The organism is Pedobacter steynii, from assembly GCF_900103665.1.
GTDB lineage: Bacteria > Bacteroidota > Bacteroidia > Sphingobacteriales > Sphingobacteriaceae > Pedobacter > Pedobacter steynii.
Map to the genome: position 1 here is coordinate 576,160 of NZ_FNGY01000002.1, position 230,686 is coordinate 806,845.

General features: G+C 41.8%; 164 protein-coding genes, 4 tRNA genes and 1 pseudogene (2 of these 169 running past the window's edge). 129 read left to right on the plus strand and 40 right to left on the minus strand.

All coding sequences use genetic code 11. The features are described 5' to 3' along the window. Positions 1 to 506, plus strand: partial view of an inositol monophosphatase family protein gene (locus BLQ87_RS06655; protein WP_074605351.1) — the 3' portion only. 289 nt of this gene lie to the left of the window's left edge; the window shows 506 of its 795 coding nt (coding positions 290–795); its start codon lies beyond the left edge, outside the window; the stop codon is at positions 504 to 506. An 87-nt stretch (positions 507 to 593) separates the two neighbouring features. On the opposite strand, the gene BLQ87_RS06660 is transcribed toward BLQ87_RS06655, so the two are convergent. The 4 genes from BLQ87_RS06660 to BLQ87_RS06675 all read right to left on the minus strand — a co-directional run bounded on the left by BLQ87_RS06660 (position 594) and on the right by BLQ87_RS06675 (position 3,738). Continuing rightward, entirely contained in the window at positions 594 to 1,145 is a 552-nt protein-coding gene (locus BLQ87_RS06660) for a NifU family protein (protein WP_074605352.1), read from the minus strand. A 77-nt stretch (positions 1,146 to 1,222) separates the two neighbouring features. Next, complete coding sequence (gene purB, locus BLQ87_RS06665) at positions 1,223 to 2,569, minus strand: adenylosuccinate lyase (RefSeq protein WP_074605353.1); 1,347 nt, start codon at positions 2,567 to 2,569, stop codon at positions 1,223 to 1,225. Positions 2,570 to 2,709: 140 nt separating this feature from the next. Beyond that, complete coding sequence (locus BLQ87_RS06670; protein WP_074605354.1) at positions 2,710 to 2,934, minus strand: hypothetical protein; 225 nt, start codon at positions 2,932 to 2,934, stop codon at positions 2,710 to 2,712. Positions 2,935 to 3,525: 591 nt separating this feature from the next. After that, positions 3,526 to 3,738 carry a hypothetical protein gene (locus tag BLQ87_RS06675; protein ID WP_069380494.1) on the minus strand — a complete coding sequence of 71 codons (213 nt, stop codon included), beginning with the start codon at positions 3,736 to 3,738 and terminating at the stop codon, positions 3,526 to 3,528. A gap of 212 nt (positions 3,739 to 3,950) precedes the next feature. Between BLQ87_RS06675 and BLQ87_RS06680 the strand changes: the two genes are divergently transcribed. Next, positions 3,951 to 4,517 carry an RNA polymerase sigma factor gene (locus BLQ87_RS06680; protein ID WP_074605355.1) on the plus strand — a complete coding sequence of 189 codons (567 nt, stop codon included), beginning with the start codon at positions 3,951 to 3,953 and terminating at the stop codon, positions 4,515 to 4,517. 7 nt (positions 4,518 to 4,524) lie between these two features. Then, entirely contained in the window at positions 4,525 to 5,622 is a 1,098-nt protein-coding gene (locus tag BLQ87_RS06685) for a S1C family serine protease (protein ID WP_074605356.1), read from the plus strand. Positions 5,623 to 5,732: 110 nt separating this feature from the next. Here BLQ87_RS06685 and BLQ87_RS06690 read toward each other — a convergent pair whose 3' ends face one another. Then, the gene (locus BLQ87_RS06690) at positions 5,733 to 7,013 is read right to left on the minus strand and encodes a hypothetical protein (RefSeq protein ID WP_074605357.1); all 1,281 of its coding nucleotides are present in this window, start codon (positions 7,011 to 7,013) and stop codon (positions 5,733 to 5,735) included. A gap of 185 nt (positions 7,014 to 7,198) precedes the next feature. Here BLQ87_RS06690 and BLQ87_RS06695 point away from each other — a divergent pair, with 185 nt between their 5' ends. From BLQ87_RS06695 to BLQ87_RS06775, 16 genes are all read left to right on the plus strand, one after another. Continuing rightward, the gene (locus BLQ87_RS06695; protein WP_083361728.1) at positions 7,199 to 9,514 is read left to right on the plus strand and encodes a GH92 family glycosyl hydrolase; all 2,316 of its coding nucleotides are present in this window, start codon (positions 7,199 to 7,201) and stop codon (positions 9,512 to 9,514) included. Positions 9,515 to 9,539: 25 nt separating this feature from the next. After that, positions 9,540 to 13,232 carry a glycoside hydrolase family 3 C-terminal domain-containing protein gene (locus BLQ87_RS33170; protein WP_083361729.1) on the plus strand — a complete coding sequence of 1,231 codons (3,693 nt, stop codon included), beginning with the start codon at positions 9,540 to 9,542 and terminating at the stop codon, positions 13,230 to 13,232. Positions 13,233 to 13,330: 98 nt separating this feature from the next. Beyond that, the gene (locus tag BLQ87_RS06710; RefSeq protein WP_074605358.1) at positions 13,331 to 16,372 is read left to right on the plus strand and encodes a SusC/RagA family TonB-linked outer membrane protein; all 3,042 of its coding nucleotides are present in this window, start codon (positions 13,331 to 13,333) and stop codon (positions 16,370 to 16,372) included. Between the two features lie 10 nt (positions 16,373 to 16,382). Further along, positions 16,383 to 17,822: a RagB/SusD family nutrient uptake outer membrane protein gene (locus tag BLQ87_RS06715; RefSeq protein ID WP_143010360.1), complete on the plus strand. Its 1,440-nt coding sequence runs from the start codon at positions 16,383 to 16,385 to the stop codon at positions 17,820 to 17,822. Positions 17,823 to 17,859: 37 nt separating this feature from the next. Then, a complete protein-coding gene (locus BLQ87_RS06720; RefSeq protein WP_074605360.1) occupies positions 17,860 to 19,863 on the plus strand; it encodes a glycosyl hydrolase family 28-related protein in 2,004 nt (667 codons plus the stop codon). A 264-nt stretch (positions 19,864 to 20,127) separates the two neighbouring features. Next, positions 20,128 to 21,075, plus strand: coding sequence for a DUF72 domain-containing protein (locus tag BLQ87_RS06725; protein ID WP_074605361.1), 948 nt, complete (start codon positions 20,128 to 20,130; stop codon positions 21,073 to 21,075). A 52-nt stretch (positions 21,076 to 21,127) separates the two neighbouring features. Next, a complete protein-coding gene (locus BLQ87_RS06730; protein WP_074605362.1) occupies positions 21,128 to 21,763 on the plus strand; it encodes a peroxiredoxin in 636 nt (211 codons plus the stop codon). A gap of 70 nt (positions 21,764 to 21,833) precedes the next feature. After that, complete coding sequence (locus BLQ87_RS06735) at positions 21,834 to 22,343, plus strand: MepB family protein (protein ID WP_074605363.1); 510 nt, start codon at positions 21,834 to 21,836, stop codon at positions 22,341 to 22,343. A gap of 171 nt (positions 22,344 to 22,514) precedes the next feature. Then, complete coding sequence (locus BLQ87_RS06740; RefSeq protein WP_074605364.1) at positions 22,515 to 23,084, plus strand: RNA polymerase sigma factor; 570 nt, start codon at positions 22,515 to 22,517, stop codon at positions 23,082 to 23,084. Positions 23,085 to 23,185: 101 nt separating this feature from the next. Then, positions 23,186 to 24,334: a FecR family protein gene (locus tag BLQ87_RS06745; protein ID WP_074605365.1), complete on the plus strand. Its 1,149-nt coding sequence runs from the start codon at positions 23,186 to 23,188 to the stop codon at positions 24,332 to 24,334. Between the two features lie 163 nt (positions 24,335 to 24,497). After that, the gene (locus BLQ87_RS06750; RefSeq protein WP_074605366.1) at positions 24,498 to 28,004 is read left to right on the plus strand and encodes a TonB-dependent receptor; all 3,507 of its coding nucleotides are present in this window, start codon (positions 24,498 to 24,500) and stop codon (positions 28,002 to 28,004) included. 10 nt (positions 28,005 to 28,014) lie between these two features. Continuing rightward, positions 28,015 to 29,739 carry a RagB/SusD family nutrient uptake outer membrane protein gene (locus BLQ87_RS06755; RefSeq protein ID WP_074605367.1) on the plus strand — a complete coding sequence of 575 codons (1,725 nt, stop codon included), beginning with the start codon at positions 28,015 to 28,017 and terminating at the stop codon, positions 29,737 to 29,739. Positions 29,740 to 29,864: 125 nt separating this feature from the next. Then, positions 29,865 to 32,414, plus strand: a complete 2,550-nt coding sequence (locus tag BLQ87_RS06760; RefSeq protein ID WP_074605368.1) for an alpha-amylase family protein — start codon at positions 29,865 to 29,867, stop codon at positions 32,412 to 32,414. Between the two features lie 10 nt (positions 32,415 to 32,424). Further along, entirely contained in the window at positions 32,425 to 34,689 is a 2,265-nt protein-coding gene (locus BLQ87_RS06765; RefSeq protein WP_083361730.1) for an alpha-N-acetylglucosaminidase, read from the plus strand. 294 nt (positions 34,690 to 34,983) lie between these two features. Next, on the plus strand, positions 34,984 to 38,247 hold the full coding sequence (locus BLQ87_RS06770) for a SusC/RagA family TonB-linked outer membrane protein (RefSeq protein ID WP_083361731.1): 3,264 nt from the start codon (positions 34,984 to 34,986) through the stop codon (positions 38,245 to 38,247). A gap of 12 nt (positions 38,248 to 38,259) precedes the next feature. Next, the gene (locus BLQ87_RS06775; RefSeq protein ID WP_074605369.1) at positions 38,260 to 40,014 is read left to right on the plus strand and encodes a RagB/SusD family nutrient uptake outer membrane protein; all 1,755 of its coding nucleotides are present in this window, start codon (positions 38,260 to 38,262) and stop codon (positions 40,012 to 40,014) included. 105 nt (positions 40,015 to 40,119) lie between these two features. Here the strand turns inward: BLQ87_RS06775 and BLQ87_RS06780 are convergent, their stop codons facing one another. The 6 genes from BLQ87_RS06780 to BLQ87_RS06805 form a co-directional block, all read right to left on the minus strand. Further along, on the minus strand, positions 40,120 to 43,125 hold the full coding sequence (locus tag BLQ87_RS06780) for a glycosyltransferase family 117 protein (protein WP_074605370.1): 3,006 nt from the start codon (positions 43,123 to 43,125) through the stop codon (positions 40,120 to 40,122). 111 nt (positions 43,126 to 43,236) lie between these two features. Beyond that, entirely contained in the window at positions 43,237 to 44,418 is a 1,182-nt protein-coding gene (locus tag BLQ87_RS06785) for a THUMP-like domain-containing protein (RefSeq protein WP_074605661.1), read from the minus strand. Positions 44,419 to 44,429: 11 nt separating this feature from the next. Then, positions 44,430 to 45,707 (minus strand): aspartate kinase, encoded by a 1,278-nt coding sequence (locus BLQ87_RS06790; RefSeq protein ID WP_074605371.1) that lies wholly within the window; start codon positions 45,705 to 45,707, stop codon positions 44,430 to 44,432. Positions 45,708 to 45,709: 2 nt separating this feature from the next. Further along, complete coding sequence (locus BLQ87_RS06795; protein WP_083361732.1) at positions 45,710 to 46,525, minus strand: DUF3298 and DUF4163 domain-containing protein; 816 nt, start codon at positions 46,523 to 46,525, stop codon at positions 45,710 to 45,712. Between the two features lie 58 nt (positions 46,526 to 46,583). Further along, positions 46,584 to 47,051: a GNAT family N-acetyltransferase gene (locus tag BLQ87_RS06800; protein ID WP_074605373.1), complete on the minus strand. Its 468-nt coding sequence runs from the start codon at positions 47,049 to 47,051 to the stop codon at positions 46,584 to 46,586. Beyond that, positions 47,051 to 47,743 carry a YggS family pyridoxal phosphate-dependent enzyme gene (locus tag BLQ87_RS06805; RefSeq protein ID WP_074605374.1) on the minus strand — a complete coding sequence of 231 codons (693 nt, stop codon included), beginning with the start codon at positions 47,741 to 47,743 and terminating at the stop codon, positions 47,051 to 47,053. The genes BLQ87_RS06800 and BLQ87_RS06805 overlap by 1 nt, the downstream gene beginning before the upstream one ends. Positions 47,744 to 47,814: 71 nt before the next feature. Here BLQ87_RS06805 and BLQ87_RS06810 point away from each other — a divergent pair, with 71 nt between their 5' ends. From BLQ87_RS06810 to BLQ87_RS06830, 5 genes are read left to right on the plus strand one after another with little or no spacing between them, the layout of a single operon-like run. Further along, complete coding sequence (locus BLQ87_RS06810) at positions 47,815 to 48,318, plus strand: DUF4296 domain-containing protein (protein ID WP_074605375.1); 504 nt, start codon at positions 47,815 to 47,817, stop codon at positions 48,316 to 48,318. Positions 48,319 to 48,326: 8 nt separating this feature from the next. After that, positions 48,327 to 50,699, plus strand: coding sequence for an endonuclease MutS2 (locus BLQ87_RS06815; RefSeq protein ID WP_074605376.1), 2,373 nt, complete (start codon positions 48,327 to 48,329; stop codon positions 50,697 to 50,699). A 49-nt stretch (positions 50,700 to 50,748) separates the two neighbouring features. Continuing rightward, a complete protein-coding gene (locus BLQ87_RS06820) occupies positions 50,749 to 51,846 on the plus strand; it encodes a PQQ-dependent sugar dehydrogenase (RefSeq protein WP_074605377.1) in 1,098 nt (365 codons plus the stop codon). A 48-nt stretch (positions 51,847 to 51,894) separates the two neighbouring features. Continuing rightward, the gene (locus tag BLQ87_RS06825) at positions 51,895 to 52,596 is read left to right on the plus strand and encodes a CoA transferase subunit A (protein WP_074605378.1); all 702 of its coding nucleotides are present in this window, start codon (positions 51,895 to 51,897) and stop codon (positions 52,594 to 52,596) included. A gap of 17 nt (positions 52,597 to 52,613) precedes the next feature. Next, positions 52,614 to 53,273, plus strand: coding sequence for a 3-oxoacid CoA-transferase subunit B (locus tag BLQ87_RS06830; RefSeq protein WP_074605379.1), 660 nt, complete (start codon positions 52,614 to 52,616; stop codon positions 53,271 to 53,273). Between the two features lie 68 nt (positions 53,274 to 53,341). Here BLQ87_RS06830 and BLQ87_RS06835 read toward each other — a convergent pair whose 3' ends face one another. After that, complete coding sequence (locus BLQ87_RS06835; protein ID WP_074605380.1) at positions 53,342 to 53,992, minus strand: uridine kinase family protein; 651 nt, start codon at positions 53,990 to 53,992, stop codon at positions 53,342 to 53,344. After that, positions 53,982 to 55,256 (minus strand): LysM peptidoglycan-binding domain-containing protein, encoded by a 1,275-nt coding sequence (locus BLQ87_RS06840; protein WP_074605381.1) that lies wholly within the window; start codon positions 55,254 to 55,256, stop codon positions 53,982 to 53,984. Before BLQ87_RS06840 ends, BLQ87_RS06835 begins: the two co-directional genes overlap by 11 nt. A gap of 183 nt (positions 55,257 to 55,439) precedes the next feature. Here BLQ87_RS06840 and BLQ87_RS06845 point away from each other — a divergent pair, with 183 nt between their 5' ends. Both BLQ87_RS06845 and BLQ87_RS06850 read left to right on the plus strand, forming a co-directional pair. Then, positions 55,440 to 55,919, plus strand: coding sequence for a Dps family protein (locus BLQ87_RS06845; protein WP_074605382.1), 480 nt, complete (start codon positions 55,440 to 55,442; stop codon positions 55,917 to 55,919). Positions 55,920 to 56,020: 101 nt separating this feature from the next. Then, the gene (locus BLQ87_RS06850; protein ID WP_074605383.1) at positions 56,021 to 57,835 is read left to right on the plus strand and encodes a UbiD family decarboxylase; all 1,815 of its coding nucleotides are present in this window, start codon (positions 56,021 to 56,023) and stop codon (positions 57,833 to 57,835) included. Between the two features lie 69 nt (positions 57,836 to 57,904). Here BLQ87_RS06850 and BLQ87_RS06855 read toward each other — a convergent pair whose 3' ends face one another. Both BLQ87_RS06855 and BLQ87_RS33705 read right to left on the minus strand, forming a co-directional pair. Then, positions 57,905 to 59,392, minus strand: coding sequence for an OmpP1/FadL family transporter (locus BLQ87_RS06855; protein WP_143010361.1), 1,488 nt, complete (start codon positions 59,390 to 59,392; stop codon positions 57,905 to 57,907). Positions 59,393 to 59,502: 110 nt separating this feature from the next. After that, positions 59,503 to 60,480, minus strand: a complete 978-nt coding sequence (locus BLQ87_RS33705) for a hypothetical protein (protein ID WP_176832991.1) — start codon at positions 60,478 to 60,480, stop codon at positions 59,503 to 59,505. Positions 60,481 to 60,584: 104 nt separating this feature from the next. On the opposite strand from BLQ87_RS33705, the gene proS reads away from it, so the two are divergent. The 5 genes from proS (at position 60,585) to BLQ87_RS06885 (ending at position 65,520) form a co-directional block, all read left to right on the plus strand. Continuing rightward, positions 60,585 to 62,057 carry a proline--tRNA ligase gene (proS, locus tag BLQ87_RS06865; protein WP_074605386.1) on the plus strand — a complete coding sequence of 491 codons (1,473 nt, stop codon included), beginning with the start codon at positions 60,585 to 60,587 and terminating at the stop codon, positions 62,055 to 62,057. Positions 62,058 to 62,100: 43 nt separating this feature from the next. Then, entirely contained in the window at positions 62,101 to 62,796 is a 696-nt protein-coding gene (locus tag BLQ87_RS06870; protein WP_074605387.1) for a hypothetical protein, read from the plus strand. After that, complete coding sequence (locus BLQ87_RS06875; RefSeq protein ID WP_074605388.1) at positions 62,793 to 63,932, plus strand: cystathionine gamma-synthase; 1,140 nt, start codon at positions 62,793 to 62,795, stop codon at positions 63,930 to 63,932. Before BLQ87_RS06870 ends, BLQ87_RS06875 begins: the two co-directional genes overlap by 4 nt. 6 nt (positions 63,933 to 63,938) lie before the next feature. Continuing rightward, on the plus strand, positions 63,939 to 64,796 hold the full coding sequence (locus BLQ87_RS06880; protein WP_074605389.1) for a TIGR02757 family protein: 858 nt from the start codon (positions 63,939 to 63,941) through the stop codon (positions 64,794 to 64,796). Between the two features lie 208 nt (positions 64,797 to 65,004). Continuing rightward, a complete protein-coding gene (locus BLQ87_RS06885; RefSeq protein WP_074605390.1) occupies positions 65,005 to 65,520 on the plus strand; it encodes a YdeI/OmpD-associated family protein in 516 nt (171 codons plus the stop codon). Between the two features lie 21 nt (positions 65,521 to 65,541). On the opposite strand, the gene BLQ87_RS06890 is transcribed toward BLQ87_RS06885, so the two are convergent. The 7 genes from BLQ87_RS06890 to BLQ87_RS06920 all read right to left on the minus strand — a co-directional run bounded on the left by BLQ87_RS06890 (position 65,542) and on the right by BLQ87_RS06920 (position 73,181). Further along, positions 65,542 to 66,270: a polyprenol monophosphomannose synthase gene (locus tag BLQ87_RS06890; protein ID WP_074605391.1), complete on the minus strand. Its 729-nt coding sequence runs from the start codon at positions 66,268 to 66,270 to the stop codon at positions 65,542 to 65,544. A 102-nt stretch (positions 66,271 to 66,372) separates the two neighbouring features. Continuing rightward, positions 66,373 to 67,926 carry a peptide MFS transporter gene (locus BLQ87_RS06895; RefSeq protein ID WP_074605392.1) on the minus strand — a complete coding sequence of 518 codons (1,554 nt, stop codon included), beginning with the start codon at positions 67,924 to 67,926 and terminating at the stop codon, positions 66,373 to 66,375. A 65-nt stretch (positions 67,927 to 67,991) separates the two neighbouring features. After that, on the minus strand, positions 67,992 to 69,761 hold the full coding sequence (locus BLQ87_RS06900) for a peptide MFS transporter (protein WP_074605393.1): 1,770 nt from the start codon (positions 69,759 to 69,761) through the stop codon (positions 67,992 to 67,994). A 182-nt stretch (positions 69,762 to 69,943) separates the two neighbouring features. Next, the gene (locus BLQ87_RS06905; protein ID WP_074605394.1) at positions 69,944 to 70,861 is read right to left on the minus strand and encodes a hypothetical protein; all 918 of its coding nucleotides are present in this window, start codon (positions 70,859 to 70,861) and stop codon (positions 69,944 to 69,946) included. Then, on the minus strand, positions 70,862 to 72,040 hold the full coding sequence (locus tag BLQ87_RS06910; RefSeq protein WP_074605395.1) for an acetyl-CoA C-acyltransferase: 1,179 nt from the start codon (positions 72,038 to 72,040) through the stop codon (positions 70,862 to 70,864). It abuts the gene before it with no gap. Positions 72,041 to 72,118: 78 nt separating this feature from the next. Next, entirely contained in the window at positions 72,119 to 72,298 is a 180-nt protein-coding gene (locus BLQ87_RS06915) for a type II toxin-antitoxin system antitoxin (RefSeq protein ID WP_074605396.1), read from the minus strand. Positions 72,299 to 72,323: 25 nt separating this feature from the next. Next, the gene (locus BLQ87_RS06920) at positions 72,324 to 73,181 is read right to left on the minus strand and encodes an SPFH domain-containing protein (protein ID WP_074605397.1); all 858 of its coding nucleotides are present in this window, start codon (positions 73,179 to 73,181) and stop codon (positions 72,324 to 72,326) included. Positions 73,182 to 73,326: 145 nt separating this feature from the next. Here BLQ87_RS06920 and BLQ87_RS06925 point away from each other — a divergent pair, with 145 nt between their 5' ends. The 25 genes from BLQ87_RS06925 to BLQ87_RS07045 all read left to right on the plus strand — a co-directional run bounded on the left by BLQ87_RS06925 (position 73,327) and on the right by BLQ87_RS07045 (position 103,500). Then, entirely contained in the window at positions 73,327 to 75,405 is a 2,079-nt protein-coding gene (locus BLQ87_RS06925) for an HD family phosphohydrolase (RefSeq protein WP_074605398.1), read from the plus strand. Between the two features lie 80 nt (positions 75,406 to 75,485). After that, positions 75,486 to 75,572: transfer RNA gene (locus BLQ87_RS06930), tRNA-Ser, on the plus strand. A gap of 87 nt (positions 75,573 to 75,659) precedes the next feature. Continuing rightward, positions 75,660 to 75,733: transfer RNA gene (locus BLQ87_RS06935), tRNA-Pro, on the plus strand. 59 nt (positions 75,734 to 75,792) lie between these two features. Next, a tRNA-Pro gene (locus BLQ87_RS06940) sits at positions 75,793 to 75,869 on the plus strand. A gap of 53 nt (positions 75,870 to 75,922) precedes the next feature. After that, positions 75,923 to 75,996: transfer RNA gene (locus tag BLQ87_RS06945), tRNA-Pro, on the plus strand. A 282-nt stretch (positions 75,997 to 76,278) separates the two neighbouring features. Beyond that, positions 76,279 to 77,520 (plus strand): site-specific integrase, encoded by a 1,242-nt coding sequence (locus tag BLQ87_RS06950; RefSeq protein ID WP_074605399.1) that lies wholly within the window; start codon positions 76,279 to 76,281, stop codon positions 77,518 to 77,520. Between the two features lie 56 nt (positions 77,521 to 77,576). Next, entirely contained in the window at positions 77,577 to 79,289 is a 1,713-nt protein-coding gene (locus BLQ87_RS06955) for a hypothetical protein (protein WP_074605400.1), read from the plus strand. 436 nt (positions 79,290 to 79,725) lie between these two features. Further along, on the plus strand, positions 79,726 to 80,775 hold the full coding sequence (istA, locus tag BLQ87_RS06965) for an IS21 family transposase (protein ID WP_245723805.1): 1,050 nt from the start codon (positions 79,726 to 79,728) through the stop codon (positions 80,773 to 80,775). A gap of 42 nt (positions 80,776 to 80,817) precedes the next feature. Beyond that, positions 80,818 to 81,249, plus strand: a complete 432-nt coding sequence (locus tag BLQ87_RS34035) for a hypothetical protein (protein ID WP_245723806.1) — start codon at positions 80,818 to 80,820, stop codon at positions 81,247 to 81,249. Between the two features lie 20 nt (positions 81,250 to 81,269). Continuing rightward, positions 81,270 to 82,016: an IS21-like element helper ATPase IstB gene (gene istB / locus BLQ87_RS06970; protein WP_074605402.1), complete on the plus strand. Its 747-nt coding sequence runs from the start codon at positions 81,270 to 81,272 to the stop codon at positions 82,014 to 82,016. Between the two features lie 99 nt (positions 82,017 to 82,115). After that, the gene (locus BLQ87_RS06975; RefSeq protein ID WP_074605403.1) at positions 82,116 to 82,739 is read left to right on the plus strand and encodes a TraM recognition domain-containing protein; all 624 of its coding nucleotides are present in this window, start codon (positions 82,116 to 82,118) and stop codon (positions 82,737 to 82,739) included. Between the two features lie 184 nt (positions 82,740 to 82,923). Next, entirely contained in the window at positions 82,924 to 83,514 is a 591-nt protein-coding gene (locus BLQ87_RS06980) for an RNA polymerase sigma factor (protein ID WP_074605404.1), read from the plus strand. A gap of 93 nt (positions 83,515 to 83,607) precedes the next feature. Beyond that, positions 83,608 to 84,768: a FecR family protein gene (locus tag BLQ87_RS06985; RefSeq protein WP_074605405.1), complete on the plus strand. Its 1,161-nt coding sequence runs from the start codon at positions 83,608 to 83,610 to the stop codon at positions 84,766 to 84,768. A 292-nt stretch (positions 84,769 to 85,060) separates the two neighbouring features. After that, positions 85,061 to 88,582: a SusC/RagA family TonB-linked outer membrane protein gene (locus BLQ87_RS06990; RefSeq protein WP_172664830.1), complete on the plus strand. Its 3,522-nt coding sequence runs from the start codon at positions 85,061 to 85,063 to the stop codon at positions 88,580 to 88,582. 21 nt (positions 88,583 to 88,603) lie between these two features. Beyond that, a complete protein-coding gene (locus BLQ87_RS06995) occupies positions 88,604 to 90,115 on the plus strand; it encodes a RagB/SusD family nutrient uptake outer membrane protein (RefSeq protein ID WP_074605407.1) in 1,512 nt (503 codons plus the stop codon). 73 nt (positions 90,116 to 90,188) lie between these two features. After that, entirely contained in the window at positions 90,189 to 91,118 is a 930-nt protein-coding gene (locus tag BLQ87_RS07000; RefSeq protein ID WP_074605408.1) for an ABC transporter ATP-binding protein, read from the plus strand. 6 nt (positions 91,119 to 91,124) lie between these two features. Beyond that, positions 91,125 to 93,425: a Gldg family protein gene (locus BLQ87_RS07005; RefSeq protein ID WP_074605409.1), complete on the plus strand. Its 2,301-nt coding sequence runs from the start codon at positions 91,125 to 91,127 to the stop codon at positions 93,423 to 93,425. 30 nt (positions 93,426 to 93,455) lie between these two features. Then, positions 93,456 to 94,802 carry a MutS-related protein gene (locus BLQ87_RS07010; protein WP_074605410.1) on the plus strand — a complete coding sequence of 449 codons (1,347 nt, stop codon included), beginning with the start codon at positions 93,456 to 93,458 and terminating at the stop codon, positions 94,800 to 94,802. Next, positions 94,799 to 96,154 (plus strand): MutS-related protein, encoded by a 1,356-nt coding sequence (locus BLQ87_RS07015; RefSeq protein ID WP_074605411.1) that lies wholly within the window; start codon positions 94,799 to 94,801, stop codon positions 96,152 to 96,154. The genes BLQ87_RS07010 and BLQ87_RS07015 overlap by 4 nt, the downstream gene beginning before the upstream one ends. 43 nt (positions 96,155 to 96,197) lie before the next feature. Further along, positions 96,198 to 97,331 (plus strand): TlpA disulfide reductase family protein, encoded by a 1,134-nt coding sequence (locus BLQ87_RS07020; RefSeq protein WP_074605412.1) that lies wholly within the window; start codon positions 96,198 to 96,200, stop codon positions 97,329 to 97,331. Between the two features lie 20 nt (positions 97,332 to 97,351). Further along, the gene (locus BLQ87_RS07025) at positions 97,352 to 100,135 is read left to right on the plus strand and encodes a M16 family metallopeptidase (RefSeq protein ID WP_074605413.1); all 2,784 of its coding nucleotides are present in this window, start codon (positions 97,352 to 97,354) and stop codon (positions 100,133 to 100,135) included. 269 nt (positions 100,136 to 100,404) lie between these two features. Beyond that, complete coding sequence (locus BLQ87_RS07030; protein ID WP_074605414.1) at positions 100,405 to 100,977, plus strand: GNAT family N-acetyltransferase; 573 nt, start codon at positions 100,405 to 100,407, stop codon at positions 100,975 to 100,977. 25 nt (positions 100,978 to 101,002) lie between these two features. Further along, positions 101,003 to 101,938 carry a helix-turn-helix domain-containing protein gene (locus BLQ87_RS07035; RefSeq protein WP_074605415.1) on the plus strand — a complete coding sequence of 312 codons (936 nt, stop codon included), beginning with the start codon at positions 101,003 to 101,005 and terminating at the stop codon, positions 101,936 to 101,938. Positions 101,939 to 101,956: 18 nt separating this feature from the next. Then, positions 101,957 to 102,568, plus strand: a complete 612-nt coding sequence (locus tag BLQ87_RS07040) for a Crp/Fnr family transcriptional regulator (protein ID WP_074605416.1) — start codon at positions 101,957 to 101,959, stop codon at positions 102,566 to 102,568. A gap of 284 nt (positions 102,569 to 102,852) precedes the next feature. Beyond that, on the plus strand, positions 102,853 to 103,500 hold the full coding sequence (locus BLQ87_RS07045; RefSeq protein WP_143010362.1) for a hypothetical protein: 648 nt from the start codon (positions 102,853 to 102,855) through the stop codon (positions 103,498 to 103,500). Positions 103,501 to 103,693: 193 nt separating this feature from the next. Here BLQ87_RS07045 and BLQ87_RS07050 read toward each other — a convergent pair whose 3' ends face one another. Then, complete coding sequence (locus BLQ87_RS07050; protein ID WP_143010363.1) at positions 103,694 to 104,134, minus strand: alpha/beta fold hydrolase; 441 nt, start codon at positions 104,132 to 104,134, stop codon at positions 103,694 to 103,696. A 294-nt stretch (positions 104,135 to 104,428) separates the two neighbouring features. Between BLQ87_RS07050 and BLQ87_RS34240 the strand changes: the two are divergent. The 10 genes and pseudogenes from BLQ87_RS34240 to BLQ87_RS07095 form a co-directional block, all read left to right on the plus strand. Beyond that, positions 104,429 to 104,608 (plus strand): annotated as a pseudogene (locus tag BLQ87_RS34240) (winged helix-turn-helix transcriptional regulator); the annotation flags it as partial. A 312-nt stretch (positions 104,609 to 104,920) separates the two neighbouring features. Further along, positions 104,921 to 105,265, plus strand: coding sequence for a DUF5763 domain-containing protein (locus BLQ87_RS07060; protein ID WP_394331824.1), 345 nt, complete (start codon positions 104,921 to 104,923; stop codon positions 105,263 to 105,265). Positions 105,266 to 105,362: 97 nt separating this feature from the next. After that, positions 105,363 to 105,506 carry a hypothetical protein gene (locus tag BLQ87_RS33710; RefSeq protein ID WP_172664829.1) on the plus strand — a complete coding sequence of 48 codons (144 nt, stop codon included), beginning with the start codon at positions 105,363 to 105,365 and terminating at the stop codon, positions 105,504 to 105,506. 659 nt (positions 105,507 to 106,165) lie between these two features. After that, entirely contained in the window at positions 106,166 to 106,795 is a 630-nt protein-coding gene (locus BLQ87_RS07065) for a DUF6266 family protein (RefSeq protein WP_074605420.1), read from the plus strand. A 37-nt stretch (positions 106,796 to 106,832) separates the two neighbouring features. Further along, positions 106,833 to 107,102 carry a helix-turn-helix domain-containing protein gene (locus BLQ87_RS07070; RefSeq protein WP_074605421.1) on the plus strand — a complete coding sequence of 90 codons (270 nt, stop codon included), beginning with the start codon at positions 106,833 to 106,835 and terminating at the stop codon, positions 107,100 to 107,102. A 188-nt stretch (positions 107,103 to 107,290) separates the two neighbouring features. Further along, a complete protein-coding gene (locus BLQ87_RS07075; protein ID WP_074605422.1) occupies positions 107,291 to 107,944 on the plus strand; it encodes a DUF6266 family protein in 654 nt (217 codons plus the stop codon). Between the two features lie 74 nt (positions 107,945 to 108,018). After that, positions 108,019 to 108,417: a hypothetical protein gene (locus BLQ87_RS07080; RefSeq protein WP_074605423.1), complete on the plus strand. Its 399-nt coding sequence runs from the start codon at positions 108,019 to 108,021 to the stop codon at positions 108,415 to 108,417. Beyond that, positions 108,336 to 108,908: a C40 family peptidase gene (locus BLQ87_RS07085; protein WP_216857780.1), complete on the plus strand. Its 573-nt coding sequence runs from the start codon at positions 108,336 to 108,338 to the stop codon at positions 108,906 to 108,908. Before BLQ87_RS07080 ends, BLQ87_RS07085 begins: the two co-directional genes overlap by 82 nt. A gap of 5 nt (positions 108,909 to 108,913) precedes the next feature. Next, positions 108,914 to 109,405 (plus strand): hypothetical protein, encoded by a 492-nt coding sequence (locus tag BLQ87_RS07090; RefSeq protein ID WP_143010364.1) that lies wholly within the window; start codon positions 108,914 to 108,916, stop codon positions 109,403 to 109,405. A gap of 38 nt (positions 109,406 to 109,443) precedes the next feature. After that, on the plus strand, positions 109,444 to 109,629 hold the full coding sequence (locus BLQ87_RS07095; RefSeq protein WP_074605425.1) for a hypothetical protein: 186 nt from the start codon (positions 109,444 to 109,446) through the stop codon (positions 109,627 to 109,629). 173 nt (positions 109,630 to 109,802) lie between these two features. On the opposite strand, the gene BLQ87_RS07100 is transcribed toward BLQ87_RS07095, so the two are convergent. The 4 genes from BLQ87_RS07100 to BLQ87_RS07115 form a co-directional block, all read right to left on the minus strand. Then, positions 109,803 to 110,594 (minus strand): class I SAM-dependent methyltransferase, encoded by a 792-nt coding sequence (locus BLQ87_RS07100; RefSeq protein ID WP_074605426.1) that lies wholly within the window; start codon positions 110,592 to 110,594, stop codon positions 109,803 to 109,805. Between the two features lie 101 nt (positions 110,595 to 110,695). Beyond that, positions 110,696 to 111,886 carry a hypothetical protein gene (locus BLQ87_RS07105; protein ID WP_074605427.1) on the minus strand — a complete coding sequence of 397 codons (1,191 nt, stop codon included), beginning with the start codon at positions 111,884 to 111,886 and terminating at the stop codon, positions 110,696 to 110,698. Beyond that, a complete protein-coding gene (locus BLQ87_RS07110) occupies positions 111,883 to 112,503 on the minus strand; it encodes an RNA polymerase sigma factor (RefSeq protein WP_245723807.1) in 621 nt (206 codons plus the stop codon). The genes BLQ87_RS07105 and BLQ87_RS07110 overlap by 4 nt, the downstream gene beginning before the upstream one ends. A gap of 286 nt (positions 112,504 to 112,789) precedes the next feature. Continuing rightward, a complete protein-coding gene (locus BLQ87_RS07115; protein WP_143010365.1) occupies positions 112,790 to 113,389 on the minus strand; it encodes a hypothetical protein in 600 nt (199 codons plus the stop codon). Between the two features lie 770 nt (positions 113,390 to 114,159). Here BLQ87_RS07115 and BLQ87_RS07125 point away from each other — a divergent pair. From BLQ87_RS07125 to BLQ87_RS33445, 6 genes are all read left to right on the plus strand, one after another. Continuing rightward, positions 114,160 to 114,399 (plus strand): hypothetical protein, encoded by a 240-nt coding sequence (locus BLQ87_RS07125; RefSeq protein ID WP_074605430.1) that lies wholly within the window; start codon positions 114,160 to 114,162, stop codon positions 114,397 to 114,399. Positions 114,400 to 114,505: 106 nt separating this feature from the next. Further along, positions 114,506 to 114,745, plus strand: a complete 240-nt coding sequence (locus tag BLQ87_RS07130) for a helix-turn-helix domain-containing protein (protein ID WP_074605431.1) — start codon at positions 114,506 to 114,508, stop codon at positions 114,743 to 114,745. Between the two features lie 178 nt (positions 114,746 to 114,923). Next, positions 114,924 to 115,349, plus strand: a complete 426-nt coding sequence (locus BLQ87_RS07135; RefSeq protein ID WP_074605432.1) for a DUF2846 domain-containing protein — start codon at positions 114,924 to 114,926, stop codon at positions 115,347 to 115,349. A gap of 336 nt (positions 115,350 to 115,685) precedes the next feature. Then, entirely contained in the window at positions 115,686 to 116,189 is a 504-nt protein-coding gene (locus BLQ87_RS07140; RefSeq protein ID WP_074605433.1) for a DinB family protein, read from the plus strand. Between the two features lie 328 nt (positions 116,190 to 116,517). Next, on the plus strand, positions 116,518 to 118,914 hold the full coding sequence (locus tag BLQ87_RS07145; protein ID WP_074605434.1) for a TonB-dependent receptor: 2,397 nt from the start codon (positions 116,518 to 116,520) through the stop codon (positions 118,912 to 118,914). A 544-nt stretch (positions 118,915 to 119,458) separates the two neighbouring features. After that, positions 119,459 to 119,863 carry a hypothetical protein gene (locus BLQ87_RS33445; protein ID WP_143010366.1) on the plus strand — a complete coding sequence of 135 codons (405 nt, stop codon included), beginning with the start codon at positions 119,459 to 119,461 and terminating at the stop codon, positions 119,861 to 119,863. Here the strand turns inward: BLQ87_RS33445 and BLQ87_RS07155 are convergent, their stop codons facing one another. After that, positions 119,864 to 120,760: a magnesium transporter CorA family protein gene (locus BLQ87_RS07155; RefSeq protein WP_074605436.1), complete on the minus strand. Its 897-nt coding sequence runs from the start codon at positions 120,758 to 120,760 to the stop codon at positions 119,864 to 119,866. Positions 120,761 to 120,933: 173 nt separating this feature from the next. Further along, on the minus strand, positions 120,934 to 121,287 hold the full coding sequence (locus BLQ87_RS07160; RefSeq protein WP_074605437.1) for a winged helix-turn-helix transcriptional regulator: 354 nt from the start codon (positions 121,285 to 121,287) through the stop codon (positions 120,934 to 120,936). Between the two features lie 94 nt (positions 121,288 to 121,381). Here BLQ87_RS07160 and BLQ87_RS07165 point away from each other — a divergent pair, with 94 nt between their 5' ends. Beyond that, entirely contained in the window at positions 121,382 to 122,005 is a 624-nt protein-coding gene (locus BLQ87_RS07165) for an SDR family oxidoreductase (protein WP_216857779.1), read from the plus strand. Between the two features lie 199 nt (positions 122,006 to 122,204). Here BLQ87_RS07165 and BLQ87_RS07170 read toward each other — a convergent pair whose 3' ends face one another. Continuing rightward, entirely contained in the window at positions 122,205 to 123,554 is a 1,350-nt protein-coding gene (locus BLQ87_RS07170) for an ATP-binding protein (protein ID WP_172664826.1), read from the minus strand. Positions 123,555 to 123,989: 435 nt separating this feature from the next. Between BLQ87_RS07170 and BLQ87_RS07175 the strand changes: the two genes are divergently transcribed. The 4 genes from BLQ87_RS07175 (at position 123,990) to BLQ87_RS07190 (ending at position 129,207) form a co-directional block, all read left to right on the plus strand. Beyond that, positions 123,990 to 125,552: a discoidin domain-containing protein gene (locus tag BLQ87_RS07175; protein ID WP_083361735.1), complete on the plus strand. Its 1,563-nt coding sequence runs from the start codon at positions 123,990 to 123,992 to the stop codon at positions 125,550 to 125,552. A gap of 28 nt (positions 125,553 to 125,580) precedes the next feature. Beyond that, positions 125,581 to 126,948 (plus strand): 3-keto-disaccharide hydrolase, encoded by a 1,368-nt coding sequence (locus BLQ87_RS07180; RefSeq protein ID WP_074605440.1) that lies wholly within the window; start codon positions 125,581 to 125,583, stop codon positions 126,946 to 126,948. A 44-nt stretch (positions 126,949 to 126,992) separates the two neighbouring features. After that, positions 126,993 to 128,423 carry a Gfo/Idh/MocA family protein gene (locus BLQ87_RS07185; RefSeq protein ID WP_074605441.1) on the plus strand — a complete coding sequence of 477 codons (1,431 nt, stop codon included), beginning with the start codon at positions 126,993 to 126,995 and terminating at the stop codon, positions 128,421 to 128,423. 241 nt (positions 128,424 to 128,664) lie between these two features. After that, a complete protein-coding gene (locus BLQ87_RS07190) occupies positions 128,665 to 129,207 on the plus strand; it encodes a DUF2867 domain-containing protein (RefSeq protein ID WP_074605442.1) in 543 nt (180 codons plus the stop codon). A gap of 26 nt (positions 129,208 to 129,233) precedes the next feature. On the opposite strand, the gene BLQ87_RS07195 is transcribed toward BLQ87_RS07190, so the two are convergent. From BLQ87_RS07195 to BLQ87_RS07205, 3 genes are all read right to left on the minus strand, one after another. Next, positions 129,234 to 130,358: a type 1 glutamine amidotransferase domain-containing protein gene (locus BLQ87_RS07195; protein ID WP_172664825.1), complete on the minus strand. Its 1,125-nt coding sequence runs from the start codon at positions 130,356 to 130,358 to the stop codon at positions 129,234 to 129,236. Positions 130,359 to 130,434: 76 nt separating this feature from the next. Next, positions 130,435 to 130,830 carry a hypothetical protein gene (locus BLQ87_RS07200; protein ID WP_074605444.1) on the minus strand — a complete coding sequence of 132 codons (396 nt, stop codon included), beginning with the start codon at positions 130,828 to 130,830 and terminating at the stop codon, positions 130,435 to 130,437. A gap of 543 nt (positions 130,831 to 131,373) precedes the next feature. Then, a complete protein-coding gene (locus BLQ87_RS07205; protein ID WP_074605445.1) occupies positions 131,374 to 131,790 on the minus strand; it encodes a winged helix-turn-helix transcriptional regulator in 417 nt (138 codons plus the stop codon). A 160-nt stretch (positions 131,791 to 131,950) separates the two neighbouring features. On the opposite strand from BLQ87_RS07205, the gene BLQ87_RS07210 reads away from it, so the two are divergent. After that, positions 131,951 to 132,718: an SDR family oxidoreductase gene (locus BLQ87_RS07210; RefSeq protein ID WP_074605446.1), complete on the plus strand. Its 768-nt coding sequence runs from the start codon at positions 131,951 to 131,953 to the stop codon at positions 132,716 to 132,718. A 28-nt stretch (positions 132,719 to 132,746) separates the two neighbouring features. After that, complete coding sequence (locus BLQ87_RS07215) at positions 132,747 to 133,748, plus strand: NADP-dependent oxidoreductase (RefSeq protein WP_074605447.1); 1,002 nt, start codon at positions 132,747 to 132,749, stop codon at positions 133,746 to 133,748. A 157-nt stretch (positions 133,749 to 133,905) separates the two neighbouring features. Here BLQ87_RS07215 and BLQ87_RS07220 read toward each other — a convergent pair whose 3' ends face one another. Beyond that, the gene (locus tag BLQ87_RS07220; protein WP_074605448.1) at positions 133,906 to 134,292 is read right to left on the minus strand and encodes a winged helix-turn-helix transcriptional regulator; all 387 of its coding nucleotides are present in this window, start codon (positions 134,290 to 134,292) and stop codon (positions 133,906 to 133,908) included. Between the two features lie 184 nt (positions 134,293 to 134,476). On the opposite strand from BLQ87_RS07220, the gene BLQ87_RS07225 reads away from it, so the two are divergent. Continuing rightward, positions 134,477 to 135,082 carry an FMN-dependent NADH-azoreductase gene (locus BLQ87_RS07225; RefSeq protein WP_245723808.1) on the plus strand — a complete coding sequence of 202 codons (606 nt, stop codon included), beginning with the start codon at positions 134,477 to 134,479 and terminating at the stop codon, positions 135,080 to 135,082. Positions 135,083 to 135,145: 63 nt separating this feature from the next. Here the strand turns inward: BLQ87_RS07225 and BLQ87_RS34245 are convergent, their stop codons facing one another. After that, positions 135,146 to 135,388 carry a putative phage abortive infection protein gene (locus BLQ87_RS34245; RefSeq protein ID WP_394331825.1) on the minus strand — a complete coding sequence of 81 codons (243 nt, stop codon included), beginning with the start codon at positions 135,386 to 135,388 and terminating at the stop codon, positions 135,146 to 135,148. Between the two features lie 86 nt (positions 135,389 to 135,474). Here BLQ87_RS34245 and BLQ87_RS07235 point away from each other — a divergent pair, with 86 nt between their 5' ends. From BLQ87_RS07235 to BLQ87_RS07285, 11 genes are all read left to right on the plus strand, one after another. After that, positions 135,475 to 136,074, plus strand: a complete 600-nt coding sequence (locus BLQ87_RS07235; RefSeq protein ID WP_074605450.1) for an RNA polymerase sigma factor — start codon at positions 135,475 to 135,477, stop codon at positions 136,072 to 136,074. Between the two features lie 97 nt (positions 136,075 to 136,171). Further along, positions 136,172 to 137,359 carry a FecR family protein gene (locus BLQ87_RS07240; RefSeq protein WP_083361736.1) on the plus strand — a complete coding sequence of 396 codons (1,188 nt, stop codon included), beginning with the start codon at positions 136,172 to 136,174 and terminating at the stop codon, positions 137,357 to 137,359. 275 nt (positions 137,360 to 137,634) lie between these two features. After that, entirely contained in the window at positions 137,635 to 141,225 is a 3,591-nt protein-coding gene (locus tag BLQ87_RS07245; protein ID WP_074605451.1) for a SusC/RagA family TonB-linked outer membrane protein, read from the plus strand. A gap of 18 nt (positions 141,226 to 141,243) precedes the next feature. Then, positions 141,244 to 142,737 (plus strand): RagB/SusD family nutrient uptake outer membrane protein, encoded by a 1,494-nt coding sequence (locus BLQ87_RS07250; RefSeq protein WP_074605452.1) that lies wholly within the window; start codon positions 141,244 to 141,246, stop codon positions 142,735 to 142,737. A gap of 104 nt (positions 142,738 to 142,841) precedes the next feature. Continuing rightward, the gene (locus tag BLQ87_RS07255) at positions 142,842 to 143,777 is read left to right on the plus strand and encodes an ABC transporter ATP-binding protein (RefSeq protein WP_074605453.1); all 936 of its coding nucleotides are present in this window, start codon (positions 142,842 to 142,844) and stop codon (positions 143,775 to 143,777) included. Further along, positions 143,777 to 146,602 carry a Gldg family protein gene (locus tag BLQ87_RS07260; RefSeq protein ID WP_074605454.1) on the plus strand — a complete coding sequence of 942 codons (2,826 nt, stop codon included), beginning with the start codon at positions 143,777 to 143,779 and terminating at the stop codon, positions 146,600 to 146,602. The genes BLQ87_RS07255 and BLQ87_RS07260 overlap by 1 nt, the downstream gene beginning before the upstream one ends. 11 nt (positions 146,603 to 146,613) lie before the next feature. Continuing rightward, a complete protein-coding gene (locus tag BLQ87_RS07265) occupies positions 146,614 to 147,945 on the plus strand; it encodes a MutS-related protein (RefSeq protein ID WP_074605455.1) in 1,332 nt (443 codons plus the stop codon). Further along, positions 147,942 to 149,261, plus strand: a complete 1,320-nt coding sequence (locus tag BLQ87_RS07270) for a MutS-related protein (protein WP_074605456.1) — start codon at positions 147,942 to 147,944, stop codon at positions 149,259 to 149,261. The genes BLQ87_RS07265 and BLQ87_RS07270 overlap by 4 nt, the downstream gene beginning before the upstream one ends. Positions 149,262 to 149,320: 59 nt before the next feature. After that, positions 149,321 to 150,457 (plus strand): TlpA disulfide reductase family protein, encoded by a 1,137-nt coding sequence (locus BLQ87_RS07275; RefSeq protein WP_074605457.1) that lies wholly within the window; start codon positions 149,321 to 149,323, stop codon positions 150,455 to 150,457. A gap of 19 nt (positions 150,458 to 150,476) precedes the next feature. Beyond that, positions 150,477 to 153,260 carry a M16 family metallopeptidase gene (locus tag BLQ87_RS07280; RefSeq protein WP_074605458.1) on the plus strand — a complete coding sequence of 928 codons (2,784 nt, stop codon included), beginning with the start codon at positions 150,477 to 150,479 and terminating at the stop codon, positions 153,258 to 153,260. Between the two features lie 322 nt (positions 153,261 to 153,582). Next, entirely contained in the window at positions 153,583 to 154,164 is a 582-nt protein-coding gene (locus tag BLQ87_RS07285) for an RNA polymerase sigma factor (RefSeq protein ID WP_074605459.1), read from the plus strand. 112 nt (positions 154,165 to 154,276) lie between these two features. On the opposite strand, the gene BLQ87_RS07290 is transcribed toward BLQ87_RS07285, so the two are convergent. The 4 genes from BLQ87_RS07290 to BLQ87_RS07305 all read right to left on the minus strand — a co-directional run bounded on the left by BLQ87_RS07290 (position 154,277) and on the right by BLQ87_RS07305 (position 162,924). Then, positions 154,277 to 156,787, minus strand: a complete 2,511-nt coding sequence (locus BLQ87_RS07290; RefSeq protein WP_074605460.1) for a zinc-dependent metalloprotease — start codon at positions 156,785 to 156,787, stop codon at positions 154,277 to 154,279. A gap of 73 nt (positions 156,788 to 156,860) precedes the next feature. Further along, positions 156,861 to 158,303 (minus strand): RagB/SusD family nutrient uptake outer membrane protein, encoded by a 1,443-nt coding sequence (locus BLQ87_RS07295; protein WP_074605461.1) that lies wholly within the window; start codon positions 158,301 to 158,303, stop codon positions 156,861 to 156,863. A gap of 10 nt (positions 158,304 to 158,313) precedes the next feature. Beyond that, a complete protein-coding gene (locus tag BLQ87_RS07300; RefSeq protein ID WP_074605462.1) occupies positions 158,314 to 161,658 on the minus strand; it encodes a SusC/RagA family TonB-linked outer membrane protein in 3,345 nt (1,114 codons plus the stop codon). A gap of 153 nt (positions 161,659 to 161,811) precedes the next feature. Continuing rightward, the gene (locus BLQ87_RS07305) at positions 161,812 to 162,924 is read right to left on the minus strand and encodes a FecR family protein (protein WP_074605463.1); all 1,113 of its coding nucleotides are present in this window, start codon (positions 162,922 to 162,924) and stop codon (positions 161,812 to 161,814) included. 289 nt (positions 162,925 to 163,213) lie between these two features. On the opposite strand from BLQ87_RS07305, the gene BLQ87_RS07310 reads away from it, so the two are divergent. The 35 genes from BLQ87_RS07310 to BLQ87_RS07475 all read left to right on the plus strand — a co-directional run bounded on the left by BLQ87_RS07310 (position 163,214) and on the right by BLQ87_RS07475 (position 212,318). Continuing rightward, positions 163,214 to 164,257: a TlpA disulfide reductase family protein gene (locus tag BLQ87_RS07310; protein WP_074605464.1), complete on the plus strand. Its 1,044-nt coding sequence runs from the start codon at positions 163,214 to 163,216 to the stop codon at positions 164,255 to 164,257. A 214-nt stretch (positions 164,258 to 164,471) separates the two neighbouring features. Next, positions 164,472 to 165,041 carry an RNA polymerase sigma factor gene (locus BLQ87_RS07315; RefSeq protein WP_074605465.1) on the plus strand — a complete coding sequence of 190 codons (570 nt, stop codon included), beginning with the start codon at positions 164,472 to 164,474 and terminating at the stop codon, positions 165,039 to 165,041. A gap of 120 nt (positions 165,042 to 165,161) precedes the next feature. Continuing rightward, positions 165,162 to 166,277 (plus strand): FecR family protein, encoded by a 1,116-nt coding sequence (locus BLQ87_RS07320; protein WP_074605466.1) that lies wholly within the window; start codon positions 165,162 to 165,164, stop codon positions 166,275 to 166,277. Positions 166,278 to 166,474: 197 nt separating this feature from the next. Then, entirely contained in the window at positions 166,475 to 169,768 is a 3,294-nt protein-coding gene (locus BLQ87_RS07325) for a SusC/RagA family TonB-linked outer membrane protein (protein WP_172664824.1), read from the plus strand. Positions 169,769 to 169,785: 17 nt separating this feature from the next. Further along, positions 169,786 to 171,603, plus strand: a complete 1,818-nt coding sequence (locus BLQ87_RS07330; RefSeq protein WP_074605468.1) for a RagB/SusD family nutrient uptake outer membrane protein — start codon at positions 169,786 to 169,788, stop codon at positions 171,601 to 171,603. Between the two features lie 22 nt (positions 171,604 to 171,625). Beyond that, positions 171,626 to 172,759, plus strand: coding sequence for a SusE domain-containing protein (locus tag BLQ87_RS07335; RefSeq protein ID WP_074605469.1), 1,134 nt, complete (start codon positions 171,626 to 171,628; stop codon positions 172,757 to 172,759). Between the two features lie 7 nt (positions 172,760 to 172,766). Next, entirely contained in the window at positions 172,767 to 173,918 is a 1,152-nt protein-coding gene (locus tag BLQ87_RS07340; RefSeq protein ID WP_074605470.1) for a glycoside hydrolase family 76 protein, read from the plus strand. Between the two features lie 5 nt (positions 173,919 to 173,923). Further along, positions 173,924 to 175,522 carry a glycoside hydrolase family 28 protein gene (locus tag BLQ87_RS07345; RefSeq protein WP_083361741.1) on the plus strand — a complete coding sequence of 533 codons (1,599 nt, stop codon included), beginning with the start codon at positions 173,924 to 173,926 and terminating at the stop codon, positions 175,520 to 175,522. Positions 175,523 to 175,530: 8 nt separating this feature from the next. After that, the gene (locus BLQ87_RS07350; protein WP_074605472.1) at positions 175,531 to 177,471 is read left to right on the plus strand and encodes a glycoside hydrolase family 97 protein; all 1,941 of its coding nucleotides are present in this window, start codon (positions 175,531 to 175,533) and stop codon (positions 177,469 to 177,471) included. 10 nt (positions 177,472 to 177,481) lie between these two features. Further along, on the plus strand, positions 177,482 to 178,591 hold the full coding sequence (locus tag BLQ87_RS07355) for a glycoside hydrolase family 88/105 protein (RefSeq protein ID WP_074605473.1): 1,110 nt from the start codon (positions 177,482 to 177,484) through the stop codon (positions 178,589 to 178,591). A 158-nt stretch (positions 178,592 to 178,749) separates the two neighbouring features. Next, positions 178,750 to 179,337 (plus strand): RNA polymerase sigma factor, encoded by a 588-nt coding sequence (locus BLQ87_RS07360; RefSeq protein ID WP_074605474.1) that lies wholly within the window; start codon positions 178,750 to 178,752, stop codon positions 179,335 to 179,337. Between the two features lie 76 nt (positions 179,338 to 179,413). Continuing rightward, positions 179,414 to 180,529 (plus strand): FecR family protein, encoded by a 1,116-nt coding sequence (locus BLQ87_RS07365; protein WP_074605475.1) that lies wholly within the window; start codon positions 179,414 to 179,416, stop codon positions 180,527 to 180,529. Positions 180,530 to 180,711: 182 nt separating this feature from the next. After that, positions 180,712 to 184,029 (plus strand): SusC/RagA family TonB-linked outer membrane protein, encoded by a 3,318-nt coding sequence (locus BLQ87_RS07370; protein WP_172664823.1) that lies wholly within the window; start codon positions 180,712 to 180,714, stop codon positions 184,027 to 184,029. Positions 184,030 to 184,039: 10 nt separating this feature from the next. Then, positions 184,040 to 185,512, plus strand: a complete 1,473-nt coding sequence (locus BLQ87_RS07375; protein ID WP_074605476.1) for a RagB/SusD family nutrient uptake outer membrane protein — start codon at positions 184,040 to 184,042, stop codon at positions 185,510 to 185,512. 35 nt (positions 185,513 to 185,547) lie between these two features. After that, the gene (locus BLQ87_RS07380; RefSeq protein WP_074605477.1) at positions 185,548 to 186,666 is read left to right on the plus strand and encodes a TlpA disulfide reductase family protein; all 1,119 of its coding nucleotides are present in this window, start codon (positions 185,548 to 185,550) and stop codon (positions 186,664 to 186,666) included. Positions 186,667 to 186,728: 62 nt separating this feature from the next. Then, on the plus strand, positions 186,729 to 188,042 hold the full coding sequence (locus BLQ87_RS07385) for a M16 family metallopeptidase (RefSeq protein ID WP_074605666.1): 1,314 nt from the start codon (positions 186,729 to 186,731) through the stop codon (positions 188,040 to 188,042). Between the two features lie 2 nt (positions 188,043 to 188,044). Continuing rightward, complete coding sequence (locus BLQ87_RS07390; RefSeq protein WP_074605478.1) at positions 188,045 to 189,460, plus strand: M16 family metallopeptidase; 1,416 nt, start codon at positions 188,045 to 188,047, stop codon at positions 189,458 to 189,460. A gap of 109 nt (positions 189,461 to 189,569) precedes the next feature. Next, positions 189,570 to 193,688: a hybrid sensor histidine kinase/response regulator transcription factor gene (locus tag BLQ87_RS07395; RefSeq protein WP_083361743.1), complete on the plus strand. Its 4,119-nt coding sequence runs from the start codon at positions 189,570 to 189,572 to the stop codon at positions 193,686 to 193,688. A gap of 116 nt (positions 193,689 to 193,804) precedes the next feature. After that, entirely contained in the window at positions 193,805 to 196,945 is a 3,141-nt protein-coding gene (locus BLQ87_RS07400) for a SusC/RagA family TonB-linked outer membrane protein (RefSeq protein ID WP_074605479.1), read from the plus strand. A 24-nt stretch (positions 196,946 to 196,969) separates the two neighbouring features. Beyond that, on the plus strand, positions 196,970 to 198,520 hold the full coding sequence (locus BLQ87_RS07405; RefSeq protein WP_074605480.1) for a RagB/SusD family nutrient uptake outer membrane protein: 1,551 nt from the start codon (positions 196,970 to 196,972) through the stop codon (positions 198,518 to 198,520). 99 nt (positions 198,521 to 198,619) lie between these two features. Beyond that, positions 198,620 to 199,849 carry an endo-1,4-beta-xylanase gene (locus tag BLQ87_RS07410; protein ID WP_074605481.1) on the plus strand — a complete coding sequence of 410 codons (1,230 nt, stop codon included), beginning with the start codon at positions 198,620 to 198,622 and terminating at the stop codon, positions 199,847 to 199,849. 21 nt (positions 199,850 to 199,870) lie between these two features. Next, complete coding sequence (locus BLQ87_RS07415) at positions 199,871 to 202,108, plus strand: glycoside hydrolase family 3 N-terminal domain-containing protein (RefSeq protein ID WP_074605482.1); 2,238 nt, start codon at positions 199,871 to 199,873, stop codon at positions 202,106 to 202,108. Between the two features lie 2 nt (positions 202,109 to 202,110). After that, the gene (locus BLQ87_RS07420) at positions 202,111 to 204,510 is read left to right on the plus strand and encodes a glycoside hydrolase family 3 N-terminal domain-containing protein (RefSeq protein ID WP_074605483.1); all 2,400 of its coding nucleotides are present in this window, start codon (positions 202,111 to 202,113) and stop codon (positions 204,508 to 204,510) included. Positions 204,511 to 204,547: 37 nt separating this feature from the next. Then, positions 204,548 to 204,940 carry a hypothetical protein gene (locus BLQ87_RS07425; RefSeq protein ID WP_074605484.1) on the plus strand — a complete coding sequence of 131 codons (393 nt, stop codon included), beginning with the start codon at positions 204,548 to 204,550 and terminating at the stop codon, positions 204,938 to 204,940. Positions 204,941 to 205,076: 136 nt separating this feature from the next. Further along, positions 205,077 to 205,250: a hypothetical protein gene (locus BLQ87_RS33715; RefSeq protein ID WP_172664822.1), complete on the plus strand. Its 174-nt coding sequence runs from the start codon at positions 205,077 to 205,079 to the stop codon at positions 205,248 to 205,250. A gap of 366 nt (positions 205,251 to 205,616) precedes the next feature. Beyond that, the gene (locus tag BLQ87_RS07430) at positions 205,617 to 206,654 is read left to right on the plus strand and encodes a glycosyltransferase family 87 protein (protein WP_216857778.1); all 1,038 of its coding nucleotides are present in this window, start codon (positions 205,617 to 205,619) and stop codon (positions 206,652 to 206,654) included. Between the two features lies 1 nt (position 206,655). Then, positions 206,656 to 207,387, plus strand: a complete 732-nt coding sequence (locus BLQ87_RS07435) for a glycosyltransferase family 2 protein (RefSeq protein ID WP_074605485.1) — start codon at positions 206,656 to 206,658, stop codon at positions 207,385 to 207,387. Then, the gene (locus tag BLQ87_RS07440; RefSeq protein WP_074605486.1) at positions 207,384 to 208,163 is read left to right on the plus strand and encodes a polysaccharide deacetylase family protein; all 780 of its coding nucleotides are present in this window, start codon (positions 207,384 to 207,386) and stop codon (positions 208,161 to 208,163) included. The genes BLQ87_RS07435 and BLQ87_RS07440 overlap by 4 nt, the downstream gene beginning before the upstream one ends. Continuing rightward, positions 208,156 to 208,605 carry a GtrA family protein gene (locus BLQ87_RS07445; protein ID WP_074605487.1) on the plus strand — a complete coding sequence of 150 codons (450 nt, stop codon included), beginning with the start codon at positions 208,156 to 208,158 and terminating at the stop codon, positions 208,603 to 208,605. Before BLQ87_RS07440 ends, BLQ87_RS07445 begins: the two co-directional genes overlap by 8 nt. Positions 208,606 to 208,686: 81 nt before the next feature. Beyond that, positions 208,687 to 209,271 carry a Crp/Fnr family transcriptional regulator gene (locus BLQ87_RS07450; protein WP_245723809.1) on the plus strand — a complete coding sequence of 195 codons (585 nt, stop codon included), beginning with the start codon at positions 208,687 to 208,689 and terminating at the stop codon, positions 209,269 to 209,271. A 71-nt stretch (positions 209,272 to 209,342) separates the two neighbouring features. Further along, the gene (locus BLQ87_RS07455) at positions 209,343 to 209,861 is read left to right on the plus strand and encodes a YceI family protein (RefSeq protein WP_074605488.1); all 519 of its coding nucleotides are present in this window, start codon (positions 209,343 to 209,345) and stop codon (positions 209,859 to 209,861) included. Positions 209,862 to 209,889: 28 nt separating this feature from the next. Beyond that, positions 209,890 to 210,108 (plus strand): tautomerase family protein, encoded by a 219-nt coding sequence (locus tag BLQ87_RS07460; RefSeq protein ID WP_074605489.1) that lies wholly within the window; start codon positions 209,890 to 209,892, stop codon positions 210,106 to 210,108. A gap of 11 nt (positions 210,109 to 210,119) precedes the next feature. After that, positions 210,120 to 210,854 (plus strand): SDR family NAD(P)-dependent oxidoreductase, encoded by a 735-nt coding sequence (locus BLQ87_RS07465; protein WP_074605490.1) that lies wholly within the window; start codon positions 210,120 to 210,122, stop codon positions 210,852 to 210,854. Positions 210,855 to 210,856: 2 nt separating this feature from the next. Next, positions 210,857 to 211,228 carry a nuclear transport factor 2 family protein gene (locus BLQ87_RS07470; protein WP_074605491.1) on the plus strand — a complete coding sequence of 124 codons (372 nt, stop codon included), beginning with the start codon at positions 210,857 to 210,859 and terminating at the stop codon, positions 211,226 to 211,228. 4 nt (positions 211,229 to 211,232) lie between these two features. Continuing rightward, a complete protein-coding gene (locus tag BLQ87_RS07475) occupies positions 211,233 to 212,318 on the plus strand; it encodes an NAD(P)H-dependent flavin oxidoreductase (RefSeq protein ID WP_074605492.1) in 1,086 nt (361 codons plus the stop codon). Here the strand turns inward: BLQ87_RS07475 and BLQ87_RS07480 are convergent. Further along, positions 212,272 to 215,274 (minus strand): ligand-binding sensor domain-containing protein, encoded by a 3,003-nt coding sequence (locus BLQ87_RS07480; RefSeq protein ID WP_074605493.1) that lies wholly within the window; start codon positions 215,272 to 215,274, stop codon positions 212,272 to 212,274. The two genes, BLQ87_RS07475 and BLQ87_RS07480, sit on opposite strands and share 47 nt — an antisense overlap. A 263-nt stretch (positions 215,275 to 215,537) precedes the next feature. Here BLQ87_RS07480 and BLQ87_RS07485 point away from each other — a divergent pair, with 263 nt between their 5' ends. The 3 genes in view from BLQ87_RS07485 to BLQ87_RS07495 are tightly spaced (at most 41 nt apart) and all read left to right on the plus strand, a layout consistent with a single transcriptional unit that may run on beyond the window. Next, complete coding sequence (locus tag BLQ87_RS07485; RefSeq protein WP_172664821.1) at positions 215,538 to 227,801, plus strand: Ig-like domain-containing protein; 12,264 nt, start codon at positions 215,538 to 215,540, stop codon at positions 227,799 to 227,801. Positions 227,802 to 227,806: 5 nt separating this feature from the next. Then, entirely contained in the window at positions 227,807 to 228,820 is a 1,014-nt protein-coding gene (locus BLQ87_RS07490; protein ID WP_083361761.1) for a PorP/SprF family type IX secretion system membrane protein, read from the plus strand. Positions 228,821 to 228,861: 41 nt separating this feature from the next. Next, on the plus strand, positions 228,862 to 230,686 hold the 5' portion of the coding sequence (locus BLQ87_RS07495; protein WP_074605671.1) for an OmpA family protein. The gene runs 125 nt beyond the window's last position; 1,825 of the gene's 1,950 nt are visible here — the first part of the coding sequence; it begins with the start codon at positions 228,862 to 228,864; the stop codon falls past the right edge of the window.

Consider the following 230,686-nt stretch of genomic DNA (forward strand, 5'->3'; position numbering starts at 1 on the left):
TTCCAACGTATGCCATCAGTATTGCCCTGTATGAGGACGATCAACCGGTTATAGGCGTGGTGTATGAGATCAACAGGGGAGAGATGTTCTTTACCTATAAAGGAGGGGCAGCCTATCTGAATAATAAAGAAATCCGTGTTTCTACGAGGACATCACTGGCGGATAGTTTACTGGCTACAGGTTTTCCTTATTACCAGTTTGACAAGCAGGCGCAGTACATGCAGCTGTTCTCCGAGATGATGCAAAAGTGCCATGGACTGAGAAGGATTGGTTCGGCAGCAACCGACCTTGCTTATGTGGCCTGTGGCAGGTTCGATGCCTTTTTTGAATACAACCTGAATGCATGGGATGTGGCGGCAGGCGCTTACCTGGTGCAACAGGCAGGAGGAAATGTGATGAACTTTTCAGGTGGGGCAGAGTTCCTGGAGAAAAGAGAAATACTGGCGAGCAATGGATTGATCCATGAGGACATTCTTGCGACGATGAATACGCATTTTAATAGTTAGTTTCACAATGATGAGGCTGATGAAAGCCAAAAATAAGAAAGGCCCATGATTTTGTCATGGGCCTTTCTATTTACCGTTGATCCTGTTTTACAAGGCTTCAGATACCACTTCTTTTACTTCAGGAACCATACGTTGTAATAAGTTCTGGATGCCTGATTTTAAGGTAATGGTAGAAGATGGACATCCACTGCATGAACCTCTAAGCTCTACCGTAACGACACCTTCTTCAAATGATTTATAGCTGATGGCACCGCCATCCTGTTCTACTGCCGGACGCACGTAATCGTGAAGGATCTGCTGAATTTTGATTTCCAGGTCTGTTCCTTCAAAAGCAGTAGGCGCTTCGCTGGTTTCTTCTTTGATCTTATATTCTGACTCTACCGCACCTTTTACGAATTCTTTCAAAATAGGCTCAATATCCGGCCATTCTGCATCTTCAGTTTTAGTGATGGTCACAAAGTTACTTGCAAAAAAAACGCCGTTCACAAAGTTGAACTTGAACAGTTCCTTCGCAAAAGGAGAAAGTTCAGCACTCTCTTTAGTCGCAAAATCTTCACTGCCGTTGATCAATAACTTATTGACCATAAACTTCATGGTGGCAGGATTAGGGGTTTGTTCTGTATATACGTTGATCGTCATTGTCTTTTTTTCTTACAAAAATAAATAATTCAAAGATGCAATTTAAGCTATCGATGTCTGTTTTAGGTCATTATATCTTAAAATACTCCGGTATAGTTAAATGGAGTGATGTGCTTTAATTCTGCTTTTATGACCTCATTCACGTTTAAGCCGTCAATAAAGGTCGCCATCGTCTCTGCGGTGATCTTCTGATTGGTACGTGTCAGGTCTTTTAGCGCTTCATAAGGGTTTGGATAAGCTTCTCTTCTCAATACCGTTTGAATGGCTTCTGCTACTACTGCCCAGTTGTTTTCCAGGTCTGCCGCAATTGCTTCGTTATTTAATAATAACTTGTTTAAGCCTCTTAAGGTTGATGCAATGGCAATCACCGTATGCGCCATAGGAACACCTACATTTCTCAATACGGTAGAATCGGTGAGGTCTCTCTGTAAACGGGAGATCGGTAATTTAGCCGCGAAGAATTCAAATAAAGCATTGGCTACTCCGGCATTTCCTTCCGCATTTTCAAAATCGATAGGATTTACTTTATGTGGCATAGCCGAAGAACCTACTTCTCCTTCTTTGATCTTTTGTTTGAAGTAATTTTTAGAGATGTATGCCCAGATGTCGCGGTCAAGATCGATGATGATGTTGTTGATTCGTTTTAAGGCATCACATTGTGCGGCAAACTGATCGTAATGTTCAATTTGTGTGGTGTGTTGCGCGCGACTTAATCCCAATACTTCGTTGACGAAGTTGTTGGAGAAATCCACCCAGTTAATGGAAGGGTAAGCAATATGGTGTGCGTTGAAGTTTCCTGTGGCACCACCAAACTTAGCACTGTTCGGGATGTTTTTAAGGTTGTTCAACTGAATTTCTAAACGTTCTGCAAAAACCAGGAACTCTTTTCCCAGTTTAGTAGGAGAGGCTGGCTGTCCGTGAGTGTGCGCCAGTAACGGAATATCTTTCCAGTCTGTGGCCAGTTCTTTAATTCTGCTGATCAGTCCGCTGATGTTCGGATAATAAACTTCATTCAGGGCGAGCTTAAAAGTATAAGGGATCGCGGTGTTGTTGATGTCCTGAGAAGTTAATCCAAAATGGATAAATTCTTTGTATTCCTGGAAACCCAATTCATCAAATTGTTTCTTGATGAAATATTCTACTGCTTTAACATCGTGATTGGTAATTTTCTCCGTGTCTTTGATCTCCTGTGCATGATCATCATTGAATTGCTCATGAATCAGGCGTAGTTTTCCATAGTTGGCTTTATCAAATTGCGCTAATCCTGGTAATCCGGTTTCACATAGTGAAATGAAATACTCTACTTCTACATATACCCTGTATTTGATGAGGGCAGATTCAGAAAAGTAGTTAGATAGGCTTTGAGTGGTGTTTCTATAACGGCCATCTATTGGAGAAATAGCTTGAAGTGGAGATAAATTCATGAATATTATGGTTGTTTACAGGCGCGAAGTTACGCATTATTAGCCGTTTTTGGGAAGGGAAGGAGGGCTAAAATAAATGTAGGGTATAAAAAAAAGGCTTCAGATATATCTGAAGCCTTTTTTTTATGGGTTAATTTAAACTAGTGAGCAGCTGGTTTAGCAGCTTCTTTAGTTGCTTCTGTAGTAGTTTTAACAGTTGTATCTTTTACAGTAGAGTCTTTTACAGTAGTATCAACAGTTGTAACAACTGAACCTGAATCAGTTGCAGTAGTGTCAGTTGCAGTACCAGTTTTTTCTGAAGTACAAGCTGCTACTGATAAAGTGATTGCTAAAGCTGCAAAGCCAAATTTAAATGCGTTTTTCATTCTATTTTTGTTTTAAGGTAATTAACTAATTTTATTGATTAATACGCTAATGATAGAAAGGTAACCCGGGTATTTTAAAATAATTTAAAAATATTTTTTAGGGCAGCGATAGGGAAAGAATCTGATCAGGATCGGACAACAGGTAAAGCGCCATCAGGAATAACACAAAATCAGGACTTTTTTTTTGTAAAGCTATATCCGTAATAAGCAATTCGGAACTGCCTTGAAACAGTGAAATACCTGCTTTGTCCCAAGCTAGGTCTGACCTAGGTCTATACTCGGTCTATACTCGGTGCTAACTCGGTCAGAGGCGTGTTAAAGGCGGGTAAGCAACTTGTATAAAACGAGCTCGAAATGCGTATTCCTGCAAGCTGTTTCTTTCCTGATTTAAATGAGTTGATCAACGGAATTGAAGTGTATAGGAATTTGGGTTGCTGATGGGTTGAAGCCGGGGTGACACTGCAAGGCAATTAGAATTAAGCTGTTGCTTTCCGGAATAAGATGCTGTGATATAGAAATTAAAAAATACTGTATAACAGAAAAGGCGCTGGAAATTTCCAGCGCCTTTTCTGTTATTGAGTTTTATTCAGCTTATTTTTTTACTGTGTCAACAGCAACTGTAGTAGTTTTAACAGTAGTATCTTTTACAGTTGAATCAACAACGTTAGTATCAACAGTAGTAACAACTGCACCTGAATCAGTTAAAGTAGTATCAGTTGATTCACCTTTTTTTTCTGATGAACAAGCTGCTACTGATAAAGAGATTGCTAAAGCTACAAAGCCAAATTTAAATGCGTTTTTCATTCTAATTCTATTTTAAATAATTAATTAATTTTGCTGATTAATACGGTAAACATTAAAAGGTAACCCATCAATTTGAAAAAAAAATAAAAATATTTTTATTTGATGTTTTGGGTTACTGTTAGCGTTAATACTGTATTAAGTGGTGGATGAGAAAAAAGTAATTTTTTTTTGGCTATCATTGGGTTACCATTCACGTATAAATGTATTAATTGGTGAGTAATAAGTTAAGCAGTTCAGTTCCAACAGATAGAGAGGTAGTTTTAGGGATACTAAATGACTCAGAAGATGCGCTAAATAAGTTGTACACGGGGTATTTCCCGATGATTTTACAATTTATTTTGAATAATAACGGTGATGAAGACGATGCAAAAGACGTGTATCAGGAAGGAATCATCGTTTTATACAATAAAATAAAAGGCGGAAATTTTGAATTGAGCAGTAAACTTAAGACCTATATATACTCAGTTTGCAGAAGAATCTGGTTGAAAAAGCTTTCACAGCAAAGCAAGAAGACCAGCAACATTTCAGACTTTGAGGATGTCATGGCAGTAGAGGTAGATTTGGAACAGCACGAAGAAAAGGACAAGCAGTTTGATAAAATGCAAGATGCGCTCCTTCATTTAGGTGAACCCTGCAAAACGATTATTCAGGATTTTTACATCAACAACCTCTCGATGCAGGACATTTGTGAGAAATTTGGCTACACCAATACGGATAATGCCAAAACTCAAAAATATAAATGCTTACAGCGGTTGAAGAAGTTGTTTTTTCAAGTTTAAAGGTGATATGAGAAACGAGATTGAGTTAGAGGGTATAATTGAGGATTATTTAAATGGTAAACTTTCCGAAGCAGAAAGAACAGCATTTGAGCAGCTTCGCAAAAATGATCCAATTGTGGATCATAAAGTGGTAGCGCACAAGGTTTTTCTGGAATCTTTTGGAGAATATGCAAATGTATTGGATTTAAAGGCCAAGATGGACCGTGCACATGCACAGATCGATGTAGAGACTTTAAGCGAAGAGCTAAGACCGCATCCTTCTTATATCATTAACATCTGGCGTAAAAATAAAGCAGCAATCGCTGTGGCCGCTTCGTTTATCTTGTTGACGATTGTAACTGTTTATTCCATTCAACAGAATACCAAACAAATTGGCAGTGTGGAACTGATGAGCAGAGAAATGGCGAAAATCAAAAATTCTCAAAGCAGCCTGATCAGAATCATCAATTCTAAGCAGGTACCAAATGCGCCTAAGCATACAAAACCTGCTAATTTTGGCGGTACAGGATTCGCTTTGACTGCAAATGGTTATTTATTGACTAATCTGCATGTGGTAGACGGTGCTGATTCTGTATATGTTCAGGACAATAAAGGAGATTCCTATAAGGCTAAAGTCGTGAGAACAGATTCTCAATACGACCTGGCCATCTTAAAAATAATTGATAAATCATTCAGCCCGCTGTCTAACCTGCCTTACCGATTGAAACAAAGCGGAATTGGAATGGGAGAAATCGTATATACTCTAGGTTTTCCTAAGGATGATGCCGTTTTCGGTGAAGGTTACGTGAGCTCAAGAAGCGGTTATAATGGAGATACCACACAATATCAGGTATCTATCCCGGTTAACCCGGGAAATAGCGGTGGCCCTTTATTAGACCATCAGGGAAATATCATCGGAGTGATCTCTGCGAAAGAAAAACAGGTTGATGGTGCTACGTTTGCCATTAAATCGAAATACATTCAGGAAGCTTTAAATTCGATCCCTAATGATTCTCTGGGTAAAAAGGTCGCCTTTAACAAAAGGAATTCTTTACAAGGCCTGAGCAGAAACAAACAGGTAGAGAAAATCCAGGATTATGTATTTATGATCAAGGTTTATAAATAGAACACCAAAAAGAAATTGAAAACCCCGAAATGCAGGATTGCGTTTCGGGGTTTTTTGTGCCGCGCCAGGTATGTGAGCGTAAACGCGGAAAGCTGGTATGGTGGAAACTGTTATTTCCGGCTTGCAGTTTTATCCTCAAATGATGCGCCGTAGATCACTTTCCTTTCCAGATTCATGATCCTGAAATTGTCGATTGTCCCGGCACCTTTGAATTTACATTTAATCCCTTTAACCTTACCTATAGGTTCTTCATAGCTATTTTTATAGATCAATATGCCATCTGTAAAGACATGAACCTGTTTTTTGATGACTTCAATGCGTACGCTTCTCCACTGAGACAGGTCTATACCCAAATGTTTAAGGTCATGGAAATTTCCGTTGTAGTGGACTTCGCCAAAATCGAAGGAGGCGAATTGGGTACAACCAGGTTTCACAAATTTAACACGTCCCGTTTTAAATTCACCAAGATATTCCACGCTGCTGTCAAAACAATCCATGCCACCACCCTGTAGATTGTTCCTGATATCAAGTTCAATGATCAGGTTGTCTCCATCTATATTGAAATCTTTAATATTTCTATAATCAGTCCAATAGACTTCAAAAGGATCTAAGCCAATACTTCGTATTTTGTCGGAACGGAAAGACAAAGCCTGGTTGCGGAAGAATAAACTACTGTCGCTGATCAGTACCTCTTTCTGACCTTGCTGGACGACACATTTCCAACCGTTTGAAACGATATGGATGTTCCGGGAAGCAAGTGTTATTCCGTCTGTCAGAAGTTTTAAGCGATAGTGATCAGGCAGTTTAAAGAAATAGGTGAATTCTCCTTTTGGTGTGACCAGCGGCCGGAAAAAGCCGTAATCCAGGTCGATGGTTGCATTGTTGTACCTCGTTGTTTTTAAATCATATTTTAAGGCAATATTGTTGCCGGTCATTTTTTTTATGGTCAGTTCCGGCGCTGCCGAAGTCCGTAGCGAGTTCCATACAGGATAAGCAGTGATGCAGAGGGGGACAATGAGAATCAGGAGCATCCGCTTCAGGTGATTTGTTCTTTTTTTAGGCCTTGCGGAAGAAGCTGCCGGCTGAACCGGAACTACGCGCTGATCTGTTTCTATCGCTTCATTGCGTTTGAAATCAGCCCAGCTATGGAAGCCAAGGTAAACCGCCAGGGCATTTTTTGTCGCCATTTGTGGTTCATAGTAACCTTCAGCATCCGGAACCTGTCGGATAATTCTCTTTAATGTTCTGACGCTGATCGATACTTTAGTGCTTTCGAATATCTGATCACTAAGGTTTTTGAAGTGATAATCTACCCAGTCATGAGTTTCCCCCCAGTCTGCTTTTTGCGCGATAAGCGCGATACATTTTAAAATGTAAAGTCTGTTATCCAATTTTTATGTATTTAATTACCTGATAAAGAGTTGTTTGCTGTTCTGCGCGTCTATGCCTCATTTTGCCCGGTATCCGCAATATTCCTGTTGTGTAAATTTAAAGAATCAAAATGAAAAATAACAACAAAGTGGTTTCGTTGAAATTAGTTTGTTGCTGTTAATCAAAAACCAAATTATAAATCTGAATGTATAAACGAGGACTTTTTAAGTTCGGGCATCGCGTAAAAGCCGGTTTTCTATGCTGGTTTGTGCTCGGCTTTCAGCTACAGCTTTTAAAAGCTCAGGACTTCACAAAGTATGTCAATCCACTGATCGGTACGGCGATCAGTACCACCGAAAGTGCAATTCGGCATAGTCAGGATGGGTCTGAACTGAGGGGACAGACTTTCCCTGCCGTGGGTGTCCCTCATGGAATGACCAGCTGGACGGCACAGACCCGTGCTTCAGAACGCAAATGTGTGGCGCCTTATTATTACGAAGATAAGAAGATACAAGGCTTTAGGGGCAGCCATTGGCTGAGTGGTTCCTGTACTCAGGATTACGGTAGTTTTACGATGATGCCCATTGCCGGTAAACTCGAAACCGATGCTGAGAAAAGGGCTTCCAGCTATACACATTCCTCGGAACAGGCCAGGCCCTATAGCTATCGCGTAACGCTGGAGGATGACAACATCCAGACGGCAATGACCGGACTCAGCCATTCTGCGATGTTCAGTTTCAGATTTGCCAAAGAGGAAGATGCCTGGATCTGTATTGAGCCAAATAGCGACCAGGGGGAAGGCTTCATACAGATCGACGCATCAAAAAATGAGATCTCAGGATATAACCCCGTGCATCGGATTTACCAGGGACAAGGGAAGTCTGCAGGATTCAGCGGCTACTTTGTGCTGGCATTTGACCGGAGTTTTGAGTCTTATGGTACCTGGAATGGCGCGGACTTAAAACATCAGTCTGTAAATGAAAAAGGTAGCGGTCGTCCTGTTGGTGCGTTTGTAAAGTTGCCATTGAACAAAGAGAAATTGCTGCGGGTAAAGGTTGGCTGTTCTTTCAGTAGTATGGAACAGGCGAGGAAGAACCTGGCTGCAGAAATAGAAGGCTGGGACTTTCAGGCACTGGAGCAAAAAGTAGCTGCACAGTGGAATGCGGAATTGGCTAAAATAAAGGTCGAAGGTGCTGAAAAGGACAAAGTAAATTTTTATACGGCACTGTACCACACGAAACTGCTGCCAAGGGAAGTGAGTGATGTGGATGGCAGCTATAATGCATTTGCTGCCGGGGGGAAGCTGCTGCAGGCTAAAGGCTTCAAATATTACGACGATTATTCCTTATGGGATACCTACAGGGCCTTGCATCCGCTCCAGTTGCTGATGGAACCTTCCAGATCGGAAGATATGGTGACTTCCCTATTGAAAAAAGCAGAACAGGGAGGCTGGCTGCCTGTTTTTCCCTGCTGGAATAGCTATACATCGGCGATGATCGGTGATCATGCGATTGCAATGATTGCTGATGCGATGGTAAAAGGAATCGTCAGGAAGGACCGGGAGAAGTTATATCAGGTGATGCGCAAAAATGCCTTCCAGGTAAATGATGACTCCCTGAGCTATAAAGACGGCAGGGGACGCCGGGCCTTAAGTTCTTACCTCAAATACGGTTTTATCCCCCTGGAAGATGGAGTTGCAGATGCTTTTCACACCAACGAGCAGGTGTCAAGGACTTTAGAATATGCTTACGACGATTATGTATTGGCCCGGGTAGCAAAGCTGTTGGGTAAAACCAGGGATTACCACTTGTTAATCAGGAGGTCCCAAAATTACAGACATGTTTTTGATACGGCTACAGGTTACGTCAGAGGACGTTATCTGGACGGAAAATGGATTACACCTTTTGAGCCCTTTGCCATCCGTTCCGGTTTTATTACCGAGGGTTCCGCTTTCCAGTACTCCTGGTATGTACCTCATGATGTGCCCGGCTTAATCGAGCTGATGGGAGGGAGCAGGCGATTTGTGAAGCAGCTGGATCTGTTATTTGATCAAAGACATTACTGGCATGGCAATGAACCCGGACATCACAGTGCTTATCTGTATGCTTTTGCCGGTATGCCCTGGAAAACACAGCTTCGTGTTAGAAATATCATTAGAGAAGAATACCATACCGGGCCGGGAGGCTTGAGCGGAAATGAGGACGCAGGTCAGATGTCGGCCTGGCTGGCCTTCGGGATGATGGGATTTTATCCGGTATGTCCGGGTACGCCGGATTACATGATTGGTACCCCTTCATTTCGTAAAGTTACCCTTTCCCTGGGCAGGGGTAAAACATTTACAATAACTGCGCCCGGGCTCTCGGCATCTGATTTTTACATTCAAAAGGCGATGCTGAACGGGCGTACGATGAACCGGTCCCAATTGTCTCATCAGGAAATTCAAGGCGGAGGAAGGCTTGTCCTGTTCATGGGTAAGGTACCTAATCCGGAATGGGGGAATCAGGTGTTGCCAAAGAAATAAGTACTAACCAAATAAAAACTATATAATGAGAACTCAAAATTTGTTATGGAAAGCCTGTGTTCTGCTGCTTTTTACCCTTCCATCGCCGATATCCGGGAAATGGAAGAAAATTCAGAAGAAGGAAAGTGTTTACAATATCCTGGCTTACGGTGCCAGGGCTGATGGCATACGGGTCAATACTAAAAGTATCCAGCAGGCCATAGATGAATGTACAAAAAACGGCGGTGGCAGGGTGATCGTTCCGGCTGGAAAATTCATTACCGGAACACTTTACCTGAAAAGTAAGGTGGATCTTTATCTGGAATCCGGAGCCATCTTATCCGGAAGTACCAGTTTAGATGATTATCCGGGAAACCGTTCTGCCTTCTCCGAAGGTTCGAACCTCAGCCTTATTTTCGCTGAAAATGCAAATGACATTTCGGTTTCCGGGAAAGGCTTAATCGATGGAAACGGGCATCATCCGGTCTTTGGACGCCTTGATAACCATCCAAAGCGGCCAAAGATCATTTTCTTTATTGGCTGTAAAAATGTGTCGGTAAGAGACCTCAGTCTGAAAAATTCTGCTTTTTGGGTGCAGCATTACCTGGCCTGCGATCAGGTAGAGATTAAGGGAATAAATGTCTATAGCCACAGTAATTTTAATAATGACGGGATCGACATTGACAGTAAAAATGTAACGATATCCGATTGTATCATCAATACTGATGATGATGCACTTTGCTTTAAAAGTGAGACGAGGTTCCCCTGTGAAAATGTTAAGGTGAGCAATTGTGTGCTTTCCAGCAATTGCAATGCGATAAAAATGGGTACTGCCTCCATCGGCGGATTTAAAAACATCAGCATCAGCAATTGCGAGATCCGGCTGCCATTGGAAGACAGGTTCAGAAACTGGAGTACCAGGATTACCGGTGTGACTTCTGGTATCTCTACACTTGCAGGGATTGCACTTGAGGTGGTAGATGGGGGCTTTATGGATGGGATTCACATTTCATCCGTAAAAATGACCGGTGTGCAGACCCCGGTATTTATAAAACTCGGCAACAGAAGACCGGGAAAGGATCAGGATGGAAATGACCGTCCGGGGAGTTTGAAAAATGTGTTTATCGGGAACGTTCAGGCGAAAAGCAACAGCCTGATGAGCAGTTCGATAACTGGTTTGCCAGGGGCTGATGTGGAGAACGTCAAACTCGAGAATTTTACTTTGGAGATTCCCGGTGGAGGAACAAAAAATGATGCAGACAGGACCATACCTGAAAATGAAAGTGACTATCCTGAAAACAGGATGTTTGGATTTAGTCTGCCGGGAAGTGGCTTGTATCTGCGCCATGTTAAAAATGTAGCGCTTAAGCACATCAGATTCTCGTCGGCGAAAAAGGATGAGCGCTCATTGTTGTTTTTTGAAGATGTTAAAAATGTAAATATTGATGCGCTCGAAGCGACTGAACTGGCTGCTGAATCGCTTGGAAAGTTTGTGAAGAGCAGGGACATCAAGCTGTCGGGACTAGGGCCGGGGGCTAAGACCATCAGGGTGTCGACCAGGGAAAATGCCTTCAAAATACTTGATAAAGGATTAAACATCCGGGAAGGAAAGATCGAGGAAGCCGCGAACTGGACAGATTTAAACGGCAATCAGAAAAAGGAGGTGTATGAAGATCCCAATGAGTCTGTCAACAGCCGGGTAAAATCTTTAATGAGCTTAATGAGCCTTGAAGAAAAGGTGGTGACGATTCATGGCAGTTCTACTTTTACGTCGGGTGGGGTTCCAAGATTAGGCATTCCGCCGGTATCGATGTCGGATGGTCCTCATGGGGTCCGTTTGCGTCCGCTGCCGGGGAAAAAAGAGATCGAAGGTACCGTTACTTATCTTCCGGGCGGGAATGCATTGGCTGCGACATGGAATCCTGAGCTGGGATATCAGTATGGGAAGGTTTTAGGCCTTGAAGCGAAATACTGGGCTAAGGATGTGCTGCTGGGGCCGGGAATCAACATCATCAGGACACCACTTAACGGCAGAAATTTTGAGTACCTGTCTGAGGACCCTTATCTGATCTCAAAAATTGCGGTAGGTTACATCAAGGGGATTCAGGACCAGGGGATTTCAGGCTGCGTAAAACATTTTGCTACAAACAATCAGGAGTTTAAACGGAACAATGTCGATGTCCATATGTCTGAACGTGCGTTGCGGGAAATCTATCTGCCTGCTTTCCGGGCGGTGGTGGATGAAGCTGGGGTAAATGCGGTCATGGGTGCCTATAATAAATTCAGGGGCCAGTATTGTACACATCATGAATACCTGATCAATACCATTTTAAAAGGGGAATGGGGATTTAAGGGAGTCCTGATTAGCGACTGGGCTGCGGTACACAATACCATGGAGGCGTTGAAATACGGAACAGACATCGAGATGGGGACACCTAAAAAATACTTTATGGGTGATACGGTTGTCAAACTGCTGAAATCCGGTCAGGTCCCTGTAAGCCTGGTTGACGATAAAGTAGAACGCATCCTGACGCTGATGTTTAAAACCAATTTATTCGGGAAGCGGGATAAAGGCAGTATTGATGTCGTTCAGCATCAAAATATCGCTTTAAAAGTCGCAGAAGAAGGGATCGTGCTGCTTAAAAACAAGAACAGACTATTGCCTTTCAAAGCAGATAAAATACGTTCGGTAGCGGTAATCGGTGCCCTGGCCGATTATCGGCACCATGGTGGTGGTGGCAGTTCAAGAGTCCCTGCCAGGTATGAGGTTAGCCCTCTGGAGGGATTGAGAAATTTAGCTGGTAAAACGCTGAACCTGCAGTATGAGCCGGGATATCTGATCGCGAAAGACAGTAAAGCAGATCCTGAAAAAATTGCCGCGGCTGTAAAAGCAGCTCAACAGGCAGATGCAGTGGTGATTGTGGGCGGATGGGTTCATGGCTATGGGGAAGGTATGGAACAGGAAAAAAGTCCGGCATACGATGCGGAAGGAAAGGATAAAACAGATATCAATCTCCCGTTTGGACAGGATGAATTGATTGAAGCGGTTTTAAAGGCAAATCCGAATGCGGCAATTGTGATGATGGGCGGAGGGGTTATGGATATGCGCAGATGGGAACCACAGGCGGCTGCGATCATTGAGGCCTGGTACCCCGGTATGGAAGGAGGAAACGCCATTGCCAACGTTCTTTTTGGTAAGACCAATCCATCAGGGAAACTCCCGGTAACTTTTCCAAAGAAACTTCAGGATGTTCCTGCACATGCTTTAGGAGATTATCCCGGAGACCCAAAAACGTTTAAAGAGGTGTATAAAGATGACCTGTTTGTTGGCTATCGTTATTATGATACCTACCATGTCGCTCCTTTATTTTCTTTCGGACATGGCTTGTCTTATACCGACTTTGTTTACAGTAAGTTGCGTGTAGAAAAGCAAAATGAGGAACTGCTCCTGAAGTTTAGCATTACCAATACCGGACAGGTTGCGGGTGCTGAAGTAGCGCAGGTTTATACCGGCTATGCAAAATCGTCGGTTCTCCGGCCGGAAAAGGAACTGAAAGCTTTTCGTAAAATAAGCCTGAATCCCAATGAATCCCGGGAAGTGGAGTTGCGTATCAAACTGAGCGACCTCAATTATTATCAGGAAATCAGGAAAGGTTGGGAATTGGAGAAGGGGAGCCTGAACCTGATGGTCGGTAGTTCTTCCGCAGATATAAGACTCGTTCAAAAAGTAGTGCTTTAATGCTAAACCAAATAAAATCGTGTGATACGATCATAAGCATACTACTTACAAACTATGGTAAACATGCTTATGATCGCTAAAAATCAAATTATATTCTGATGACATATAAAAATTACTTAATCGTCTTTCTCCTCATTTTGCCCGGTGTTAAGGGCTACGCCCAGCTTCCGGCAGGGCAACTAAAAATCACGGGGAATGTGAAAGATAAAACCGGCACAGTGATGCCAGGTGTGAGCGTTTTTGTCCAGGGAACCCGACAAGGGGGCCCTACTGATGCGAACGGTAAGTATAGCATCCAGGTGGCAGGTGAAAAGTCTGTTCTGGTATTTGCTTATACCGGATTTGTGAGCCGGCAACGGACGGTGGGAAAAGACAGGGTGATCGATATGGTCCTTTCAGAAGATCAGAAAGGATTAAATGAGGTGGTCATCATCGGCTATGGTACGAGTAAGAGAGGCGATGTGATCTCTGCAATTACTTCGGTGAAAGGGAGTGACTTACAGCAGATCCCCGTTACGAACCTGGATGCGGTGATGCAGGGGAAGGCTGCAGGTGTTCAGGTGATACAAAATTCGGGAGCCCCTGGTGATGAAGCTTATTTGCGGATTCGGGGAAGCGGATCTTTGTTTGGAGAGAACCGGCCCTTGTATGTGATCGATGGCGTACCGATGAACAACATCTCCGCCGGCAGCGGACCTCAAAGTACAGACGGACAAAGGGTCTCTGCGCAAAATGACATCAATCCAAATGACATTGAATCTGTAGAAATATTAAAAGATGCAGCTGCGGCAGCGATCTATGGTTCGCGTGGGGGAAATGGTGTCATTCTAATTACCACTAAAAAAGGAGCCTTAGGCAAAGCAAAATTTAATTTTAACATGTATACCGGCGTTGCAGAGGTACGCAAAAGGTTGTCACTGCTCAATGGGGCAGAATACGCGCAACTCATTAAAGAAGAAAGGGCAAATGGCGGACAGCCGGTGGAGAATGACATCATCAATACCGGTGTCAATACCAACTGGCAGGACCAGGTTTTTCGCCCTGCGCCCATCTCAAATTATGCTTTATCTGTATCCGGTGGAACAGATAAGGCGAGTTATTATGCGTCCGGGAGCTATTTTGATCAGAAGGGTACGATCATCGGCCAGAAATTTAAAAGGTTAAACGGGCGGATAAACTTTGATGCAAAAGCAACTGACGAGTTGAAAATCGGAGCGAATGTGACCGGTAGTCATTCCATGAATCACCGCAGGGATGGCAGCTTTTCCAACCAGTCTGTTCTGACACTTGCTTTGGTTCAAAATCCAAATAATCCGGTGTATAATCCGGATGGCAGTTACTATATGGATGCTAAAGGGCGACTGAATCCGGTCATGATGGGGAATGAGCTTCGGTTTATTGCCGAAACTGACCGTTATGTTGGAAATGTCTATGGAAACTATACGCTTGCCAAAGGATTACAATTCAAATCCAGTATTGGCTTTGACCATTTGAGCATTACGGACGACCGGTATCTTTCCAGGCTCGTCAATAATGGCAGTAATGCAAGCGGTTCTTTAAGTGTTTATTCGGTAATGCTTTGGGTAAATGAGAATACCCTATCCTATAATAAAACGTTGAATAAGCACCATAAACTGACTGCTTTGCTTGGCCAGAGTTATCAGGAATCTGCGACGCGCAGAATTGCTGCGGCAGGGAATACAAATTCAACGGATATCATTGAATCTATCACTGGTTTTACCAACAGAACCGAAGCTTCGGATTATCGTTCCAAATGGGCCATCGTCTCTTATTTTGGCCGGGCGGGATATACGTATAAAGATCGTTTCTTGTTTGAAAGTGCTTTGAGGATTGATGGTTCTTCCAGATTTGGTAAGCATAAACGATTTGGTTATTTCCCTTCCGTATCCGGAGGCTGGAAGATCAGTAATGAAGCTTTCATGAAAAAACAAGAGGTGATCAGTAACCTGAAGTTACGTGCAAGTATAGGTGTAACGGGTAACAATGAAGGTTTAGGTACGGATTTCCCTTCATTAGCCACCTATAACGCAGGGACTAACTATGGCACACTGCCCGGGGTCGCCGCAGGTAGTTTGTCCAATGCTGACCTGAGTTGGGAATCTACCACGCAAACCAACCTCGGACTGGATTTCGGACTTTTTAAAGATCGCATTAACGTTGTCGTCGATGCTTATAGAAAAGTAACCAACGACCTTATTTTTAAACTGGAATTGCCTTATAGTTCCGGCTTTAGCCGGACCTTTGGAGCCAATATAGGTCAGATGAGGAATGATGGACTGGAATTCCAGGTCAACAGTCGTAATTTGCTGGGTAAATTCAGCTGGACTACTGATTTTAATATCTCCTTTAACCGCAATAAAATCACCCATCTCCCTTTAACGGTAGCAGGTGACCCCAGGAGTGCTGACTTTACAGAAGGACTTCCCAATAGCTTTAATACCACTAATCCTACCAGTATTTTCAGAATAGGCGAACCGGTGGGGTCTTTCTTTGGTTACCGTAATCTTGGTGTTGACCCGCTAACCGGTGATTTTATTTATGAGGACATTACAGGTGATGGCGCAGTCACCACCGCCGACAGGCAAATTGTTGGAAATGCTTTACCACTTCATACCGGTGGGATCACGAATACTTTTGGCTATAAAGGCTTTGACCTGAGTGTCTTCTTTTACTGGTCTTATGGCAATGATGTTTATAACCAGACGAGAAATGTACTCGAAAGAATGAGCAGTTTAAACAATGGAAATAAGCATGTACTGCGCAGATGGACGCCGGGAAATACCCTCACTAATGTGCCTAAAGCGATCTGGGGTGACCCTGCGGGTACTGATGGTCTGACCAATGCGGAGGTATCCCAGCGCTTTATTGAAGACGGATCATTCCTGAGGTTAAAAAATATCACCTTAGGGTATGCACTGCCTTCGGCTTTTCAAAAGCGGATGAAACTGAGTAATGCCCGGTTCTACGTCAGTGCTCAAAACCTTTTTACTGTGACAAATTACTCCGGCTATGATCCGGAAGTGCAAAATCAGCAGTTTAAGAATTCGCAACTGGGGATCGACTGGGCTTCACAACCTCAACCCCGGACATTGATGTTTGGTTTTAGTCTTGGATTTTAATAATAAGCATATGATAACTTCATCATCGTTAAAAATAGTAAGGTATATCGTCCTTTTTGCTGCAGTCAGCTTCAGCTATGGATGCAGTGTGGACGGACTGCGTCCGGAGGACCGCATTGTGGATGGGAATTTCTGGAAGAGTGCTGCAGATGCGGAAGCAGCAGTAATTGGCATTTATGATAAGGTACAGTCGCTGGCAAAGCAGGACCCGGTTGCTTTCGATGTCGGTTCAGATGCGATAGACGTTTTACAGGTAACAGACGATTACCTGCCTATCGATCAGCACAACATTACGGTAGATAATCCAAGGGTAAAGGACTACTGGGAAAACAACTATGCAGGGATCCACCGTGCAAATGATGTCATTAAACATATTCCGGGAATTAATGATGGGTCTTTTTCCACTTTGCAACGCGATTGTCTTTTAGGAGAAGCCTATTTTTTAAGGGCATATTTCTATTTCAACCTTTTGAGGGCTTATGGTGGTGTGCCATTGATCACTGTACCTTATGAGTCGTTTAATGCTGATTTTACCGTCCCCCGTGCCGGGGTAGCGGAGGTTTATGCCTTGATCATCAGTGACCTGCAGACCGCTGAATCCAAATTGCTGCTGAAGTTCGGGGATGAGATGCAAACCAGAGGAAGAGCAACGAAAGGTGCTGCCAATGCCTTGCTTGCCAAAGTGTTTCTCCATAAAAAGGATTATCCAAATGCCGTAATTCAGGCGACTAAAGTCATCGAAAACCCAAATTATGGACTTACAACCGGCCGGACGAATTATATCAATATGTTTACGCCGAATGGCCGTAATAGCCGGGAGTCAATTTTTGAAATTCAGTTTGTCAGTTCGGCAATAGAAGGGCATGGACTCCACAGGTATTACATGCCGGTTGCCAATGCCGGCCAGATCGGGGGAGAGTATATCCTGGCGCCAACGGCAAAAATGATCAACGCTTATGAAGCCGGTGATTTCAGAAAGGATGCTTCAATCGCTTTGAGTACAAACCCACCTTTCAGGAATACCGGACAACCGTATATCAGCAAATATGTCAGAACCTCTGCAAATCTTGATGGCAATGTTATCGTTATCCGCCTGGCCGATGTGATGCTGATGAAAGCCGAAGCCCTGATGTTATCGGGGCATCCTGCGGAGGCAATAACGCTATTGAATACGATCAGAAGAAGGGCCTATGGCCTGGATCTGAATGCAATTTCTATGCGGGACTATCCAACGGCATCGGATCTGGCCAGGGGCTATACGCTGGAACTGGCGATAGAAAATGAACGCTTTCTGGAACTGGCATTTGAAGGGCATCGCTGGCATGACCTTTTGAGGACAGGCCGGGCAAGTGTTGTACTTGGCATTGCGGCGGAGAAATGTCTGTGGCCGATACCTCAGCGTGAACGTGACAGAAATCCGAAGCTGATTCAGAATCCGGGTTATAATTAGTGAGTAATGTATTTGTGAATTTAATAAGATTTGAGCTATGATGAAGTTTAATCGCATGGTAATCGTGTGCAGCTTATTGCTGATCAGCGTTGTTTTACATGCCCAGGATAGGAATATCGGGGTCAATGAAGTTTACCCACCTGCAATGTTTAAGGAAAATGGCGGGCGTTTTATCAATGTCAAAAAGCTGGTGGAAAGCGGTATTTATACCGAAAATGCAGTGGGAAACGGGTTTAATGACGACAGTGATGCGATCATTGCGGCAATGGACTGGGTCATGAACCGTTTGAGAGCTGCGGGCCAGCCTTGTGGCTGGACGGAAAGCTGGTACATCTATTTTCCAAATGGCACTTATCAAGTCTCTAAGCCATTGGTTTACTCCGGTGATCCGGTTCCGGATTGTGTACCTGGACAGGTTTCAGCGAACCGTGAAGGTACTGCAGGTTTAAAGCTGGTAGGGCAAAGCCGGGAGGGGGTAGTGATCAGGCTGAAGGACAATGCTGCCGGTTTTGAGGCGGGAATGAAGAAACCGGTAGTTTCTTTTTCCAAATTTGACAAGGGGACGATTTTTAACAATGCGCCGGCAGGTTTTCAATTCAGGAACATCAGCATTCATACCGGTAATGGCAATCCGGGCGCTATCGGACTTGATTTTTATGGCGCCAATACCGCGAGACTGGACAATGTGAAAATAACGGGCGGAGGAGAAATCGGTCTGCATGTCAGGATTGGTTCAGCGCATGGTTATTACAGTAACCTGATTATCGATGGTTTTAAGTATGGGATATACCTGGATGGAAATACAGAATCACACCCTGCAATTGAGTATGTGAGCCTTAATCATCTTAGTGAAAGCGGAATTCTGCTTTCAGGTATTTCTACCTCTCTGCGTAAAATCTATTGCAGCGATGCAGGGAGCGGACTGATCCTGCAGAAGAAAGGGCTCTGTCTTCCACATGCAGTTATTGTCGACAGCAAATTTGAAAACGGTACCGCCTTAAATACGGGGATTCGCATTAATGATGGATTTCTTTTCGCAAGGAATGTGGAATTATCGGGTTATGGCACCGGGATTAAAATGGCTGAAGCTGTTGTTGCTGCGGCCGGTATTATTGAGGAATATTCCAGTGGTTCTTTTAAAGCCTTTTCAGCATCGAGGGTAAGGAGCGGAAATGTGAAATCAATGAATTTGGCTGTGGAGGATTATCCTTTGATTCCCTGGGAGGGAAATTTTAGCGAATGGGCCAATGTGGATGATTACGGCGCTATTGGCGATGGCCTGACGGACGACATGGCAGCGATTCAACTCGCCTTGAATGCGGGTAAAAAAGTGGTTTTTCTTCCTAAAAATAAGTATCGAATCAGCGGTACACTGAGTATTCCTGCTGCGGTAAAACAGGTGCTTGGAGCGGGGGCCCGGATTGAAACAGGAGGAGTCAAATTTGAGGTGAATGCGGTATCGGCAGAGACTTTACTGCTGAGGGATATTGAGCTGACATCAGGCTCTGTTAAACATTCCGGCAACCGGCAATTGTTTTTAGAAAGCACTTCCTCCGCAGGCAATGTTTATACCAGCTTTCTGACCAGTCCCGGAACAAAAGTATTCGCCAATAACATCCATGGTTTTGCCCGGCTGGATGGAACGATTAAATATGTGGATGCCTATGTGCGGTTTGTAAATAATGAAAAAGCGGATCATTTTCAGCTAAATGCCGGTACAAACAGCAAGCTCTGGATATTTGGGTTTAAGACAGAAAAGACCTTTTCGGTCATGAAAGCCAGGGATGCTGCGAAAATGGAAGTCTTGGGAGGGGTGTTAAACCGCTATAGTAAAGATGTTGAGCCGGATCCGGTTGGTATACTGAATGACAATTCGGATATTTCTGTAATCGCTGCGACCAGCGGGCCTGATCGGAACTGGAATCCTATGATTCTGGATATTCAGGGAAGTGTTACTAAATCCTGGTTAATGAATGAGTTCTCTTTTCGTGGATGGGGGACGAATATTGTGATCCCGCTCTATGTAAGTTACGGATTTTAAGGTAAAATCTTTTCGGAAATTGGAGGTAGATTGCAGAAGACGGGCTGTTTTTAAGGATATGCTTCAGTTTTAAAGACCTGTCTTATGCGGAGATCTTAAACCTGTCGTACAACTGCTGTCTGCCAGCTAGGAGGAAGCCCCTGGCGATAGCAATGCCTGTCATCAGGCCAATGCGGATAAAAGCACTGAAAATAATTAAACAATTCCTGAAATTTCATAGTTTTACAGATAGCAGTTCACTGGCTTTATTTAAATAAAAACAATATGGATTTTGGAAAGGTTTCCGACGAGGAGCTTAAAACAGTAGATTTCAGCTTGCCCGAAGATGGGGAACAGACGGGCAAAACCCTGAAAGGTAAAGCGCGGGCAAAGCAGCCTGAATTCTATGTTGGCTGTGCGAAATGGGGGAGGAAGGAATGGGTAAATATGATCTATCCGCCGAAAACCAAGGAAGCCAATTTTCTGGATGAGTACGTGAAGCACTTCAATTCCATTGAACTGAATGCCGTTTTTTATAGCATTCCTAACCAGGAGCTGATCCGTAAATGGAAGGAAAAAGCAGATGCAAATTCCAATAATGACTTTCTGTTTTGTCCTAAGTTTTCCAGAACGATCAGCCATATCAAAAGGCTAAAAGGGGCAGAAGAGCCGACAGATCTCTTCCTTGCCAATATCTCTGAATTTGGAAAATACCTCGGGCCATGTTTTCTGCAAATGGGTGATAATTTTGGCCCAAAAAATATAGAGGTCCTGGAAGCATTTTTGAAATACCTGCCTGTGGATCTTTCTGTGTTTGTAGAACTGAGGCATGCGGAATGGTTTTCCGTGGAGGAAAACCGAACCAGGCTTTTTGAAATGCTGGCAAAACTGAATAAAGGAGCGGTGATTACCGATGCCAGCGGCAGAAGGGATTGTGTACATATGGAACTGAGTACGCCAGAGATCTTTATCCGCTTTGTGGGTAATGGACAGGAGCACAAGGCATCAGATGAAGCGAGAATTGATGAATGGGTGGCGAGGATCAAAACATGGATGGGGCAGGGTCTGGAAAAGGTTTATTTCTTCCTCCATCAGCATGATGAGAAAGATACCCCGATTCTGGCCAATTATACGATAAAAGCCTTTAATCAGCATTTGGGAAGTAAGATCGCCGAAATTTCTTTTCTTGGCGATAAGGACGAAGATATTACAAAACAGACACAATTATTCTAAAAAGTATACTAGATTTGTAGATATTATATTTATACCCTAAAACCACAAAATTATGAGTTTAAGAATAGGGGACGCAGCTCCCAACTTTAAAGCACAAACCTCTATTGGTGATATTGATTTTTATGAATTCTTAGGAGATAGCTGGGGTGTTTTATTCTCTCACCCTGCGGATTACACACCGGTATGTACTACTGAACTGGGCCGTACAGCAGCGTTGAAAGGTGAATTTGAAAAAAGAAATGTGAAAGTCCTGGCCTTGAGCGTAGATTCAGCAGAATCGCATAAAGGATGGATCAGTGATATCAATGAGACACAAAATACAAATGTGGAATTCCCGATCATTGCTGATGAAGATAAAAAAGTAGCAGACCTGTATGATATGATTCACCCAAATGCCTCAGAAACATTAACAGTGCGTTCTTTATTCATCATTTCTCCGGATAAAAAGGTGAAACTGATGTTGACGTATCCTGCTTCTACCGGAAGAAATTTCAACGAAGTATTGAGGGTAATTGATTCTCTTCAGTTAACCGCAAATTATAGCGTGGCTACACCGGCCGACTGGGTAGACGGAGATGATGTTGTGGTGATGAACAGCATCAAAACAGAAGATATTCCTGCTAAATTCCCTAAAGGACATAAGGTGATCAAGCCTTACCTGAGAACTACACCTCAGCCTAACAAATAAGATTTAACCATTTCACCTCATAACCCTGCATCAATCTGATAGGTTGATGCAGGGTTAATTATTTTATGCCATGACGCTACCTCCCGATTTGCTTATTGTTAAAGAACTGGTGTTTGACCGTTTGGGTTTTGAATCCGGCCCGGTAACTATGGAAGCAGAAAGTGCGGAATATGGAGCTTGTTCATTTAAGCTCAATGGTTTAGCAGTGCGCTTTCGTGTAGGCAAAACTACCCCAACCAAAACCGGTCAGTTTGTAACCCTCTGGAAGAGAAATGGGACAGGCCCGATTGAGCCTTATCAGGCATCTGATGAAATTGACCTGTTCCTGGTCAGCACCAGAAAAGGGCATCGCTTTGGGCAATTTGTATTTCCTAAACCGGCGCTGATTAAACATGGGATCCTCAGCAATAACGGAAAAGAAGGTAAACGGGCCATCCGTATTTATCCCCCATGGGAAGAGGTAACAAGCAAACAAGCCATGAAAACCCAGCAATGGCAACTGGAATACTTTCTGGAAATCCCATTGGAAGAGACTGCAGACCCGGCACTGGCGAAGCAGCTTTATGCCGGAGAAGACTAAGTTGTCTTATGAATACATGTAAAATTCGCTGAATGTTTTGCTGAAATTCTTCATAAATGGCCTTTTGCAATTTATAATTTTGGTATATTGTATACTGACTTTTTAAAGTAAAAACGCTGGCAAAACAATGAAAGGAAAAATTTAATCAGTTTCTTCGGGGGGAGCAATGATATGAAAACATATTCTAATCTGGCAGACGTTACATTAATTTCGTTGATGAGTAAGGGGGATAACTTTGCTTTCACCGAACTCTACAACCGGTATTGGGAACAGGTGCTTTTTTATGCTGCCCAAAAAACGGAAGACATGATGGAGGCGGAGAATATTGTTCAGGATGTTTTTGTCTCGCTCTGGAGAAGAAGGGCCGAACTGGAGATCAACTCGGAATTTAAACACTACCTGATTGTTTCGGTCAAATATGGCGTCATCAAATTTCTAAACCGACAGAGAACAAAAAGACAAGCCGAAGAGAATAGCACCTCAAACTATGATGTGCTCGATGATTCTACACAACAATACCTTGATTTTGAAGAATTACGTGACAAGCTGGAGGAGATGATCGCCAGGCTGCCGGAAAAAACCGCATTAATTTACAGGATGAATAAAGAAGAGGGGATGAGCCATAGAGCGATTGCTCAGACACTGGGGATGTCTGAAAAGGCGATAAACTCACATCTGGTAAGAACCAAAAAGGTCCTGCGCGCAGGTTTGGATACTTTTCTCTCCACCATTCTGCTTTGAAACCTTTGAAATCTTTGAAACAGAGTAGCTTAAAATTATTTATTTTTTTTTGAATCATTTGATAAGCCCAATGCACTTATTAATAAATACGAATATGGAAGATGGCCAAATCAGCAGATAAGATCAGACTTGAGGACCTTGCTCATAGATATCTCATGGGAACACTGAGCAAGGAGGAGCAGCAGGAATTTGACCATTGGTTCAATACCACTAATGAGGAACCCATAGCAGTGCCTGAGGCATTGGCTGAAGATAAGGAAGCACACCGGCTGGCGATTCTGAAAAAGATTAGAAAAGAGCTGGATGCGGAGGCTCCCCGAAAAATAACCTTATGGAGGAATATCGCAGCAGCTGCTGCTGTTGTTTTCGTTGTAGGCCTGACTGCGCTGTTCTATTTAAAGTACCAGCAGCGTCCGGAACCTGGCAGTACTGACTTGCTTGCTTCGGATATTGCCCCTGGCAAGAATGCAGCTACACTCACCCTTGCCGATGGAAAAAAAATCGTCCTTTCTGCACTGAAAGATGGTAAATTGCTAACGCAGGCTGGTGTGGAAATTGAGAAAAGGGCAGATGGACAGCTGATCTATAAACAAAAGCATCCCGGGACTACCGTTAAACCGGAATACAATACATTGACCACTTCGAGAGGGGAACAATATCAGGTTTTCCTGCCCGATGGTTCAAAAGTCTGGTTAAACGCAGCTTCCTCGGTTAAATTTCCGCTGAGTTTCGGCGCTTTAAAGGAAAGAAGGGTGTACCTCACAGGAGAAGCCTATTTTGAAGTCTCCAAAGACAAATTAAGACCCTTTCGCGTAGTTTCTGAGCAGCAGGTCGTAACCGTGTATGGCACACATTTTAACATTAACAGTTATGGGGATGAAGCAGCAGTAAAAACGACACTGCTGGAGGGTAGCGTTGATGTAAATGGCACTTTGTTAAAGCCAAACCAGCAGGCGGTACTTGCAGGCGGTAAAATAAATGTCATTCCTGTTCGCGTTGAGAATGTAGTGGCCTGGAAAAACGGATACTTCCGCTTTAGTTCGGAATCTCTTGAAAGTATCATGAGAAAGGTTTCCAGGTGGTACGATGTTGAAGTTGAATTTCAGAATCCCTCACTTAAGAACGTAGAATTCGGAGGGGTGGTGACCCGGTATACGACCATCTCCAAGGTGCTGGAAATGCTGGAACTTACAGAAGAAGCCTCCTTTGAGCTTAAGGGCAAAACGATCATCGTCAAAAACAAAAAGTAATGCAGTCCTCATCATAAACCAACCCAATCCGTTCACCTAACCAAATAAAAACATGCAGCAAGAACAACCTGGAACCACAATCCTGCTAACCCATACAGGTTCATCGGAATGAATGATGCTTAAGCGCTGAAAAGCGAAGTTTTTAGCTAAACCAAACCAATGAATGTATAACAATAAAGGTTTTTGTATGCTGAGCGGCTGCAACCTTAAATTTCCTGTGATCATGAAACTGCCGGTTATTTTTTTAATTGCAGGTATCCTGCTTGTTAATGCTGTTGCTGTTGCTCAGCAGGTCACTTATGTTAAAAAAAAGGTACAGTTAAGGGACCTTTTTGATGAAATTAACAAGCAAACAGGGTACGACATCATCTGGTCGGAAAAGAAATTAAACAATCTACGTCCTATAGATGTGGATTTTCACAATACTCCTTTGGAGAAAGTACTGGACATCAGCTTAAAAGGCCAATCCTTAAAATACACCATAAAAGACAAGCGGATCATTATTCAGGAGCAGGTACCCGGCACAAATGGCAGCCCTGGTGTGAGCAAAGTGATCGATGTTAAGGGAATGGTGGTTGATGAGGAGCGGAAACCACTGTCAGGAGCAACGATAAAAGTAAAAGACAATAACAAAGGTACGGTTACAGATGTGGATGGCGTATTCCTGCTAAAAGATATAGATGAAAAAAGCCAGCTGATGATCTCCTTCCTCGGATACGTTTCCCAAACCATTGCTGTTTCTCCGGAAAATATGACGATTAAGCTCGTAGCAAAAGGAAATGAACTGGAGAACGTTGTCATCTCAGTTGGGTATGGAACGCAGAAGAAAACCAGCATTACGGGAGCTGTTTCTTCCGTCAGCGGGAAAGATATCGCAGCTACTCCAACCACCAACCTTTCCAGGTTGTTGGCCGGCCGCCTCCCGGGAGCGCAGATTGTCAGCAATTCGGGACTGGTAGGCGCAGGTGCTGATATATTGGTTAGGGGGCCGGGATCAGGTACAGGGGGTACTTTCCCTTTGGTAGTGATCGATAATGTGGTGTCTTCAAGGGCCGATTTTGATGTGCTGGATCCAAATGAAGTAGAGGTGCTGACCTTGTTAAAAGATGCAGGAACGGCGGGGGTTTATGGTTCCAGGGCTTCCAATGGCGTGTTATTGGTCAGCACGAGATCCGGTTCCTACAATCAGAAACCGGTTTTTACCTTTAAAAGTTATTTTTCTACTGACCGTACAACGGAGCCTATTCAGGGATATAGCGCTACAGATCAGCTGATCTTTAAAAATAATCAATATAAAAACTCCATGCTGCTGGCGGGCAATCCGGTAGGCCCGCTGCCTTACGGAGCGGATGCATTTGCGTATTATAAAGACAGGTCTTATGACCTGCTGGATTATATATGGCAAAATCCCGCTGCTCAGCAGTACAACCTCAGCGTTTCGGGAGGAGGAGAAAACCTGACTTATTTCTTAATGGGGGGAGTTAATCAATCCAATTCTTCTTTTAAAGATACAGACTATAACCGCTATAATTTCAGAAGTAAGCTGGAATCGCAAATTACCGGGAACCTGAAAGTTGGGCTGAACATTAGTGGGTACAGGCGTAATGCGGACCGTTTTTACTGGCCTTATGATACGGAAGAAAGCAATACCATTCCTGATTTCTATAGAAGCACTTTCAACTGGAGCAGGCTCAATCCTTTTTATACCAGGGCCGATGGTACACCCGCTGACCGGACTGATCCGCTGGCTTATCCGGTTTCGGTGGCGAGTTGGAACCCGGTAGAACTGATCTATAACGGGGGCTACCGTAAAATAGTGTACAACAATTTTAATGGAATCTTTAACCTCGATCTGAAAATCCCTTTTATCAAAGGATTAAGCACTGGGATGCTCGCCAATTATAATTACAATACCCGCAACGGGAAAGCACTTGTAAAATTTAACAAATATTACAAGCTGCAATTTGAGCCGGCAGCAGGGAATTCTCCGGGTTATATCCCTGCACCAATAAATTTTGAACTTAAAGGCGAACATAATTTAAGGAACGATTCAGAACGGATTATTGAAAATGTCGATTTCTCAAATTCTTATCAATTGAACTGGTTCCTGAACTATGCCCGGAAATTCGGCCGGCATGATTTATCTGCAGATGTGATCTACGAGCAGTCCAACATAACCACCAAAAGCCTTTCAGGAATTGCCGGTAAATTAGTGTCAGGGGAATCTGATCAGATATTAGCGGCATCAAAAGACGTTGCCAACAGGTACTTTGATGGTGTGGAGGGGGCTTCTGCAAGGATGGGATGGGTAGGGAGGTTACACTACGAATATGAGGATCGTTATATTGCCGAATTTGCCTTCCGGGAAGACGGATCTTATGTATTTGGACCAGAGAAACGCTTTGGCTTCTTTCCTTCCGCATCCGCTGCATGGAGAATCTCTAAAGAAAAATTCTTTAGTGTATCTTTTATTAATGAGTTGAAAATAAGAGGGTCCATAGGGACTACAGGTAATGACGGGACTGTCGACAATAGTATTGCGCCTTATCAATGGCAAAACAATTACAATGTGGGTAGTTCTTACGTCTTTGGTACGGATTATCAGATTGGGATAGCGCCCGGGCTGCTTCCAAATCCTGACATCACCTGGGAAAAAACAACTTCTTATAACGGCGGACTTGATTTTGGAATGTTCGACGGAAAGCTAAATGGAGCTGTCGACTATTTTGAGCGCAGGATCAGCAATATATTTGGCAACAGGATTGCCTCCCTGCCCGGGATATTGGGCGCCACGCTGCCAGCAGTAAATTACGCAAAAAAAGAGGTGAGTGGTTTTGAAGTCGCCTTGCAATATCGTCAGGTGTCTGGTGCGTTTAAGTATGCGGTTGGGGCCAATCTGGGCTATGCCAAAGATAAATGGGTTCTGCGCGATGAAAACCCGGCGATGACAGGCACCTGGAGAAGTGCCATAGGGCAGGCTGGTGATCGCATCTACGGTTATGTTTCTGAAGGTATTATCCGGGATCAGGGCATCATCGATGAGCTTAAATCAAGAGGCTTCAAACAATTTGGAAGAGCGCCGATGTTGGGGGGGCTGTTATTTAAAGACATCAGGGGGGCTAATTTCGCAGAAGGCCCCGACGGGAGAATCGATGAGAATGATGCGACCTACCTTTCTTCCAACGCGATACCCCGGATCAATTATGGGGTTAACCTTTCCGGAGAATGGAAAAATTTCAAACTGGATATATTGTTGCAGGGGGTAGGTGCCTATGATAAGATTATCTCCACACTGAATACCCAAAAAGGAGGAGTGTTTCAGGTGGCCGACCGCCCTTATTTTGGCCTTTGGACAGATGCCTGGTCAACAGAAAATCCCAACGGAAAATATCCCAAAGTTATCGACTGGGGATATGAAGAACTGGGCTTTGGTGCTTCTTCCTTCTGGATTCGGAATGGGTCATACCTCAGGGTTAGAAGTGTCAATCTTTCTTATGCCATTTCCGGGAACTGGCTGACTAAACTCGGGCTGAAAAATATGGAAATCTTCTTTACAGGAACAAATCTGCTAACGCTGACTGCCTTCAAGGCGTATGATCCGGAACAGCTCTCCCTGGATTCTTATCCCGTAATGAAGACCTATACCGCTGGTCTTAATATTAATTTTTAATGCTGCTGAAATGAACAGGTTAACCTACATACTATACTTTATTTGCATCAGCCTGTCTTTGTCGGGCTGCAAGAAAAGTCTTGATTTAAAAAATGCGGGTGCATTTGATCCGGCTTCAGTCTGGAATGATCCGCAACTGGCCAATGCGTATTTAACTAATTTATATGCCACTACTTTACCTACCGGATGGCCTGTAAATAGTGGCGGTAATGCAGATGAACTGAGCGGGAATTTACCCGAAGATGCGGTCACCACCAATAACACCTTGTTCAAGAGCTGGCCTTATGACCTCATTAGAAATATCAATATCCTGCTGACTGAAATTGAAAAGGGGAGTCTGCCGGCTGGTACTAAAGAGAAAATGAAGGGGCAGGCATACTTTCTACGTGCCTGGGTTTATTTTAATGTGGTAAAGCTTTATGGAGGCGTACCGATCCTGGAGCAGCCATTGGGAGTTAAGGACGACCTTAGTGCGGGCCGGAATTCGACAAAGGCCTGTTTCGACTTTATTGAGGCAGATCTGAATAAAGCGATTAATGCATTACCAGACCAATATATAGGGGGAGATCGTGGCCGTATTGATAAAGCGGCAAGTCTGGCTTTTCTGGGTAGAGTGATGTTGTATAAAGCCAGTCCGCAGTTTCATCCTTCAAACCCCTACAACAATACCGATTGGCCAAAGGCTTATGAGGTGAACAAAATGGCAAAAGAGCAGCTTGCCGGAATGGGTTTTGGTTTAAATCCGGATTATGTGGGGATATGGGCCAAAAATAATAAAGGCAATAAAGAGGCCGTCATGAGTGTGTTGTTTATGGCACCAAACCGGATGAATGGGAGATCGGAAAATCAGTGCAGGCCGCTTAGTGAGTCAATTGATGCCAGTGGTGGCGATCAGCCTGTCTGGGAAATGGTCGCTGCATATCCAATGAAAGATGGGCTGCAGCCTGGTATTTCCCTTAAATATCCTTATGAGCTGCAAACCTTCTGGAAAGATCGTGATCCCAGATTTTATGCTTCGGTGGTGTACAACGGTTCCCTATATGAACTGAGCAGAATAGCCGGCAGACGGCAATATACGGCAAATGGTGTCGCTTCTATTGATGATGTATTTGGAGGAGGGGAACAGGGCGATTTTCACAGAACAGGCTTCTTCCCAAGAAAAGGGATGGATCCTACATTATTGAAATCAGAGGTGACAAAGAATGAAACGGATTGGATAGAAATCAGGTATGCAGAGGTGTTATTGAACTTTGCAGAGGCTGCCAATGAAACCGGGAAATCCAATGAAGCACTGGAGGTCCTGATTCAGATCCGTAAGCGTGCAGGTATTGAAGCCGGGGCGGATCAGCTTTATGGATTAAGCGGCAGCACAGGCACCGCACAAATACGTAACGCGATCTATTTTGAACGAAGAATCGAATTCATTTATGAAGGACAACGGTTTAATGAGCTGAGGCGGACCAGGAGGCTGAACGAAATAGACGGGATGCGTAAAAATGGATTGCTGGCCACTTTAAAGTCGGACAAAGTGGCCGAAGACGGAAAAACCTTTAAACTCTTACCGGAGGATTTTACCTATAAAATTCAGCCTCTTTTCTCCAATGGAACCAACCTGATGTCGACACCGGAGCGCTATTACTTCTTTCCGATCCCAAGGGTCGAGATTGAAAAGAATCCTAAATTATTACAGAATAAAGGATGGGATGGAGGAACATTTGACCCTACCCTGGAATAAAACAAGCATGAATCAGAGAAGGATAATAAATCATATAGACAACCACAATACATCATATAGAGAACGATCATAAATCATATAGAGAACAACAATACATCATATTTTAAACCTTCAAAAAAAATCCGATGCTCAATTATCATCAGTTAAAAAGACCTTTAATCGCCACAGTTTTTCTGTTGCTCGGTTATTCCGCAAAATCCCAGCAGATTACCCTAAAAAATGACCTCATACAACGTACCTTTTCTTATCAGGGAAAAGTTTGGCGGACCATAAAGTTTTCAAATGGGGATGGAAGCCGTGTACTGAATGTAACTAGTGAGGAGTTCAACATCTTGCCCCTGGATGGAAATAAAACGCTTTCCGTGGCTGATTTTACCTCCCTGGGGAAACCAAGGTTTTACAAACATGGGGATACTACCTTTCTGGAAATCAAATACAAGCCACTGTCGGCTGCACGGGCAAACAGCGCATGTCCTGAATTGCTGGTTGTAAATCATTTTGTCGCCAAAGGAGACCGTGTAATCCGTAAAAAAATCAGGATGTTATTCTCTGAACAAGCTACTGTTGACCGGCTTGAGGTGGAGCGTTTTGTGGCAAAAGGAGATCAGCAGGGAGGAGGCCGTGGTGAACCTGTGTTTGTGGACCATTCCTGGTTTTTTGGATTGGAATATCCGGGAGGATACAGCCGTTGCAGGAATGGCAATTTTCCGGCTTCCTTTAGCCGCTATTATGACAAGGTTGGAAATTATAGTTTCATTGACCTGGAAGGCAGGGATATTGAACCGGACAGCCTGAATGGATTGATCCGTCTGATGCATTTTCCCGGCTATGCGCTTCCGCATCAACAGCAATTTGAGCTGAATAGTAAAGTGAGCGTGGTTGGCGTTTCTTCCCCACAGCAGGATGTCAGACAGGCTTTTATGCAATACCTCAGTACCATTTGGAAAGCCCCCCGTTCCTTCCTGAATTATAACAACTGGTTTGACCAAAAGGCTAAAAACCTGAAAGGAGATAACTTTGTGGAGGTCTATAAACAATATAAAAACATACTCGATCCTTATGGGATTAAAATCGATGCGATGGTGCCCGATGATGGATGGCAGGATAGAAAAGGCATCTGGAATCCTTCACCGGCTTTTTTCCCTCAGGGAGATACTGACCTGGAGCTGCTGAGCCAGAAGTTAAAAAAGGAAGGTACCGGCTTTGGCTTGTGGTTATCTTTAAACAGCTACAATAACAATATAGACTGGGGCTTAAAGAATGGCTACCGGGAAGCAGGCAGGAATGCTTATTTTAAACAATATGGGCGTTATTATAGCTTGTCGGCCACCAAATACAGAGATGAAATATTAAAGCGGATTCCTGAACTGGCAAAGAAGGCCAACCTGGTTTACTTTAAGCATGACTTTAATGAGCTGTGTGATTTGTCGGAGGGAAACAATCATCCTGCAACCGACAGGCATGGCCATGAGGCAAATCTGGATGTGGCCTTACAGGTGCTTGTCGCCACCAAAAAGGTGAAACCGGAAATCTTTCAAAACCTCACCAACTGGATCTGGTTCTCTCCATGGTGGTTACAGTATGCCGATTACCTGTGGATGCTGGCCGGCGACGATGGTATCAATGGCAATACGCCTGAGATCTCCACCAAGGCCATGTTTTCAACCGACAGGGATACCTATATCTGGCGCTTATATGGTAATCCCGCAGACCAGCCCCTTGTGCCAATTTCACGTTTGATGACCCATGGTATTCTTCAAACTTCTCCCGCCGATAAAGAGATTCCTTTACAGGATTGGATGGATTATGTATTGATGCATTACGGCAGGGGAACGTTACTTAAAGAATGGTACATCTCCTTAGATGCTATGACAACCGAACAATGGAAAACCCTGAGTTCCGTACACAGCTGGGCGAAACAGCATGAAGCAGCCTTAAATAATGTCCGCTTTGTGGGAGGCCGGCCGGATGAAGGAAATGCTTATGGTTACATCGGATGGGAAAAGAATAAAGGCGTTTTTGTAGCCCGCAATACCGGGCCTGCAGCGCAGAAGCTGGTGATTCCATTTAATGAGGCGATGGGTTTTTATGGCGCTAAAGGAACTTACAAAGCGAATGTGGTTTATCCATATCAGGACCTTTACCCTGCCACTTTTAAATCAGGCGAAAATATAGAAATTGAAATCCCGGGTTATTCGACGATGGCCTTTGAATTTGAACAGGGAACATCATCAGCAGACAAAACACCAGAGCGCAACATAGATTTTAGCACGACAAAAGTATCCGCGCAGACGCTAAAGACGGTATTGACCATACCTGCCAATGTAAAGCGCCGCTGCGATTTATTACTGATCGGTTATCCGCAAATACCTGACATCAGCATCAATGGTAAAACGCTTCCTTTTAGCCGGCAAACCAAAGCATTACTGAACAATTTTGCAAGCTATGCAATTTCAGGAATGCCAAGTACCAAAGCGGCAGACTGGAAAATGGCAGCGATCGATTTATCGGCATATGCCGGACAAACGGTCGAAATTGTCTACAGCCAAAAAGGAAAATTTGAAAGCCATCTTTTATATGAAAAAAATGTCGAGCAGAAAAGCTCCTGGCTCCTAAAAACGGAGTTGTTGCCACTTACAAATGATACCAGACGAGGTGTAATTCAACTGTACTAAAAAAAACAATATGATAAAGAAAATTGCCTGTGTTATTTTATGGAGTATCTGTGGTCATCCTCTTTTTTCTCAAACGCTTGCTAAGGAAGTTTCGACTCCCAATATAAAAGCGACGAAAGCTTTATTGCAAAGGGTATTGCCAAAACACCATGATCAGCTGTCTGTTGAATTTATCGCGGCGGACAATGGAAAGGATGTCTTTGAATTGGAAAGTAAGGCTGGAAAGGTGGTGTTGAGGGGAAACAATACCGTATCCATAGGTTCTGCACTGAACTGGTACCTGAAATATTATTGTCGGGCACAGCAAAGCTGGTGCGGCGACAATATGGACCTGCCTGAAACATTGCCCCTGATTCGGGAGAAGCTGAGGATTTCATCGCCTTACAGAGACCGGGCATACCTCAACTACTGTACTTTTAATTATTCTATGGCCTGGTGGGATTGGGAACGCTGGGAAAAAGAGATCGACTGGATGGCTTTGCATGGCATCAATATGCCGCTTGCAATTACCGGGCAGGAGGCAGTCTGGCAGAACACCTTATTGCAATACGGAATGAGCAACGACGAAATCCGTTCTTTCCTGGTAGGGCCGGCATTTCAGGCCTGGCAATGGATGACCAATATAGAGGGGATTTATGGACCCCTCCCACAAAAATGGATAACGCGCAGCGTTGAACTGGGCAGGAAGATCCTGCAGCGCGAAAGGGAGCTGGGGATGAAGCCCATCCTTCAGGGCTTTACAGGATATGTACCCATCAAGTTAAAAGAGAAACATCCGGCAGCAAAAATCTTAAAGAAACCCATTTGGTTCTATGTTGGAGAAGGTACGGCACAGTTAGATCCGCTGGATCCTTTGTTCGCCAGGATGACAAAAACATTTCTGAAAGAACAACAAAAACTTTTTGGAACAGATCATATTTATGCTGCGGATCCCTTTCACGAAGGAACACCTCCGGTGGAAGGTGATGATTACCTGGCTTCGGTGGGAAAAGCAATTTATAAGGCGACCACTGCGGTAGATCCAAAAGCGGTCATTGCCATGCAAACCTGGGATATGCGTAAACCAATTGTACAGGCGATTCCGGAAGATAGAATCCTGATGCTGGACCTGAATACGGCGAGATGGAAAAAGAGTGAAGCTTTTTGGGGCAGGCCATGGCTTGCAGGGATCATCCATAATTTTGGGGGCAATACGGCCATGGGTGGTGACCTTGATGCGGTCCTGGGACGTTACCCCGCGCTGTTAAACGAACCTGCTCAAACTAAGGCATTAAAGGGGATCGGGATGTTTCCTGAGGCCATTGAGCACAACCCTGTGATTTATGAGGCTGCCAGTGAGATGGCCTGGCACCGGGAAAAACCGGATACCAAAACCTGGTTACAGGATTACCTGAAGGCGAGATATGTTTCCCTGGATCAACATACGACCATCGCCTGGGACACTTTGCTGCGTACTGCTTATGGCAAGCATGGTGTGGAAACCTTTATGGAATCAACCATCTGCGCAAGACCTGCACTTCAGGTGAATGGGGCTTCGCCAAATGGGGCACTGAATCAGGAAAAGAACTACCGCTTTGCAAGTTTATGGGAAGCGCTGCTGGCGTTAAAACAAGCCTCAGCGGAAATCCGGCAAAAAGATACTTACAAATATGATCTAGTTGATTTAATGCGCCAGTGTATGGCCGATCTTGCCATCCCTGTACAGAAAAGAATGGCCGGATCTTATGAGCAAGGGAAGGCAGCAGACTTCCAGTCGTACAGTAAACAGTTTTTGGATCTTATGGAAGATTTTGACCGCTTATTGGGTACAAGAAAGGAGTTTTTACTGGATAAATGGGTAGCTGATGCCAGGGCAATCGGAACTAATGATGCAGAGAAAGCACTTTATGAAAAAAATGCCAGGGGTCTGGTGACGATCTGGGGTCCATACGATCCCAATGCCATTCAATACGATTATTCCGCCCGGCAATGGAACGGCCTGGTGAGTAGTTTTTATCAGCCCAGATGGCAGATGTTCATTGATTTCTTAACAGCAGAGCTGAAAAAAGAGCCCGCAATAAGGTATCAGGAAATTAAGATCAATCACCGTTTTAACCGCCCTGCAAACGAAGCAAATGCATTTTATAAGATGATCTCCAGATGGGAAGCCGATTGGGTGAATAAACCAGGGAAGTTAAAGACCATCAAAGCCCTGGGAGCTGAAAATGCGACAGTTGATCTGCTTTACCGTAAATGGCTGCCCGTTGCAGAAGAGCTGTATTTGCAGAAAAAATAAGAGAAGTGCAGTAGTTGATTTGGCCGTTTTTCCTATCGAAAAACGGCTTTTTTTATGTTGAAAAATGGCTTTTTTCATATAATAGGTATAGATGTTTAATCCTTTTGCAATCGCGGATGCGATATCAATAATCCCCCCGCATAAGTTTTTTTAATTTTTTTTGAATCATTTGGTTCGCGAAAAGTACTTGTTAATATAGAGCTCCTGATCAGGGGCTCCATGATCCGGGTCTTCCTTAGCAATAAGATCCTTTTTCAATCAACTAAGTATTAACCAAACCAAACAACTAAATGTATGAAACTTAAAAATTTACTTTTTTGTAGGGCATCAGTTTTTGTACTGGCACTATTAGGGGGGAGTTTAGCCGCAGACGGGCATGAACAAAACCACCTGATGTTTTCAGGAACCAACGATTTAACGATCCCGGATGCTAAAATTGGGCGTTCTATTACTTTTGCCATCATCAAGGGCAAGGTGGCAGATCAAAAAGGAGAGGGCTTACCAGGGATTAGCGTTAAGGTGAACCGAACCGGGGCTTCCGCGCAGACAGACGGAAATGGTCATTTTCAAATTAGCGCAAATGTGGGGGATGTCCTCTCCTTTACTGCGATTGGTTATCTTCCCAAAAAGGTGACGGTAGTAAATGAGAATGCGGTATTGAACGTGACACTTGAGGAGGAGGATAAAAAATTAGAGGAGGTCGTAGTGGTCGGCTATGGTTCGCAAAAAAAGGTCAGTTTAACCGGAGCCATCAGTACCATTAAAACCGCCGATATTGCCAGTATCCCGGTCAGCAATTTATCCAATGCATTAGCAGGAAGATTACCTGGGGCCACCATTGTAGGTTCCTCCGGTTTAGCTGGTGCGGCGTCCAGTATCCGCATCCGTGGAAGTTTTGTCGAACCGCTTTATGTAATTAACGGGATCATCAAAACAAAAGCTGATTTCGACGCTTTGAATGCCAATGAGGTAGAGAGCATCAGTATTTTAAAAGATGCCGCAACTGCTTCGGTTTATGGCTCAAAAGCAGGAGATGGGGTAGTTTTGGTGACCACAAAAAAAGGGGTCATTCAAAAGCCAACTTTTGATTATTCCAACTCTTTTTCATTTTCGAATACCACACAGCCACAACAGGATTTTACCGCAACTGAAGAGTTAAGGTATAACAATAATGTAGCAAGAGGAAAGGGGCTGGCCGAACCTAACGGGCCGGTACTTTTTGATTATTTCAAAGACAAAAGCTATAGTATCAACGATTACATCTGGCGGAATCCCAGCGTACAGGAGCATAATGTTGGTTTACGCGGCGGATCGGAAATCATACAATATAACATGAACCTGGCCTACCATACCGAAAAGGGTTCCTATAATAACCTGGATTTTAACCGTTATAATTTTCGTTCAGACATCACGGCCAATGTATCGAAAAAAATAAAAATCAACTTAAACCTTAGCGGTAACCAACGTAATTTTAACAGGTGGTACTGGCCGTATGATGATCCCGCAAGTACAACGGTGGGTGATTTTTACCGGGCCACTTTTAACTGGACCCGTTTGTACCCGTTTTATGTAGATGCTGCCGGAAATCCTTCCTACAACAGCGGCGATTCGCCGGTAATTGCCGGTTCCTGGAGCCCGGTCTGGGCGGTTAACAATAGCCCGGCTTACATCCACAATAAACTGCGCACTCTTGATGGGATTTTGCGGTTTGACGCCGATTTAAGTGATTATGTACCTGGCCTGTCCACCGCTGTTCAGGCTCAGTACAATGCCAATGACAATAATATCAAATCATTTGTTGTTTTTAATGAGGTTTACAAATTTCAATCGAATCCAAACAGCCTGAATAATAAATATGTTCCCGGGCCAATAGATCCGACGCAAATTAATATTCATACCATGAGTAATAACTATCCAAATATCCGGGAAGGATTTGGATTGGGAGATAGCTATACGCTGAATTGGTTTTTAAACTACAATAAAATTTTTGGTAAGCACAACATCAGTGCGATGACAGCTTATGAACAGGCGAGAACAAATAGTAAAAGTTTGACCGGGATGCGCCAAAAACTGCTGGTCAACACGATCGATCAGCTTTTTAATGCTTCAGATGATGCGGTTAACAGCACTTTCTCCGGTGGCGAAAGTATAGAAACACGCTCTTCTGTTATCGGTCGTCTGAATTACAGTTATGCAGATAAATATATCGCAGAATTTTCCTTCCGTGAAGATGGTAATTTCAGGTTTGCACCGGGTAAACGTTGGGGCTTTTTCCCCTCCGGTTCTGCGGCCTGGCGCATCAGTCAGGAAAATTTCATGAAGGATATCAAATGGTTGTCTGAATTAAAGTTAAGGGGATCCTTTGGTACCTCTGGTAATGATTTAGCCGGCACTTCATCAAATGCGATTGCTCCTTTTCAGTGGAGCCAGAATTTCATTAAATCTATCGGCACTGTATTTGGCTCCGGCTTGGTTGATGGAATTGCCCCAGGTACTTTACCTAATCCTGATATCACCTGGTCTACGACTAAAATGTTTAACGTTGGTCTGGATTTTGGCTTTTTTGATCATCGGTTAACTGGTTCCGCGGAATATTTTACGAAAAAAACTTCTGATATTTTAGGTACAAGATTCGCTTCTACTCCCAGTACTTTAGGTGCAGCTTTGCCTGCCGTTAATTACGCCGCAAGATCATGGAAGGGTTTTGAATTCTCGACCGCCTGGAGTGATACCAAAGGGGAAATCAATTATTCCGTTTTTGCAAATATGGGGTATTCCAGAGATCGGTGGGATGTGTTAGATCAGGCACCTGCTTTAACTGATGGCACCTATCTGAACAACTGGAGAAGCGCTCTTGGCCACCCGGGCAACCGGATATATGGCCTTCAGTCTTTCGGGATCATTCGTACCCAGGCAGAACTGGACGCCTTGCCAGCCACCTATACACAATTCGGTCTTAAGCCTAAATTGGGTTATATTTTATACAAAGATATCAGGGGCGCAAATTTCTCTGAAGGAGCCGACGGTAAAATTGACGACAACGATATGACTTACTTATCTGACAACGCAATTCCGCGTATTAATTTTGGTTTTGGCTTTCGGGTAGCCTGGAAAGGCATTTCATTGGCTACTCTTTTTCAGGGGGTAAGTGCATTTGATAAAATCGTGAATACCGGAAATACCTCATCAGGAGGGGTGTTTCAAACGGGAGACAGGCCATATTTTGCATTATGGGCTAAAGATTACTGGACTCCTGAAACACCTAACGCGAAATATCCAATGGCTTCTGATATGTTTGGCGATCAGAATGTTGGCGGTGGTCCTTCGACTTTCTGGATTCGTAACGGGGCTTATATCCGTTTAAAGAATATTGATCTGGGCTATGAACTACCCGGTAAATGGATTAAACGTGTTGGCCTGCAAAAAGTAAGGGTTTTTGCCAATGGAACAAACCTGTTTGTCATCACAGGCTTCAAAGAACACGATCCTGAGCAGGAACGTTTGGATTCTTATCCGCTAATGAAGACCTATACGGCAGGTTTAAATGTTACATTTTAATCTTTATAAATCATGAGAAAATTAAAATATAGTTTATATACATTGCTATGTACATTAATGATAGCAGTAGTTTTTAATAGTTGTAAAAAGGTTTTAGATCAGTCAGAAAATTTAAGTCAGTATCCACCTGGAAATGTGTTTAATGACCTGTCTCTGTCTAATGCCTATCTGGCCAATTTATATGGTACCGCATTGCCTGTAGGATGGCCTGTCAATGATGGTAATTCTGCAGATGAAAGTGGCGGTATTACCGGACTTGATGCCATTACACCAAGTAGCGGAAGATCCTTTTGGCCATATGACACCATTAGAAAACTTAATATTTTTATAAGTTCCATTCCTACCGGCACCTTGCCCGATGCGACCAAAAGTAATTTAATTGCACAGGCTAAATTTTTAAGGGCGTTTTTATACTTTAAAGCGGTAGTCTTTCATGGAGGTGTACCGATTATTAAGGTAGCTCAGGGATTAACTGATGATTTAAAAGTACCGAGAAATTCTACAGCCGAGTGTTTTACCTTTATTGAAGCCGATTTGAATGAGGCAGAAACAGCCTTACCACCAAAATATTCCGGAAATGACCGTGGAAGAATAGATCAGGCAATCGTTAAGGCATTTAGAGGAAGGGTGTTGTTGTATAAAGCATCACCTCAGTTTAATTCCGGTAATCCTTACGACAACCAATATTGGGCTGCAGCTTATAAAGCCAATAGCGAAGCAAAGACCTTTTTGGATGCAAATGGCTATGGCCTGTTGGAGAATTACAGTAATATTTTTACGGTAAAGGGCAATAAAGAATGTATTATGTCCATTATCGGGCTTAATCCGGGAAGGGTAAATTTGCGCGGTGATGATGCCGTTCGCCCGCTTTCAGAATCGAAAAATGCGACAGGTGGTGATCAGCCAATCTGGTCGCTGGTGCAAGCTTATCCGATGTTAGATGGTAAAAAAATAAGCGATCCTACTTCTGCTTATACTTACAATGAGCAGACTTTCTGGTTAAACAGAGATCCGCGTTTTGCCCAGACCATTGTTTATAATGGGGCCCCTTTTGCATTGAGCGGTAAGGCTGGCCGGCGACAATATACGATGAAGAACATCGCTTCTTCACTGGACGCCTTTGGTTTTGCCATCCAGGGAGAGAATAGTTATCGGACCGGCTTTTTTACCAGTAAAGGCTTAAACCTGGCTTTACCTGCCCCGCCAACTACGAGTGATTACGACTGGAATGAGATCAGGTATGCTGAAGTTTTGTTTAACCTGGCAGAAAGTGCAAACGAAACCGGACGTAGCAACGAATCTTTAGCGGTGTTGATGGCGATCAGAAAACGGGCCGGTATCCTTCCTGGAGCAGATGGCATGTATGGCCTGAAAGCAGGGATGAGCCGCACCGAGATGCGCAACGCTATTTTAGATGAAAAGTATCTGGAATTTGCTTTTGAAGGAAAACGGTATTGGGATTTACGTCGCCATCGCCTGTTTGCGACGAAATTAAATGGCATACATAAATATGGGATGATGGCTACTTTGGTGAATGGCCGTACCGCAGATCAGGTGAATCAAACGGATATCAGTAGTGCAGCTGCTTATTCCTTATTACCTGATAATTTTGGTTACACCGTTACGGAATTGATTACTTCGGGTGCTAAAGCAATGGTCGTGCCTGATACTTATTATTTCTTTCCAATTCCATTAACGTTCCTAAACCAAAATCCAAACCTTAAGCAGAATATTGCCTGGGGTGGTACATTCAATCCTGAATTATAAAGCTGATGCGCTCTTAATTAAGTAAGTGAAGGTGTCCAAATGGACTGTCCCGGAAAGCAACTGGCTTTTTGGGACAGTCCATTTTCAGACACCTTTTTTGTTTCATTATCCGAGTGATTTCGTAAAAATACTTTCAAAGGTTTTGAACTTCTCTTTAATCTCTCTATTTAGCGCTCCCTGTTTGTTTTTCTCTGTTTCCTGATCCAGCCCATTCAATACAGACATACCCCACTGTATATTTCTGAGATAACCACGCTGAATATCCGGGGACAAAGTGGCAATATAATTCAGCTCCTGATCCAGAAAAGAAACGGTTGCTTTGGCCATGATATTGGCCTGCTGTACATCATTCAAATGATAGAGAATGCTGATTGCATCAAATTTGTTTAAGGTATCCCTTATTTCATAATTCCTTAATGGAAGGTCTTTGATGCTTTTCATCATCAGCGCATGGGCAGCTTTGTTGTTACCTTCATTGATGAGGTTTGAGGCGAGGGTGTTGTTGGAAGACCAGGTTCCCTGAGCTATCCCGCGACTTTGTTCATCGAGGTAACTGGCCTTGTTGAATCCCGAAAAGTCCATTTTGTTCATCACATTCTCATACATCACCTCAGTATTGGTCACCTGAGATTTGTCTCTGGTATCTTTCGGGTCTCTTTTTAATGGCAACAGGCGATAGGCATAACCTTCCAGATAAAGGTATTTGTCCAGCCCCATATAGGTATCCTGAGTAGAAGAGTTTGCAAAATAGATCGGTCTTTTCCAGTTGTTATTGGCCAGGATATCGAATACTGCAAGGTCTGCTTTGCCGATAAACTTTTTATCAATTGTCCATTCCATGCTGGATGTTGCCTTTTCTCTATCCCCGGCTTTTATCGTTTTTGTCTTTACCAGTTGATCAGCATCTACATTTAGTTTCAGCTTTCTGCTGGGCAGGAAGTTCTCGAAAGAACCATCAGCCATTTCTAATTTATCTGCTTTATTGTCGGAAGTGAGGACGGCCATCAGGTCTTTCAGTTCTACACTGTCGGTAAATCCATAATCCACATAAGGAATATAGTCGCGGACTCCTTTTTGATATTTCTCGCTGGCCATCGTAACCGGAAGCGGAGCAGAATTGTTGACCTGCTTTTTCAATTGATTAATGTAATCATCATCGCTGAGAAATTGCATACAAATCACCCGGACATCTGTCCGGATGCCTTCCACCTCCTGCGCATACCATAAGGCAAAAGTATCATTGTCTGCATTGGTGAAAAGAATGGCATTCGCTGCACAGGAACTCAGGTAATTGCGGGCCCAGTCTCTGGCCGTTGTTTTTGCAGATCGGTTATGATCATCCCATCCCTGACTTGCCATGAGTACCGGAACGGCAAGTAAAGCAACAAGGGAAGCGGTAATCAGGCTTAATCTGCCCGGAGCAAAGCGTTGTAAAGTTTCTTTCAATCCCAACACACCAAAGCCGATAAAGATACAGAAGGCATAAAATGAGCCGACATAGGCATAGTCACGTTCTCTGGGCTGTAAGGGGTCCTGATTGAGGTATAGGATAATGGCCAGACCAGTGAAAAAGAAGAGCGTAGCGATCACTAAAGTCGCCTGTCTGTTCTTTCTATACAGGAACAGCAAACCTGCAATTCCGAGAATCAATGGCAATCCATAATACACGTTGTGCCCTTCGTTGGATTGAATAGAGGCGGGGAGGTTTGTCTGTGAACCCAGTCGGGCGCCATCCAATGGTTTAATCCCACTGAGCCAGTTGCCCGCATCATTGTTTCCATTTCCCTGGATGTCGTTCTGGCGGCCCACAAAGTTCCATAAGAAATACCGCATGTACATGAAGCCTACCTGATAAGAACTGAAGAAGCTCAGGTTTTGCGCAAAGGTTGGTGTTTCTCCTTCTCCCATTCCCAGCCATTGCCTGTAATAGGCCGCATGTCCGTCTTTGGAGCTATGCGTACGTGGAAAAAGGAGGTTCTTATCATAATTCACTTTAAATGATTTACCGGAAACTTCATATTTGTCTTTCCCTTTACGGTATTCCGTTCCGGTATCCTTATAGTCCGTTTGTTTGGCGTCGAAAGTCTTTCCGTATAAGAGTGGTGTTTCTCCATAATTGGTTCTTCCAAGGTAGCTGTACAAAGAAAAAGGATTGTCAGGATTAGACAGGTTGATGTTGGGTTTGGCATTCGCCCTGATCAGGGTAACAAAATAAGAGCTAAAGCCAAACAGGATAAATGCGAGGCAAAGCAGGCTCAGGTTCATGTTGTATTTTCTATGCTGAACCGAATAATAAATGCCATAACTAATGGCCGCAATGAGCAGCAGGATAAAAGCCATTGCCCCATAGCCAAAGCTGAAGCCAAGTGTGTTGACAAAGAACAGGTCGGACTTCGCCGCAAATAACACCAGATACTGTACGATTACAATCTGTACCGTACCGACAATCAGACAGGCCAATGCAAATGCTTTTAGGGTACCCAACCAGGTTACCTGCTTTGTTTTTTTGAAATAATAGACCAGTACAATCGCCGGAATGGTGAGTAAGCTCAGTAAATGGGCGCCGATGGATAAACCCACAAGAAAAGAAATGAAAACCAGCCAGCGGTTGTCCAGGTCACTTTCCCATTTCAGGATTGCCCAGAATACGATGGCGGTGAAGAGGGTGGATAAAGCATAAACCTCTGATTCCACTGCTGAAAACCAGAAGGTATCGGAAAAGGTATAGGCCAATGCGCCAACTACGCCCGCAGAGATGAGCCCGAGGGCTTCCAGTGTAGTTTTTTCTTTAGGATATAATTTGGAAGCCATTGCAGTAATGGTCCAGTAGAGAAACATGATCGTGGCCCCGCTAAATAAAACAGAGCTGAAGTTGATCCAGTACGCCACTTTGTTGGCATCGCCCATGGCGAGTGTAGAAAATAATTTACCGATCATCATGAACAAAGGTGCCCCGGGCTGATGCCCGACCTGTAATCTGTAACTTGCAGATATGAACTCCCCACAATCCCAGAAGCTGACGGTCGGTTCCATCGTCATCCAGTAGACAAAGCTGGCAATTCCAAAGAGGAGGAAACCAACCAGGTTATTGATTCGGCGGTAATTTTTCATGATTAAAGGTTTTGATTTTTGGTTAATCAAAAATAACTAAATCATTAAAGTGTAGCCTTTTGTAAATGTTAAAGTATGTTAAAGAATGTTAAATTTTTGAGATATAGTCCTTTAGTAATGCTGTTCGATGGTCGCATCAATAATCAGGTACCCCTCCTTTTTACTTTGAGTGAAAATCAGGAACCGGTGGTTATCCGGCTTAATCTTGTACTTCTTTACCAGGTTTTCTGCTTTGTCCTGGTAATTTCTGGCAATGACATTTCCCCTTAAGTCTTTTTCCTTTTTGAGTTCAGTGGCCGGAAGGAGGCGGTTGATACGGAACCTTCTGCCCGGAAATTCAGGAACGATATGGTCTGAAGTGTAAAGCTGTGTTTGTGAATGTAGTTTTTGAAGGCCATACCGGGAAGCAATCAGGTTGAAAGCCCCGCCTTTAAGTAAAGCAGTATCGGGCTCATACAGGTATTGCTGTAGTTCCACCGCGGTGATTTCTGCTGCAGTATCTTCTTCTCCTTTGAAAAAGCTAAAGCTTTTCTGTTGTTCATTGAGGGTCGTAGATACGATTTTTACCTGTTCCGGCGCAGTTTTCTGTAAGATCCAAAGCAGTTCTTTACATTCGTTTCTGACACTCACCACATGGACTTCTGCTACATTTTTCAATTCCTTTAAACCGGCGCTAATGTCCAGCAGCGGGGCTGTTTTAATGATGATCCTGTTGCTGTGGGACAGGAGCAGGTCCAGGTGTGTGACCACATCAGGCGTGCAATCCTTTAACATGAAGACCTTTCCAGCCTGACTTCTTCTTGCCGGATCGATGTAAATATTATCGAATTGTGTTTTGGTGTCTTCCAGGTAGGCCATGCCATCTCCCGCCAGAAACTGAATATTATCCTGGTTCAGTGCTGTTGCATTGTGCGCCGCGATTGCTGAAAGTTCTTCGTTGAGCTCACAATGGGTCACAGATTTCAGTCTCTTGGAAAAGTAAAGGCTGTCCACCCCAAAACCGCCGGTCAGGTCGATCAGTGTTTCTCCCTGTACAAGACTGGCTTTATAGGCCGCAGTGCTTTCAGAAGAACATTGTTCAATAGATAAGAGCAGGGGGTAATAGATGCGTTCCTGATGGTACCAGGTAGGCAATTTCTTTACCGATTTATTTTTAGCGGCAATCTGATTGGCCAGTTCTTTTGAACTGACCTCAGGAAAGGGACTTTTAGCCATAGCGATTTTATGTACATCGTCATTTAAATGATGATTGATGTATTGTTGTACTTCGCTATCTAAAATATGATCGTTCAAAAGCTGATGATTTAAGCGGCAGTAGTTTGGTCTTTCATCACAATCTGACAAGTATGTCTGCTTTTCACTTCCAGCAAAATGTTCTTGTTGACCGTTACACGATCAATCGTTTGCTGGTTGTAATACCTGATGGTGACCAGTTCCAGACCAGTATTGTATTTCACTTTGTAATGTACAGACAGCTCTTCAATCAGTTTTTGTAATTTTTCAGGATCTTCATCAATGCTCACCGAGAAACTGATCGCAGAGTTCAGCATGGTATTGATCTTCACTTTGTGATTATGGAAAAGGCTGAAAATATCGCTCAGGTTCTCCTCAATGATGAAAGAGAAATCTTTAGGAAAAATAGAGATCAGGACCTGCTGTACTTTAAAGATAAAAGAAGGCACAGGCAACTGGTTTTCCGATGCGGTAATGTCGGTTCCTTCGGCTTCCGGATGAAGGAAAGAACGCACGTACAAAGGAATGTTTTTATTCTGAATCGGCTTAATGGTTTTTGGGTGGATCACCGTTGCGCCATAATAGGCCAGTTCTATGGCATCATGGTAGGATAGCTGTGGAATCCGCTCTGTTTCATCAAACCATTTGGGATCTGCATTGAGTACGCCCGGAACATCTTTCCAGATCGTTAAGGATTGCGCATTCAGGCAGGAAGCAAAAATGGCCGCTGAGTAATCGGATCCTTCGCGACCTAAGGTGGTGGTGAAGTTTTCGCTTGTACCGCCAATAAAACCCTGGGTAACGCCAATCTGGTGTTCCAGGACAGGAGCGAGGTTGTGCTGGATTTCCTGTTCCGTCTTTTCCCAGTTTACGTTTCCCTCCCGGTAGTTGTTGTCCGTCTGGATGAAATTTCTGGCATCCAGCCATTTTGCATTGCTGCCATCCAGGCTTAAGTAGGCGGCCACAATTTTAGTAGACACGATTTCACCGATGGAAACGATCTGGTCATAGATATAATCAGGCGCATCATCAGGTGCTTCCTCAATCAGCCAGTCGACCTCCACAAAGCTGTTCGCAATGTCGTTATATACCGGGTGCTGGTGGTCTGGAAACAGTTTTTCCAGGATGCCAAAATGATAGGCTTTTACTTCTTCAAAAAGCTGATGCGTTTCTTCCTCTTCGCCATGCAAATACGCGCGGGTAAGTGCTTCGAGCTTATTGGTCATTTTTCCCATCGCAGAGACTACGATCAGGAGTTTTTCTTTGGGATAGCGTTTAACGATTTGCGCAAGATTGATCACGCCTTCTGCATCTTTCACAGAAGCGCCTCCAAATTTGAATACGAGCATAGTTATAGTGTCGGACTGAGTAAAGTATTAGGTTTGGCAACGGTTTTTAGTTCACTGAAAGGAATGAGCAATTCAGTGCTTCCATAAGCGTATGCCTTAATTTCGTATGGATTGTAAAGGAATTTTAATCCTTCTTTAGTAATGGTAAAATTGCGGTTTAAGCTAAAGGTATCTTTTTCGAAAAAATAACCGTCTTTCAGGCTTGCTGTAGGAGTAAGCTTCTCATTTTTTCTGAATATCTTCTCTGCAATAGCGGTCAGCTCAGGAAGGCCTCCTTCTTTGATCAGCGATTCCAGGGTGATTTCCTTTAAGGTTTTTGGATCCAGGTTCCAGTACACCATCGCACTGTTGGGATGGGCACCACCTGCATAGCTCACATTGCTGTGCTCCAGGCAAAGGTAATCCGGCTGGGTAACGAGCACTTTCGTTTGGTCGTCCAGGAACCAGGCAGACTGTGTTCCTCCGTTTTCTTTATTGAATTCATCAAACCCTTCCACAAAAGAAGTGGCCAGTTCTTTATAAGTCTTGTTCGTGTTTTGATCCGTTTGCTCTGCAGCCTTTACCGCCATTTGCTCAATCAGCTGGTTTAACTTTTGATCAGAAAATAACGGATAGACAATCTTTGCATAAGCGGTATCGGTATTGCCTTTTTCAGCCGGCTTGCTGAGTTTACTGAAAACCTGCAGGCTATCGTATTTGAAGGTTAAGCCGCTGCTGGCAGTAGTGCCGGCAATGCTGTCTGTCTGAGCAGTCGTTTTCTTTTCACTTTGACAAGCGATGACGCTTAAAGAAATCAATAGTATACCTAATCTTTTCATCTGATGTTTTATTTTATTTAAACCATTCTCTCTGCAAAGGTCATGCCTTTAAAGCGGATTATTTTGCAATCTGCTCTTTTGAAAAGGAAGCATTTAACCAGCCCGTCTCAATCTGAGCAGCATACTTATTGTAAAAATTGATCGCCGGTTCGTTCCAGTCGAGCACCTGCCAGGTCATCCCGTTGTAGTTCTTTTCCTGTGCTTCTTTCATCACCGTTTCAAAAAGGATTTTCCCTACGCCTTTACCTCTGTAGCTTTCGGTCACAAGAAAGTCTTCCAGGTATAGCCGACAGCCTTTCCAGGTCGAATATCTGGTGTAGTATAAAGCAAAACCGATGATCTGATGCTCATCTTCGGCAACAAAAGCTTTCCAGACCGGTGTTGCACCAAATCCGGCATCCTCAAATTCTGCCAGGGTAACCGTTACTTCTTCCGGCGCTTTTTCATATAGTGCAAGTTCATTGATCAGTTCTAAAAGTCTGGCGCAATCTTCTTGTTTTGCAACTCTGATGATGATGTTATCCATTAGGCTTCCTCTTTCCAGTGTTTAATTTTTCTTTTACCAAATATACTGCTGCCCACACGAACCATGGTGCTTCCTGCTTCGATGGCGAGCTTATAGTCTCCCGACATGCCCATAGAGACCTCTTTAAAGCTGTCTTCTTTTCTGAAAAAGCTCACTTTGATGCCGTCAAAAAGGACTTTCAGTTCCGTAAATTCGTCAAGAGTTTGTTTTTCCAGTGCATTATTGCTGGCAATTCCCATTAAGCCGACGATCCTGACATTTTTCAGGGCTGCAAACTCTTCTGAGCGCAGCAGTTCGACCGCTTCGTCAAATCCAAGACCAAACTTCGTGTCCTCGTCTGCAATATAAATCTGAAGCAGGCAATCGATCACTCTTTTATTTTTTGCGGCTTGTTTATCTATCTCCAGCAACAATTTTAAGCTGTCCACAGATTGGATCAGGCTGATGAAAGGGGCAATGTATTTGACCTTATTGGTCTGTAAATGACCGATCAGGTGCCATTCAATATCTTGTGGAAGTTGTGCTTGTTTTTCTACCAGTTCCTGTACGATGTTCTCACCAAACACCCTTTGTCCGGCGTCATAAGCTTCCTGTACCGCTGCCGCTTCCTGGTATTTAGATACGGCGATTAATTTCACCGCGATCTCATCCAATTCGTTTTTATATTTTAATAAGTTATCTGCTATACTCATTTATCAGTATTTTTGGTAAAATTAAGAACCTTAGCGAACTTTGTCTAAGAAATAATGATGTTTTAAGCATAATGAGAAACTTTCTATATATCGTCTTCCTTTTTTTACTGATTTCAGGCTGTAAACCCGGTATTCCCAAGCAGGTCATTCAACCCGATCAGATGTCAGGACTTTTGGCTGATATCCATATCGTTGACGGCTATGTATCCTCGATTCCAAGTTCTGATTCTGCGAAAAAAGTGGCTGCAGCTTATTATAAAGGGATCTATAAAAAGTATGGCGTAGATTCTGCGAAGTATGCAAAGAGTATGGCGTATTACAACAGTGAACCAAAGGTATTGGATGAGATTTATACCAAAGTAGTAGCCGACCTGAGCAGACAGAAAGCGATTGTTGTAAAGTCGGATTCCCTGTCGAATGCAAAAATCCAGAAAGCGTTATCCTTAAAAAACTCTGCTGATTCGCTGTTGAGAGCGGATCCGGAGTACAAAATCCGTTTCCTTCTGAAAGATACCACGAAGAAGAAAATTGATTTTATTCAACCAAAGATGGTTTATAAAGAACCCAAATTATAAATATAAGTATGTTATATCCGGAGAATTGTTTAGAGCGTTTGGGTTTTAGTGAGGTCAGACAACTTATTCATAAACACTGCTTAAGCCCAATGGGACAGCAGATGGTCGATAAAATGCAGGTCATGACGAAGTATGACCAGATCAATAAGTTTTTACGACAAACCAATGAATTTAAAAGTATCCTGGAAAACCAGGAACCCCTGCAAATCAGTACCTTTTTTGATATTAAAAGCCTTGCCGATAAGATTAAGGTAGAAGGAACGTACCTCGTAGAAGAGGAATTGCACCAAATGTATGCCTCCCTGCAGACCGTATTTTCGGTGCTCAGGTTTTTTGAAGAAAGAAAAGAAGTTTATCCCAACCTGGAAGCCTTATTGGAACACCTTCCTGTAGAGAAGAATATCCTGAAAAGAATTGAGACTGTTCTTGATCCTAAAGGAAAAATTAAGCCGAATGCATCTGCGACTTTGCAGACCATTATCGGCGACATTTCCAAAGCAGAACAGGACGTCCGCAAGCGGATGGATTCCATTTTTAAGCAGGCAGTAGGCAACAACTGGGTGGCAGATGGAAGTCTGACCATTCGTGATGGAAGGATGTGTATCCCGATCCTTGCCGAGAATAAAAGAAAACTGAAAGGTTTCATCCATGATGAGTCTGCCAGCGGGCAAACGGTGTATATGGAGCCGGAAGAGGTCTTTACGCTAAATAATAAGCTGAGAGATCTGGAGTTTGATAAACGCCGGGAGATCATTAAGATCCTGATTGCGCTGACCACCGATTTGAGGCCTTATACGCCTTTATTGTTGTCGTACCATGGATTCCTGACGAAACTGGATTTTGTTCGTGCAAAAGCCCTGTTTGCCATAGAGGTGGAAGCCGATATGCCGGTGCTGATCAAGGAAGCACAAACCAAACTGATCAATGCACGTCATCCTTTGTTGTACCTTTCTTTTAAGGCAGATAAAAAGACGGTTGTACCGCTGAATATTCACATCACTCCGGAGCTTAGGATTGTATTGGTTTCCGGACCAAATGCGGGAGGAAAGTCGGTCTGTATGAAAACCGTAGGGCTCTTGCAGCTCATGGTGCAATCGGGTTTACTGATTCCTGTTCATGAATCAAGTGAGGTGGGGATTTTTGAAAATATCTTCGCCGATATCGGTGATGATCAGTCTATAGAGAGTGATTTGAGTACCTATAGTGCCCACTTAACGAAAATGCGTTATTTCGTAGCACATGCTTCTCCGAAAACACTGGTGCTGATCGATGAGTTCGGAACAGGGACCGATCCTCAGTTTGGAGGGCCGATGGCGGAAGCGGTACTGGAAGTGTTAAACAACAGGAAAGTAAGGGGCGTGATTACCACTCACTATTCCAACCTGAAGCTTTTTGCCGGCAATACCCCGGGATTGGAAAATGCATCGATGTTGTTTGATAACGACAAGATGAAGCCGCTGTATGTATTGGAACTCGGGAAACCGGGAAGTTCTTATGCTTTTGAGATTGCACAGAATATCGGCCTTCAGAAAGAAGTGCTGGAACTGGCAAGAGCAAAAACAGGAACCAACCAGAACAGGATCGACAGCTTGCTGGTAGACCTGGAACGGGAAAAAAAGCAGATCTACGATACGAAACTGCATTTGTCTACGCAACAGAACAAGGTGAAAAACCTCGTTGCTGAAAATGAGAAACTGAAACTGTTTTTAGATGAAAACAAGAAAGTGCTCATCAAGGAAGCGAAGCTGGAAGCGCAGGCGATCATCAAAAACGCCAATAAGCTGGTCGAAAATACCATTGCCGAAATTAAAGAGAACCAGGCCGATAAGACCGTAACGAAGCAATTGCGCCAAAACCTGCAAAAGGTATTGGTTCAGAATCAGGTCAAAGAAGAAAAGAAACCTGAGGTTGCGGTTCCGTTAAATACGCCTATTGAGGTGGGCGACTGGGTGCAGCTGAATAACAGCGAAACCACGGGACAGGTCTTAGAGATCAACCGGGATAATTTGGTAGTGGCCTTAGGTGATCTGCGTTCTGTGTTAAAGAAAAACAGGGTCTACAAAATCAGCAATAAGCAAGCTAAAAAAGCCATTCAGAACAACTCTTATACCGGAAGTATTTCTGAGGCGATTGGCAATTTTACGGCAGAGCTGGACCTTAGGGGGATGCGTGGCGATAATGCGCTTCATGAGGTGGAGAAATATCTGGACAAATCGATCATGCTGGGCTTTCCTTTCATTAAGCTGATTCATGGAAAGGGAGATGGGATTCTAAGAAAGCTGATCCGTGAGTACCTGAAAAAATACAGTCAGGTGAACCGGGTAGAAGATGAACATGCGGATAGAGGAGGCGATGGCATCACTTACGTATATTTCAATTAAGTAAACATAATCAGGACATTGCTGTTATATTTATAAAAAGCAATGTCCTATGAAAATATTGATCATCAGTGCTTTTGCACTTCTGCTTAGCTTTTCTGCCTGCAAGAAAAGTAAATCCGGAGGAAATGGAAATCCGCTTCCAAATGTGGAATTAAAAACCCGTGTAGTCAGTTCCGGACTGGTTCATCCATGGGAGATGATTTATGGCCCTGATCAGCAGATCTGGATGACGGAAAGACCGGGAAGGATCAGCAGGGTAGACCCCCAAACAGGAAAAGTAACCTTATTACATACCATTTCTGAAGTAGTTTCTACTGGTGAAGGTGGCTTGCTGGGGATGGCTTTACATCCCAATTTTAGTACCAACCCCTGGGTTTATGTCGTGTACAACTACGGGACGGGCTCGAATTACAGAGAAAAAGTAGTCCGTTTTAATTATGCAAACGGCGCGCTCAGTGCTCCCCTCACCATCATAGATCAGATTCCTGCTTCCAGCATTCACAATGGCTCGAGGCTGCTGATTACTTCAGATCAGAAACTGATGATCAGTACCGGCGATGCCAGCAATTCTGCCAATGCACAAAATACCAATTCCCTTTCCGGAAAAATCCTGCGTTTAAATCTGGATGGAAGCATTCCTGGGGACAATCCGAATGCGGGGAGTCCGCTCTGGAGCTTCGGACATAGAAATCCTCAGGGATTAATCCAGGTAGGCGATAAGATCTATTCTTCTGAACATGGCGCGAATAGCGACGATGAGATCAACCTGATTGTAAAAGGAAGGAATTATGGCTGGCCCAATGTAGAGGGCTTTTGTAATACCTCGGCGGAGCAAGGTTTTTGTACCATTAATAACGTGGTGGAACCTTTGTTTGCCTGGACGCCTACCATCGCCACTGCGGGTATTTCTTATTACAACTCGGATTATATCCCCCAATGGAAAAATTCTTTGCTACTCGTGAGTTTGAAGGCCTCTAAGCTGACACAGCTTGTTTTGAACCCTGCGGGCGATAAAATCACAGAAGCGAAAGATTTTCTGGTCAATGATTTTGGCCGGCTAAGGGCCATTTGCCAGTCGCCGGACGGGAAGGTTTATATCGCAAGCAGTAACGGAAGCAATGATAAAATTATAGAAATAGCCAAATAAATTGTTGGAACACATTTTATACTATAATTTAGTAGCAAAACCTTATATATGATCAATAAAGTAGTTTCGGGTGCTGATGAAGCCATCAGCGATATCGAGAATGGGAATACCTTAATGCTCGGCGGTTTTGGACTGTGCGGTATTCCTGAAAATTGCATTACCGCTCTGGTAAAGAAAGGCGTTAAAGATTTAACATGTATATCCAACAATGCAGGCGTAGATGATTTCGGAATCGGACTGATGTTACAAAAGCGTCAGGTAAAGAAAATGATCTCTTCCTATGTAGGTGAAAATGCAGAATTTGAACGTCAGTTACTCAGCGGAGAGTTGGAAGTAGAGCTGATCCCGCAAGGAACATTGGCAACAAGGTGCATGGCTTCCGGATATGGAATGCCTGCAATTTTTACTCCGGCAGGGGTAGGTACAGAAGTGGCCGAAGGAAAGGAAGTGCGAAACTTTAATGGTAAAGACTACCTGATGGAATATGCTTTTGATGCTGATTTTGCAATTGTTAAAGCCTGGAAGGGAGATACTGCAGGAAACCTGATCTTCAGGTCAACGAGCAGGAACTTTAATCCGGTCATGGCGATGGCAGGAAAGATTACGATTGCTGAAGTAGAAGAGCTGGTGGAAGCAGGGGAGCTTGATCCTGATCACATTCATACGCCTGGTGTATTCGTTCACCGCATATTTCAAGGTGCCAATTACGAGAAGAGAATTGAGCAGCGCACAGTTAGAACAAAAAATTAATCCTATAAATTATTAGTATGTTGGATAAGGACGGAATTGCGAAGCGTATCGCAAGAGAAATCAAAGACGGATTTTATGTGAACCTGGGGATCGGTATTCCTACCTTGGTGGCCAATTATATTCCTGCAGGAATCAATGTGGAATTGCAATCAGAAAACGGACTGCTGGGAATGGGACCATTCCCTTTTGAAGGAGAAGAAGATGCAGATTTGATCAATGCGGGAAAACAAACGATTACTACCTTACCGGGATCTTCGATCTTTGACTCTGCATTGAGCTTTGGCATGATCAGAAGCCAGAAGATAGACCTTACTATATTAGGCGCAATGGAAGTGTCGGAGAACGGAGATATCGCGAACTGGAAGATCCCAGGGAAAATGGTGAAAGGAATGGGTGGCGCAATGGATCTTGTCGCTTCTGCAAAGAACATTATTGTAGCCATGCAGCATGTAAATAAGGCGGGAGAAAGTAAGCTTTTGCCGAAATGTACGTTGCCGCTTACAGGGGTGAATTGTATCAAGAAGATTGTAACTGAACTGGCAGTATTGGATGTACTTCCGGGTGGAGGTTTTAAACTGATCGAAAGGGCACCGGGAGTGAGTGTGGACTATATCAGACAAGCAACTACAGGTAAATTGTTTGCGGATGATGATGTTCCGGAAATGATTTTTGACTAAAGATAAAGAGGAGCAGGAGGAATGCTTCTTGTTTAAACGAAAAAGGGACGCTAATTGCGTCCCTTTTTTTATTCCTCTTGTTTGTGTTTACAGTATTTTACTTTTAAATCGGCAGAGATTTCATCTGTGATTTTAATAATGTCATCAGGAGTATCGAAATTGTTGACAATGATCTTGTCGCAACTTTCTCTGTAAGGCAATAAATATTCATGATACGCCGGAACCACATGATTTACCCATTTGTAAGTCACATCTTCTTCAGAATATCCACGTTCCATTCCATCACGTTTGATTCTTCTTGCCAGGGCAACTGCATTTTCCGCTTCTACAAAAATGCGGTGATCCAGCATGGCTGCGATCTCTTCAAAATGCAAAATAAAAAGTCCTTCTACAATAATAATAGGAGCAGGATTGATCTCCAGAATTTTAGTTACTGCCAAAGGATTATTGAAATTATATTCCTTTTTGTAAATCACTTCCCCCTTTACCAGTTTTTTAATATCGAACAAGAACTGTTCTTTATCAATGGTTGAAGGTAAATCAAAATTATAAAGTTTGTTTTCTTCCTGAGTCATTTCTCCCACAGGAATGTAATAGTCATCCTGAGATACCAGGGTAACCTCATCATTTTTAAAATGATGTAAGAAACAATTTAAAAAAAAGGTTTTACCGGAACCACTTCCCCCCGCAATACCAATGATAAATGGTTTATTGTTCATTGTCTTGTCCACCGTACGTTAAATTACAAAAAAATCTTTTGTCTAAGGCCCCTAATGCATCAGCAACAGCTTTAGTCATTACAATGATAACATCTTTTGTGGACTCATTCTCTGTAAATTTACCAACAACCTTTGCGAAGGTCGATCTGTTGCTCATTGGATTGGTGATTTTCATCACTGTTCCAATAGGTGCAGTGCGGTGTAATACCAGCATTTTTGAGGGGTCAAGATCCGGATCAGCGATCCAGATTCCTGTTCCTTTTTCGTCCATTTGGTTGAGGCCATATCTGCTGGCCGGCAACCTTAACGAAGGATTTTTTATAGAATTTAAAGTATCCGCAGGATTTTCCACCTCATTGTGTGCTGAAGGTAGCGGTTTTGGCGGATACTGACCTCTGATTAATAATTTCTGACCCACAGTTAGTGAGTTGTTGATGAGTCCGTTTTTTGCTTTTAGCTGATCCATTGTCATCTTATAGGTCGTGGCAATGGAATATATCGTTTCATTGGAGGCAACAGTATGGACCAGAAGTTCCTCAGAAGAAGCTTCGGTGTTGGTTGGTGTGGTTTGTGCCGGACTGGTTTGATTTGCTGTGTTTTGGGCAGGATTAACTGGTTGTTTTTTAGGGAAAATAGGAACCAGAACATCTTCTTTTTTCTTAGTTTCTATTGGAGGGTTCTGTTGAGCTACGACAGCCGGGGTATTCGGTTTCGTGGTGCTTAGGGTTTCTGCAGGTTGTTCTTCTACTGCATTTTTAGCAGGGATTTTTAATAATTGGCCGATTTGCAGGTTTATTGACCTCATGTTATTGACCCTTTTGATCTCATTTACCGTGGTGCCATACTTTTCAGCAAGCATATTCAGGTTTTCTTTCTTCTGGACCGTATGTTCGATCAGACCACCTTCTGCTGCCTCATTTACACTGCTGTTGGAGGTATTGCTTTGAACAGTAGGGCTTGTTTTACCGGAAGCCGTTGTTCTTCCCGGAGCTTGTTCCGAAACGAAAGGAACATTGGTAGGTACTTTAATGACCACACCAATCTGTAAGAACTTGTTGTCATTGAAAGTCATGATGTCTTTGGGAGTCACACTGTACCTTCTTCCGATAGAATAATAAGTGTCTTTGGCTATTACCTGATGGATGATTAGCTTTTTGCCGTTGCGGTTTTCTACGCCTATAGAATCCCTTGTGTTGGTATTCGCACTGGCAGCAGATAGGTTTAAAACCACTGCAAATAACGATACTATATAATATTTATACATTAATGTCCTGTTAAATTTAATGAGCAATTATACGAATAATAAAAGAAAGCGGGAATTTTGAATATTAAACGCTCATTCCAAAGTGGTATTGTACGTCAAAATAACAATTTTCAAAACCATTTATACCCCCTATTGTTATATATGCGATCCCTATGATCAGAACAAAATAAAAAAATATATACCATGGACGCAAAAGAAATCAGTTTAAATGAGAAGAAAGTAAAGCCGGTAGTAGATATGTTGAACGACTATCTGGCTAATTATCATATGCATTACCAGAAATTAAGAGGCTGTCACTGGAATGTCAAAGGTCAGAACTTTTTCACCCTGCACCTCAAATTCGAAGAGTTATATACCAATGCCCAGTTAACTATAGATGAAATTGCCGAGCGCGTACTGACCTTAGGAAAGGCACCGCACAGCCGTTTTTCAGATTACATCAAAGAATCAGTCATTAAAGAAGCAGATACAATCGGAATGAAGGATTTGGATATGGTGGATGCCGTTCTCGACGATATGTCTCAGCTGATACAAATAGAAAGAGAATTATTAGATGCAACCGATGCGGCCGGCGACGATGGTTCCAATGATATGGTGAACAGATTTATGCAGTTCAAGGAAAAAAACACCTGGATGTTGCGTTCGTTTGCCGGTAAAAAATAGAAGAACTTCCCTCCAATGATAAAGACCATGCATTTATGTGTGGTCTTTTCTATTTAATGGCTGTATGTCAAACAACAATTGTTTAATATCTTTGGCGCGTAATGGGATATAAAAGTTTAGCAGAATGTGTTGCCGATTTAGAGAAGCACGGCCATTTAATCAGGATTAAAGAAGAAGTAGATCCATATCTGGAGATGGCTGCCATTCATTTAAGGGTGTACGAACAACAGGGACCTGCCTTGTTGTTTGAAAAGGTTAAGGGAAGTCCTTTTCCGGCAGTGTCCAATTTGTTTGGCACCTTGGAGCGCGCTAAGTTTATGTTCAGGGATAGTCTGGATAAGGTAGAGCAGCTGGTCGGACTGAGGAATGACCCGATGAAGGTCCTGAAGAACCCTTTGAAGCTTCCGGGGATAGGTTTCACTGCATTAACTGCTTTGCCCTTAAAGCAAACCTTTAAATCTACGTTTAGCAAAACAACGATCAGTGCCTTGCCACAGATCGTGAACTGGCCTATGGATGGTGGCCCATTTATCACCATGCCACAGGTGTATACTGAAGATATTGATAAACCGGGAATCATGAATGCCAATCTGGGTATGTACCGCATCCAGCTTGCCGGCAATGATTATATAAAAGATAAAGAGATTGGATTGCATTACCAGATCCACAGAGGAATAGGCGTGCATCAGTCTAAGGCCAACGCTAAGGGGCAGCCTTTAAAGGTGAGCATCTTTGTGGGCGGGCCGCCATCTCATCCGCTGGCAGCAGTCATGCCATTGCCGGAAGGGTTGTCAGAAATGACTTTTGCCGGTGCCCTGGGGAACAGAAGGTTCCGGTATTTCTATGATGAAGAAGGCTTCTGTATTTCTGCAGATGCTGATTTTGTCATCACAGGGACTGTTTATCCTCAGGAAAACAAACCTGAAGGTCCTTTTGGAGACCACCTGGGCTATTATAGCCTGACGCATCCTTTTCCATTGATGAAGGTTCATAACGTGTACCACCGCAAGGATGCCATCTGGTCGTTTACCGTGGTTGGAAGACCTCCCCAGGAGGATACCAGTTTTGGTGCACTGATTCATGAAATTGCAGGATCGGCATTGCCGAAAGAAATTCACGGATTAAAAGAACTGAATGCAGTAGATGCGGCAGGGGTACACCCTTTACTATTTGCGATTGGAAGTGAGCGTTATACCCCATTTCTTAAAGAACGCAGACCCCAGGAAATCCTGACCATTGCGAATCATATCCTGGGTAAGAACCAACTGAGTCTGGCAAAATACCTTTTTATTGCCGCCAGGGAAGATGATGAAACTTTAGATACGCACGATATTTCTGCTTTTATGCAGCATGTGTTGAGCAGGATAGATTTCCGGACCGACCTGCATTTCCATACGAATACGACGATTGATACCTTAGATTATAGTGGTGATGGCTTAAACAGTGGTTCTAAAGTGGTGTTCGCTGCGGCGGGAGATCAACGCAGAACCTTATCTGCCCAGCTTCCATCCGGATTCAGTCTTCCTGAATCCTTTAAAGACGCACAGGTTGCGATTCCGGGGGTATTGACGATTCAGGGGCTTCCTTATGGAAGTCAGGATCAGGCGAACGGGGAAGTGGCATCTTTAAATCAACACTTAAAGGGGCAAAATCTGGAGGGAATTGCTTTAATCGTTTTATGTGATGACAGTATATTTGCTGCTGAGACGATAAACAACCTGGTCTGGATTACTTTTACCCGGAGTAACCCTGCTTCGGATATTCACGGAATTGGTGCTTTTACGGAACATAAACATTGGGGCTGCACTGGTCCTGTGATCATTGATGCACGTAAGAAGCCGCATCATGCACCGGAACTGATTAAAGATCCGGAAGTAGAAAAGAAGCTGGAGCGGTTTGCCGGATTGTTCAAATAACCAGATTGTTCAAATAAAAAATAAGGGCATAAAAAAAGGAAGTAAGCTACTTCCTTTTTTTATGTTTGATTAAAACCTCACGCCAAAAGTTAAGAAAACATTGTTTCTTGCTACTTTAATATTTGCAACAGGTTCCGATTCGTTATTTAAGTAATAACCGCTCAGGTCTACATTATTTTCAACACGTTGGTAAGCAAGGTCAAAGTAATAGTTATTGATGCGGTAACCTAAACCTCCGGTGTATATTTTGGTGGCGAAATAATTGTCCTTATCATTTTTTAGCGCGCTGCCATTGTTACCGTAACCTGCTCTAAGGCTAAAAGCGTTATCTACTTTATATTCCGCACCTATTCTATAGTTCACGGTCTCTTTGTAGTTTTCCTTTATCGTTTGATTTGCTCTGTTTATAGCGCCCTGGTTGTTGTCCTGATCTAAAGAGTAATGCATTGTGCTGTAATCGATATAGTCGATATCTGCTGAAATCAGGGCTTTGTTTGCAATCACATAGCTGGCACCAAATGAACCTTTTAAGGGCGTACGCAATTGATACGTAAGGCTTGAAGTTGCTGTTGGATTCGAATAAATTCCAGGCATTGTTCCCGCATATAGTTTCGAGTTTAAGTTGGTCGATTCCACATCGTCAAAGTACAACCAGGTCGGTGTTTGGAAAGTTACCCCTAAACGTAAGTTGGTTTCCGGTCTGTAAATTAAGCCCAGACGGCCATTGATACCAGAACCTTTAACCTCTGAACTCACATTATAGCTCAGGTCATATTTAGAAGAATAGGTATCGTTGAATCCTGATTCGCTTACATTACGGTCATTCAGGTAACGGACATTTACGAAAGCGATACTTGCGCCGATATAGAATTGATTAGAGATATTTAATGCACCTGCAACGTTCAGTTCTGAGGTAGATCCTGTTCTGATTTCCGATTGTTTCTGGTTGCTAATTGATTCCACATTTGAGAGGAACTTGTCTGTGGGTGCATTGTAATCGATCATTTTCTGTCCCAAAGCCATGCTTTCAATGGTGTTATCGTCCAGTGCTGATCCTGATTTGAACCGGTTTGCTTCTTCTGTAAAATAATCGGTTACTGAGTTTGGTACGTTTGAACTCTCATAAGTATGGTTAGCCGTGAAATCATTGTTGCGGTTATAACCTACGCCAAAGACTGCACTGATGACCCCTTTTGTAGGATCCTGACCTTTAGGTTTAAAAGTAGGGCTGTAGAATACAGCACCGATGTTATTGAGGTTTAACCTGTCTTTTGAAGCTGCTGTTGTCTGACCCAGAAAGCTGGCCTTTCCTTTCACCATGTTGAATTCCGGTGTCAGGCTAAACTCTGATTTTGTGAATAGACCTAAGCCTGCAGGATTACCTCCTAAAGAACTCATGTCTCCACCTACGCCGATTTGTGCGCCGCCCATGCTTTTGAATCTGGCTGAGCTTCCGTAATTTGTTTGAGAAAAACGAAGGGCATCAGGGGTATATTGGGCATATAATGATCCTGCAGTAGCTACTGTAGCTACTAAAGATAGTATCAGTTTTTTCATTGGAGAATATTTTTTTACGGTTATGAAGCGATGATCAGCATGCAACTTGCAAATAGCATGCTGATCATCGTTTCAATTTGTATGTCTGAATAATAAAATATTTGATTTGGTTAGCCTCTTCCTGCTCTCGATGATCTGCCACCGCCGCCGCTTTCACCTGAAGACCTGCCGCTACCTCCACCTTCATTACCTCCACGTGATGGTGGGGGAGTATAAGTTGGCCTGTTTTGTTGAGGTTCTGGTCTGTAGCTTTCTCCACGGCTGGATCTTTCCTGACGTGGTGGGTTGTAGCCCTGATTGTCCGTTCTTGAGCTTTCTCCACGTGATGATCTGACGTTTTCTCTGGCAACTCTGCCAGCGGCTCTGTTTGCTTCCCTGTTAGGTGCATAAGCTTCCGCTCTGCCTCCTCTGGAAATGACATTTCCGTTAAAGTCAGTCCTTACCGTTCCTCCTGATGATCCTCTGCCACCGTAAGATGATCTTGCTCCATCTCCATACGATCTTGTAGCTCTTGGGGCATTGGTTGTTCTGCCGGTATAGGTTCCGCCGCCAATGTATCCACCGCCGTAATAACCGCCTCCGTAGCCACCTCCATAGTATCCGCCACCATAATAACCACCTCCGTAGCCTCCGCCATAATAGCTATTCCATCCCCATGGGTTATAGCCAAAAGGAGAATAATAATTGCCCCATCCATAATATGGAGAATTCCATAATGAACCGAAGCTAAGGCCTAAAGAGAAGCCGTTATAGCCATATCCGTTGCCGTGGCCATAATATCCGTTGTCAAAATATGGATCGTAGTATGATCTCCATGGGCTGGAGTAAGAGAATCTGTTGATACGGGAAGAGTAATCCATGTCATAATACGGATCACTGGTGCCATAGTATTCGTCACTTTGATCGTAATCGTCCTGAGGTGCCTGTGTTCTTGGTCTTTCCTGCGGCGTATAGATCTGCGCCTTTGCAGTAGAGCCGTAAACATCATCCTCATGAGTGCTTTGCTGCGCGTACCTTGGCGCAGAGCAGGACGCAACAACAATTGTTGTCAGGGCCAGCATACTGGTGAATAAATGGTTAGGTTTCATAACTATATGTTTTCTTTGTGTGTGCACGTTTTTTGTAGGTATAAATTTATAAATTTGTAGCCTACATTACAAGCAAACTTACACAAAAAACGTTCCAAATAGTTATGAGCAAAGGTATTACAAGTAAAAACGAAGATTATTCCCAGTGGTATAACGACATTGTTATAAAGGCTGACCTTGCAGAGCATTCTTCTGTAAAGGGGTGTATGGTGATAAAACCCTATGGATACTCCATTTGGGAGAAGATACAGGCGGTTTTGGACCAAAAATTTAAAGATACAGGCCACAGTAACGCTTACTTTCCTTTATTCATTCCTAAGTCATATTTTTCTAAGGAAGCGTCCCATGTAGAAGGCTTTGCGACAGAATGTGCAGTTGTGACACATTATCGTCTTAAAAATGACGGAAACGGCAACATTATCGTAGATGAAACCGCAAAACTGGAAGAGGAACTGATCGTAAGACCAACTTCCGAAACCATCATCTGGAACACTTACAAAGGATGGATTCAATCTTACCGTGACCTTCCTTTACTGATTAACCAATGGGCTAACGTAGTACGTTGGGAAATGCGTACCCGTTTATTCCTGCGTACCACAGAATTCCTTTGGCAGGAAGGGCATACTGCCCATTCTACCGCTCAGGAAGCAGTCGAAGAAACGGAAAGAATGCTGGATGTCTATGCAGATTTCGCAGAAAACTGGATGGCTGTTCCGGTAGTTAAAGGGATCAAAACACCAAACGAGCGTTTCGCAGGTGCTTTAGAGACTTATTGCATTGAGGCTTTGATGCAGGATGGAAAAGCTTTACAGGCAGGAACATCACACTTCTTAGGTCAAAACTTTGCGAAAGCATTTGACGTGAAATTTACCAATAAAGAAGGTAAAATCGAACATGTATGGGCGACTTCATGGGGTGTTTCGACACGCTTAATGGGTGCTTTGATCATGGCACATAGTGATGATGCCGGTTTGGTATTGCCTCCGAAATTAGCACCTATCCAGGTGGTGATCGTTCCGATCTATAAAGGAGAAGAAGACCTTAAAAATATCTCTGCTTTTGTGGATGAACTCATGCCGAAATTGAAAAAGATGGGCATCTCTGTAAAATATGACGACCGTGACACACAACGTCCGGGATTCAAGTTTGCCGAATACGAATTGAAAGGCGTACCGATTCGTCTGGCAATTGGTGGCAGAGATATGGAAAATGGTACTGTTGAACTTGCCCGCAGGGATACAAGAGAGAAACAAACCGTAATCCAGGAAGGTCTTGACATTCATATCGCTCAGTTACTGGAAGAAATTCAGGCTAATATTTACAATAAAGCAGCTGCATTCAGAACCGATCATACCACAGACGCAAACTCTTATGATGAGTTTAAAGAATTGCTGGATGGCAAAGCCGGATTCATTTCTGCGCATTGGGATGGAACGCCTGAAACAGAGCAAAAGATTAAAGAAGAGACAAAAGCAACCATCAGGTGCATTCCTTTAAACAATAAGCTGGAAGATGGTGTTTGTATCTATTCTGGAAAACCATCTAAGCAAAGGGTTTTATTCGCCAGAGCTTATTAATATTGATTGGAGCATTAGTATGCTTTAAATAAAAAGACACGGAATGGATACGGAAAACTACGGTAAAATACTTAAAGAATTTGAGTGTAAGGCTTCTTTAAAACAAGCCATTTACAGGAATACAACAGAAATTTTTGAGCAGTTAAAAAAGCAATTGTCAAAGACTGCCGGGCGACTGAAACATGATTACGGTGCGAAGGACAGTTCTGTAGAAATTGATTACAAAGAGAACAATAAGTTTGAAGCACAGCTGAAGTTTTCCGGTGACATGCTCATGGTATCGATGCATAGCAATATCTTTAACTTTGAACCGACTCATTCTATATTTCAAACGAAATACATCAAGGATGATCCCTATTTGAGTTATTGCGGTATTATTTATATCCACAATTTCCTGGCGGATTCCATTAGGTACAACCGGCTGGCAGATCAGGGTTCTCTGATCGCGCGCATCCTGATCAATAAAGACAAACACTTTATGGTAGAAGGAGAGGGCGCATTGGATTTCCTTTATCAGGACATTGCCAATAACCTGGTTACAGAAGAAAAGCTGACCGACATCATAGAAAGGTCAATTTTGTTCTGTTTGGATTCCGATCTGCTAATCCCTCCATTTGCGCAAATAAAAGACGTAACTTTAAATCAAAAACAATCCATGTTGGCTGCAAGCGGATTCCCTACAGGCAAACGCCTTGGATATCAGTTTAAAGCAGAAATAGAGCAAAATAATAACATATGAAGTTCGCAACGAAAGCAATACATGCCGGTCAGGAACCTGACCCATCTACCGGAGCAGTAATGACTCCCATATATCAAACCTCTACCTATTGGCAGAAATCTCCTGGTGACCACCAGGGTTTCGAATATTCCAGAGGAACAAACCCTACCCGTAAAGCTTTAGAGGCTTGCCTTGCCGCTTTGGAAAATGCAAAACATGGTTTAGCTTTCTCCAGCGGGATGGGTGCTACAGACACTGTTTTGAGGTTGTTACAACCAGGAGATGAGGTTATCACCGGTAATGATCTTTACGGAGGTTCTTATCGCATCTTCACGAAAGTATACGCGAAATACGGCATTAAATTCCATTTCCTGGATTTGTCAAAACCAGAGAACATGTTGCCTTATATCAATGATAAAACAAAGTTGGTATGGATTGAAACCCCTACAAACCCAACGATGCAGATCATTGACATCGAAGGGATTGCTAAAATTACAAAAGAGCGTAAACTGATCCTTACTGTAGACAATACCTTTGCTTCTCCTTACCTGCAAAACCCTATTGACCTTGGTGCTGATATCGTAATGCATTCCGTAACCAAATACATCGGAGGTCACTCTGACGTCGTAATGGGTGCTTTATTGGTAAATGACGATCAGTTATACAAAGACCTTTGGTTTATCTATAATGCCTGTGGTGCTACTCCGGGACCTCAGGATGCCTTTTTGGTACTTAGAGGAATCAAAACCCTTCATTTACGCATGAAAGCCCATTGTGAAAATGGCGAGAAAGTTGCCCGTTTCCTTAAAACCCATCCAAAAGTAGATAAGATCTACTGGCCTGGTTTTGAAGATCATCCTAACCACGACATCGCTAAAAAGCAAATGCGTGGCTTCGGAGGTATGGTTTCCATCACTTTAAAAGATGCTGATCTTCAGGAAACTTTCAGGGTAGCTTCTTCCTTCAAAGTGTTTACACTTGCGGAATCTTTAGGTGGCGTAGAATCCCTGATCAATCACCCGGTAAGCATGACACATGGTTCTATCCCTAAAGAAGAACGTGAAAAGGTAGGCGTTACAGATAACCTTTTACGCCTAAGTGTAGGTGTTGAAGACATTGATGATTTAATCGCAGATTTAGAACAAGCTTTAAAATAACAAACATTGGAATTCCTGGAACTTAAAGATTTTTTGGACCACAAAGTTGAACAATACAACCGGCCCAACTTCATCACCAATGATCCGATTTGCATTCCACATCGTTTTTCTAAAAAACAAGACGTTGAAATTGCCGCATTCTTTGCGGCAATTTTAGCTTGGGGGCAACGCAAAACGATCATTAACAAATGTACAGAGCTCTTCCAGCGAATGGATAATGAGCCCTACGACTTCATGTTGAACCATAGCGATGACGACCTGAAGCGCCTGTTAAATTTCAAACACCGTACCTTCAACGACACCGATTTGTTGTACTTCGTGTCTTTCTTCAAGCACCATTACGAACAATCAGATAGTCTCGAAGCCGCCTTTTTAGCTCCCGAACCAATCTTCAGAGAAGAATACCTGACGGAAAAAACCTCAAGGGCCAAAAAAAAGTATGCTTCCTCCGCCTGTATGCTCGCTGAATTTGAGCAGATCCCCCCGGCAGAAAGGGCCCTAAATCATTTCAGGTCCTATTTCTTCAGTCTTCCTGATTTTCCAAGAAGAACCATTAAACATGTCTCTTCACCCTTACAAAAATCCACCTGCAAGCGTCTGAACATGTTTTTACGCTGGATGGTAAGAAAGGACAACAAAGGCGTAGATTTCGGCATCTGGAACACCATTAAACCTGCTGATCTCATCTGTCCCTGCGATGTCCACGTAGACCGCGTAGCACGTAAACTCGGATTAATCAGCAGAAAACAAACCGATTGGCAAACCGCCGTAGAGTTAAGCGCTCAGCTATCCAAATTCGATCCCATTGACCCCGTAAAATACGATTTCGCTTTATTCGGCCTCGGCGTTGAAGAAAAGTTCTAAGCATATCACATCCTGCTTAACAAACTCTGCTTAATAAATCCTGCTTAACACACCCTGCTTTAGCCCCCCTCTCCAGTGGAGCAGGATTATAAAAAAAGAGGTGTTTATGTGATGGCCTAGGAATTTTGCCCCTTCAGGCAAAGGTTCCAGCCAGAACAAAACACCTCTTTTTTTAAGAGATAGCGAACAATTTTTTACCTTTATTATTATGATTACTTTCAAAGCAGAAATAGAGCGTTTCGCAGAAATGGGTGAAAAAACAGGCTGGACCTATATCTTTATCCCTTCCGCTCTCGCCAATGAAATCAAGGAAAACTGTAAAAAGAGCTATAGGGTCAAAGGCACACTAGACCAGATCCCTTTTGAAGGACTTTCGCTTATCCCAATGGGAGAGGGCGATTTTATCATCTCCTTAAACGCCACTATACGCAAAAAGCTAAAAAAAGAAAAAGGTGCTGTGCTTGATGTTTCCCTCGAAGAGGATACCACCTTCAAAATAGAAATGCCAGAAGACCTTGAACTGTGTTTATCCGACGACGAGCCCGAGCTGTTAAAAAGGTTTTTAAAGCTCCCTAAATCCCATCAAAACTGGTACATCAACTGGCTAAACTCTGCAAAAACAGAACCTACAAGAACAAAAAGAATCGTGAAAATTGTCTCTGCAATGGCAAAGAACTGGGATTTCGGCACCATGATGCGGGACGGTAAGCCTCCAAAGCAGTAGTGCTTACCTGAGCAATAATGTTTACCTGTTATACTTCCTGAACCAGCTCCAGACCTTCATTTGAATTACGCCCACAAAAGCCTCTCTGAAGATCCTGGTGCTCATTTTAGAAGTTCCTTCAGTACGGTCCGTAAAGATAATTGGAACCTCTACTACTTTAAAGCCATATTTGATTGCCGTGAACTTCATTTCAATCTGAAACGCATAACCTACAAACTTGATTTTATCTAAAGGAATCGTTGCCAATACCTGTTTACGGTAACATTTAAAACCTGCTGTCGCATCCTGTATATCAATTCTGGTAATCATTCTCACATACATCGAGGCAAAGTACGACATCAGCACCCTGTTCATTGGCCAGTTGACTACATTTACGCCATTTACATAACGCGAACCGATCGCCAGATCTGCACCATTTACACAAGCTTCACGAAGTCTGACCAGGTCGTCCGGATTGTGGGAGAAATCGGCATCCATTTCAAAAATATACTCATATTTAGCATAAGACAATGCCCATCTGAAACCATGGATGTAAGCCGTGCCTAATCCTAGTTTTCCTGTTCGTTCTTCCAGGTGCAGCGCCGGATATTCCTGTTGTAATTTTTTAACAATGTCAGCTGTTCCATCAGGGGATCCATCATCAATGATTAATATTTCAAAGAAATAAGGTAAGGAAAAAACCTTCCTGATGATCTTTTCAATATTTTCTTTCTCGTTGTAAGTGGGGATTATAATTAGACTGTCTGACACGTAAAATAAATTAATTAGCGAAATTATGGATTCTAAACGAAAAAACCCTCAGTATATGCGATATACTGAGGGTTAAATTATGTTAAAAGCTATAAAAGCCTGTTATTTGACATCTTGCATTAGTTTTTTCACCAAAGGAGAGATGACAATCAGCAGGACTCCGGCAATTAGCGCATAAACAGCAAGCTGTTTATAACCATCTGTAAAGGTCGCCAGTTTTTGTATGGTCGTATCATTTTGACCACCTTTAGCCATATTTGCGCCAATAATACCGGCTACATACTGGCCATAGGCAGCTGCAAGAAACCACATTCCCATCATTACCCCCTGAAGTTTCACTGGAGATAACTTTGTCATGATCGATAAGCCGATAGGAGAGAGGCAAAGTTCACCGAAGGTAATCACCAGGTACGACAAAGTAAAGGCGTCTAAAGAAGTAATACCTTGCGCATTTGCAAAAAATCTCGTGCTGTACAAGATAAAGAACCCTCCCGCTAAGAATAAGAAGCCCATACCGAATTTCACTACCGTGTTTGGTTCGATCTTTTTCTTTGCCAGTCCAATCCATACCAGACTGAAAATGAAAGCGAAAATGATCACAAAGAAAGAGTTTGCAGAATTGTTAACTCCGTTTGGATCCAGTGTGAGTACACCAAGCAGTTTATTGTCCAGGTTTCTTGCCGCAAACAGAGACATCGAGCCTCCGCTTTGTTCATAGATTCCCCAGAAAATGATGGCGAACAAAATGAAAATAATGGCCGCAATCAGCTTTTTGTTTTCCGCCCAGGAATATTTAGTCATCTCATAGATGAGATAAATTAAGGTGGCCGGACCAATGGTATACATAAACCAGTCTGTATACTGTGTTTTAGCTACCATAATCATGATGACCGGGATGATTGCCAGTGAGCCTGCGTAAACCGCGTAGTCGTACCATTTCTTCCCCGTTGCTTTACTCTTGATGGTTACTGCTGCTGAAGGGCTTTTTGGGTCAAGGCCATCGGCAAAAGTCTCTTCTATCTCCTCATTTTTGAAAGGCGATAATCCGATAGGGCCAAGGCTGTTTTTAGTAAAGATGAACGTCAGTAAACTGATCGTCATTACGATTCCCGCCAGGCCGAATGCCAGGTGCCATGAATATTCTTTTCCGAGGTAGATACAAGCATATCCGCCTAACAGGCCTCCGATATTAATCCCTGCATAGAACAGGGAAAAGCCTGCGTCACGACGAACATCATTTCCTTTGTACAACGCACCTACCATTGTCGAGATATTCGGTTTAAAGAAACCTGTTCCGACTACCGTAAAGCTGATTCCAAGAAAGAAGAACTGATGTGGATCGTAGGCAAGGATAGCACTTCCGACAATCATTAAGATACCGCCCCAGAAAAGGGACTTTCTAAAACCAAGGATTTTATCTGCGAACAGACCACCTATAAAGGTAAATGCGTAAACGAAAGCTTGTGTTGCACCGTATTGTAAATTGGCATTTTCATCCGTCATGCTCAACTGACTGACCATGAAAAAGGTGAGCATTCCCCGCATTCCGTAGAAGCAGAAGCGTTCCCACATTTCGGAGAAGAACAGGTACCAAAGTTGCCGGGGGTACTTGCCTTTAAAATTCTGTATTTGTTCGAGCGTAAGATTTTCTGCCATATCTTAATTTATTTTATCTGTTGAGCAAAAAAAGCCTTTGGAGAGATCCAAAGGCTTCATTTCGTTTATTTTACACCGTGCATTAATTTTTTCAGAACAGGAGTCAGCATCATGATGAACAGCCCCAGTCCGATTGGAATGAACGTGAAGATCAGGAAGAAGGTCGTCATCGAGTATTTAGACGTGATCTCATCGATCATACCACCCATTGTACCAGCAATCTTATTACCGATTGCAATCGCAAGGTACCAGATTCCAAACATGATGGCGATCATTCTGCCCGGAACCAGTTTACTTACATAAGATAAACCTACCGGAGAGATGAACAATTCACCCATGGTATGGAAGAAATAAGCCAGTACCAGCCAGACCATACTTACAGAAGCTACAGCCGCTCCCTGAGGGATTGTGCTTGCGCCATAAGCCAATGCCGCAAAACCGATCCCTAATAAGATCATTCCGAAACCATTTTTAAACGTTGCGGATGGGTTGTATTTACTTTCCCAGATTTTGGATACCAGTGGTGCACAGCTGATGATGAATAAAGAGTTTAAGATTCCGAACCAGGTGGCAGGAACTTCAGATTTTACCTCACTATATTGGTTTTTAAGCATGTAAATTACGATCACCCAGATGATGAGGAATCCGCAAGCTAAAATGATGTTACCTATAGAATATTTACCGAAAGTTTTAGCGAACAGTTTCAGCAGAACGTAAGAGATGATGACTAATGGAACAACGGTGATCAGCGTATTCACAATATTGAAAATCACTTTGGAATCACCCGTTAATAAGCGTTGTGTATAATCCTTTGCAAAGATCGTCATCGATCCACCAGCCTGCTCAAAGGAAGCCCAGAAGAAAATGGTGATGAAGGCAAGAACGATTACGGCAATCATCTTATCGCGCAATACAGGTGTGTATTGAGAGATCCTTTTAACCAGGATAAAGAGGAAAAGCACTAAAGCAACCATGATCATGACATTGCTACCTTCCATATTGCCAATTTTGAAATTGAACAGGTTCATGCTCGTGATTTTGGAAACCGGATCATTGATGATCCAGGATAAGCCGATGACAGAGATCAGACCGATCAATAACAAGTCGAACTTAGAAAATGGATTTCTTGTAGATTCTTCCAGGTTATCAGAAACCTCTTCTTCTTTGTTTTGAACTGGTTTCAGACCGATATTACCGAAAATGTTTTGAGTGAAATAGAACTGAAGCATTCCTATAAACATAAAGATACCCGCTAATCCGAAGCCATACGCCCATCCCCAGTCTTTGCTTTCTCCGATGTATCCGCACAATAACATTCCTAAGAACGCACCTGAATTTACACCCATATAGAAAATCGTATAAGCACCATCCTTTTTCTCGGGGTGTTGTTTATACATCTGAGCGATGATCGAAGTCATGTTTGGTTTGAAGAAACCGTTACCAAGTACCAATAGACAAAGGCCTAAATACATGAAAACATGGTCAATTTCAATCGCCATGGATAAGTGACCCAGGGTCATGAGTAAGGCACCCACAACAACCGCCCAGCGGTAGCCAATGATTCTGTCGGCAATATAACCGCCTAAGATAGGGGTAAGGTAAGCCAGACCGGTATAAGAACCGTAGATTGCCAGTGCGTGAGCTCTTGGCCATCCCCATCCCGGATTGTCGCCGATGATAGAAGAGGTCAGGAAAAGCACGAGTAATGCCCGCATCCCATAGTAGGAAAATCTTTCCCACATCTCCGTAAAGAATAGAACAAACAGCCCCGCCGGATGTCCTAGTACTTTACTCTCAAAAAAGTTATTTGGAGAGTCCAAATTTTGTGCATTCATGTGTTGGTTTTTTTGTGTAATAATTTATAGAAAGGTTCAGTTAGTTCTTATTGATAAATATGGTGGTAAGGAGTGTTTCGGGAGGATTTTTGTGTGTTCTTGAAATAAACCATCGCGCAAGATAGGCACACGGACTCAAACTCACAAATTTTTAGCGTAGATTAAAACTCCATAATCGTTGTTTAAAGCTTCTTAATAGGTTGTATCTTTTTGTTTTTTGGGTCTATATAGAACTCGTCCTTATCATTGGGCGTATTCTTTAGTTCCACATTCTCAACGAGTTTTAGCCTTCCTCCTGTAAGTTTATACGCATCAAAGCTGAGATCGGATGCATAAAATTCAAAATTTCCTGTCATTTCCGGATTAAAAGGAGCAAGATGATCAAATACGATCATGTTCATGCTTTTTTCCATTGTCAGCGTCATTGAATTCAATTTATTGTATTCAAAGATGATTCTGTTTTTTCCCGGGTTTTGCTTTTGATCGAAAATCGCTTTTCCAAAGATGGGTTCTCCCTTTTCAAAAGAAAGTACTTCGATCAGTTTTTTTGACGTCTTGGTATTGTTGCCTTTCCATCCGATCAGGGCATAACAAGACGTTTTGCCATTGGCGGTGATTGGGACCATTTCATAATAGTTTGCACCATACCAGTTTTTATTGCCCGTCTGGGCATTCGTGTCCTTCAGGTTGTCTGTCCCGTCAATAAGCGGGTATAGTTTTAACTTACCATCCTTTGTGGCCATTTGTATCGCTCCAAAATAACGGTAAGAGCCATCATCTAAGGGCAGGTACCAGGAAAAGATGCGAAAGTTTTTATCCGGCGACTCAAGAATAGAAATTCTTTTTAAAGAATCGAAAGGGTAGCTGAAGGAGGATGGCGTTTTTAGAGAGTTCACCAGTGTCTTAATGAACTGGGCATTTAGCGCAAAGCGTGTGGCGTTGTCCGGGGCATTTTGAACCCCTTCACTGAAGTTGATCAGCGAATCCTGATACCTCGTCATTCCCGGGATATTGGTCAGCTTAAAACTATGCTGCGCATAGACCGTAGTCATTGCGCAGCATAAGATGATCAACAGGAAAGGTTTTGAAGCCTTTACCATTTAGTTTAATTTTTCGATAACGATTGCGCTGGCACCACCACCGCCATTACAGATTCCGGCTACGCCGATACTTCCGTTATTTTGAGCCAGTACAGCCAGCAAAGTAACGACGATTCTTGCACCTGAAGCACCCAGCGGATGACCAAGAGAAACAGCACCGCCATTTACATTCACTTTATTGCCATCCAGTTCCAATAATTTATTGTTCGCTAAAGAAACGACAGAGAAAGCTTCATTGATCTCAAAATAATCAACATCAGCAATGCTTTTGCCGGCATTTTTAAGCGCCAGTGGAATTGCTTTTGCAGGAGCGGTAGTAAACCATTCCGGTGCCTGTTGTGCATCTGCATAAGAAAGAATTTTTGCCAATGGCTTTAATCCAAGTTCTTTTGCTTTATCAGCGCTCATCAGGACCAATGCAGCAGCGCCATCATTTAAAGTAGAGGCATTTGCTGCGGTTACTGTTCCGTCTTTCTTGAAAACTGGTTTTAATCCAGGGATCTTATCAAACTTCACTGCAAAAGGTTCTTCATCTTTAGCGATCAGGGTCACATCGCCCTTGCGGTCTTTCACTTCTACTGCGATAATTTCTGAGTCGAATTTACCTTCAGTTTGTGCCGCCTGTGATTTTTTGTAAGAGCTGATCGCGAATTCATCCTGTTCTTCACGGGTAATTGCACAGTCAGCAGCACATAGCTCTGCAGCAGAACCCATGTGGTAATCATTGTATACATCCCAGAGACCGTCTTTTACCAATCCGTCGGTAATCTGACCATGGCCTAAACGATATCCGTTTCTTGCTTTATCTAAATAATAAGGGACATTGCTCATGCTTTCCATACCTCCGGCCACGATGATGTCGTTTTGACCAAGGGCAATACTTTGTGCGGCAAGCATGATGGCTTTCGTTCCTGAAGCACAAACTTTATTGATTGTTGTGGAAGGAACGTCCGGTAATCCGGCAAACTTTGCGGCCTGTGTAGCTGGGGCCTGACCAATATTAGCGGACAATACATTGCCCATATAAACTTCCTGAACGTCAGCAGGCTTGATACCTGCTTTTTCTACAGCCGCTTTAATCGCTAAACCACCCAGTTGGGTAGCTGAAAAACCCGCTAATGCACCACCAAAACTTCCTATTGGGGTTCTAACGGCTGATACTATAACTACTTCTCTCATTGATGTCTTTTAATTTTGGTTAAAAGCAAAGTTAAGTAATTACTGGCATCTGCTGGTTAAAGTCGGTTATTTTTAACGTTATGCCTCTGTATCATTTTTGTTTATCCGTCGTTTTCTTTTCGATTTCAATGCTTCATTTAACAGGTATTCTATCTGTCCGTTGGTGCTTCTAAACTCATCCCCGGCCCAATTCTCAATCTCTTTGAGCAGGGCGGGGTTGATTCTCAGCACAAAAGCCTTTTTATCTTTCTCAGACATATCTTTTTTGTACTCCTTGTGATCTTTAGTTATATAACGTTCCTGTATTGACTACCGGTTGTACATTGCGGTCGCCACAAAGGACCACCAGCAGGTTGCTCACCATTGCGGCTTTGCGTTCCTCATCCAGTTCCACGATGTTTTTCTCTGAAAGTCTTTCCAGCGCCATCTCTACCATACCTACGGCGCCTTCAACAATCAGCTTGCGGGCAGCGATTACTGCGGTTGCCTGCTGGCGTTGTAACATCGCACTGGCAATTTCCTGAGCATAGGCAAGGTGGGAGATCCGGGCCTCCACTACTTCTATTCCTGCTCTGGATAATCTTTCACTCAATTCTGCCTCCAGGAGGGAGCTTACTTTCTCGGCACCATCTTTTAGTGTAATTGTGGCTTCTTCATCCTCAAAATTGTCGTAAGGAAAGATATTGGCCAGGTGCCTTACTGCGGCTTCACTTTGTATGTTTACGTATTGGTGGTAATCTTCGACTGCAAACATTGCTTTTGCGGTTTCCTGAACCTGCCATACCACTACAGCGGCAATTTCGATTGGATTCCCCAATTTGTCATTTACTTTGATCTGATGGCCGTTCAGGTTTCTTGCTTTAAGGGAAACCTTCTTTTTAACGGTTAAGGGATTCACCCAGAAAAAGCCGTCAGTTTTTACGGTGCCTACATACTTCCCGAAAAGGGTGAGGACTTTGGATTCATTAGGGTTGTTGATGATCAGTCCCGGCAGTACCAGGATGAAATTCAAGGCAAGAGCGACTGCCCCAACAGCAAATTGTTCAACGGCCAATGCGAAAATTCCACCAGCTAATAAGGCTAGGAATAATACAAAGGTTAAATAGCCAGATGGCGGAGTGATGATTTTTTCCTGATACATAATGATATTGATTTGATATCATAAAGTAAAGTATAATTATGCAGATAAACAAGGTAAATCCCATCCTTTCGCATGATTACCTCTTCCAAAACAGGATTTGAAGAAAAATTGTATTATTTTTGAATGAAATCAATCTATATCTATCTTGGCTAAAATTAAAAAGAATTCCCATAGGGTGCTTTACCGTAAGTATTCATCAAACATCAAATACGTGATGATGGTGCTTTCCGTATTGATCATAACTGTGTTTTTACCCAAACAGCCCCGGTTCAGATATGAATTTGAAAAGGGAGAGATCTGGAAAAATAAGGATTTAGTTTCTCCTTTCAGCTTTGCTATTTTAAAAACCACCCCACAGGTAACGACGGATAAGAAGGATGCATTGAATAATGTGCTTCCAATCTATAAGATGAATAAAGATCAGATCAATTCAGTAGAGGAAGCCTATCTGAATGAGTTTGATGTGAAATGGAAAACGAATGCTTTTCCTGAAACTGAAAAGGCAGGTTACAAGAGTTCCTCCTTTAAATTACTCGAAGCGATTTATACCCGGGGCATCATCGCGATGAATGCCAAACATCAAAAAGGAAACAAGTATTATGATTTTGCATTGATGACCAATAACATCAGCAGGAATTTAAGTACCCAGGATGTGTTTACCGTTCAGTCTGCGCTGGAGTATTTTGATAAGAACTACAATTCGATCAATCTGAAAGTTAAAGAAATGATCCTTAATCTCGTAGAAGACCATTTGACCCCCAATATCACTTTTGATGAGAAATTAACCACCATTGTACAGAACAATACCGTGAGCAGCCTTTCTACTACCAGGGGGATGGTGCAGAAAGGGGAGCTGATCATTGCCAAGGATAATGTGGTGGATGATGAGATCTATCAGAAGCTGCTTTCCTTTAAAGAAGCATACGAAGCGCAAACCAAGACCATAGGGGATAGCAAGCTCGTTTATTTCGGACAAATACTACTCGTTGGTTTTATTGTGAGTTTACTCATGTTCTTTTTGAAGCTGTTCAGGAAAGACATCTTTGCAGACAACAGACAATTGTCTTTGTTGCTGCTCGTGATCACCACCATGTTGCTTTGTCTGACCTGGGCGATTAAATTAAACCTGCCAAGCATTTATTATATTCCGTTTTGTATCGTTCCGATCATCATCAGGATCTTATTTGATACCAGGCTGGCGCTTTACCTGCATTTGCTGGTGATCCTGATTGCCGGCTTCTTTGTGCCCAACAGTTTTGAATTTGTATTCTATCAGATTACTTCCGGAATGGTGGCAATTTATAGCATCAGGAACCTGATCAAAAGAGAACAACTGCTGTTGTCGGCTTTATTCATCTTATCCGCGTACTTCGTTTCCTTTGTGGGCATCGGGTTGTTAAGGGAAGGATCATTCGACCAGATCGAATGGATTAACTTTGTTCCTTTCCTCATCAGTGTGTTGTTGTCCCTGCTGGCTTATCCTTTGATCTATGCTTTTGAAAGGATGTTTGGGATCACTTCTGATGTGGCTTTGATTGAGCTCACCAATACGAATAACAAATTACTAAGGGAGCTTGCTTTTAAAGCTCCGGGTACTTTTCAGCATTCTTTACAGGTCGCCAACCTTGCTGAAGCTGCGATCTTTAAAATAGGAGGGAATTCGCTATTGGTAAGAGCAGGTGCCCTATATCATGACATCGGTAAGATTGAGAACCCTCAGTATTTTATAGAGAATCAAAATACAGCCCTTAGCCCGCATGATAAGCTGCCGTATGAACAAAGTGCCCAGATCATTATTAAACATGTGCACAAGGGTATCGAGATTACGCGCAGGCACCAATTGCCGGAAAGTGTGATCGATTTTATCAGAACACACCATGGAAATACCAGGGTCGATTATTTTTATCAGAGTTTTTTAAAGAATTCTCCGGAGAAATTTGTGGATGAAAACATCTTCCGATACCCTGGTCCGATCCCTTTTTCTAAGGAAACTGGTGTTTTAATGCTCGCAGATTCGGTGGAAGCGGCCTCAAGAAGCCTGAAAAATCCGGACGCTCAAAGCATAAATGACATCGTCGAACGGATCATTAACTATAAATTAGAACAAAATCAATTAGATAACTGCGATATTACTTTAAAAGATTTAGAAACTATAAAGCTGATCTTCAAGACGATGCTTATGAGCATCTATCATGTGCGTATAGATTACTTACAAAATGTGTAAATTTTTTTTGGATCAATGAATGAAGTTGCTATATTTGCAATCCCGAAAAACAGGAGCGTTTTTCGGAAAAGAATTGAAAAGGAGAGGTGCCTGAGTGGCCGAAAGGAACAGTTTGCTAAACTGTCGTACTGGCAACGGTACCGCGGGTTCGAATCCCGCCCTCTCCGCTGAAATAATGATTTGCAGAATAGGATATGTAGTTTTAATATCGTTCCTTTGCAGCCCTTCGAAAAAGGGAAAAGAAGATACCAGTTCGGGGTGTAGCGTAGCCCGGTATCGCGCCTGCTTTGGGAGCAGGAGGTCGTAGGTTCGAATCCTGCCACCCCGACACAAATTACTTGGAAGAGTAGTTTTATAATGACCAGTTAAAAAAAGAAGATACCAGTTCGGGGTGTAGCGTAGCCCGGTATCGCGCCTGCTTTGGGAGCAGGAGGTCGTAGGTTCGAATCCTGCCACCCCGACCAAATTATTCGGAAGAGTAATTTTATATTGACCAGTAAAAAAGAAGATACCAGTTCGGGGTGTAGCGTAGCCCGGTATCGCGCCTGCTTTGGGAGCAGGAGGTCGTAGGTTCGAATCCTGCCACCCCGACATTATAGAAATCAAATTCTATCAAAAACCCTCTAAATTTCACAGTTTAGAGGGTTTTTTCGTTTTTATCAAATCAAAGAAAAGTAAAGAATATCAAGGTTTTTATGCCCTATTCTACACCCTCTTTTTTTCTTGTATCATTGTCCTGATAGAAAATGTAAAAGTCACTGCTTGAATTTTTTATTTCACCACCTGTTTGGCCATCAAATTTTGCTACTCATTTTAACAAAAAAACTAAAGAGGGCATAAAAGGGCATAAATGGGTTTAAAACAGTTTAAAGCATGAAAAGCACACACACCTTCAGCGTTTCTTTTTTCTTAAAAAAGGACAAAGCTAAAAACGGGAAAGCCCCACTATTCGCTAGGATTACCGTGGATGGGACATTTACGGACATTTCCACTAAACAACGGGTAGATACCTCAGCCTGGAATCAGGGAAAACAAATGCTTTCAGGTAATGGAATGGAGGAAGTAATGATAAGGGAAAAGATGCGCCTTTTAATTAACGATCTCAACAATGCCTACAATGATCTAAGGCATGAAAATAAAGGTGTGAATGCTGAATCCATAAAAGCAAGAACGGACGGTAGGGATAACGATCAATGTTCATTAATCTTTTTGATGAACTATCATAATACTGAACTCGCATCATTAATAGAACCAGGTACATTAAAGAATTACTTTTCGACTGAGCGTTTTTTACAAGAGTTCTTGATAAGAAAAAAGAATGTGAAGGATATTTACCTGGATAAGATTGATAATAAGTTCATAACCGATTTTGGTATATATATGCTTAACCGTGTGCCGGATAAGGGGCAGAAGCCTTGTGGAAATAACACACTTATGAAACACATGGAACGCTTTAAGAAGGTATTTGGAGTCGCTTTGAAAAACGGATGGACTATGAATCAGCCTTTCCTTCATTTTGAACGGAAAATAATACATAAAGATCGTGACTGTCTCGAAATTGAAGAATTGAATCGCATCAGAGCAGTTGATGGGTTAAAAAGTGGTCAATTAATCGTTCGTGATCTTTTTATGTTTTGTTGTTTAACCGGGTTGGCGTATTGTGATTTAATAAGTTTGACTAAAAATCATCTGGTTAAAGATAGTGCGGGGGAATATTGGATAGAAATGATAAGGCAGAAGAATAGAAACTTTTCGCAACATAAGTTTCATGTACTATTACTACCTGAGGCTCTGGAAATTATTGAACGATATACAAATAGCCAGTTTGCCAAAGAAAACGGAGCAGTTTTTCCATCCTTTTCAAATCAAACCGTAAACCGCTATCTAAAAATAATTGCAAGGGCGGCAAATGTTACTAAAATAGTTACTTTTCACTTGGCTAGGCATACTTTTGCCACAACTGTTACATTGGAAAATGGGGTGCCAATGGAAAGCGTTTCACACATGCTCGGTCATGCGAGTATACGGACGACTCAGATCTACTCAAAGGTTAAAAAGAAAAAGGTTTTTAATGATATGAAGACCTTAAGACAAAAATTAAATTTAACCTACTGAAGTGAATTGCGGTTTTAAGTATATTTAGAATTATTTATATTTATTAACGCAATCAAATGAGTTTAGAACAAAAATCTAAAGAACTAAAAAACCTGATCTCTTCATATGACACAGAGTGGTTTTTGGGCGATTTGTCAGGTCTTATGAAAAATATTTCTGACGATCGAGCAAAGGATCAATTGGGTGAATTATCCTCTCCATTAAGACAATTATACTACCTTGGAGGACTCCTGATTTCGGCTGACCCAGCAAACGGCAATGATTTCCAATATTCTCCAGAAAAGTGGAAAGAAATCGTACGTTTATTAAATGAGATTGAAAAAGAGTATGAACTGGTCTTTTCTCCAAAGGAAGATGAACATATTGACGAAGAATGGCAACGCATCAGAATGGTAGCCATGCCATCATTTTTATCTTATTTTAATCAGGGACCGCTAAATTACGAGGAACAAATAATTAATTGGATCAATGATCTTTATACTCCATTAGATGAAATCATTCAACAAAAAACAGGACTAAAGACGGAGGATTTTATTCAATTTTACAAAAAAATTGATGCTCTAAATCAGAGTAATTTTCAGAGTGTTTCGAATAAAGGTGGCGTTCCACGCGAAAATTGGAAATCATATACTAAACTTTCTGCTGGGGTTGCGGAAGGTGTTCCTGACTTCATAAGAGAAATGGGCGAAAAGAATGCTCCATTATTTACATTTATGTCTGATCATGGAATTATACAAAGATTCTTGCCAGAAGAATTAGTTACAAATACCTTATCCTTGGAGAGTGTAAAAACGATATTAAACATCCTAAGTTGCCAAAGAGTGGAATCGGACTTTTTATATTATACTTCAACAAAACCGGGCAATCCGCTGTATGATAAACCCATCATTCAAATTAGGGAGAATATGTTTCAGGTTTTTGAAGTAAAACAAGTTATCCATGCAATAGAACGTTTTTTCGAAAGCATTTGTTCGGTGGGTAAAGAAAGCTTGAACAAACTTGTTACTAGAAAGGGTAAATTACTTGAAAATAGAATAGTAGAACTATTTAAAGTCTTCTTTAATGATGACTTTGAGGTATATACTAGTTTTTACATTGATGGTAACGAGCAAGATATCCTTTTCCTATGGAAAAAATATGCCTTCATAATTGAAGCCAAAGGATATAAACTTAATGAGCCGTTTAGAGATCCTAATCGGGCATTTGTTAGAATCAAACAAGACTTTGATGCATGTATAGGGTATGGTTATAAACAAGCAAAACGTGTGCAACAGCAATTTATTGATCAAGTACCATTAAAGATGGAAGATAAAAATGGAAATGTGACCAAGGAAATAGACACAACAAAGTATGAAAATAACTATTTTTCAATCATTGTGAACCTACACTCTTTTGGGCAGATTCAAAATGATCTTTCAACACTCTTGGAAATTGAAGAGGATGATGTTTTTCCATGGGCAGTAAAACTTGATGATTTGGAAGTTCTTTTGTTAACTTTCAAAGCCAAAGGAAAGTCTAAGTTATCATTTGTAGACTTTTTATTATTAAGGGAGAATCTACATGGGAAACTAATTTGTTCAGATGAACTACAAGTGGGGGGCGCATTTTTGCAAGGGAGACTTAGTGATAAGGATATAGAGCAAGCTGAAGTTATAGTTCTAACCCCAGATTTGGCGAATATTTTTGATGAGCAATATAGAAAAGGAATGGGCTTTAAAGACGAGAATATGCTCGCTGAAAAAAAGAGTGGCAGTCACATTTTCTGGTAATTGTTTTATAAAAATTAATGAAACCGAAGTTCGTTTAGTTAACCTTTCATTCTGTTATCAGTAAAGTACTCATAATTCTTCTACAGCTTTGCTATACTGTTTGAAGGGGTAGAATTATCTTTGGGTACTACCCAACTAGGCACCAATTTAACAATCATAGTTTTTCAAATTTTGCTGCCATAACCTAAAATGTTAGATATGGCAGCTGGATAAAACACTCCAAAGTGCCCCCCCTTCGCCAGATGAAACTGACCCCCTCTGCCAGAGCAAAGTGATCCCCTTCCGCCAAACGAAAGTGATCCCCCTTCGCCAGGCCAATTGACCCCCTGAAAAGAACATAAAGTAGTTTGCCGATCGGTTTACCAGGACGAGGTTTTTGTTTAGATTTTTTGCTGAACAAAACCCCTTGATTACGATGTCCAATAACCCGATCAAAATGAATAAACTACGACAGATTATCCGCCTTTATTGCCAGGGAACCGGCACAAAGACCATCAACGGGATGGTGGGCACTTCCCGTACCACCATCAAAAAGTATTTACGCATATGGCATGAGCTGGGTATTACCCACGAAGAATTCAATTCCAGGAGCGATAGTGAGCTATCTGTTCTTTTTAACACCCCTGCTGCTAAAACGATCAACAGCCCGCGCATGCAGGAGTTGGAGTTATTGCTTCCTGATTACTGTAAAAGACTTAAAAAGAAGGGTGTAACCCGTGAATTACTTCATCTGGATTACTTATCCAAACACCCCCAGGGGTATGGCCGGTCCCGTTTTAACAATGCCATTCATACTTATCTTCAGCTTTCTAAGCCGGTCATGCATCTTGATCATAAGGCAGGTGACAAGATCTATATCGACTTCGCCGGAAGTAAGCTGCAGCTTCATCCTGCCTCAGGTCCAGAGCGTGATGCGGAGGTATTTGTAGCGATATTGGGCTGCAGCCAGCTTACGTATGTGGAGGCGGTAGAAAGTCAGCGCAAAGAAGACCTGATCAAGGCCTGTGAGAATGCGCTGCACTATTTCGGAGGTGTCCCAGCAGCCATTGTTCCCGATAACCTGCGTTCAGCAGTGACCAAGGGAAGCAAATACGAAGCAGTGCTCAATGATGAGTTTGCGGCCTTTGCTGAGCATTATGCGGTTACGGTGGTTCCTGCCAGAGCATATAAGCCCCGTGACAAGTCTTTAGTGGAAGGAGCTGTTAAACTGATCTACCGGAGCATCTACCAGCGGCTGGAAGGCCGCAGGTTCAGTGATCTGGAATCGCTGAACGCTGCAATACGGTCTGCATTGGAGATCCACAACAACAAGCCTTTTTCAGGACGGAGTTATTCGCGAAGGGAACAGTTCGAGGAGGTGGAACGGGAAGCTTTGGGACCGCTCAACCCGATTCGCTACGAGGTTCACAGACAAGTCATGGTAACAGTGATGAAGAACGGATATGTGCGTTTGGGTGAGGATATTCACTATTACAGCGTTCCTTAAACCTATATCGGTAAGAAAGTAAAAGTACTTTATACCTCCGGTATGGTCCAGATCTATTACCACTACACGCAGATTGCGGCCCATAAACGCAGCCGGACCAAGTATCATTACACTACCGATAAAGAACACCTGGCCTCACAGCACCGCTTCCTGACTGAATGGACACCGGAAAAGTTTATCCAGGAGGCTGAGCAGATCCACGAGGATGTTGCCAAATACATTTCTCAGGTCCTGGAACGTAAAGCCTATCCTGAGCAGGCTTATAAGTCGTGTTCTGGTATCCTGAGCTTTGCCAGACGTGTCGGACCAGAGCGCTTGGCGAATGCCTGCCGCTGGGCAGAAAACCTGGGCCAGTATAACTATCCGGTCATTGAAGAGATTCTTAGAAAACAACTGGACCAGCTAACACCTGAAGATGAACCGGCGGCCATTCCTTCACATGATAACATCAGAGGCAAAGAATATTATCAGTAAGCTATAAACCCATAAAAAGCATGAACAACGAAACATTAGAGAAGATGCGTCAGCTTCGCCTGTACGGCATGTATGATGCCTTCAAAACCAATCTGGAGACTTCAGTGAAAGAATCCCTTACCGCAGACCAGTTTGTCGCATTGCTGGTGGCCAACGAATGGGACGACCGGCGGAACCGCTCTGTACAAAGGGCCATTAGAGGTGCAAGCTTCCGTTACAATGCCTCTTTAGAACAAATAGACTACTCTTTTGAACGTGGTCTGGATAAGAACCAGGTCCACAGGCTTGCAGGACTAGAGTTTATCAAAGAACACAAAGATGTGTTTATTACTGGTTCCACTGGAACCGGTAAAAGTTATCTGGCAACTGCTTTGGGTTACCATGCCTGCCAGAATGGTTACAAAGTAATGTACGTGAATACGGCTAAACTAATGGGCCAGCTAAAGCTGGCCAAAGCAAAAGGGACCATGCTAGCAGAATTGAAGCGCATAGAACGCCTGGATATGCTTATACTCGATGACTTCGGCCTGCAGCCCTTCGATCCTCAGTCCAGGCTTGCATTGCTTGATATCATTGAAGACAGGCACCAGAAGCGTTCTACGGTGATTACTTCTCAGATCCCGGTAAAAGAATGGTACGACATTATTGGTGAAAAAACAGTCGCTGACGCGGTGCTTGACCGCATAGTTCACCACTCATTAAGGGTCGAATTGTTTGGAGAATCACTAAGGAGAAAAAAAACTAATCCGGAAAATGTATTTTTGTAGAAATAACAGTTGTTAAACCGGACAAAAAATATCCGTTCAAGGAGCCGATCTGCACAACAACTTTTTGTTCTTTTCAAACCTCAACTCTGAGGGGACAGTTTGCAGTGGCGAACGGGGGTCATTTTAATTGGTATATCCATTCAGAGCATTGAGCAGGTAAAAAAGGAGTATGGTGCGGAACAGGCGGAAATCATTTTAGGAATTTGCGCGAATATCATTTCTGGGCAGGTGAGCGGTGATAGTGGCAGGAAGTTTTCGGAGACTTTTGGGAAGATCATGCAGGACAGGCAGAGCATGAGCATCAATAGCAGCGATACCTCTATTTCTAAATCTACGCAGATGGACTATGCGATCCCGGCCTCTAAGATCGCTACGCTTTCCTCTGGTGAATTTGTGGGTATTGTGGCGGATAGCCCAGATGTAAAGATCAGGCAAAAGATGTTCCATGCAGAGATTCAAAATGATCACGATGCTATTAAAAGGGAGGAAGAGGGCTACAGGCCGCTTCCGTTTATTCAACAGGTTACTGCTGAGGATGTGCGGGAGAATTATTTGAAAATTAAAAGGGACGTGAATGAACTGTTGAAAAATGAATTGCAGAAGATTAAAACAAAAAAGGCCGCTAGAATGGAAAAACGGAAGAAAAAAGAAAGCATGTGCAGTTCCCCGCCTGCAAAGAAATCTATAAACAAACAAAAGATGGCAAAAACACTATCACGATAGCATATCACATTTACTTTTTGATGTGAAAAAGGTGGTAAATAAATTAGGAATGTTACTTTTTCTGTTTAAAAAAATAGATCTTGCTTATACATTGTAATAAGTAAAGATTAAAAGCATTATCGAATTTATTACATATTATTGTGGCTATAAAAGCGTAAATTTAAAGTATAGGTGTAAATTAAAAATGGCTATTAAACCCCTTAAAAATGAAACTGAATTATTGCTCAGCATTGCTGAAGGGAATCAAGAGGCTTTTACTGTAGTCTTTAATTACTATTACGATTATGTCTTTTCTTTTAGCAGGAAACTGACGCGTTCAGAAGAATTAGGAAAGGAAGTTGCTCAGGATATTTTCATGAAGATTTGGTTCGATAGAAATAACTTAGTAAATATTGAAAATTTCGGTGGCTTTGTGAATAGATTGGTTCGTAATCATTCCTTTGATATATTGAGAAAATTAGCTACCCATGAAAGAGCTAGTCATGAAATAGGACTTTCTTCTACTGAATTAGATTCAAATACCGAGCAAACCCTTGATTATAATGAAACGCTAAAAATTCTGGAAGAGGCTATTGAGCTTTTACCTGATCAGCAAAAAAGAGTTTATGTGCTTTGCCATCAGGAAGGACTAAAATATGATGAGGCTGCGAAAGAATTAAATATTTCTTCTGCAACTGTTCATTATCATATGAAGTTGGCTCTTAGTGTTATACGGGGTCATTTTAAACGAAATGCAGTTGCTTTTCCGTTTCTTATGATGTGTTTTTTAAAATAATTTTCAAAAACCACTACCCGATAGGTTGAGTTGTTCGTCACTATTATAAATCAAGGTTAATTTAACTTTAAGATTTTACTAATTATTGGAACAATGGATCATAATAATAAGCGACTATCTGAACTTTTTAACGGGTATCTTTCTCAAATCAATACAGATGAGGAGCGGATCGAATTTTTCGATTATGTACAAGATCCATTTTATGCGGTAGATATTCAGGAGTTAATTTCTGATGCTTATGAAAACCAAGTTGAACCGGTTAACATAGATGCGCGAATAAAAGCAGAAGTCCTGAATTCAATTTTAGCTGAAAAACAATTTATAAATACACCGAAGCGGATTAAACTTTGGCCTGGTATAGCTGCAGCTGTGGCTATAATTACTGTAGTTGGTTTAGGTCTTTTATTTTATAATGATAAAGCAGTTGAGCAGAGCGTTGTTACAAACCAAGCCAATGATGCTTCTCCGGGAAAAAATACAGCCACATTAACACTTGCAGATGGCAGGAAAATTATGCTGTCCAATGTAAAGAATGGACAGTTGGCAAACGAGTCTGGTTCGATTATCTCTAAAACAGTGGATGGTCAGCTTGTTTATCAGGACGGGAAAATGATAAGTGATGAAAAAGTTAGTCCCAATGTATTATCGACAACCAGAGGCCAGACTTATAAGGTTCAGTTACCTGATGGTACAAATGTATGGCTAAATTCGGCCTCTTCGATTAAATACCCGGCATCTTTTGCTAATCTTAAAGACAGAACTGTTGAGTTAACTGGCGAAGCTTATTTTGAAGTGGCTAAGGAAAAAAATCATCCTTTTATAGTTAGGACGGATCGTCAGGAGGTAAGGGTGCTTGGAACGCATTTCAATATAAATAGTTATAAAGATGAACCGGCAATTGTCACGACCTTACTTGAGGGATCCATTAGAATTAACAACGTAAAAACGCTTAAACCCGGGGAACAGGCGGATTTGGATAAAAGTGGTGAGCTGATTGTTTCCCAGGGGAACAGCGATGCGGCAGCCTGGAAGGATGGAAAATTCAGATTCCTTAATACTGATTTGGAAACCGTATTAAGACAGCTTGGTCGTTGGTATGATGTTGAGATTAAATATGAGGATGCAATACCTCAGCGGAAGTTCACTGGTGGTATTGACAGAAGTCTGAAGGCTTCGGAGGCTTTGGATATTCTTAGGTATACTAAAGTAAATTTTAGAATCGAGGGAAAAACAATAATCGTAAGTAATAAGTAAGTAATCACAAACGGCTCTTCAATCAACTTTTTTATAAACCTAATAACCAAACCGAAAATGAAAAAAAAGATACCAACCTAACTAAGAGCAGATAAGGTGCTTAATAAAAAGCCGGAAAGTGTTGGAACCACGATCCGGCAGATGATTGAGTCAACCTCCCTTATGAGTTTAACTTCTTAAGGAAAAACGTGAAACATTTGACCATCAACTCAACCTAATCAAAAGTATGAAAATAAATGCTTTTATCCTAGGCAGGCTTATTCATAGGCGGCCAGGTAAACTTATATTAATCATGAAATTAACCACTTTCATATTAATTTTAGCCTTAACGCAAGTATGCGCAAAGGGATTTGGACAAAAGATCAATCTGAATGAAAAAGATGTGTCCCTGGAAAAAATCTTACAAATGATAAGACAACAATCGGGGTATGAGTTTTTTTATGATGTGAAAGATCTGCAAGGCAAGAAGATAACTGTTAAGCTAATGAATGCTGCAGTAGAGGATGCTGTAAAACAATCGCTCGTTGGTTTTCCCTTATCCTATAAAATCTTAAATAAAACTATTGTACTGACAAGGACATCAGTTACGGAAATGGTTAATAGTGAGGTTATTGATCCTGTGAGAATTACTGGGAAAATTACCGATTCCCTGGGTAAACCACTAGAGGGTGCGACCATCTCGGTACAAAGAAAAACTCGGGAAAAAGACATCAGAATTAGTAGTTCTGGACTAATTGTTGGCCCATCAGGTGAATTTGAAATGATTGTTGGGGAAGGGGACAAGATTTTCATTACTTATATTGGATATGCTGCTTTTTCTTTTACCGCAAAAAGAAATTTGGCCTATCAGAATATAGTTCTTCAAAAGTCCAGTCAGAACTTAACTGAAGTAACAGTCTCTACCGGTTATCAAAAATTGTCAAAAGAACGCGTTACAGGTTCCTTTGCCAAACCGGATATGAAGGTCTTTTCTAATCGTACCGGTACGATGGATGTGGTTGCCAGACTCGAGGGGCAAATAGCCGGTTTATCTGTTGGACAAGAATATGACATAGATGTTAATACCGGAGCAAAGACTCGAAAATCACTCATTAGAGGTACTGGTAGTATGCTGCTTTCTACAGAGCCATTATATGTTTTAAACGGTGTGATCATTAAGGATTTTAGCCTGGTGAATATTGACGATATCGACGATATTACTGTATTGAAGGATGCTGCTGCAGCAGCGATTTGGGGTGCTCAGGCTGCCAATGGTGTAATTGTTGTCAATACCAAGTCCGGAAAAAAGAATCAAAGAGTCAGGGTTTCATATAGCGGATTCGCGGATTTTCAAAACAAGCCGGATATGAACTATGAAAAAACTTTAAACAGTCGTCAGCTCATCGAGTCAGCAAAGGAAATCTTTGATCCAACATTTTACCCTTATAATTCGCTTACTTATAGTATGATAGCTCCACATGAAACCATATTGTATAATCGGTCCGGTGGGAAAATAACAGAGGCTCAGGCAAATGCAAGCCTGGATAGTCTTGCCAATATAGACAATCGGTCCCAGGCCAAAGATTTGTTTTATCGCAATACCTACACGACCAACCATACTGTTTCAGCATCTGGAGGTAATAATATGTATTCCTTTTATACTTCTTTAGGTTATACGGGGTCAAAGGGGCCGGCTCCAGGTTCGAACTCGGATACATACAAAATAGGATTTAATCAGGATTTTAGCCCTAATGACCGGATCACGACAGGGCTTAGTGTACAATTGTTAAGTTCAAAAGCAAAAGGTAATAATGCATTTAGCTATAATAGAATGTCTGTGTTACCTTACCAATTGTTTAAGGATGCTCAGGGAAACAACTTAAGTATGCCCTATATGGTGTCTCGCTTCTCGCCGGAGCTTCGCGATTCTTATCAGACACAAAGTGGAGTGGATCTTTCTACTTATAGCCCGCTGGATGAAGTAAATTATGGGTATTCAAAAAATAATATGCTCAGTGTTAATGCGGTTTCAAATACTACAATAAAATTATGGAAAGGACTGAGTTTTTTGGGTACATATGGCTATTCAACTGCTCCGAGAACTACAAAATCCTATGAGGATCATGCTAAGTATAGTTCACGTGCCCAATCCATAGATTTTATTCCTGTAGATGGTTCTGAACCTTATATTCCATTGACGGGTGGAACATTAAATACTATTGAAGCGAATCAGAGAAACTGGACGGTTCGTAATCAGCTTGTTTACAACTACACAGGTAGGGAAGGAAAGGATATGTTTACATTTCAAGGAGGTCATGAGGCTAGTGAAAGCTTGACAAACAGCACCAAAACTTATGTGCTTGGCTGGGATGAACAACTTCAGACTTCTGCAGATGTAGATTATAAATTGCTTAAGCAAGGGGTATTCAATACGATTACCGGAGCGGGTTTTCTATACATTTTTCCGTACCAAGCTACGGAAGTGTTTTCGAGGTTTAATTCCTATTTTGCTATGGGAAGTTATACTTTAAACCAAAAGTATACTATAGATGGAAGTTGGCGGGTTGATAAAAGTAGTTTGTTTGGCAGTGATATATCTGCGCAGAATAAGCCTGTTTATAGTATTGGTGGTAAATGGAATATGGCCAGTGAGAACTTCATGAAGCCGATAACATGGATCAATCAATTGGCACTTAGGGCAACCTATGGTATTACGGGGAATTCACCTTACACAGGTTTTGCTACAATATATGACGTAATCAGCCCTGAACAGTTTTTATTTTACCCTCAGATTGCAGGTCCTTCCTACGGACTGGCGACTCCGGCCAACAGGAAGCTGAGCTGGGAAACAAGTAAGACGATCAATTTAGGGGTAGATTTTGGGATTTTGAATGGTCGCTTACGCGGTAATATGGAGTATTATCGTAAAAATACCAGCAATTTATTAGGTTTTCTTCCTTTGGATCCCTTTACCGGCTTAGGGAGCGCAGCATCAAATGGTGGAGATGTGGTTAATCGCGGTTGGAACATTTCACTGTTTAGTACAAACATTACTTCGAAGGATTTCAGCTGGAATACAGCACTTATATTTTCTGCCAATAGAAATAAGTTGCTGAGTTATGGTCCGGTGAAGAGCTACGAAAACCAGCCTGATTTTAGGACTTCTGCAACCTATGTTACTGGTTATTCATATATGCCTTTATTTGCGTATAAGTACGCTGGTTTGGATAACCAGGGTGATCCCCAGATATATTTGGCTGATGGGACGATAACTAAAGATCCTTCAAAGGTTCAGGCAAAGGATTTGGTGTATATGGGATCTACAATACCCAAGTTTAATGGCGGGATGAGTAATACATTTAAGTATAATCAATTTACGCTCATGCTGAATATGGTCTATAATTTTGGAGCTGTAATGCGCAGAGATGTGAATGAGTTTTATACCGGTAGACTTAGTACATGGAACGTATCACCTGAGTTTTTAAATCGATGGAAAAAACCTGGGGACGAGAATAAGACCAATATTCCTGGCTATCGTGCAGATCCCAATTACTTTGACCGAAGCACATCGTTTTATACTTTAGCAGATATCAATGTTGCAGATGCTTCTTATGTCAAGCTTAGAGAGACTACTTTAGGGTACGATCTTAATCCAAAGCTTCTTAAGGGGCTAAAAATTCAAAGTGCAAGCCTATTTGTGCAGATGAAGAACATCATGCTCTGGAAAGCCAATAAATATGGGATTGATCCGGAGTATCATGATTTTAGACGAGGGACACGTGCTCAAAGAGCAGGGGAACATTCCATGTCAATAGGGGTAAATATTAATTTTTAGAATGTATTAACTAATCATACGATGAAAAGATTTGATAATGTGAAAGTGGTATTTATGATAGCACTTTCACTCACAATAAGTTCATGCAAAAAAAGTTTTCTGGAAAAAGTGCCGAAAGGAGTGTTAGTTGCCACGACTTATGAAGACTATGATAAACTAATGAACAATACAAGTTATTATATCTATAATAATGCAGGGCCATGGCAACCAGCAATGTTAATGGGAGATGAGGTGTCCGCTGAAGATGCAAATTATAATCAGGAGGGGATGGAACAGGCAGGTTTCTTTTTCCAGTGGGAAAAAAACATTTTTATAGCCAATGCGAGTTCATTTCAGCCTTTGGATAATCCTGGTTTTTTATCCCGGTTTTTAGGAGAGCTGTATACTGTTAACATGATTGTCAATGGAGTGAACGGTGCATCAGGTGGCTCGGCACAACAAAAGCTTGATATTCAGGCTCAGGCAAAAGTTACTCGTGCTTTTATCCAATTTCAACTGTTAAATTACTTTACGAAACCTTATTCAGCGGCAACAGCCTCAACTGATTTGGGCTTCCCAATAATTAGGACAGCTGAGGCTACAGCTACCGATTTCAAGCGGGGAACACTTCAGCAGTCGTATGATGCCATAATCGATGATATTTCCTCATCTATACCCAACTTGAAAATTCAGCCAGCGTTTCCAACCCGTATGTCAAAATCTGCTGCAGAGGCGCTTTTGGGGAAAATTTATTTATTTATGGGAAGGAATGCAGAGGCGCTTAAGCAGTTCAACGACGCTTTCAGTGATCTTTCAAAAATGAGCAATCCACCACGCTTATATGACTATAATGAAACTTTTGCTGCTAACGGATCCTTTTTGCCAATTAGTCCTGTATCGGGACCGAATTCTCCGTTTAATAACAGTACCGATATTATTGAATCGCTGGTGGCTAAAATGTCTTATTCAGGTAGCTACAATGGTAATGGTTATAGCAATGATTTTTTGACAATTAGTCCTCAGACTGTTGCATTATACGAAAATTCGGATTGGAGACTTCAGTTTTATACTGATCTGCAAGCAGATTTTAATCCGATTCCTGTTTCTGGAGGAAATGTTCGTCTGCGTAAATATGGTTTGAGGTTTGCACGGATTGGAATGCAGTTATCTGAATTATATTTATTAAGAGCTGAAGCCAGGGCAAGAGCAGGTGATCTGTCTGGAGCAAAAGAAGATGTTGAAGCCTTACGGGTTAAAAGAATGCCCGCGGCTCAGGCAGTTGTACCTACGCTAATTGCCGGTAATAAAGAAGCACTCATCAAATTCATCATAGAAGAACGTATCCGGGAATTTGCTGTTGAAGGCTATCGTTGGTTTGATATGCGCAGATTGTCGGTAGATCCATTGTTCGCCAACCAGCCAGCTGCCAAGCATATTCGATATGCTGCTGATGGTACAGTTTTCAAAGAGTTTACTTTGACTCCTGCAAGGTTAACACTTAAAATACCGCCTCCTTATCTGAATGCCCATCCTGAAATGCAGGATAATCCTTAGGTAAGTATAGAACATCATTAATACAATTAGCAATGACTTAAAGGGTCATAAGGGAATACTATATAAAAAAATAATGAAACAAAGTATTGTAAAAATTGAAAGTCTATCCCATAAGTATACACGGGACTGGGCTATTCGCGACATCGGCTTCGAGGTCGATAAGATAGGTATACTAGGTCTTTTAGGTTCCAATGGGGCTGGTAAATCAACAATAATGAATATTCTTTGCGGGGTTTTAAACCAGACTGAAGGAAATGTATTTATTGATGATATTGATTTACGCAGTAAACCTGAAGATGCAAAACGATTACTAGGGTTTTTGCCGCAAAATGCGCCTCTTCATTTGGAATTAACGGTTGAAGAATATCTAACTTATTGCGCTAATATCCGTGATATTGAAAAAAATAAAATAAAAAGTGCAGTTGATGGGGTTATGGAGAAATGCGGAGTATCGCATTTCTCTAAAAGACTCTTACAGAATCTTTCTGGTGGATATCGCCAGCGTGTAGGGATTGCCCAGGCAATTATTCACCAGCCAAAATTAGTAGTGCTTGATGAACCTACCAATGGACTGGATCCGAATCAGATTATCGAGGTTAGAAAACTCATTAAGGAGATTGGGGAAGAAAGAGCAGTAATATTTTCTTCTCATATTCTGTCAGAAGTTCAGGCAATTTGTAAGCAGGTTAAAATGATTGAAAGTGGACGTATGGTGTTTTCTGATTCCATGGATGCTTTTAATAATTATGTGTTGCCCGATACCATGATAGTATCAATGGATAATCCGCCTTCGGTGGAGGAACTGAATGCTTTTCCTGGAGTAACTAAGGTAGAATTGCTGAATGACAGAAGCATCAGGTTACATTTTACGCCAAATAAGAATATTTCCAAAGAGGTTATTGCAGCCAGTGTACAGCGCGGCTGGGAATTAAATGAAATAATGTTTGAGAGAACATCTCTTGATGAGGTGTTTGCTCAATTATCCAATAAGACAAAACGATAGAGACAAATGAGAAAGATATTAAAAATTGCAAAATTAGAACTTAGTATACTCGTGTACTCTCCAGTGGTCTGGTTGGTACTCCCTATATTTTTTGTGCTTTGCGGATTAGGTTTTATCGATAATCTGCAGAATACCCTAGTGCTCATATCTTATGGGAAGGGTAAGCCACTTACAACTTTATTATTCGGAGGAGAGTATGGATTGTTTACCACTATTCAGCAAACTTTGTACCTCTATTTGCCAATCTTAACGATGAGTCTGATGAGCCGGGAAACAAATAGTGGTTCAATTAAGCTACTGTTATCCTCTCCGGTAAAATTGCGGGAGATTATTTTAGGTAAATATCTGGCAATTGTGGCTCTGGGCCTTGCTTTCATCGCTATTTTGGCAGTATTTGGAGTTATCGGTTTCTTTTCTGTACCACATATGGAGGTAGGAATGGTAATTTCAGGGTTGTTTGGACTGTTTCTGCTGGTTTGTACGTATGCTGCTATCGGGTTGTTTATGTCATGTCTAACTATTTATCAAATAGTGGCTGCAATAGCTACGCTCTCTATTTTTGTTGCATTGAGGTACGTAGGAGATGTATGGCAATCTGTAAATTTTGTACGTGATCTGACCTATTTTTTATCGATTTCCGGCCGGACCGATCTTATGATTGCGGGTCTGATTAAAACAGCAGACGTATTTTATTATTTGATTGTCATCTATATGTTCCTGTCGTTCTCCATACTTTATTTGAAGAACCAACGTGAGTTAAAAACCTGGAAAGTAAAACTTGGCAAATACTTGCTGGTATTTACATCTGCTTTGGCTTTGGGGTATATAACCTCAAGACCAGCTTTGACTGGATATTTAGACACAACTGTAGGCAAATCTATGAGTCTAACAGATGCTGGACAGGAAATTGCTAAAAAGATTGATGGTGAGCTTAAAATAACTACTTATGTGAATTTGCTAAGTCCAGGTTTGTATTCTTTTTTACCGCAAAAGAGAAATGCTGATTTGGGCCAGCAGGAACCTTATAGAAGGTATATACCTGGGATGAAAAACGAATATGTTTATTATTATCATCTAACCACTGATACTACTTTGGCTTTTTATAAGAACAATCCACTTTATGCAAAGCTTAAAGATACCAAAGCAATTGCAGAAAAAGTTGCGTATTCTATGGATTTAAATATCAAAGATTTTATGACTCCTGATGAAATCGACAAAATGATAGATCTAAAATCCGAAGGATATTTGCATTTAAGAAAACTGGAATATAAAGGTAGAACTACTACTCAGCGTCTTTTTGTACTGGATCAAGATGCATACCCAAAAGAATCTGAATGGATGGCTTCATTAAAACAATTGCTTGGTGACACCGCTAAAATGGTGTTTTTAACCGGTAATAATGAAAGTGATATTATTAACAAAAATGATAGGGGATACAAAACTGTTGCTTTTGATAAGACACAAAGGAAATCTTTTATCAATCAAGGATTTGATGTGGATACACTTAACCTCAATACCCAGGACATCCCTGATAAGGGTGAGATCCTGGTAATGGGAGACCCAACTGTACCATTCAGTGCTGCTGCAGAAAAAAAGCTGTCTGATTATATTAAAAATGGTGGAAATATGTTGATTACGACTAACCCCGGAAGACAAGATATTGTCAATCCTATTTTATCAAAATTAGGGTTGCAGTTAAAGAATGGTATGCTTGTTAAACCAGATAAAGATATGGCAGTGGATAAAATCAAATCCAGAATTTCAAGCGATGCGGTTGGAATGGATCGAAATATAGATTTGCTACATAATGGGAACTGGGAGTTAACTCTAAAAGAGGTCTCGGCTATTGCTTATTCCGATTCGAGTGAATTTAAAATAAAATCATTGTGGAAAAGCCCCGATGGAGGATGGAATAAGGTGGTTCCATTGGATATCAATGCTACAGCCTTGGAATTTAACTCGTCGCAAGGAGATCAGAAGGGAATTTTTGCCACTTCTGTAGCCCTGACCAGAAATGTCAAAAATAAAGAGCAGCGGATTATTGTTACTGGAGATGCCGATTTCATGAGTAATGTTGAGCTTGACAATTTCCCTCCTACGGCAACGCAAATGAATATTAATTCAATATTCAGATGGCTTGCTTATGGCAAATTTCCAGTTGATGAAATAAGACCTAACGCTAAGGATATTGATATAACAGTTTCAAAGGAACAAATTAGTGCTTTTGGCATCGTATGTAAGTTTGTTCTTCCTGCTATTCTGGTGGTTATAGGTATGATTGTGTTATTTAAAAGACGGAGGAACTAAGTTTCTCCTGATTTATCCATTGTAAAAAAGATGAGTTTTAAAACTGACAAGCAAACCCTTCATGATCTGAATATCTTCGGTAAACAGGGTAATGATTCTATATTTAGCCTTTATAACAACACTTTTACTCGTGGGGGATCTGATATTTTAGAGAATATGTTTCTGTATCCTTTGTCAGATGCTGATTCCATAAACGATAGGAGCCTGACTATTCAATATTTCAGCACGCTTAAAGTTCAATTTCCTATTAAGACAGAGTTTCTAGATAGTGCGGAAATCTATTTGTCAATGACAGACCCACGTACAAAATTGGTACTGGATAATAATAATTTATCTGGGAAATTTACCCGGTTGATTTCTGTCGATGGGGATTATCAATTAATTTATAAGGGTGTTACAGCTATTATAGAAATACTTGGTAGTTTGCTAGAATTTGTAGATACCGTAAAGTTGTCTGCAAGATCAACTCCATTTGATAAAGAGCTGCAATCATTACAAAACTTATTAGGGGAAGAAGAAATAACCGGTACAATTAATCAGGGAAATCCAGGTCGAAAATTGTCGTATGAGCAGGTTGTGCCCTATGATAATTTGTTTAGATTTCGAATCAGTAAAAAGATCAAGGAAATTCTGACTTGTATTTATTATTTAGATGTCTACATGTCTATTGCCAATGTAGCAGCTAAAAAGGGGTACGTCTTTCCAACTGCCCTAAATAAGGAGCGTCATACGGTAAGGCTGTCCCAGCTCTACCATCCATTGGTTAAAAATGCAAAAGCGAATAGCATTGATATTACTCCAGAGAAAAATATTGTGTTTTTAACAGGGGCGAATATGGCTGGAAAATCAACTTTTATGAAGTCGTTGGGGATTGCTTTGTATCTGGCACACATGGGGTTTCCTGTCGCTGCATCAGCCATGGAATTCTCTATTCGTGATGGCATTTATACCACGATTAATCTTCCGGATGATTTAAGCTCAGGTAAAAGTCACTTTTATGCCGAAGTCTTAAGGGTGAAAACAGTAGCAAAAGAACTCGGGTCATCAAAGAATCTATTTGTAATTTTTGATGAATTGTTCCGGGGGACTAATGTTAAGGATGCTTACGATGGAACTATAGCAATTACTGAAGCTTTTGCTCAGAAAACCAATAGCATGTTTGTGGTATCTACACACATCATTGAAGCAGGGGAGGTATTGAAAGAGACTTGTAAAAATATAAATTTTGTTTACCTGCCCACTTTGATGGAAAATAATGTACCTGTGTATACCTATCGCATTGAAAGTGGGATTACTGCTGATCGGCATGGGATGATCATTATTAATAACGAGGGGATTTTGGAGATTATTAGAAGCAAAAATAAAAGAACAACATGAGCTTTTACGTAGACAAACAAACCCAGGAAGATTTGAATCTTTTGGGTAGATATAAAAACAATTCCATAGTTCGTCTTTTTGATGAAACGGTAACTACTGGCGGAAGAAAGCTATTGGAGAAAATGTTTCAGGAACCTTTAACAGATCCGGATTCCATAAACAAGCGGACCAGCATTTTTAGTTATTTTTCAACCCAACCCATTTCCTTTCCATTTTCTACTGAAGAGTTTGAAGTAGTAGAGAATTATCTTGCATCAAATGGTAGTGAAAACATATTCGATGCTGGCTTGGGGATTGCTTATAAGAAAGTATTATATGTTTTGGCAAATGACAAAGATTATGAGCAGCTTAACCTTGAGATCTGTAACACTATCGGGCTGCTAATCCGGTTTTCAGATTTTATAGCGCAGTTTTCTGCCAATACCAATAACCCTTACAGTGAAAATCTTGAACTGATCAGGCGGATATATAGTCATCCAAAGTTACAATGGTTAAAATCTCAGGATGGCGTAAAAGACATTCCTCTTTTTAAGTTGATCAGATATGATTATTTATTAAGAACAATATTGCATAAAGAAATGCAGGTACTAAGCTCAATAGTATTTGATCTGGATGTTTGTATCGCAATTTCCCAGGTGGCTGTAAAAAGGGGCTTTAGTTATGCTAATGCTTTAGCTGGTAATGCCAATAAGCTTAGCATTACGGGCCTTTATCACCCTTGTATAGCCCAGGCGATTGGTAATGATCTTTCATTGATTGAAAACAGTAATGTCTTATTCCTGACCGGAGCTAATATGGCGGGAAAATCGACTTTAATGAAGTCTTTTGGAATTTCTATGTACCTGGCGCATATGGGCTTTCCTGTTGCTGCTCACCGTATGGAGTTTTCTGTTAAAGATGGGCTTTACACTTCGATCAATGTCCCCGATAATCTTGAGATGGGCTATAGTCATTTTTATGCTGAAGTATTGCGTGTAAAAAAGGTAGCTGAGGAAGTTGCTGAATCGAAAGATCTTATTGTAATTTTTGATGAGCTCTTTAAAGGAACAAATGTCAAAGATGCTTATGATGCGACTTTGTCAATAACTGAAGCGTTTTCCGAACACAGCAATTGCTTCTTTATGATATCTACTCACATTATTGAAGTGGCGCATGAGTTGAGTAAGCGATGTGATAATTTTCAATTTATCTACCTGCCAACTGTAATGGATGGTGTTGTACCCCGATATACCTATAAACTGACACAAGGAATTACTGAAGATCGTCAGGGAATGATCATTATTGAGAATGAGGGAATCATTGATATTATAAAAAATACACATCATTCAAGTTCAGTAACATCAACCATTTAGATATTACCTAGAATAACATTATAAATAAAAAAACACATTAGAAATGAAAAAGATATTTTTATTAGGGCTATTTGCCTTTCCTTTTACGGTTTGGGCACAGAACGGAATCTTTTTACTTACAGGTCAAGTTGGTCAGGAATCTGCACCAGCTAAAGTTTACTTAAACTATCAACAGGACGGTCAGTTAAAGACATTAACCTCAGCGGTAGTCAAGGGTGCGTTCCAATTTAAAGGAACACTAACAGATCCAAAGCAGGCACAATTGGTATTTGATCATGAGGGCACTGGGATGGAAAAATTAGGGAGAACTGCTGATGTCAAAATCCTCTTTCTTGAAAAAGGAAGTTTGCTTCTTAGCTCAAAAGACTCTGTTAAAAATGCTTCTATATCAGGATCTCCGCTAAATGAAACTTATAAAAGGTTCCAGGCTTTGATGGTGCCATCTGAAAAGGCAATGAGAATGGTGGAGCTTGAATACAGGAATGCACCTGAGGCTAAGCAAAAAAGCCAGCAGTTTCAAGAGAGCCTACAGTCTAAGCTTATGAAATTAAGTGCTGAACAGCGGGTCATCATTCTGCAATACGCGAAGAAGAATCCGACTTCTTTTTTAAGCCTGCATCTGTTAACGCAATTGGCATCTCCGGATATGGATACACAGGTTATGAGGTCTGCATTTAATGCACTTTCTACTAATCTGCGCGGCAGTAAGCTTGGAAAGGAGCTAGTGGGTAAGTTGGGTACTGCTTCTGCTACTGCTGTAGGGGGGATGGCACCTAACTTTACTCAGAATGATGTTAATGGGAAGCCTGTTAAGCTGTCGGACTTTAAAGGTAAATATGTTCTACTTGATTTTTGGGCTAGCTGGTGTGTGCCCTGCCGCGCGCAACATCCTAATCTGGTAAAGACCTATAATAAATACAAAGGTAAAAACTTTACGATTCTAGGCGTTTCATTAGATGATGCTGGAAAGAAAGCAGACTGGCTTAAAGCAATTAAATCAGATGGTTTAACCTGGACACAGGTATCTGATCTTAAATTTCGTGATAATGAGGTCGCTAAATTGTATAACATCAATGCCATCCCTCAGAACTTTTTGATTGATCCTAGTGGAAAGATCATTGGAAAAAATCTCCATGGTGAAGAACTCAATAAAAAATTAGCTTCAATATTCAAATAACATTCTAAAATTATATTCTAATGAAAATCAAGTATTTATTTGCCTGGGGCTTTATCTTAGTTGGGCTTTGTTCAGCTAATGCTCAAGTTTTGCCGCTGGATCCTGATGTAAGAACAGGTAAATTGCCTAATGGATTTACGTATTACATACGACAAAATAACGAACCAAAGAACCGAGTGGTCTTATATCTTGCAAACAAGGTAGGTTCTATTCTTGAAACAGATGAGCAACAGGGGTTGGCGCATTTTATGGAGCATATGAGCTTTAATGGTACCAAAAATTTCCCAAAAAATGAATTGGTGAATTACCTTCAAAAAACTGGGGTCAGGTTTGGTGCAGATTTAAATGCCTATACAGGGTTTGATGAAACTGTCTATCAACTTCCTTTACCAAGTGATGATCCTCAGGTACTCCGCAATGGGATTCAGATCCTGAGAGACTGGGCTGCTGAGGCAACGCTGGAAACATCAGAGATCGATCAGGAACGCGGAGTAATTATAGAGGAAAAGCGGTTGGGAAAAGGTGCTAACCAGCGTATACAGGAGCAGATTCTTCCTGTACTTCTTAATAACTCCCGTTATGCCAAACGGTTGCCAATTGGAACCGATGAGGTATTACTTAATTTTAAACCAGAAGCTATCCGTAATTATTATCGTGACTGGTATCGTCCGAATCTTCAGGCGCTGATCGTGGTGGGAGATATTAATGTGGACGAAATGGAGAAAGTGATTAGGGATAAATTCTCCGATCTTAAGAATCCAGCAGATGAAAAGCCAAGAGAGAACTATGAAGTGCCTTTAACCGGGAAGAATCAATTTTTGGTGGCAACAGATAAGGAAATGACCTCAACGGTTGCACAATTGATTATTAAACATAAGGCACCGGAACTTAAAACTGAAAATGATTATCGGAATCTTTTGATACGCAGTTTATTTAACCAAATGTTAGGTAACAGATATATGGAGTTATCACGTCAGGCGAATCCTCCTTATGTTCAAGGCTCGGCAAAAATTGAAACGCTTATGGGAGGTTTAGATTCTTTTTCAATTTTAGTGGTTGCAAAACCTAACGAATTGGAGAATGGTTTCAAGGCGGTGTTGCGTGAAATGTGCCGGGTTCAACAATCCGGTTTTAGTGAGACAGAACTTGATAGGGCAAAACAGGGATATTTAAGTTCGATGGAAGCTGCTGTTAAAGAAAGGGATAAGACCCCCTCTGATGCTTATGTTCAGGAATATCTGCAACATTTTCTGCTGGAAACTGGTGCTCCTGGAATTGATAAGGAATTTGAACTAGTCAGCAAGATTATTCCAGAAATTACAAATGAAGACATCAATAGGATATGTGCGGAATATATAAGTAATATCAATAGAGACATTATCATTACGGCGCCAGAGAAAGACAAGTCTAGTCTTCCTGATGAATCAACTGTACTGAACTGGGTGAATAGTGTTGAAAAGGAAAATTTTGCTGCATTTAAAGATGATGTTAGTAATCTACCATTACTTGCATCAACTCCTGTACCGGGAAAGGTTGTTGGAAAAGACGTAAATTCAAAACTTGGTATCACTACCTTAAAACTGAGCAATGGAGCGAAAGTTGTATTAAAGAAAACGGATTTTAGGAACAATGAGATTTTGTTTAAAGCATATTCTGAGGGGGGTACATCTTTATATGGTGATAACGATTATGAAACAGCTCATAGCGCTGCGGGATTAATTGCATCAGGTGGATTGGGTAATTATAATGTAACTCAATTGAGTAAGTATTTGTCTGGAAAACAGTTAAGCGTAGCGCCTTTTATTGGAGAACGTACTCAGGGATTTTATGGAAGTTCTAGCCCAAAAGATTTGGAAATGGCATTCCAGTTGTTGTATGGTTACTTTACAGAACCACGCAAAGATGCTGAGCTTGTAAAAGGGTTATTGGCAAATGCTAAAAATGGACTTGCAAACCGTGAAGATGATCCTAGTCAGGTTTTTAATGATACGGTGTCTGCCGTGTTGAATAATTATAACATACGCAGGACTGGGCCTTCAATTGAAAAAGTAAACCAGATTGATCTTGATCGCGCATTACAAATATATAAAGAGCGTTTTTCTAATGCATCGAACATGATTTTTACTTTTGTTGGTAGCATTGATGAGGCGCAGATTATACCACTTTTGGAGAAATATATAGCTTCATTACCATCTACAGGAAAAGTTGAAACTGCCAGGGATTTGGGGATTGAAATTCCGAAAGGAAAAATTTCGAAAACTGTTTTCAAAGGAAAGGAACAAAAATCAACGGTTTATCTGGTATACTCAGGTCCGTTTGATTATAGTCATCAAAATACTTTGAATATGAATGCCTTAAACGAGAGTTTACAAATCAGATTAAATGAAAGATTGCGTGAGGAGGAAAGTGGGGTTTATACGCCAAAGATTCAAATCGGAGTAACTAAATATCCTAAGAGCAGTTTTAATTTGGTGATATCATTTGGATGTGCACCGGAAAATGTAGATCGGCTGATCGTTGCTGCTGTAGAAGAAATAGAGAAATTAAGAAAACTCGGACCTGGACAGGAGAATGTTGATAAATTCAAAGCTGAGGATTCAAGGATGCGTGAAATGGGACTAAAAACCAACGGTTTCTGGTCTGGTTATTTAAATGAACAAATGCTTTCTAAAGAACCTTTGGATCAGGTATTTAATTATGATGCTGCTATGTCTAAGGTAACGGTTCGAAGTATACAGGAACTAGCTGCTAAATATTTAACGGGAGAAAATTATATAAAATTAGTTTTGATGCCCGAAAAGTAATGACAAAAGCTATTGAATGTACTTGATAATATACTTTTCGAATACAATTTTTTGTATAAAACATTTTAGGTGAATTAAATTCAAGCTTCATAAATTAAAATAAACAAGCTTATCGTAAAAATAATTTAGGTGGATGTGGTAGCGGGTCTGGATGGAACCTATCGCTTCAATAGTTAATAATTAGTTTGAAATGAGTGCGTTTGGAGTAGTCCCGGTTAATATCCGGGCTATTCTTTAAGAATTCATTTGTTATTGCCAAATCTATCCCTATGATAAAAGCAACAAAACTTGATAAATCTACCGTTGTCCGGATTTTATCAAGATCATTTCAGGACAACAAAAGTGTCAATTACATTGTCCGGCAGGACAGTGGCCGGCTTTTAAGAATAGACAGACTTATAGAGTATTCCTTCCTGACCTGCATGGATTCTGGGGAAATATTCCTTTCTGAAGACGAGCAGTGTTGTGCGTTAGTCCTTTTTCCTGACCGGAAGAAGGTAACATTAAATGCTATCTGGAGAGATTTGAAACTGATTTTTTCGGTTACAGGCTTGAGAACTGTATTGAAAGTGCTTAAAAGAGAGTCCCTGATCAAAAAGCAATACCCCTCTGGCGGTGAACTATATTATATATGGTTTGTCGCGTGTACGCCTGAATCACAGGGAAAGGGAAAAGGTACGCGAATGATGAGGTTCCTATTGTCAGAGGCATTGAGTATGAAACGCCCGGTATATCTTGAGACTTCTACCGAACGTAATATCCGCTGGTATGAAGGTTTGGGCTTGCATGTCTATAATCAACTGGATCTGGGCTATACTTTATATTTTCTGAAAAACTATTAGCGTTCACGCTTTCTTTTTTAATATCATGGTGGATTTTGGAGAGATGCATGGGCTGACTGCTGTCTTTATTGTGCTAGAACTAATGATGTTCAGTGTACAATTGCATTTTTATTTAATATGGCCCTATGACAAGCGCCGTTTGGCCTATCTGGTATTGCTGGTGTTGCTGATCGGCTATAATGTGACGGGCGGTTTTTTCCCTGATCCTGATATTAGGTGGCTTTCTATTCCCTTGCAGAACATCATTGCTTATGGTTCCGGCTTTTTAATGTCCGCATATTTTCCATACTATTTCTATATTTCATTTGATCTGAAATCGCTCAGGCTCCATGCTTTGTACGGAACTTCTACCTTTTTGCTCCTGCCATACTTTTTATTTTTTGTGATATTGTATCCTATTTCAGGGAACCTGGAATTTGCAGTCAATTACGGATTGATCATTCCGGCATTGTATTCTCCGGTATTGCTATACGCGATGTTTGCCGCGATCCAGCTACGTTTTTCCAGGAATAGCGAAGATACGAATCCTTATACCCGTGTGGAAATGCTCGCGGTTTACGGAGCAGTCTCGCCCTGGGTGTTTATGTCTTTATTTGCTTATCTGCAGGTGCCTCAATGGGTCGAAGCGTTGTTTACCAATACTGGCTTTGTCATTATAGCGGTACTGTTTCTCTATCAGTCCGGCAAATATGAACGAAATGAGAAAAAAAGACAAATAGAAAGAGATGCAATGGATGAAAAGCAGAAAGCAGATTTTAACCAGACTTGCAAAGATAGCGGATTGAGTACAAGGGAGGCCGAGGTGGCCCTTATGCTTTGTCAGGGAAGAGAATACAAGTCTATTGCACTTATATTACACATTTCAGCCCGTACAGTCGACACCCATGCACATAGGATATACTACAAATTAGATGTTAAAAATAAAATAGAACTACAGCAGAAACTTGGGTTTGCTGGCTAAAATTTAAACCCGCTCATTATGTCTATACATCCCATATCTGAAAATGCTTTTAATGAATTGATTGAGGTTTTAGAACGGTTTATTAAGCTTAATCATAAATTTAAGCTAGAGCTAAAAGGTGTGCTTTTCGAAACTACTTATAATAAAAGAGTGAGAATTTTAAGTGCAAAGTCACAACAGGACATGGCTTGGTTCATGTTGGTAGGGTTGAGCAGAGAAATTCGGATACACAAGGAAACCTTTGAAGAAAATACTGTTTGGTTTTGGTTTGCAAAGGATTTTATTTATACCACGCCCGGTTTTTTTAGCAGGGAGCCATCGGAAAGTACGGTTGAAGTGTTGGAGGACAGTAAAGTAGTGTTGATCAGTTATGAAAATTGGACGATCATGAAGAATACCTTTCCCGAGATGGAAATCCTTACAGAGAAAATCCGGGCAGAATATGACAAGATGCGGTCACTCCATGCTGATGACATCAAGAATTTAAGTACGGATGAAAGGTACCTGAAGCTTGAAAAGACCTTGGATATTTTGTTTGGACGAACTCAATTGCGCTTTATTGCCGAATACCTTGGTATGTCGCCTGATACACTGGGCAAATTAAGAAAAAAGTATAGTGGGCGCCGTTAGTCTGCTTTATATCCGATTTCTGTCGGTTTATTTTCAGATATGCGTCTGATTAAATAACGATATATATCGGATAGTTTTGTTTTTTTCTTGTCGAGATTAGGGTTAATCAAACATCCCTAGTATGAAAAATTTTGAATTTAATCCGATCCTACCTTTTATAGGTATCGTTATGATTGTCCTCCTCTTCACTTATACAGCAATCAGCATTTTGGTCAAAACCGGCTGCTGCGCCGGAAGATAAATTTGTAAGTGGGGTTAAATCAGGTGTTGACTTTTATAATGGAATGAGCGTGCCTGCCGTGACGGAAATAAAGGATGGCCGTTTCCTATTGGCTGGCTGGATTCCGATGGCAGGCTGGGGTGGATCAATGATCATTCACGAAATGGTTCAATCTCCCGAGGGAAGGATTGGAACAAAATGGATGAAAGAAATCATTCCGGCAACTCAAAAAGAAAAACTACTAGCGAAAGAAATCAATAGGAGTGCCTCTTTCGCTACGGAATCTTCCTCTTTCTTGCTGACCTTCGATGTGGAACCGGGAACAGACCTGACTGGGAAATTGGGGGCACTTTTTCTGGCTGCGGATGATGAAACGAATGCCTGTGAAATGCAAATAAGCCCAAAACAGAAAAAAGCACAATTTGGAAATGGACAACTCCGAAATTTCTCTGGTATGGAGAAATCATTACGTGAGGGAGGTGCTCCAAGCAATGCACGTAATTACGCTATTGAAAATTTGATCGATACGGATAAACCGTTTACCGTTCGCATAATTGTCAAATATGACAGCAAATTCGGCGGTTCTCTGATCGATACTGAGATTGCTGGCAAGCGCACTATGATCGCTTTCCGTCCGGACTTAAAGGTAGGAAAGCTCTTGTTGAGATCAGAAGAACCTGGAATTAAAAACGTCAAAATCGCTAAAATTTAAATTGTATGTACTGATTTTTAATTTGACTGTGGCGTCCGAATTGCGTTACCCAAGATGATCAGCTTATGTTACCAATATATGCGATCAGATATTAAATGAAAATGCCCGGTAGCTTATGGTTACCGGGCATTTTGCTGTAGCTAATTAAAAAGACTTTCGTATCGTCTGCATTGCAATAAACATCTTTCCCGTATCAGGAATCAGGATGAAACCAAAGTGCTGATAAATAAGACCTTTGAATCGCCCGAAGTTCAGGTCCTGTGCAGGCAATATAGGTGATAGGTACCTTGTTGCCATATTGATTTTTGAGTACCAATTTTTGGGAAAATGTTCTATAGGGTTGATTTGTCAGTTTGGCATCGGCCCACTTGATTGCTGCTGGGTCGGTTACCCCGAAAAACTCGCTTGATAATATTGGGATAGAAAGTCCGTTGTCGTTTTTAACAGCTGCTGTTTTGAAGCTTTCCACTACCTCAGCTGGATTTAGATCATTTACACTTTGGCCGTTATCCACAATCAGTGCATCTAAAAATACAAGCTTTGACAGACGCTCAGGAATCCGATCGGCAACCCCTGCAATTACCGCACCTGCATAACTATGTCCCATTAATATTACTTCATGCAAATCTTCCATCACAATAGTATTTTGATCTTAAGCCAATTGTTTTCATGTTATATTTATTTTGACCAAAATTAGAACCGTGAGGTTTATCAAATAATAACTCACCACAAAGTGAGCAAACCCATAAAAAAATGGCTAGTAAACTCAAACCCGGCACTTCAAATGCGTGTAACCGATTAGTTTTAAGTGAATCATGTGAGGTGAATGAGCTGCTGTTGAATATCAGTTCCAGGTGGAAAATGCAAGTTCTTCATAGTATCGCTGCTGGCCGGAACCAGTTTAACCTGTTGAAAAAAAGCTTTTCCTTCACGTTCAGATCAGACCCTGGGTCGACGCCTATCCGAATTAACGAATGAGGAGTTGGTTGTTAAAAATGTCTTAGTGGATAAATCTTCAATTCAGATTTTATACACGCCAACCCAAAAAGGTAATGGTCTATTAAAAATCATCGATGATCTTCATAAATGGGGTATTGCCTGGTCCTAATTATGAAACAGTTTCAACACCCATTTGCTTCATAAAATATCAAGGTAAAATATTAACTTACAGTATCTGGTTTTTTAAATTAAACTAATAATTATGGTACTTAAACCTGGGCCAAAAGAATTGCTATATCAACAGGACCTGATAAGCGTCAAAGAGATAAAAAGGATACTCCTGGTAATAGATCAAGACTCTTCTAAAAATGAATATGCTTTACTTGAATCAGTAGCACAACATAATAAAGCTCAATAAGTCAACTATGCACGCTCCTTGGTTAAATAAATCAATATAATGTGCATTAACGCCAACTCACTCATGAAAAATCTTAGTTTGTTAGTCCTATTATTCAGTACGCTTTCCTTTAACAATGTTTCTGCATTTAAAGACGCGGCTAAAGTCGATCCGCATGTTGCAACATGTACAGGAAGCAGGAGTTGTTATGCCTGCAGTAGCTGCAGGTATTGTAAACACTGTAATGCTGGTGGTACCTGCGGTGTATGTACCTCAGGAACTAGTACTGCTCGTAAAAATGTACCGGCCTCCGGGCCAACCGTCAAAAGCAGTAATTCGAGCTCTTCGCAATGCCAGGGCACCACAAAAAAAGGAGCAAGGTGCAAACGGATTGTCAGAGGTGGTGGATATTGTTGGCAGCATAAATAGAACCAAATTTTATTACTTCTATTTACTATCCGATTATTAATAAATTACGAATTGCTAATATTATTAGTAATTTTGTTGACAATTAATAATAGGGGGCATGGTATTAGAAAATGAATTAAATGAAGCATTCGTTGAATGGATTGAACGAAGCAAGGTTTCTGCTGTTATAAAAGATAAATACAGGTTCATTGTATTTACTGGCAAAAATCAAATAGGGGTAGATTTTCAGCAGTTACCATAAACACCTTCTCAACCAAAAACAAAAATTCAATGTAAACCCTAATCAGTAATGTACTTTTTGAATGTTGTCTTATAGGCACCTGGAAGTCTCCTAATACGTTCTATACTTGCTCTTAGGTTGGAAGGTAGTTGAGAGGTAGTTGGAAGGTTGTTGAGAGGTAGTTGCATAGTTATTTTGCCTTCCAATTACCTTCCAACTACCTCTCAACTACCTCTCAAAGAAAGATCCATTCTGGAGTGTCTCGATCGGGAAATTATTTCTCTTATTTTGTGTAATTATTTAATGTTTTCATCAATACTATTTGGTGATTTCCTATAGTGAGTTTTTATTATGTTTATTAGAAATTTATTCACCAATAAAAAAACATTTATTATTTGGAATTTTGATTCCTGTTTTTTATTTTTATACTCAATTGTTTATTTATAGGATATTTTTGTTTTAATTATGAAAAATAAAATTATAAATTTTTCATATTCCTATAGCTTAATTTATATTTTAAATATTGCTTTTAATGTACTTTTTTCTCTTTTTAACCATGTTTTGATTTTAAGCTGGCTATTCATTTCTTGTTAAGGGCTGATTAATCAAAAAGGTGGTGTTTTGTAATTGTATCATTCGATAATATAAATACAATCAGTTAACCTAAATCTATATTAATTATGGCCCGACAAAAAAATGGAGTAACTACCGGAAAGATTGGAGAAACAGTAACTTATCTCCTAAATGGTGAACTTGTGACACGCGGTATTGGCGTGACGAATAAGAAACCTACCAAACCACAACTGACCTTCAGACAGAAAACCAGAATCTTAAATGCATTTTTTAAGAAGATAGCTGAATTTATTAGTGTTGGATTTGAGTTTGAGGGATTGAAAAAAAGAAAAAGGGCCTATGCATTAGCATTTGGCTATAACCTGGTGAATGCGTTTAAAGGCACATATCCTAAAATGAGTATTGATTTTACAAAAGTAAAACTTACATCAGGAGAAATGCCAGATATTTCCAATCCGACAGTGGAGGTTGTAGGTGAGGGTTTTAAATTTAGCTGGAATCCAAAAGCGATAGAGGTTGGAACACACTGGACGGACCAGGTCATGTTGATGGCTTATTTTCCTAAACTAAAAAAGGCAATGTACATCACGGCCGGAGCAAATAGGGATACTGGAAGTTGCCTGTTGCCCTTGTATGAAACCAGCCATGGCCACATCGCTGAAACCTATATTTCATTCATCTCTAACGATCGTAGAAGTATTTCAAATAGCATTTACACCGGACAATGGTTCTGGTGAATTAGAACCTGATTTTAATCTATTAATCCCTATTGCTATGATTTTAAAATTCATCCTTCAAATACTCAGGCAAATTCTTAACCTGCAGACAGAAAACACCAGTACGCTTATGCAAATAATTAACAGTCTGAAACCTATTCCCGTAGATGAGGTTTGGCTTCATACAGAAGACGTGATGAAGCTCTTTAAAAAAAGTGAAAAAACCCTTTATAACTGGCGACAAAAAGGCCTGCTTCGTTATAAAATTATCGGAAGAACGGTCTATTATCTGAGGTCTGACATCTATCAGATTTTGAGTAAAGAATAATGTTTTCATCAGATACCTCCGGTAAACTCCGGTAAACTCCGGTAAGTTCCGGTAATCTCCGGCAATAAGCCTTTGAAATTTAGGAAGTTAATAATTCTGTATTTACATTCGTTCAACGAGTCCGAAAAGCTACCGGTACGCAATTGACTTGAACTAACAGAATTATTAACTTTTTAAATTTTAAAATTATGGGTACGTATAATCCAGGTGTGTTTGGCACCTTCAACGGAAAAGTAGGCAGCGTTGTTGCCTCCAAATGGAAAGGGATAAAAGTGGTTAAGAATTATCCTGAAAAATCCACCAAGCCGAAGTCTGAGCCTCAGCTGAGCCATACTTCAAAGTTCGGATTAGTGGGTAGTTTTTTAAAAAGGGCTTCCGCACTTATTTCGGTAGGTTATCAGGGAGTTTCAGGAGCTGTTACTCCCTGGAACATCGCGCTTAAGTATCATCTAAAAGAGGCAATAACCGGAACTTATCCGAATTTTCAGCTTAAATATGAGATGGTTCGTCTGAGCTTAGACGATAGTTTAATGAGTCAAGCGCATGATGTAAAGGCAGTAGCTGTAGCAGGCGCGATGGTTAAGGTAAGCTGGAAAATGGAGACGAATGCGGATAAGTCGACGCTGCCTACTGATAAAGCCTACATTCTATTGTACAATCCGGCAAAAAAAACCAGCCTGTCCGTGACCGGATGGGTGCTTAGAAGTGGATTGTCTGTAGACTTGCCATTGCCGGGCTATTTCATCGGCGATGTGCTTTATGGCTGGTTGTTTTTTACTTCAGCTAATGGCAAAATTGTTTCTGAGACCCAATACCTGGGGTCAGTAACTGTTATCGAGTAATCCCTAACCCGGCAGTGTTTATGAGGCCCTGCCGGGTTTCTAATCTATCTAATTCCCTAATTAAATCAATCATCATGAAAACTATTAAATTTTTCAATTCTCCGGAATTGACAGGAACTCCTTTGTTTAAGTTGAGACCTTTCAGGTGGGCTGAACCCATCGCTATCTTTCTCATTCTGTTATTGATCTGGATCCTTTCACCTGTTTTGTTGCGGTTCGCTGATGAGACGGCAGGGAGCATCGATCAAAGTATCTGGCTCCTGATTGTCCTGAGCCTGATGAGCTTTCTGCTGATCACAGGTTTATCCTGGTGGATATTACAGCGCTTTTGGCTCATGAGTGGACTACCTTCAATTTTATCTATGGTTTCACAGTTTAATACCTTATTGTTATGGCAACAAATTTGTTTTTTCTGGGCATCATTTGCCTTGCTTTTAATGTCATCTACAGGAGTGCTAATCGCCCTGTGCTAGTAAATCCGGAAGCCGGGTCCTCAAAATCCATTGTTGCTCAATACCGCATTCAGGTGGTCAAAACGGCCGTAAATGAACTAGGAGTGAGGGAGCGGTCGGGACGTAACGACGGTGTGCGGGTGGAGCAGTTTTTGAAGCTCATCGGTTTATTGAAAGGAGAGCCCTGGTGCGCAGCCTTTGTAAGCTGGACATTTCATGAAACGGGTTTTGAAAAGCCAAGAACCGGCTGGTCGCCTGCTTTATTTCCTGCCTCAAGACTGGCAAGATCTGCACTGCCAGGGAACGTGATCGGGATTTATTTCCCGGATAAAACAAGGATCGCACATGTTGGCATTATAGAAAAGCAGGATGGCGATTGGATTCTGTCGATAGAGGGAAATACCAACTTACAAGGCAGCAGGGAAGGAGATGGGGTGTATAGAAAACGTAGGCATAAAAGCGCAATTTATCAGATCTCAGACTGGATCAATGAAGGAAGGAGGAAACCATGAAGTTTATGATCTTTATAGTCAGCTTCTCTTTTTGTCTGGCCGGCTGTGGTTTGCTTCGTAATTCAAGCAAATACACTGCAGAAACTGAAGATAAAAGCCTCGATCACGCTAATTCTAAATTCCTAAAGGAAAAAGAAATGCAAACTGAGCTGAATATTACCAGCCATTTTAAGGATTCTGCAAATCATGATTATGAGATTCAGATCTGGCCAAAAGGACCATTTTCACTCTCTGAAGACAAAGGCTTTATCGGCCAGGCAGAGCAAATTCGGATCAAAGGAAAGTCTGGTCGCTTAATGAATGGAGGGACAACGAGCCGAAAGCTTGAGCAATCAAAAGAAGGCTTGCTTTTGGCAGATCAGCAAAGTAAGCTTAAGGTGACTGGCAAGAAAGAACTGTCAAAGCAAACCAGCCCCTCCTGGAAAGTTATCCTCATTTCAGCATTCCTTATTCTGGGTGTTGTTTGGTGGATAGGGAAGCGTTTATCGGCAGTGTAAAACACGAATCATTTATTCATCACTAAATTTTTAAAAACATGGCTATTCTAACAGGTGGTCTTTTTGTAAAGATTTCCGGAAAGATCGGAGGACTGGTGTTCTCCACAAGAAACAATCAGACGGAGGTAAAAAGTCTCCCCAAAAAGTATGAAGGACCGGTAACCCGAAAAAGAAGTCAGGAAAGACAGGGCGGCCCATTTGTGAATATACACGCAACGTTTTGAACGGAGGGATTGGCTGCAGGCGAAAACCGATACGTCAAAAGAGACCTTCATCTCCTATTTAAAGGGATATGCATTAAATCGCATATCCCTTATTTTGTCAAATTATTCTCCATATTCGCCTTCCAGCCCGGCTGTGATAATCAACTGGCGCTTGTCCGAAAATATCTTTATCGTTATTGCTTTCGTGCAACAAAAAAAAGGTCAAAACAGTGATCATTAGCTTCTGCAAAATAATAGTCATTAGTTGTCAAAGTGTTCAAACCTTCATCTTCTTTGAATAATTTATTGCGATTCAGTCGGTTTAAGATATCATAAGGAACTTGTAATAGTTGCCGTGGAAGTAGGTGTTGTAAGTTTAAAACATCATATCGTAATATCTTTTTCACAGCAGCTACGTTTTTGTTGTAGTGTTCGATAATGCGACAATTTCCAAATACGCCTAAAGTTTGTGTTGGGTGAAAGTTATTCATAAGCAGTAGTACCCTGAGATCAGAAACAGAATATTCCCTGACATGCCAGGGATTTCTGGTAATGGACATTTTTTTATTAGGAGTACTGATAATCATTTGTCCGTTCCTTTTTAAAACCCTGTTAATTTCCTGCAGGAATAAGCTATCATTTAGAATATGTTCTATTACCTGAAAGGAAATTACGAAGTCGAAAGTTTGATCCGGGATGTTATTTAACATGGGTACTTTCATTTGGACGTACTCGACGTTCGCAGGACAAGTCCCTTTTTTTGCTGACTGCTTTATTTTATCAATAGTGATAAATCGATCTGACTTGGGTGCGATTAGATCTATTCCGTAGCCATTACCTGTTCCTATTTCGAGGATAGTTCCGGAAACCAGATCTGCACTTTTATGATAGGCGAGCAAAGACCGCTGATAGACAAAATTATCGGAAGGATCGCTTTCGGACACGCGTTCCGCTGTTTTAAAAAAAGATTTTAGGATAGAAAACATAGGCACATTTTTTTTAATAAATACGTGCCAGGCATAAAAAACGCGGGGTGTCAGATAAATAAAAGCGCTCTATTTATTTTCTTGCATTAATGAGTAAAGATTTAAGGCCTATTGTTCAGTCCAAAAGCAACTCCCAGTATCAATGAACTGTTATTGAATTTGTATTCCCCCAGATCTGAACTCACCTTACTTGGTATAAGGTTTTGTTGATATTTTGTTTCAATGATAAATTTTCCTGCTTGCATACTTATTCCGGCTGAAATTCCCAAGTTAAATTTTGGTGTAAGAGGGGAATGAGCTAATGCTGCATTGATAATTTTAGTCTTTGATATAGTATCGATAGCGGGCTCAGTAACGTATCCTGTTCTACCGGGTACCACTTTTTGCTTAATGAGAATGCTAAATACCGGACCTGCGCTTAAACTAATGTTTTTTGATACCCGATATCCTATGTTTAACGGAACTTCAAATATATAGACCTTCTTTGAGTGAATTATCTTAAAAGGAGCAATTGAATCTATTTTAAGATAGTTTGCGCTTGAAAAACTTGCCGAAATCAATCTTGAAGTATTAATGATAAGTTCAGGACTAACATACCATCGCTTATTGATATCTAAAAAAGCATATGCCCCAAAATAAGCATTATCACCATTGTTGTTAATTTTATAACCTGTTTTTATACCGTAATTAAACTGTCTTCTGTAATTGGATGGTATTTTACTGGTCGTGATTTTGCCTAAATTTAATTTGCTATTGAACGGTGAACTAAGGATTGAATCATATCCGATTTCAACTAGTTTTATTTGTTCGGTTATCTTGTCAGGTGTTAATATATTTTGGCTGTTTATTATCGTATCTGAAGCTATTGGAAAATCTACATTATTACTGTTATTCAGCTTTCCGATTGTAAGTTTTCCGTTTTTACCGGAATCCACGGTAGCGATAATGTTTTTATGCATCTCCTTCTTTGTATGATTGCTAAGTGATTTTTCAACAATTTGTTTTAAATCTTTTTTCTTAGGAGATTTTTTATCTGAATGGTTGCTGTTTGAATAGATGACTATACCAATCATTGCTGCCAGCGGCAAAATAAAGCGGAATAACGCAATTATTCCGGAGACAGGCAGTTTATTATCCGTATTGGTTTGAATAATATCTTTGGTGCCGTTTTCAGGCATCTGCTGGTCTAAAATGTGCTTCATGTCAGCCCATGCCTCATCTGTGTCTTTCTGCAAGGGAAGTTCTTTCAGTTTACGCTGCCAAAGTTTGTTATACCATTCTGAATTCTTCATTTTGTTCTTTTATTTTTTTCAGTTGGTTTATGATTATTTACTTCGGAATTTTCCAGGAAAGATCTTAGCTGTTTCTTTGCTTCTGATAAATGCCACCTTGATGTTCCTTCTGTTATAGCTAGCTTTTCACTTATTTCCTTGTGCGAATATCCGTCAATAACAGATAAATTGAAAACCATTTGGCTTGCCGCCGGTAACATTCTGATCAATTTAATCAGATCGTTCGCATATAATCGTTCTAATATCTGTGGAGAAACAAAAATATCTGCAATTTCATGTTTCAGGTTTGCTGCTTTATTAAATTGAAGTTCTTTTCGTCCAATATCAATGCAAGTCCTTACCATAATCACCTTTATCCATCCGGTAAGTCCGCCCTTACGCTCATCGAATGATCCTATATGCTGAAAAACTTTTAAAAAACCAGTATTTACTGCTTCATAGGCAAGCCCGTCGAACTTTAAATATCGATTACATAATTGCCACATTTCTTTGTGATATAATTTGTATAGACTTTCTTGTGCCGATCGTTTATTCGCAATACAACCAATAATTAGCTCAGCTTCTTTAACAACAGGGTTCATTAATATAAATGGGTAATATAATATATGTCTTTTCAATGCTGAGCATAAAATTTAGAAAGACCTGGAGAGCAGCATGGTAATTCCTTTTAGGCAATGTGACAAGTACAGTGAATATTATCATTAATTAGCTCGGCTTCTTTAATATTTCGAGTTTATTCATGTAGGTCATTAATCCTATACGGATAGAAAGAATAAAACGTTGGGTAGATGATGAAATATACTTATTTAAAAAATCTAATAGCAAAAAAGCAGCGTCCTTTTAGTCTTTACAAACTAAGGGGGCGCTGCTGTATGGATTTTCTTTCGCGGTAAATCAGACCCATTAATTGATTGATGCTGCGTTTTGTAGATAAATGACCGACTGGGTATTGTCGATCAGGTAAATCACCTCAATCAGTTTTTCGATGTATTCTTTGATGAAGACCATCTCAGCTCCATCTTCAAGGACTTCATCAATGGTTTGCGTACGGTAGGCATATTCCGTAATCCGGCTAAACATAAAACGCCAGTCGTTGAGTGATTTGTAGCCGAAGAAATCCGCAAAGAAACAATTGGTATTTCTGATTTCCTCATGGGAGAGGATCCTGAAATGGGAATTGATGAGGATATGGTAATATTTAGAAAGATCTGTTGTGCAAGGCGTACATACGGTAAGGTTCGCTGCAATAGAGAATTTCTTGCCTCTTCTAAAGAAGATATGTGCAACTTCCAGGAATTGAAGCAGGCATCGGTGATTGTAATAATAATCTTCCGGATTTCCATATTTTTTGGAAGAGCATGCAGAACGGATCAGCTGGAGGATCTCAGTTCTGAAGGTTTCAATGTCAATGTCGCACCTGCAGAAATACTCCAGGAATAGGTGAGGGTTAGAAATTTGTTCTTTGGTCAATTGGTGGTAACGGAGGTTGTCTCTACTGCTCATGTTTTTAGAAATTAAAACGAGCCTTACGGAATAGGAGTTAAGCCCGTAGAAGGGGCTGGTAACTTGCTTTCTATATTTGCAGCCAAGGCACTGGTAAGCCCGCCTCAACTTCAAAATGAATTGAAGTATCAGCTTTGCCATTTCTTTCGAAACGGTTATAATACAAAAATATAAGCAAGCACCAGCCCCACCTAAGAGGCTTTTGGACTACGAATGTAGGGATTTGGCGCCATACTTACTCTCGCATTATAAATTACCAGTTTATGGCTGCGAGGCCCGTTGGGTTAAATAATTAAGATTTTGTTGTTTATGTCATCTGTTTAAATTGGTGTATGTCGAATATATGTATAATATATCTTTAGTGTTTATATATTTAACTATTTATTTTAAATTTATTTATACAGTAATAAACCGGCATATGAAACCGGCTTTAATTGATCAATTTGTGATGGATGATTTGATTAAGGTGGCAAGAGAACCTTAAAAGAAGGGGTGTAGCGTAGCCCGGTATCCCGCCTGCTTTGGGAGCAGGAGGTCGTAGGTTCGAATCCTGCCACCCCGACCTACAACAAAAGCCTTTAGATCGTAAGATCTAAAGGCTTTTATGGTTTATTACTATACGTTTCTTATTGCATTCAAGTATGTGTTACTAACTTCATTTTTATTACAATTGTAATATTTGTAATATAGTGTTGCTATATTTGACTATTCAAATTTCGAATAAGTTGAATATTATTAGATAATTGTATCTAGCAAATAAAATTACCACTATGGGAGCTTCTTCAGTTGTTGACCGCCTTTTAAAAAATATGGGAAATATGCATGAGTTAGGACGTCAGAGGGCGTTTGAGTTAGGCAATCCATTTTATGCTCAGTTTGCTGAAGATGGTGGTTTATGGCGTAAAGAATTACCAAGTGGTGAAAAATTCCTCGTCTCACTTGAAGTTATTACTGATGAAAATGATATGCCTGTGGAGGTTAAGGATACTATTATTAAGAAATTAGACTAGTATATGCCAGTTCATCTTCTTTTCTGAACGGAAATTCAAGGCTGGGAACCTGGTCTCCACAACAATTCTTTCTCAGGATTTATTTTACGTTATTAAATTTAAAAAGATGATTCAGGAACGATTCAAGGTACATTCCAAAGTCAGTGATTATGCTCTTGAATTATCCATTAGCCAACGTAAATTGCAAAAAGTGACAGAGGCGGTATTAGGAAAATCTCCAAAACAACTGATTATTGAATGTCTTATACTTGAAAACAAGAGGTTGCTGGTACATGGTACAATAAGTATAAAAGAAATTGGTTATCACTTAGGGTTTGATGAACCCAGTAACTTTACAAAATTTTAAAAGAAATGGAAACCAAAGGAGAGATAAAGATCATCGGAGCATACTATGAACTGCGTAATGGATATGTTCTTTTTCTTTAACATCAGGAAACCGTCTGAAATCCGTAAATAAATAACAACTCCAGTTTTTACTAGTATTTTAGAGTTAACTTTTAAAACTAATTTTATTTGAAAATTTTATGAAGACAATTAAATTATTCTCACTGACAGTTTTTTTACTTATTGGTGCTTTAAGCACTTCTGCGCAAACAAAAACAGGACAGGTTTATTTGATCCGGTCGACTGGCTATACTGGTGCTGCTGTTAATTATTCGTTTTTTGTTGATGGTCAGTTAGCTTGCAAAATGAAAAACAAGTCATTTTCAATACATGATTTGCCTGTGGGGGAGCATACCCTTAGCGTAAGCAGCGGGGGGATCTCAACGGGGAAAAAATCCGCTCCGTTAAAAATAACGGTAACAGATGGTAATGTAAATTATGTTAGCGTAGTGAGCACCCAGGCGGGATATGCAAACAAAATTACCTGTCAGGAAATAACTGAAAACTCAGCCGCTCCGCTTTTGGCAAAAGCTACTCAAAAAAAGGACTGCCTGCCTAAGAATTAGAAGTTCACTGCCTTCATAATCTATTATCGGGATAGCACTTTTTGCAGCGGCCACTACAGTCATCTTTTAGATAATTCGCATAAGGTCGAATTGTCTTTATTGAATTTTAGAGCTTCCAGTTTTTTTGGCTAAATCTGCGATTAAACGCAAATCAGATAGGAAATGGTTAGAAAAGCCTTTAGATCGTAAGATTTAAAGGCTTTTTTGATTTTCAGCCTCTCTATATCTTACATACGCTATGTATTTGTTTGTATTCGTTGCAAATATATATAATGAAGACTAGGATGAGCGTAGGGAAATATTCCTTATTTTTAATATTCAATAAATATTAAAAAAATGATAAAACAAGCATTAATCGGTGAATTCATGCATGAAGCAGAAAACACAAGAAAGTTGTTATCAATGATTACGGATAGTGCATTGGAATACCGTCCGCAACCACATCTTTGGTCAGTAGGTCAGCTAGCTTCGCATATTGCCGAAGTATACAACTGGTATGGACCTACATTTGCACAGGATGAATTTGATATGGGGTCTTATATATATGACAAAGGTGATATCAGCAAAGCGGCTAACATCCTGGAAAAGTTTGAAGAAAATGTTGCAAATGCAAAGACTGTAATAGAAAACTCTGATGAATCACAGTATATGAATACCTGGACAATGTCTGCAGGAGGCAACCCAATTATGCCACCAATGCCGAAGATTCAGGTGATCAGGGGATTTCTTTATAATCATTTGTATCATCATCGCGGAGAGCTTATCGCGCATCTCAGGGCAACGGGAAATAAAGTGCCTTCTCTGTACGGCCCTAATTATGAAGAATCCCAACGATCCTAAAAGCATTACATTTCTATTATTGCTTTTCCGGAAGGACTAAACTGGCTAATAACCTCAAATCATGAAGAAAAAGGTTCGAAATAAGTATAGGGAAGACGACAACAAATTTTTAAGAACCCTCTGAATGTTAAAGTTCAGAGGGTTTTTTCGTTTTAATCAATATGCCCGGTTCTACACCCTCTTTTTTCTTGTATCATTGTTCTGATAGAAAATGTAAAAGTCAAGCATGTAAATATGTATACATCATTTTAATTTCTGATATAATTTATATCGACGTAGGGGGAAACGTTAAACTCGTTGTCAAAGGATAAACAAATCCATAAATGACATGAAATTTCTTCCAGTTTTTCTCCTTGCACTTCTTTTACAGAGCTTAAGCAGTTTAGCTCAAAACAAAGACTCCACTACAATTTCAAAGAAAAAAGCTTTGAAACAGGCTATAAAAGGAACGGTGATCGACAGGGCCACTAAATTACCATTACAGGGAGCAACAATTATGCTCAGTTCAAGTCCAAGCCTAAAACAGGCAATTAGCGACCCTCAGGGAGAGTTTCGACTGGTTAATGTGCCATTGGGTCGTCAAACACTTCAGGTAACCCTGGTGGGTTATCAGCAGGTAACGCTCACTGAATTGTTGATCACCAGTGGTAAAGAATTGGTGCTTAATTTGGAATTAGATGCCCAGACCAATAAACTCAATGAGGTAATGGTTAATGCAAGTTCTGGCAAAAAGCCGCTCAATCAAATGGCTTTGACAAGCGGACGATCTTTTTCACCCGAAGAAACCAATCGTTATGCCGGTGCTTTTTTTGATCCTGCGCGTATGGCCCAGAGTTTCGCGGGTGTAGTTGCCGGTGGTGATAACAATGAGATCATCGTAAGGGGGAACTCTCCAAAGAGTTTGCAATGGCGATTAGAGGGGGTAGAAATTATAAACCCTAACCATTTTGGTAGCGAGGGGTCCTCTGGTGGCGGAATTAGTATGATTAATACTACAGTTTTAAGTACTTCCGATTTCTACACCGGTGGTTTGGCTGCGGAATATAGTAACGCCTCATCGGGTGTTTTCGACTTAAAGTTCAGAAAAGGAAATACTGATAAACGTGAATACGCTTTTAATATTGGTGTTCTGGGTGCGGGAGCAACACTGGAGGGGCCCTTTAAAAAAGGCGGAGCAGCTTCCTATCTGGTCAGCTATCGTTATTCTTCGTTGAGCCTCCTTGAGAAGGTTGGCGTTAAGGTCTCAGATACAGGAACGCCAAATTATCAGGATTTATCTTTTAATTTTGTGTTCCCTACTAAAAAAACAGGAACTTTTTCTGTTTTCGGAATTGGAGGACTGAGCACACTTGGTCAGGATGCAAAGCGGGACTATACCAAATGGAAAGAAAGAAAGGACGGCTGGGATACGAGATTTGACTACAATGCCGGAAGTACTGGATTAAAACATCTTTACATTGCCAGCAATAAGCTCTATTTTAACAATATCATTTCTATTTCAGGAAGCCGCAGTTCCAATAAAATAGATACTTTGGATTATGGTTATAATAACAGTCTTTACAGTCGCAATCTGTATACAAATACAGCCATCCGTTATGCCGGCATTGCAAATTATAACATCAATAGTACTAATGTCATTCGGGCAGGTATCAATGCCAGCTTTTTGAGCTATAACCTTTATGGGCAGGGATACGAGACAGCGCAAAAAAAATTAAAGGAATTAATTAATCAAAAAGGAAATACAAGTAGTTATGATGCCTTTGTACAGCACAAAGTAGAATTGAACAGCAGGTTAACGCTAAATACCGGTTTACATGCAAACTATTTTAACATGAGCAAAAGCTGGGCTATAGAGCCGAGATTAGGGTTGAACCTGGTACTGCCAGCTAAACAGCAATTGTCATTTGGGGCAGGTTTATATAACCGACTGGAACCTCTGTCTTACTATTTTGCTAAAAGTGCTGTATCGCAAGGTCAGATTAGTGAAGTATCGGACAACAAGCTGCAGCCAACAAAATCTGCACAGGCAGTGCTTGGTTACGAAAAGTTATTTGGAAACAGCCTGAAATTTAAAACAGAAGTTTATTACCAGCATTTATACAATGTTCCCGTATCTGTCGACCCCTTAGTAAATTTCTCTACACTTAATGAGTCAGATAATTCTGCTATATCTTCTTCCGCATATCGCTCACTGGTAAACAAAGGCACTGGAAAGAACTATGGTATTGAACTTTCAATTGAAAAATCACTAAGTAATGGTTATTATTTTATGGCGACTTCTTCCTTTTTTGACTCGAAGTTCAAGGCTTTGAGTAAGCAAGAGTTTAATACTGCATTCAATACCCGCTTTGTGGGAAATCTGTTATTAGGTAAGGAATGGAAAACAAGTAGGAACAACTTATTTGGGTTAAATGGAAAACTTATCTATGCGGGAGGAAGACGTTATACCCCTGTGTTGGAGGAAGAGTCGATGCGGCTTGACGAAAATGTCATAGATCAAAACAAGATCAATACACTAACAGCCGACCCTTATATGCGGGTAGATTTTTCTGCAAGCTATCGCATCAATAGTAAAAAAGTGAGTCATATGATTATTATGGATATTCAGAATGTATTAAATAAAAAGAATACAATTGGCATGCGCTATAATTCAAGCAAACGTATTATTGAACCGCAAAAATGGAGCGGTATGATCCCGACGCTTAACTACAGACTGGAATTTTAGCCTTCTGGTTAAAAAGCAAAATAGCCGGTAATTCTATAAGAGCGATTATTTTTCATAATCGCTCTTATGTTTTGAAAGATCGTGTTATATAATTTTAGGTAATAATAATATGTAAACTTATTGCAGTGTAAGACAGTTTTTGAATTCAAATTGGAACGATCTGAAAGTATGCAATTATAACTTTCAAAGCGCAAGAATTTAAGTATGTTTATGCAGGACAATTGCTATGGCTAGATTTTTATCACTTTTTAGACGGATTACATTGGGTACGATATTCATGTTTTGCCTATATTTCAGTTCCTGTAAAAGTATACACACAATAACTGAAGTTCCTGATGATACCTATTGGGTTGATGCAAAACAGTATTCGATGCTAAGCAATTCATCTGATCAGATAACTGCGGAAAAAGTAAAAATTGAGGTCGAACAGGATGATACCATAATAAAGTTTTTACCCTTGACATCTGAATTGCCCGCCTTAGAGAAGCCTGTGTCAGGTATTAGAAGTCTAAAAATGCACCGATACACCTTTGATGTCGATATAATGACGATACCTTTCAAAGTAAGGCCGTCGGTTTCTGGGTTTCCTGAACAGTTAAATCCTAACTTCAGCGCTGCACTTTACCTTGGAAGAAGAAGAGACAATTATACTTTTGTTAAGGAAGGGGCGAAGAAAGCAAAAACAAAAATAACGGGGGTAGGTTATGGCTATGGCGGGTTTATTGGCGTTGGTGCCGTAACCATGAACCCCTTTGTGACCCGAGGTAAGATCGACTATGAATATGACGGCTTTGTTTTTAGCGGTGGTATTGCCGGCATTCTGGACATTAAAAAGTTTAACCTCGGGCTGGCGATTGGAGCCGATGTACTCCTGGACAAGAACCGCAGTTTCTGGATATACCAGGGCAAGCCCTGGCTGGGTGTTATATTCGGTATCAATTTGAATTAGTTAAAGCCAATTCTTTCTTTTGAACCAAAGATAAATAAACAAAGTTACCACTGCCATTAACAGCATTACACCCGGATAGCCAAGCTTCCATTTTAGCTCCGGCATAAACTCGAAGTTCATACCATAGATACCTACAATAAAGGTAAGGGGCATAAAAAAAACTGAAAAGATGGTAAGGATGCGCATGGTATCATTTGTCCTTTGCGAAGAAGCGGAAAAATAAATATTGAGCAGCTGGTGAATATTTTCCGCCAGTGAATCCAGCATATTCTGAAGTTTTACGTAATGGTCCCGGGTATCTCTTGTATTGACATTGCCTGGGTCAGCGTCCAGAGCATCGATAATTTCGAAGGATAGAATAAGCATTCTGCGAATCAGGTCAATCTTGCGCTTGAGGTAATACAATCCTTTAAGCAAAGGAACTTTTTTAGGCCGTAGGAAAACAACTTCTTCAAAATAATCTACCGCCTTGGACAATTTAGCAAGTGGCGCTTCATAGGTGTTCAGGCAATCGTTAATAAGGATATTTAAGAGCTCCTGGCTATCGTTACATTTGTCTGCTTGTACCATACTAATCAGATGATCCAGGAATCGCTGCTTTTTGCGGTGGATGGTAATGATAAATTGATCGGAATAAAAGATAGCAATCTTGTGGGTCATCTGCTGCACCTTATCTGCTTCGGGCATATCATCTTCGGTATGGATACGGAAAATGATAAAAGAATAGGTTGGCATCCTCTCATATTTTGGTAAATGGTCAGGCTGCAGACAATCATTAACAAGTGCCGGATGCAAATCATATTTTTTAATTATCTGTTTAAGCTCCTGTTCTGAAGGTTCGTAAATATCTATCCATTCGAAGCCGGTTTGTGTTTTTCCTGTTATGTGTTGTAGCATACATTAATTTCTTAAAAGGTGTAATAAGGTAAAGATTTCAAGCGTATTTCTTCTGTTCATGAATGAAGTTTTAATTACAAAGGGCGATTCTCAAGCGTTTAATTTTGAGAAAACGCTTATCTAAATCATCTGTTTAAATTGGTGTATGTCGAATATGTGCATGTTGACTATAATCATTTATTTTTGATCTTCTTTCTATGCTTCAAACCAAATTCAATCAAAGCATTAATGACAGGCAGGGTTTCGATGGCATGGCCGGTAAGGGCATAATTTACCGTGATAGGTTTTGTATTGTTCACTGTCCGTGTAATCAGCAGATTTTCCTCTAATTGCTTTAACTCCTTCGACAACACTTTGGGTGTTATTCCCTTTGTCTTCTCCTGCAGGTCTTTGAACCGCATCGAGCCATCAAGATATAAACTTCGCAGAATAACAATTTTCCATTTGCCACTTAGTAAATCAATTGCATCCTTTAAGGCCAATTGCCTGTCAACAGTAGGTGCTGATTCACATTTAAATTTCTCCATAAAAACAGTCACTATCCTAGAGGTAAGGGATAGCAAAAGTATCGTATTCGTACAATAGTTTTGTTCTGTTAAGAGAAATGAAATCATCAACAGTATGAAAACTAGTAGAGAAAGCAGTTTGCTTGGTAAAAAAGTGATCTTGTTAGGTGGGACATCGGGTTTTGGCTTAGAGACAGCAATGGCCGCGGCCGATGAAGGCGCATCGGTAATTGTGGTTTCGAGCAACCAGCAGAAGGTGGATAGCGCATTGACTGTTCTACCGGAAGGCAGCAAGGGCTTCATTGCTGATCTCGGGAATGAAAAACAGGTAGAACAGCTTTTCAAAAAGATAGGCGAATTTGACCACCTGGTTTTTACTGCAGGTGATGAATTGAAATTTAGTGATTTGCCTAAATTGGACATTGAGGATGCAAAACTAGCTATCAACCTGCGCTTTTGGGGTGCAATTATGGCGGTGAAACATGGAGCGCCACAGATTAGAGCGGGTGGTTCTGTTACACTGACGACCGGTGCACTGGGCAGAAGGCCGAGAAAGGGAACATTCGTGATCGCAGGAATGGCGAGCGCTATTGATGGACTTACCCGTGCACTTGCTATTGAACTTGCCCCAATAAGAGTTAATGCGGTCTGCGCAGGAACGGTGAGAACCAGCCTTTTGAAAAGTATGCCAGAATTGGAGCGGGAGTTTTTTTTAGCAACGTTGGAAACAAATTATTAACTGGCAGGGTGGGCAATACGAAAGAACTTGCCGAAGCTTACCTCTATCTTATGCGCGGTAGCTTCACCACAGGACAAATAATTGTGGTTGATGGTGGCAGTTTACTTGTATAGTAATTAGTTTAAAATAAGATATTTAAAACGTCGGTACGGCATCCTGCCACCCCGACAAAACAATAGAAGCCTTTAGATCGTAAAATTTAGAGGCTTTTTTGTAACCAATCAATATATTCTTCTATTCTTCCTGCCAGGTAAAAGGGTAAATTTAGTAAGGTATATTCTTTTCCATTTGACGTGCTTATCTTATCTATTTTTAATTGACCACCATAAATTCTTATGGCGAATGCATGCGTAGTAGCATCCATAAAAGCATGTAAAGACTTTAATGTCCCTGTCGCGCCAGATTTAACTTCAATAGGTATAATAATGCTATTATAAGACATCACAAAATCAACTTCAGCAGTAGAATTTGGCTTTTCTCTTACCCAAAAATGTAATTCATTTAATATATTATATTTTGTAGCTAATAATTCCTGTCCCACAATGTGCTCTGCAATCTTGCCTTTATAAACTGTGTCTATATCTTTTGTAAGGATCAGTTCTTTTTGTAATCCAGCAAAGAAGTTTAACATACCGGTGTCGAGTACATGAAGGCGTGGGGATTTTTTCTTGTCTGGCAAGAGAGGAACAGCGGTGCTGGTGGTTGGGTAGACGAGTTGAATCAACATTACTTTTTGTAGTGTTTGCATAGCTTCGCTAACTTCTCTTGATCCATAGTTTGAGTTGCCAAAGCCTTGAAATTTGATGCGGTTACCAGCTTCAAGGAAACTGGTGCTGATAATGTGTCTTATGATTTGAACCAGATTGTTATTCCGGCCATATTTCTCAACATCTTCTATGTATGAATATATCAATGACTGGTATACTTCTCCCAAGGTAAGGAGGTTTTTATTGGCGACATAATGTCTAATCACCTCAGGCATACCACCAATAAGCGTATAGGTATGAAATAAATTAAGTAATTTGGAGTGCGTAAAATCTTTTATGGGTATTTCTTTTAAAGCCTTTGCAGCCTGGTCTTCATTTAATGCAAGTAAAAATTCATGAAATGAAACGGTTCTCAGAATTTTGTATTCTACACGGCCAACAGGGATTTTCGTTTGGCCATTGATTGCTGTTTCTAAAAGAGAACCTGCTGCTATAACATTTAAGGATGGTATTTTTTCATAGAAATAACGAAGCATATTTAAAGCTCCTGGTACTTCTTGTATTTCATCTATAAACAGTAATGTGTTTTTTAAATTGGCTATGTCCTTATTAAAAAGGAAAAATATTTGCTGAGTCAGTTGTTCTACTCTGCCATAGTCAGTGAAATCAAGCGAATTATCTGTTAGTTCTAAATTTAAGTAAATATATTGTTCATAATGTTCCGAAAACATATTGACAACAGTAGTTTTACCTACCTGTCTGGCCCCCCTTAGTAACAGTGGTTTGCGTCCAGGGTTGTTTTTCCATTTAATCAGCTCGTCAATTATGTCTCTTTTAAACATGATCTAATATGTTTTGTAATATTTATAGGGTAAAATTAATTAAAATTTGTAACATTTATAGGGTTGTTTTTGCGTGATTTTGTAATGTTTATAGGGTGTTTTTGAAAAATCTGTCTCAAATAATGTCCCCATTAGACTTTCATGCAATGGCTTACCTACTATAGAAAATATTGTTTAATTATTCAAATCAATAAAAAATGAAACCATCATGAGTTTACACTCGAAAAACGGAATGAATAAAAACTCATGATGGCTTCATAACAATTAAAAAACGGTGTATAAAAGATTCCTACTGGGCCAAAAATGGCTTAAAGTGTAAAATATTCTCCCATATTAAATAGGATTGTCACCATAATATGTCGATTGAATCTTTCAAATTTACACTGTTGTGCCCTAAAGGCCAATACCTAAACCTAACCAAATGATCTAACCAAAATGAAAAAAACATCGCTATTGTTATGCTTGCCACTTTTTTTTGCAGCTTGTAAGAAGAATAACTCCCAGACAGAGGCCATTGATACGAACTCTAAAACCGTAGCCCTGGATACTGGCTTTACAAGTAACCACCTCTATAATTTAAATGTCGTTTATTTCGTGCCGACGGATAACCCGGCTAAACCAGAATATGAACGTCGTTTAAGCGACATCATGCTGTCAGCACAGACGTATTATGGCAATCAGATGAAGGCCAACGGCTATGGATTTAAGACCTTTGGTCTATTGACCAACCCGGGTAAAACCAGGATTAAAATTGTAACCATATCTGCAAAATATACTTACGACAAGTATACTACAGATCATTTAAGCGACATCCTGGCTGAAGTGGAAGCCTATTTTACAGCCCACCCTGGCGAAAAAACAGGTGAACACAATCTGATCATCAGTCCCTCTATACCAAGTGGCGTCGGTAATCCGTATGTAGGTTACGGAAGAAACTGTTTTTGGCCCGATAGGGGAGAAGAAGTGACCAGTACCACCGGACTTGGAGGATTAATGCATGAGTTAGGGCATGGCTTAAATTTACCTCACAACAGACAGCGGGAGTCAAGGATAAATGACCCTAACTACGGAACTTCCCTGATGGGGAGTGGCAATGGAACCTATGGAAGAACTCCTACCTTTCTTACTGAAGCCGATTGTGCGATCTTAAATACCAATCAGATTTTTCAAACTACCACATCCATCACTTATTATGGAGCGGTAACAGCGAAGATCAAAAGAATGTATGCTTCTTATTCAGCTGCTAAAGGAGCCATTATTGCTTCGGGCAGATTTACCAGTAGCGTTCCGGTTACCGATATTGCCTATTACCTGGATCCCAATCAGAATAATGAAGGAGTGGGAGTGAATAAAGACTATAATGCAGTAACCTGGAGCACAAAAGTAATAGGAACGGATAGTTTTTATGTGGAATTACCGATGACTGAAATGAACAATACCTATAAAGCCAACAATCCGGCAGAATTAAAAGTAAAACTGGTTCACGAAAACGGGAAGGTTACCAATACGACTTTTAATTTTAACTTTTTGAATAATATCCCGGTGATCAATATTGCCCCATCCGGATTTGATAAAAGTGAATGGACGGTGATTGATTTTAGTTCGCAGGAAACTGTAACAGAGAGCAAACCCGCCAGTTCCATGATAGATGACGATGTCAATACCTTTTGGTTTGCTAAGTACTCCTCCCCGGCAGGAGTTTTGCCCCATTATGTTACGATTGACCTGTCGCGTAGCACTACTGCCGACGGTTTTACCATCCTGCTGCGATCGGGCGCATACCGTGCTGTGAAAGACGTGGAGATCCTGACCAGTTCAGACCATCAGACCTGGACCTCTGCTGGTAATTATGTCGTACCAAAGGTCGACATTGAATCTAAAATTCCTTTCGGCTCTTCTAAAACGTTCCGGTATTTCAAAATTATGGTGAAGTCTAATTATGATACCGTTGAACCAAATAAATCATGTATTGCAGAACTAGGACTGTATAAAAACTAGTTGAACAAATAAACAATTAAACACACAAATGAAACAAATCTTAACTATCTTCTTTTTACTTATTGTATTCAACGCTGGTGCACAGTCAAACAACTGGCAGTCATTGTTTGATGGCAAAACACTTAACGGCTGGAAACAGATGACCGGCTCAGCCAGCTATACCGTGAAAAACGGCATGATCGTCGGCACCACAACTGCAAAGTCACCTAACTCGTTCCTTGCATGTGAACAGCGCTTTACCGGCGATTTTGTATTGGAGCTGGAAGCCATGATGACCGATACGAGCACCAATTCAGGTGTACAGTTCAAAAGTAACTTTGATGCCGCGGCGAATAATGGGAAGGGATTGATATATGGCTATCAGTACGAATTCGATCCTTCTGCCCGTAAATGGAGCGGTGGTATCTATGAGGAAGGCAGAAGAAGCTGGCTTTACCCGGTGTCGAACAATCCAAAGGGGCAGTTATTTTTAGCACCAAATGTTTTTCACAAGGTCCGCATAGAATGTATCGGTAATACCGTAAAAACCTGGCTGGATGATCAACCTGTTTCTTACCTGGTGGATTCACTAACTGCCAATCAGGGTATAATTGCCCTGCAGGTACATGGTATCGGCCGGCCGGAACATGCCGGGATCAATATTTTCTGGAAGAATATCCGTATCCAGACCAAAAACATAAAGCCGCTTGCTTTTCCAAAAGGTATTTATGTAACTAACCTCGTTGCAAATAGCCTTTCGGGCTATGAAAAGGAGAGTGGTTGGAAATTATTGTTTGATGGCAAGCGTACCAATGGCTGGGTTGGTGCCTATAAACAGACTTTTCCTGATCAGGGCTGGGCAGTAAAAAATGGCCTCTTGAGCGTATTGCCATCAAATGGCGACGAATCGGCAAATGGGGGAGACATTGTAACCAAACAACAGTATGCCGCATTCGACCTTTCATTCGATTTTAAATTAAGCAAAGGCGCAAACAGCGGTTTTAAGTATTTTGTAACCTTAAAAGAAAACAACAGTGGCTCTGCCATAGGGCTTGAATATCAGTTGCTTGATGATAATTTACATCCTGACGCTAAACTGGGCAGGGATGGTAACCGTACGCTTGGCTCTTTATACGATCTGATCAAAGCGAAAAAGGCAGAACGCTACTTCAATCAGCCAGGAAACTGGAATACCGGGCGTGTAGTTGTTTATCCCGATAACCATGTTGAGCATTACCTGAACGGTGTGAAAGTATTGGCGTACGACCGCGGATCGCAGGCTTTCCGTGATCTGGTTGAGCTGAGCAAATACAAGGTATGGCCAGGTTTTGGCGAAGCACAAAAAGGACATATCTTAATACAGGACCATGGCAACGGAGTAAGCTTCAGGAGCATTAAAATCAGGGAGCTTAGATAACAATAACCGATACTTTAATTGATCAACAATAACCATCCTTTTATATGACCGATAATAACAACTCCAGAAGAAGGTTTTTAACACAGGCTTTACTGGCTTCCGCTGCTGCTGCGGCAATGCCAGGTTTTTTATTTGCAAATGGGCAGAAACCTTCCCGTTTTGGTGCTGCCGAAAAAGTAAACCTTGCCTGTATTGGCATCGGCAACCGCGGGGCCGACATTATACGTGAGCTCCACAACACCGGACTGGCAAATATTGTAGCCCTGTGTGATGTGGACATGGAAGCGCCGCATACCCTGGCCATTCTGAAAATGTTCCCTAATGTGCCGCGTTTTAAAGATTTCAGGCAGATGTTCGATAAAATGGGCAGCCAGATTGAAGCGGTTTCTATTGGTACGCCCGATTTCTCGCATTTTCCGATTACGATGATGGCGATAGGCCTTGGCAAACATGTGTACGTCGAAAAACCGATGGCCCGCACATTCAATGAAGTGGAACTGATGATGAAAGCGGCAAAGAAAAATCCGAAAGTGGTCACCCAGATGGGTAATCAGGGGCATTCGGAAGCCAACTATTTCCAGTATCAATCATGGGTAGAAGCAGGCATCATTAAAGATGTTACCGCCATTACCGCACACATGAATATGCCGAGGCGCTGGCATGGCTGGGATACGAAGATCACTTCGTTCCCACCAGCAGAAACGCTGCCAGATACCCTTGACTGGAATGTTTGGCAAATGCAGAGCCAGGGACACCAGTTTAATAAAGATTTTGTGAACGGGCAGTGGCGCTGCTGGTTCGATTTTGGCATGGGCGCTTTAGGCGATTGGGGCGCACATATCCTCGATACTTCGCACCAGTTTCTTGATCTTGGCCTTCCTTATGAGGTGGACCCGATAAAGTTGGATGGACACAATAACTTTTTCTACCCGATGTCCTCCACACTTTCGTTCAAGTTTCCCAAACGTGGCAACATGCCGCCCGTTGAAGTGAAGTGGTACGATGGAATTGACAATCTTCCGCCAATACCGGCCGGGTACGGTATACAAGGGCTTGATCCCAACATTCCACCACCAAGTAATGGCGCTATCACTGCCGCTAAACTAAATCCAGGTAAAATTATTTACAGCAAAGAGCTCACATTTAAGGGTGGTTCGCATGGCAGTACATTGTCCATTATTCCTGAAGAAAAAGCAAAAGAAATGGCTTCCGGCTTGCCGGTTGTCCCTCAAAGTCCGTCCAATCACTTTGCCAATTTCCTGAAAGCATGTAAGGGAGAAGAGCAGACACGTTCGTCTTTTGATATTGCAGGGCCGTTAAGCCAGGTATTCTGCCTTGGCGTACTGGCACAGTGGACAGGAGAAAAAATAGTTTTCGACAGAAAAAAGAAGAAAATTACCAGTAGTAGAAATGCAAACGAACTGCTGATCGGGCCTCCACCGCGTAAAGGATGGGAACAGTATTATAAAGTATAAAAGATAGATATTATCGGCATTTGTTTGTTGAGCTTTCAATTTCAGCACTAAAAAAGAAGGCGATAACGGCTATGCCGATTTTAACTGGTTTCACTTTAAAGGAGAAAATCATCTGCTTAATTAACTATTAAATGAAAAAACACCCCGAAACGGAATTTGATGTATATCAAATGAATTCATATCTATTAATTGGAGATTTGACCTAAATTATTTAACCAGGTTATTTAAATAGGTCTATGCAATGATCGTAAAGGCAAGAAAAGATGCTCCCGAAAATTCACAAATACGCAGTCAGATATTTGACTATTGGGACTGCTTTCAGGGAGTTTTGATAGAGAAAGGAAACCGGGCGACACCGTCTCAAATCTGTATAGCCTTTTTAACTTCTGTTAGAGAATTGACGCAAAAATTACTTCTTGTAAAGCATAAAGTATTTTCCTTTGCAGGTGGCAAAGCGGCCGAGGCCAATACGATGCCGGATTTGAATACTTTTAATTATCAGACAGGGGAGCAATTAGGATTATTGAAAGTATTTTATCGGAATGAGGATGAAATACTCTTAGGTGCTAACACCAAAAGGATTAATTTAAGGATTTCACTGTTTCTGGAAGAGGTACAGACTGAGCCGCAACGAAGCCTTTCGTTTACTACAACTGTTGTATATAATGATTTTTTTGGAAGGATCATCTTTTTTCTTATTAAGCCTTTGCATAAAATTTTGGCCAGGTATTTATTAAAATCAATGATCGAAAAAATACAACATTTGGGGATACCTAATAACTAACGATAGATAAAACCTGAATTTTAATTTTATTGCCCTGGTTTTGCAATGGAAATGGATAACTTCTTTAACGAATTACTTGCTTTTTCGGAGCCAGGATTTTTCTTAAGTACCTCATTGAGTGTAGCTATCGCTTTAGTTTTATTGCCTGATTTTAAATAGTATTCAGATAACGGAATATAGAGGTCTTCATTAAAGTAATAGGGAATGACTAGCTCGATGATCGCAGTTCCCTTCTTAATTTTTTCAATATCATCTTTCGCAAACATAGCCTGGTAATAACCATACACGGCTATTAACTCTAAGTCATAATTAAGGCTGTTGTTTTTTAATTCTGCTTGTGCCAATGTCATATCGCCAAGTACCGCCTTTTTGACCAGCTCCATGCTTAATTCATCCTTGTATTTTGTTCTGTTAACAGGTGTCTTTCCTAAAGATTTTATGATTTCCTCTGCAACCAAAGTCGTGGAATAGGGATTTTGTCCTGTGATATAATTACCGTCCTTAAGCATGTTCGGCAACATGGCACCGTCTTTTTTATATTTTGCTCCTCTAAGAATTAACCGGTCTTCTAATAAAAAAGGGAATTCAGACCCTGTCTTACCAAACATTGCTTCTTCTTCGTTGGAATAACCTGTGATCAGCTTATTTTCAATTAAATATTTATTGTCTTTTTTGATGTTAGCCAATGCAATTGTTCCATGACAGATGGTAGAAATAATAGATTGCCTGCTGTCCATATCCAGAATAAAATCTTGTAGCGAAGGATCTACAACCAAATCAAACATCGGGCCTTTTCCACCGACCACATATAAAGCATCATAGTCTTTCGCATGAAGAATTGAAGTAGGCTTAGTTTGATTGAGCAACTTCATAGCAGAACTGTCCTGCAATACGATTTTATGATATGGTTTGTCTTTGTTGAATTGCCCAGGTTCTACTTTCCCCCCCTTAGGACTAGCCACTTCAACGACTAGTCCATTAGCTTTGAAAATTTGATATGCCTGAGAAAACTCATCCATATCAAATCCGGGTCTTGTTTTGCCCATATCCTTTCCATAGCTACTCACGATCATTACTATTTTATTGGTTTTTGTTTGTGCTAAGCTCATTGCAGGAACACAGATGATTAGAATAAATAGTAATTTTTTCATTTTTATAATTGGTTTAAATGATTTCATGTAGTTTTTTGCCTTTCAAATCGGAACTTTAGTTTACAGCCGGCAAAATTTAAAAAACGATAACCGGCGCAGCTTGAGAAAAACCACCGGAGGGACCGGCAACAGCCTCCATGGCTGTCCCTACCTGAGTGCCACCTCTTTTTATAACAAGTTTAACTTTCTGCCCTGCCACACCGCCACCGCCAGATATGGCAATAATAGCTGCCGTTACGCTTTTGGCGTATACTATTTCTTTAGTCCAGGGGAGTGCAGTTATCTCATCATTAACCGTGCCGCCTGCTGCGGTAGTGTAAGACGCGATAAGCGATCCGGTAAAATTTCCCGTTACCTCGTACTGGACTGTCCGGGATGAACCGGCCGAGTCATCAGGTTTTTTGTCGGAATCTTTTTTACAGGAAACCAAGATTGTGGAGGCTGCAAGCAGCGCAAGGATTAACTTTTTCATAATAAGATTTTAAATTTTTATACTTTGATGTGATCTGCGTACAAAAATAAAAATGAGAAAGTCCAAACTTCTTGACTTCGGTTAAGAAATGAAATAACTTATTATATTTCAGATATTTTTTGCTCCTAAAGGCCTACAACTACAGCCTCGCTAATGTCGGCATCAAACGTATCAAAAAATGTGAGGAGCTTATCAATATTTACAGAAATACTAAGTCCGCCTTCAATTTTAGACATTTCAGTTGCACTCAATTCCTGAACTCCAACGTCATTTTATTTCAGATTTTTCATACTGCTAAATTTTAAATTGTTTTTCCTTACTATTTTAAAAACTATTCAGGAACTGCCTGGGGTTGATTCCACCTGGTATTAATTTAGTTGTTTTGAATTGTATCGAGCCTATTCATGTTATTCAATTTGTGAGTGTAAGAATTTGCAATTGCCTTTTAATTCATGATTTTAAATATTGTGATATTTTAACAACTCATTTTGTTATTATGGGCATTTTATAAAAATTGATATGATTAGCTACAATGCTTTTCAATCAATTCGTATGCTTCTGCAGCTCTATTGTTTTTTCCTTTATAAATGCTCCCTTGTCCTTTTTTACTTCCGCAAGCATTTCTTTCCTTTCTGCAGACAACGTGAAATATTTATCAGCCCATAAATTAATCTCGATCATTATGGGAAGTAAGTCAATCCCTTTTTGAGTAAGCTTGTATAAGACTTTTGCTTTGCTTTCGGGATGGTCTTGCTTAGTAATTACCCCATTCATTTCCAACATTTGTAATCGGGAAGCCAAAATATTAGTAGCTATTTTTTCACCCGATTTCAGGAAGTCACCATAGGTACATTGTTTTGAAAACATTAAATCTCTAACGATAAGTAATGACCACTTGTCTCCCCAAATATCCAGTGAGCAACTAATAGGGCAATCAGACCTCATTTTTATATCCATCATAAAATAATTTATAAAACAACTTGCAAAATGAAAGTTGTTTGTATATTTGCACTTGCAAAACGCAAGCGAATTTACGAAATTAAATTACAGGTACAATGGAAACAGCATTGATTTTTGTTAAAGAACAGGTTCTCATTAATCATTATAGTTCAAACATCTAATGAAATTAAACGGAAAGACGATACTCATCACCGGTGGTGGATCGGGCATTGGACTGGAAGCAGCGAAACAGTTTTTGGAAGTCGGAGCAAAAGTCATCATCACGGGTAGAAGCCAGAGTAAACTGGATGCGGCAAAAAAAGCATATCCGGCGTTCACTGTGATAAAGAGTGATGCGGGAAATGAGGATGATGCTAACGCGCTTTTCGAAAAGGTGAAAGCGCTGGGCGGCATTGATATTTTATACAACAATGCAGGCGTCGGTGTTCCGCCCAAAAATTTGGGCATTGCAAATGATGGCCATCTCAAGGGAGCTGCATATGAGATGGAGGTGAATTACCTGGGGGTAGTCCGTCTAAATAACCTTTTCATGGAGATGCTCAAATCAAGGAAGGAAAGTGCAATCATCAATACTACTTCAATTCTAAGCATTGTACCCTCAATGATTGAGGCCACCTATTCGGCATCCAAAACTGCACTGGCCTTTTACACCAAATCCTTAAGGGAACATTTAAAAATCTTAAATGCCAATGTGAAGGTTTTTGAACTGTTGCCGCCTTTGGTTGATACGGATATGGTGGCAGATAGGGATGATAAGAAGATAAGCCCTGAAAAACTGGTCAAAGCACTAATAAATGGATTGGTTAAAGACCAATACACCATTCGGGTGGGCGATTCTAAAATAATCTATATGCTCAACCGCTTTTTTCCAAAGCTTGCATTTGGATTGATCAATCCGAAGAAAATAAATGCAGACTTAAAATCGTAACTTATACTCTTGCCAAAATAACCACAATATGAAAGCGTTCACCATACAAAAATATGATAAAAAAGAAGTTCTGAAGCTCATTGATCTTCCTGTTCCAATCATAAAAGAAGACGAAGTGCTGGTAGAGATTCATGCTGCAGGTCTAAACCTGCTTGATGCTAAGATAAAGTCTGGTGAATTTAAGTTAATATTACCTTATCAATTGCCACTCATTTTGGGACATGATGTAGCGGGGGTAATTACCCAGGTAGGGGCAAAGGTGAGACAGTTCAAGATCGGGGATGAAATCTATTCCCGCGTTGCCGATTTCAACATTGGTACATTTGCCGAATATATAGCGATTAGAGAAGACGATGTATCACTCAAACCAAACAATATTACCATGGAAGAAGCGGCTTCCATTCCCTTAGTGGCCTTAACCGCATGGCAGGCGCTCGTAGAAAAGGCGAATCTGAAAGAGGACCAGAAAGTATTTATTCAGGCGGGTTCCGGTGGAGTGGGTACAGTTGCCATTCAACTGGCGAAACACCTTGGTGCAACGGTCGCCACAACCGCAAGTGAAAAGAGTTTTGCAATGTTAAAGGCACTTGGAGCAGATGTTGTGATCGATTATAAAAAGGAAGATTTTGAAGCCATCCTGAAAGATTATGATGTAGTTTTGAACAGCCAGGATACCAGGACACTTGAAAAATCACTACGAATTTTAAGACCGGGAGGAAAGGCGATCTCCATTTCGGGGCCACCCACACCAGATTTTGCAAAAGCAATTGGAGCCCCTTGGTTTGTAAAGATGGTCTTATCAATGATCAGCTACGGAATTCGTAAAAAGGCTAAAAAAATAAATGTGGACTATTCATTTCTGTTTATGAGGGCGGATGGTAAACAATTACGGGAAATTTCCAATCTGATTAAACAGAATGTAATCAGGCCTGTTGTGGACAAGGTGTTTTCTTTTGATCAGATTAATGAGGCGCTGGAATATGTAGAGCGTGGACGTGCTAAGGGAAAAGTAGTAGTGAAAATAAAATAAACATTGATTGACTAACTGGCAGGGTCAGCAATACGAAAGAGCTTGCCGAAGCTTACCTCTACCTTATGCGAGGGAGCTTCACCACAGGACAAATCATTGTCGTTGATGGTGGTAGTTTACTTGTATAGTGTTAACCAAATGGAGTCGTTGTGCAACATCATAGGTTGCGCGACTGACTCCGCATGCTTTGCTTAATTTTTTCCCTGTGCTGTTCACCCCAGTAGCTTAATTCACCAATCACATTTTTTAGCGTCCTGCTATACTCGGTTGCTTCGTAAATAATATTTACCGGGGTGGTCGAATATACAGTACGTGTAATGAAGTCATTCAATTCCAGATCTTTTAGTTCTTTAGCCAGTACCTTAGAGGATATGCCAGTGATTTCATGCTGAAGCTCGTTAAAACGCTTAGATGATTGTACCAGGCATAGGATCACAGCCAGTTTCCATTTTCCATTAATAACATATAGTGCGTCAAGTACATTCTTTAGCGAATTTGCGCATTCTTCATTATTGGGAAGAGACTCATTTACAATTATCTTCATAGCCTAAAGGTAATCACTTACCCCAATGTAAGCGCTTTCCTTGAGGTAAGTAATGACTTTTGATCACTTGGTAACCCTATTTTTGGCTTTGATAATTCGAGCGAAAGAATCCTTAATCATTAACAAAAAGGAAATTGGACGTTTCGGGAATTTAAAATTGATAAGATTATAACTAAGTAAATTTATGATGAAACACATCCTTCATTTAAAATCAAGCATTCAGGGAAAAGAGTCATACAGTATTAAGCTGGGGCATGCCATAGTCGAAAAAATTCAGAACAAGTATCCGGGTAGTATATTGGAAGAATTAAACCTGGTCGATCTAGAAATCCCACATCTTAGCCCTGTTGTGCTTCGTACATTCTTTATTCCTGCAGATCAGCTGACCGAAGAAGAAAAAGAATTGATTCGCTTTTCTGATGAGCTGGTTAAACAGTTGTTAGCTGCGGACATCATTGTTATTGGCGCTCCGCTGATCAACTTTACCATCCCTACCTCTCTAAAGGCCTGGATCGATCATATTACCAGAGCTGGTATAACTTTTGGGTATAGTGAAAATGGTCCTGTTGGAAAAGTGACGGGGAAAAAAATCTATGTGGCAATGTCTTCAGGGGGTGTCTATTCAGAAGGTCCAGGTAAAGTCAACGATTTTGTTGCTCCTTATCTGAAGGCTTTTCTTGGCTTTTTAGGGATGACCGATCTGACCGTGTTCCGAGCTGAAGGACTAAAAGTGCCGGAAGTAAAAGAACTCGCGATGGAAAAAGCAATTAATAGCATAGAGATTGATTAGGGAATTATCTTGATACGGTCGAGCGCAGAAGCGTATAATGTCAGACCGATGATAAAGAAGTCGCTAATGATAGCAAAAACGACCAGTGAACCGACACTCGTTCCGATATTGGAAGAGACGGTAATAATTTGGTTCCACCGCTCTGCAACTTTTAATGACTTGTGAACTACTGTTTAAAAAGACGAATATTTGTTCATTTGTAGAAAGTTGGACTCGCAAGTGTTTCACGTAATCATATTCTTCGGTTGGTGACATTTCATGATTATCATTGATAAATGATAATGTTATTAATTTAAGCCCTGACAATACCAGATATATTCAATAATATTGGCCTCAATTTTCCGTAAATTTATAATAGAACAAGCGCTCCTTGATATTGACTAACAAATAAGATGAAAAAAGACGTTGACGATGAACTTTACTGGATTGAAGCGTTACGCGAAGGAGATGATCAGGCGCTTGCTTATTTCTTCAAACTTCACAGTAAAGCACTCGCTTATTTTGCTGGTCGCATGTTGCACGATAAGATAGAGGCTGATGATATTGTTTCCAAATGTTTTTTGAAACTCTGGCAAAAACATGAAAGCTTTAAAACGCCACAAAACATTAAGGCTTTCCTTTACATTAGCTGCCGTAATTCCTGTCTGGATTACCTTGCCAGTCTGAAGGTGCGGACAAATGCTCAGGATAGTTATTTACAACATTTGAATTCTGCTGATGAAACGATCTTGTATGACATCATACAGACCGAAGTGCTGGATATGGTGAATAAAGAGATTGAAGAGCTTCCTGAGAAAATGAAAGTCATTTTTAAACTACTTTATTTCGATGGAAAAACTACCGCAGAAATTGCGCAGGAGTTGAACCTTTCTGTACAGACCGTTCGCAATCAGAAAACAAAAGCCATAGAAATGATTAAAAATTCTTTGGTGAAAAAAGGGGTCTCAGTTACATTACAGTTGGCTTTTCTCTTTTTTATAGAACACTGGTAAAAAAAATACAATCTCTTATGGTTGTTTTGGGTCATCGTCCCGTTTCTATATCATAAACATTAAAGTAATGTTAATCTGATATAAAGAAATCGCTGCTATGATTGACAAGGAACTCCATATTTCAAATCTGATATTCGCAGAACTCAACCAGACCTTAACCGATGCAGAGCGTATAGAGCTTGAGGCCTGGATAAATGCTTCTGCCGATAATTTAGCTTTTTACCGTCAATTTACCGATCAGCAATATTTCCAGCATGAACTAAAAATGTTCCAGGCTGTTGATACTGACCACATTTGGGAGTTGACCAAATCCGGACTTGTTAAAGATGAAACTTCAGAAATAACACTTGTACCTGTAAAACGGATTAAACTATGGCCCCGCTTCGCGATTGCAGCAGCGATTGCCACTATTGTTTTTGGTGCAGGACTGTTTTATTATTACGGAAATGTGAACCGGGGACCAGTCGTTGTGTCTGTCAATAAGAATGACGTAGCGCCAGGTAAATATGGAGCAATACTAACACTTGCTGATGGAAAAGAAATCAACCTGACAAATTCAGATAATGGAGAGTTGGCAAAGGAAGCTGGAATAAGCATTAACAAGACTGCGGATGGTCAGGTTGTTTATCAGGTTGAAGCATCATCACAAGAAAAGGCAAAGCGGTCTTACAATACGTTAACTACCGCTAAAGGAGAAACATATATTTTAACATTACCAGATAAATCTAAGGTCTGGATGAATGCCGCCTCAAGCTTAACTTATTCTACAAGCCTAAATAAAGAGGGAAATCGGGAGGTAAGGCTCAGCGGTGAGGCTTATTTTGAAGTCACGAAAGATAAAAGACATCCTTTTATAGTGAAGACTGATCGTCAGGAAGTAAAAGTACTTGGAACGCATTTCAATATAAACAGTTATAAGGATGAGCCGGAAACCATCACCACCTTACTCGAAGGATCCGTTAGGATTAACGGTTCAAAAATACTCAAACCAGGCGAGCAGGCTAATTTAGATAAAAAGGGAAAATTAGTTGTTTCTCCGGGGAATAGCGATGTGATCGCCTGGAAAGAAGGGCGGTTTAGCTTTAAGGATACTGAACTTGCAGCGGTGTTACGACAATTGTCAAGATGGTACAACGTCGAAGTTAAATATCCGGATGGAATTCCAAATATGAAATTTACGGGCTATATAGACAGGAGTTATACCTTGTCTGAAGCGCTTCGGATTTTGAAGTATTTAAATATAAATTTTAAAATAACAGACAGAACCATAGTTGTAAGCAAATAGCTCACAATTAAAACCAAAACCTAAACCAAAAGAAAATGAAGAAAAAATTACCAGGAGAAAGCTAACCGAATTGGCTGGGTTAAAACAAAGCCGGAAAGTGTTGACGCACGTTCCGGCAGATGATTGAGTCAGCCATTCCTCCGGAAATTCCAGGAGGGAAAAAATAATCGCTAAACTATTCACAATAGCAACTCAACCTACTCAAAAGTATGAAAATAAATGGTTTAAACCTAGGGGTATTGCACACGCACGTACCACAAAAACTATTATTAATAATGAAACTGACCACTTTCATATTAATTATTACGCTGGCGCAAGTGAGTGCCAAAGGATTTGGGCAGGGAATAAGTCTTCACGAAGACAATACCCCGCTTGAAAAAGTATTGGAATCCATTAGAAAACAATCAGGATACGATTTTATTTACAATTCAAATGATATTAAAGGATTGAAAATTAGTGTCAAACTGAACAATTCTTCGGTTTTCGAAGCCATTCAGGAATCCATTAAAAACTTACCCCTTTCCTTCAATATTTATAAAAAGAATATTGTGATTACCAGAAAGACACCGGTTTTAATAGATGGAACTAAAAATGACCCTTCATTAATAGATATAGCGGACCCAATAAAAATCTACGGTAAAGTTTTAGATTCTCTGGGAGCGCCTATGGAAGGTGCTACGGTTATCATATTAAAGAAAGCACAGGAAAGCAAAGTTGGTGGGAGGCAAATGTTGACAACGGTTAAAAATACCGGGGAATTTGAGATCCTTGCAGAAGTAGGAGACCGTATCATTATTTCCTACGTGGGATATCAGCCTCATTCATTTGAGGTTAAGAGTAAAATGGCTTACCAGAATATCGTGCTTCGAAAAGCCCAGACGGAACTAAAAGAAGTGGTCGTCAGTACAGGTTTTCAAACGATTTCAAAAGAACGGGCAACCGGATCTTTTGGGAAAGTGGATTTGGAATTGTTTTCTAAACGTACAGGTTCCACAAACCTGTTAACCCGGCTGGAAGGACAGATCCCTGGTCTGTATATTGCTCCACAATCCCGCGTTGTTAATCAGACCGGAATTGCCGAAGATCCTAAGGCTGTAGTAAGGGGCAGGGGAAGTGTTTTAAATTCTTCGGGACCTTCATCCAACCCTTTATATGTGGTGAATGGTGTGGCTGTGCCAAATTTCAGCTCGGTAAATCTGGATGATATTGAAGATATAACGGTGCTTAAAGATGCGGCTGCGTCTGCAATATGGGGTGCCAGATCTGCGAACGGGGTAATTGTGATAAAAACCAAATCCGGAAGTAACAATTCGAAATTATCGATCAGTTATAATGGTTCCTTAAATTATACAGGCCGCCCGGATGTGTACTATGGAAATATGCTGAGCAGTCAGCAATATATCCAGGTTGCAAAAGAACTTTTTGACAATCCGGTTTACAGAACTGCTTATCCTTATACTGCACAGTCATTCCTGGCTCCACATGAGCGGATCCTATATGATGGATTGCGCGGAAAACTGACCGAGGGACAACGTAATCAAAAACTGGACAGCCTTTCTGCGATAGACAACAGGTCACAAATCAAAGCGATGTATGATCCGGCTTTTACCACCAACCATACAGTTTCTGCATCTGGTGGCAACAACACCTATTCATTTTATGGATCAATGGGCTATTCCGGTATGAAAGGCAATGCTCCTGGAAGTAAGAGCGATACTTATAGTTTAAATTTAACACAAAATCTGAATGCGGGTAATCGTGTCAAAATTTCCCTGAATACTTCATTGGTTAACATGACTGCTTCAAGCCAGGGTCCAATATTACCAGGTAATGGTTTTTATCCATATCAGCAGTTCCGTGATGCCTCAGGGAATCCGTTGAACATGAATTTTATGAGTGGCTATGTAGATTCCGTAAGGTTAGATTATCAATCCAGAAGCCGCATCAATCTGGATTACAATCCAATCAATGAAGCCGGATTAACCACTAATAAAAGTGATAATCTCAGTCTCAATGTGACCTCGAACGTTGCCGTAAAGATCTGGAAAGGTTTACGCATTAATGGAACATACGGTTATCTAAGGTCACCTTCTTCCTCGAGGGGGTATACCGATCATCAGGCAATCGGGCAGCGTAGGCAGTTGGTTGGACTAACCGTAGCACCTACAGTAAATGATCTTCCTGTTTATTATTTACCAACGTCAGGCGGAACATTGGGCGAATCAACTTCCGATAACCGAAGCTGGACTGTCCGCCATCAACTGATGTATGATGACAACTTCAGGAACGGAAAAGATCAACTATTAGTACAGTTTGGAAATGACATTCAGGAAAATACCGCAAGCCAGACGAATACAACGTTATTAGGTTATAATGATGCATTAGGCAGTTTTGCAGAACTAGACTGGGCAAAATTAAGGAGCGGTATTTTTCCTACAGTAACCGGTTTTGGTTCTTACTCGTATATTCCGATTGACCGCAAACCAAGAACAAAGAGCCGGTTCCTGTCTTATTTTGCATTAGCCAGTTATTCCATTGAGCGGAAGTATAGTTTGGATCTGAGCTGGAGGCAGGACTTTAGTAATCAGTTTGCCAGTGATCTGTCCAGCCAGAAGAAACCGGTATGGAGTGTTGGAGCCAGGTGGCAGATCAGTAAGGAAAAATGGTTGAGTAACGTGAAATGGTTGAATAACCTTGGTCTCAGAGCTACTTACGGTATTACAGGAAATACACCTTATGGCCAGGTTTCACAATATGATATTGTGACTACCCTGAATCCAGCGACCAACTTTTTTTACAACCAGATTGCTGGAGAAGCATTGTACCTTACAGGCATAGCTAATAAAGGCCTTGACTGGGAAAGCACGGACAATTATAACCTTGCAATAGATTATGCGATATTTAACAACCGGATAAGTGGTAGCATTGATGCCTATAAAAGGATCACTACGGGTATGATCGGAAATGTAACCCTGAATCCATTGACAGGTTATAATTCAATAGCCGGTAACATTGGAAAGATGTTAAATGAAGGCATAGAAATGAGCATTCGCTCACTGAATATAAAAGGGAAAGATTTTAGCTGGAGTACGACTATTGGTGTCGGGTTTAACCACAATAAACTGATTTCTTATCAGACGCCAAGTAATAACAGTAAGACCGTGGCAGCAAGGTTGCAGTCGGAATATGTGATCGGATATCCTATGAATGCGCTTTGGGCATACCGATTTGCAGGATTGGATAACCTTGGGGATCCGCAGATTCAACTTGCGAATGGCACGGTAACTAAAAAACCAAATGCAGCCACTGTTAATGACCTGGTTTACATGGGGACGACTCAGCCTCCTGTTACCGGAAGTCTGAGTAACACCTTCAGCTATAAAGGATTTAATTTAAGTGCAAACATGATTGTTAGCTTGGGTGGGGTGATGCGCAAATCTGTAAATACCTACTATAGTGGAAAACTGGGTGGGACATCAGGATCATTTTCCGGAGGAAACATTTCTGAGTATTTTCTTGACCGGTGGAAAAAGCCCGGAGATGAAGCATTCACCAATATTCCTTCTTATGAACCAAGTGCTTCGCTCAATACCAGCCGTAGAAGTGTTAATTATTACACATTTGCTGATGTCAATGTGGTGAATGCTTCATACATCAAAATCAGGGATATTTCTTTGTCGTATGCTTTAGATACCAAGTTGCTGCAGTTTCTTAAAATACAAAGAGCCAGTGTATTTGCTTCGGCTTCTAATTTTCTGGTTTGGGCAGCAAATGCTGAGGGTACCGATCCTGAATTGCCAGGTTTATCAAGTGGGACAATGCCGGTTAAGCATACTTATAGTCTAGGCATTAATTTTTCATTTTAATTATTTTAAACAGACATTATGAAAAAGTTGATAATAATTTCCTTCGCAGTGTTCAGCATGCTGACTTCCTGCAAAAAGACCTGGTTGGAGATCGTACCTCAGGGAGACCAGGTTACCGTAATCACGGAGGACTACGACAAACTGATGAATGATGGGGCTTTTTATGCTTATCACAGCATAGGTGGATACACTGAGGCGCAGCTGATGGGAGATGAAGTTGCACAGGTAAAACCATATTTCATCAATAAAAATGCAGTACGGGAACGCTTGTTCCAGTGGGCGGATGATATCTATCCGGAACCAGCGGTGACTTCTCTGGTATTGCGGACCACCATGACCCAGATGTACACGATAAACAAAATCGTGGCTGAGGTAATGACTTCTACAGGCGGAACGGAGGAACGTAAAAAAGGAATCAGGGCAGAGGCACTGGCAACCCGTGCATTCAGCATCTGGAATATGGCCAGTCTTTACTGTAAGCCATATGCTGCGGCAACAGCTGGAAATGATCCTGGCTTTCCCTTTGTTACTGAGCCTAATGTGAATATTCAGGATATTCCAAGAGGTACGCTTCAGCAAACCTATGATTTCATCATCAAAGATTATACAGAAGCATTAGCCAGTATACCAGCAAAACAAAATATTGTGACACGCATGTCCAGGCCTGCAGTAGAAGGGTTGCTGGGAAAAGTTTACCTGTTTATGGGCCGTTATAATGATGCGCTGCCTTTGCTCAAATCCGCACTGGCGCATGTCATTGCAAACGGACAAACTTCACTCTACGATTACAACGAAACTTTTGCAACCGGAGGCGCTTTTTTACCAATCAGTGCCACAAATGGTCCTAAGTCTCCTTATCAGTTAATGGATAATACCAGAGAAGCGGTAGTTTCAAAAGTATTTTATGCGGGGAGATTTAATGGCAATATTACGGGAACAGATGGCCTTGTGCTGACTAAAGCTGCGCAGGCGCTTTATCAGCCGACTGATTATCGTCTGAAATTTTATATCAATAAAAACGACAACAATTCAGTTAATGCCGCTGGCCTGCTCCGTAAATATGGATTGAATTATTCAAGATTTGGCTTGCAACTGTCTGAGTTGTATCTGCTTTGCGCAGAGGCTAAAGCAAGAGCAAATGACCTGACGGGGGCTGTGGCTGATTTGGAAACCTTACGGAAAGCACGCATCAGGCTTAAGAATGACAATGGAGATTCCATCAATGATGCCCTGGTTCCTGCCGGTACGGCTACCAATCAATCAGCCTTGATTAAATTTATCATCGATGAACGTATCCGTGAGTTTGCAGTGGAGGGGTACCGCTGGTTTGATATGCGCAGGTTATCTGTTGATCCACTTTTTGCGGGCGCAACCTTCACCCATACTGTATATGATCAGGATGCTGTTCCAACGGTGTTAGAAACCTATACCTTAAAACAACCTGAAAGATTGGTAATGCGGTTCCCACGCAATATCATAGATGCAAATCCAAAGATGCAGGACAACCCTTAAGCATAAAAAAAAGAATTCGAACCTATCTGTCTCTTTTCTACTGTTTTAGTAGAGAAGGGACGGGTGGGGTAGGACAGCCTATACCTATAAATATTAATTTATCAATGAGCAATATTGTAAAAATTGAGCACTTGTCTCACAAGTACACCAATTCCTGGGCCATACGTGACATCAACATCGAAATCGGCCAAACAGGCATTGTAGGATTACTTGGTTCCAATGGTGCCGGGAAATCAACGACGATGAACATCCTCTGCGGGGCACTCAACCAGACGGAAGGGAATGTTTACATCGACGGCATTAGTATGCGGGAACAGCCGCAACTGGCAAAGCAACAAATCGGATTTCTTCCACAGAATCCCCCTTTGTACATGGACCTGACGGTCGATGAATACCTGAACTATTGCGCCGGACTGAGGCTTGTGCCCAAGGATAAAATGAAACAGGCAATTCTCGAGGCTAAGCTGCGTTGCGGCATAGATCATTTTAGTAACCGCCTGCTCCGGAATCTGTCCGGTGGTTACCGCCAGCGCGTAGGCATAGCGCAAGCGATTGTACACCGGCCTAAACTGGTTGTTTTGGATGAACCGACCAATGGTTTGGACCCCAATCAGATCATTGAGGTAAGGTCATTAATCAAGGAGATTGCATTGGATAGAGCGGTTATCTTTTCGTCTCATATCCTGTCGGAAGTACAGGTTTTGTGTAAAGACATCAAAATGATAGAAAATGGCAGGATCGTATTTTCCGACAGCATGGATGCATTTAACAATTATGTGGAGCCACACAGTGTATTGGTTGCCATGGAAAACCCACCTGCGCTGGCTGAAATAGAAAAAATAGAGGGGGTAACCAATGTGGATGTGCTGACCGAAAGGCAGATGCGCATTTATTTCAATGGCGATCAAAGTATTACCGAGCGCATCGTAGCAGCCAGCATACATCATGGATGGAGGTTGCGCGAAATCACACTTGATAAAACGGCACTGGACGAAATATTCAAGCAATTATCCAATAAATCACCACAAGAAAATAACTAATGAAAACCATATTTAAAGTAGCCAAAACAGAACTTTTAACCCTGTTTTATTCTCCCATCGCCTGGTTCCTGCTGATCGTGTTCCTGGTTCAATGCGGAGTGATTTATTTTGGCAGAATAAATAACATTGCCATGATGCAGGAATTGAGTGGGGCAGTGGTAACCGGCAATGACAGGTTAACCGAATCTATTTTCCTAAGTCGGCGCGGATTGTTCAATACGGTAATGCAGAACCTTTACCTCTACATTCCGCTGCTTACGATGAGTCTGATTAGCAGAGAAACCAGTAGCGGAACCATTAAACTTCTTTACTCTTCTCCGATCAGTGTCAGGGAAATTATTTTAGGCAAGTTTATTTCTATGATGATCTACAGTTTATTACTGGTAGGCATCATTGGGATATTTGTTGTTTCTGGTATGTTCCATATACAGAATCCCGAATCAGGGATGTTGCTTTCTTCATTATTAGGATTTTACCTCTTGCTTTGTGCCTATGCTGCAATAGGACTGTTCATGTCTTGTCTGACTACCTATCAGGTAGTAGCCGCAATATGTACGTTTATCATGATCGCTGCACTAAGCTATGTGGGGACTTTATGGCAGGGTGTTGCATTTGTCAGGGAGCTGACTTATTTCCTGGCGATGAATGGCAGGACTCAAAATATGCTGATGGGATTGATTACGACCAAAGACATCATTTATTTTATATTGATTGTGTACATCTTCCTTGGCTTGAGTATTTACAAGTTAAGAGACGGGATGGAATCGAAACCTGCTATGCTGAGGGCGGGACGATATTTTATGGTGTTAGCCAGTGCTTTACTGATCGGTTACATCAGCTCTATCCCTGCTTTAGTCGGCTATTACGACATGACCAATAACCAAACCCGGACACTTACGCCACAGGTACAGAAAGTGCTGGCCAAGCTTGGCGATGAACCATTGGAAGTTACGGCCTATAATAATCTGTTGAGTAAAAATTGGTTTCTGGGAAGTCCTGAAGCTTATAATGAAAATATTGCACGCTGGGAACAGTATATGCGCTTCAAAAGTAACATTAAACTGAAAACAGTACTTTATTACGATAGTGCCGGCGATAATCCGATGATTAAAGCGATGTATCCTGGAAAAACAATTAAGGAAGTTGCCGAACAGTATGCCAAAAATATGGATCTGGACCTTAAAATGTTGAAGAGCCCGGCGGAGATGAGTAAAATCATGGACTTGAAACCTGAACAGAACCGTTATGTGATGCAGCTGAAATGGAAGGGTAAGACGACTATGCTGAGAGTATTTGAAGATCCGGAAGTATGGCCGGGAGAAACCGAAGTTGCTGCTGCCATTCAGCGCTTGCAGGAAGCTAAGTTACCCAATATTGCGTTTGTAACCGGTGATCTGGAAAGGGATATTAATAAAATGGGGGACCGCGATTATAGAGCGCTTACTAACCTGAGCCTCTATCGCAATTCATTTGTGAACCAGGGATTTGATGTGTGTGTCATTTCATTGGAGACACAAGACATACCAGCTAGTGTTTCTACTGTGGTATTGGCGGATCCAAGGTTGTCGCTTAGGCCAAATACAATGGCAAAACTGCAAAAATATATCAATAATGGCGGAAACCTGCTGATCGCAGGTGAGCCTGGTAAACAAGCAATATTGAATCCCTTATTGCAGCAGTTTGGTGTACAGCTGATGAACGGTACGGTAATTCAGCGTAGTGCAGTGGATGCTCCTGATCTGGTTATTCCGGATGTGAGCAAATTTGCAACAACATTTAGCAAGACACTTGCAAAAAGAGTAGCAGAGGGCCGAAAGGTGTATATGCCAGGTGCAGCGGGACTCAGTTACCGTAATGACGGTCAGTTTACGGTTAGGCCTTTACTGATGAGTACAGATACGCTTACCTGGAACAGGATGTTGCCCCTGGGTGAAGATATGACCAGTAGTAATGTGGCAATAACACAAAGCCCTGATAAGGCTGTAAGTCCAAAGCGTAGGACTAGCCCAAATATAGCTAAGGAAAGATCCGCTGCTGCTACAGGTACAGGACAGACGGGCAGTTTAGATGCAGAAACCCAAAAAAGAGCTGACGCATTACGGGCAGCTATGGCAGCAATATCTGCAGGACCTGGAACGCCAGAAGAAAAACAGCAAAAAATGCAGGAGCTAATGGCTAAAGTAAGAAAGGCTGCTGAAGCTAGAATGACTCCTGAAATGAAAAAGAAAAGGGATTCTATAGCCACCGCGATGACGAAGATCATGAACGGCCCTGGAACAATGGAAGAAAAACGGCTGAAAGTTCAGGAAATGGTAACAAAGGCACAGGCGGCTAAACCTGCTGCTGTTACTGCGGTAGCGCCACCAGTGAATTCTGGCAATGCTAAGCCTGTCGCTCAGACAGTAGCGGTTGCAGCCCTGGCTCCATCGGTTAGTGTTCCGGAGGTAGATCGTTCTACTGCCGGAACGGTAGCTTTTTCTCCTAAAGATGGTGATACCAAAGGTCCTTTCACTACGGCATTGAGCTTAACCAGAAATGTAAACGGCAAAGAGCAGCGTATTATCGTAACCGGTGATGCGGACTTTTTAAGCAATACGGAATTAGGAAGACCCAGAAGTGCCAACTTCTTATTCAATACTGCAGTGTTCAGCTGGTTAAATTACAGCAAATTTCCTATTGATACCTTCCGCCCCGATGCAGAGGATAAACGCATCAATCTGAGTAAAGATCAGGTAAGTGGACTTCGCATTATCTATATCTGGATATTACCTGGTTTAATTTTTGCTTTTGGGGCAATTCTGCTGATTAGACGTAAAAGAAAATAAATAACAATATCATGCTATTTACAACAGACAAACAGACACTTGAGGATCTGAATATTTTTGGTAAACATGGTGGAGAATCCTTGTACAATATTTTCAATTGCTGTGCCACCCGTGGTGGCGCAGCAATTCTGGAAGACATGTTCAGGTATCCTTTGTCAGACGAGACGGCGATTAATAAACGTTGTGGAACCTTCCTGTATTTTAAGGATCTGAACGTTAAATTTCATTTCGAAAGTGTGCTTTTTGATGCGGTGGAGCCTTATATGGCCAATACTGATGAACGTACAAAGCTAAGTGCCCAGGAGTATTCGGTTATTAAAAAACTGAGTAATATCATTGCTGTAGAAGTGGAAACTCAACAGATTTATGATGGGATCAATTCGCTGGTCACGTTGTTGAGGAGATTAGAAGCCTTCACACGTGATTTGGATATCTACAAAGCGCATCCTTATTATGCCGAAAAGTCAGTGATCACGGGGATACTCACCGAGCCGGTTATAGTGAGTATTCTGGAGCGCAAAGATAAATTGACTCACAATAGGATGGTGGAGCTTGATGTGTTGTTACGTTTTCAACATCGGGACCTGATCCTGAATTTGCTCCGTCAAATCTATCTTTTGGACGTATATTTTTCCGTAGCCAGGGTCGCGAAAGAACGTGGCTTTGCTTTTCCAAAAGCATTGCCGCGTGAGGAGCGTGTGATTCGTTTGGATGGCGTTTATCATGCACAAGTGAAAACTGCGGTACCTAATTCTATTGCTATCACTCCCGATAGCAATGTCATCTTCCTGACTGGAGCTAACATGGCAGGAAAGTCGACCTTTATGAAATCGCTGAGTATCGCGATGTTCCTGGCACATATGGGTTTCCCGGTAGCAGCAGCCAGCCTTGAGTTTTCGGTACTGGATGGTATATATACAACCATTAATCTGCCGGATAACTTAAGTATGGGGGCCAGCCATTTTTATGCAGAAGTGCTGCGTGTAAAGAAAATCGCTCAGGAATTGAGTCAGGATAAGCATTTGTTTATTGTTTTTGATGAGCTTTTCCGTGGAACCAATGTAAAGGATGCCTATGAGGCAACAATAGCCATTACCAAAGGCTTTGCAAGAAAGAAGAATAGCACTTTTGTGATTTCTACACACATTATCGAAGCTGGTGATGTGCTTAGAACGGCTTGTCCGAATGTCCGCTTTGTATACCTGCCTACACGCATGAACGGTAACCTGCCGGTGTACACCTATACACTTGAGAACGGCATCACAGATGATCGACATGGCATGATCATCATCAACAATGAAGGTATTCTGGATATTTTAAAAAAGGGAAGGAAAGGGATATGAGTTTTATAACGGATAAACAGACACTCGAAGACATGAATTTAACCGGTAAATATAAACCGGGATCTATATTTAGCTTTTTCAATAAGGTAAAAACAGCAGGAGGGGAACGATTGCTGGAACAGCTATTTAACAACCCGCTGACTGATGCTACAGAGATCAATAACAGGAGTAGTATTTTCGAATATTTTGAGCACAAGGCTTTAACCTTTCCATTTGGCCGGGAACAGTTTGAGCTGATGGAGAATTACCTGAGCAGTAATGCAGAACGTAATTTGTTGTTTGCTGGCATTGGAAATTTTAAAAAGCAGGTATTGGGCTCAATAGTTAGGGACGACCAATATGAAACCTTGCAAAAAGGTATTGGGGCTACGATCACGATTTTGAAAACAGCTAGTCGGTTTTTTAAGGGCCTGGAAGATCAGTCAGGCATTGACCATCCATATCATCAACAGATTCAGATAGTCAAAGGTGTTTTTAATAACAAGCAACTCGAATGGCTTAGTAAAGAAAACGGAACCCAGGCTATCCCATTTTTCAAATTAACCAAATATGACCATTTACTAAGACATACGCTGCAACGTGTGTTGGCAGAATTGATAGGGATGATCTATAGTTTGGATGTATATATCGCTGTGGCTAACCTGGCACATGCAAATGGCTTTACTTATGCATCGGCTTTACCCCGGGAAAGCAATTTTGTAAATGCTGAAGGGCTAGCTCATCCTTCATTAAGTAATGCGGTGGGTAACAACATTTCTTTTAGGCAGGAAAGCAACGTCGTGTTTTTAACAGGCGCTAATATGGCGGGCAAGTCGACGTTAATGAAGACCTTCGGCATCTCCCTTTACCTGGCACATATGGGCTTTCCTATAGCCGCAAAATCGATGACTTTTTCAGTCAGAGGGGGAATATATTCGTCGATTAACGTTCCTGATAACTTAAATATGGGACTGAGTCACTTTTACGCAGAAGTGCTGCGTGTAAAGAAGGTTGCTGGGGAGGTAAGCACTGGCAAAGACCTGGTGGTTATTTTTGACGAGTTATTTAAAGGAACTAATGTTAAAGATGCTTATGATGCGACCCTCGCAGTTACGGCGGCATTTTCGGAATATACAAATTGTTGTTTTGTGATTTCTACCCATATCATTGAAGTTGGGGAAGCATTAAAGGAAAATGAGCAGATCCAGTTTTTGTATTTGCCTACCATTATGGAAGGGAATAAGCCACGCTATACCTACAGCTTAGAGAAAGGCATCACTACCGACAGACAGGGGATGATTATTATAGAAAATGAGGGTATTCTGGATCTTTTATAAACAGCTAAGGCCCTCGAAATTAATCCAGTTTTTATAGAACAGTTAAAAAATAAAATCAAATGAACAAAATAACTTTTTTAGCGCTTACCATGATTCCATTTTATGGCTGGTCGCAAAATGTAAATTTTAATATAAAGGCGAAAATAGCTCAGCCTGGCTCGTCAGTGGCAAAAGTCTATTTGAATTATGATAAAGCTGGGGTTAGAATTACAGATTCTGCAACATTAAATAACGGGAGCTTTCAATTTAAAGGAAGCTTAGATGAACCGGTTAAGGCTCAGTTGATTCTTGATTCACAGGGAATAGGGCTTGCAAAGCTTACACCTGCAGCTGATTTCCTGCTTTTATATCTCGAAAAAGGTGAAATTGTCCTGAATGCTAAAGACTCTTTAAAAAATGCTGTAATTACAGGATCTCCGCTTAATGAGGACTACAAGAAATTTCGTGCTTTACTTGTTGGACCAGGAAAGAACCTGGCTTTAATTCAATCAGAATTCAATGCTGCTTCAAATGAACAGAAGAGCAATCCTGAGTTTCGGGGCAAGCTTGAATCCAGGTATGTTGCAGAAATGACAGCGATTAAAGAGGGGCAGTTACTTTTTATTAAAAATAATCCGAATTCATTTCTTAGTCTTGAGCTGTTAAAAGAAGCAATGACTCAGTCTAATAATCCAACGATTATTGAAACTTCTTTTAATATGTTAGCTGTTGAGTTGAAACAAACTGCAACAGGAAAAGCGCTGGCTGTTTTACTTTCAAAAGCAAAGCTTAGAGAAGTGGGCGCTCTTGCTCCGGATTTTACCCAAAATGATGTCAATGACAAGCCTGTTAGGCTTTCCGATTTTAAAGGGAAATATGTGTTGTTGGATTTTTGGGCATCATGGTGTGCTCCATGTCGTGCTGAAAATCCAAATGTAGTGAAGGCCTACAATTTATTTAAAGATAAAGGATTCACAGTTCTTGGTGTTTCTCTGGATCAACCGGGAAAGAAAGAGCTATGGTTACAGGCAATAAAGGCAGACGGTTTAGAGTGGACACAGGTTTCAGACCTTAAATTCTGGAACAATGAGGTGGCAAAATTATATGGAGTGCAGGGTATTCCTCAAAATTATCTGATCGACCCGACCGGAAAGATTATAGCCAAAAACTTACGTGGCGATCAGCTGATCGAAAAATTGACTTCGTTAATGTTGTAAATTTTTAAAAAGCTGAAATATGAAATTAAGATATCTTTTAGTTTGGGCTGTGATCAGCTGTTCAATTTTCAAAGTTAAGGGCCAGGAATTGCCATTAGACCCAAAAGTCCGAACCGGAAAACTGTCAAATGGATTTACTTACTTTATTCGCCATAACCAGGAACCCAAAAATAGAGTGGTAATGTATCTCGCAAATAAAGTGGGATCCATTCTGGAAACCGATGCTCAGGTTGGGCTTGCCCACTTTACTGAGCACATGAGCTTTAACGGAACCAAGCATTATCCTAAAAGCGAACTTGTTAGTTATCTGCAAAAAGTAGGTGTTCGGTTTGGGGCTGATTTAAATGCTTATACCGGTTTCGATGAAACGGTTTATCAACTGCCCTTGCCTTCAGATAATCCGGAAATTTTAAATAATGGCATCCAGATCATGCGGGATTGGGCACAGGAAGCCATATTGGATACGGAGGATATTAATAATGAACGGGGCGTGATTATGGAAGAAATGCGTTTAGGCAAAGGTGCTTCTGAACGTATGCAAAGAAAAACCTTGCCTTTGTTACTTAATCGATCCAGGTATGCCTCACGTCTCCCAATTGGAACCGAACAAGTTTTGTTTGGTTTTAAACCGGACGTTATCAGAACATTTTATAGAGATTGGTACCGGCCGAATTTACAGGCATTAATCATTGTAGGAGATATTGATGTGAATGAGATGGAGAAAATCATCAAGTCAAAATTCTCTGACCTCAAAAATCCAGATCGGGAAAAACCGAGAACCAGGTATACAGTTCCATTAACAGGGAAAAATCAGTTCATAGTGGTTACTGATAAAGAAACGCCCCAGACCGTTATGCAGATAATTGTCAAGCATAAAGCTAAACAGGTTAAAACCGCTCTTGATTACAGGGGAGCGATGGTAAGAAGCTTGTTTAATCAAATTTTGGGTGGAAGATATACTGAATTATCAAAAAAGGAAGGTACGCCTTATTTAAATGGAGGGGCTGGTATTAAAAATCTAATGGGTTTATTTGATACTTATGAGACCTCAGTAGTTGCCAAACCTGGAGAATTGGAGAAAGGTTTTAAAGCTGTTTGGCGGGAGTGTCGCCGAATTCAATTGTTTGGTTTTACGCAGTCTGAACTAGATCGGGCGAAACTAAATTATTTGAATGGGATGGAAGAATCAATGAAAGAAAAAGATAAGATCCGTTCGGACGCTTATGTAAATGAGTATCTTCAGTTCTTCTTAAAACAGACTGCGGCTCCTGGTTTTGCAAAGGAGAATGAATTGGTGACTGGTTTTATTCCTGGTATTACGCTCAGGGAACTAAATGCGGTTGTTAAGGAATATATCATTGCATCCAATCGTGACATCCTCATTATGGCTCCTGAAAAGGATCGGGCAAGTTTACCAGATGAAAATAAAGTTTTAAGCTGGATAAAAGGTGTAGACGGGGAAAAACTGGAAAATTTTAAAGACAGTGTGAGCACATTACCTTTACTTATCCATACTCCTTTAGCCGGTAAGATTGTGAACGAGGCATATGATCAGGTGCTGGGCATAAAAACGCTTGTCCTAAGTAATGGAGTACGCGTAATATTGAAGAAAACTGATTTTAAAAATAACGAGATCTTGTTCAACGGTTTTTCAAAAGGGGGAACTTCTTTATATAGCGATGCCGATTACCAGACCGCTGTAAATGCTGCAAGTATAGTTTCATTAAGTGGTGTTGGTAATTATAATTCTATTCAGCTAAACAAGTTTCTTCTTGGCAAGCAGGTAAATGTAGCGCCCTATGTAAATGAATTGGTGCAGGGTTTTAATGGAATCACAACAATTAGAGACCTTGAAACTTCGCTGCAATTGGTTTATGGTTATTTCACTGAACCGCGTAAAGATGTGACGGTTTTTGAAGGACTAACCGCAAATGCAAAATCCAGGGTCGTAAATAGAGGAAGTAGCCCTGATGAAGTTTTTAGCGATACCCTAAATGCGGTATTGGGCAATTATAACATCCGCCGTACCGGGCCGACTTTAGAAAAAATAAACCAAATTAATTTAGATAAGGCCATTCGTATTTACAAAGAGCGGTTTGCAGATGCTTCGGGTTTTACATTTACTTTTACCGGGAGTATTGATGAAGAAAAGATCAAACCACTTTTGGAAACCTATCTCGGATCATTGCCTTCTACCTACAAAAAGCAAGAATTTAGAAGCCTGGGTATCCATATTCCTGAGGGGAATATTTCAAAAACGGTCTATAAGGGAGCGGAACAGAAAGCAAATGTTTACTTGGTTTTTTCAGGAAAATTTGATTATACCTATGAGAACCGAATAAAGCTGGATGCTATAAAAGCAGTTTTGGAAATTAGAATGGTGGAAAGGTTGCGTGAGGAGGAAAGCGGAGTATATACACCAAGTGTTAAAGTCAATTCCTCTAAATATCCTGAGGAGAGGTTTAGTCTTGTTGTTTCCTTCGGTTGTGCTCCAGCGAATGTTGAGCGTTTGGTTGCTGCAGCACTAGATGAAGTAGCCAGTCTTGGAAGTAATGGTTCGGTACAGATAAATGTGGATAAATATAGGGCTGAAGCAACACGTCAGCATGAATCCGGATTGACAACAAATGGATTTTGGCTTAGCTATATCACTGGACAGTTACTTAACAACGATCCACTTGATCAGGTTTTTGGTTTCGATACCTTAATAAATCAAATTTCTACAAGTAGTGTGCGTGAAACGGCAAAAAAATATTTAACGGGAAAGAATTTGATTAAACTTATTCTGCTCCCGGAAAAATAAGAATTACACAAACTAGTATGGCTCGTTTCGACTAAAATGAATAGCGTCATTAAGTTTCATTAATCGTGTAATCGATAAAACTTTACTCATAGAGAATAAATTTAGGTTGGTGTCGTAGCGTATCTGGATGGAACCTGCCACCTTTTAGTTAATGATTAGTTTTTAATGAGTGCGTTGGAATAGGCCTGGGTAATCCGGGCTATTCTTTTTATAAATCATTCTTTGAAAAAATAACCATTAACCGATGGATTGACAGCGTTTTATCAGGTAACTTCTTTAGAAAAGTTGTTAATTATGATTAATTTTACTTTTCTTTTTGATCATGGGAACTAAATGCACGCTTTCAGATATCACCTTGACTGAGCAACTGAAACTTGGCAGTCATTTAGCATATACTGAAATCTATGAACGGTATTTTGGTATTTTATATGTGCATGCCTGCAAACGCATGTATAACCATGAAGATGCCCGTGATCTTGTGCAGGAAACCTTTTTTAATTTATGGACGAGAAGGGAACACCTGATTCCCGAAAAAGGTGTGGCACCTTATCTGTATAGGTCTGTTCGGAACGGTCTGATTGATTTGATGAGTAAACAGAGCATCTGCTCAAAATACATTACTTCATTAAGCGAGCTGTCAAAATGTTCAGTTTCTATTACCGATTACCCGATAAGGGAACACCAACTGGCGGCCATTATTGAAAAAGAAATTGATGCTTTATCACCTCGCATGCGAGAAGTTTTCATCCTCAGCAGAAAGCAGTATCTGAGTCATAAAGAAATAGCGGAACAACTTCATACTTCAGAGCTTACGGTGAAAACTCAGATTAAACAGGCACTGAGGATATTACGTGGTAAACTTAGTCTAATTGCTTATCTGGCAGTACTCTTCCGAATTTATTAAAGACAATAATTTAAATAACACAAAAAAGAGGTTGATCACTGTTTTATCAATGATACAACCTCTTCTAAAGATTTATTTTATAAATCCCGGATGTTTTTAATCACGTGAATGATTAAGCATTAGGTTTTCCACCGGAATTGATATTGACCTTTGCATCTAAAGCTCTTTTGAGGTGCCTGTAAAGTGAGTTTAAATGATTTTTGTTGGGTGCTTCCACACTTCTTTTTGCATCAATTCTGATTTTTTCAGCAAGATGGATTGCATGTGTCTCCAATACGGTTTGTGTTGCGCTCAAGTCATCTGATTTCATGGCTGTCATAAGTATGGCAACGTATTGACTTTGCAGATCACGACGATAAGGATCTGTTGCTTTATTGATGGATAAATTAGAGAAAATGGCACTTTCCAGATCTTTTAACATTTCTGAAGCGGTATAAGCTTTGCCGGGAAAATTGCTTTCTAAACTGATCAACTGAGTGATTTTATCATTGTTTAAAAGGGATTTTAAAATGTCCTTCTGGATTTTTGTAACCAAATTAAAGTCAGTTTTGGTGACCATGTATAATTTTGTGTCTATCAGCCAGGATGGTGTATTGAACAATTGCAGATACAGGAATTCCATAGCGCGTTTTTGCTTTGCTTTTTCTACGATCTCATATTCAGAACCCGGTTGCTCAACAGTTTTTGGGGTGATATAGACTCCACCGATGTTTCTTTGTACGTGGCCCATAAAACGTCCGAATTCGTTGACTAGTTCTTTATATAATTCGCCTGCACGACTATAATCATTGTCTTTCTGATAGGTCCAGCTCATTAGCTGTGGTCTGATCCTTTTAAGATTTTTGATGCCATAAGTGCTGGCCAGCATTGCATCATTTCCAAGATCCTCACTCTGATCCCGGGGGTCGGTAGTATTTAGAGGGAAGCTATCCGTAATAGGATCCAGCTGACTGCCATAAAAATACTGTTTTCCGGATGCCAGCTTTTCAATTACCCATTTATTTAAATAAGACTTTTCCTGTTCAGCAGTGCTGAATTGAGGTAACCATTTATAACCCCATTCTATTGCCCATTTATCGTATTCACCGATCCTTGGAAAAATTCCTTTTTCGCTGATGTTATCTTCCGGTTGGGCCACATAGTTGAAACGCGCATAATCCATAATGGAAGGGGTGTGTCCATTTGCCTCCACCCATGCTTTATTACGCAGCTTTTCGACTTCGACGGTTGATGATGCGCCGAAGTTATGCTCCAGACCTAAAGTATGTCCAACTTCATGTGAAGATACAAATCGAACCAGTTGTCCCATCAGTTCTTCATCCAGTTCTGGTTTGTGGGTTCTTGGATCTACAGCGCCTGCCTGAATCATATACCAGCTTTGTATCAGGTCTAATACCTGATGATACCAGTTGATATGGGTTTCCAGGATTTCACCACTTCTTGGGTCATTTACATTTGGCCCGGTTGCATTTGGCACTACAGATGGTTTGTATACCAGTACAGAATGTCTGGCATCGTTCATGCTCCAGGTCGAATCATTCACTGGCGCTGTTTTACCGATAATGGCATTTTTAAAGCCTGCTTTTTCGAACGCAACATTCCAGTCGTTGATGCCGGCGATCAGGTAAGGGACCCATTTTTTCGGAGTGGCGGGATCGATATAGATGACAATCGGTTTCTTAGGTTCCACCAGTTCTCCATGCTGATACTTTTCTACATCTTCCGGTTTAGGTTCCATTCTCCATCTGAGGATATACTGAACAGGGGATACCCGGTGTGGATTGGCATCAAAATCAACATAGTTATTTGCAAAATAACCGATCCTTGGATCTTTTAAGCGTGGTTTCATCGGTACTTTCGGAAGTAATATGATAGAACTGTTTAGTTCTGTCGTGTTCAGCAATTTGTTGCTTGTAAATGTCTTTACTGCTTTTATCTCGACGTTTTCAGGGAAGGCCTGTACGGAAGCGAGGTAGGAGCGGTCTATAGCGACATTATTAAACAAATCGCCAATCAGCGGAATGGGTTGTGTGAAAGCAGAGATTAGGCCGGAACCATTTAAAAAATCTGTAACGTCGATCACTGTACTTTTGTTTTCTGCATTGATGGCTTTGATCGGAAAAGAGGCTTCTATGGTACGAAGCGCATTGTTTTTCAAAGATTGAAAAAGTCCGTTTGCTGTGGTGTCGCGCGACAACTGTCCGAATTTATGGGAGCGAAGTACCAGACGGTCTCCGGGAATCTTATCAAATGATACTACTGCTCTTCCTAGTTCATCTCCGCTAAATCCTATGTTGAAGAGTGGAATAACAAACTGTTCCGCACCTTTACTGATGCGGGTAACGGCAAGCATATCACGGTTTAACAAGGAGTCGGGGATTTCAAAAAAGTAGCGGTTTTTTACTACGTGGACTTTAAAAAAACCTTTCATTGTTTTGCTGTCGGCCGGAATGATTTCTTGATAAGACTTAATGTCAGTTGATGGAGTGATCTTCTTTTTGGCAGTGTCGATAGTTACAGGGACTGCTACCTTTTTCTTCTGCGAAAAAGAGGGGATAGAAACTGCGAGAAATAAGCCCAAAGAAGTGGAAAATATCCAGGCGCTTTTTTTTGATATATACATGATGTAATCGTTGTTATGGAAAAAAAACGGCAGTTGTAATCTTTTTTTGATACAGCTGCCGTTTAGTAGGAAATTAGTTATAGCCCGGGTTTTGTTTCAGGTTTGGATTTGCAAGAATATCTGATGGCGGGATTGGTAGAATTGCTTTATAAGGCATCCAGCTTCCACCTTTCAGCGGTACTGCGATCGACATTACATTGTCGAGGTTATTGCTGCGTTTTAAATCTAACCAGCGATGCCCCCATTCGGTGAAGAGTTCCAGTCTGCGTTCCTGAAGTATGGCATTGAGCAGTTCTGTCTGACCGGAAGCTAATGTAGGATCCAGGCCGGCACGGTCCCTGATTGCATTTAAATCGTCTTTTGCTCCGGAAAGGTTACTTTGCTGTGCCCTTGCCTCTGCTCTGATCAGGTATTGCTCTGCCAGTCGCATCGCAATCGGGTATTCCGTAACTGCCACGGTACTACTAAGGGAGGATACCTTGTATTTATTCGCGAAAGAGAATGTAGTTACAGGGTTGGTCGTGGTGGTAAAAGTTCCAATCCATTTGCTCCGACGCTGATCCTTTTGTTCGAAGGCGCTGACCAGCTGATTATTCAGGGCCAGTTGAGTAGTGAGTGCATAGCTGGCACTCACCACAAGGAAATTGGCATCAATGGTATTTAAGTAAGTTTTCGATACCGGTTGTAAAGCAAAAATGATTTCTGTACTTCCTTTCAGGAAAACCTGGTTAAGGTCTTTTACCAGGGTATATCTTGAATTTCCGATGAGTTCAGAAGCTTCATTTTCGGCGCTTCTCCAATTCTGCAGATAGAGGTAAACTCTGGCCAGCATGGCCGCTGCGACCTGTTTATTTGGCCTTACCCTGTCTGTAACCGCTGCTCCGGAAGCATCCACATAAATATTATCTGGTAATCCGGCCTTTGCATCATTAAGGTCCTGAAGGATTTGCGCATAAACAGTAGCAGCTGTACTATTGCTGAGCGTGTTGTTGTTCTGGTAATCATCTGTGGTGGTTAATGGAGGGGTTCCGTATAGATTAACCGCATAGAAGTAGATGAAGCCACGGAAAAATTTAAGCTCTGAAACCAGTTGGTTTTTTACCGATGGCGTGATCTGACCCGATTCACTGATCCCTTTTATGGTGGTGTTGCAGAAGAAGATTTCCTTATAAAATTCCGACCAGAAAGAAGGAGGGGATACCGCGGAATAGCTGTTGCTGTATAACAATCCAAGACTCTGGCTACCAGAACTTGTGGTTTTAAGTTCATCGGCAGCGAGGCCCATGCCAAGACTCACACTGTTTGAACCCTGGAAAAATGATCCTGCGGATAAATAGCTATAGATACCGGCTACAGTTGACTGGGCCGAACTGTTCGACGTAAAAGCATTGGAGCTGTTTGCGTTTACGATGGAAGGGCCAACGTCAATCGCTTTTTTACAGCCGTTGACAGTGATCAGCAGCACTGCAAGTGTGCTGAAAGCAAAAACAGTGATATATAGATTTTTAAGTTTCATGATGTTAAGTTTAAAGTGAAGCCTGGATTCCGAAGGTGATCGTGCGCAGAGGCGGCATCTTAAGGTAACTTTGCGTTTCAGGATCTGAGAAACCATACTTGGAGATAGTGGCCAGATTTTCGCCCAGTGCATAGATTTTGATCATTCGTAGATGTAATTTCGAGGTGATCGTTGTTGGTAACTGATAAGCTATTGATGCATTTTGAAGGCGGATGTAAGAAGCATCACCATAATAAGCATCTACATTTCTGTTTATCGCATTGATCAATGGGGTGCCAAAAGTACTGGCAAACTTACCGTAAGTAGCCTGATCGCCAGGTTTCTGCCATCGGTCTAAAATCGCAGCAGGGTAGTTCGTGTTGTTCAGCCCGGGAACAAAACCACTGGAAATGATCTGGCCGAAGGTACTCTTACCTATCTGTTTGATTCCTCTGAAAATGAAACTCAAAGTAAATCCTTTATAGCTGATGGTATTGCTCAGTGATCCGAAATAATCCGGGGTAAGGTCTACTTTTCCAACCTGATCGTTTCCAATACTTGAAGGGCTGGAAATGATCTTACCATTGGCATCATAGAACTGATATAGCCCTGTTTTCGGGTCAACACCAGCATAACGGTTTACCAGAAGCGTGCTTACCGACTGACTAAGCAATTGTTGTATTGCCGGATTCGGGTTTGGGAAGGACAATAGTTTATTGCGTTGTTTGCTAAAAGTAATGGAAGTTGACCAGCTGAAATGATCTGTCTGAACATTGACTGTGTTGATCGTCAGGTCAATTCCTTTGTTTTGGATTTTGGCAGGTATATTCTGATTGATTGAGGTGAAACCTGTTGTAGTAGAGAGTGGCACGCCGGCCAGGATATTTGTGGTCCTGTTGACGAAATAATTACCTTCAAGTCCAACCCTTCCGCCAAAGAACTGGAGTTCAAGACCCAAATTTGCTTTTCTGGTTGTTTCCCAGCTCAGATTTGGATTTGGAAGGTTAGAAGGAATGATACCCGGTATTCCCTGGTAAGGGTTTACAGTAGTGAGTGGACTGAAGTTTTCCAGATACAGATAATTACCGATCTGGTCATTACCAGTTTCTCCATAACTAGCTCTTAATTTACCGAAACTTAAGAAGGGTAGTAATTCTTTAACAAGTTTTTCGGAGCTGAAAAGCCATGCTGCACCACCGGCAAAAAAGGTGTGGAATTGTTTATTCTGACCGAATTTGCTCGATCCATCGTATCTTCCCGAAAGGTTCAGAATGTACTTATCTGCCCAGCTGTAGTTTACCCGGCCATAGAATGCACTGTATTTATAGGTATAGCTATTAAAGCCTTGTCCGACAGTGGCTACACCAGTACCAGCCGCGATGTTATTGATCAATAGATCGGAGCTGTAACCTGTAGCCTGCAATTGAGTGGCATCAACGATTTGTTTCTGTAAACTTCCACCAATTGCTACAGTTAATAAGCCCTTGCTGATTTCTTTCGTATAATTTAATTGTGGTTCTATACTCAGGAAGCTCTTGTTGGCAGTAGAATAGTTGGCAGAACCTTTTAAGCCTAAGGCCTGTATTGATGGCGCCATGGCGGCCAGAGTGTTGCCTAAAAATTCATTGAGGCTTTGTTTGTTATAACCTACGATGGCCAGTGCTTTTAAATTTTTCGTCAGCTGATAACTGGCGTTTAGGCTACTGGTTAGGTTACTGATTGCTGTACGTGCCAGTAATTTGCTTGCCGTAATCGGGTTTCCGAAAGTATTGTTTTCGAAGTTGAGGTTTCCTTCTGAGGTAAACAGTGCCGGTGAATTTGGAGCAAGTGAAGCCAGGTTACTCAGGTCTGCAGATGGGATATTGTTAAAATTATAAGTGTAACCGCCCGTCAAACCTATATTGAAACGATTGTCATTGCTGACAGAATTGATATTGAAATGGATAGTTGAGACCTGTTCTCCGCCGCCAATCAGTTCCTGAATGTTCTTTGTAGACCTGAAATTTCCGCTGATCAGGTAATTGGTGTTGTTGTTACCTCCCGATACGCTGGCCTGGGCATTGGTTACATGTCCGGTACCACCTAAGAAAACTTTTGGCCAGTTTGTGTACCTTGTGGTGTCCCACGTGCCGTTGATGTCATAGTCCGAAGGTAATATTGCCGCATTATCATTTTTTTTAGCCTCACGTCTGACGGTAAGATATTGCTGAGTATTGAGGAGCTCAGGGATCATTGTCGCCCTGTTAAATCCGGAAAAAAAGTTCAGATCTAATTTTGTGTTTCCTGCTTTTCCTTTTTTAGTGGTGATGAGGATCACACCGTTGGCACCTCTGGAACCATAAATTGCAGTTGCATCGGCATCTTTTAATACGTTGATACTTTCAATATCCAAGGGGTTGATGGTATTTAAGGCATCATAAGCCTGGGCATTTGAACCCAGATAATTGGATTTCTGAGAAGAATAAGATCCACCGCTGAAAGGAATTCCATCGATGACATACAGAGGAGCCGTACTGGTGCTGAATCCATTTTGTCCGCGGATAATTACGTTGAAAGTTCCTCCCGCCTGTCCGGTAGACTGGCTGATGACTACTCCCGGAACGGTGGCCTGAAGTACAGATAAAACATTGCCGACCGGGTGGTTTTGAATTTCCTTTGCCGTTATAGTAGTCTGATCTCCGGTATTTAACCTTTTGGTGGTTTGTCCATAGGCGATTACCTGAATTTCATCCAGTTTACTGATGTCCTCTTTCAATGCCAGAACGAAAGGACTTTTGATGCTGCTAATTTTTACATCCTGAGTAATATAGCCTATAAATGAAAACTGCAAAGTTGCATCAGGTTTGAGGTCCTGTATCAATACCCTGAAATTTCCCTTTTGATCCGTAATCCAGGCTGAAGCTGAATTTTTTAACTTGATAGAAACCCCCGGAAGTGGTTGATTTTGCCAGTCTGTTACTGTGCCCTGAACCACCACGGGGTTGATACGTAGTAGATTTGTTCTGTCTACAGTAATCACGTCCTTCCTTAAAACTACAGTATTTCCTATGATTTTATAACTGATGTGCCTATTGCTTAGTAGTTTGTCAATTAGTTCGGTTAATGGTACATCCTTTGCATCCAGGTTTACCGGTGGCAGACTGTGAATGTCATCTGCATTATATACGAATGAATAGCCGGTTTGCCGTTGGATATCCACGAACAGCCTTTCAAATGAAATACTATTCGATTTCAGCGTAACACGCTGAGCAAATGTGACGGCGCTTGCCTGCATGAGGCCAAGTAATACAATAATAGCGGTCAATTTCATCATCAGGAGAAATTTATAATAGCCAATCCCTGGCCTTACTGGAAGGCCAATACAGAATTTTTTCATACTTTTGGTTAGTTTTGGTTTAAATGCCTTTGTTTTAGTCAATTCATTGTAACCCAGACTTTTTGGCCGGAACGTGTAGCAGCACTTTCCGGTTTTTATTTGGGTATTTCGACGGCCTAGCCTTGCTGCCGTTTAATCAGTTGATGAGTAACGCTATTCTACTATAATTGTCCTCCCTTCTATTTTTAAGTTTACGCCTGCATATTGCAGTATCTCTAATGCTTTGCCAGCATTTTCATATTTCGAAAAAGAGCCTGAGAGCCTTTGTTCCGGAACCTTTCCGCGGAACTGAAGCTCTACATTATACCATCTGGCAATCTGCCTTAAGACGGTGCCTGCATCGGTAAAATTGAAGTAAAATCTTCCGTTTTTCCATGCGAGAACTTGTTGTACATCAACATCTTTACTTACGACCAGGCTTCCTGAATTCCGGTTGTTAATGGCTTGTTCTCCGGGTTTTAAAATAACGGTCTGACCGGATTTTATGATTTTTACCTGTCCTTCAAAAAGTGTGGTTTTCAAGTTAGGTTCGTCTGTGTATGAATTGACGTTGAAATGAGTGCCAAGTACCTCTATAGTCTGATCATTAGCGCTTACACGGAATGGTTGTTCAGGATGATGGGCCACTTCAAAGTAGGCTTCTCCATCGATTTTAACATCGCGGGTTTTTCCTGTAAATGTTGATGGGTATGCAATTGAGGTGGCTGCATTCAGCCAGACTTTTGTGCCATCTGATAATGTTAAAATATATTCTCCGCCACGTGGGGTGGAAACCGTATTGTAAACAGCAGCAAGGTTTTTAGTTTCTACATTGTTATAGGCAATCTGACCTTGTTCTGTTTTGGTGATGACTGCATTTCCTTCTGTAGCGATCTTTCCATTTGCAACCTCGTTAAGAGGAATTTTTTTACCATTAGCGAGGATAAGAAAAGCCTGACTTTTACCAGGGATAAACTTAGTTTTAGCAGATATAGATATTGGCTTATCAGATTTCTTTTTATCAGAATACGGATAAAGTGATATGCCTATACTCAGGGCAAGCAATACAGAAGCAGCAACCAGTAGTCTACGACGGATGGGTTTTTTATTAGCAATAGGCAGGTTTTTCTTTACCTGTACATACGCTTTTTCAATATTTTTAGGAGAAGGGGCCGGACTAACCTCTTCCATCATCATATAGAGCGATTCTACTAAAGCAGTTTCTTCGGGAGTACAATTACCCTCAGTATATTTTTTCAGTAATTTGACGATTTCCTGTTCAGTCATAGTGTTTAAATCATAAATACATAACATATACGGACAACCGGATACCTGGGGGTATTGTAAAAAAAAAATATTTCCGAAGGATGAACCAACTGTAAACTTATTGCGGTATAGAACACCTTTTGCCATTCCCACCAGCTCTTACACGTATGGATACTACGGTGCTGGATACATTTATGGTAATTCATCTAAGTTTTGTATATATTGGGGTGGTTTTCCAACCCAATAGTATTGCTCAGATTTTGCTATAAATAAGTAGCTTATCACCTAAAAAATACCTAAGTCAACTATTATGTTAAGATACATTTCGCTCCTTTTATTATTATTCTCTAATCAACTCTTTGCTCAAAACTCTTTTGTAATTAAAGGCACATTCAAAGATTATAATGGTATACTTTATTTTTCGTACAAAAATTTAACCGATAGCACACTCGTGAAAAATGGCACATTTACGTATCAAGGACAGATAGATCTTCCTGTTCCTGCAAGTCTGTTCATTGCGGATGTGAAACCTGTTTACTTCGATACATTTATTTTAGAGTCGGGGGATCTTACTGTTCGGATAGACACCTCGACAAAACAAGATAATGGCAAGCCAATTTGTAGAGTAAATACTACGGTTTTAAAAGGGGGAGATACAAATGATCTACTTGCTTCCTTTCGTAATACTCTAGCCACAAAGGGAAATGCTATGAAAAACAAAAGTGTTGCAGAAAAAAAGCAATTTTATATTAAAGAGCTCCGCGACTTTATCAGGCAACATCCAACGGAAATCGCCTCACTAATACTTGTAGAACAAGCAAGCCCTGGCTTTTCACAACAGGAACTCGCCTCTTTTTATGAAGGTTTTGATGCCAAAGTTAAAAATGGTTTTTATGGTACCAACCTTAAAGCCGCAATTGATAAAAACACGAAAGCAATAACCCAGACGCAAATAAGAGATTTTGCACAAGCAGATATAAATGGCAACCTTATTTCAATTAATAGCTTGCGTGGGAACTTTGTCCTTATTGATTTCTGGGCATCTTGGTGCATTCCCTGTAGAGAAGTAAATCCAGATTTGCTAAAAATCTATCAAAAGTACAAAAGTAAAGGATTCGAAATCTTAGGAGTCTCCTTAGATTCTGATCGCAAAAGTTGGTTGAGTGTAATTAATCATGATAAGCTAAATTGGTTAAATGTTTCAGATTTAAAGGGAAATAAAAATGAAGTCGCACTAATGTTTAACATCACGAAGATACCGGATAACATATTGATTGACAAAGAAGGACGGGTGATTGCGAAAAACATAAGTCCAAACGAAGTTGAACAAATTATCGCTAGTGTTCTAAAATAGCTATCTTGTCGGTGACAAAATAACTCACCTTTCCAGGTCAGTAAAAATCCAGGCGATTCTCCTTCCTAATGCGAAAACAGCGTTTTTGAAGAGTTCATCAGTTTGCTTGTGGAATGAGTGGTCACTAAGACTGAATTGGATTACTTGTATATTCTCCAATCAGATTGTAGTTTCATGAAATTTATAATATATTCGTTTAAACAACAAACCAAATATGCCGGAATATCAATCTTTTACAGATGCTGAGCTGTTCACTTTGCTATGCAATGATGATCATAAAGCATTTACGGAGATTTATGACCGATACAGCGGACTTCTTTATGTTCATGCTTATAAAAGAATTAGAAATAGGGAAGAAGCCAGGGATTTGATCCACGAATTATTTACTGTTTTATGGCATAAGCGAGATCAGATCACACTAAAAACAGAACTTTCATTTTATTTATACAGAGCGGTAAGAAATCGTGTTTTAGACCTGGTAAAACACCATAAACTTCAGGCCAGCTATATCAGCTCTTTTGACAGCTTTTTAAATAATGGAACCAATATTACCGATCATTCGATCCGTCAAAAGGAACTGATCCTGCTGATTGAGAAAGAAATAGAAGCACTACCTGAAAAAATGCGATTGGTATTTAACCTCAGCAGAACGGAGTGTCGCAGTCATAAGGAAATCTCCAATGCCCTTGAAATCTCTGAACTTACCGTGCGTAAACAAATCAACAACGCATTAAAAGTGTTGAGACCTAAATTAGATAAACTGCTTATTTTCTTTTTTTTATAGCAAAAAGCTAAATTGATTTAGGATCGAAAATATTTTTTAAAATATTTTCATTTTTATCTACTCTATACCCCTGAGTTAATCGTCTATGTGTTAAATAAAGACAAAAAGTCTTTTAGGCATATGCATAAACCAGATATAAAAGATTTATTAGAGCGGTATAAAAGTGGCGATTGCACCGAACAGGAGCGTTCACTTGTAGAAAGCTGGTATTTAACCTGGGATACCCCTTCACTTGACCTTTCTGAGCAGGAGTTAATTTCAGATCTGGAATTGATCAAACAAGAACTCCCCCGGAAAAGAAGACGGATAGGTGGATATTTCCAAATGGCTGCTGCTGCAGTCGCATTGATCACATTAACAGCCGTATTTTATTATTTCAATTATCGGGAACCAGCTAAAAATTTGGTAAATCCGACTGAATTAAGCAAAATCGTTCCCGGGACAAACAAAGCTACCCTCACCCTTGCGGATGGTTCTACCGTGGTATTGGATGCTGCCACTCCGATAGATGGAATTAACCAGTTTGGTGTTAAAATTAATAAATCTGCAGAAGGTAAGCTCATATATGTCAGCGATAAAAATGCTAAAGTTGCCGATGCTTATAATACGATAATTACCCCGAAAGGAGGGCAATACGAGGTGACACTACCTGATGGAACCAAAGTTTGGTTGAATGCCGCGTCTAAACTTCGTTTTCCTGTTGTATTTGCTGGAAACGAAAGGAAGGTTGAGTTAAGTGGTGAGGCTTATTTCGAAGTAGCTAAGGATAGAAAAAAGCCATTTAAAGTAAAAGCCGAACAGCAGGAAATTATTGTCCTGGGTACGCATTTTAATGTAAATGCTTACCATGACGATGCTTTTACCAAAACTACTTTACTTGAAGGCAGTGTAAGGGTAAACAAAGGCTCAGCACAGGCCTTACTCACACCAGGGCAACAGGCCGTTAGTAATAACGGATCTGCGGTGATCAATGTACGTAAAGATGTGGATATACAGGAGTCCATTGCCTGGAAAAATGGCTTGTTCATGTTTGAACAGGAGGACATTTTCTCAATTATGAATAAAATCTCCAGGTGGTATGATATCGTAGTAGAATATCGCGGAGACCTGAAAGGTAAAAAATACAGTGGCAATATCTCAAAGTTTGAAGACGTAACGGAAGTTTTAAAAACGATGCAGCTTACCGGAAGTATTCAGTTTAAAGTTGAAGGAAGGAGGATCATCGTTATGCCTTAAACTTTACATACCATCACCACAAGAAAAGACCCGGAAGCGTTTGCACCGCTCCGGATCAGTTAAGGTCTGCAAAACCTTGGCAAGAGAACCAAACCGTTTCAAAAGTTTTAATTTCACTTACTAACCAAATGTACAAAATTTTTAACGACCTACCATGGTGGGCATCACCCCGCATGGGATCAATATTTCTACTCCGAATGAAATTTACGATCATCATACTCCTTACAGCTATCATCCAGGTTAACGCAACAACATACGCACAGACCATTAACCTGAAGGTGAAAAATGCCAATATAGAAAAGGTATTTAAATCGCTTCGCGAACAGAGTAAGTATAACTTTTATTATGAAGACGACATGATCAGCAAGGCGAACCCCATCACCCTTTCTGCTGTGAATGAGCCGTTTTTAAGTGTCCTGGAAAAATGTTTTAAGAACCAGCCTTTTACTTATTTAATCAACCACAATACAGTGGTGGTGAGGAAAAGAACGGAGCAGGTAGCTCCGGTTCCTAAAAAGGCCGACATCACCGTTACCGGAAAAGTTTTGGACGAAAATAGTAAACCAATACCCGGTGTTTCTGTAAAACTGAAAGGTACAGCAATTACTGTTGCTACTTCTCCTGAAGGGGACTTTACAATGAAAGTACCCGAAGATGGAATACTTGTGTTTTCTTATATCGGATATGAAATGCAGGAAATCCCGGTTCAGGGAAGAAAAAATATACAGGTTAATCTAAAGCCTGCAGACAATAAGCTGGAGGACGTTGTTGTTGTCGCCTACGGACAAAAGCAGCGCAAAATAGAGACCCTTGGTGCGCAATCCACTTTAAATGTGGACGACCTTAAACAACCTGTTGCCAATATTTCTACGGTACTGGCCGGTAGGGTATCCGGACTGGTAGGCGTACAAAGGAGCGGTGAGCCGGGAAGAGATGGCGCTGATCTTTGGATCAGAGGAGTGATCTCTCTTGGAAATAACGCCCCTTTGATTTTGGTTGATGGTGTTGAACGTTCTTTTAGCAATATAGATCCGAATGACATTGAGAGCTTCTCTATTTTAAAAGATGCTTCTTCTACTTCAGTTTATGGCGTAAGAGGGGCCAATGGAGTGGTGATTGTCAATACCAAAAGAGGCAAGGCGGGAAGGACAGAAATTAACCTGGATTATTATCAGGGATTGACCAATTTTACCAGGGTTCCGGAAACTGCTGATGGGGTCACCTATATGCAAATGGCTAATGAAGCGAGGTTAACCCGAGGTGGCACACCAAGGTATACACAGGAACAGATCAGCAAAACATTGAGCCGGGAAGATCCTTATCTGTATCCAAATGTGAACTGGTTTGACGAAATATTTAACGATTTCGGAAAGAATAAAAAGGCCAATCTGAGTATTCGGGGAGGTGGTGAAAAGTCCACATTTTATGTATCTGCAGGGTACTACGATGAAACGGGTCTGTTTAAAACAGATGCGTTGCAGCAATACAATTCTGCCATTAAATTTTCACGCGTAAACTTCAGTTCTGCATTGACGTTAAAAGCAACACCAACCACAACAATAGATTTAGGGATCAAAGGCTGGATCTCCAATGGCAACTACCCTGGTAAATCAGCAAGTGAAATATTTGAGAATTCTTTAAGAACCTATCCTGTACTGTATCCGGTGATGTATCCGGATAATAAAGAGCCATTTTTATCAACCGGAGGTGGGCTAAACAGCTCTTATGGTTTGCTAACGAACAGAGGGTATTCCACGACTTATGAAAATCAGATCATGTCTGATGTTCGGGTGAACCAGGATATGAGTGGGATTTTAAAAGGATTATCTGCCCATGTCCTTTATTCTTTTGATGCCACAAACTCCAATTCACTCAACCGGATCAAAACACCCACTACCTATTTTGCTACAAAAAGAGATGAAAAAGGGGATCTGGTCTATACCACTATCGGGCAGGGACAGGATTACCTTTCTTTTGGCAGGAGTAATGGCGGCAGCAGGCAATTTTACTTAGAAGGCGCCATTAAATACAATCAGACCTTTGGTGATCACAGGGTTGGTGGAATGCTTTTATACAATCAGAGTGATAAGGTAAGCGCAACTGCAGATAACCTGATCGGGTCGATCCCCTATAGAAGTTTGGGTGGTGTGGGTAGGTTTACCTATTCTTATAAAGACCGTTACCTGGCTGAACTCACCTTTGGCTATAACGGTGCGGAGAACTTTGCGCCATCAAAACGGTATGGATTTTTCCCATCCTATGCGCTGGGCTGGGTGATTTCGAATGAATCGTTTTACGGAAAGGCAGCTAATATATTTCAATTGCTAAAATTAAGAGGATCCTACGGTGTGGTAGGCAGCAGCAGCATTGGCGGCAGGCGATTTTCTTACATAGGCACGGTAGAAAACACGGGTAGTGCCTACGTTTTCGGAGAAAACAGGGCCAGTATTAATGCCGTTCAGGGAATTGATATTGCCGATTACGCAGTTGACGCTACCTGGGAAACTGAAAAGGATCTGAACCTGGGTTTGGAACTTAAAACGCTGAACAATGCCTTAGGATTGCAGATCGATGTATTTACACGTAAGCGCGAAAATATATTCAGATCTCGCGGAGTGGTACCGGGCTTTTTAGGGATCAGGAAGAATTTGCAGGGTAATTTAGGGGTTACAGAAGCTAAAGGGATAGATTTTACCGGAAATTACGATAAACGGTTCGGAGAAGTAGCCGTTTCTTTCCAGGGTACTTTTACCTACAATAAAAATAAAGTAATAGAAGACGATAGCCCTATCCCTGCTTATCCATGGCAGGAATCCAGAGGGCAGTCGGTATACAACAGAATAGGTTATATCGCTCAGGGTTTTTATACCCAGGCAGAGATTGACGATCCATCTGTGCCAAGGACCGCAGGTGTTGTTCAGGCGGGTGATCTGAAATTCAAGGATTTGAATGGTGATGGAATTATTAATGTAGATGACCAGACCTTCATCGGAAAAGACCAGGTTCCTCAAATACTATATGGTTTTGGAACTACATTAGGTTATAAGGGGTTCTCTTTGGGCGCATTTTTCCAGGGTGCAGCATCTGTAGATTTTTATTTTTCAAATGAGTTTATGCCGTTTAGAAATGGTGATGCCAGGGGAAGTCTGTATTCAAATATTCTGGACAGGTGGACCCCGGAAAATCCGAACCAGAATGCATTTTATCCGAGACTTAGCTATGGCTCAGATATCAATCAAAATTACGCCACAAGTACCAAATTCTTGCAAAACGGTCGCTTTCTAAGACTGAAGACGTTGGATTTTGGATATACATTTAAAAAGGAAGCGATCAGGTTTGCAGGTTTACAGAAGCTGAGGCTTTATTTTATCGGCTATAACCTGTTTACAATTAGTCCCTTTAAGTTCTGGGATCCGGAAATGGGTGGAGGATCCGGTACAAGGTATCCCAATATCCGAACCTTTAGTTTAGGCCTTAGCGCTACTTTTTAACCTTAACAATTTTTGACATGAAAAGAAACATATTTTTTAAAACTGTATTGGTTATTGCAGTTATAAGTTCGTTAAGTGGCTGTAAAAAATTCCTTGATCAGGTACCTGACGACAGGCAGACGATTGATGATGTTTTTAAGAAAAGACCAGAGTCTGAAAAATACCTTGCAGGTGTATATGATTACATCAGATCTAATTCAGAATGGAATGGCGACAGTAGTCCCTGGGAAGGTCTTTCTGACGAAATTGATGTGACCTATAATGATTATCCCACCTTTGCAATGAATACAGGTAACTGGGATAAAAACCGTGATAATTTTAATTTCTGGGTTCATTATTATCAGGGGATCCGCCGGGCATCGTATTTTATGCAGCGCCTTCCTGAAAATCCGGAGATTGAAGCAGGACTGATGTCACAATACATTGCTGAAGCAAGGGTGTTACGTGCCTATTTTTACTCGGGTATCCTGGCCCAGTATGGCCCTTTTATTATACTTCCTGAAACTGTGATCTCACCTGATGCAGACATCAGTACTTTTAGTCTTCCGAGAAGCAGTTATGATGAATGTGTGAATTACATTGTAGCCGAATTGGATAAAGCGATGGCCGATCTGCCTCCAGGCAGGGGAAGTGTGACCGATTTCGGGCGCATGAAACGCGGAATGGCTTTGGCCATTAAATCCAGAACACTTTTGTATGCAGCAAGCCCTATGTTTAATGGAAATACGGTTTATGCGGATTTTAAAAATCCCGATGGGAAGGTGTTGATTAGCCAGAGTTTTGATGTTAATAAATGGAAGCGTGCTGCGGAAGCTGCAAAGGAGCTTATAGATAATCCTGACTATAGTTTATATCGGGAAGTTGATGCGGTAACAGGTGCGCTGAAAGTATATGAGTCGTTAAAAGGTATTTTTATAAAAGCCTGGAATTCAGAAGTGATATTGAGCCGCTATACCACCGATAAATTGGGGTCTTACGATCAGAACGGTACGCCGTATATACTCGGAGGCTGGTCGTCATGGGGTCCGACACAAACTGCCGTAGACGCTTATTTTATGGCAAATGGTTTGCCTAAGGATGATCCAAATTCACAGTATACTGAAATTGGTTTTACGAATACCGCTACGGCGCAATATGCCGCAGGAACATCTAATATGTATGTAGGTCGTGAGCCACGTTTTTATAATGCCATTACATTTAACCTGAGTAAGTGGATCAATAATTCCAGCAACAATATTGGTGGAACAGGCTCGGCGCCGATTACGATTCAGATGTATAACGGTGGCAATAGCGGTCAGTACAATGGTCGTAACTGGTCGCGCACGGGCTATTGCGTAAGGAAACATGTGAACCCAAATTCAAGAATGGGAAGTAATAGCATCGTTGCCGATCGTGCAGAAGTCTTATTTCGTTTGGGCGAGATCTATTTGAACTATGCGGAGGCTTTAAATGAATACAGTCCTGGTCATCCTGATATCAAAAAATACATCAATATGATCAGAGAGCGGGCTGGCATTCCTCAATATGGAGCAGGGGCTGGCTTTGTACCGGAGCCGGCAGATCAAGGCACATGGAGAATAGCGATCCACAGAGAAAGAAGGGTTGAGCTTGCTTTTGAATGTCACCGCTATTTTGATGTGCGGAGATGGAAGATTGCAGAACAAACAGACGGAGGCCCTTTTTACGGCATGGATATTAATGCAACCACTACTGCCGCATTTACCAAACGCACGGTATTTGAAACGAGGGTATTCTTACCCAGGAATTACCTCTGGAATATCTTACCCGGAGAATTGAATAAAAACAAAAACCTCGTACCAAACCCGGGCTGGTAACCTGTTTTAGAAGCATATTAACATGAAGAAGATATTTAAAAATAGCTACGCTATAAGCGTGGTGCTGTGCCTTATTGTTTTGTCGGGCTGTAAAAAGGACAAAAACGATCCTATAAATACCACCATTGATGCTGCTGTACTAAATGCTCCTGCAAGCAACACGGTAGTGAACCTTACTCCGCTCCTTAATGCGGTGGTTAATTTTGAATGGACTGCGGCGAAGGTGGGCAACAATACCCCTTCATTTTACGAAGTTCAGTTTGATAAAGAAAGTGGTGATTTTTCTAATCCGGTTTACAAAGAAGCTGCTGCAAGAGGAGGAGCAGATAATAAATTGTCTGTTAACCATAGGATTGTAAATAGAATAGCTAAAGCAGCTGGTATTAATGAATTGGCATCAGGTAAACTGAAGTGGCGGGTGGTTGCCAATACAGGAGTAGTGTCGGCTGTTTCGCAGACAGGTATTCTGGAAGTTAAAAGACCTGCCGGCCTCGCTGACAATCCAGTTGAGGTTTACATTTTAGGAACGGCAACAGAAGCGGGAGATGACCCGGCTAAAGCTTTAAAGTTTAAAAAGCTGAGTGAGGGCGTCTTTGAAATTTATACGTCTTTAAATGCGGGTACCTATAAAATGATAGATAGAATTACCGGGACTCCGATCACCTTTGTCTTAAACGGCACATTGATTACTGAAGCCGCATCAGCAAACAGTCCGGCAACCAGTAAAACGGTATACCGCATTAACCTTGATTTTAATTCCGCCTCAGCCGTGCTGACAGAAATCGTGTCAGTAGGCTTATGGTTTTCGGGATACAATGCCATAAAAACGAACCTGGTTTATGACGCTGCAGGTATATGGAAGGCTACTTTTAACAATATATGGAAAACCGAATCGTGGGGTAAGGATGAACGCTATAAATTCAGGGTAGTTGAAAAAGATGCCGCAGGTATATCAACAACAAAAAACTGGGGCAGTAGCAAACAGGACAATACCAGGCCGGCAGCGAACCAGGATGCCGCTTACTTCCTGCTTAAAGAAGTAAATAACAGCCAGTATGATTTTTCCTATAAATTCCAGCTCGAATCTGCTAATACGGAGGTCACATTTAAAATGCAGTCTGCCGCAGATTATACACATGTAATCACTTATAAATAACAAACCAATGAAATCGATCATTTCAACATATAAAATATGGGGAGTACTGACCATAGGTCTGTGCTTATTCTCCTGCGAAAAAGAGGAAATAGGGGCTGTACCGCCAGAGGTAATCCCCACAATAGTGGTAGATTGGGCGAAGGCAGCAGAGCAGTCGCAGACTGCATTGGATGTACAGTTTTATTCCACAACCCAGAATTATTACAACCAGAACAACAACGGACATACCGGCTTCAATTACTGGTGGAACGCCCATGCACTGGATGTTCTGGTAGATGCCTATAACCGTACCAAAGAGGCAAAGTACCTGACCAAAATGGACAGCCTGCTTGCCGGCTGCTATGTTAAAAACGGAAATACCTACTGGAACACCTTCTATGATGATATGGAGTGGTGGGCACTGGCATGTCTGCGTGCTTATGATGCGACAAAAGACGAGAAATATAAAACGATGGCCAGGCAATACTGGACCTGGATAAAGGTGGGATGGAGCGATGTAAAGAATGGGGGAATTGCCTGGGCATCCGGTTCTAAAGATTCTAAAAATGCCTGTTCTAATGCCCCTGCGGTAATTATCGCAGCAAAGCTTTATCAGCTGGATAACAATCCGGACGATCTGGTCTGGGCTAAAAAGATCTATACCTGGCTTAAAACCTATGTAGTTGAACCCGCCAGGGGAGTGGTATGGGACGCATATGGCAACACGAATGAAGATAACATCTATACCTATAACCAGGGCACGTGGCTGGGTGCGGGTTTGGAACTCTATAAAATTACGAATGAACAGGTTTACCTGAACGATGCGGTAAGGAATGCGAACTATGTGATGAATGACCAGGTCAGGTTTTCCCCTAAAGGCGTATTGAAAGGAGAAAATAGCGGTGATGGTGGTTTGTTTAAAGGCATTTTTATCAGGTATATGGCACAGCTGGTATTGAGAGGTGTACTGGATGATTATACCCGCGGACTTTATGTGAATTACCTTAAAAACAATGGACAGAGTTTATATACCAAAGCCACCAGGTTTCCGGAACATACATTCGGGGCCGACTGGGCAAACAAACCCGGTAGCAAGCTGAGCGACAGTTCCGTTCAGCTCAGTGGCTTAATGTTGTTTGAAGCCCTGGATGAACTAAAGCGTGCAAACCTGTTAAAATAAATCATATGAATTTTAAGATATGCAGAGGGCTTTTCATGGTGTTCCTTGCCGTGTTAACCTCTTTTCAAATCTTCGCTGTACCCAAAGGTACAGCGAAGATTTTCAGCTACCCTTTGCCGTCAATTTACAAAGCTTCTTCTTTTTTTGAGTTGCAGGTGAACGGAACGAGCATACCCGTTGTTGGTTACAATGACAAGTACGACTATGCCCAGCTTTCCATGAGCAAGGGGAAAGCGGAATTTGCCATCCGCCTTAAAAATGGAGATCAGGTATCCGCATACCACATCAGCCCTAAAAAATTAGCTGTCGCAGGTATACCGAGTGGCAATACGCTTAGGTTTACCCTTCATAAAGATGAATACCTGATCATCAAAATCAACCGGCTAAGGGAGTTGGTGATCGTTGCAGATGCAGCAGAAGGCAATAAACCGGCTTCTTCCGGAAAAGGGATCTTTAACATTACCGGGAAACCTTATCTGGCGGTTAGCTCAGCTACAGAACTGGCAACCGAAGCCATTCAAAAAGCCATAGATGATGCAGCGGCTTACAAAGGCGGTAAAGGAATTGTTTACGTCCCGGCAGGGATTTATCCGGTAAGAAACTTAAAACTGAAAAGCAATACCAGCCTTTACCTGGAAGGTGGAGCGGTGTTGTTGTTCAGCGGACAGGAGAAAGACTTTAAGATCAGTGCCCGTAAAGCCTCACAAAACAGAAACATTACCTGGTGGATCGCTACAGATAGTGGCGCTCATGACATCAGGATATACGGACGGGGAACTCTGGACGGGAATGGTAAGTATGCAACAGAAAAAAATAACCTTGGTGCACATATCCTCGCTATCATGCATACGGACAGATTTGAACTCGACGGACCGGTAATCAGGGAGTCCGGAGCCTGGGCCATCATTCCTACCCGATCTAAAAACCTCGTGTTCCGGAATTTTAAACTGTTTAATCGTTTTGATATGGGCGAAAATGACGGCATTGACGTCATAGAGTCACAAAATGTATTGGTGAAACATGCCATAGGTATTGCGCTCGATGATCCTTTTTCTACAAAAACATGGATGCAAAATACAGATCTATGTCGCAACTGGCCCGGAAAACCCATGGTACAGGATGGGGTGGTATTTGAAGACTGTATTTCCTGGACTTATTGCTATGGTTATAAAATTGGCCAGGGGGTAATGCAGGACCAGCGGAATATTGTGTTTAAAGACTGTGTTGTTTATGATGCCGCAGTAGGGATCGGCATTCATCATAAATGGGGAACGGCATCCGTAAAAAATGTTTTGTTTGATGGGATAGACATAGAACGGTTGTCCTATCAGAACGATGATCACCGTACCTGGGCCATTTTTTTTATGCAGAATGGCGATAAAAAAGGAAGCGGGCCAATCGATAATGTCCTTGTTAAAAATGTATTGGTCAGAGACCAGGGTAAATCACCGGGTAAGATTAAAGGCATAAGTGCTGCAACCCCTATCTCAAATCTGAGATTTGAAAATATCGTGATGCCGGGAACGACAGAGGCCGCAAGTACTTTACAGCAAATAAATATGACCGATACCAGCTATACCAATCAGATTCAAATCAAAAAATAAAACTGAACATGAAATTTATTAAAGTACTTATTTTGTCAGCGCTGTTCTTGTATGCTACAGACATACAGGCACAGCAAAAATATATCGTCTATTCGCCAGACCATAAAATTGAGGTCACACTTTCGGTATCCGATAGTGTCTATTATACGGTAAAAGTAGACCAGAAAGAACTTATTTCAGCTTCTGCTATTGCCTTGGATGTGGATGGCAAAAACAAATGGAAAGTTGCGAAAACCAGCAAGTCTAAACACAATGAGGTATTACATCCGGTCGTTTGGCAAAAGAGTAAGGAGGTAGCGGATGTTTATAACCAGTTGCGCCTTGATTTTAACAACGGGCTTGCCCTGGAATGGAAAGCCTTTGATAATGGGGTGTCCTGGAGATGGTTAAGCAAACTCAAAAAAGATTTTGTAGTAAGATCTGAAACCGCAAAGTTTAACTTTAAAGGTTCCGGCAAGGCCTGGTATCCACAGGAAGAGCAGTTCTTTTCACACAATGAACGTGAATATAAAAATTATACCCTGGATCAGTTAGACGGCAAGAAACTGGCCAGTTTACCGGCCTTGTTCCAGGTTGGAGAGGTAAAGCTGCTGCTTACCGAATCAGACCTGTTTAACTATGCGGGGATGTGGTTAAGGGGAACGGGAAAAGGTGGTGTACATGGCGTTTTCCCGGCTTATCCAAAAGTAAAAGCCATTACCAGCGATCGTGATGAGCAAGTGAAGCAGCGGGAAGATTACCTGGCCAAAGCCAATGGGGAGCAGAATTTCCCATGGAGAGTGATTATGGTGGCAAGAGAAGATAAAGACATTCTTGTAAATCAAATGCCTTATCTGTTGGGTAGACCATCTACAGGTGATTTTAGCTGGGTGAAACCAGGTAAAGTGCAGTGGGACTGGTGGCACTATAACAATGTTTATGAAGTAGATTTTAAAGCAGGAATTAATAATGATACCTATAAATATTATATCGATGTAGCTTCAAAATACGGAATCGAGTATGTTTTGCTGGATGAAGGTTGGTGTGATACGCGTGACCTGATGAAGCAAGCGCCGGGAATTGATGTAGCGGAGCTTGCAGCATACGCAAAAAGTAAAAACGTAGCGTTGTTGTTATGGTCTAGCTGGCTGGTATTGGACCAGCAGCTGGATATGGCACTTGACCAGTTTCAGAAATGGGGCATCAAGGGGATCAAAGTAGATTTCATGCAGCGCGACGACCAGGAAATGGTGAATTATTATGAGAAGGTTGCAGTAGCGGCCGCAAAGAGAAAACTGCTGGTCGACTTTCATGGTGCCTATAAGCCTACAGGCTGGCTGCGGACTTATCCAAACATTATGACTTCAGAAGGAGTATTGGGCAATGAGATCAGTAAGTTTGCCGGATCCATCAACCCTTCACATACTGCAACGCTTCCTTTTACGCGGATGGCAGCCGGTCCAATGGACTTTACTCCCGGGGGAATGCGCAATGTGCATAAAAAGGAATGGGCAGCCGCTCCCTCGGAACCGATGACCCTCGGTACCCGTTGCAACCAGATGGCGATGTACGTGATTTATGAGAGTCCGCTGCAGATGTTGTGCGATATTCCTACTCATTACCTGAAAGAGCCTCAGTCTATGGAATTCATTAAAGCGGTTCCTGCGGTGTGGGCGAAAACAGTGGCACTGAATGGCAAGGTCGGGGAATACGTAACCATGGCCAGGCAGGCAGCAAACGGCGACTGGTATATCGGCTCCATGACAGACTGGAGCGAAAGGGAATTTGAATTGTCACTTTCTTTTTTACCGGATGGGGAATATGAAATGCAGGTCTGGAAGGATGGAATCAATGCCAACAAAAATGCGAAGGATTTTAAAATGGAAAAACTTCAGGTTAACCGCAATACGCCGTTGAATATCAAGCTGGCATCAGGCGGTGGCTATGTGGCCAGACTAATTAAAATATAAATACATTCTAATGAAAAGATACCTCATTGTTGTTGCAATGCTAGGATTTAGCATTGCAAATGCCCAGATAAAGGAGTTCAAAAATTGGCCGAAAGGCAGCGACCCGAAGGAGATCGGGAACCTGCTGGCCTGGCATTTTGTGGAAACCCCACATACCAATTTCGGCATGCCCGGCTTGCCGGGCTCCATTACCTATTCGGAGGTCTGTTCCTGGTACGGCGCCTTGAAGTTCGCGGCAACAACCAAAAACCGGGAGCTGCTTAACAAGCTCGATCAAAGATTCAGGCCATTGCTGTACGAAAAGAAAAACCTGCAGCCACGACCTGATCATGTAGACCCCAACATATTTGGTTCCTTACCCCTGGAACTGTTTATGCAAAATAAGAACCCTGTTTACCTGGATATGGGCAAATGGTTTGCCGATCAGCAATGGACGCTGCCAAAAAATGCAAAACCTGAATACCAGGCTTTGCTAGATAAGGGTTTAACCTGGCAAACCAGAATGTGGATTGATGATATGTATATGATCACCAATATTCAGGCTCAGGCATACAGGGCTACCGGCGACAGAAAATACATAGACCGGGCGGCGGCTGAAATGGTGGTTTATCTGGATGCGATCCAGCGCCCCAACGGTTTATTTTTCCATGCTGCCGATGTCCCATTTTTTTGGGGAAGAGGAAACGGATGGATGGCTGCGGGGATGACTGAGCTATTGAGTTCATTACCCAAAGACCATAAAGACCGCCCCAGAATTTTAAAAGCCTATCAGACCATGATGCGAAGTTTAAAGGAATTCCAGACAAAAGAAGGGATGTGGCTACAGTTGATAGATGATGCAGGTTCCTGGCCGGAAACCTCGGGCACAGGTATGTTTACATTCGCCATGATTACGGGAGTGAAAAAGGGATGGTTAGATCAGAAGGAATATGCTCCGGTAGCCCGAAAAGGATGGATCGCACTCACAAAGTATATAGACGCAAATGGCGATGTGAGAGAAGTTTGTCAGGGGACGAATAAAGAAAACAGCAGGCAGTATTACCTGGATAGAAAGAGAATTACCGGAGATATGCATGGGCAGGCACCCGTATTGTGGAGTGTTTTTGCCTTGCTTCAATAAAATTATTCCCCATTTTAGTTCAGATTGATGATGCCATGACTTCCTGTTAATGAAGCTGAATCAGGATCTGTAGTTGTACCTCTCGACATGGTTATCAAAATTATTTGCTAACGTTTGGCTGCAATTTTTTGTAACTTTAATGCGGGGGTAATTTCTTTATGGCTATTAAATCTTTTGTCAATGAAAGTGAATTGCTTAAACAAATAGCAAAAGGTGATCAGCGCGCATTTAAATTGATATTTGACCATTACAGACCTCAGATTTATTCTTTTTCTTTAAAATACCTGAAGTCGGAATTACAGGCCGAAGAAGTGGTGCAGGAAGTTTTTCTTAAACTATGGAAATTGGAAGATCGGCTGACTGCTATAAGAGATCTGGAAAACTATCTGCTTACTTTGTCCAGAAATAAATCCTTTGATCTGCTGCGACGAATGAAACTGGAAGCCAGAAGTATAGAACCGCTTGGGGCCTGGGATAAAATCACCAATGATACTGAAGAAGAAATTTTGCTTAATGATACCCGTAAGGTACTAAACGATGGCATTGCATTGTTACCTCCGCAACAAAAACAGGTTTACCAGCTTTGTCATCAGGAGGGATTGAAGTATGATGAGGTTGCGGCCAGGCTACAACTTTCTCCGCAAACGGTGCAGCGACATATGAAACTGGCACTGCATTTCCTGCGGGATTACCTGAGTAAACATACTGATGTGGCCGCTATGCTGATCATTTTTAAGTTATTGTAAGTAAAATCATTTTTTTTCGTTTTCCATTGCCCCCCTTTTCCATCTCGCGCGTCCATGTATAAAAGGGACGTATATTATGGATCAGAATAACATAAAATATTTACACCAACAATACCTTAATGACACGCTTACTGAGGCGGAGTCGGCAGACTGGGAACGGCTATTGAATGATCCGGCGCAGGAAGAAGTGCTGAAATCGTTAATGGCAATGACATGGCAGGAGATGAGGTCTGCCGATCTTAAAGATATGTCTGCTGATCAGGCAGATTTAATGGAAAGGTTTATTACCGCACAAGATCAGGGCAGAACTATCCGCTTGTGGCCACGTATTGCAATGGTTGCAGCAGCATTGGCATTAATTTTTGTGGGTGTGTATTTTTTTAAATCTGTCCTTCAACCCGAAGTAAAGAACATTGTTGCACGTAATGATGTTTCCCCAGGCTCAAACAAGGCAACGATCAGGTTGGCCGATGGCAAAACAATTAGCCTGAGTGGCAGCAAAAGTGGCGTTGTTGTAGATCGCAGTAAAATAGCTTACAATGATGGCAGTTTGGTTCAGCACTCGATTGGTGTTCAAACCATCAGCACTCCCCGTGGAGGCACCTATCAGATCACGCTATCTGACGGTACAAGGGTCTGGCTTAATGCAGCTTCCAGTTTAACTTACGTTGCCGGTTTAAATGAGAAAGGAGAACGCAGTGTGAAGCTCAATGGAGAAGCTTACTTCGAGGTGGCCAAAGATAAAATACATCCTTTTGTGGTCGAAAGCAGAGGGCAGCGTGTCGAAGTATTGGGTACGCATTTTAATATCAGTTCCTATGAGGATGAAAGTGTAGTTAAAACCACCTTGTTAGAAGGTAGTGTAAAAATAAATGACCTTATATTAAAGCCTAATGAGCAATCACTGCTCAGTGGAAATGACCTCAAAGTTAGACAGGTAGATACCGAAAATGAAATTGCCTGGAAAAATGGAGAGTTCATTTTTAAAGAAGATGACCTTAGAGCAACCATGCGTAAAATAGCCAGGTGGTATGATGTAGAAATCATTTATGATGCTTCTGCTCCTGCGGTATTGACACCAGGTGGCTGGGTTTCCCGATCAAAAAACATCTCTGCTGTATTAAAAATAATGGAAGCAACTGGAAAAGTTCACTTTAAAGTAGAGGGAAGGAGGATTACGGTGACGAAATAAATACACCTGAAAATGCTGAACCAAAAAAGCCAAAAGTGCGACTAACACTTCTGGCCTATAGCTGGCATTACGTTAATAAAATTTCTGAAGATCTATCAACTTAACCAACTAAACAAATGTATAAAATTTATACCAGGAAACCGGGTATACCTATATTCTGTTTCCGTAAATTCTTGCTTGTGATGAAACTAACCACTATCATTTTAATCGCAGCAGTAATGCAGGTAAGCGCAGCTTCCTATGCACAGAAGGTAACTCTTGAAAAAAAATCAGCTTCGCTTGAAAGCGTATTTAAAGAACTGCGCAAGCAAACCGGCTATGATTTCTTTTTTGACCGTAACAGCATGCAGAAAGCCCGCCCTGTAGATATAAGTGTTAAAGATGCAGCGCTTAAGGATGTGCTGGATCAATTGTTCGAAGATCAGCAACTGAGCTATTCAATAGAGAGCAATACAGTGGTGATCAAGGAGAAAACGCCTTCCTTTCTGGACAAGATTATTCATCGCTTTACTGATATTGATGTGCGTGGCCGCATTTTGGATGATAAAGGAATCCCGCTTCCCGGCGCGACAGTAAAAGTTAAAGGAACAAAAAATATAACGCTTACAAATGTAAATGGCGAGTTTAAATTGAATAATGTGACGGAAGATGGAATTCTGATTGTCAATTATGTAGGGTATAATACGGTAAGCCTTCCTGCTAAAAAGGATATGGGAAATATCATACTTGTAGTGAGCACTTCCCAGCTTGACCAAATTCAGGTAATCGCTTATGGGATCACTACCAAACGTGCCAATACCGGTTCTCAGGCGGGAATAAAAGCAGTGGACATTGAAAAACAGGTCATTCACAATCCTTTGGAAGCCCTGATCGGCAGAGTTGCAGGATTGGATGTAACGCAACAAAGCGGTATGCCGGGAACAGCGATTACCATTCGTATACGTGGAGTGAACAGTCTGCGACAAAACGCGAATGAACCCTTGGTGCTGATTGACGGAATCCCTTTCCAAACGACATCTCTGATCACGCCTGGGGGCGTAGCTTTAGCCCGGGAAATGAGCCCCTTGAGCAGTTTGAGCCCAGCCGATATCGAAAGCATTGATGTGCTTAAAGATGCAGATGCAACAGCCATATATGGTAGCCGGGGCGCCAATGGCGTGATTCTGATTACTACGAAAAAGGGTAAAGGTGGGAAAACGGCAGTCAACTTTAATGTGTCCTCTGGTGTCGGCAAGATCGCAAGAAAGGCAGGGGTACTCAATCTCAGGGAATATCTGGATATGCGCTATGAAGCATTTAGAAATGATGGCGCGGATTTTGAAAAATCTATTTATGCCTGGGACCTTAATGATTGGGATACCACAAGGTATACCGATTGGCAGGACAAGTTGCTAGGAGGGACCGCACGTTTTTCTAACGCTCAGGTATCAATGACAGGAGGCGATGAAAAGACCAGTTATAATTTTGGTGCCGGATATCTCCGTCAGACCAGCGTTTATCCAAGCAAATATGCAGATCAAAAATACAACGGTCGCCTGGCGATCAGCCATACTGCAACTAATCAGAGGTTCAAAGTGCAGTTTCTGGCCACATTTGGTTCGGAAGACAATCGGTTACCTTTGATAGATCTTGTTTCAGCTGCGCTGACACTTGCACCGAATGCTCCGGAAGTGTACGATGCACAAGGGAAGCTAAACTGGGACAACAACCGGTTACTCTGGGATAATCCCATGGCAAAACTCCAGGAGAGTTTTCAGAGCAAAACCAATACTTTCACGTCTAACGCGAACTTAAGCTATGAGCTGCCGAAAGGAATTATCCTGAAAGCCTTGATTGGCTTTAACAATAACAACAACAATGCACTGGATCTTAAACCTTCTACGGTTTATCCTCCAGCCCAGGCCACCGCGCTTGGTGAGTTTTATCGTACTTCTACTAACACCGTAAACAATACCAGCACCTGGAATATGGAGCCCCAGATTACCTATTCCACTAAAGTAGGGCCCGGAATACTCAATGTGCTCGCAGGTGCAACTTTTCAGCGGACCGAAACAAACGCTTTGATGAATTCCGGATATGGCTATAAGGACGATGACCTTTTAAATAACTTGTCGGCTGCATCAAGAATTGTTGGCAGCAGAACGTTGACAACGTATAATTACAATGCGATATTTAGCCGTATCGGCTACAACATCGCCAATAAATACATTTTAAATTTCACCGGCAGGAGAGATGGTTCAAGCAGGTTTGCTCAAGGCAAGCAGTTTGGGAACTTCGGTGCTGTTGGTGCTGCCTGGCTTTTCGCAGAAGAATCCTGGATCAAAAAATCTCTGCCATTCCTGAGTTACGGAAAGTTACGGGGAAGCTATGGGGTTACGGGTAATGATATGATAGGGGATTACGCTTATTTTCAACTCTATAACAGCACCAATTTAAGGTATGGGGCTGCTGGCTATGGTGGCGGTTCGGTATTAACGCCAGACAAACTGGAAAATGACCACTTTGGATGGGAAACCAACAAGAAAGCCGAGGCAGCGCTCGAGCTTGGATTTTTTAAGGACAGGATTTTATTGACCACAAATTATTACCGCAACCGTTCCTCCAGTATGCTGGTAGATTATCCACTGGCAGCCACAACAGGCTTTGCGGGAGTGATCAGTAACCTGCCTGCACTGATACAAAACTCCGGATGGGAATTTGAATTGAATACGGTGAACTTGAAAAGTAAAAGCTTTACCTGGTCCAGTTCCTTTAATTTAACCCTGCCCAAAAATAAATTGGTTCGGTTTGACGGGCTGGAAAATTCCAGCTATAAGAACACCTATGCAATCGGACATCCGCTGAACATGATCAAAACATTGTTGCCTTATGATATAAATCCGCAAACCGGAGTTGGAGCGGTAAAAAATGCTCAGGGGGTGGTTATCCCTCCATCTGCGTTGACGATTAACGATGCAGTTAACATTATTGATCTCTTTAAAGATTATTACGGGGGATTAAACAATAGTTTTAGTTATAAGGGCTTTTCTCTGGATGTTTTCTTACAATTTTCAAAACAAAAGGGTAACTATACCTCCAGTACGGCATTCAGATCTAACCAGATCAATCTGCCTGGTTTTATCGGAAACATGCCATCTGAAAGATATGCGGACAGATGGACAACACCAGGACAGACAGGGGCAATGTTTCAGCGGTTAACGCAGGATATTACACGTGTGCAGCCAGCCGCGGCGGCGGCACTCGGAATGGGAACATTCTCTGCCTCGTTAGATCCTGCATATTATGTGGATATCACCTATCTGCGCTTAAAGAACGTATCGCTTTCCTATACACTGCCTACAACTTTTCAGCGAAAGCTCAGGTTGCAGAATGCGCGGATATTTATTCAAGGTCAGAACCTGTTGACGTTTACAAACTATCCGGGAATGGATCCGGAAAATCAGTCGAGAAGCTTACCACCCTTGAAAATGCTAACTGCAGGTTTACAGCTCACCTTTTAATCCTTAAATCATGAAACTCAGTAATATAAATATCATTGCAATTGGATGCCTTATGATAGGTGTATCCTGCAAAAAATTCATCGAAGTGGATGGTCCGCAAACCTCTATCACTCAAAGTGAGGTCTATTCCAGCAACGAAAAAGCAACGGCAGCAGTCAGCTATATTTATTACGATATGGTGGCGACAGATGCTTTTGCACAAGGCTACAGAGGCATCAGTATGGTAGGAGGACTTGCCGCAGATGAACTGAAAACCTATTCCTCACAACTGGACTACATGCAGTTCAATACGAATGCGATGTTGTCGGATAATCTGTCCCTTTATGAAATGTGGAGTGACGCCTATACCAATATTTACCGGGCTAATTCTGTAATGGAAAATATCGCAAAGTCACCTGCGCTTTCAGACCAGGTTAAAAACCAACTAAATGGGGAGGCCAAATTTATGCGTGCCTTCTTCCACTTTTATCTTTCAGGACTGTTTGGTAAAATTCCACTGGCAATGAGCACAGACTATAATGTCAATACCCGTCTGGCACGCAAGCCCCTTGCAGAAGTGTATAGTGCGATTGTTGCTGATTTAAAAGATGCCCAGTCATTATTAACAGATGAGTATTTAAGCGGAACAAATACGGCTACGACATTGCGCATCAGGCCCAATAAAGCTGCTGCAACAGCCTTATTGGCGAAGGTCTATTTATATATGCAGGAATGGGCAAATGCAGAAACACAGGCATCAGCTCTTATTGAAAACAGTACTTACGTACTCGAACCGGACCTGCTTAATGTATTTAAGGCCACTAGCAGAGAAGCCATCTGGCACCTGCAACCGGCCAACACGCCAATGTTCACCCAAGATGGGGCAGCGCTATTGGTTACTGGAAATCCAGCAAGTGCGAGCTTCGGTTTTACAAACAATTCAGTACTTACACAGGAGCTTTATAACGCGTTTGAGCTTACAGATAAACGAAGGGCCAATTGGGTTGGAACGCTTACCGTAACTGCAGGTACTTTTAGATTTGCCAGCAAGTATAAATCGAATCAGACCAATAACACGACACCCGAATACCTCATGACATTCAGGCTGGCCGAGCAATACCTGATCCGGGCAGAAGCCAGGGCAATGCAGGGAAAACTGACAGGTGCCAACAGCGCGGCACAAGACATCAACACGATACGGAACAGAGCCTTTGACACTCCGGGACTAAAGACGACTACTGCAGTTACTTTGACAGAGATGATGGCTGCCATTGAGTATGAACGCAAAGCGGAGTTGTTTACAGAATGGGGAAACCGCATGATGGACATCAGGCGCTGGAAAGGTTTTGCCAATCCGGGGATTAACCGTGCTGATGAGGTGATGCCAAAGGTGATGCCAGAGAAGGGGGGCAGCTGGACAGCTTACAAAACCTTGTTTCCTGTTCCGCTGGCAGACATTAGAAAAAACCCTAATCTGGACCAAAACCCGGGATACGGACTGTAATTACAATTAACATTTATCAAACTAAATTGAATTTTATGAAAATCATAGGAATGTTATGCCTGTTGCTTTTCCCGGGCATTTTGACTGCCCAGGTAAAAGTAAAAAAGGGATTTACGCTCAACGGAAATTTAACCAATGCGGCTAATCGTATGGTTTACCTTAACAGTCAGAACAACACTGCCAAAAAGGTCTTATACAGTGATTCTACGCTTACAGATGCCAGAGGCAGGTTTATGTTTAAGGGAGCTGTTGCTGAGCCGGGTCTGTTTTCTTTAACGGTTAAAGATATAAAAGGGCGCGCTACCATTTACATGGAAAACGCAGCTATTTTATTGGAGGGAAACATCGACTCATTAAAAAAAGCAGCTGTTAAAGGGTCGAGAGAAGATATGATCAGGAAGGAATGGGAGGTTTTAGATGATCCTATTGCTAAAAAAAGATTGACAGACGAGATGGTTAAAAACTATGAGGCAGCTGCTGAGCGGCGGGATACCACTGCAATGGTGCTGGTGCAGGAAAGGTCGTTAAAGATATATATGGACGACCTGGCTAAAAAAACCAAAACTATTGTTCAGAAATACCCCAACTCTGCTATGACTGTTGATGTCATCAGCAATCTGGTGGATTTAGAACAAAATCAGTTGGCAGATAATCTGTTAAAAGAGGTTGAACGGACCCCTGCCGGGCAGTTTACAAAGACAAAAGTACTTAGAAAACGACTCAATATCAGAATGAGTTTAAGCATCGGATCGAAGGCGCCCGACTTTGTGCAGCCCGATACCACAGGTAAGCTCATTTCGTTGTCTTCCATGAAAGGCAAATATGTACTGGTCGATTTTTGGGCAAGCTGGTGTGGCCCTTGCAGGGCAGAAAATCCATATCTGCTAAAAGCATACGCAAAATTTAAGGATAAAGGGTTTACCATATTGTCTGTTTCTCTGGATGATAACCGGAAGGCCTGGCTCAACGCGGTTAAATACGATAAATTATTGTGGCCACAGGTTAGCGACCTCAAAGCAGAAGAGAATGAAGTGGGTAAGTCATATGCGATAAGAGGTATACCTGCCAATTTCTTAATCGATCCGCAGGGTAAAATTGTAGCGAAAAATCTGAGAGGGGATCAACTGGAAAAGCAACTGGAAAAATTATTTTAATTAGTCCGGGGGCCGGCTGGGGTGGGCCGGCCTGCTTTTTATTCATGACAAAAAACATAAAAATGAAGTATAATTTTTTAATTGCGCTATCGCTTTCGGCACTGTGCCTTCGCAGTACTGCGCAGCAGGTAAAGTTTAGCGAATATGACCTGGACAATGGACTCCACGTCATTCTCCATCAGGACAAAACCGCTCCGGTGGTAGCCGTTTCCGTAATGTATCATGTTGGTTCCAAGGATGAAGATCCTGGCAGAACCGGATTTGCCCACTTTTTTGAGCACCTTTTATTTGAAGGGAGTGAAAATATGAAGCGCGGCGAGTTTATGAAAATCGTTAGCAGTAATGGCGGACAGAACAATGCCAACACCACGCAGGACAGGACATTCTACTATGAGGTTTTTCCTTCAAATCAACTCGAACTTGGGCTTTGGCTGGAAAGTGAACGGATGTTGCACCCGAAAATTGACAACGCAGGGGTTAAAACGCAGAACGAAGTGATTAAAGAAGAAAAACGCATGCGTATTGACAACAAGCCCTATGGTAAGTTTGCTGAAAATATCTTCGCTCATTTATTTGAAGGGCATCCTTACAGCTGGCAGCCGATCGGTTCTATGGCTCATCTGGATGCAGCCAGACTGGAGGAATTTATTGCCTTCTTTAAAAAATACTATGCGCCTAATAATGCGGTGTTAACCATTGCCGGAGACCTGGACATAGAAAAGACCAAAGGACTGGTTGCTAAATATTTTAACGAAGTGCCCAAGGGAATCCCGATAGTTAAGGGGACTTTCGAATTGAAGCCGGTTACCAAACAAATCGTCGATACGGTTTACGATGCCAATATTCAGATTCCGGCAATATTTGCCGCTTATCGTGTTCCGGGAATGAAAAGCCGTGATCATAAAGTGTTGGAAATGATCAGTTCCGTTTTGTCCGGAGGCGGAAGCTCCAGATTGAGTACCAAAATGGTGGATGAGAAAAAGACGGCTTTACAGGTTTCCGCTTTCAATTATACGCTCGAGGATTATGGGGCTTACATTACGCTCGCAATGCCGAACAACAATACGCCTTTAGACCAGCTTTTAACAGAGATCGACGCCGAGGTTGTTCGCCTGCAGACTGATTTGATCACTGAATCTGAGTTTAAAAAGCTGCAAAATCAATTCGAGAACGGATATGTAAGTGCCAACACAAAAATGATCGGACTGGCTGAAAATCTTTCCAATGGGTATATTTTCCACGATAAGCATACGAATAACCTGAACGAACAACTTGCAGAGGCCAAATCAATCAGCCGCGAAGAGATCAGGGATGTGGCTAAAAAGTACCTCCGGAAAGATCAGCGTGTAGTCCTTTATTACCTGCCAAAGAAATAAATATGAAGAAGATATTTACATTCGCTATAGCTGTCCTGTTTGTTCAGGCGGTATCAGCGCAGAAACCAGACAGAAGTCAGCGGCCAAAACCAGGGCCGGCACCAGTCATTGCATTTGCAGACCCGGTGGTCTATAAATTACCAAACGGGATTACTGTGCTGGTGGTAGAAAATCATAAGCTACCAAAGGTTTCAGCCAGTTACAGTATTGATGCAGGTCCGATTGCGCAAGGTGCAAAAGCCGGAGTGATCAGCTTATTGAGCGGAATGCTCAACGAAGGAACGGTTACAAAAACAAAAGCCCGGTATGATGAGGCGGTTGGTCAGATGGGTGCAGAAGTCGGCGTTTTCGCTGGCGGAGGACGGGCATCTGCCCTGACCCGTTATTTTAGCGATGCTTTTTTATTAATGGCGGATGCACTGAGAAATCCTTCTTTTCCGCAGGCATCATTTGATAAGCTAAAATCACAAAGTCTGACGAATCTAAAATCAAATGAACGAAGTGCGACCGCCATTTCAGGACGTGTGGTGAATGCGCTTTCATTTGGACTAAACCATCCTTACGGTGCATTTGAAACAGCGCAAAGCCTCAACTCCATTACCCTGGATGATGTCAAAGCTGCGTATAAAAAATATGTGACCCCCTCAAGAGGGTATCTGACCTTTGTGGGGGATATCAAACCGGAAGTGGCAAAAGTCCTGGCCATTAAAGCATTTGGGAATTGGAAAGGTGCTGTGCTTACCTTTCCTGTCCTGGCTAAAGTCAGCAACCCGGTTAAAACCGAAGTAGATGTGGTGGATGTGCCGAATGCGGTTCAATCAGAGATTACGGTAACCAATCTTATAGATTTGCCAATGGGTAGCCCTGACTATCATGCGGTTTTGCTCGCCAATCAAATTTTGGGTGGCGGTGCGGATGCTAAACTATTTAGAAACCTGCGGGAAAAGCATGGCTTTACTTATGGCGCCTATGCTACAACAGGGGCAGGAAGGGGTCAATCCACTTTCAGTGCGACGGCATCTGTCAGAAATGAAAAAGTGGATAGTGCGGTGGTTGAATTTCTAAAAGAGATCAAGGTGATGCGTACAGAAAAAGTCAGTGCTGAAGTGCTGCAGAATGCGAAGAACTTATACAACGGCTCTTTTGCACTTGGTTTGGAAAATCCAGGACGTGGGGCTGGTTTTGCCAGCAGCATCCTGATCAATAACCTTCCAAAAGATTTTTACCGTACTTATCTTCAAAAACTGAACGAAGTTACTGCAGATGATGTCCTGCGGGTGAGTAAGAAATACTTCGGGCATGACCATGCAAGGGTAGTCATTGTAGGTAAAACCGGGCAGTTTTTACCAGGATTGAAAAAGATGGGATTCGATGTCAGGGAATTTGACAGCTACGCGGTACCGTTAAAGAGAAAATAAGAAAAGTAAAACAGAGCATCTTGCTTTTATAAATGTAAGTTCAGCGTGAAAACGCTGAACTTTTATATTATTATACGAATAGAAAATATTGGGCTATCTTAATAGAGTAATGAAGATTAGGTTTATTTTAATAATTATCAGTGTCAGCATCCTGCTGAATGGCATTCCCGATGCTTTTGCGCAAAGGGCTGCGATCAGGTTTAAGCACATTTCCTATAAAGACGGGTTATTTCAAAGCCCACTGGTATCCGTTTTACAGGATAGAAGTGGTTATGTCTGGCTTGGAAGCTGGAATGGTTTATCAAGATATGATGGACTGGAATTTAGAAATTTCCGGCAAAGTGATGCGACTGATAAAAATATCAGCCACAACCGGATCAATAAACTCTATGAAGACCGTGATGGGAAACTGTGGGTTGGGACAGGAGGAGGGCTTAACCTATACAATAAACAGACTGAGACATTTCTTCATGTGGGCATGTCAACCGGAAAAGGAGGAGAGAATTTCATTGCAGCCATAGAAGAGGATCACCAGGGAGGACTTTGGGTTTCGACTTTTAAAGGGATAAAACTCGTTAATAAAACAAAACATAACCTTGAAAACATCCCTTTGTGGAAAAAGTCAGGGGAAGAAGATTTATATCAGGGCGTTTCTTTTTCCTTATTTCAGGATGATCAAAAGACCATCTGGGCTGGTATTAAACACGGTCTGAAACGGTTCGATCCTAAGACAAAAAAAGTGATTCCCCTGCCTGAAGTTTTGCTTAAAAATAAGGAGCTGACTGCTTCAAAAATTGTGGCGATTAACCAGGACGTGCAGGGAAACATCTGGTTTGGAACAGAAGAAAGCGGATTGTTCAGGTATAATGCAAGGAAAAATGAATGTACCCGGTATGTACATCAGGCAAATGATCAAAACAGCTTACCCTCAAACTGGATAAACGATATTTTAATAAAGAATGAGGAAGTATGGGTGGCTACCAGGAATGGGCTGGCAATTTTCAGCAACCAGCAAAATCTGTTTTCGAACTATAACCACGACAGTGCAGCGCCCGGTAGTATCAGTGACGATTCTGTGTGGAGCTTAATGAAAGATAAGGCCGGGAACATCTGGATTGGGACCTATGCAGGAGGGATCAATATATATTACCCTGGCAATGGCAATTTCTCCAATATAGGAGAGCGCATTGGCAATAATGTGGGATTAAATAAGCCTTTGGCCAATGCCATTGTGGAAGATAAGGAAGGTGGATTGTGGATTGGAACTTTTGGAGGTGGATTAAATTACATCAACCGGGAGAAGGGAGTTGCAAAATATTATTCAGTGGTAGATGTTAAAAACAGGAAATTAAGTAATGAGGTTAAAGCGATTGTCAATGATCGTCCAGGGAACCTGTGGATTGGAACATTAGATGGTCTTTGCACTTTTAATACCGCTACCCAGGCCATTAAATATGTTGACCTCGAAATTTTAAATAACAAAACAGGTGCTAAACTGATCAATACCATTGTTCCTGATCAGACTGGACTATGGGTGGGAACCAATGGAGGTGGATTACGCTTTGTAGGTTACGACGGGCAGGAACTGAAATCATTTATGAATAGTCCAAACCAGAAAAATGGCTTGGGTGATAATTATATTAATGCTTTATTGAATGATGGAGATCAGCTGTGGATTGCAACCCAGAATGGTTTAAACAGGTATCATAAAAAGGATGGCACCTTTGACCTGTTTAAAAGAAAGAACCAGGTGGGGCTTGGCAATAATAATGTGCTTTGTCTTTTTAAGGATTCCAGACAAAGGTTATGGATAGGGACAGATGGTGGTGGATTAAACTGCCTGGATACCAAAACAGATCAGATATACACCATCAAAAGTGCTGACGGGCTTGTGGATGAGGTGATCAATTCAATTGTGGAAGACGATTCAGGGAAGCTATGGATCAGTACCAGCAATGGGCTCTCTCAAATCAGTTTTAACAAGTTTGAGTTTCCCCTAAAATCATCGGACTATAAGATTGCCAATTATACGGCAGCAAATGGTTTGTCGGGCAACCAGTTTTTAATTAATGCAGGTACCAGGACGCATTCTGGTGAAATTCTGTTTGGTGGAATGAATGGTGTTACTGCCTTTTACCCGGAACGAATTGTTAAAAATACGTATAAGCCTGATATCCTGCTAAGGGGTTTTCTGGTCAATAACAAGCCAGTTGATTTCGGCGGTAAATCTGCGCTAAAGCTCCCTGTAAACGAAACAAGTCGGATCACGCTTTCTTATGCGGAGAACAATATTGCCATCAGATTCTCTGCTTTAAATTTCATCAATCCTGAAAAGAATACCTATGCCTATAAAATGACTGGCCTTCAAAAGGACGACGACTGGTTCGTTATAGGCAATAAGAAAGAGGTTGGGTTTACCAATCTTGAACCCGGCTCCTATACGTTTAGCGTAAAGGCAGCCAATAATGATGGCGTATGGAATGATACCCTAAGAAATATCGAAATTGTAATCTTACCCCCATTATGGCAAACCTGGTGGGCCTATTTACTATATGCAATCATCATTGGCGCGGTTTCTTATAAGATTATTCAGTTTTTTAACATCAGGGCCAGGTTAGAAAGGGACCTGTATAATGAACACCTTCAAAATGAAAGGCAGGAAGAGTTTTATAAAATGAAGCTGGATTTCTTTACCAATATCTCTCATGAGATCCGGACACCGCTTACTCTAATCCTCGGGCCACTGGAAAACCTTTATAAACGAACTTTAGCCGATGCAATGTTGAAGGGGCAGGTTTTGCAGATTAAAAATAACGCAGAACGGTTGATGCGCCTGATTACGGAATTGATGGATTTCCGGAAAGCAGAGACAGGGAATATGGTACTTTATCTTCAAAAAGGCAATATTGTACCCTTCATCAAGGAAATTTACCTGTCATTCCAACCGCTCGCCGAAAGCAGACAAATCAAGTACGAGTTTATTACTGCCGAAACGGAAGTGATGTTGTATGCTGATCGGAATCAGCTGGAGAAGGTTTTTTTTAACCTCCTTTCCAATGCTTTTAAATTTAGTCCTGATGGTGGGAACATCAAACTGGAAATATTTACAGAAGAGGATTCCTTCCTGACGGTAAAAATCACAGACAATGGGAAGGGCATTCCTTTAGAATATCAGGATAAGTTGTTCAGCAATTTTTATCAGGTACAACCAAACACATCACAACCTGGTACAGGAGTGGGGCTGGCTCTTTCCAAAAACATCGTAGCATTGCATAATGGTACGATCTCTGTGGATAGCCGGCCGGCTGCAAATGAGGAAGCAGGATGTACCAGCTTTACGGTGAAATTGCCTTTTAGCCTTAAGGCATCAGAAAGTGTGCATATTGTGCAAAATGGGGCCGACAATGAAAGTATAACCTCATTTCAGCTCCAGTCGGAAATGGATGTGCTGACCTATAGTGTTTTTGAAGGGCAAAATAAAGCCTATACCATACTGCTGGCAGAAGACAATGAGGAGCTGAGGAACTTTATTGCTGAATCTTTGCCCGGCTACCAGATCATCTCCTGCATTAACGGTGCGGAGGCATTTGAGAAAGCCATCACCGTGATCCCGGATCTGATCATCAGCGACATTATGATGCCGGTTATGGACGGTCTTGAGTTTTGCCGGAAAATAAAAACGGACGAAAGGACGAGTCATATTCCTATGATCCTGTTAACGGCACTCGCCGCTGATATTCACCAGGTCAATGGTTTCCAGACAGGGGCCGATGCCTACCTGACCAAACCTTTCAGTACCAAAATTCTGGAACTGAATGTGCACAATTTACTGGCATCAAGAGAACTGATGCGGAAAAAGTTTGCGCAGCAAATTACCTTACAGCCACAAAATTTACCCATTGCCTCCCCTGATGAGCGTTTCATTAAAAAATTAATGCAGGTTGTGGAAGACCATATGGAAAATCCGGAGTTTGGGGTCATTGCTTTAGGAAATGAAATGGGGATGAGTAAAACGGTGCTTTATAAAAAAATCTGCGCCATCACTGATCTGTCTCCATCAGATTTCATCAAATCTATGCGCCTGAAAAAGGCGGTTTTTTTACTGCAGCAGAATGTATTGAGTGTAAATGAAGTCGCCTCAATGGTTGGTTTTAACGACCGCAAATACTTTAGCCGGGAGTTTAAGAAGTTACATGGCGTTTCCCCTTCCGACTTAGAAATGAAGTGAAAATCTGCCTTTAAAGGTAAATAAGTCATTTTTTACCCCTTAAAAAAACCATTTTTCATCGGTTTTTGAAGTGTGGATACGCAGATTTGTCTAAACCAAATATAAAATTCAAGCGTATGAAAAAATTGTACTTGTTACTCATTTTGCTGGCGATGCTTTTTACTGGCGCCTATGCGCAAAGTATCACTATAAAAGGCAAGGTTACTGATTTGAAAGGTAGCCCTCTGGTAGGGGTAGCTGTAAAAGTGAAAGATTCAAAAACAGGGACCATCACCAATACATCAGGTGCCTATACCATTATGGTACCGAACAGACAGTCCATACTTATTTTTAGCTATGTCAGCTTTGTTACCGAAGAACGTGTTGCCGCGGGCAATACGATCGATGTTACTTTAAAAGACGACATCACCACATTGAGCGATGTGGTGATTGTAGGCTACGGCGAGCAAAAGAAGAAACTGTTGTCGACCTCGGTCAGCTCGGTTTCTGCAAAACAGATCGAAGACAGGCTCGTGGCCACACCAGCTGAGGCTTTGGCAGGACAGGTTGCAGGAGTGAATATTGCCCAGGTATCAGGTGATCCGGGATCAGCACCCACCATACAGGTAAGAGGAATCGGTTCTATCAGTGCCGGCAATAGTCCTTTGTTTGTAGTAGATGGGTACCCCTTAAACAATGCAGATAACTTTAATCAGATCAATCCGGCAGATATTCAATCCATAGACGTATTGAAAGATGCTGCGGCATCTGCCATTTACGGATCGAGAGGGGGGAACGGGATTATTATTGTAACGACAAAAAAAGGAACGGCAGGAATTACAAAGTTTAATTTTACTTCCAGTACAGGTTTTCAAAATGTGGCCAAACAAACGGATGTTTTATCCAGGGATGAATATATCGATTACCTGACTGATGCATTTAAAAATGGTGGAAAAACCATACCTGCTACCTATAGTGATCCTACCAATCAAAACACCAATGCGAATACCAACTGGCAGGACCAGCTGTTCAGAACGGGCATGCAGGGAAGCTATTCGCTGTCCGCATCCGGAGGAACCAATAAATTTAAATTTAACATCACAGGTTCTTACTACAACCAGGAAGGGATCATTAAGGCAACGAATTTTGACCGGTACACTTTAAGGGCAAATATTGATGCGGAATTGAGCAAAAAGCTCACACTTAGCTTTAACATTGCTCCTTCGTATGCAATTAGCGATCAGACGGCAACCGGTGGTGGTTTAAATAATGCGACCATTAACGGGATTGGGACCAATCCATCCGGAGTAGGTGGTACAGTGCTCAGCGCTTTATTGCAGCCCCCAACTTTACCTGTCAGGTTTGCAAATGGCGACTATTCCAATATTCAGGCCATCCAGTCGGCAGCTACACAGGTTTTTAACGGCAATCCTTTTAATCCGGTAGCGGTCCTTGACCTGTATAAAGACAGGACTTCGGTTGGGCGGATATTGTCTAATCTCGGATTGAATTATGAAATTATAAAGGGCCTGAAATTTAGAACGAGCTTTGGTTTTGAAGCTTTACAAACCAACCGGAAATGGTATGTGCCGGCAACACTGATGTCAGATAATGCGCCACTTGCAAACCTGTCTAACCCTTTGATCGGGAACATCAGATCCAGGCTCACTACAGGGACCAATTATAACTGGGTATCCGAAAATACCTTGTCTTATAACACGATGATCGGTAAAGACCATAACCTCTCGCTGCTTGCAGGATATTCGTTACAGAAAAATACCTATAATGAGGGTAGTCAATATGGCCAGAACGGTACGATCACGAATTCTATTGTGGAATATCCAAACGCTTCCGGGGTGATCTTGGGAACTGTTGCTTACAGTGATAATGCCCTGGTTTCTGCCTTTGGAAGAGCGAACTACAGCTATAAAGACCGGTATTTGTTCTCTGCTTCCCTACGTTCCGATGGTTCCTCACGTTTTGGCGCTAATAATAGATACGCAGTTTTTCCTGCGTTTTCTGCGGCATGGAGAGTGGGAGAGGAACAATTTTTAAAAGATAATCCTCACATCAGTGAGCTAAAGATCAGGGCAAGTTATGGGGTAACAGGAAACAATAATATTGGAGATTACTCCTGGCAAAGTTATGCCCAGCAGGTGAACTATATCTTTGGCTCCAACACCGGAACACAAACATTCGGTTTTTCGCCAAGTGGCTTTGAAAACAAAGACCTTACCTGGGAAACCAATAAACAACTGGACTTTGGTTTAGAAATAGGCCTTTTTAAAGACCGTGTTTATTTAACGGCAGATGTATATCGCCGCATCACAAGTGATTTACTTTTTGCTAAAGATGTTCCGCTAACCATGGGTTTTGCCACTTCTATTTTGAGCAATGTGGGAGAAGTGAGGAATAACGGATTAGAGCTTGCTTTAAAAACGAGTAACCTGGCCGGCAAATTGAAATGGACCACTGATCTGAACATTGCTTTTACCAGAAATAAGGTCTTATCTCTATCCGATGATGGTGCCTTTCTTGGCTACCAGGCCGCTTTCGGATATGACAATGCCATCCGTTTGGTTCCTGGTGAATCGATGAGCAGTTTTTACGGCTATCGCCAGATCGGAGTCTATAAGGATGCAGCTGATGTGGCTGCCAGTCCGAAATGGGTATCAGGAGGCTCAAACCCGGGAGATATCAAATACGAAGATGTAAACCTTGATGGGAAAATTGACGCGGGTGATATCACCAATATTGGAAGCCCGCTGCCTAAATTCACTTATGGAATAACCAATAGGTTTAGTTATCAGCAGTTTGAACTGAGCTTTTTGCTACAAGGGGTATACGGCAATAAGATATTCAATGCATCCGACCGCTATGTAAATACTTATAACGGCTCTTTCAACGTACGTTCCAATGCGGTTAACCGCTGGCGCTCTCCCGAAGAACCTGGTGATGGAATGACTCCCAGGGCAAATACAACCATTCTTTCTTCGGTACAGGTTGCCTCATCGCGAAATATTTTTGACGGCTCATTTTTACGGGTAAGAAATGTAACCCTGGCTTACGCGTTACCGGCAGCTTTCCTGAAGAAAGTTAAGGTAAGCAATGCCAGGGTATATGTTACCGGCGAAAACCTCTACACGTTTACCAATTATTTCGGATATAACCCGGAAGTAAACGTTTGGTATGGCGCCAGTCAGCCAAGATTTGGGGTAGATCAGGGTACTTATCCTGTAGCGAGAACATTCTCATTGGGATTAAACGTAGGTTTTTAACGTATAGAATAAAAGGAGTTTTTTATGAAAAAATATCTTGCATTATCGATTTTATTACTGGTTGCTGTTAGCTCATGTAATAAAGACTTTTTGGATTTGAATGATCCTACCCGTGTGTTTTCTGAGGATTTATATAAAGATGCCAACGGCATAAACCTGGCGGTAAATGGTGCATATGCCTCATTACAGGATATATATGGCCGAAGTGCTACCGGAGGAACCGGATTGTATATTTTTGGCGATGTGGCTTCAGATAACAGTACTTCTGTATCAACAGGGGCTGGAATAGGTGATTTTGAATTTTTTATCACTGCACCGGAAAATGTAAACCTGTTGTCGATATGGAGATCGGTATACAAATGTATTGCCCGTTGCAATACGATTCTCGACAGGATCGATGGCATCGCGATGGACCAGGCCTTGAAAGACAGGTACAAGGCTGAAGTGAAATTTATACGTGCCTTAACTTATTTCAATGCCGTTCGGATATGGGGGGGTGTTCCGCTCATCACAAAAGAACTAAAAACGGTAAATGAAGCTTTGGAATATGGAAGGGAAACGGAAGCCAATGTCTATGCGTTGATTGAGCAGGACCTCAAAGATGCAGAGCATCTGACAACCGGGCTTCCAATTTCCTATCCTGCAGCAACGACCCCTACCTCCGGTTTAGGACGGGCTACCCGCGGTGCCGCCAAGGCACTGCTTGGAAAGGTATACCTGACAGAAAAGAAATATGACCTGTGTAAAGCAAAACTAGGGGAATTACTTCCTGTCGGCGCAAATCCATATGGATATGACCTGTTGCCCAATTTTGCCGATGTATTTAGCATTTCAAATGAGCTAAATAAAGAAATCATATTTTCAGTAAGGTACAGCAAAACAGGACTGGGTACCGGAAGTGCATTTTTTAACTGGTTTTCCCCTACAGAAAGCGGTTCCGCCATCGCTAGAGTAGGCGGTTCAAATGGTTTTAATACACCGCGTAAAAGTTTGTTTAACGAATATCCAAAAGTCCTGCCCTCAAACCCGGCAACTGCTTTAACCACATCGCTGGATAAACGGAGAGATGCGTCGTTTGGCAGGTTTCCCCTAACGGTAACCAATGAGAATGCCGTAACGGCCTATTATTCTAAAAAATATGTGGATGATCAGATGTCGATCGGCCTGGATGCAGATAATGACTGGATTGTGATCCGTTATGCGGATGTCCTGCTGATGTATGCGGAAGCTGAAAATGAAATTAGTGGTCCGGCAATCGCGAAAGATTATGTGAACCTTGTTCGCCGCCGTGCCTATGGTAACGCCAGCGGAGACCTGACCGCTGCACAGACATTAGACGCTTCCAGTTTAAGAACCGCGATTGAAACAGAACGTAAGCTGGAATTGAATATGGAAGGACACCGTTGGTTTGACCTGGTGAGAACAGACCGTGCTGTAGCCGTTATGAACGCGCATTTTATAGCTGATCAGATTAAGATTGGAGCGAATGTGATCAGCATTACTGCCGATGATAAACTGTTCCCGATACCACTTAAAGAGATTCAGCTAAATCCTAAAATTATTCAGAACCCCTAACTGTTTGTCCGATGAAACCATCATAAGCATACCGCTTACAAAAAGCAATGACTATGCTTATGATAGCTTCATAACCGATAAAAATCAAATGATATACTGATGAAAAATTATATAGCTTATTTGTTATTACCTGGTTTTCTATACCTCAGCTGTGCTAAAGGACCTTTAGCCGCTGCTGATCGTAACCGGAATGAAAAAAATCAGGCCGAAATGTTGGCCGACACCGGAAAAGTGCTGCAGTCTGCGAATCCAAATGTGATGATCGGTGCCGGGGTGAACATCAATTTATTAGGGCAGGAGGGGAGCTACCGCGAGCTCGTTAAAACACACTATAATAGTTTGACGGCTGAGAATGCCATGAAAATGACCAGTCTGCAACCCCAGGAAGGAAACTTTAATTTCTCTGACAAGACGATTGAAAACCTGGCACTCAATTTTGGAAAAAAGCGCATTCACGGACATACCCTTTTATGGCACAGGGGTTTGCCCCAATGGGTAAAGAACTGGGAAACGGCAAGTTTGCCCGGGGGAATTACAAGAGCTCAAAAGATGGACTCTATCATGAGCAGGCACATTAAAAATGTGATCGCCAATTATGATAACCCTTCTTCGATCTATAAAGACAATGCGGGGACACCACTGATGAAATCATGGGATGTCGTAAACGAAGTATTTGATGATAATGGCAATTACCGGGCCGCAAAGGAGCTCGTTAATAATGAGGATAAAGGAAGCATCTGGTACCGGACGATAGGTAAATCTTATGTAGAAAAGGCTTTTACCTATGCACGGCAAGCTGCGGAGGCAAGAGGGGATACCGGATTGAAACTCTTTTATAATGATTACGGGCACGACTACTCCGCAAAAAAGCTGGATTCTATTTATAAGCTGGTCATGGCTTTAAAGGAAATTAAGGTAAACGGAAAACCCATCATAGATGGGATAGGCATGCAGTTCCACATCAATGTGAATACTTCTATGGCAAATGTGAAAACAGCATTGATCAAAATGAAATCTACGGGGCTGCTAGTCCATGTATCTGAACTGGATCTGAGCCTGAATAAACCAGGATTGCCATTTTCTACTGCGGTGCTGGATATTCAAAAGCAGAAATACAAAGACGTGGCCATGCTATACCGCAAGTATGTTCCGGCAAATCAGCGTTGGGGCATTACCTTATGGAATGTTGGGGATGAAGATTCCTGGCTGACTTACAGCGGCAACACACAGGTAGATGCGGCTTGTTTATTTGATTTGAACTATGCTAAAAAGCCTGCATTTTTTACTTTTTACGATGGCCTGTACCTGGATATCCCATCTTCTTATTAACATTTACAATTATATTTTATAATGAACCGTAACCTCATTTATCCTACACTGGTGTTTTTCCTCTTTCTATGCAGTGTATCGACTTTTGCTCAGAAAACAGATCCCGCCATTAGTCAAAAAGTAGATCAGCTTTTAAAGCAGATGACGATTGAAGAAAAAGTAGGTCAGCTAAATCAATATACAGGAAAAGCATTAACAGGCCCTGCAAGCGAAAAAAAGAATGACCTGCAAACCGAGATCGTAAACGGCTGGGTGGGTTCCATGCTAAATGTAAAAGGGGTAAAGAATACCAGGGAAGTTCAGGCGATGGCCTTAAAAAGTCGCTTAAAGATTCCGTTGTTATTTGGCCTGGATGTCATTCATGGATATGAGGTTACGTTTCCAATTCCACTGGCCGAAGCCGCGTCCTGGGATTTAGGAGCCATTAAACAGGCTGCACATGTTGCCGCCGAAGAGGCTGCCGCATCCGGTATTCACTGGACATTTGCGCCAATGGTAGACATTGCCCGGGACCCACGCTGGGGCCGCATCATGGAAGGAGCTGGAGAAGATCCATATTTGGGGAGTTTAATTGCAAGGGCGAGGGTGAAAGGTTTCCAGGGAGAAAAATTAGGCGGAACAGATGCAGTAATGGCTTGTGCCAAACACTTTGCTGCCTATGGTGCGGCGATTGCCGGAAGAGATTATGCGGCGGTAGAAATGAGCGATCATGAATTATGGCAAACTTATTTGCCGCCATTTAAAGCAGCAGCCGAAGCCGGCGTTGCTACTTTTATGAATTCCTTTAATACCCTCAATGGGATTCCTGCTACGGGAAACAGTTATTTACAACGTGATATCTTAAAAAATAAGTGGAATTATAATGGCTTTATCGTAAGCGACTGGAATTCTATAGGTGAAATGAGCATCTGGGGTTATGCCAATGACCTGAAAGATGCTGCCGAAAAAGCAATTATCGCTGGTAGTGATATGGATATGGAAGGTAGTGCCTATCGCAAGCATTTAGTTCAATTGGTAAAGGAAGGGAAAGTCGCGGTTGCTTTAATAGATGATGCCGTGAAGCGGATTTTATATAAAAAATTTGAGCTTGGTCTGTTTGACGATCCTTATAAATTCTCTGATGAGAAGCGTGAGCAAAAAGTGATCAAAAATCCCAAAAACAGAACCATTGCCAGAGCGATGGCCAGGAAATCTATTGTACTTTTAAAAAATGACGCCGATCTGCTACCCCTGGCAAAAACAGCACAAACAATTGCAGTGATTGGCCCTTTGGCTAAAGCGAAGCGTGATATGGCAGGCAGCTGGATCGTCAATGCAGATACTGTTTCTACAGTTAGTTTGTACGAAGGTTTGTCCGCTGCGGTCGGCAAAAATCAAAAATTATTATTCGCCGGAGCTGGGACTGCCTTAAGTTCTACAGACGCCGAAATTGCAGAAGCGGTAGCAACAGCCCGGCAAGCCGACGTGGTTGTTCTTGCACTTGGAGAAACGTGGGACATGAGCGGTGAATCAAAATCAAGGGCAGACATTCATTTGCCAGGCGACCAGGTGAAGCTATTTGAAGCCATCCAAAAAACAGGCAAGCCAATAATTGTAACCCTAATGGCTGGTCGTCCGATGATTTTTAATGAGATCGCTGATAAAGCAGCAGCAATTCTATATACCTGGTGGTTGGGCAGTGAGGCCGGTAATGCCATTTCAGATGTGATTTTTGGCAATTATAATCCCTCTGCTAAATTGCCGGTTACCTTTCCGCGTGCTATGGGACAAATACCCATTTACTATGGCCAGACCAATACCGGCAGGCCTTATACGAACCAGAAAAACAAGCTTTACCTTTCTGTTTATATCGATGAAGAAAATACACCGCGTTATGCTTTTGGCTACGGCCTGAGTTATACAAAATTCAGCTATTCAGATCTAAAACTGAGTAAATCAGAAATTACCGATGCTGATTCTGTTGTGCTTAGCTTTAAACTGACCAATACCGGGAAGTATGCAGGTGAAGAGGTTGCCCAATTGTACCTGCGTGATGAAGTTGCTTCTATTGTACGCCCGTTAAAAGAACTTAAAGATTTTGCAAAAGTCCTGTTGAAACCAGGAGAAAGTAAGCTGATCAGTTTTGTGATCAATAAAGAGAAACTGTCTTTTTACAATAAAGACTTAAAATGGATTACAGAGCCAGGTGTCTTTCAGGTGATGCTGGGCTCCTCATCAGATCAGATTTTATTGCAAAGTAAGTTCACATTAACCCGGTAATCATGAAAAAAACTTTTTTATTCGCAGCATTGCTTTCCAGCCAATTTTGTTGGGCACAATCTGGTTCCATTTATCATGAAGGCTGGATAGACTTTAACAAAAATGGGAAGAAGGACCTATTTGAAGACCCGAAACAACCTGTCGAAAAACGTGTACAGCAGCTGTTGTCGCTGATGAGTCTGGAAGAAAAAACCTGCCAGACCGCAACCTTATATGGCTATGGACGGGTTTTAAAAGATGAACTCCCAACGCCGGAATGGAAAAATAAAATATGGAAAGACGGGATTGCAAATATAGACGAGCATTTGAATGGGCTGGCATATCATCCAAAATCGAGTACTGCCTACTCTTATCCATTTAGTAAACATGCAGCAGCAATTAATCAGGTTCAAAAATGGTTTATTGAGGAAACCCGTCTGGGCATTCCTGTTGATTTTACCAATGAAGGAATTCATGGGCTAAACCACGACCGTGCAACTCCTTTACCATCGCCCATAGCAATAGGAAGTACCTGGAACAAATCATTGGTTTATCAGGCAGGGGCAATAGCGGGGCGGGAAGCTAAAGCATTAGGCTATACAAATGTCTATGCCCCAATCTTAGATCCGGCCCGGGACCCGAGATGGGGAAGGGTAGTGGAATGCTATGGAGAAAATCCATTTCATATTGCCGAGCTTGGGAAGCAAATGGTTTTGGGCATACAAGATCAGGGCGTAGCTGCTACGCTGAAACATTATGCAGTTTACAGTGTCCCTAAAGGCGGGCGCGATGGCGATGCCCGTACTGATCCGCATGTGGCGCCGCGTGAAATGTATCAGTTGTACCTATACCCATTCATGAAAGTAATTAAGGAAGCTGCCCCGATGGGGGTGATGAGTAGCTATAATGACTGGGACGGGGTACCGATAACGGGAAGTCACTTTTTCCTGACTGAACTCCTGCGCCAGAAATTTGGTTTTAATGGTTATGTGGTTTCCGACAGTGAGGCAGTTGAATATATTTTCAGCAAGCATCATGTAGTGCCTGATTATAAAGGGGCCGTTAAACAGGCAATAGAAGCAGGTCTTGATGTGAGGACCAATTTTACAGCACCCGATGATTATATTTTGCCCTTAAGGGAGTTGGTTAAAGAAGGGCATGTTTCCATGAAAACACTGGATGAAAGGGTAGTCAGTGTATTGAGGGTTAAATTCAGATTAGGGCTTTTTGATCAGCCTTATGTTCGGGACCCCAAAGCCGCCGACAAAATCGTTCATACGCAAAAGGAGGAAGAATTTGCTATGGAGATCAACAGGCAGGCAATGGTGTTGTTGAAAAATACAGGAAATTTATTGCCTCTTGATAAGAATAAATTGAAAAATGTATTGGTTACAGGACCTCTGGCAACGGAAGAAAACTACGCAACAAGTCGGTACGGCCCTTCAAATAATCCAGTAACTTCTGTGTTTGAGGGTATAAAAAAGTACCTAAAAGGCCATGCTTCGGTCACTTATGAAAAAGGCTGTGATGTCGTAGATGCCAACTGGCCGGAAAGCGAAATCATTGCCAGTCCTTTAACCGCTGAAGAACAAGCCGGAATAGAAAAAGCGGTATCGATGGCCAAACTGGCCGATGTTGTTATTGCTGTCGTAGGTGAAGATGAAAAACGTGTTGGGGAAAGCTTGTCCAGAACAGGACTAGGTTTACCGGGCAGACAGCTACAGTTGTTGCAGGCGTTACATGCAACGGGTAAGCCAGTGATCATGGTTGCAATAAACGGACAACCATTGACCATCAATTGGGAAAACAGGTATTTGCCGGCTATTTTGGAAGCCTGGTTTCCAGGCCCTCAAAGTGGTAAAGTGATTGCCGAAACGCTTTTTGGCGATCACAATCCGGGAGGAAAGCTGTCCGTTACTTTCCCGAAATCTGTCGGACAGATTGAATACAATTTTCCATTTAAACCCGCTTCTCAGGCCGGGCAACCTTCCAGTGGCCCTAATGGTTATGGTAAGACGAGTGTTAACGGAGCCTTATATCCTTTTGGATATGGTTTAAGTTATACCCAATTTGAATATAGTAACCTGACGTTGGATAAAGATGCCATTTATGTCGGTGCTGATATTCATGTTTCTGTAGATATTACCAATACGGGTAAGCTGACAGGCGATGAAGTGGTGCAACTCTATGTAAAGGATTTTGTAAGCAGTGTGACTACTTACGATTTTGATCTTCGGGGTTTTGAACGCATCAGGTTAAAACCCGGTGAAAAGCAAACCGTAAATTTTGTGCTTAAGCCCGATGATCTGGCTTTGCTGGATAAAAATATGAACTGGATGGTAGAACCTGGAAAATTTAAGGTGATGATCGGCAGTTCTTCAGAAGATATCAGGCTGGAAAAAACATTTAATGTGATTAATTAGCAGAATTTTCGGCTGTCGTGCGCTACTATTAATACCCATGAAAGCAAAAAAAGACATCAGACTTAATAAAACAGGAAAATTGCTGCAAATATTGTATCCGGGAGAATTCAGCAGCTTTTTAGCTTATTTGAAAATAGCCGCTATTGAAACCGCAGACGATAGTGAAGAACTGACAAGGGTTTGGGGTAAGCAGGTGCTGACCGTTGGTTTTTGGATCTCGCTGGCTCAGGAAACTATAAAATTGCTACGCGACAATGAAAACAGTACGCCTCAATACACACCACTGCTTATTGACCGGCTGTTTAAGTCAGATCAATATTTATTTACCCTTTACTATCTGGTCCGGTATATTCAACAACCAATTTGCTCAGAAACCTTTGCTTTTGCAGTGCGGTTGTTTTTTAACACAAAACAGTTCTCAGAAGATTAGTTTAGATCGAAAGGGTCAAGGCTTAAAATGTTTTTTTATGATCATAGGGTTAGAGTGGGGTCGGATACATTTCATGTTAATTTCTTAATAACTAAAAGTAGGTGCTGAGTGGTAATAGTTATTTATAAATTTTAAGATGAAAATACATTTGTGTGTAACCCTGCGTGTGGAGGTCGAAACTGAGTTAAATCTGCTGGATTGTATACAGGAATTTGAAAACGGCACAGATATCAAAATCAGTGATACTCCGGGTGTACGGGTATTAGAAAAAGAAATTTTGTTATCAGTATTACCTGGCATTAAAGGTTAAGCGTTCGCATTTGTGAAATGCGATGGATACCCGAAGCCCAATTAGCAGGCAGGAGGGCAAACTAGTGTCAGTAATAAAATCTTTATAAACTTATTGCAGTATAGGACACCCGGAAGTCATATTCAAAAAGGCTGCCTTCTTTTCCGGAAAAATCAATTTTAAAATTTGACAATAAATAAAATGGTAGCATATTTATTTATCTTTGACGTTTAATTTTGCACGTCCTTCATCCGAATGCTATCAGATATGAAAATAAATGGCCCCATAGGTTATCTTTATAACCCTAAAAACCTGTATATATTAGGGGTTATAATTACTACTATCATCACCTTATTCGAATTTTCAAGGGGTCGTCATCACAATTTTATGGTATTTTCGGATGCGTCAAGAGATTTTTGGAATGGGGTAAGTCCATATACCGACCAATGGGTAAATTCACATGGCCGATTCTTTTTATACACCCCAATTTTTTCAGTTCTATATACCCCCTTTGCCTTTTTACCGTCCTGGCTCGGGCCATTTTTCTGGAATCTGTTTAATTATAGTCTCTTTTTTTTAGCCATATTCAATCTTCCGGATATCTTTTCAAAAGAACAGAAATGTAAGATGTTTCTGTTTACTTTATTGATTTTAGGACAAAGCCTGCTTTCTTTTCAATATAACATTACGGTAGCCTATATTTTCTTGTTTGCATACAGCCTGATGGAACGTAAACAGTTCTTTTTTGCGATACTCTTAATTATGATATCGGGAATGACAAAGGTGTATGGCATCTTTCAGCTAGGTTTGCTATTGTGTTACCCTCAATTTTGGCGTAACACATTGTACGTATTACTTATTGGTGTTATTTTGTTCCTCCTGCCTCTGGTTAAACTAAACGTTAGCGAGCTTTTGCCTTACTATAACGAATGGCTCTATAGCCTTTCCAGCCACCATACTACACAAACCTTTGATTCTATTTACTATATAAAACCACTGCTATATAAAACACTCCCTTATTACAGGTACATACAGTTAGGGGCATTGGCAGTTTTGGCAGTACTACTGGTTCTCAATTATAAAAAATTTAATGATTGGAAATTCCGTACACAGGCACTGGCTGTGCTGATGGGCTGGACCATTATATTTAGCGACGCTGCCGAAAAACACACCTATATTATTGCATTAGCGGGATTTATGTTGTGGTATTGGAGCCAACCCTCCCGTACCATTATAGACAAAATTTGCTTTTGGGCAATTTTCATTTTCCTGTGTGTTGTGCCTGTTGACCTATTTGTTCCGAGGTCAGTGATGAACATGATTTGTCACGTCTTATATCTAAACGTATGGGTAATGTTCATGGTATGGATCAGAATTGCCTACAAGACTTTTTTTACACCCGCTACACCTAGTTTGTCTATTTAACATGTCAGTTTTTTTAAACGAGCAACAGCATTATGATATGGATATTGTACTTCCGTGTTACAATCCTCCATCAAATTTTATAGAAACCCTGGCTCAGCGATTTGCCGATATACAAAGTTGCTATCCAAAGAAGGCCTTTAGGCTTATCGTTTCTAATGATGGTTCAACGCGTAATTTCGGAATAAAAGAAAAAGAGGCTTTACGGACTACTTTTCCCAGTGCAATAATCATTGACAATCGCAAAAACCGGGGTAAAGGTACTGCCGTTCGGGCAGGTATTGCAGCATCAAATGCCGCTTATACGGTGTATACTGATATCGATTTTCCTTATTCTCTGGAATCTATGTGCGAAGTGATCGATAAGACTTTCGACAATATAGATGTTGTGATAGCTGTGCGCAATAACAGTTATTATTCTAAGCTTACTCCACTGCGAAAGTTGATGTCGCGTGGATCCAGGTTAATGAACCAGGTTGTCCTTCGCATGGAAAACACAGACACTCAGGGTGGATTAAAAGGCCTGTCGCCCAAAGCACGTAAAATTATGTTGCAAACGAAGATAAAGGACTTTCTTTTTGATACGGAATTCATAGTTTTGGCAGCCCGGAATAGTGACACCACCATTATGAATGTCGAAACTGACCTTCGGGAAGAAATCGTGATGTCTAGAATGTCTATAGGCGTTTTGATGCGTGAATCCATTAACTTTATAAAGATAGCAGGTCTAAGATGATTGTTAACCTAACGTTTGATGTTGAAGAGTTCGACTTTCCCATGGAAAGAGGAATCGATATTGATTTTGACAACCAATTGTCTGTTTCAACGGAAGGACTGGAATCTATATTAGTCCTTCTGACTAAGCATGATGCTAAGGCAACATTTTACGTAACGGCAAATTATGCCCGGCATAAACCCGAAATCATTAAACAAATACAGCTTTTAGGGCATGAAATTGCTTCGCATGATTTTTACCATGCAATAGGAAGCATGTCTGCTCCAGAGGAGGCCAAAACATTATTAGAGCAAATAACAGGCACTGCAGTTATCGGTTTTAGGGCGCCCCGCCTGGCAAAAACATCGGTTGAAACTTTATTGGCTGCCGGATATCGCTACAATTCGTCCATGAACCCTACATTTATTCCGTTCCGGTACAATAATCTAGGTGAACCCAGAACGATTTTTAAGGAGGATGGAATGATTCAATACCCGGCATCAGTTTCCTGGCCTTTCAGAATACCGCTTTTCTGGATTTCCTTCCACGTAATACCTATTGGATTTTATTCAAAACTGGCTTATTCCGCATTAAAAAAAGACGGACATCTGAATCTGTATTTTCACCCCTGGGAATTTTCAGAACAATTGACAGACAAGAGATTTTGTGTTCCCGGCTATATCAGTAACTGTTCAGGAAGCAAGCTATTACACAAATTGGAAGAACTCATCCGCAGACTTAAAAACAAAGGCTGCACTTTCCAAACCACTAAAAAATATTTAGGATTTGATGCATAAAATAAAACATTGGATAGAAAAGCTTTTGAGCTATTCTTTTATTCGTTTCATGTTTGTTGGTGGCACAGCTACTGTTGTCAATTATAGTATTTACCTTTCTTTGGTCTATACTGATGTGGACCCTAACCTAGCTTACCTGGCAGCTTTTTCAGTAAGCATCGTATGCAATTATTTTCTTTCTTCCTATATCACCTTTCAGGTAAAACCACAGCTAAAACGTGCCATACAATTTTTAGGAGCGCACCTGATTAATTTAGGAAACGAGCTTATCCTGCTAAATGGAATGCTCTACATCGGAATCAACAAATTTTACGCGCCTTTATTGGTTTTTTTAATGGCTTTTCCCATCAATTTTTTTATTGTGCGTTATGCTTTGAAGGGGAATTTTATCAAACATATTGCTCAATTATTCCAGTTCAAAAAACAAAAAAATAGCGCTTAATTTAAATAATGCCGCTAATAGATTTTTCTATATAGTTATTGTTATTTTTTGCAGCTTAGTACGCTGATAAAGTTTTTAGAAATGACTATTGATATGGATGCTAAGGAAGTTTTAAAGGCTCATGTTTTAAAAAACGCTGCACTTACAGATGAACAGTTCGACTATTTCTTTTCCCTTTTTGAGTTCCGGAAATTTAAAAAAGGACAGGTCGTTATTTCCGAAGGAAGCATGGTGGATTGCGAGTATTTTGTGATTTCCGGTTGCCTGAAATCCTTTTTTATTAACGACGAATTAAAAATGTTCATTCTGCAATTTGCGATGCCAACCTGGTGGGCCTCGGATTTTGAGGCACTTTATAACCATACGAAAGCAAGCATCGCACTGGACTGTATTTCGGACGCAGAAGTGTTGTGCCTTAGCAATGCAAACCGCGAGAAAATTTGCAGGGAGATCCATTCCGTAGAGCACTTCTTTCGCTGGCGAACCAATAAAGGATATGTAGCGAGTCAGAAAAGGTTATTATCATTCATGAATAATAACGTCAAATTCCGATACGAGGAATTACTGAACCTATATCCGGAGCTCTATAATATGGTGCCTAAAAACCTCATTGCCGCTTATCTTGGGGTATCAAGGGAAACCTTAAGCCGGCTTCATCATACCTAAAATGTGATGTAGATCACACGATCCAACCGTTTTTCCTCCCGTACTTTGTTTTGTAATTAAAAACAAATCACATGGAAAATCAACAATTCACTATCGTTCCTTCGCAGAGCAATATCGACTGGACAGGAAAAAAAGTAACGGGCGCACATAATGGCACAATAGCCATTAAAGAAGGTCAATTCATTTTGACTGATGGTAAAATCACCGGTGGTAGTTTCATCGCTGATACCACCTCCATTAAAATACTAGATATTACTGATCCTGATACCAACGCCCAATTCCTGGGACATTTAATCTCTGACGATTTCTTCTCTACAGCACAATTTAAAGAAGCAAGTCTGGTCATCACCGCCGTCGCGGGAAATCATATTGATGCGGAGCTTACCATTAAAGGCATTACACATCCCGTAAGTTTTGAGGCCAGCCTGAATTTAGCTGGTGATACGTTTACCGCCAATGGTAAACTGATCATCGATCGAACTAAATATGGAATGAAGTTCCGTTCAGGGAATTTTTTCCAAAATCTGGGCGATACCCTGATCTATAATGATTTTGAGTTAAATGTAGGTATTACCGCTAAAGCTGAGTAATCAGTTTTTTAGCATCAACAGCAAAGCCATGCCAATTGTAAAAATAGAAGTAACCCGTGAAGGTGTTACTAAAGCACAAAAACAAGCCCTGATAAAAGGGGTAACAGACCTGATTACTGAGGTCTTAAACAAAGATCCGCAACTGACCCACGTCATGATACAGGAATATGACCTCGACAACTGGGGTTATGCCGGAGAACAGGTGTCGGAACTGAGGGCAAAGGGAATTACAGCAGATAAAAAGTAAGCGTAAAACAAATGAAAACACAAACAATAATTGTTACTGGTGCCTCTTCGGGCATCGGTAAAGAAATCGCCCGTCACTTTTTGAAAAACGGCGATAATGTCATCATAAATTCTTCAACAGCAGAAAAACTGGAAGAAGTGTATCAGGAATTAGGAGCAGGAGGCAACTTGGCAAAGGTAGTAGGGGATGTGAAAAATAAAACCACCGGGGAGCAGTTACTTTCAATTGCCATTGAAAAATTTGGTGGTGTAGATGTATTGGTAAACAATGCCGGTATCTATGAAACGAAGCCCTTTCTGGAAGTGGACGAAGCTTACCTGGACCGTTTTCTTGATACCAACCTGAAGGGGACCTTTTTTACCACCCAGGCTATTCTGCCACAAATGCTGAAGCAGTCGGGGGGCGTGATCATCAATATCGGGACCCCATTGGTGAATCATGCATTGGCTGGCGCAGCCTCAACAGCTCCGATTGCATCGAAAGGGGCGATACACGCATTGACCTTGCAACTGGCCGCTGAATTTGGTAAAAACAACATCAGGGTAAATGTGGTTGCACCAGGCGTGATTCGTACACCTATGCATGGTGATTCAGCTGATCAGAGTGCGGGTTTGCATTTGTTGAACCGGATAGGTGAAGCGGAGGATGTTGCCGAAATGGTTTATGCCATTGCAAAAAACAATTTCATCAATGGCGCTATTATTAATGTGGATGGCGGTATGGGCGCTGGTCATAACCTGAACTAATTATGAAAGAAGATGTATTAGCAATCACCGCAGCACTGGAAAACGATTACTTTCCGGGGATCTACGAAGGTGATATAGAAAAATTAGGCCATGTCATGTATTCCAATGCCTTATTATTAGGGGATGTAAAAGGAGCGCCTTACGCTAAAACCCGGAATGAGTATCTTGAGGTGGTAAAGAACCGGCAAAGTGTGAAAGATTCAGGGAAGCCTTTTAAGGGAACGATTATCTCGATAGAGGTGGTCAATAGCATCGCAATTGCCAAAGTTCATGTTAAAATGTACGACTTCAACTATGATGAGTTTTTGTCGTTTCACAAAATTAATAATCAATGGCTGATCGTTAACAAAATGCTCAGCGATGTAAACATTTAAACGGATGTGGTATCAAACAAAAGCGTCTAAAATATTAGGCATTCAATATCCTATTCTGCAAGGGCCGTTCGGTGGCAACCTGTCATCTGTTGAGTTGGTTGCAACCGTATCAAACCTGGGAGGACTTGGCGGGTACGGGGCTTATACTTTGAGCCCGCAGGAAATTCTTGAAGTAGACCGGAAGATCCGCCTGGCTACGAATAAACCCTATAATATTAACTTATGGGTGTCGGATACTGATGCCTTGGATGGCACCGTGTCTGACGAGCAGTTTAACCGGGCTCAACAGTTGTTTCAGCCTTATTTTGAGGAGTTGGGGATAGCGCTGCCCGGGAAGCCTGAGCCATTTAAAAGCAGGTTCGAGAACCAGGTGGAAGTCATCCTGCATCAACGGCCACCTGTTTTTAGTTTTATGTTTGGAAGCCCGTCGGCCGATATTCTTGAACAGTGTCGTAAACTCGGTATCGCAACAATTGGCGCAGCAACGACTCTGGACGAGGCCATTGTTTTGGAAACTGCCGGGGTTGATTTGATCATCGCATCTGGATTTGAAGCTGGCGGCCACCGGCCATCGTTTCTGGCCCCGGCAGAAACATCTACAATTGGAACATTTGTATTGCTGCAACTGATCAAAGAGAAAGTAAAAACACCTGTGATTGCTGCAGGAGGGATTGCAAATGGAAAAGGGGTTGCCGCTGCATTGGCGCTTGGGGCAGATGCGGTACAAATTGGTACTGCTTTTCTGGTCACTGAGGAATCTAATGCCACCGACATTCATAAACAGATGCTGTTGTCTGATGCTGCAAAATATACGACCCTGTCGCGGGCATTCACCGGCCGGTTGGGGAGAGGAATAACGAGCAGGATTGCAACAGATCTGCGCTCCCGGGAAAAAGACTTTTTGCCCTTTCCGCTCCAGACAGCCTTCATGTCGCATTTAAGAAAAGCAGCGCTGGAAAACGAAAAATGGGATATGATCTTGTTTTGGGGTGGTCAGATCGCACCTGTGCTCAAACATACCAAAGCGTCTGAATTGATGAAATCTATTCTGGAGGAAACGAACAGCTACTTTGATGATTTAAAAGCTTAAATTCGATCTTCGTGCCCTGTCCGGCCTCACTTTTTACCGTTAACTGCAAATCCATTTTGGCGGTAAACACTTTTACCATTTTTAAACCCAGGCCATCGGTGAGATCCTGGTTTTCTTCTGATCTTTCTTCCGAATTCGAATTCAGCCAGTTTAAGATCGCTTCGGGCATACCATACCCGGTATCCTGAATCCAGAAACTCACATATTGATCCGTGCTTTTGGCACCGAATTCTATCCGGCCATCCGCACAAAATTTAATCGCATTGTCTAACAGGTTGTGTATAATGACCGAAAGCATCACCCGGTTGGTATACAAAATGATGTCTGATGAAATGTGGTTGTGAAGTGTGGTACGGCTATATTTGGCAATCCCGGAAAAGATCTCAATCTTCTCTGCAATAAGTTGGTTTAAGTTAACGTAATCGTCTTTAGACGGTTTTTTAGTATGGAAAAGCTTGCTGTAATTTAAAAGGTTTTCGGTGAAATGGTACATGGAGTTGGCAGAAGTATAGATGGCCATCAGGTTATCTTTGACCGGGCCGCTTACCGATTCGTTTTTGTACAGGTGCTTGCCCATAACCATCATGTATTTTAAAGGACTCTTCAGGTCATGGGTAATGGCTGCAATTAATTTTTTCTGAAATGAGGTTTGTTCGCTCAGCAAATATTTAGATTCCTCCAAAATAATGATGTTCTTTTCCAGATCCTGAGTTCGCTTCCTGATCAGATTTTCCAACCTTTCGTTCTTAAGGAGAATTGACCTGGTTCTTGCTTTGATAAAGAAGATTAAACCGGCGACGATTAAAACAGAGATGATGCTATAAAACCACCAGGTCTGGTAAAAGTAGGGGCGGACGATTATGGTCAGCTTACGGAAGGTGAATTTGGAGTTAAATCCATTCAGCTTTCTGATGTACAGCTCGTAAGTACCATGTTGGAGTTTGCTGAATACAATCGCCTTTTCCGTTAATTTTAACCAGCTGCCATTAGCGGATAGCCGGTATTCAAACTGTAAATTATACGCAGTACCAAAATATGGGGAAGATACCTGCACTTCCAGCCTTTCAAAATCCTGACCAATGCTTAGGGTATCCTTTTTAAGTATTTCTGTATTATCAACCGTTATTTTGTCGATATAAATAGGTTTGTCGGGAAGTTCGGGACTAATCGTTAAGGGATTAAATAACACAGAACCAATCAGGGAAGGGAACACGAAAATGCCATTGTTAAGAACAGATCCGCAAGGCTGGCAACCGCCATTAAATTCATCGGTTTTAAAGCCCGATGTTTTGTCGTAATAAGCATAATAGACCTTAGCCAGGTTGTTTTTGCTAACGGTGAGCAAATCATTAACAGCTACCTGAAACAATCCTTTGTTGGTGCTGATCCATAGAAAACCTTTTTTATCCGCGATTAAACAATGGGCATGGTTTAAATATTTATGGTCATCCAGCGGCATTTTAGTCAGCTGGTGATTTTTATACAAATAGAACCCGTCGCCATAAGTACTGATCCATATTTCTTCATTTCTGATGAGGATACTGCGTACATTGGCATTTGCCATTTGGGGAACTGCAAATAGGTTTTTTTTACGCAGATGATATTTGTAAAGGCCTTTGAATGTTCCAATCCAGAGCTCATCACCTTTCTTTTTGATATAGGTTACATTTTTTAGCGGGACAACCAGTGTTGGGATGGAATCCTGTCGCCCTGTCGGTGCCGTATAAATACCTCCCCGTGTACCAATCCAAAGAACGCTATCCTGATCCAGATATAAACAGGCTGGCTGGTCCGGGAAGTTAAAAGTCTGAAGTAATTTATTCCCTTTGGGATTTAACTTATAAACGGACATACCGTTCTGTGTCCATATGTTTTTGTCCCTGTCTGTTGCCAGAGAAAAGTTATTACTGTAGGTATCAAACAATGGCAATTGCCGACTGATCCCATCAGTGTTTAGGAGCGTTCCATTTGCAAACAGGACGGTATGATCGCCAAAAGGCAATTGTGCGTAACTGACCTTGTTGTCCATCTTTTTATGGAGGACTGAAGTATTGAAAAGCTGAAGCTGTAATACAAATAGTCCCTGGCTAAAACTTCCTAAAAATAGTCTTTTGTTGATGCTATCGTAATAAACATTGTTGATGTGCTGTTCCTCGAAGTCAAAGTCATTTATGATCAGTTTTGTAAGGAGCTTACCGTCTTTATATTCTAGCCGATAGAGTGTTTTATTTAAGTATAAAAATGCCTGATCGGTGGAGTTGCCCCAATAAATCTTAAAATTCGGGTTTTTTGAAGATCTTTCTTGCTCAAAATCACCTGTTAATGGAATGGGCTGGGGGATGGCATCCTTAAACAAAGTGAATGCTCCTTTATTGTTGCTGTAAATTACTTGTTTTCCTGAAATGAAAAACGATCCTTCTTTTTGATGTGGGAAAGCGATGCGGTTATTTTTACCGCGCTTATGAAAAACGAGGCTGTCTTTTAAAACGGTACAATTTTCATCGGCCGCTATCTGCATCGTGAAATCTTGCAAATGGGGATTTTTTAACGGAAGTTCATGGGCAACTTCTATGTCTTCACGTTCCATTTTTAAAGCTTTATGAGCAGGTTTTGGAACTGCGTAACCACCGGAGATGGGAATGAATTCATGGTACTCCGTCTCTGCATATAACTTTCCGGTTTTTAACACCTTTACAATGGTGTACATCCTGTTCGTTGAGGCATGGGTTGCATCTTTTTCGTATAAGAGAAAATTGCTGCCATCAAACCTGACCAGCCCGGCTTCAGTAGCCAGCCATAAAAAACCGAGATCATCCTTAACAACAGATTTTACACTGTTTTGTGGCAGTCCGTTATTGTCGGTATAATGTTTAACAGAATAGGGAACAGGATGCTGGGAATATCCTGAAAAAGAAAGAAAAAGGAAAAAAAATAAAAGCAAAAATGCGCGGCTCATTAAAATTGGATAGGATTCATTCTCAAAAGCGAAGCTATCGTTTTTTTTTCATTGAGGGGCTTGGAGATGCGCTTTGTCTACATCATTTTACAATAAAACGTAGAAAAAATTCTAGGCGTCACTAGAATTATCTCTAAGGGTGGCTAAAATGCAATCGGCTAGTTTTGGACTGAGCATATTTTGCTGACAAAATAGTTATTTAACGTCCGTACAACCTGTTTATTGTCATGAAAAATGACAAGACAACCAATCCTCCTCTACACATGAAAAAAAATCTATTTTTTTGTTTTCTCTTATTCTTTAGTTTTAACCTGCAGGCTGCCGACTATTATTGGGTAGGTGGCGGAGGCAACTGGAGTGACATCAACCACTGGAAACTGGGCAGCAGCAGTGGCAATACCGCCGGTATTGTACCTTCTGCCGGCGACAATGTGTTTTTTGGTGCTTACAGTGGATTTACCGGGGCAAGTAAAACAGTCACCATCAATGCCAATGCCTTTTGTAAAAGCATGACCTGGATGTCTGATGTGGCGAATAGCCCGGTTTTAACCAGAACAGGTAGTTCCAGACTTAGCGTGAGTGGTCACCTTACCTTTGCGCCATCGGTAACGTATAACGGTATTGCTGTAGACCTGGTAGGTGGCAGCGATGCAACATTGACCACAAACGGCAATGTTTCCGGATCAGTCACTTTAACTGTAAACAAACCCGGCAGTGGCCTTACCCTTGCAGATGATTTGATTTACAATAGCCCGGGTAATACGGCTAATTTTCTGGAATTAACAGCGGGTTTTCTTAATGCACAGGGTAAAAAGCTTACTGTATATGGACTGTTCAGTGCAAATTCGAATAACCGGTCCTTAGACATCAGCAATTCTGTCGTAAATGCAAGTTTAACTGTAAATATAACAGGCCTTAATAAATCCCTGATTGCATCGGGAAGTAAAATTAGCACAGGGAGATTTTATGTGGATGCGGGTGTTTTTAACACGGTGAGTATAGGAACAGCTGCCGCTGATTATCTGGCAATTAACAATGCTACTTTTAAAACCATCACTTTTACGAATACCTCTTCTGCTTCACTTGCGCGGATACACAGTAACAATACCGTCGATTCTCTCTTTTTTATGGGTAGTGGTGCCATACGGAATGGCAACAATAACGTTAAACATGTTGTTTTTAATGGTGATGCAACAATTGGAGGAGGCGGAAACGTAATTCAATATGCCGAAGCCCGTGGCAAATTAGATTTGATAGATCAGGCGAATCATAAATTTGATACATTGATCACTGCGGCTAATAAAAATATACTGATCACAGGGTCCAATACCATCAATAAGTATTTCAAGGCCGGAGGGCTTCCATGTGATGGGTTTACCGAAATCAGCGGAGCGGGTAACGGAACATTAATCTTTGCACCCGGAGCCGTTGCGAACATGGATAATGTACTGCTGGCTAATCTGGCAGCTCAGGGGCCAAATACCCCAATTGCTGTAAACGGAATAGACAATGAAGGGAATTCCGGTTTTAACATTACCGAACCTTCTGCAGCTGGTACCTCACTTTACTGGGTAGGAGGGGCAGGCGACTGGAATGATAAAACACATTGGAGCACGAGTTCAGGCGGTGCCGGCGGTGCCTGTATTCCGTTCATTAATGACAATGTGGTCTTTGATGCGAACAGTGGCTTTTCGGCCGGAAATAACGCGGTGGTCACGACCGGAAATACCTATTGTAAGGACATGACCTGGGCAGCGGGTATCACCGGAAATCCTGTTTTTAACGAAAGCAGTACTTATGCGCTTTTCGTATATGGCTCGATCGTACTGAATCCTACGGTAACCATGAATGCTTTTCTGGAACTCAGAGGTGATGCTGCGGTTACCCTTCGCACCAACGGCAGCAGTCTGGGTGCCAATCAATATAACATTCGGAAATCTTCCCCGGGAGCAAATACAGGTCTTACCCTGCTGGATGATTGGAACAATCCAAATGCTGCTTTCTCCCTAATCAGGGGCGTGTTGGATATCCGCAACCGAAAAGTGAACATATATGCCATCAGTGGAAACGGAACATTGAACAAGTTCCTTTATATGAATAATGCAAACGTGCAGGTCACCAACTGGTCGTACATCACGCCTAACATTGTTCTGGACGCAACAGGTTCTTATCTGCTGGTCAGAAGTTATATGGTTACCCGTACCCAGACTTACCACATAGTAGACTGTGCAGCTACCGTGGCTGGAAATCTGGATATCGCCAATACCACCATCGGGCAGCTTACCTTTACAAATACCGGCTTAACAAGCGGTGCCAGGATTCATGGCAGTAATATCATCCGCCGACTGGAATTTAAAGGCCAGGGGATGGTCAGGTATGGGGGGAATATGATCGATTCACTGATCACCGCTGAGAACCGTAACTTCTATTTTTATGAAACGGCATCGGGTACAACGATCAATAAATATTTTAAAGCTACTCATCCTTCCTGCAGTGGATTAGGCGAGGTAAGGAGCGGTACTCCGGCAGTAGGCACGTTGATATTTGGGGCCAATGCTAAAGTCGATATTTCCAATGTATATCTGGAAAATATTGCGGCAACAGGTGGTGGAGGTACACTTGTTTTACCTATCCCTTTTAGTGGGGCCAATGCAGGTGGGAATTCAGGATGGGTCATCGCTTCAAGTAACGGAAATAGCCGTTATTGGGTAGGAGGAGCCGGCGACTGGAATGATGCAGCGCACTGGAGTTCAACGAGTGGTGGGGCAGGTGGTGCCTGTATCCCAACCGTGGGTGATGATGTGTTTTTTGATGCAAACAGTGGTTTTGGTACCAGCCCGGCAACGAAAACAGTTACCGTAAATAACGGAAACGCTTACTTTCATAACATGAGCTGGGCCGGGGTGTTAAACGACCCGGTCTTTTCAAAGTCTGGGGCATGGACCATGGAATGCTGGGGAAATAGCATCGTACTAAACCCGGCATCTACGCTAAACATCGCACCTCTTTTGTTGAAAGGATCAGAAGCGACAGTCATGTCCGGACAGAGCAAGGGCGATTTTGATTTGCAGATTAATAAACCGGGAGGAGGCTTGACACTCGCAAATGATTATGACAACATCAACACGGATTTTTACCTGGTTGAAGGAGGTTTTACAGCTGTCGGACGTGTACTTAACATCAGAGGTATTGACAATGCAGGGCTGGATAACAACATTGCGCTGGACATTAGCGGCAGTACCATCAGTTCAGCTACAGCAGGAATCCGTTACAATGGCGGAACGACAAAACGTACCCTGAACGCGGCAAATTCTATTATTAACGGTAATTTGATCGCCAATGGATTTGACTATAACATTGTCAACGCTTCGGGGACAGCTTCCGGAAATGTAACGATCTCTAATACCAATATCAAAGAACTCAACTTTACGAATCCAAATACAGCATCAACTATAGGAGTTAATGGTGCCAATAACACCATCGGCCGACTGGAATATAAAGGTAGCGGCGGGATCTATGGTACAGGCAATAAAATTGATACGCTGATCTTCTTCCCGGGAAATACCTATACCATTACCGGAGGTACCAATACGACGATTACTAAGGAATGGTTTGGCAGTGGCAGCCCTTGTAAGCCTACAGAAATAAAAAGCAGCAATACGACCCCGGTGACGATCACCAAAGCATCGGGTGGTGTAGATTTTGACTATGTCCGCTTACAGCGCGTCGCAGCAACAGGTGGTGCTACTTTTAAAGCAAGAGAACACAGTACGGATATGGGAGGAAATACCGGCTGGGCGATCTCTCCGTATAATGGTGCTGCACCAATATTGGGCCTCGGCCCGGATCTTGGCCTGAAGAATACTGAACTTCCTTATACCATCAAAACAGACGGCTTTTTTGGTTCGCCGCTTTCGCAATACGAATGGAAAAAAGAGGGCAATGTGATCAGCACGAATAAAGAACTGATCGTTACCCAACCGGGAACCTATTCTGTAAAGGTGAATTTCCCGGATGGTTGTTCTGTTTCAGACGATATTACCGTTACCCTGGTAAGTACAGATCTGGCAGTAGCTAAATCTGTAGACAACTCTTCTCCGGCAGTAGGCAGCAATGTGGTGTTTACGGTTAAGGCAATTAACAATGGCCCGGGCAACGGTTCAGTAATTACCGTAACCGATCAGCTTCCAACAGGATATACTTATGTGAGTCATGTTGCTCCTGCCGGTTCAACTTATGATGCGCTAACCGGACTTTGGGCAGTTGAGAACCTGGCTTCAGGTGCTGAGGCAGTAATTACGATTACGGCAAAAGTAAATGCAGCAGGTATTTATGTAAATACAGCAACGATCTCTTCTGCGGCTAATGATCCTGAGCCTGCGAACAACAGCGCTTCAGTTAGTCTGGTGCCAAATGCAGCACTGATCATTACGCAGCCCAGCTGCGCCATAGAAACCGGAACGATCGAAATACCGGTAATTACAGGAGGAACTTATTCTGCAGACGGAGGGCTTACCTTTGGGGCGACCAATATCTTTACCAACCTTGCGCCCGCAGATTATTCGATTATCGTAAAGGTAGGCGCGAATACCAGCAGCCCGGTGGTCGTTACAATTAACGAAGCACCTTCTGCACAGGATACACCGGTAAGTGGAGGCAACCAGTCCGTTTGTATGACCAACCCTGTGCAGACCTTAACCGCAACGGCAACGGTGCCGGCAGGATCAACGATCACCTGGTACGATGCCCCAAAAGGAGGTAACATCGTTGCCAATCCTGTTATCAATGCTTTGGGAACAGTAATTTATTATGCGGAAGCCAATAATGGCACCTGCGTAAGTAAATCAAGGACCCCGGTAGTCTTGTCTATCAATGCAAGCCCATTAATTGATTTGCCTGCAGCGCAGTCGGCCTGTGTATCCTATACACTTCCGGCGATAACCGGAACCAACTTAACCGGCAACCAGGCTTATTATACGGAACAAAATGGTGCCGGGACAAAATACCTTGCCGGAGCAACACTAAATACCGTAGGTACACAAACTTTATACTTGTTTGATAAAGCCATATCTACTGCAGCTTGTGCCGGAAATATAGACGTTATCCCTAATGCGGATATGAGTGATAATGTGGCCTTGCAACAGGTATTTAATACCGCTCACCGCTTTTATACCAGAGCCATAAACCCTGATTTCTGGAAGGGCTTAGCGAACCAGCCAGTTTTATACAGCAATACCGAACCTTCCTATACCTATGTAAGTCTGATCGGCGATATGAAAATAGCGGACGATCCGGCATGTACAGGTACACAAGTACAGGTTTCATTGCAAACTACTTTCAAAAACGAAGGACCTGTAGCAGGCCGTGGTTATTCTGGTCAGCTTGCCATCGTTAATAAAGTAACTAAAGAAATTTTATACCAAACCAATATACAGTCTGCAGCTGTAGGCGCATCCAGAACGTTTTCTGTTTCAGGAGTAGTTGCTGCTGCAGATTTAAAAGCCGGAAACCTGGTGGTGATTTTAGATGCAGAAACGGCACAGGATGGCTATAAGAGCTGGACTTTGTCTGGTTTCAAAGCCACTTATGCTTATCTATCTGAAACACCTTGTCCGGACGAAAAGTCGTTCCAGCTGACCATCAATCCGCTTCCTGCGGCTCCGGTAAATGATGGCAACCAGGAAGTTTGTGCAACGAACCCGGTTCAGACCTTAACTGCAACGGCGACAGTACCAGCCGGAACGACCATCACCTGGTACGATGCCGCAACAGCTGGCAATATAGTCGCTGCACCAATATTAAATACAGCAGGTACAGTGATCTATTATGCCGAAGCGGTAAGCAATACTTGTGTGAGTGCGACAAGGACTCCGGTAAAACTAACGATTAACTTAAGCCCGGTCATTAATCCAATTGCGGACATCAGTTCTTGCGGACCATTGACGCTTCCGGCAATTGCAGGAAACAATTTGTCCGGTAACCAGGCTTATTATACCGGTATCAATAAGACCGGAATAAAATATAATGTTGGGAATGTATGGAATACTGCAGGCGAAACTACCTTGTATGCCTACGATGAAATCATTGCTGGCGCAGGTCAAAACCCTGAGGCAGGTTTAATCCTTGCAAATGATGTAGGGACGGGGTATACCAATGCAAAATTGCAGGCTTTATGGCCTGATAAGACGCATTCCTTCCCAAGAACTGGAGCACTCAACGGCAATCCTGCTGTAGCTTCCGGCTTTTTAGCATTTGCCACTAACGATCCTAATACTAAATTTGCCGTTACTGTGGGCAGGTTGACACTTCCAGCCGGATATGTCAATGCCGGAGATCAAGTTTTGGTATCTGTAGGGAATGGCGTTATCAGAAATTCCAGCTTTCCGCCGGTGGCAATCCCTGGATATGCCGGACAAATTGCTATCATTAATAAGGCAACGAACCAGTTACTTTACCAAACCTCCTTTAGTGAGGTGCCGGCAACCGGGGTCAGCCCATCGGTAGCGGGTCTTGTTCCTGCTGCGGACCTGATTGCTGGTAACATCGGTGTGTACATCGAATTCAAAAATAGTACCTGGAGAATTTTAGGCCTTGCTGCCAAGTATCAGTTTGTTGCAAACGGAGCAGGCTGTCCTGCACAGGAACCTGTTAAAATAAAGATCAATCCAATTCCACTGGCACCAACGGGAAGCCCTCAAACGGCCTGTGCCGACTCCCCGGTTCAAACCTTAACGGCAACAGCAACAGTTCCATCCGGCTCAACGGTCGTATGGTATGATGCCGCAACCGCCGGAAATGTAGTCTCCGTACCCACATTAAATACAATCGGTACAGTGACCTATTATGCGGAAACGCAGACCGGCGATTGCCGGAGTGCAACAAGAACAGCAATCGTGCTAACGATCAATGCGCAACCGGTACTGACCATTCATAATCCAGCCGTTGTTTGTCACCCTGCCACAATCAACCTAACCAATAGTGCAATCACGGCCGGCAGTACTGCAGGTCTTACCTTTACTTATTTTACAGATGCCGCTGCTACTGTGGCATTGGCAACTCCGGCCACAGTAGCCCTGTCAGGGACTTATTACATCAAGGGCACAAATCCTGTTACCGGATGTAGTGTGATTGCTCCGGTCCTTGTCCAGTTTGTGGATAAACCAGAAGTTACGGCAGTGCACCCAGACTGTGTAAGTGGTACGGGAAGTATTAACATTACTGCGCCATTAGGTGCTGGTTTTGAATATTCCATTGACAATGGCGGAACCTATTATGCTGCTACAGCATTTACCAACCTGATCCCCGGAACGTATAACGTGAGGGCAAAAAATACGGTTGTACCTGGTTGCGAAAGTGACCCGAATGTGATCACCATCAATGCAACGCCTACCACGGCTATGCCATTGGTGTTTCAACCAGATTGCGACCAAACACAGGGAAGTATCGAATTTCCGGTAAACGCAGCCTACGAATATTCCATTGATAGCGCTCCATTTACCAGTGGAAATGTGTTTCCAGGTTTAAGTGTGGGCACGCACTCCATACGTTCGAGAAAAGCAGGAGATGCCTGTGTTGCTGATCCTGTTTCTATTACCATTGTTGCCAGTGCAGGACGTCCTGCTGCGCCTGTTGCTGCAAATCAGCAGGTTTGTGCAGGCAGTCCGCTGCAAATCTTAACCGCTACTGCGACAGTTCCGGGAGGTTCAACTTTAAAATGGTATGATGCCGCAACTGGCGGAAACCTGGTTTCATTGCCAACTTTAAGTAGTCCGGGCACTATTGTTTATTATGCCGAATCCAATACCGGGACTTGTGCAAGCACAAGCCGCACAGCGGTAAGGTTAACGATTACTCCGGTTCCGGTGATCAATGTCATTGCTGATAAAAATGTTTGCGGATCGCTTACACTTCCTGCAATTGCAGGCGCCAATTTATCAGGCAACCAGGCTTACTATACCGCTTCAAACGGAGGAGGTACAAAATACAACCCAGGTGATGTTTTCGATACGGTAGGAGAGACTACGCTGTATGCTTATGACATCAGTGCGGTAGCAAGCCCGGGTACAAGCTGTCCTGCGGAAAGGAGTTTCAAAGTATTGATCCGTAATACTACCGCAGGTTCAATTACAGCAGATCAGACCATTTGTAAAAATATGGCCCCGGCTGCTTTGGCTTCGGCTGCAGACGGAACCGGATCTGGCAGTATCAAATACAAATGGGAAAGTTCAACAACGGGTGCTTCTGCAGGCTTTAATGTAATTGCCGGATCAACACTGGCAACATATGCTCCCGCTACGTTAAATACCACAACCTGGTTCAGAAGAATGACCATTTCATCCCATGATGGTGTGGAATGCGAATCCGCAGCAACGACGGCCATAAAAATTACCGTTCAGGATCTGGTTACGCCGGGTGCGATCAGTGCCAGTCAGACCATTTGCAACAATAGCAGCCCTGCAACATTAAGTTCAGTTGCCAATGCAACAGCTGCGGGCACAATCAGCTATCGTTGGGAAAGTTCCACAACAGATGCCCTTACAGGCTTTACCACGATTGCAGGTATCACATCGGCAGTTTACAGTCCGCTGGCTTTAACCGCTACGACCTGGTTTAGAAGGGTGGCGATCTCTACATTAAATGGCATTGCCTGCGAATCGGTACCCACAACCGCCATTAAGGTTACGGTACAAACCGCAGTTACTGCAGGAACGATCAGTGCTGACCAAACGGTTTGCAACAATACTGGTGTGACCTTAACATCATCAACTGCCGGAACAGGCTCCGGAGCGATCAGCTATCGCTGGGAAAGTTCCACAACAAACGGGCTTACCGGTTTTACAACAATTGCAGGTATCGCATCGGCAGACTATAATCCATCGGCTTTAACTGCTACGACCTGGTTCAGAAGAATCGCCATATCAACATTAGCTGGTATTGCCTGCGAATCTGCACCGACAATTGCGACAGCTGTTACGGTACAAAACCTGACTACAGCAGGAGTCATCAGCGCCGATCAAACCATTTGCGCCAATACAGTTCCGGTAGCCTTAACCTCCCTAACGGATGGAACAGGATCCGGAATCCTGACTTATCGCTGGGAGCAGTCCTCGGCATCAGCTCCGGCATTTACTGCAATTCCAGGTATAACATCTGCAGGTTATGCACCTGCTGCATTAACGGAAACTACTTATTTCCGCAGAATTACCATTTCCTCATTAAATGGGGTGATTTGCGAATCAGTACCAACTACACCGTTGAAAATTACCCTGCAGGGAGCAGTTACCGCAGGTGCGATTGGTACCGACCAGACCATTTGTAATGGCAGTGTTCCGGTAGCGTTGACTTCTGTTACCGCAGGAACAGGTTCCGGTACCATTGCTTATCGTTGGGAAAGTTCAACCACGAATGCACTGGCAGGTTTTAGCCCTATAGCCGGAGCAATATCAGCTGGTTATACACCGGCGGCCTTGAATGTCACTACCTATTTTAGAAGAATTACCCTTTCCACGCTGAATGCTAAAATATGTGAATCAGCGCCAACAGCTGTACTGACTATCAATGTACAGGATGCGGTTACCGCAGGAACTATCGCTGCAGACCAGATGATCTGTAACAATACCATCCCTGTAACATTGACATCTGTTACCGCTGGTTCCGGTTCAGGAACAGTCAGCTACCGTTGGGAGCAATCATCATTTGCGCTTACCGGTTTTACAGCAATTCCGGGAGCAATAGCAGATAGCTACAGCCCTGCAGCATTAAATACCAGTGCTTATTTCCGTAGAATCACCATCTCTACCCAAAACGGAATAATTTGTGAATCTGCGCCAACACCTGCGGTAAAAATTACAGTGCAGGGAGTAACTGTTGCAGGAACTATTGGTACCGATCAGACGATTTGTTTTAATAGCGTTCCTTCAGCTTTAAATTCAACAGTGATCGGATCAGGTTCTGGCAGCATTAGCTACAGATGGGAAAGTTCTACAGCAGGTCCTGGAACTGGTTTCACAGTTGTTCCGGATGCCGTGTTAAAAGACTACGCACCGGCGGCTTTAACGATGACCACTTATTATAGAAGAATTACAATTTCGACACAAAATGGCATATCATGTGAATCCCCGGCAACGAATGTTGTAGCCGTTCAGGTACAGGTTCAGACTGAACCAGGTGTAATTGGCGCCAGTCAGACCATTTGTAACAGTACGACTCCATCAGCTTTAACATCAGTAAACGATGGAACCGGATCAGGAATCATTACCTATCGTTGGGAAAGCTCAACAACCAGTGCTACTGCCGGTTTTACGATCCTATCGGGAGAAACACAGGCAACTTACGCTCCTGCAGCACTAACGGTTACCACTTATTTCAGAAGAGTCACGATTTCAACACAAGATGGGATAGGTTGTGAATCACAACCTACGGTCGCTGTTGCCATCTCTGTGCAGCAAAATACGACCGCAGGAACCATCAGCGGGAACCAGACCATTTGTCGTAGTACAAGTCCGCTTGCCCTGGCTTCGGCTACTGCCGGTACAGGTTCAGGTAGCATCAGTTATCGTTGGGAAAGTTCAACCACCTCAGCTACTGAAGACTTCGTGGTGATCCCTGGAGCAACATCAGTAAATTATGCTCCTGCCGCATTAACTGTGACCACTTATTATAGAAGAATTACCGTTTCAACATTAAATGGTACGGCATGTGAATCCGCACCTGCAGCTGCAATTGAGGTTAGGGTACAGGATGCAGTTACCGCAGGTACAATCTCTGCAGCGCAAACGATTTGTAACAACACCGTTCCGGCTGCTTTAACTTCAACTACCGCAGGCACAGGATCAGGAAGCATTAGCTATAGATGGGAAAGCTCTACGGCAGGTGCTGGTACTGGCTTTACCGTTATTCCTGGTTCAACAACGGCCGATTATGCGGCGGCAGCCCTGAGCTCGGATACCTGGTTCAGAAGGGTGACCATTTCCTTAGAAAATGGGCTGGCTTGCGAGTCAGTACCTACAGCGGCAATTGCCATTACAGTGCAGGATGCAGTTACAACAGGTACCATCTCCGGAACACAAACCATTTGTAACAATACGCTTCCAGCTGCTTTAACGTCAACAACAGTAGGTACAGGATCAGGCGTGATTACGTACAGATGGGAAAGTTCAACAGCAGGCGCGACCACAGGCTTCACCCTTATTCCTGGTGTAACATCAGCTGAATATAGCCCGGAAGCGCTAACCCTGAGTACTTATTTCCGCAGAATTGCGATCTCCGGCTCAAATGGTTCGGTATGTGAATCTAACCCAACTGCTGCGGTTAAGGTTACCGTAATCACCGAATTGTTCGCCACTGCGGGACCAGACCAATTGCAGTTTAACAGCCCTGTGTTTACACTGGATGCAACTGTCCCGGCAACAGGAACAGGAAAGTGGACCATCGTTTCCGGTACGCTTGCAGAACCGGTTACTAATGATGCAAACCCGAAAAGTAGTGTTAAACTGCTCCCTAATTCTTCGGTCACCCTGAGGTGGACGGTAACGGAATCACCTTGTTCGGTATACGATGAGGTAATGCTTACTTATACTGCTCAGGCGGATATTGTTACGTTGAAAACTTTGAAGAATGCTGCGCAAACCACATTTACCCCTGGTATGCCGGTAGTTTATAAGATCAGTGTCACCAACAATGGCCCTGCTGACGCAAACGAGGTGAAAATAAGGGATATTGCACCTGCAGGTACCAGCATCAGCAACTGGACGGCAGTGGTCAGTGCAGGAACAGTAACCTTACCAAACCTTAATGGTACCGGTAACCTGGACCAGACGATTGCCTTATTGCCAAACGGTGCTGCGGTTACCTATGAGGTAACCATACAAACGCCGCCAAACTTTGCCCTCAACCTGAGCAATACGGTCATCGTGACCAGCACAACCGAAGATCCGGTTCCGGGTTGTACGGGTTGTACATCGGTAACGATCAGCCCTGTTGGCTTGCCGGTGGCAATTGATAATGATGTTGCTGTTGCTGAGAACAACAGGACAATTCTCATTCCGGTTCTGGATAATGATAAACCCGGCATCAGTCCTTTTGATCCGGCTACCGTAGAAATTACGGTTCAGCCTCAGTTCGGAACCTTGGTAAAAAATGCAGATGGAACAATTACCTATACGCCTAACAAAGGTTATGAAGGCAACGATACCTTTAATTACCGCGTCAAAGATCAGTTGGGTAACTGGAGTAATGCGGCAGAGGTAATGGTTGTAGTGACCAAACAACCGGTTAACGCTCCTAACGTGATCACACCAAATGGTGATGGTAAGAACGACACCTTTATCCTTGTTGGCAGGGAACATTACGATTCTGCTCAGATTGAAATCTACAACCGCTGGGGCAATCAGGTGTACAGGAGCGATAACTATCAGGATACCTGGTCGGGTGAAGGCTTAAACGAAGGCACTTATTACTACATCATCAGGCTAAAAAAAGCGATGAAAACAGAATCACTTAAAGGATGGATCCTGATAAAACGTTAACAGACATGAACAGATACAGCATAAAAAAAATAACAATGTTTTTGAGCTTAACCATTGCAGGATGTATACCTGCAATGGCTCAGCAAAACATTCAGTTTACACAATACATGTTTAACTCACTCAGTGTAAACCCTGCTTATGCAGGCTATAAAGAACAATGGTTTGCCCAAATGGCTTTGCGTACCCAATGGGAAGGAATTAAAGGGGCACCCAGAACAGGATCGTTTTCTGTTGATGGGATCCTTGATCCTACCAATAAAAAGATGGGACTGGGCATTCAGCTGACCACCGATAAACTCGGCTCGCAATCGTCGGTTGCAGCCTATGCCAATTATGCCTATCGCCTGCAGCTTGACCCCGAAGATACCCAACGCTTAAGTTTTGGCCTTGGGATTGGAATGACCAATTATAGCCTGGATGGAAGCATGCTAAATCCGGTACATTCTGATGATCCTGAAATACCCGTAGGCACAATTGGCAGCTATATTCCGGATGCCCGTGTTGGGGTTTACTATTACGCACCCAAATTTTATATCGGTGCATCAGTGATGGATTTATTTTCCGGCGACCGCTCGAACAACATCTTTCGCTGGGACACCAATGCCTCCGATAACCTGAAACGCAGACGCCATGTGTACCTCATTGCGGGAATGCTGACGGAGCTTTCAGAAGAGCTGAAACTTCGGCCAAGTATACTGGTAAAAGACGATTTTAAAGGACCTACCAGTGTTGATCTAAACGGCATGCTGATCATTAACGAAAGGATCTGGCTGGGTGCATCCTACCGCATGGGACTTAACTTATGGAATAAGAGCTACGGTAAAAACCTGCCGCTGACCGATAACAATTCGATGTCGGGGGTTGCCCAGTTTTATATTTCCAGTAAGTTCAGATTGGGTTATTCTTATGATTATATGCTCAATAGTTTAAGAACGGAGCAGTCTGGATCACATGAAATTACATTGGGTTTAACCTTTGGCCAGAAATCAGAACGTGTGGTTAGTCCGAGGTTTTTTTAAGGAGATCAATCATGTATTTAAAATCTAAAGAACAAGCGCTTATGAATAAGGCATTCCAATATTTAATGACATCAGCCATGTTGCTGACTCCATTTCAGCTGGTAAAGGCACAAGAACAGCCGGGCTTAAGGGAGAAGGCAAATCAGCATTATATCAGTTCCCGATATGTGAAAGCAGCGTCCATTTATGTTAAGCTTGCTGATGCGAAAAAGCCAAGGTTGTCTGACCTGGAACGACTGGCAGATTGTTACCTGAAAATGAGCGATTATGAAGCTGCCGAAAACTGGTATGCGCGCATCATTGAGTTCCCTGACAGTAAAACTGAAAACCTGATCAGTTATGGGGCCGTGCTGAAATTCAATTCCCGTTATGCGGAAGCGAAGAAAGTGTTGCAGCAATATGCCGAAAAATCCGGCGATGCCAAAGGCGTCGCAAATGCGCTGGCTGGTTGTGACTCTGCACTGGTTTGGATCGCTAAACCAACGGGTCATAAACTTAGAAATGAAAGCGCTGTGAATACCGCGTTTGCAGAATTCGGGGTATTCCCGATTGGCAATAAGGCTTATTATGTTGCTGAGCCAGACAATGGCCTCCTGAAGAAGAAAGATGGCCGCACCGGCAATCCTTTTTTGAGGATTTATACTGCCGACCGCAACCCGGATCAGACTTTAACGGCTAAGCTGATCGATAAATCTGCTTTTAACAAGGAAGCGTATCATATTGGTCCCATCATCAGCAACAAAAAGGGAAACCTGTTGTACATTACGCGTACTTATATCGGGAAAGCCGGAGCGCGGAGCAAAGCAGCGCAGTTGAACTTAAGGACAAGGAACCTGGAGCTGTACATGTACACGGCAGAAAATGGCGGGTACACCGCCAGTCCTTTTCCATATAATCATGTGCAGCAATATTCAGTTGGCCATGCTGCGCTGAGTCAGGATGAACAGACCCTTTATTTTGTTTCAGATATGCCGGGTGGTTTTGGCCACACAGACATCTGGTATAGCGAATTGCAAAGTGATGGCAAATGGGGGCAACCGATAAATGCGGGTCCGGAAATTAATACTCCCGGCGACGAGATGTTTCCTTTTATGAATGCAGAAGGTGTTTTGTATTATTCCAGCAATGGCCTTCCTGGTATGGGCGGACTAGACATTTTTGCAGCCAAAGGAGCGAAAAGAACATGGTCCAGACCGTTAAATTTAAAATATCCTGTCAATTCGGCTGCGGATGATTTTGCCTTCGTGACAACAGCGGCGGCTGCTGATGGCCCTGGGGGATACCTGTCTTCCAACAGGAAAGGCGGGGTGGGGGATGATGACATCTATAGCTTTAGTACGGTGAATCCTAAAATGATATTGGCTTTACAAGGTGTCAACCTAAATAGAAAAACAACGGACTTACTGTCTGAGGTGGCCATTACGCTTTACAGCGGAGCGCGGAGCGTTGTGGCCAAACAAAGCAGTAAACATGATGGCAGTTTCTTTTTTGAATTGGAAAAAGAAACCGACTATACACTGCTGGGACAAAAAACAGGGTTTTACAGCGATTCTGTATCCCTTAGTACAAAAGGTTTGACCCAGTCTGACACGCTGAAAGTCACCTTGCGTTTAGAGCCCTTATTTGAGAAAGGAAAAACAATCGCCCTGCAAAATATTCATTACGATTTTGATAAAGACAATATCCGCAAAGATGCGGCGAAGATCCTCGACGAACTGGTCCGCATCATGCGGGATAATCCAACGCTCGAAATAGAACTGGGTTCGCACACCGATAGCCGTGGTATGGACCGCTATAATTTAGACCTGTCGCAGCGCAGGGCAGCTTCCGTGGTAGATTATCTGGTGAGCAGGGGTACGTCCAGAA

Coding starts and splice junctions, on each gene's coding strand:
- BLQ87_RS06660 (WP_074605352.1), bottom strand. CDS start 1,145: ATGACGATCAACGTATATACAGAACAAACCCCTAATCCTGCCACCATG.
- purB (WP_074605353.1), bottom strand. CDS start 2,569: ATGAATTTATCTCCACTTCAAGCTATTTCTCCAATAGATGGCCGTTAT.
- BLQ87_RS06670 (WP_074605354.1), bottom strand. CDS start 2,934: ATGAAAAACGCATTTAAATTTGGCTTTGCAGCTTTAGCAATCACTTTA.
- BLQ87_RS06675 (WP_069380494.1), bottom strand. CDS start 3,738: ATGAAAAACGCATTTAAATTTGGCTTTGTAGCTTTAGCAATCTCTTTA.
- BLQ87_RS06685 (WP_074605356.1), top strand. CDS start 4,525: ATGAGAAACGAGATTGAGTTAGAGGGTATAATTGAGGATTATTTAAAT.
- BLQ87_RS06695 (WP_083361728.1), top strand. CDS start 7,199: ATGTATAAACGAGGACTTTTTAAGTTCGGGCATCGCGTAAAAGCCGGT.
- BLQ87_RS33170 (WP_083361729.1), top strand. CDS start 9,540: ATGAGAACTCAAAATTTGTTATGGAAAGCCTGTGTTCTGCTGCTTTTT.
- BLQ87_RS06710 (WP_074605358.1), top strand. CDS start 13,331: ATGACATATAAAAATTACTTAATCGTCTTTCTCCTCATTTTGCCCGGT.
- BLQ87_RS06715 (WP_143010360.1), top strand. CDS start 16,383: ATGATAACTTCATCATCGTTAAAAATAGTAAGGTATATCGTCCTTTTT.
- BLQ87_RS06720 (WP_074605360.1), top strand. CDS start 17,860: ATGATGAAGTTTAATCGCATGGTAATCGTGTGCAGCTTATTGCTGATC.
- BLQ87_RS06725 (WP_074605361.1), top strand. CDS start 20,128: ATGGATTTTGGAAAGGTTTCCGACGAGGAGCTTAAAACAGTAGATTTC.
- BLQ87_RS06730 (WP_074605362.1), top strand. CDS start 21,128: ATGAGTTTAAGAATAGGGGACGCAGCTCCCAACTTTAAAGCACAAACC.
- BLQ87_RS06735 (WP_074605363.1), top strand. CDS start 21,834: ATGACGCTACCTCCCGATTTGCTTATTGTTAAAGAACTGGTGTTTGAC.
- BLQ87_RS06740 (WP_074605364.1), top strand. CDS start 22,515: ATGAAAACATATTCTAATCTGGCAGACGTTACATTAATTTCGTTGATG.
- BLQ87_RS06745 (WP_074605365.1), top strand. CDS start 23,186: ATGGCCAAATCAGCAGATAAGATCAGACTTGAGGACCTTGCTCATAGA.
- BLQ87_RS06750 (WP_074605366.1), top strand. CDS start 24,498: ATGTATAACAATAAAGGTTTTTGTATGCTGAGCGGCTGCAACCTTAAA.
- BLQ87_RS06755 (WP_074605367.1), top strand. CDS start 28,015: ATGAACAGGTTAACCTACATACTATACTTTATTTGCATCAGCCTGTCT.
- BLQ87_RS06760 (WP_074605368.1), top strand. CDS start 29,865: ATGCTCAATTATCATCAGTTAAAAAGACCTTTAATCGCCACAGTTTTT.
- BLQ87_RS06765 (WP_083361730.1), top strand. CDS start 32,425: ATGATAAAGAAAATTGCCTGTGTTATTTTATGGAGTATCTGTGGTCAT.
- BLQ87_RS06770 (WP_083361731.1), top strand. CDS start 34,984: ATGAAACTTAAAAATTTACTTTTTTGTAGGGCATCAGTTTTTGTACTG.
- BLQ87_RS06775 (WP_074605369.1), top strand. CDS start 38,260: ATGAGAAAATTAAAATATAGTTTATATACATTGCTATGTACATTAATG.
- BLQ87_RS06780 (WP_074605370.1), bottom strand. CDS start 43,125: ATGAAAAATTACCGCCGAATCAATAACCTGGTTGGTTTCCTCCTCTTT.
- BLQ87_RS06790 (WP_074605371.1), bottom strand. CDS start 45,707: ATGCTCGTATTCAAATTTGGAGGCGCTTCTGTGAAAGATGCAGAAGGC.
- BLQ87_RS06795 (WP_083361732.1), bottom strand. CDS start 46,525: ATGAAAAGATTAGGTATACTATTGATTTCTTTAAGCGTCATCGCTTGT.
- BLQ87_RS06800 (WP_074605373.1), bottom strand. CDS start 47,051: ATGGATAACATCATCATCAGAGTTGCAAAACAAGAAGATTGCGCCAGA.
- BLQ87_RS06805 (WP_074605374.1), bottom strand. CDS start 47,743: ATGAGTATAGCAGATAACTTATTAAAATATAAAAACGAATTGGATGAG.
- BLQ87_RS06810 (WP_074605375.1), top strand. CDS start 47,815: ATGAGAAACTTTCTATATATCGTCTTCCTTTTTTTACTGATTTCAGGC.
- BLQ87_RS06815 (WP_074605376.1), top strand. CDS start 48,327: ATGTTATATCCGGAGAATTGTTTAGAGCGTTTGGGTTTTAGTGAGGTC.
- BLQ87_RS06820 (WP_074605377.1), top strand. CDS start 50,749: ATGAAAATATTGATCATCAGTGCTTTTGCACTTCTGCTTAGCTTTTCT.
- BLQ87_RS06825 (WP_074605378.1), top strand. CDS start 51,895: ATGATCAATAAAGTAGTTTCGGGTGCTGATGAAGCCATCAGCGATATC.
- BLQ87_RS06830 (WP_074605379.1), top strand. CDS start 52,614: ATGTTGGATAAGGACGGAATTGCGAAGCGTATCGCAAGAGAAATCAAA.
- BLQ87_RS06835 (WP_074605380.1), bottom strand. CDS start 53,992: ATGAACAATAAACCATTTATCATTGGTATTGCGGGGGGAAGTGGTTCC.
- BLQ87_RS06840 (WP_074605381.1), bottom strand. CDS start 55,256: ATGTATAAATATTATATAGTATCGTTATTTGCAGTGGTTTTAAACCTA.
- BLQ87_RS06845 (WP_074605382.1), top strand. CDS start 55,440: ATGGACGCAAAAGAAATCAGTTTAAATGAGAAGAAAGTAAAGCCGGTA.
- BLQ87_RS06850 (WP_074605383.1), top strand. CDS start 56,021: ATGGGATATAAAAGTTTAGCAGAATGTGTTGCCGATTTAGAGAAGCAC.
- BLQ87_RS06855 (WP_143010361.1), bottom strand. CDS start 59,392: ATGAAAAAACTGATACTATCTTTAGTAGCTACAGTAGCTACTGCAGGA.
- BLQ87_RS33705 (WP_176832991.1), bottom strand. CDS start 60,480: ATGAAACCTAACCATTTATTCACCAGTATGCTGGCCCTGACAACAATT.
- proS (WP_074605386.1), top strand. CDS start 60,585: ATGAGCAAAGGTATTACAAGTAAAAACGAAGATTATTCCCAGTGGTAT.
- BLQ87_RS06870 (WP_074605387.1), top strand. CDS start 62,101: ATGGATACGGAAAACTACGGTAAAATACTTAAAGAATTTGAGTGTAAG.
- BLQ87_RS06875 (WP_074605388.1), top strand. CDS start 62,793: ATGAAGTTCGCAACGAAAGCAATACATGCCGGTCAGGAACCTGACCCA.
- BLQ87_RS06885 (WP_074605390.1), top strand. CDS start 65,005: ATGATTACTTTCAAAGCAGAAATAGAGCGTTTCGCAGAAATGGGTGAA.
- BLQ87_RS06895 (WP_074605392.1), bottom strand. CDS start 67,926: ATGGCAGAAAATCTTACGCTCGAACAAATACAGAATTTTAAAGGCAAG.
- BLQ87_RS06900 (WP_074605393.1), bottom strand. CDS start 69,761: ATGAATGCACAAAATTTGGACTCTCCAAATAACTTTTTTGAGAGTAAA.
- BLQ87_RS06905 (WP_074605394.1), bottom strand. CDS start 70,861: ATGGTAAAGGCTTCAAAACCTTTCCTGTTGATCATCTTATGCTGCGCA.
- BLQ87_RS06910 (WP_074605395.1), bottom strand. CDS start 72,040: ATGAGAGAAGTAGTTATAGTATCAGCCGTTAGAACCCCAATAGGAAGT.
- BLQ87_RS06915 (WP_074605396.1), bottom strand. CDS start 72,298: ATGTCTGAGAAAGATAAAAAGGCTTTTGTGCTGAGAATCAACCCCGCC.
- BLQ87_RS06920 (WP_074605397.1), bottom strand. CDS start 73,181: ATGTATCAGGAAAAAATCATCACTCCGCCATCTGGCTATTTAACCTTT.
- BLQ87_RS06950 (WP_074605399.1), top strand. CDS start 76,279: ATGAAAAGCACACACACCTTCAGCGTTTCTTTTTTCTTAAAAAAGGAC.
- BLQ87_RS06955 (WP_074605400.1), top strand. CDS start 77,577: ATGAGTTTAGAACAAAAATCTAAAGAACTAAAAAACCTGATCTCTTCA.
- istA (WP_245723805.1), top strand. CDS start 79,726: ATGAATAAACTACGACAGATTATCCGCCTTTATTGCCAGGGAACCGGC.
- BLQ87_RS34035 (WP_245723806.1), top strand. CDS start 80,818: ATGGTCCAGATCTATTACCACTACACGCAGATTGCGGCCCATAAACGC.
- istB (WP_074605402.1), top strand. CDS start 81,270: ATGAACAACGAAACATTAGAGAAGATGCGTCAGCTTCGCCTGTACGGC.
- BLQ87_RS06980 (WP_074605404.1), top strand. CDS start 82,924: ATGGCTATTAAACCCCTTAAAAATGAAACTGAATTATTGCTCAGCATT.
- BLQ87_RS06985 (WP_074605405.1), top strand. CDS start 83,608: ATGGATCATAATAATAAGCGACTATCTGAACTTTTTAACGGGTATCTT.
- BLQ87_RS06990 (WP_172664830.1), top strand. CDS start 85,061: ATGAAATTAACCACTTTCATATTAATTTTAGCCTTAACGCAAGTATGC.
- BLQ87_RS06995 (WP_074605407.1), top strand. CDS start 88,604: ATGAAAAGATTTGATAATGTGAAAGTGGTATTTATGATAGCACTTTCA.
- BLQ87_RS07000 (WP_074605408.1), top strand. CDS start 90,189: ATGAAACAAAGTATTGTAAAAATTGAAAGTCTATCCCATAAGTATACA.
- BLQ87_RS07005 (WP_074605409.1), top strand. CDS start 91,125: ATGAGAAAGATATTAAAAATTGCAAAATTAGAACTTAGTATACTCGTG.
- BLQ87_RS07010 (WP_074605410.1), top strand. CDS start 93,456: ATGAGTTTTAAAACTGACAAGCAAACCCTTCATGATCTGAATATCTTC.
- BLQ87_RS07015 (WP_074605411.1), top strand. CDS start 94,799: ATGAGCTTTTACGTAGACAAACAAACCCAGGAAGATTTGAATCTTTTG.
- BLQ87_RS07020 (WP_074605412.1), top strand. CDS start 96,198: ATGAAAAAGATATTTTTATTAGGGCTATTTGCCTTTCCTTTTACGGTT.
- BLQ87_RS07025 (WP_074605413.1), top strand. CDS start 97,352: ATGAAAATCAAGTATTTATTTGCCTGGGGCTTTATCTTAGTTGGGCTT.
- BLQ87_RS07030 (WP_074605414.1), top strand. CDS start 100,405: ATGATAAAAGCAACAAAACTTGATAAATCTACCGTTGTCCGGATTTTA.
- BLQ87_RS07035 (WP_074605415.1), top strand. CDS start 101,003: ATGGTGGATTTTGGAGAGATGCATGGGCTGACTGCTGTCTTTATTGTG.
- BLQ87_RS07040 (WP_074605416.1), top strand. CDS start 101,957: ATGTCTATACATCCCATATCTGAAAATGCTTTTAATGAATTGATTGAG.
- BLQ87_RS07045 (WP_143010362.1), top strand. CDS start 102,853: ATGAGCGTGCCTGCCGTGACGGAAATAAAGGATGGCCGTTTCCTATTG.
- BLQ87_RS07050 (WP_143010363.1), bottom strand. CDS start 104,134: ATGGAAGATTTGCATGAAGTAATATTAATGGGACATAGTTATGCAGGT.
- BLQ87_RS07060 (WP_394331824.1), top strand. CDS start 104,921: ATGAAAAATCTTAGTTTGTTAGTCCTATTATTCAGTACGCTTTCCTTT.
- BLQ87_RS33710 (WP_172664829.1), top strand. CDS start 105,363: ATGGTATTAGAAAATGAATTAAATGAAGCATTCGTTGAATGGATTGAA.
- BLQ87_RS07065 (WP_074605420.1), top strand. CDS start 106,166: ATGGCCCGACAAAAAAATGGAGTAACTACCGGAAAGATTGGAGAAACA.
- BLQ87_RS07070 (WP_074605421.1), top strand. CDS start 106,833: ATGATTTTAAAATTCATCCTTCAAATACTCAGGCAAATTCTTAACCTG.
- BLQ87_RS07075 (WP_074605422.1), top strand. CDS start 107,291: ATGGGTACGTATAATCCAGGTGTGTTTGGCACCTTCAACGGAAAAGTA.
- BLQ87_RS07080 (WP_074605423.1), top strand. CDS start 108,019: ATGAAAACTATTAAATTTTTCAATTCTCCGGAATTGACAGGAACTCCT.
- BLQ87_RS07085 (WP_216857780.1), top strand. CDS start 108,336: ATGGCAACAAATTTGTTTTTTCTGGGCATCATTTGCCTTGCTTTTAAT.
- BLQ87_RS07090 (WP_143010364.1), top strand. CDS start 108,914: ATGATCTTTATAGTCAGCTTCTCTTTTTGTCTGGCCGGCTGTGGTTTG.
- BLQ87_RS07095 (WP_074605425.1), top strand. CDS start 109,444: ATGGCTATTCTAACAGGTGGTCTTTTTGTAAAGATTTCCGGAAAGATC.
- BLQ87_RS07100 (WP_074605426.1), bottom strand. CDS start 110,594: ATGTTTTCTATCCTAAAATCTTTTTTTAAAACAGCGGAACGCGTGTCC.
- BLQ87_RS07105 (WP_074605427.1), bottom strand. CDS start 111,886: ATGAAGAATTCAGAATGGTATAACAAACTTTGGCAGCGTAAACTGAAA.
- BLQ87_RS07115 (WP_143010365.1), bottom strand. CDS start 113,389: ATGAGCAGTAGAGACAACCTCCGTTACCACCAATTGACCAAAGAACAA.
- BLQ87_RS07125 (WP_074605430.1), top strand. CDS start 114,160: ATGGGAGCTTCTTCAGTTGTTGACCGCCTTTTAAAAAATATGGGAAAT.
- BLQ87_RS07130 (WP_074605431.1), top strand. CDS start 114,506: ATGATTCAGGAACGATTCAAGGTACATTCCAAAGTCAGTGATTATGCT.
- BLQ87_RS07135 (WP_074605432.1), top strand. CDS start 114,924: ATGAAGACAATTAAATTATTCTCACTGACAGTTTTTTTACTTATTGGT.
- BLQ87_RS07140 (WP_074605433.1), top strand. CDS start 115,686: ATGATAAAACAAGCATTAATCGGTGAATTCATGCATGAAGCAGAAAAC.
- BLQ87_RS07145 (WP_074605434.1), top strand. CDS start 116,518: ATGAAATTTCTTCCAGTTTTTCTCCTTGCACTTCTTTTACAGAGCTTA.
- BLQ87_RS33445 (WP_143010366.1), top strand. CDS start 119,459: ATGACGATACCTTTCAAAGTAAGGCCGTCGGTTTCTGGGTTTCCTGAA.
- BLQ87_RS07155 (WP_074605436.1), bottom strand. CDS start 120,760: ATGCTACAACACATAACAGGAAAAACACAAACCGGCTTCGAATGGATA.
- BLQ87_RS07160 (WP_074605437.1), bottom strand. CDS start 121,287: ATGGAGAAATTTAAATGTGAATCAGCACCTACTGTTGACAGGCAATTG.
- BLQ87_RS07165 (WP_216857779.1), top strand. CDS start 121,382: ATGAAAACTAGTAGAGAAAGCAGTTTGCTTGGTAAAAAAGTGATCTTG.
- BLQ87_RS07170 (WP_172664826.1), bottom strand. CDS start 123,554: ATGTTTAAAAGAGACATAATTGACGAGCTGATTAAATGGAAAAACAAC.
- BLQ87_RS07175 (WP_083361735.1), top strand. CDS start 123,990: ATGAAAAAAACATCGCTATTGTTATGCTTGCCACTTTTTTTTGCAGCT.
- BLQ87_RS07180 (WP_074605440.1), top strand. CDS start 125,581: ATGAAACAAATCTTAACTATCTTCTTTTTACTTATTGTATTCAACGCT.
- BLQ87_RS07185 (WP_074605441.1), top strand. CDS start 126,993: ATGACCGATAATAACAACTCCAGAAGAAGGTTTTTAACACAGGCTTTA.
- BLQ87_RS07190 (WP_074605442.1), top strand. CDS start 128,665: ATGATCGTAAAGGCAAGAAAAGATGCTCCCGAAAATTCACAAATACGC.
- BLQ87_RS07195 (WP_172664825.1), bottom strand. CDS start 130,358: ATGAAAAAATTACTATTTATTCTAATCATCTGTGTTCCTGCAATGAGC.
- BLQ87_RS07200 (WP_074605444.1), bottom strand. CDS start 130,830: ATGAAAAAGTTAATCCTTGCGCTGCTTGCAGCCTCCACAATCTTGGTT.
- BLQ87_RS07205 (WP_074605445.1), bottom strand. CDS start 131,790: ATGATGGATATAAAAATGAGGTCTGATTGCCCTATTAGTTGCTCACTG.
- BLQ87_RS07210 (WP_074605446.1), top strand. CDS start 131,951: ATGAAATTAAACGGAAAGACGATACTCATCACCGGTGGTGGATCGGGC.
- BLQ87_RS07215 (WP_074605447.1), top strand. CDS start 132,747: ATGAAAGCGTTCACCATACAAAAATATGATAAAAAAGAAGTTCTGAAG.
- BLQ87_RS07220 (WP_074605448.1), bottom strand. CDS start 134,292: ATGAAGATAATTGTAAATGAGTCTCTTCCCAATAATGAAGAATGCGCA.
- BLQ87_RS07225 (WP_245723808.1), top strand. CDS start 134,477: ATGATGAAACACATCCTTCATTTAAAATCAAGCATTCAGGGAAAAGAG.
- BLQ87_RS07235 (WP_074605450.1), top strand. CDS start 135,475: ATGAAAAAAGACGTTGACGATGAACTTTACTGGATTGAAGCGTTACGC.
- BLQ87_RS07240 (WP_083361736.1), top strand. CDS start 136,172: ATGATTGACAAGGAACTCCATATTTCAAATCTGATATTCGCAGAACTC.
- BLQ87_RS07245 (WP_074605451.1), top strand. CDS start 137,635: ATGAAACTGACCACTTTCATATTAATTATTACGCTGGCGCAAGTGAGT.
- BLQ87_RS07250 (WP_074605452.1), top strand. CDS start 141,244: ATGAAAAAGTTGATAATAATTTCCTTCGCAGTGTTCAGCATGCTGACT.
- BLQ87_RS07255 (WP_074605453.1), top strand. CDS start 142,842: ATGAGCAATATTGTAAAAATTGAGCACTTGTCTCACAAGTACACCAAT.
- BLQ87_RS07260 (WP_074605454.1), top strand. CDS start 143,777: ATGAAAACCATATTTAAAGTAGCCAAAACAGAACTTTTAACCCTGTTT.
- BLQ87_RS07265 (WP_074605455.1), top strand. CDS start 146,614: ATGCTATTTACAACAGACAAACAGACACTTGAGGATCTGAATATTTTT.
- BLQ87_RS07270 (WP_074605456.1), top strand. CDS start 147,942: ATGAGTTTTATAACGGATAAACAGACACTCGAAGACATGAATTTAACC.
- BLQ87_RS07275 (WP_074605457.1), top strand. CDS start 149,321: ATGAACAAAATAACTTTTTTAGCGCTTACCATGATTCCATTTTATGGC.
- BLQ87_RS07280 (WP_074605458.1), top strand. CDS start 150,477: ATGAAATTAAGATATCTTTTAGTTTGGGCTGTGATCAGCTGTTCAATT.
- BLQ87_RS07285 (WP_074605459.1), top strand. CDS start 153,583: ATGGGAACTAAATGCACGCTTTCAGATATCACCTTGACTGAGCAACTG.
- BLQ87_RS07290 (WP_074605460.1), bottom strand. CDS start 156,787: ATGTATATATCAAAAAAAAGCGCCTGGATATTTTCCACTTCTTTGGGC.
- BLQ87_RS07295 (WP_074605461.1), bottom strand. CDS start 158,303: ATGAAACTTAAAAATCTATATATCACTGTTTTTGCTTTCAGCACACTT.
- BLQ87_RS07300 (WP_074605462.1), bottom strand. CDS start 161,658: ATGAAAAAATTCTGTATTGGCCTTCCAGTAAGGCCAGGGATTGGCTAT.
- BLQ87_RS07305 (WP_074605463.1), bottom strand. CDS start 162,924: ATGACTGAACAGGAAATCGTCAAATTACTGAAAAAATATACTGAGGGT.
- BLQ87_RS07310 (WP_074605464.1), top strand. CDS start 163,214: ATGTTAAGATACATTTCGCTCCTTTTATTATTATTCTCTAATCAACTC.
- BLQ87_RS07315 (WP_074605465.1), top strand. CDS start 164,472: ATGCCGGAATATCAATCTTTTACAGATGCTGAGCTGTTCACTTTGCTA.
- BLQ87_RS07320 (WP_074605466.1), top strand. CDS start 165,162: ATGCATAAACCAGATATAAAAGATTTATTAGAGCGGTATAAAAGTGGC.
- BLQ87_RS07325 (WP_172664824.1), top strand. CDS start 166,475: ATGAAATTTACGATCATCATACTCCTTACAGCTATCATCCAGGTTAAC.
- BLQ87_RS07330 (WP_074605468.1), top strand. CDS start 169,786: ATGAAAAGAAACATATTTTTTAAAACTGTATTGGTTATTGCAGTTATA.
- BLQ87_RS07335 (WP_074605469.1), top strand. CDS start 171,626: ATGAAGAAGATATTTAAAAATAGCTACGCTATAAGCGTGGTGCTGTGC.
- BLQ87_RS07340 (WP_074605470.1), top strand. CDS start 172,767: ATGAAATCGATCATTTCAACATATAAAATATGGGGAGTACTGACCATA.
- BLQ87_RS07345 (WP_083361741.1), top strand. CDS start 173,924: ATGAATTTTAAGATATGCAGAGGGCTTTTCATGGTGTTCCTTGCCGTG.
- BLQ87_RS07350 (WP_074605472.1), top strand. CDS start 175,531: ATGAAATTTATTAAAGTACTTATTTTGTCAGCGCTGTTCTTGTATGCT.
- BLQ87_RS07355 (WP_074605473.1), top strand. CDS start 177,482: ATGAAAAGATACCTCATTGTTGTTGCAATGCTAGGATTTAGCATTGCA.
- BLQ87_RS07360 (WP_074605474.1), top strand. CDS start 178,750: ATGGCTATTAAATCTTTTGTCAATGAAAGTGAATTGCTTAAACAAATA.
- BLQ87_RS07365 (WP_074605475.1), top strand. CDS start 179,414: ATGGATCAGAATAACATAAAATATTTACACCAACAATACCTTAATGAC.
- BLQ87_RS07370 (WP_172664823.1), top strand. CDS start 180,712: ATGAAACTAACCACTATCATTTTAATCGCAGCAGTAATGCAGGTAAGC.
- BLQ87_RS07375 (WP_074605476.1), top strand. CDS start 184,040: ATGAAACTCAGTAATATAAATATCATTGCAATTGGATGCCTTATGATA.
- BLQ87_RS07380 (WP_074605477.1), top strand. CDS start 185,548: ATGAAAATCATAGGAATGTTATGCCTGTTGCTTTTCCCGGGCATTTTG.
- BLQ87_RS07385 (WP_074605666.1), top strand. CDS start 186,729: ATGAAGTATAATTTTTTAATTGCGCTATCGCTTTCGGCACTGTGCCTT.
- BLQ87_RS07390 (WP_074605478.1), top strand. CDS start 188,045: ATGAAGAAGATATTTACATTCGCTATAGCTGTCCTGTTTGTTCAGGCG.
- BLQ87_RS07395 (WP_083361743.1), top strand. CDS start 189,570: ATGAAGATTAGGTTTATTTTAATAATTATCAGTGTCAGCATCCTGCTG.
- BLQ87_RS07400 (WP_074605479.1), top strand. CDS start 193,805: ATGAAAAAATTGTACTTGTTACTCATTTTGCTGGCGATGCTTTTTACT.
- BLQ87_RS07405 (WP_074605480.1), top strand. CDS start 196,970: ATGAAAAAATATCTTGCATTATCGATTTTATTACTGGTTGCTGTTAGC.
- BLQ87_RS07410 (WP_074605481.1), top strand. CDS start 198,620: ATGAAAAATTATATAGCTTATTTGTTATTACCTGGTTTTCTATACCTC.
- BLQ87_RS07415 (WP_074605482.1), top strand. CDS start 199,871: ATGAACCGTAACCTCATTTATCCTACACTGGTGTTTTTCCTCTTTCTA.
- BLQ87_RS07420 (WP_074605483.1), top strand. CDS start 202,111: ATGAAAAAAACTTTTTTATTCGCAGCATTGCTTTCCAGCCAATTTTGT.
- BLQ87_RS07425 (WP_074605484.1), top strand. CDS start 204,548: ATGAAAGCAAAAAAAGACATCAGACTTAATAAAACAGGAAAATTGCTG.
- BLQ87_RS33715 (WP_172664822.1), top strand. CDS start 205,077: ATGAAAATACATTTGTGTGTAACCCTGCGTGTGGAGGTCGAAACTGAG.
- BLQ87_RS07430 (WP_216857778.1), top strand. CDS start 205,617: ATGGTATTTTCGGATGCGTCAAGAGATTTTTGGAATGGGGTAAGTCCA.
- BLQ87_RS07435 (WP_074605485.1), top strand. CDS start 206,656: ATGTCAGTTTTTTTAAACGAGCAACAGCATTATGATATGGATATTGTA.
- BLQ87_RS07440 (WP_074605486.1), top strand. CDS start 207,384: ATGATTGTTAACCTAACGTTTGATGTTGAAGAGTTCGACTTTCCCATG.
- BLQ87_RS07445 (WP_074605487.1), top strand. CDS start 208,156: ATGCATAAAATAAAACATTGGATAGAAAAGCTTTTGAGCTATTCTTTT.
- BLQ87_RS07450 (WP_245723809.1), top strand. CDS start 208,687: ATGACTATTGATATGGATGCTAAGGAAGTTTTAAAGGCTCATGTTTTA.
- BLQ87_RS07455 (WP_074605488.1), top strand. CDS start 209,343: ATGGAAAATCAACAATTCACTATCGTTCCTTCGCAGAGCAATATCGAC.
- BLQ87_RS07460 (WP_074605489.1), top strand. CDS start 209,890: ATGCCAATTGTAAAAATAGAAGTAACCCGTGAAGGTGTTACTAAAGCA.
- BLQ87_RS07465 (WP_074605490.1), top strand. CDS start 210,120: ATGAAAACACAAACAATAATTGTTACTGGTGCCTCTTCGGGCATCGGT.
- BLQ87_RS07470 (WP_074605491.1), top strand. CDS start 210,857: ATGAAAGAAGATGTATTAGCAATCACCGCAGCACTGGAAAACGATTAC.
- BLQ87_RS07475 (WP_074605492.1), top strand. CDS start 211,233: ATGTGGTATCAAACAAAAGCGTCTAAAATATTAGGCATTCAATATCCT.
- BLQ87_RS07480 (WP_074605493.1), bottom strand. CDS start 215,274: ATGAGCCGCGCATTTTTGCTTTTATTTTTTTTCCTTTTTCTTTCTTTT.
- BLQ87_RS07485 (WP_172664821.1), top strand. CDS start 215,538: ATGAAAAAAAATCTATTTTTTTGTTTTCTCTTATTCTTTAGTTTTAAC.
- BLQ87_RS07490 (WP_083361761.1), top strand. CDS start 227,807: ATGAACAGATACAGCATAAAAAAAATAACAATGTTTTTGAGCTTAACC.